Below are 230686 nucleotides of genomic sequence, written 5' to 3' on the forward strand. Positions count from 1 at the left end.
GTTGCCGGCGATGCGCAGGCTGAGCTGGGGATCGGGCAATGCGCCGAACGTCGCGATCAACGTCTCCACGCCCTTGTACGGGCGCAGCAGCCCGAAGTGCAGCAGGCGCCCGCGCACCCGCGGCGGTTGCGGCAGCGGCGCGTACCAGTCGCGGTAATGGCCGTGCAGGATGGTATCGGTGGCCGGCGCGCGTTCGGGCGTGGTCGCATTGATGCGGATCCAACGCGCGGTCTGGCGGTCGATCCAGCGCAGCAGCAGGCGTTCGCGCCAGCCCTTGTCCTCGTGCGGCGCCACATTGTGCAGGGTGCGCACCAACGGCACGCCCGTCACACGCAGGCGCAGCAGCAACAGCGCGACGCAGACCTGCTTGGCCAGCGTACCGAGCGCGGTGCGATGCCGCAGCAGGTACTCCGGCCAATGCAGATGCAGCACGTCGTAGCGCGACAGCAGCGCCGCGCGCATCGAGAAAAAGCGCAGGTGCACCTGCGGCGGCAGCGCCGCGTAGAGCTGGGTTAGGTAGGGATTGGTGGTCGCGGTCGGGCGCTCAGTGGACAGCAGCACGGTGACTGCCGGCGCAGTCTGCTGCGCCGCGCCGTGGCGTTGGCGCTCGCCGCTCATCGGCCGCCCTCCGCGCCGCCCAGCGCCAGGCGGTACTCGTCCAGATAGGCACCGACCACGCGGTCCCAGTCGTAGCGATGCGCATACGCCATCGCCGCGGCGCGCTGCGCGGCGAAGTCCGCATCGGTGGCGGCAGCGAAGGCGCGCACCGTGGCCGCGGCCGCCTGCGGATCGGCCGGGTCGACCAGCACACCCTGCCCCGACTCGCGCTGCAGGCGCGCGAACGGCGGAATGTCGCTGAGGATCGGCAGCAGTCCCGCGCTCATCGCTTCCACCGCGGCCAGGCCGAACCCCTCGTGCCGCGACAGGCACACGAAGTACTGCGCGCTGCCGAGCAACTGCGCCAGTTGCGCCTGGGTCGGCGCTACCTGCAGGCGCACCCGCTGCTGCAGGCCGCGCTCGGCGATCGCCTGCTGCAGGTCGGCCACGCTGAAGTCGTACTCGCGCCCGGCCACGATCAATTGCCAGGCCGGATCCTGCGCGGCCAGCGCGCGCACCAGGTCCAGGGTCTCCAGCAGGCCCTTGTTGACCGACCAGCGCCCGAAGTAGATCAGCGTGCGCCCGGGCGTGGCGCTGCCCTGCCCGGCAAACTTGTCCACGTCCACCCCGTTCTCGATCACCCGCAGCCGCTGCGGCGCGACCACCTGCGAGAACAGCTGGCCGTCGTTCTCGCTGGTCGCCACCACGCGCGCATAGGCGAGCGCCGAGATGCGGGTGAGGGTCTTGAACCAGAGCATCTTCAGGCGCGAGGCATAGGTGGTGTGGAAGAAACCGCCATGGGTGGACACGATCATCGGCACACGATGCAGCGACCGGGTCAGGGCCAGGAAGTCGTAGAAGAAATCGATGCCGTGCACGTGCAGCAGCTCCGCGCCGCGCACCGCCGACAGCACCGACGGCGTCAGCGGGTAGCGCGAGGAACCGCGATACGGCAAGCGCACGATCGGCACGCCCTGGTGGCTGTCGCGCGGGGCCAGGCGTTGCTGCGGATCGGTGAACACCCGGTCCAGGCTCACCACTTCGACCTGGTCGCGGCCCTGCTGCAGATGGCGGCGCGCGATGTTCAGCACCACCTCCTCCATGCCGCCGACCGAGGGATGGAACTGGCGCACCACATGCACCACCTTCATGCCGTCGCTCCCGCGACCGCGCTGCGACGCACGCCGATCATCCACGGCGCAATCCGCACCAGCACCGCGCGCATCGGCACGCTGGCCAGCACCGCCAGCACGCTCACCGACACCGCCCAGGCCGGTCCCCAGGCATCGCCGCGGACCAGGCCGGTACGGGCGGCGACGCCGGCCATCACCGAGAACAACAAGGTGTGCGTGCACAGGATCAGCAAGGTGTTGCGTCCGATCCACTGCAGCCAGGCCCAGTGCTGCAGCAGCCCGGCGATGCACAGCGCCATGGCGCTGCCGAGCAGGCTGGCGACCAGGAAGCCCAGCGGGGAGTCGCCGAACTTGAGCATGTTCACGTCCACGCGGCCGTTGTGCCAGGCGATCGCGAACCAGGCCGCGCCCAGAAGCAGCGCCGCCAGCGCATTGCCGGCCGGCCGCGCCGGCCACCACTGCGCCCGCGTGGCGGCGAGCGCCCCGATCGCGAAGAAGCACAGCGCCACCGGCAGCACGTCCAGGGAGAACGGCAGGCGCATGTCCTGCCCCGGGAACCAGCACGCCCAGCCCCAGGCCAGCGGCAACGACAGCCCGGCCAGCACCGGCAACGACAGCGTCCGACGCAGCGCCAGATACGCCAGCGTGGTCACGAACAGCGCCGGCAGGAACCACAGCGCCGGCATCACGTAGAGCTTGGGGCCGATGCCGCTGACCAGGCCCAGCAGCGGCTCCCACCACGGCCGGTCGCCCCACAGCTGCGCCTTGCTGCCGATATGCCGGGTCAGCATCCAGTACGCGTAGGCGACGAAAAAGAACGCCACGTACGGCAGCAGCAGGCTGCGCGCCAGCTTGCCGACCGTGGCCAGGGTCAGCGGGCGGTTGCCGAAGGCCTCGCCGACCCAGCCCGACAGCAGGAAGAACATCGGCACGTGGAAGCTGTAGGCCAGGATCACGTAGGCGTGCGGAATGCCCTTGGCATGCCCGAACACCACCAGCAGGATCGCCAGCGCCTTGGCCGCATCGATGCGCATATCGCGCGGCGCGCTCGTCAGCGCGGTGCGCGTCTGCGCCGGCACCGACGTGGAGACAGCCGTGGCGGGCGCGCTCATGCCGGCACCGCCGGGAGACGCGGAGCCGGCGTCGTCGCGGTCGCCGGCAGCACCGGCGCATCGCGCAGGCGCGGCGTCATCTGCCACAGGCAACCGCACACGAACCACCACAGCGCCGCAGTCTTGATCGAGAAGTAGCCGTTGGAGACCAGCAGGCTCAGCGAGAAGGCGAAGATCAGCAGGTTCTTGAACAGTTGCCCTTCGATGGTGCGCATCAGCATCGCGAACGAGTACGCCAGCAGGAACGCCAGCACCAGCAGCACCGACTGCGAGGAGATGAAGTAGGCGATGCCGCTGTCGAAGTAGCGGTACGGCTGGTCCACGTCCAGCCCCATCCACGCATCGGCGCTCATCCTGCGGATCGAATCGACGGTGAAGAACACCCGACCCAGCGTGGTGTCCTCGTAGCTCTGGATGCCCGAGGCCCAGACCAGCAGCCACGCCCCGCCCATCACCAGGAAGAAGATCAAAAAGCCCAGGCGCTGGTCGGTGCGCAGCAGCAACGGACTCAGCAGCGCCATCATCACGCAGGTCCCGGCAGCCAGGCGCCCGTCGGAGGCCACGATCAGGAAGCCGATCATCGCCACCGAGGCGACGATCGCCAGCGGCCGCATCCAGCGCCAGAAGGTCAGCAGGATCGCGGTGAAGAAGATGATGAAGTTGCCCATCGTCACCGGCTCGATGAATACCGAGGAGGCGCGTGGCAGGTTCGACGACGGCAGGAAGTTGCGCGCGCCGGGCCTGGTGGCGCTGACGAACAGATTGCTGTCCTGGTTCCAGAAGCTCGACGCGCTGGCGCCGCGCGCGTTGACGAAATAGCTCTTGGGGTTGACCACGTCGCCGTAGACCTTGGGCAGGGCCAGCTCGAACACCGCCACCAGCGACACCAGCAGCGCCATGCGCACGAACATGCGCGGCAGCGAGCCGGTATACGCCGCGCCGAGCATCAGGAAGGCGAACGGGATCAGCGCATCGCGGAAGAACTTCGGATCCAGCGTCCACGCCATGAACAGGCGCACCAGCATCAGCAGCGCCAGCAGGGCGATGCCGGTGAACACCATCGCCATGCGCTTGCGGTCCAGCGCGCGCATGCCAAGCAGGAAACACGCCGCATAGACCGCCAGTTCCACCGCGTAGGTCATCGCCGGGCTGACCCGGAACACCTTGGCGTTGATCATCGCCAATACGAAGTTGTAGCCGACGGCGAACAGCAGCACCAGCTCGATCAGCAGATTGCGACGCTGCTCGCGCAGCGGCATGTCCGGCGCGCTCAGCATGCGCACCCCGCTGCGGCGACGGCGCAGCGCGCGACGACGCCACGCTGGACGCGTGCCGGGCGTGGCGCCGGCATGCGGCGCGCCAGCCCATTCGGTGCAGGCAATGCAGGAACGACGGCGACGCGGAGGCGACGCCGACGCTGCACACGGTCGGCGGGAAGAAGACGCATCGGGCGCATCAGTAGGCGGTCTTCTGCCCGAGCACCTTGAACGCGGTCAGCACGATGATCCGCGTATCCAGCCACAACGACCAGCGGCGGATGTAGTCCAGGTCGTACTGGATGCGCTTCTTCATCGTGCGCAGTTCCGGCGTCTCGCCGCGGAAGCCGTTGACCTGCGCCCAGCCAGTGATGCCCGGCTTGACGTAGTGCCGCTGCATGTAATGGTGGATCAGCTTCTCGTAGTGGGTGTTGTGCTGCGCCGCGTGCGGACGCGGCCCCACCACCGACATGCTGCCGCCGAGCACGTTGAACAGCTGCGGCAGTTCGTCCAGGCTGGTGCGGCGCAGGAACGCACCGAAACGGGTCACCCGGCTGTCGCCGCGCGTCGCCTGCACCACCACGTCGCTGGGCTCCTGCTGCACGCGCATGGAGCGGAACTTGTACATGTAGAACTCACGCCCGCCCAGGCCATGGCGGCGCTGGCGGAAGAACACCGGACCCGGCGAGCTCAGCTTCACGCCCACCGCGATCGCCAGCATCAGCGGCCACAGCACCGCCAGCGCGGCCAGGGCCACCAGCTTGTCCTGCAGCGCCTTGGCGACCACGAAGTAGGTGTTGCGGTCCACCCCGCCCTGGCGCAGGTTGATCACCGGTACGTTGCCGATCTGGTCTCCGGACTGGTTGAGCATGCCGAAGTCGAACAGATCGGGAATCAGCCGGACCTGGATCGGATAGCGGTCCATGCGCTGCAGCAGCTGCTTGATGTGGTCGCGCTCGCCCAGCGGCAGCGAGATCCACACCTGCTCGACCTGGTGGTCGTCGAGGTAGTCGATCAGCGCGTCGGCGGTGCCCTCGCCCAGGCACTGCAGCTTCTGCGGATGGTCGGCCACCGACAGGTCGTAGTCGCTGCTGAAGTAGCCCACCACCTGCATGCCCACCCAGGGATTGCGGCTCAGGTAGTTGTGGATCTTCACCACCGGATGGCGCAACCCGACCACCACCACGCGCTGCACGTCCACGCCTTCGGAACGCAGCCGGTTGAGCACGCCACGCACCACCGTGCGCGAGAGCAGCAGCGTTCCCAGGCTGGTGACGAACCAGGTGCCGATCCACAGCCGCGAGACCTGCTGGCCGAACTGCACCACGAAGGCATGCATGGCGAACAGGGCGAACACGCCGCCACAGGCCAGGCTCAGCACCATCATCTCGCGCAACAGGCCGCGCCCGCGCCAACTGCGGTACAGCGGGAACAGGGCGAAGCAGATCACCGCGTACAGCAGCGTGGTGCCGATCGCCACCCGGTATGCCGGTTCCGGCATCCAGGTACCGAACAGCAGCCGGTGGGTCAGCAACGCGCCGCCGACCATGACGGTCAGGTCGGACACGCGCAACAGGATGTCTGCCGCGGCCGCGTACTTGGACAGCATGCGCGGCGAGGAGGTCGTATAGGTGGCGCTACTCAGGTCTGCCAAAAGCATGATCGGGATTCCTATCCAAACCCGGTCGATCGGCATGCGGGGGAACATGCGACGCCGCCGGGCCTCGATTTCGCCTGCCTGTGGACCGCTGCGGCGCCTCCCTCGCCGACCCCAGGTCCACGGCAGCCCGTGATTACTTCAACAGAAGAACGTCTTCGTACAACCGCGCTGGAAAATAATGGAGCACCTCATTGCCTAGCTGAACCACGTATCACCTCACTGAAGACTGTGCGTCGAACCGATGCCGATGTGTGCGTTGCGGCACGCGCTCGCGCATTGCGCGGTGCGGCGCGCCATGGCGCTGCGACATCTCATGCCGAGGCCGCCGCCGCGGCTTCGGCCTCGCGGATGAAATAGCGCACCAGCGCCACCGCCACCGCCAGGAACAGGCCGAACACGAAGGCCAGCGCCAAGCCGAGCAACTTCTTCGGCGAATTCGGCTTGCCGGGCACATCGGCGCGGTCGACGATCGAGATGTTGTTGGTGCCCACGTTGCCGACCACGCCGATCTCCTTGTAGCGCTGCAGCAACGCGTCGTAGAGCTGGCGGTTGGTGTCGGCCTCGCGGCGCAGCATGGTGTAGCGGATGCTGCGGGTCTGCAGGTCCAGTTCGTCGTTCTTCAGTGCGGCGATGCGGTCGGCCAGCAAGGTTTCCTGCTGACGCGCCGACTCGTAGTCGTTCTTCAGCGCGCTGCGGATGTTGGCGACCTCGTCGGCGATCTGGCGCTTGGTCTCGGCGATCTGGTTCTGCAGGCGCTGCATCTCCGGGTAGCCGGGCTGGAACGTCGCCAGCTTCTGCTGGTAGTCGGCGGTCAGCTTGGCCTGCTCGGCGCGCAGATTCTGGATCAACGGGTTGCTGACCACCTGCGGCAGGCCCATGCCGTCGCCGATGCCGGCCTGGCGCCAGGCCGCCTCGGCCTTGATCCGCGCGTCCTGCGCCGCGGCCAGGCGCACATTCAGTTCGCTCATGTTCTGCGTGGGCAGCGACGGCTTGTCGTCGCCCATCGACACGATCTGTTCCTGGCTGGAATAGTCGACCGCGTTCTTCTCCGACTCCTCGACCTTGTCGCGCAGTTGCGCCAGGCGCTCGGACAGGTAACGCGCAGCGAACGAGGACGCCTGCAGGCGGCGTTCCTGGGTCGAGGCGATGAACATCTTGGCGTAGGTATTGGCCACGCGCGTGGCCAGCACCCGGTCGGGCGAATCGAAGTTGATCCGCACCAGGCGCGAGTCGCGCACCGGCTCGATGGTCAACGCATCCAGCACCGGGCCGACCAGCGCATTCTCGGCCGCGGCAGCACGCGCCTGCGGCGTCGGCGCACGCCCGTCGCCGTTGTCCTGCAGCTTCTCCAGGGCTTCGTCGACCAGCGGCTTGAACGCCGGTTCCTGGGTCAGCTTGGCCTCGCGGATCACCTGCCGCGCCAGCGACCGGCTGCCGAGCAGCTCGTACTGGGTCTGGTAGAAGTCGCGATCCTGCGGCGATTCCACCGGCATCAGGTTGGCGACATTGGCGACGTTGAGCGATTCGCGCTCGATCTGCAGCACGCTGGTGGCACGGTACTTCGGCGTCATCAGCAGGAGGACGAGCAGCGCCAGCAGCACCACCGCCGCAGTGATGCCGACGATCAGCCAACGCTGGCGGTACAGCGCATTCCAGTAATCCAGCAGGCCGATGTCGGCTGGGCTCAGCGGCGTGCCCACGGGGCGCGCACGCGGCGCCGAGGCGGGAGGCAAGGTGGAGGCGCTCATCGGTAGGCCCTCCAGACCATCACGAACGGGGTCAGTTGCACGACGGTCCGCAGCAACACCAGCGCGTCGGAGCGGTACACCACCACGATGTCGCCACCGTAGATCGCCGGATCCGGCGCGGCCCCCTTCTGGATCTCGCGCAGATCGAAACGGGCCAGCATCTTCTGCCCGTCGACGGTCCGGAACACCACCACGTTGCCGCGGCTGGCCACGTCGCTGACGCCCTTGCCCAGCGACAGCGCCTGTTGCAGAGTCAGCGCGGAGCCCTGGATGGGATAGATGCCCGGCTCGCTGACCGCGCCGGTGACCGTGACCCGGTTGCCGGTGAACTCGTCGACCAGCACCGACACCTGCGGGTTCTGCAGATAGCCGTTGCGGTAGCGGTCGGCGATCTCCTTCTGCAGCGCATTGACGCTGGAGCCGGCGGCCTTGACGTCGCCGATCAGCGGCAGCGAGATGCGGCCTTCGTTGTCGACCCGCACCTGCCGTTCCAGGTCGTCGACCTGGAACACCTTGACCGTCAGCAGGTCGCCCGGGCCGAGCAAGTATTCCGGCTTGCCCATTGAAGCGGCAAGCGGATCGCCCGCCGGCAGGTCGGTACGCATCGCCGGCCCGCTGCTGCACGCAGACAGCAGTCCCAGGCAGAACAGGGCCAGCGCCCAGTGGAAGGTCACGGAAAGTTTACCCATGCGCGATGCTGATGCCCTCTGTCGAATGGTTTTCGAAGCGCCGCACTCGTCCAACCGGCCAGGGCTCCGTCCCGGCCAGAGGATGATCACGGTGTCAATTCCTGCCCGGGACGAACGGCCCTGGCCAACAGCGAAGCTTCGTGTTGCAACGCACTATGGCACAGCCATCTGCCGTCACCAAGGCGTTACCCGACATTTTTTTGACGCAGTAACAGGAGGGTTCAACTACATGTCCGGCGATTCAGCGTAGCAAGGGCCGGTGAACGTTCCATCGACGCGATGTTAACGTGATCAATGTCAACGCATTGACGCTGCATCGCTCCCAGTTCTGGCGCGGCTTTCCGGTCTGGCGAGGCGACGCCGGCGCGCGGCCATGGCGCATTCCTGCGAATTTTGTCTACGGCAGTGCGTTCGGCCCCAAATGAATGTTACGGCTCGTCGGCTTCGGTGCCGCTGCCACGCGCCGGCGCTCCTGCCGGGAGGGCGGTGCCCGTCTACCGGCACGTGGAGGCCCGCAAGCCCGGTGTGGCCAAACAAAAAGGCCCATGTCGCAGACATGGGCCTTCGAAAGATGGTCGGGGTAGCCGGATTCGAACCGACGACCACTAGTCCCCCAGACTAGTGCGCTACCAGGCTGCGCTATACCCCGATGTGTTGCGTCTCCGCCGTCATGGCGGACCCGCCTCGCGGCGAGTTGGCGATTATAGCGGGTTTGCCGCTGGCATTCCTAGCGGCGGTGGCCGCCCTGATTCAACGCCGCAGCAGCTGCAGGACTTCTTCCAGCTCCTGCCGCACCTGCTTGATGATCTGGTTGCTCAGCGCCGATTCCTGGCGGGCGCCCTCGCCTTCCAGGCGCAGGCGCGCACCGCCGATGGTGTAGCCCTGTTCGTACAGCAGGCTGCGGATCTGCCGCACCATCAGCACGTCGTGGCGCTGGTAGTAACGCCGATTGCCGCGCCGCTTGACCGGTTCCAGGCTGGGGAACTCGGTCTCCCAGTAGCGCAGCACGTGCGGCTTGACGTCGCACAGCTCGCTGACCTCACCGATGGTGAAGTAGCGCTTGGCCGGAATCGGCGGAAGTTCGCGGTTACTGCCCGGGTCCAGCATATGCCTCCACTCGCTCCTTGAGCTTCTGTCCGGGACGGAAGGTCACCACCGTCCGCGCCGAAATCGGGATCTCTTCGCCGGTCTTGGGATTGCGGCCGGGCCGTTGGTTCTTGCGGCGCAGGTCGAAGTTGCCGAAACCGGACAGCTTCACCTGCCGCCCCTGCTCGAGCGCATCGCGCAGCACGTCGAAGAACGCATCGACGAATTCCTTGGCCTCGCGCTTGTTCAGCCCGACTTCGTCGAACAACCGCTCGGCCATTTCCGCTTTGGTCAACGCCATTGCCCTGCTATCCCCTGTCCCTTCTCAACCACGCATCCGCGCGTCGTGTTCCCGCGCCAGCGCGGCCACCGCATCGGCGACCACCGCCTCCACGTCGCGGTCTGTCAGAGTGCGCGTGTTGTCCTGCAAAATCAAGCCCATAGCGAGACTCTTGCAACCAGCCTCGACCCCCGCGCCGACGTAGCGGTCGAACAGCACCACGTCGCGCAGCAACGGCCCCACCGCCGCGCGCACGCTACGCGCCAGCGCCGCCCAGCTCACCGCGTCCGGCACCACGAAGGCCAGGTCGCGGCGCACCGACGGGAACCGCGACAGCTCGGCGGCGCGCGGCAAGGCACGCGCGGCCAGCGGCGCCAGGTCCAGCTCGAACGCCAGCACGTCCACGTCGATCTGCATCGCCTGCAGCAGCCGCGGGTGCAGCTGCCCGATCCAGCCGATCCGCGTCTCGTCGCGATAGACGTCGGCCGATCGGGTCGGATGCGCGAACGGGTGCGTCGCCGGCCGATAGTCCAGGCGTGCGCCGGACGCCGCGGCCAGGGCCTCCAGGTCGCCCTTGAGGTCGTGGAAATCGACCTTGCGCGCCGGCAGGCCCCACTGCAGGGCGTCGGCATCGCCGCACACCGCGGCCGCCACCCGCTGGGTCTCGGTCGGCGCGGCACCGGCTTCCGCCGCCGCGGCGAACACCTTGCCCAGTTCGAACAGGCGCACGCGCCCGGCTTGGCGCGCGGCGTTGCGGCCCAGCGCCGCGACCAGCCCCGGCAGCAGCGACGGACGCATCACCGCCAGTTCGGCGCTGAGCGGATTGGCCAGGGCCACGCGCCCGTCGTGCAGCCCCCACTGGTCCAGCAGCGCGGCATCGACGAAGGCGTAGTTGATGGTTTCCAGCAGCTCGCGCGCCAGCAACTGCCGGCGCACGCTGCGCTCGTCCAGTTGGGTCTCGCTGTCCATGGCGATGCGCGTGGCGCCGCCGGGCAAGGTCGTCGGCAGGCGGTCGTAGCCGTGGATGCGCGCCAGTTCCTCGATCAGGTCCTCTTCGATGGCGATGTCGAAGCGGCGGCTCGGTGCGGTGACCTGCCAGCCATCGGCCGAGGCCACCACCTCCATGCCCAGCGCGCGCAGGATGCGCTCCACGTCGGCGTCGGCGATCTCGATGCCGAGCACGCGCAGGATGCGCGCGCGGCGCAGCGCGATCGGCGCCGGCGCCGGCAGGAATTCGGGCAGGGCGGCCTCGACCACCTGGCCGGCGCGGCCACCGGCCAGCTCCAGCACCAGCCGCGTGGCCAGCTCCAGCGCCTGCCGCGGCAGCGCCGGGTCGACGCCGCGCTCGAAACGGTGGCCGGCATCGGTGTGCAGGCCTAGCTTGCGACCGCGGCCCATGATCGCCGCCGGGGCGAAATGCGCGGCCTCCAGGAACACGTGCCGGGTGGTCTCGGTGACGCGGGTCGCGTGGCCGCCCATCAGCCCGGCCAGCGCCACCGGCCGATCGGCGTCGGTGACCAGCAGGAAGGCCGGATCCAGTGCCGCCTCGCGGCCATCGAGCAGGGTCAGGGTCTCGCCGTCGCGCGCGTGGCGCACGCCGACCGGGCCCTGCAAGGTGTCCAGGTCGAAGGCATGCATCGGCTGGCCCAGTTCCAGCATCACGTACTGGGTGATGTCCACCAGCAGCGACACCGGGCGCACGCCACTGCGGCGCAGGCGTTCGGCCATCCACAGCGGCGTCTTCGCCGCCGGATCCAGGTCCTCGACCACGCGGCCGCAGTAACGCGGCGCGTCGGCGCCCGCACCAAGCGTCACCGGCAGCGTGCGCTCGCTGCTCACCGCCGCCGGCGTCACCGCCAGCGGCACCACGTCGCTGCCGCAGGCCGCGGCCACGTCGTAGGCGATGCCGCGCACGCCGAAGCAGTCGGCGCGGTTGGGCGTGAGCTTGATCTCGATGCTGGCGTCGGGCAGCCCCAGGTACTCGGTCAGCGCCTGGCCGACCGGCGCATCGTCGGGCAGCTCGAACAGCCCGGACGCATCGCTGTCCAGCCCCAGTTCCTTGGCCGAGCACAGCATGCCGTTGGACGCGACCCCACGCAGCTTGGCCGGCTTGATCGCGATGCCGCCGACCTGGGCGCCGACCAGCGCCAGCGGCGCCACCAGGCCCGCGCGTGCATTGGGCGCACCGCAGACGATCTGCAGCAGCTCGCCCTGCCCGGCATCGACCCGGCACACCTGCAACCGGTCGGCCTCGGGATGCGGCGCGGCCTCGACGATCCGCGCCACCACCACCTGCTGCAGGCCGTCGCCGAGCGGCACGACCTCCTCGACCTCCAGGCCGATGGCAGTCAGGGTCGCGGTGAGCTGCTCACGCGAGGCCTGGGTCGGAACGTGGCTACGCAGCCAGTTTTCGCTGAATTTCATTGGAGAGCCGGGATTGGGGATTCGGGATTGGGGATTCGCAGGAGCGGATACGCGTGGGACCGGAAGATTGGAGGGGAACTCGCTTCAACGAATCCCCAATCCCCACTCCCGAATCCCCGCCCTCAGGCAAACTGCCGCAGGAACCGCACGTCGTTCTCGAAGAAGGCGCGCAAGTCGTTGACGCCGTAGCGCAGCATCGCGAAGCGCTCCACGCCCATGCCGAAGGCGAAGCCGGTGTAGCGCTCCGGGTCGATGCCGACGTTGCGCAGCACGTTCGGGTGGACCATGCCGCAGCCGAGCACTTCCAGCCAGCGGGTGCTGCCGTCGGGCTGCTGCCAGGCGATGTCGACCTCGGCGCCGGGCTCGACGAAGGGGAAGTAGCTGGGACGGAAGCGCATCTGGAAATCGCGCTCGAAGAACGCGCGCACGAACTCGGCCAGGGTGCCCTTGAGGTCGGCGAAGGTCGCGTGCTCGTCGACCAGCAGGCCTTCGACCTGATGGAACATCGGCGAATGGGTCTGGTCGCTGTCGCTGCGGTAGACCTTGCCGGCGGCGATCATGCGCAGCGGCGGCGCATGCTCGCCCATGTAGCGCACCTGCACGCCCGAGGTGTGGGTGCGCAACAGGCGGCCGTCGCCGAAATAGAAGGTGTCGTGCATCGCCCGCGCCGGGTGGTGCGGCGGGAAATTCAACGCCTCGAAGTTGTGCCAGTCGTCCTCGATCTCGGGGCCGTCGGACAGTTCGTAGCCCAGCCGCGCGAAGATCTCGGTGATGCGCTCCAACGTGCGGGTGACCGGATGCAGCCCGCCGCGTTCGCCGCGCCGGCCCGGCAGGGTCACGTCGATGCGCTCGGCGGCCAGGCGCGCGTCCAGCGCGGCGGTTTCCAGCAGCGTGCGGCGCTCGGCCAGCGCGGCTGACACCGTGTCGCGCGCGCGGTTGATCGCCTCGCCGGCGAGCTTGCGCTGCTCCGGCGCCAGCGCACCGAGCTGCTTGAGCTGGGCGGTGATGCTGCCGCTCTTGCCGAGCAGCGCGACCCGCAATTGCTCCAACGCCTCCGGACTCTGCGCCGCGGCGATGTCCGCCAGCGCCTGCCCGCTCAGGGAATCGATCTCACTCATTGCACTCGCGCCTCACTGCTCCGGCCGAACCGTGGCCACCGTGTCCCGCCGATGCGGGACCTCACCTACCCGGCAGGCACCCCGCATCGGGACGCCCAAAAACGCAAAAGGGGAAGGACTTGCGCCCTTCCCCTGCATGCCTGCGATGGCTCCCGCCGAAACCCCGCACGTGGACGCGCGGGTTTCTGCAGGGACTCGCAAACTTATGCCGCCAGCGCGCCCTTCGCCTTCTCCGCCAGGGCGGCAAAGCCCTGCGCGTCGTGCACGGCGATGTCCGCCAGCACCTTGCGGTCGAGGGTGATGCCAGCCTTGAGCAGGCCGTTCATGAAACGGCTGTAGCTCATGCCGTTGATGCGGGCCGCCGCATTGATGCGGGTGATCCACAGCGAACGGAAATTGCGCTTCTTCTGCTTGCGGCCGATGTAGGCGTACTGCTGCGCCTTGATCACCGCCTGCTTGGCGACGCGGAAGACCTTGCGACGGGCGTTGTAGTAGCCCTTGGCGAGGTTCAGAACTTTCTTGTGACGACGGCGCGCCTGGACGCCACGCTTGACTCGAGCCATGGTTCAGTCCTCAGAGGTAGGGAAGCATACGGTCCAGACGGCCTGCGTCCTCGGCACGGACGTGGTTCGTCTGCCGCAGGTTGCGCTTCCGCTTGGTCGCTTTCTTGGTGAGGATGTGGCTACGGTTGGCGTGGCCGGCCTTGTACTTGCCGGAGGCGGTCTTGCGGAAACGCTTGGCCGCCGCCCGGTTGGTCTTGATCTTGGGCATTACAATGTCCTTGATGGTGTTTTGTCACTGGTCAGGGCGGTGGCTGCGCCACACTTTCCGTCCGTGCCCTTACCTGCTTGTAAGCCCTTGATCCACTGAGGATCCGGGCGGGTCCTATTGCCGCCGGAGCGGCAAACCCGATGAACTGGGCCGCGCATTATGCCAGGGCTTGGAATGCCTTGCAAATCATGCAGTTCGATCTGGGCGCTTGCGCGCCGGGATTCGGGATTCGGGATTCGGGATTCGCGCAGGCTGGGCGGCGCACGGGCACGCCGCAACGGCGCAGCCGCGCTACGCCCGGAACGTCAAGAAGAGGTTGGCCACAGATACCGGAGAACCGCGCGCCTGCCGTTGGCGGGGCGCGATCCCGGGCTGCAGTCCGCGGATCAGCGCTTCTTCGGCGCGATCATCATCACCATCTGCCGGCCTTCCAGGCGCGGACGCGATTCGATGACGATGTCCTCGCCCAGATCGGCCTCGATCCGCGCGGCCATTTCGCGACCGAGCTCCTGATGGCTCATCTCGCGACCGCGGAAGCGGATGTTGACCTTGACCTTGTCGCCTTCCTCGATGAAGCGGCGCATGTTGCGCAGCTTGATCTGGTAATCGCCTTCGTCCGTGACCGGACGGAACTTGATTTCCTTGATCTCGACCTGCTTGGTCTTCTTCTTGGCTTCGTTGGCCTTCTTCTGCTGCTCGAACTTGAACTTGCCGAAGTCCATGATCTTGCAGACCGGCGGATCGGCCTGCGGCTGGATCTCGACCAGATCCAGGCCGTCTTCCTCGGCCATCGCCAGCGCTTCGTCGCGGCTCAACACGCCAACCATCTCGCCGTCTGCGCCGATCACGCGCACGCGCGGCACGCGGATCTCTTGGTTCTTGCGGTTCTGTTTGTTGTCAGGGGTACTGATGTTGCAATCTCCCAGGGGAATCGGACTGGCGCGGACGGAGGCTCCGTCCGCGCCAGGGTGGTGTCACGCCAACTGCTCGGCGCGCAGCCGGTCGGCGAAGGCGGCGACCGACATGGTGCCCAAATCCTCCCCCGATCGCGTACGGACCGCAATCGCGCCGTTTTCCGTCTCGCGGTCGCCCGCGACCAACAGGTACGGCACCCGCTGCAGCGTGTGTTCGCGAATCTTATAACCGATTTTTTCGTTCCGCAAATCGGCCTCGATGCGGAAGCCTTGATTTGCAAGGAGTTTCCGCACGTTGTCTACATAGTCTGCCTGAGCATCGGTGATGTTCATGACCACGGCCTGCACCGGCGCCAGCCAGGCCGGGAACATGCCGGCATGGTGCTCGATCAGGATGCCGATGAAGCGCTCCATCGAGCCGACGATGGCCCGGTGCAGCATCACCGGATGCTTCTTCTGGCTGTGCTCGTCCACATACTCGGCGCCGAGGCGGCCGGGCATCATGAAATCCACCTGCATGGTGCCGAGCTGCCAGGTGCGGCCGATCGCGTCCTTCAGGTGGTACTCGATCTTCGGGCCGTAGAAGGCGCCCTCGCCCGGCAGTTCCTGCCACTCCACGCCGCAGGCGCCGAGCGCGGCGCGCAGGGCGGCCTCGGCCTTGTCCCAGGTGGCGTCGTCGCCCAGGCGCTTTTCCGGGCGCAAGGCGATCTTGATCTGGATGTCGTCGAAGCCGAAGTCGCCGTACACCTTCAGCGCCTGCTGGTGGAAGGCGGTGACCTCCGCCTCGATCTGCTGCTCGGTGCAGAAGATGTGGCCATCGTCCTGGGTGAAGCCGCGCACGCGCAGGATGCCGTGCAGCGCGCCAGACGGCTCGTTGCGGTGGCAGGCGCCGAACTCGCCGTAGCGGATCGGCAGGTCGCGGTAGCTGTGCAGGCCCTGGTTGAACACCTGCACGTGGCCGGGGCAGTTCATCGGCTTGACCGCGTAGGTGCGCTTCTCCGACTCGGTGAAGAACATGTTGTCCTGGTAGTTGTCCCAGTGGCCGGACTTCTGCCACAGCGACACGTCCAGGATCTGCGGGCAGCGCACCTCGCCGTAGCCGCTGTCGCGGTAGACCTTGCGCATGTACTGCTCGACCACCTGCCAGATCGACCAGCCTTTGGGATGCCAGAACACCAGGCCCGGGCCCTCTTCCTGCAGGTGGAACAGGTCCTGCTGCTTGCCGATCTTGCGGTGGTCGCGCTTGTCGGCCTCCTCCATGCGCAGGATGTAGGCCTCGAGCTGCTTCTTGTCGGCCCAGGCGGTGCCGTAGATGCGCTGCAGTTGCTCGTTCTTGGCGTCGCCGCGCCAATAGGCGCCGGAGATGCGGGTCAGCTTGAACGCCTTGAGGAAACGCGTGTTCGGCACGTGCGGGCCGCGGCACATGTCCACGTATTCCTGGTGGTAGTACAGGCCCATCGCGGTGACGTCCTCGGGCATGTCCTCGATCAGCCGCAGCTTGTAGTCCTCACCGCGCTGCTTGAACAGCTCGATGACCTCGGCGCGCGGGGTGACCTTCTTGATCACGTCGTAGTCCTGCGCGATCAGCTCCTGCATGCGCTTTTCGATCGCCGCCAGGTCCTCCGGGGTGAACGGGCGCTCGCTGTAGATGTCGTAGTAGAAGCCCTCGGCGATGACCGGACCGATCACCATCTTGACCTCGGGATACAGCTGCTTGACCGCGTGGCCGACCAGATGCGCGCAGGAGTGGCGGATGATCTCCACGCCTTCGGCGTCCTTGGCGGTGATCAGGCGCAGGCTGGCGTCGTGGTCGATGAGGTCGCAGGCGTCGACCAGGCGGCCGTCGACCTGGCCGGCGATGGTCGCCTTGGCCAGGCCGGGGCCGATGGACTGGGCCACGTCCATGGGGCTGACGGGATGTTCGAATTCGCGGCGGCTGCCGTCGGGGAGCGTGATCGTGATCATGGGAGTCGGTGGAAAGGGAAACTGGGGGATGACGTCCGCACCACCTCGGCGGCAGGCCAGTCTGGGCGCGGGACAGAAAGAAGGCGCCACAAGGGCGCCTGCTCGGACAGCCTTGGGCGGGAACTCAAGCGAGGGCGGTGGTAGTGCTCATGTCGCACGCTCGGCCGGCGTTGCCGCGGGCCACCCATGTCCGGATCTTGTGGTGGGGCAAGATGGTAAACCAATCTTTACCAAAACGGTAAACATCGGTATTGACCGATATTGGAGACACAACGATGTTGGGGACAAGAGGAAGAGGACAGGTCACGCCGCCACTCTCTCGCCTTCGCTGCGCCGCAGCAAGAGCTACAGCGGCCGCCATGGCATGCTTCGCCGACGTTTTCTCCGCACCGGACGCGCCGTCATCAAAGGCAAGGCCACATCGCTGGACATCGCCTACCTGGCAGGCGTGTCGCAACCCACCGTCTCGCGCGCGCTGCGCGGCAGCCCGGCGGTCAACGAGCAGACACGGCGCAAGATCCTGGCGATCGCGCGCGAGCTGAACTACAAGGTCGACAAGCACGCCTCCAGCCTGCGCCTGCGCAACGCCGGGACCCTGGCGCTGCTGTTCTTCGAAGACCCGACCACCGACGACTCGCTGATCAACCCGTTCTTCCACTCGATGCTGGGGTCGATCACCCGCGCCTGCGCCCGCCATGGCTACGACCTGCTGGTGTCGTTCCAGCAGTTGTCGGACAACTGGCGCGCCGACTACGGCGACAGCCAGAAGGCCGACGGGCTGATCCTGCTCGGCTATGGCGACTACCTGCAGGCGCAGCAGCGGCTGCAGCACCTGGTCGACCAGGGCACGCACTTCGTGCGCTGGGGCGCGGTGCTGCCCGGGCAGCCGGGGGTGTCGATCGGCAGCGACAACTTCCAGGGCGGCCACGACATCACCGCGCACCTGCTGGCGCAGGGCCGCCGCCGCATCGCCTTCCTCGGCGACGCCTCCAACCATTACCCAGAATTCCTGGAACGCTACCGCGGCCATCTGCAGGCGCTGCGCGCGGCCGGCGTCGACGCCACCCCGGCGCTGCAGGTCGATGCGATCACCACCGAGCAGTCCGGCTACGAGGCGGCGCTGGCCCTGCTCGGCCGCGGCGAACGCTTCGATGCGCTGTTCGCCGCCAGCGACCTGATCGCCATCGGCGCGTTGAAGGCCTTGCGCGAGCACGGCCTGCGCGTGCCCGAGGACGTGGCCCTGGCCGGCTTCGACGATATCCCGGTGGCGGCCAGCGTCGATCCTGCGTTGTCGACGGTGCAGCAGGACACCAAGCTGGCCGGTGCGGTGCTGGTGGACACCCTGCTGGCGCAGATCGCCGGGCAGCCGGTGAGCAGCCGTACTCTGCCGGTGACACTGTCGCTGCGCGGCTCGTCGCTGCTGCGCAACTGAGCCACCCTACTGGGGCACCGACGCGCCGACGGCCGGCGCGCTGAGGCCGACCGGCAGCGCCGCGTTCACGGCGTCGGCGCGACCCCGTCCTTGGCCGCCATCAGCCAGCGCAGCCGCGCGCGCAGGTCCGGGCGCACGATCGGCGCATCGGACAGGAACACGCGCACGCCGTGTGCCGGCACCTCGGCGCGCAATGCATCGGTCACCTCGATGGCGCTGCCATCGAAGCCGTCGTGCCAGGTGCCGGACTGCAGGTAGCGGCGCACTTCCAGCGTGCGTGGCGCATCGCTCTTGTTCAGCAGCACCAGCGCGGTCTGGGTGCTGCCCGCATGCTGCACCACCCGGTAGAACACCGCCTCGTCGCCGGACAACTGCAGGTTGAGTTGCAGGCCGCGCTGCAGCGCCGGGCTGCGCTGGCGCAGCGTGGCGATGCGCCGCAGCGGCGCGAAGATCGGGCTGCTCGGCGCCGCGTTCACCCGCTCCTGGCCGAAGTAGTTGCGGTTGCCGGCGTGCTCGGCACGGCCGCGCATGAAGCCGGTCTCCGAGCCGTAGTAGATCACCGGGATGCCGCGCGCGGTGAACAGCCAGTTGTGCGCGTCGATGAAGCCGGCGTCGCTGGCGTCCAGCCGCGCCATGTCGTGGTTGTCGTAGAAAGTCATCAGCTCGTACGGATTGGCGTACGGGCCGCGCTCCAGGTACAGCGACGGCTGCAGCGTCTCGTAGCCGCGCTGGGCATGGCCGAAGGTCGCCGCCAGTGCCTGTTTGAGCGGGAAATCCAGCACGCTGACGCCGGCGTTGCTGGCCCAGGTGTGGCCGGCGATCTTGTGCGCGTTGTAGTCGAAGTCCTCGCCGAACATGAACATGCCCGGGCGCTGCGCGCGGATGCGGCGCACGAACTCGTGCCAGAAGCTGTCCGGCATCCAGCCGATGGTGTCGATGCGAAACGCATCGGCGCCCTGCGCCAGCCACTGCGAATAGGCGCCGACCAGGTACTCCATCACCGCCGGGTTGCGCTCGTTGAAATCGGACAACTGCGCCAGGTTGCCGCCGGTGTTGTAGAACGCGTGCAGCGGGTTGTGCGCCGGGTCCAGCTTGGACGGCAGCAGGTTCTGGTGGTCGGCGATGAGCGTGCCGTCGCGGTCGAACACTTGGCCGAACATCGGTTGCCGCTTGGGCATGGTCCAGGCCGGCGAGCCATGGTTGCCGACGATGTCCAGCACCACCTTCAGCTGCTGCGCATGCATCGCCTGGGTGAAGCCGGCGAAATCCAGGCCCGGGCTCGGCAGATGCTCGTCGAGCTTGTAGAAGTTGACGCCCCAGTAGCCGTGGTAGCCGGTCTTGCCGCGGTCGCTCAGCGAACTGCCCCAGGTGATCGGCTTGCCGCCGGTGAAGGCCTCGTCCGGGTTGTCGACGATCGGGGTGATCCACACCGCGCCGAAGCCCATATCGCGGATGTAGCCGGCGTTGTCGACCACGCCCTTGAAGTCGCCGCCGAGGTAGCCGATGTTGTCGCTCTCGCCCGGCGGCGCCGGGATCGGGATGTCGAAGGTGCGGTGCGCGCCGCCCTGGTCGCGGTGATCGTTGCCCGGATCGCCATTGACGAAGCGGTCGGTGACCACGAAGTACACCGCCTCGCTGGCGAAGGGTTCCAGCGTGCCGTAGAACTCCTCCTGCGCAGGCGCCTGGGCCTGCGCCGACGCGGCGCAGGCGCCCAGCAGGGCCAGCGCCAACAGCGACATCCGATCGATCATGCGTTCGCTCCCGAATCCGACGGCACCCACAGCACGCACAGCGCCGCCACCAGCAGGCTGCCGCCGCCGATCGCCAGCGCGTACAGCGGCCGGCCGCCGAGCCAGTGCGTGAGCGCGAAGCCCAGCACGCTGACCGCGACCAACTGCGGGATCACGATGAAGAAATTGAAGATGCCCATGTACACGCCCATCTTCGCCGCCGGCACGCTGTCCGACAGCAAGGCGTAAGGCAGCGACAGGATCGAGGCCCAGGCGAAGCCCACGCCGACCATCGACAGCAGCAGCCACTGCGGATCGCGGATCCACAGGAACGACAGCAGGCCGGCCGCGCCCAGGCACAGGTTGAGCAGATGGCTCATGCGCAGCCCGCAGACGCGCACCAGCAGCGGAATGGCGATCGCGGCCAGTGCGGCGAAGCCGTTGTAGGCGGCGAACAGCACGCCGACCCAGTTGGCGCCCTCGTTGTAGGCGGCCGAGGTGACGTCCTGGGTACCGTAGTGGGTCTGGGTGACCGCGGCGGTGGTGTTGATCCACATCGCGAACAACGCGAACCAGGAAAAGAACTGCACCCCGGCCAGGCGCCGCATCGCCCGCGGCATGGTCTGCAGATCGCAGACGATCGCCGCCAGCATGTGTCCGCGACGCAGGCGCGGCGCCACGCCCTGCAGCACGCCGTAAGCGATGCACAGGCCGGCCAGCACGTACAGCATGCGGTCGCCGCGGCACCAGGCGATGGCCGCCGCGCCGGCAATGCCCACCGCGCACCACAGCGCAGCGGCGCCATCGACACGGCGCGGTTGCGCCGCCGCGGCGGCCGCGGTGGCGACGTCGCTGCCGTGCAGGTCTTCGGGCGGATACTCGCGGGTGCGCAGCACGGTCCAGCCGATGGACAGGAACAGCACCGCGCCGCCGAAATAGAACGCGTAGCGCACCGTCGCCGGCACCTCGCCGGGGGCGGCGGTATTGCTGACGCCCCAGTGCGCCAGCAGCCACGGCAGCATGCTCGCCACCACTGCGCCCACGCCGATGAAGAAGCTCTGCATCGCATAGCCGGTGGCGCGCTGGCGCGTCGGCAACTGGTCGCCGACGAAGGCGCGGAACGGCTCCATCGAGATGTTGATCGAAGCGTCCAGCACCCACAGCGTGCCGGCCGCCACCCACAGCGCCGGCGAGTTCGGCATCACCAGCAAGGCCAACGTGGTGAACAGCGCGCCGACCATGAAGTACGGGCGACGCCGGCCGAAGCGGTTCCAGGTGCGGTCGGACAGGTAGCCGACAATCGGCTGCACGATCAGGCCGGTCAGCGGTGCGGCGATCCACAGTCCCGGCACCTGGTCCATGTCGGCACCCAGGGTCTGGAAGATGCGGCTGGCATTGGCGTTCTGCAGCGCGAAGCCGAACTGGATGCCGAGGAAGCCGAAGCACATGTTCCAGATCTGCCAGAACGACAGCGCCGGCTTGGCGCGTGGCATGGCGCTCATGGGCGCTCCTCGATCGGGCCGACCGGCGCGATCAGCAGCGCGGCGACATCGGCGGCATTGACCACGCCATCGGCGCCGCCCTGGCCACCGGTGTAGCGTGCGAAGTGCTGCAGTGCGCTCATGTTTGCCGCCGGCAGCAAGCGCGCGACGCAACGTTGCCCGGCCTGCAGCACGAACAGCGCCGCCGTGGAGGTCTGCTCGCCGACGCTGTGCGGCATCACCAGCGGTTGCGACTGTGCTGGCGCGTGGCCGCACTGCACCTGCAGGCGTTTGACCGCGGCGGTGACACCGGTGTTGATCGGGCCATGCGCATTGACGTAGCGCACGCTCAGCCGGTAGGCGCCATCGTGCGGCGCGGTCCAGCTCCAGTCGTCGGCACCGTCCACGCGCGCAACGTCGCCGACGCAGACGGTGGGGCTGTGCAGCGATTCCCAGCGCCCCACTTGCCGGGTCAGGCTCAGGCACTGCACGCGCTCGGCCAGCGGCAGCAGCGCGCCGTCAGCGTGCCCCGTGTGCGCCTGCCCATCGACGTACAGCACCGTGTCCGTAGCCGCCTGCACCCGCCAGCCTTGCGCTTCGCGCCGCACCTGCGGTGCCGGCGGTGCCAGCGGCGCGAAGGCGTCTTCCGCCGTCAGCATCTGCAAGGGTGCGCTGCCGCTGTGGCGCGCCACCAGGTCGACGGTGGTGGTGCTGTCCTGGGTACTGGTCTTGCCGGCGACCAGCAGGTCGCCCTGCAGTTGCGCCGGCCGGCGCAGCACGATCCGGCGGTCCTTCAGCTGCAACGCGATTTCCTGGCGCTCGCCGAACAACAGCGGCACCAGGCTGGTCGGCAGCTTGGGCAGCACCCGACCGTCGTCCTCCACGCCGAACACGCCCTCGATCACCATCGCCAGGTAGCCGGCCACCGACCACAGCTGCCGCGGCGAATTGACCACCGGACCACTCAGTGGGCCGTCGTCGACATGCGCGGCCTGGCTCAGGAACTCGTAGTTCTCCATGTTCGAGCCGGCCAGCGCGGCGCCGCGCAGCAGCGAGCGCACTTCCAGGTCGATGCGCACGCTGTCGTCGGTGTGCCGGGCCGCACGCAGCGCGTAGGCGCTGACGAACGGCCAGATCGCCCGGTTGTGGTAGATCGGCACCTCGCGCTGCTGCGGCCACACCACCGGGCTGCCCGCCTCCACCGCGGGATAGCGGGCCAGCGCCTGGCGCGCGCGCGCGGGCGGCAGTACGTCGGCCAGCACCGCCAGCGACAGGCCCAGCAGATCGTAGCTTTCGTAGCGCACCGGATGCTCGGCCGTACCGATGTAGCCGACGTAGGTGCCGCGGTCCTCGCGCCAGAAACGCTGCGCGATCGCCTGGCGCAGTGCATCGGCCCAGCCGGCATAGCGTACGGCGGCCTGCGTATCGCCCTGCTCACGAGCCAGACGCTCGCCCAGGCGCAGCGCCTGGTAATGCAGCACGTTGGTGGACAGCGCGAAGGAACTGGCGATGAAGCCGACATTCTCGCGCGTCCAGGCCGGATAGGTCTGCTCGCGCCAGTCCAGGAACGAGGTCTCGCCGCGGTACAGGCCGATGCGCGGGTCGAACGCGAACGCGCGATCCTGCGCCAGCGTGGCCGTGAGCGCGGCGCGGGTATCGGCGGCAAAGGCCGGATCGTCAAGCAGGTGCCGCGCAGCCAGGAACCACACCACCCGGTCGCTGCTCACCGGCCAGCTGCCGCCGGAGCCGGTGTCCTGCGCCACGAACAGCCCCGGCAGCGCGTCGGCGCCGCGCATCGGCGACAGCTTGAAGCGTAGCGAGCGGCGCGTGCGCTGCGGATCCAGCCGCGCCAGGGCCAGGTCCGCGGCATAGCTGACATCGCGGGTCCACACGTAGGGCCAGCGCTCGCCGGTCTGGTAGCAATCGCACGGCAACGGCTTGCCGTGATCGAACGCCGGGTCGCGGATCGCCTGCACCTGGTCGTCGTGCAGCTCCTGCTGCGCCAGCGCGAACAGCGCATCGAATAGCGGACTGTCGGTCTCGCTGCGCAGCGGCTGTGCCGGCACCGCGCGCGTGCCCTGCGCCGCGTGCAGCACGAAACCGCCGTCGGCCGTGGCCTCGGCCTGCGCGGTCTGGCCACGCCATTGCAATGACGTCTGTCCAGCAGACGCCGACGCCGCGGCACCCAAGGTGGCGGCCAAGCAGATCATCTTCAGCATCGAAGCGGCAGACCGGCTCGCACCGATCGACCTCCCTCCCTCTTTGCCTGCATGGTGGAAGCGCAGGCCGGCACGCCGGCACTACGGTCGCCGCCTCCGCATCGCGGGGCGCTGCGGACATGGTAGACGGGCGGCACCGCGACGCGTGCAGTTGCATACGTATTCATCGCATGCGCCACGGCGGCCGCGGACCGCGTCGCTATAGTCGATGCGCTGCCACGGTCGCCCTGGGAGGGGATATGCCGCTGTTTGAGGTCCTGTCGCGCCTGCGTGTGCCGTCGTTACTGGCGAGCGTGTTGTGGTGCGTTGCGCCATGCCTGCACGCCGCGCCGCAGACGGTGGCCAGCGTGGACTCGCCGGGCAAGATCCTGCGCGTCTCCCTGCAGTTGGACGACGGCCGCCCCGGCTATCGCGTGCAGCGGCTGGGCGAGGCGGTGATCGGCGAATCACGGCTGGGCTTCCAGTTGCGCGACGGCGCCCTGGATCGCGACCTGGCGGTGCTGGACCAGCACAGCCGCAGCGTCGACGAGACCTGGGAACAGCCGTGGGGCGAGCGCCGCTATGTGCGCAACCACTACAACGAACTGCGCGTGGACCTGGGCGAGCGCGGCGGCCGCCAGCGCCGCTTCGCGGTGGTGTTCCGCGTCTACGACGACGGGCTCGGCTTCCGCTACCGCTTTCCGCAGCAGCCCGGCATGCAGGAGGCCGTCATCGACGAAGAGCTCACCGAGTTCGACATCGTCCCCGAGGCGACCGCCTGGTGGATTCCCGCCGGCGAACCCATCCACTACGAATACCTGTACCGACGCACGCCGCTGCGCGAGGTGCCGCTGGCGCACACGCCGTTCACCCTGCGCAGCCAGGACGGCCTGCACCTGGCCATCCACGAGGCCACCCTGGTCGACTACGCCGGGATGTGGCTGCGCCGCGGCGAAGGCCAGCGCCTGCATGCGCAACTATCGCCGTCGGCGGAAGGCTGGAAGGTCCGCCGCGCCCTGCCCTTCGACACGCCGTGGCGCACGCTGCAGATCAGCGACACCGCCGGCGGCCTGGTCGATTCCAACCTGATCCTCAACCTCAACGAACCCAATGCGCTGGGCGACGTGAGCTGGGTGCACCCGGCCAAGTACGTGGGCGTGTGGTGGTCGATGCACCTGAACCAGGAAACCTGGGCACGCGGTCCCAGGCATGCCGCCACCACCGCCAATACCCGCCGCTACATCGACTTCGCCGCGGCGCACGGCTTCCGCGGCGTGCTGGTCGAAGGCTGGAACCCCGGCTGGGACGGCAACTGGGTCGGTAATGGATACGACTTCGACTTCACCCGCGCCACCGCGGACTTCGACATCGCCGCGCTCAGCGCGTATGCGGCGAAGAAGGGCGTGCACCTGATCGGCCACCACGAGACCGGCTGTGCGGTGGAGCACTACGAAGACCAGCTCGATGCGGCGCTGGGCCTGTACGCGCGGCTGGGCGTGGACACCTTCAAGACCGGCTACGTCTGCGACGATGGCCAAGTGGACCGGCGCAATCCCGCCGGCGGCCCGCTGTGGCGCGAATGGCACGACGGCCAGTTCATGGCCCGCCACCATCTCAAGGTGGTGCAGGAAGCGGCCAGGCGCCACCTGTCGGTCAATGCCCACGAACCGATCAAGGACACCGGCCTGCGCCGCACCTACCCGAACTGGCTCTCGCGCGAAGGCGCGCGCGGCATGGAGTACAACGCCTGGGGCGAGCCGCCGAACCCGCCGGAGCACGAAGTGAACCTGGTGTTCACGCGGATGCTGGCCGGGCCGATGGACTACACCCCCGGCATCCTCAGCCTGAAGGGCCGCGGCGGACGCGCGATTCCGAGCACGCTGGCGCGGCAACTGGCGCTGTACGTGACCCTGTACAGCCCGATCCAGATGGCGGCCGACCTGCCCGAGCACTACCTGCAGCACCGCGACGCCTTCCGCTTCATCGAGGACGTGGCAGTGGACTGGGACGACAGCCGCGTGCTCGACGGCGAGATCGGCGAGTACGTGACCATCGTGCGCAAGGACCACCACAGCCGCGACTGGTTCCTGGGCAGCATCACCGACGAACACGGCCGCGTGCTGCCGATCGCGCTGGGCTTCCTTGAGCCCGGCGTGCGCTACCGCGCCGAAATCTACCGCGACGGCGACGCCGCCGACTACCAGCGCAATCCGTTCGACTTCGTGCGCGAGCAGCGCGAGGTCACCAGCCGCGATCAGTTGCAGCTGAAGCTGGCGCCTGGCGGCGGTCAGGCGATCCGTTTCGTGCCGCTGGACCCGGCGCCGGCCTCGGCGGGCTCGGCTGCGTCGCATTGACGCGTTGAGGCGTCGCTGCGCCGCCATGCCGCTGGCTCGACGCCAGCGGCGCACCCGCGATGGATGCGCCCGGTGCCTGATCCCTGCGCCGAGGACAGCGCCACGGCGCACGGCATCCGCATGGCATGAGCCAGTGGCTACGCCGGGTCGCGGCAATGCGGCAGAGAACGCGCAGCCCTGTGCGGAACGACCTCGTCCTGGCGGGCAGCACCGAGCGTTCGCGATGGACGACCTCGGCGACACCGACGCAGATGTTCACAGCCGCACCGGCATAGCGCTGCATGCACGACATTGCGATCCTGAAAGCGCTTCCAATGCGATGCGTTCCAGTGAATACGTATGCAGCGGGCGTTCGCGACGAAGCCGCGTGTCTACCATACAGCGCAATCGCGACACCGCCCTGCGGCTGCGCGACACGCACATCCGGCCGCCTCGCCGGTTCAGACATTCGCAAGACAACATTGCCTGGGAGGGGAAAATGTTGAACCACAAGCGCAACGCGCTGACGCTGGCGCTGGCCGTCGCGATGACGCCGATGCTGGCTGCGGCACAGTCCGAGACCACCACCATGTCCAACGATCCGGTGACCGAACTGGACAAGGTCCAGGTCACCGGCATCCGCCGCGGCATCGAGAACGCCATCGCGATCAAGCAGGATTCGACGTCCATCGTCGAAGCGATCTCGGCCGAAGACATCGGCAAGCTGCCGGACGTGAGCATCGCCGAATCGCTCGGCCGCCTGCCCGGCCTGGCCGCGCAGCGCGTCGCCGGCCGCGCCCAGGTGATCAGCGTGCGCGGCCTGTCGCCCGACTTCGCCACCACCCTGCTCAACGGCCGCGAAGTGGTCAGCACCGGCGACAACCGCAGCGTCGAGTTCGACCAGTACCCGTCGGAGCTGGTCAACGGCGTGACCGTGTACAAGACGCCCGACGCCGGCCTGGTCGGCCAGGGCCTGTCCGGCACCATCGACATGCAGACCGTGCGTCCGCTGAGCTTTCCGGATCGGGTAATCGCCGTCAGCGGCCGCCTGCAGAAGAGCTCGCTCGGCAAGGCCGCCAACGTCGACGCCTTCGGCAACCGCTTCAGCGCCAGCTACATCGACCAGTTCCTGGACAACACCCTGGGCTTCTCGATCGGCTACGCCCACAGCGACATGCCGATCCAGGAGAACCAGGTCGGCCTGTATGAGCCGTGGAGCACCGAAAATACCGATAAGGGCGCGCGCCGCGGTGTTCCGCAGGGCACCTTCTTTTCAGACGGCATCAAAGCATTGCGCCGGACCGGCAACAACAAACGCGACGGCGTAATGGCGACTGTGCAGTTCCGCCCATCCAGCAGTTGGACCAGCACCTTCGACGCGTTCCATACCGAAGCCGAGCAGATCGACACCGCCAATCAGTTCGAGCTGAGTCTGAGTGGCAATGGCGAGGATCCAAACAATCCTGCTGCCATTCTCCCGATATTCACCAATGTCAGTCGTAATGCCGACGGTACATTTACTGGTGGCACCATCAACAATGCTTACCCACTTGTCCGCGGCATGTACAACAAGCGCAAGGACAAGATCGATGCATTTGGTTGGAACAACGAGTTCAACCTCGGCAGTGTGAGGCTGATGGCCGACCTGAACTACTCCAAAGCCACCCGGAACGAACTGAACCTTGAAAATAACCTGCAATTGCTCCCGCGACCGCAGTTCGATTCGATCGGTGTCAACGTCCACCCAAACGGCTTCTCGCAGATCACCCCCGGCCGCGACTACTCCGACCCGAACAACCTGTTCCTGACCAACACCATCTACGGCTCCGGCTACGGCAAGGTGCCGGAGGTCGAGGACCGACTGAAGGGCGGCCGCTTGGCGGCGACCCTGCCGGCACCGCAGGCGCTGACCTGGTTCTCGGACATCGACGTGGGCGTCAACTACGCCGACCGGCGCAAGCAGAAGACCCAGGCCGAAGGCAACATCCTGCTCGGCGCGCAGGGCGACACCAGCATCGCCAGCGATCTGCAGTACGACCCGGTCAACCTCGGCTTCGCCGGCATCGGCACCATCCCGGCCTGGAACGTGCCGGCGGCGGTCTCGCGCTACATGACCTTCAATCCGGTCACCAACCTGGACTACCTGATTCCGAAGTCGTGGACCGTGCAGGAGAAGATCACCACGGCCTGGCTCCGCGCCAACATCAACACCGACATCGGCGAGGTCGGTGTGCGCGGCAACATCGGCGTACAGCTGCAGCATGCCGATCAGAGCTCGCAGTCCAGCTACTTCGACCAGTCCCGTCCGGTCGGCCAGAACGTGCTGCCTATCGACGCCGGCAAGACCTACAACGATTGGCTGCCGAGCCTCAACCTGGCCTTCCTGTTCCCGCACCAGCAGACCCTGCGCTTCGCCGCAGCCAAGCAGGTGGCGCGGCCGCGCGTGGATCAGATGCGCGCCGGCCTGGATTTCGGCGTGGACACCTCCACCGGCAAGCCCGGCGGCAGCGGCGGCAATCCCCTGCTCGACCCGTGGCGCGCCAATGCGCTGGACCTGTCGTACGAGAAGTATTTCGGCGAGAAGGCCTACGTCGCCGCGGCGGTGTTCTACAAGGACCTGAAGAGCTACATCTACACGCAATCGCGCGACGATTACGACTTCTCCGCCCTGCTCGCCAGCTACGTGCGTCCGCCCAACATGACCGTGCCGGTGCAGACGACGGGCACCTTCTCCTCGCCGCAGAACGGCAAGGGCGGCACTCTGCGCGGCCTGGAACTGACCGCCTCGCTGCCGCTGGACATGTTCACCGACAGCCTGCGCGGCTTCGGCATTCAGGCCAGCGCCACGTTCAACGACAGCGACATCAAGATCGTCGATCCCGAAAGCGCCTCCAGCGTGGGCTCGGCGCCGATCGACCTGCCCGGCCTGTCCAAGCGCGTGTACAACTTCACCGCCTACTACGAGCGCAACGGCTTCGAGGCGCGCGTCAGCCAGCGGCGGCGCTCGGACTTCATCGGCGAGATCGGCAACTTCAACGGCAACCGCACGCTGCGCTACGTGGTCGGCGAGAATGTCACCGATGCCCAGGTCAGCTACACCTTCGCCGACGGCAGCACCCTGGCCGGGTTGAGCCTGCTGCTGCAGGCGAGCAACCTGACCAACTCGCCCTACCGCACCTACGCCGGCACCAAGGATCGCCCGCTGGAGTACGTCGAATGGGGACGCACCTACATGCTCGGCGTGAACTACAAGTTCTGAGCCCAGCGTAGAGCACGCAGACGCGCCCGCCGGCACACCCGGCGGGCGTTTTCTTTGGGCGATTGCCGGCTACGGAGCTGCCGAGCACCCGGATATCGAGCGGCGAAGCGGATTGCGATCGCGTCGCGATGGCGGTGTGCTTTGCATAGAGGAGGGAGACGCGCGGTTCGCAGGAAATCGCCGCTAGGCTTCGCGAAGGTGGGACAGCTCCATCTCGGCATACATCCGATCGGCGGTCCGAATCACCGACGCCGGTCGTCCTCCGGCCATCGGCGCCGGAAAAAAAGCGGCGCTACGACCGCCGATCAAAATAGGGACAGCAGCGCCGATGCATGGCTTGCAGCCAAGAGGCGGCAGGTGCGCCACTGGCGCTGCTGGAGGGAACCGCATTGGCCTGGGGCGACGCGCGCTTGGCGATTTCCTGGCGATCACCGACAGTGCGGCACACCTCCCTTGGAGCTTCGTGGCAGTAGCGCCAGCGTGGGCAGCGTGGCATGGCGAGACGGTTTACCGCGCGGGCCAGCAACTCAGTCTCTGGAGTGGCTCTTTGACCGCAGCCGGCCAACTGCCTCGATCTCATGGCGAACACCGGACGCCACCAACGGACGGGGGCAAGCCCGATGAGCGCTGTTCAATTGGGCGCAGGCGTCGTCACCACCTGCACGCTGACCAATCCAGCGCAATGCGTCGCCGGATTGTCTCTTCACCCAACGGCAGGCTTGCTGTGCCGCAGATGCATCAACGGCGGCTCGGCAAAGCCGTCGCCCTGCGCGCTCACGCGCCCTGCAGGCACACCATCGCATAGCCAGGCAAGCGCAAGCGCTCACCGACGGCGCCAGGCACCACACCCGGGACCTGCACCGCCTGCCAACGTCCCTCGGGCATGGCCACGTCGACGGCCTCGGCCGACAGGTTGAACGCCAGCAGCAAGGTTTGCGTGGCGTGGCGACGCTCGAACATCAATACCGGCTCGACTGTCTCGTGGAAGAAGATGTCGCCCTCGCGCAGTGCAGGATGGCGTTTGCGCCAGGCCAGGAACTGGCGGATCGCAAGCAGGACCGAATCCGGGTCTGCCTCCTGCGCCGCCACCGATTGCGCGCGGTGCGCCGGCGCGACCGGTAGCCAGGGCGTGCCAGTGCTGAAACCGGCCTGCTCGCCGGCCTCCCACGGCAGCGGCGTCCGGCATCCATCGCGGCCCTTGAAGTTCGGCCAGAACGCGATGCCATAGGGATCCTGCAGCGCCTCGAACGGCACCTCCGCCTCGCCCAGACCCAGCTCTTCGCCCTGGTAGAGACATACCGAACCACGGAGCGAACACAGCATCGCGATCAGCAGCCGCGCGAAGGCGGGCGTCTCCGCGCCCTGCCCCCAGCGCGTCACCGCGCGCTGCACGTCGTGATTGGAGATCGCCCAGCACGGCCAGCCCTCGGTCATCACCGCTTCCAGGCGCGAGACCGTCTCGCGGATGTAGGCGGCGCTGAAATCGTCGGTCAGCAGTTCGAAGCTGTAGCCCATGTGCAGGTGCCCGGCCCGGGTGTACTCGGCCGTGGTCGCCAGTGAATCCTCCGACGAAATTTCGCCCAGGCTCACCGTGCCCGGATAGCGATCGAGCAGGCTGCGCAGCTTATGCAGAAACGGCAGGTTCTCCGCCTGTGTGTTGTTGTAGTAGTGGTACTGGAAGGCATACGGATTGTCCGGGCTGAAGCCGCGGCCGACCCGCTTTTCCGGCGGCTTGGGCGGGTTGTCGCGCAGCTGCGGATCGTGGAAGCAGAAGTTGATCGCATCCAGTCGGAAACCGTCGACGCCGCGCGCCAGCCAAAACTCCACATTGTCCAGCGTCGCCTGCTGCACCTGCGGATTGTGGAAGTTCAGATCCGGCTGCGAGGCCAGGAAGTTGTGCAGGTAGTACTGCCCACGGCGGGGCTCCCACTGCCACGCCACACCGCCGAAGATCGACAGCCAGTTGTTCGGCGGCGTCCCATCCTCGCGGGCGTCGGCCCACACGTACCAATCAGCCTTGGGATTGTCGCGGCTCTGCCGGCTCTCCTTGAACCAGTCGTGCTCCACCGAGGTATGGCTGAGCACCTGGTCGATCATCACCTTCAGGCCCAGCGCGTGCGCCTTGGCCAACAGCGCATCGAAGTCGGCCATGCTGCCGAACAGCGGATCGACCTCGCGGTAGTCAGCGATGTCGTAGCCAAAATCGGCCATCGGCGACTTGAAGAACGGCGAGATCCAGATCGCATCCACGCCCAAGGCCGCAATGTAGTCTAACTTGCGCACGATGCCCGGCAAATCACCGATACCGTCGCCATTGGCGTCGAGGAAGCTACGCGGATAGATCTGATAGATGACGGCACCGCGCCACCATGGAGCCTGAGACATGCAACGCCCCCCTTCGGGCAGAGATCGCGCGTGCGACGGGCACGCGAAACGCTGCGCTAGAGTAGCGTTGATGCAGGAATTTCAGCGGTGCTTGCATACGTATTCAGCACTACGCCGCCGCCGGCTCAATCGCCAGTTTTGCCGCCAGGATCGTGTCGACATCCCTGATCGCCGACGGCCAATTCGGTTCAGCCGAGCAAAAACATCTCAGCAAGTATGCCCTCGCTCAGTGTTCCGTTGGCGACATATTTGCAGGCTTCTTCCCCGTCCAGCCACCGGACTTCAACGCCAGCGGACAGACACGCTGATACTGCCCGAGCGAATCGTAGTCCTGCGGCGTCCAAGGCTTTCCGTAAGGATCGACGGGTTGACAGTAGGGCATCGTCATGTACGCTCCCGTCGTATAGGGAGGCAGCGGTACCCAACACTTGCCCGGATCCTTCTGGCCCTCGGTACAGAACACGAACGGGTCGTCGTTCCGATAGCGAAGATGCTCCTGGGGCGATTGAGCCATCGCGCTCCAAGTAGTGGAACACATTAGCACCAGCAGCAACTTTTTCATGGACTTGCTCCCTTAAAAAATTTTGTCCCGATACCCGTCGTCTTTAACGATGACGCAACTCATCAAACCTGCCGAAACTGGATTGCCGCGACTCTTATCGATCATCTCGATCGCACTCCTGCCACCGTCATACCTTTGCGTACGCCATCTAAAAGATCGAGTGAAAATTCGAAAAACTAAAAGCAGGCCACACATTTGCGCGACCCAGATCGCCCGCACCACCTAGTCGCCATCTCTTGATTACTCTAATAAGCTGGAAGCGCCTAACACACAGTCAAAAATTTTCTTGCCATCACAACTAGACATTAAAAATTCCTGAAGAACGGCTCAGTGCAGTCGGAAAATTTCACTTCACACTGCCCCCCCTCCCCTCTGCTGGCAATCAGCAGATGCAGCACTTTTTGCTATAGGCTCGCTCTTCGCCTTGGAAATTGATAGTCCTATCTTATCGAGAGAACCGACAACCGCCACGCATTGATTAAATAAGTCGAATCAATATGACAGTCGGGAGCACCGGCAGCTTGACATCTACCTAAAGCATCACTGATGGCATCATCCTTGGAGAATTCCCCTTGGCCTTGTGCGCCGCTACACCCATCGTACAATTATCTAACTGACCAGATGCAAAAAGCCCTCCAAAAAACTAGAACTTCTTAAAAACAGGTTCTGAACACTCACTGTAAATCACAGAGCATCCAGAGCCACCATTTTTCTTACATATACCCACAGCCGAAGATTTCGCTTTTGCCAAATCCGCCCTACCCGCAATTCCTCCCTGAATCGTACCGCCACTTGGCGATGAGATGGCAACGCACTGATTTCGATAAGTGAAGGTTACAGTGCAACCCTTGTAACCAGCGGCCCTACACTGATCCAGCGCGTCATCTTCTGCCTGCTCTTTCGATAGCATTCTGGATGATACCCAAGCCTCTTGCGTGCTATCGGCATTGACAATAGCTTCCCAAGTTTTAATCCACTCCCCCTGTCGGCCTAGATGGAGGAGCAGACATCTCATCATCAGGCAAGCACTGTGCACTTCCAGCCTGAGCACCCACAGGACAACGCGTTTGCGAATTCGCGACGCATACGTATCCAAGAAGCAAAAAAGCCAACAAGATACGCAAAATCGCCCTCCTCTTGAGGCATCACTCTTGCGGTGCATTGCCGAGCCAAACGGAAATTGACCTATCAATATCTATTAACATCAAGTCTAGAAGCATGAAAACTAAGGCTTCTGAACACGCAAAAAAGGGTTGACAGTGGAATGCCAGCCACCTGGCCGAACTCAATAAATCCGCATGGCATGCAAAATATCATGCCGAAATAAAGCCCTAGTACTTTCTAAAAACAGGATCTGTACAGTCATTTACCTTAATTTTGCATTGATGCCCGACCATCTCTTTCTCACAATCAACAACCGCCAGCTTCACTGCCTCATCAATAGTCTTCCCTGTACGGAAAAAGCCACCCGCACTGCCCACTGGGTATGCGAGAGCAACACATTGATTGTAGTAGACGAAGTTAACCTTACATTGACCGGCACCAGTCGCTCTGCAGTTTTGGAGAGCGACATTTTCAGCATCCGCCTTGGACAATTGCCCTGAACTTACGCCACCCTCCCCATTAGGGGCGCTGGCAATGCCCCCCCATGTTTTAATCCATTCCCCCGTAGGACGAGCAGATGAGGAGCTTTCTTCATCAGGAAGACACTGAGCGCTTCCCGCTTGCGCCCCAACCGGACAACGTGTTTGGGCATACAGAGCTGTTGGAAGAAAAGCTCCAACAAAAAATGCAACAAGGCCACACATCGAAATACCACACATTTCGATCCTATTAGGCATGAAAACATCAATTTTAAAATCGACGATTTTTCTCATACCCCATCCACCATATCGCGGCCTAGATCGCCAGCACCAACTAGTCGCCATCTGCGGTTACCCTACCAAGCTGGGAGTGTCTAACGCACAGCCAAAAAGTTTCTTGCCGCCAAAAATACACATCAGAACTTTCTGAAGAATGGCTCAGTGCAGTCAGAAAATTTCACTTCACACTGCCGCCCGCCTCTTTGCTGACAATCAGCAGACGCAGCACTTTTTGCTATAGACTCGTTCTTCGCCTTAGAAATTGATAGTCCCAACTTATCGGGCGAACCGACAACCGCCACACATTGATTAAAATAAGTCGAATCAATATGACAATCGGGAGCGCCTGTAGCTTGGCATCTACCTAAAGCATCATTAATGGCATCATCCTTGGAGAATTTCCCTTTGGATGTCCATGCTCCTTGCGCCGTATTTGAGCTGACCAGTGCCCCCCAAGTTTTAATCCATTCACCAGTTGGGCGCGGAGGCGCATCACCCGCATCATCTGGAAGGCATTGTGCACTCCCAGCCTGAGCGCCCACTGGGCAACTGGTCTGGGCAAACGTGGCCAAAGAAACAGAAAAAGCCAAAAATGAGATGAATCTCAATACGCCCTTACTCATAAATCAACCATTGTTTCCGTAGGCACTACCACTCCCAGGTTGCAATTAAATCTCGTTTTCGGCATTTTCACTCTTGATCGTACGACCACCCTAAACTGCCAAATAAAAATAGACTTCAAAAATATTATAATTTACTAAAATGAGGCTCTGAACAACCACTGCAAACCACGCAGCATTCCAGGCCACCATTTTCCTTGCACATATCCAAACTTTCCGGTTTTTCTTTTTTCAAACTTCACCACTCGTTCCGCACCATCTTAGCCACATCATTATCCAGTGATACAACAGCCACACGCACATTCTGAAACATGAAGTTTACGGCACACCTTTACAGTCATTAGACTTTAGGCCAATCCAGCGCATCAACTTCTACCTTTTTACTTCCACCTGCTACGCCGCACTCTCGTTCAAATTATTCTATATTCACACTAACCACAGATAACGAATGACACAAATAGAAACCATCAAACAACATTCATATAATTAATATTTCTTAAATACCGGCCTAGAGCATTCAGATATCGCAACTTTACATTCTGCTTTTGCGGATGCCTCGCACTTTGATTTGGCCAAGCTAACCGCCTCTTTAACCGTCGCTGCGCTGTAAAATATGCCGCCATTGCCACCAGGCGGATAAACTAAAGCAACACACTGATTGTAATACACGAACTCGACAGTGCAGTTCTCCGCACCAGCATTTTTACAATTCTGCAAGGCAACGCTCTGGGCTTCGTCTTTTGAAAAGCGACCCGAACTAACTCCACCATTGCCACTTGGCGAGGTCGCAATGGCGCCCCATGTCTTAATCCATTCACCCGAAGGGCGTGAGGGTGCGGAAGCCTCATCGTCAGGAAGACATTGAGCGCTTCCTGCTTGCGCTCCTACAGGACAACGTGTCTGAGCGAATGCAGTGCCACCGAAATTAAAAAGAAGAAAAAAACCTGCAAGCAACTCAATTTTCTTGAAATTCATATCACGACCTCCCATTAGCCTAGTTGGAGATCCTAGGCGTTAGGCTTATTTGCTTGGCCTAACCAGCCCGGTTGCTGACTAGGTGAAGACGTCTGTGCGCCTAAAAAAGTACCACCTGTGTTATTGCTAGCCACCTCTTGGTTCTGTGTGGCGCTGCTTACAGGCGGCTGCGGCGTATAGGGCCTACCGCTAGCCGGATCTCGCCCAAGCTGCCCGAACGCCGAATAGGCACTGAACTGGCCCAGAGTCCCCTGGAAGAACGAAGCCGCCATCGGGGGCGCCGTGATGATCAATGTGCTCAGTACCAAGCCGATTCCGCCCTGCTGCAACGACATACTTGTCACGCCCTCGCCTGAGCCATTGGACGCTGCCCAGGCCGCGATGAAGCCGGATGCCACCGCCGTCGTCACCTTTGTCGCAAGGGCGACAGTAAATGTCAGGACAGACAACGAGAACACCGTTCCAATCCCGTACAAGAGCCACCTCTGGAACAAGGACTTCGTGGCATCGAATAGCAGACACAGGATGAACAACGGCCCAAAACCGACGAACAGCGCCATCGCCAACTTGTTCAACAAGAGCAACGACCCACCGACGATCGCCGGGCCCGCCATGCCGATGCCGGTGAACATCCGCGCCCGATCCTTCTCGCTCTGGCGCTCCGGATCGCCGGCCGTATTGATCTGGTCGATGACCGTCATGCCCACCTGCATGAGCGCCAAGTTCCTGTCGATTTCCTTATAGGGGCTGTCCGAGCTGCCGGTGACTGTTTTCACGATAGCGCTGCTCAACCCATCGGTGAGCCGCCAATAGAGGCTATTCGTGTCACCTTCGGGGTTGCTCGCGGACACCATGCTCATTGCCGCAATCACGATCAACGACGAACGCAGCGAGGTCACCACCAGATCCATCGCGAACTCGCGCGACTGGCCGGTGGCCACACGGTAGCCCTTGTAGAGCACCCACAGTGTCAGCGCGCTCATCGCCGTCACGGAGACCCACCAGGACATGCGCAGCAACAGCGACCACTGGAAGTAATCGATCTCGTCGCGCAGGAATGCGTTGATGCGGGTAAATACTACATAATTACCCAAATCCGTTAAAAAATTCATGAAAACTCCATCGCGCGGGCGCCCGCATCACCAAGCATCGTTGTCACAAACCGCCCCTTTTAGGAACCGGAATACACTCGAGTTAATCGTCGATACTCAACTTATGAAACTTGCCGTCCGACTTAATCGTCTCCAACGCACCGATCACCACCGCACCGCCAATCGCCTTGCTCGCGATGTCGCCAAGACCGCTCCAACCTGGGAACAAGCCACCGCCTCCCGTTTCGGTAGCCGACGGCGGCGTCTGGCCAGTCATTGCAGCCCGTGCCCCAGCGGACTGCACTTCAGTCAGGAACGCGAGCCGCTTCTCGTAAGCGAACATGGCCGATTCGGTCTGCTGACGATCGATGTCCATCAGCGTCTTGAGCGCGATCAGCTTATTGGTGTTGTCTTCCAGCAGGCCGATTTGCTCGGGTTTGATGCTCTGACGTTCTTTTTCGATATCCCGTAGCCGCTGCAAGCGCTTCTCGGTGATGTCGTACATGGCAACCATGTAGTTGTACTGCGAATTGCGAGTGCGCTGAATGAGCTCACACGTCTTTTGCTGCTCGCTGGAAACAGAAGTGCCGGATGTCGTGCTGGCGCAGGCCGAGACACCATAATTGTCGTCGACCTTCTGGAGCTTCTCCTTCGGCTTGTCGACCTCTTCGCCGCTGGGCTTCTCCCCGGTGCTTTTGCCGATAAGACCAGACTTATAGATCTCATCCAGCTTGTCGTGGAGTTTCTCGGTATTTTTCCCGTTCTCCTCGATTTGCTTGTTGTCGATCACTTCCCATTGCGCAAACGCCGTCGCCGGAAGCAGTGCAAACAAGGCAACCGCAGCAATAATGCGCATACGAGTGAAGGTTTTCATCATCTTGTTCATAAACACCTCAACACAGATCTTGTAGAAAAACCGCCATGCGTGATGTGGACGAAGCAGTCAGGTGACCGCTGCCGCCCCGCGATTATCCGAAGACATCGACCTCGCGGGACCTGATTTTCCGGACCCCTTACGCTTCGCGTAGAACTCGTTCAACCATTGTTCGGGCGTCAGATCGTCCGGCGCGACGCCGTACTCCTTTGCCTTGCGCTCGAGTACCTGGTGCATGATTTCGATGTTGTCGGTCGAGGCCGAGATCACCGACAACGCGTCGTCCATGCCGCGCAGATTCAGCTGGCACACCGACGAGCCGTGACCCTGCTTGACCAGGAAACAGCGCGAGCGCTCGTCCAGGCTGACCACGACCTGATACTCGGCCTCGGTGAGCTTGAGGCCGTCCATGTAGTCTTCCTTGCTGGCATTGGGATTGGGCAGCAGGATCATGGTTGCGGTCTGTTCCACCAGCGCCGCGGAGATGTCGCTGGCCAGCGCATCCTCCGGGCTCTGGGTGGCGAAGATGCCCAGGCCGTTCTGCTTACGGATGGTCTTCTGCTTGTTCTTGGCGAACTCCTTGAGGCCACCCTTGCCATCGAGGATCTTCCAGAACTCGTCCATCACGTAGATCAGCGGCCGGCCATCGATCAGCGCCTCCAGTCGATGCAGCAGGTAGTTGATGACCGGAACGCGCACTTCCGGGTTGTCGATGACGTCGGTGTAGTCGAAGCCGATGATGCTCGCCTTCTCGAGGTCGATCGTATCGACCGGATTGTCGAACACCCAGCCGTGCGAGTTACCGGCGGTCCACTTGCGCATGCGCGCGTACAGGCCGTCATCGCCCATGTTGGGCAGGCTCTTGCGGAAGTTGGTCATGCTGCGCAGGTGCATGGGCGTATCGAGCATGCCTTCCACGCCGCGGAAGATGTCCTCCTCCTCGCGCGAGGTGTACTCGAGCTTGCCGGCCAGGACCTTGATCAGGTCGGCCAGGAACTGCACGTTCGCCTCGGTGCGCTCGCACTGGAACGGATTGAAGCCGGTAGGCTTGCCGTTCTCCATCGCCAGGTAGTTGCCGCCGCAGGCGCGCACGAAGATCTCGGCGCCGCGGTCCTTGTCGAAGAAAAAGATGGTCGGGATCGGATCGAACTTCTGCACCTGGCTGAGCAGAAAATTGATCAACGCGGTCTTACCGGTACCCGACTTGCCGATCACCATGGTGTTGGCGATCGCCTTCTCGCCGAGCGAGTTTTCCGCCGGATGCGTCGCGTGGAAATTGAAGTAATACGGCTGACCGTTGGTGGTCTGCAAAGTGGTGACGCATTCGCCCCACGGGTTGTTGTCACGCTTGCCCTGGGCGAAGTTATGCAGCGGCGACAGGCCGAGAAAGTTCAGCGAGCTGACATTGGCCAGACGCGTGCGATAGCGCCAGTTGCCTGGCAATTGCGCGTAGAACGAAGAGGCGACCGCCAGATCCTCCTTGGTCGAGACGAAGCCGGCGTTGGACAGCTCGGCACGCGTCGTCGCCACCTGCTGCGCGAGCTTTTCCTGCGTCTCGGCGTAAACGGCGATAGTGAAGTGATACTCGCCCAACACGAAATTGCCCGACGACAGCTGATCCATCGCCAGGTCGAGCTCATGGATCTGGCTGACCGCCTTGTCGCCCGAGGACACCATCATGCCCTTGGTGCGATCGAGCACCTTCAGCGCGTCGTGCCGGCCCATCGGGCTGAAGGAGTGGGTCACCACATACTCGAAGTCGAGATACTTCAGACCATTGAGGATGCCCGGATAGGTGCCGTCGGTGTATTCCTTGATGTTCAGAATGGCGCCGAAATGATTGATGCCCTCCGGCGTCTTGATCACGAAGTCGCCGGTCTTGTTGGCGAACATGTGCTTGCTGACCGGCAGGTAGGCGGGCACCGGCGCCTGCAGCACCGGCACCGGCTCGTCGATGCGGTTGATCAGATAGCCGAAGAACTCCAGCGCCTCGGAGAACACCACGCCGTTGCTGGCTTCGTACATGCTCAGCCGGTAGGGCGAGTAGTCTTTCAGCACGGCTTCGACGTTGCCGGCGAGCTCAAGCACCTTGGCGATCGCCTGGTCCTGCTCGGATTGCAGCTGGGGAATACTCGACGACTTGTCCATGAGCCGCTTGCCGGTCACCACCGGGCGATAGATCATGGTCATGTACAGCTCGTTCTGCATGATCTTCTGCGAGGACAATGTCCCGTAGTACTGATCAGACAAGGCCTGGTTGAACGCCTGCTTGAACTTGCTGCCGTTCTTGATGCGGCGGCGTCGGCGCACATCGTGCACCCAGAACGCCACGTTGGCGAAATCCGGGGCGCGCAACGTCTGCAGCATGCGGTTGAAGGTATTGTGCCGGTGTTCGATCTCCCACTCTTCGCGGCCCACGAAAGGAAGCCCGCCCAAGTGCCAGACCAGCATGAAATCTCCTCCCGTCGTCTTCAGCACGGACGGCGCCACATGCGTGGAGATGGAGATGAACTCGCTGATCGACGTATCTGGGATGAACATAATTGGGTAACTCAGAATCCGTTTCGTCTTGCCAAGGCCCGGCGCTCACGCCCCGGGAACCGCCGACCTCGCCCACACCAGCACTGCCGGCGAGTCGACATGAAAAACCGAACAACCCCATGCACGACACAGGTGTCGTGCATGGGGTCTAGACCCGACACCCGGCTCCAAGCTAGCGCTTGGCGCCCGGCACCTCTTTCCTGTACTCATTCGGCGAGAACACCCACATGCCGGAGTAGCGCTGGAGATTGCGCACGCGCATCCTCATCATCCAGCGCAACCCGAGCATGCGGAAGATCATCTCGTCCCGCTTGGTCATCTGCTGCATGACGAAGACGACGATCGGAATGAGCAGCAACAACCGCATGTCGAAATAGATACCCATCAGGAAGCCGCCGCCCGCGCCAATGAAGAACGGGATATAGGGCACCCCGAAAAACATGGCAGGCCGGGTGCAGCCCCGGAAAAGTACATTTTTATGCATAGTGCAGTACGTGCTGGATGAACTGGATGCTCGCGGACGCGGCGGTGCCGTCGCAATTCCCAGCATCCTTGCCGATCAGCATCTTCGCCAGCTGTCCCGCTGCACCGATCAGCACACCACCAAGCAGCACCGGCGCCACTTCCGCCACCCGCTTGTGTGCGAACGCAATCTGGTAGCCGGCAAAGATGACCGCGATGGTCACCACCAGGACGGACGCCATGTTCAAGATGCCGTTGGTATTGTTGAGGAAACCGCAGACCTTGGTATCGGTGCCTGCATAAGTGTTGCCCGCCGCCATCGCGACGCCAGAAGCGAACACGGCTGCGGTGAACAATGCCGCCTTCAGGGCCGCCAGGCCGACAATCTTGGCGTTGGAATTCACTTTACCTTTCTTGAACATCATGAGTATCTCCTTGACTGGGAAACAGGGGGGTAGAAGCCATTTGCATGGCCGGCTTACTGCATCTGGCTAGAATACGAAAGCTCCGTCGCCAGACGTCGGCGGCGGCGTACTTGTGCCAGGAACGGCCGCTCCCGCCACAGCCTGAGGCGCGTACGCGGGAACGTGCGAAGCGGGGGGCGCTCCGCCACCTGCAGGAACCGCCACTCCTTTGCCGGCGCCTGTCGGTCGTATCACATAGAGATCGGGGTCGGACGCGGCAGCCGGCTGCATCGGAGTAACCGCAGCGCCCACCACACCCGCCGGTTGCTGCGCCGGCAGGGCTGCCTGGGGACGCAGGGAGGGCTCAGCTTGCGCAGCGAGCCCGTTGGCGAATCGATCGGCCGCCGAATCGATGCGCCGCGACACGATCGAATCGACTTCGCGCACCGCCGCGGCCTTCACCGAATCGTTGACCGCACGACGCACGCCTCCAGCCGGGATCACCGGGATCGCACCAGCGGTGGATGCGGCGAGCGCCCTGCCCTGGTTGATCGACGCGTAGACCTTCTGCACGTAGCCGTGGCGGTACCCGGTCTCGAAGTTGCCGGAGTAGTAGCAACTGAACGACTTGCCCCAGTTGCCGCCCGAGCGGCTGTAGCATTCGGCCAGGATCTTCGACGCGGCCTGCAGGTTGGGACAGGTCTTGAAGGCCTTTTCGTAGGTATCCAGGCCGTACTTGATCAGATTGTAGCGGTTGACCTGCCCCAGGCCGAGGGAAAAGTTGTAGCCCTTCTCTTCCAGCATCCTCGCCGTGGCCACCGCTTCGGACAGGTTCTGCGGCTGGCGCACCAGGCGACCGCCGACCACGCCGATCGCGAACGGGTTGTGCGACGACTCGACGCGCACAACGTGCTGCATGACTTCAGCCGGAACCGCCATTTCGGGACAGCTGAGTAATTCCATGCCTGGCAACATGCCGTGGTTACTCCCTATGCATCGGCGTCATGGCAATCGCCCGGGACGCCGCAGTGTCGCAAATCAATCGTGTTGGAAGAAAAATTCAAAGTCAATCGGCGGGTTTTCGCCTTGTCACCTCAATGAACACATTCACCCTCCACCCGAATGCGTGCGCTCTGGATCGAAATCGATACCGGTGATATAGCGCCGGCCCGCATGCGATTTGATGTGGACAACGATGTCGATGGTCATCATCAGCAACCGCTTGATGACGGCGAACTCCAGGCCCGAGCCTTCGGCCGAGGCCTTGACCATCAACGCCAGCTGGTCCCAGGTCTGGCCGATGCTGCCAGCATGGCAACTGGTGATGGAACCGGGATGACCGGAAGCGCAGTTGCGGATGAAGTAGAACGACTCGTCGCCACGCAGCTCCGCCAGGATGATGCGGTCGGGCTTCATGCGCAGGCATGCTTCCATGCAGCTCTTGGCGGTGACGTTGCTCGTGCTTTGTCCGCCTTTGGAGTAGAGCAAATGCACGGAATTGGGCTGGCTGATGAAGAGTTCGCGCGCGTCCTCGATCGTCACAAGCCGCTCTTCGTGCGGGATGTGATTCACCAGCGACTTCATGAAGGTGGTCTTGCCGCTGCCGGTGGCGCCGGCGACGACGATGTTCTTCTTGAACAGTACCGCCTTCTTGAAGAATTCAGCGTAATCGCGCTGCCGCCGCAACTCGAGCAACTCGAGGTCCTGCTCGCTGAGTCCCGACTGCACCTCCAGGATCTCCTGGAAGAAGCCGTCTTCCTTGTACTGCTCCAGGGTCTTGGTGTGCTTGGACGGGAGACGGATGGTGATCGACACCTTGCCGGCATCGCAGGCCGGCGGGATCACGAACTGCGCGCGCTGCCCGGTGGGAAAGGTCAGCGACACCACCGGATCGGCATCGGTGATGCGCTGACCGGTATTGCTCTCGTTGACCACCGCCGTACAGAACTGCCTGGCGCGATCGAAGGTCAGCGACGGGATGTCCATCCGCTGCCAGCCACGCAGGGTCTCCAGGTACAGCTCGCCGGGACGGTTGATGCAGATTTCCGTCACTTCCGGCGAGTTCAGATAATCCAGGATGCCCAGCACCGAATACTGGTAATCCAGGAAGTCCGTGGAGATCTGCGCGGTCGGAGAGTCGTCGAACGTCACGTCGCTGTCTCGATCTCGGTCAACGCGGCAACACGGCCGTGAAGTCGACGTCCTTGGCGACGTAGACGTTCACGATGGTGCCCTGGTTGATGGTCACGGTGGCGGGACGGCGACGATCCAGTGCCTGGTCGGCAAGACGCTGGATGGACTGCGCCGTGTTGCTCTCGAACGGCTGCTCGGTGACGATGCCGGAATTGAGGCCGGTGGTGGTGGTCTTCGGACCGTGCTCGGCCGCCGCCCACTTGAAGGCATCGCTGAGCATGCTGATCATCAGCGCGGACGAAATGCGGCTGGCCCAATGCGCGCTGTACTGGCCCGGATGGCCGGCGCTGCCGAGGTTGTCCACACCCGGTCCGACCAGGGTCACATCGATGCCGGTCGGCGTGGTGATGCGGTCCCAGACCACCTGCATGCGCGGGCCGCTCGGCTCCGCGGCGCCATACTGGCCGAGGATCTTCGATCCCTTAGGCAGCAACAGGCGGCGGCCGTTGATGGAGTACACCGGCTCGGTGATGATGCAGGAGGTGAAGCCCGGGAAATCGGTGATGATCCGGGTCTCCAGCACGCAGCGGATATAAGTGCCACGCACCAGCAACCCATCCGGATTGGCAATCGGCTTTGCCGACGTCACCTGATCCTGCGGTGCGCCACCCTGCTCCTGCGCCTGCGGCATGCCACCGATGCCCTGCCCGGCACCGGAATCCTGCTGCAGACCCGCCATACGCCGCTCGAGCAACGATGGCCCACGCTCTTGCCGAGACGGCTGCATCGAGGGGTCATTGTCGGTAGGCATCGGCGGCAGCGGCGGCAGGCTCGGCTGTTCCGCCAGTGGCACCGGCTCGGCCGGCTGCACCGGCGGCGGCGCCGCGGTCTGCGGCAGCGCAGGCGCTACCACCGCTTCCTGGCGCGGCTTCGGTGCCGCTTCTGGCTTGCTGGTGCCGCTCACCAGCCAGAAGATCGCCACGATCAGCAGCGCGGCGATACCGGCCAGGAACACCAGCGCCTTGCGATTGAGCTTCTTCAGGTCGCTGGAGCGCAGCACCGGCTCGTTGGCATCCAGATCCGGGTCGGCAGTCTGCTGCTGGCGAGCGAAATAGGGATTCTCGCGCGGCGCGTCGTCCGCTTGCGGATTGCGCGGCTGGCCGTTATCGCGGCCGTAGTTTTCGTCAGACGGAGGTAGATTCGAGTTCACTTTTGCTTGTTCCTACGCAAGCCGACAACATTCTTGCCGTGGCGGATGACCAGGAAGGGATAGGTCCCGTGGACAATCAGGGTGTTGCCCTCGACTGTGGTATTGACCAGGAAATCCTCGTCGCTTTCCTTCTCGCGGCCGAACACGGCCGGGAAATTGCCTGTCGGGAACCGCGTCAGATCCATTTTGATATAGGTGAACTTGCCGTCGTCGTAGACGCTGCTCGGCACGATCCACATCTGCTTGGAGCGCGTGGAATAGTCGTAGTCGAAGTAGTAATGGCGGTCCTTGGTCAGCCGCGTATCGAGCTGCGACTCGTCCTTCACCTCGTCGCTGGCCGCGGCAAAGCTGGTGTCCTTCGGATAGGTGAAGGTGACCTTGTACTGCACGCCGGCCTGCTTGGCCTGCTCCAGCCGTTGCCAATCCGTGGCCACCACCTTCAATTCCAGGATGTAGGAATGGGTCGCGGTGCGGATCATCATGTTGGTGTCGACGTCGACGTTCTTCGGCTTCAGATAGAAGACGTTCTCGCGACGGCTGAGTTCCCAGCCACTGGTGAAACCGGTGCTGTAATCGAGGATCTTCTCGTTCGGGCTCAGCTCGATCTGGGTGGTAATGCCCAGGCCGGTACGCACCTGATAGATCTTGTCAGGCTCGTACTCGTACTGCTGGACCACCTGGGCCGACGCGATCGGCGCGAACAGGCCCAGAGCCAGCAACGCGATATGCGCCGAACCGGTTTTCGTCAGGAAACTCATCGAACGTTCGCTCCATTACCATTGTGCTGAGGTGCAACGTTGGGTGCAGCAGGGGCCGCAGCGGGCTGCGTCCCCGGATAGACGGGCGCGCTCCCCGGATTGGCCACCGGTGCCTGCTGCGGAGCGGGCATTGCGCCGCCTGCTGGCACGACCTGCTGACCGGGCATTTGCTGCGTCGGCAGTTGTCCGGCGGCGCCCGGCATCTGACCGGCAGGCAGCTGTTGCGCCGCTCCGCCCGTAGGCGCCTGCACGGCAGGCGACGGCGGAACCGGCATGGCCGAATAATCGTTGTCCACACGATAATCAGTCACTTGAAAACCCAGTGGATTCTGCGTCCGCAGATCCTCGTCCATGGCCAGGTTATTGTTGTAACGAAAACCGAGAATGGCGAACTTATTGTCGAGAAAGGTCGATTGACCGGTTCTCTTGTCGTAGATGCTGCGCTGGAAGCGCACATTTGCACCCGTGTACGGCTTGCCGTTGCCACCGAGCAATGAGATGCTCAGGATCTTCACACGAATGGACCGCGTCTTGCCATAGATGTAATAGGGCGCGGAGGGATTACTGGGCGCGTGAAGGCTGAAGTACTCCGCCCCTACCCCGGTATCGCGTGGCGCCATCGAAAACACCAGGCTCCAATCGTTGAGCCCCATCATCTCTGAATCGTAGGATTCTCTGGCGGTAATGAAACGCGCCACGTTGCTCCTGGCCAACGCCTCGCTATTGGTGACGCTGCGAACCTCGCCAACATCACGCAACACGGACACCGTGGAATTGCCGGTGTACGCATCCGCCATCACCAGATACGGCACCTTTTCCTTCAGCGGCAGCATGTAGTAATACCCGCCGCCCAGCAGCAGACACATGATGATCGCGCCGAAGGCGACCCACCATGCGCGGCGCTCGCTGCGGCGCGCCAGATCCGCAATGCTGATCTCGTAGTTGACCGCCTTGGCGACCGCTTTGTTGACGTTTTCGCTTTCGGCCTGCTTTTTACCGAACATCAGACTTCACCAGGTTCATAAAATGGCTGCCGGCGCGCAACGTGCGCACCGGCGGTGACGTCACTTCGCGCTGCCGCTGGTCGGCGGCGTACCGCTCACCGACGACGACGGCTGCACCAGGATGCGATTGCCCGCAGCGGTCACGCTCAGACCTTCCTGTGCATAGACCACGCTCAGCTCGGCGACTGCCTGCTGGATGCTGGTGGTGTTGATCTTGGCGACCGGCGCATACAGCGTGTAGTCGGACTGGATGCCGTAGGACAGCTGCATGTTCGAATCCTTGGCCCAGCGCTCGAGCATCGTCTTCAGCGTGCCGTCCATCGGAATCGCCTGGTACACGTACGACGAGTACAGCGGGATCTCCATGGTCGACTCGGAGAAACGGTTGACCGGCTTCCATTTGCCGCGAAAGTCGGGCGCGGGCCTGGTTGCACAGGCGCTCAACAGCGCGACGGCACTCAACGTAGCGATCAGCCGAAACATATGCGTTCTTTTCACGCGAGCCTCTGAATTGCGGAAACGTGTAGAGAGCGGGCGGCGCGCAGGCGGCCCACTGCTGGATGGCGGAATTCGACGCAACGACGCGATACAGGCGCCGCAAGAAGGGAGCTGCCGGGAACGGCACGGACACGGGTCCGCGGCAGGCAACGGGATGCTCCCGAGGCCGCGCGATCGGCGCCGAAGAAAACGGAATTTGACGACAAACCTTCCATGTCACCCTTACGTGCGCCTGTTCGGCTCACGCCCCTGTTCCTGTACCTGTTTCTGTTACCAACGCATCGCCATACTCGCGAGAATGTGCCGGAGGGGCATGCTCACGTCAAGCATTTGGCAAAAAAACGTTCAAATGATAAATACGCCCAAAAAATAAGTGTTTTTCGTCACACTTTTAAATTGAGAGCGTCGGAATGTCGACTTTGGGCCGCAGTCGCGCGGTGAAGTGGCGATCCTTGTAGTACTTGATCTTGTCGCACTTCACCGGGTGCGGTATGCCCTCGTACAAGAACACCTCTTGATCGTTGCCCATCGCCTTCAACTCCTGCGGCAGCATCAGCGCCCGCTTCTCCTCCGACACGCTCCGGGTCACGTCCTTGCCGCGCGTGACGTTCTTCTTGCGGAAGGTGGTGTAGCCGAGCATCTCGGAGTAGTCGTTGGCATCCTGCTGCTCGCGCGGAGCGTAGAGAATCTGCAGTGCATGATTCGTGATGATGGTCCGCGAGATGTCCTTGCCATAAGTGGCATCGAGCTGGGCCATGCTCTGGATGATCGGCAGAAGACGGACATTGTAGCCAGCCATATATGACACTGCCGAGGCGATGATGTCGACCTTGCCGATGGCGGTGAACTCGTCCATCAGCAGCAGGCACTGGTACTTCAACGCCGGATTGCTCTTGGGCAGTTCCTTGGTGTTGAGGTTGATGATCTGGCTGAAGAACAGGTTGATGATCAGGCGGCTTTCGGCCAGCTTGTTGGGCTGGATGCCGATGTAGATGGTCATCTTCTTCTTGCGCAGGTCGGTGAGCAGGAAGTCGTTGTCGCTGGTGGCCGCATCCAGCACCGGGTTGATCCAGGCGTTGAGCGGCTCCTTGAGCGTGCCCATGATCGAGGCGAAGGTCTCGTCCGCCTGCGACAGCAGGTTGGAGAACGCCGACTTGGCATTGCCGCTGAGGAAGCGCCGCTCCGACAGCGACTTCAGGTACTTCTTCAGGTCGGTGCCATCGCCGGACGACAGTCGGTAGATCGCGCCCAGCGTCGGCGTGCCGAGACCGCCGGGAAAGCCGATGTTGCGCTCGTCGTCCCAGTTCTCGAACAGGTACAGCGAGAACGCCATGAACGCGTTGCGCGCCTGGCTGACCCAGAACTTCTGGTCGTCCGAGCCGTCCGGGTACAGCATGGCGGCGATGCTCATCAGGTCCGACACGCGGAACGCCGGGTCGTCGGAGACGTAGCTGAGCGGGTTCCAGCGGTGGGTGCGGCGGTCCTCGGCGAACGGATTGAACAGGAACACCTCCTGGCCCTGGCTGGCGCGCCAGCCGCTGGTCAGGTCGAAGTTCTCCTGCTTGATGTCCAGGACCACCACCGATTCCTGGTACTCGAGCAGGTTCGGGATGACCACGCCGACGCCCTTGCCCGACCGGGTCGGGGCGGCCAGGATCACGAACTGCTGCCCGCTGAGGCGCACCAGCTTGCCGCGGAACTTGCCCACCACGATGCCGTCGCCGCTGGTCTTGAACAGCCCATGCTTGGACAGGTCGGCCGCACCGGCAAAGCGTGCGTCGCCGTGCAGGCTGCGCTTGGCCGGCTTGAACATCAGCACCAGGATCAGCAGGGCCACGAGACCGGGCAAGCCGAAGCCGAGGTAGCCGGCCCATTTGATCTTGCCGACGTAGGGAGCCACCTCTGGCAAGCCAATGGCGTGGACGTACTGGTAGTAGGTGCCAAGCCCGAACATCCGCGTGTCCAGCTTCAACAGCAGCAGGACCAGATAGCCGGACAGGAAATAGCCGCAGACGGCCGTGAGCACGACGACGAGCGCCGCCGCAACGAGTTTACGATTCGACAAGCCCTATCCTCCCTGATCCATCCCGGCAAATATTCTAGAGCGAGTTCCGTATTTTGAGACGCCCCGTGTCGACAGTCTGCGAGGCGAGCGGGAGTGCCTGGCGCAGACTCGGCCGGAACAGCTGCTCGTTGAAGGGCCGCGTCACCAAGCAGCCCATGACCACGATGGCGCCGGCACCCCGTGACTGCGGCTCGCCTCGCCCGCCAGCCTGTGCGGGCGGCGCCACGGCCTCGGATGGGGGTATTGCGTTTCAGCGGCGCTGCCGCGTGCTCGGCCTGTTCCGCGAAGGCTTCTTTTCCGCACTGACCGCGTCCCGATCGCGCTCGACCAGGCTGTCCAGGAAGACCCGTGCCTCGTCCCAGGACATGTCGTGCGGATCCATGCGGGCGCCGCCGTCGGTGGTGACCGCATAGCCGACCACGTTGGCCGGGCTGTATTCCGGCTCCCGGGTCAACGCCACGAGCTGGTAGCGTCCTTTGACTTGCACCGTATGATGGTATTCCACCATGCGCCTGGCCTCCTCGCCTGATCGTCCGCTCGGATGCTAAAGCAAGCCTGGCCGCGCGGCCAGCGCTCTGCTGCCGAGCCGGCCGATGGCCTTATTGCAGGCACAAAAAAGCCGGCTTGCGCCGGCTTTGTCGTTTCCACGCTCGCATCTCGCGTCGTGGTGGGCGGTACAGGGTTCGAACCTGTGACCCCTACCATGTCAAGGTAGTGCTCTACCGCTGAGCTAACCGCCCTTCTCTGCCGCGGCGCACCGCTGCAGGGGCGCGAATCTTAGCCCACCTGGCGGACAAGAACAATACCCATCATCCGATCGGGTGCCGCTGCGGCTGGCCTAGCCCACCAGGCTGGCGTCGCGCAGCTTCTTGATCTGGTCACGGACCCGCGCCGCGTCCTCGAACTCCAGGTCGCGCGCATGCTGGTACATCTCCTGCTCCAGGGCCTTGAGCCGCGCGGCGATCTCCGCTGGCGCCAGCGCCCGGTAGTCGGCCGGCTCTTCCGCGACCCGACGCGCCTTGCCCTTGCCTTTGCCCTTGCCCGACTTGGCCTCGGCCACGTCGTCGCGCGCACCTTCCAGGATGTCCACGATCGGACGCGCCACCGACTTCGGAACGATCCCATGCTCCAGGTTGTACTCCACCTGCTTCTCGCGGCGGCGCCCGGTCTCGTCGATCGCGGCCTGCATCGAACGCGTCATCTTGTCCGCATAGAGGATGGCCTTGCCGCGCAGGTTGCGCGCGGCACGACCGATGGTCTGGATCAGCGAGCCGGTGGAGCGCAGGAAGCCCTCCTTGTCGGCGTCGAGGATCGCGACCAGCGAGACCTCCGGCATGTCCAGGCCTTCGCGCAGCAGGTTGATGCCGACCAGGACGTCGAACTTGCCCAGGCGCAGGTCGCGGATGATCTCCACGCGCTCGACCGTGTCGATGTCCGAGTGCAGGTAGCGCACCTTCACCCCGTGCTCGCCGAGGTATTCGGTGAGGTTCTCGGCCATGCGCTTGGTCAGCGTGGTGACCAGGACGCGGTCGCCATCGGCCACACGCAGGTTGATCTCCGACAGCAGGTCGTCGACCTGGGTCGCGACCGGGCGGATCTCCACTTCCGGGTCGATCAGGCCGGTCGGGCGCACCACCAGCTCAGTGATTTCGCCGGCCGATTCGCGCAATTCGTAGGGGCCCGGCGTGGCCGACACGTAGATGCTGCGCGGCGAGCGCGCCTCCCACTCCTCGAAGCGCAGCGGCCGGTTGTCCAGCGCCGACGGCAGCCGGAAACCGAACTCCACCAGGGTCTCCTTGCGCGAACGGTCGCCTTTGTACATCGCGCCGATCTGCGGCACGGTGACGTGCGACTCGTCCACCACCAGCAGGGCGTCCGGCGGCAGGTAGTCGAACAGGGTCGGCGGCGGCTCGCCCGGCGCCTTGCCGGTGAGATGCCGCGAGTAGTTCTCGATGCCGTTGCAGAAGCCGACCTCGGCCATCATCTCCAGGTCGAACTGAGTGCGCTGCGCCAGCCGCTGCGCCTCGACCAGCTTGTTCTGCGCGTACAGCTGCTCGAGCCGGTCCTTCAGCTCCAGCTTGATCGTGTCCACCGCGCTGAGGGTGCGTTCGCGGGTGGTGGCGTAGTGGGTCTTGGGGTAGACGGTGTAGCGCTGCAGCTTGCGCAGGGTCTCGCCGGTCAGCGGATCGAACAGGGTCAGTTGCTCCACGTCGCCGTCGAACAGCTCGATGCGCAGCGCCTCGCTGTCGGATTCGGCCGGGAACACGTCGATCACCTCGCCGCGCACGCGGAAGCTGCCGCGGTGCAGCTCATACTCGTTGCGGGTGTACTGCAGGTCGGTGAGGTGGCGAATCAGCTGGCGCTGCTCGACATGCTCACCGATCGACAGGATCAGCCGCAGCGACAGGTAGTCCTCCGGCGCGCCGAGGCCGTAGATCGCCGAGACCGTGGCCACCACCAGCGCATCGCGCCGCGACAGCAGGGTCTTGGTCGCGGCCAGACGCATCTGCTCGATGTGCTCGTTGATCGAACTGTCCTTCTCGATGAAGGTGTCCGAAGACGGCACGTAGGCCTCGGGCTGATAGTAGTCGTAGTAGCTGACGAAGTACTCGACCGCGTTGTTGGGGAAAAACGCCTTGAACTCGCCGTAAAGTTGCGCAGCCAGGGTCTTGTTCGGCGCCATCACCAGGGTCGGCTTCTGGATCGCCTGGACCACGTTGGCGATGGTGTAGGTCTTGCCCGACCCGGTCACGCCGAGCAGGGTCTGCTTGGCCAGGCCGGCCTCGAAGCCGGCCACCAGCTTCTCGATCGCCTGCGGCTGGTCGCCGGCCGGCGAATACGGCGATACGAGTTGGAAACGGTCGGACATGCGCAAGCCTCAAGGTGGGGAACGGGGCTGACCCCGCGCCGGGGAGATTTCCTACATGGGAACGCACAACCCCCTCATTCAAGCCCCGCCGTCCCAACGCGAGACTGGCGACCTCGCACCCGGAGACGACGGACATGCGGAACGCTGCAATCAAAGGCTACACATTGCTTGAGGCCATGATCGTGATGGCGGTGCTCTGCCTGATCGCCGGCATCGGCCTGCCGGCGTTCCGGGAGCTGCTGGCAAGCCAACGCCTGACGGCGGCGACCCACCAGTTGAGCGCGCACTTCGCCCTGGCGCGCAGCAGCGCCATCAGTTCCGGCGTCCCGGTCAGCGCCTGCCCATCCAACGGGGACGGCAGTTGCCGCGGCGACAGCGACTGGAGCCAGGGCTGGCTGGTGTTCCGCGACCCGGAACGGCAAGGCCAGCCGATCGCGCCGGACAGCATCCTCAGCGAAGGCAGCGCGCCGGGCGCCGGCGAACTGGTACTGCGCTCCAACCAAGGCCGCCCCTCGATCCGCTTCCTGCCCGATGGACGCAGCGCCGGCAGCAATCTGACCGTCAATATCTGCGAGCGCGGCCGGCTCCGCGCAGCGGTGGTGGTGAACAACACCGGTCGCATCCGCACGCGAAAAGCGACCGAACCGATGCCCTGCCTGACACCGGATTGACGCGCAAAAGCAAAGGCCGCGATTGCTCGCGGCCTTTGCGGATTTGGCGCCCGAAGTTGGACTCGAACCAACGACCCCCTGATTAACAGTCAAGTGCTCTAACCGGCTGAGCTATTCGGGCGGGGTGCGCATTGTAGCTATCTAACTACAGAAAGATCAACACCCCCGACGAGGGCGCCGCTCACCAGCAGGACATCGGGTCGGTACCGGACACGCTCACCGTGCGCTCGCCCTTCTGGTTGAGATAGAGCGTGCCGCATTTGGTATCGCGCGCCAGTTGAGCGCCCTTGGGCGCGGCCTGAAGACTGTAGGCCTTGGCGCTGACCGAACCATTGAAGGAAAGCGAGTAGAAATCGGTCACGCCATCGCACTGAGTCAGTGCGGGTGCCGAGACGTAGCTCAGATTCGTGGTGTAGTAGCGCTCCATGTCCTGCCCGCGCTCCATCAAGCAGGAAGCGGCAGTCGCACGGCGCGCCTTCACGATATGCGCCACATAGCTCGGATAGGCGATCGCGGCAAGGATCGCGACCACCGCCACCACAATCATCAGCTCGACCAAAGTGAAGCCGTTGCCGCGCCCGGCCACGCCAGGAGGTGCCACCATCCGACGGCGATCATAGGATTCAGTCATTGATCAGCTCCCTCCATTGGACCCGCGTCACCGTGCCGGATGACGCGTTGGTCGAGATCGACTCCGTGGAGGCGTTGTCCAGATTGGTGATCATCTTGCTACCGATGAAGGTCGACCCGCTCGACCCCTTGCTGGTGCCGATGCCGGACACTGGAACGCCGTTCAAGGCATCGTTGCTGTCGAAGAAACCATCGCCGTTCACGTCGAAGAACGATGACGACAAGCGGCCGCCGGTGAAGGGGTTGATCACCATCGTGTATCCCTTGCCGCTCGGGCTGCATACATCGCTCGAATCCGGGATGCGCGTGCTGCCTACCAGATAAAGCCCCTGGAAGTAGTTCGCCACCACCATGCGCTCACCTGTCTCGTAGAAATCCATGTACCAACCGCTGGTACCGGCACCGGTGGACGACTCGATCGTCCGCACATTGTAGCCGTTGAGGGTGGTATCGGACAGGATCCGGATCTGCTTGAGATTGGACGCGCTGATCGTGTTGCCTTTGTCGATCAGGCCATACCAGGTCTGCTGGTCGGTATTGGCCAGGTCCGCGCTGGTGAGATAACGCCCGGTTCCGACGAACACCCAGGTGTCGAGCGTCGTAGGGTTGCGTGCCACCAGCGGCGTGGCAGTGATCGGCTTGCTGTTGCCTGCCACGAAGAGCTGGCCGGCGCTCCAACCGCTAACGGTCTTGCTGAACCGCCACAGGTTGCCCTTCAGATCACCCGCGTACACCTTGTCGACGATGCCGCTGCCGTCGGAGGACCAGGCATTGACGCCGCTCAGGCCGTTGTCGCCGCCTACCCCGGTGTCCACCGAGGCCACTGTACCGGTGGCGATGTCGATCCGCACCAGTTGCGCGTTCTGCGAGGTACTGTTCGGGCCGTTGCCGAGCAAGACGCTCCAGGAGCCGTCGGCGACCTGGGCGATGACGGGCTGTCCCAGCACGTTGCCCAGGGCGCCGTTGTTCACTTCCCACAGCAAGCTCGGCGACGCCGGGTTGGTCACGTCGAGCGCAAACACGCTCTTGCCCCCTCGCCCCATCGTACCGACCAGGACGCTCTTCCAGGCACCACCGAGGTAGACATCGGCCGCCGTCAGCAACCCGTCGACCATATAGGCATGGGTATAGTCCGGAGAAGTGAAGCCTGAGGAAGAAAGCTTGGAGATCGCTTCGGTCGGCACGAACGCAAAGAGTTCAACGCCAGTGTTGGCGTTGAAGGCATGCAGCATGCCGTCGTTTCCGCCGATGTACACGACCGGGGTACGCCCAGCCGTGTTCGCTGCGAACTGGGGGTACACGCCGGCACCGGAAAAGCTCTTGCCGCTGTAGAGCGACGGATTGGGCGCACCAACGTAGAGCGGCTGCGAATTGACGATGTCGCCAAGCACGGCGAGGCGATTGCGGAAGCTGCCGCCAGCACTCTTTTCCTGATCGCGCCTGCCGCGGATGTAGTCGACCTGGGCGCTGGTCAGGCTACCCACAGTCCCTGTGAAATTCACCAGGCTGCCATTGCTGGCATACAGCACCTTGCGGCTCGCATACGCGGGTAGCTTGGCATTGGCGCTCCAGATCGCGGTCTGCGTACCGGCTGCATCATCGACCTTGTATGCGGTCAGCTCGCCTTTCCACTGATTGGCATCGCCTACGGTGTATTGAGCTTGGTAGAACACCGAGCCGGTATCCAGGGCGGTCGCGTCCGATCCCAGCGCCGCGACCGATCCGGTGGCGTTCTTGAGAATCTGCGAGAACGCGTTTCTCAAGCTGGCGACCATGTTTTTGGCGTCGCTGGCCACGTAGAAATTATCCGGCCGCGGATAGGTGCCGCCACTAGTGGGGGACAACGTGTCGCTGGTGGTGTTCCACCAGCCCGGCTGCAATCCGGTGGTGGTCGCAGCGTAAGGGGAAAAGCCTGCAGGCACGGTGAAGCCGCCGTACTTGGACGCGAGCCAGTACATGTTCTTGGCAGGACCCTCCAGGACTTGCGCCTCGCGCACGTCCACCCAGTAGGTGCTTACCGTCTGCCTTCCGATGGTGTTGATCTGGCTGCTGACGTCCGGACGCATGTCCACGGTGTGCGAATCGTAGGCCAGACCGGCGATGAAGGCCGAGTTGTATCGGCCAGTCCAGCTGTCCGAAATCGTCGTACTCAGCCCCTCCATCGCCAGCACCTTCTGCGTACTGGTGATGACGTTCACGCTGGTGTCGGCGGCGACCTCGGGAGGCATGGGAGGCTCATCCGTACGATAAGCGGTAGCAGTATTTCCCGGCAGATTCTTGTCCCGGTGCGTGTTCACATCGCCAATACCCAGGATGGCATTGACCTGACAGTTGTAGCGGATTGGGTCGTCCCAACTGGTGATCACCGGGAAGTAGTCCGCCTGGACCTTCGCCGTGCCCAAGTTCGAGCTGAGCGTGGAATAGGAGGCGACGTTGCCCAGGTTCTTGAAGTAGCGGATCGCGGCGTAGTAGAGCTCGCTGACCGGATCGAATGACTTGGCGGGGCTGGTGGTCAATTCCTCGAACTTGTTGAGGTAGTTGATGACGCCGCTGTTGCGGCTACCACTGCTATCGCTGGTATCGATCTGTGCGCCGCTATGGACATTTCCCACGCCGATTTTGCTGTCGGCATTGCTGTCCGGGTCCTTGTAGAGCACACCGGTGGCAGGATCCCACTCCCTGCGCGGATTGCTGTAGCTGTCGATTTCCGGGTAATAGGTGTTGGGACCGACGAACTTCATGCGGGCGCGCAGCACGCCGCCATCACGCTGGGTGGTCGAATCGTTCAGGTAGCCGAAGATGCTGTAGCGAATCTTGTTGGCATATTCCTGGATCAGACCTTCCGGCTTGTAGTTGGTACTGGAGTACTGCGTGCAGTTGGACTCCACGCCGATGTTCGGATCGCAGACCTTCACCCGCACGAAGACCCGGTACACCTTGGTCGGATCGGGCTTGATGAGCGACGTCGGGTTGTAGTCGATCACGTTATTGGCGCTTGTACGCAGGTCGCCGGAGCCGGTGAACCACATTTCGCGGCCCAGGCCACTGACCCGGGTCCTGACGCTGGACCAGCCCGACGGCAACGGCGTCAGCGAGGAGACAGAGCTGGATATCGTGCGGTCGGCGAAGTCACTGTCGCGGTCGTGGCGGGCCTTCTGCAGCACGGTCAGCCCGACCTGGTCGATGATGCGATAGCCACCGGTCAGGGCGGAGCGGAACGGGTCGATGGTCTGGGTGGCCGCCCAGTTCAGGTAGTTGCCGCTCCACGAACCACTGCAGGTATGTCCGCCCGCACTGTTCTTGGATGTCGGCACGAAGTAAGCCATTCCATTGACGAGGTCGTAGCTGTAGCCGTAGCACTTGACCGGATCGAAGTAGCCCGCATACTCCGACGCGTTGCTGTAGCTCCCCAGATTGGCCTGACTGATGATGGTCGGATATTCGACCGAAGGCACCAGCGTAAGCGCGCCAGGAACGTCTGTCGGCAGCGAGATCGGACGCGTGCCCAGATCGATCGAAGCGCCGTTGCCCGAACACAACGCAGCGAAGGCTCCGGTCGCAAACGCAAGCCAACGCGTCCGCCGGCGCTGCACTATTTCGGATCTGGCCACGCCAAGACGCATGCTATCGCCTGGTTTCATATCGCGGGTTTCCATCGCGGGAAATGACTTGCTCATTGGACAGTCACGTTCGACTGCAGCACCACCACCGACCGGCCATCGGCCAGCGTGGGATCCTGGCTACGCGCGATCACCCGATAGACCGACTGCAGCACGGCGCTGCTGCCGCTTCCGTATTGGTTGGAGTTGGCGCTGTAACCCAGCGACAACTGCTGACGACTCGTGCGTTGGCCCAGGTACTGTACGTAGTATTGCGGCGTCGTCGCACCGATCGACTGGATAGGACTTGCATTGACCCAGCCGGTTCCCGTGTCGGTGTAGGTGCCCGCCGGAGGGATTGGACAGGACGCACCGCCGCTGCAATCGACCCCGATGCTTCCGCCGGAGGCCACCGCCGTCTTGATCGCTTCCTCGCCCGCCCGTAGCGCCGCTTCCGCGGACTGGAATGCCAGGCTGCGGTCGAGCATGTTCGAGCTCATTTTCTCGCGCAGCGTGACACCACGAATCACCGCCAGACCCACCACGATCATCACCAACATCAGGATCAGCACCACGATCAGCGAGATACCGCGCGGGCGGCGGCCGATGGCGTGCGATTGCGCGATCGCCCTCATAGCGTGCGATTCCTCAGGTTGACCACATACTGGACGGTGCGGTCGAGTTGCTGACCACCGAAACCGGTCTTGTTGCCGCCACGCACGGTCAGCACCAGCTTCGCGGCGATGACGTTGCCCCACGCGGCGTCTGGGGGAGATGCGGCGCCGATCGAGGATGCGGTCTGGTAGGCAGTGCCCCCCGCGGTCAGGTAGGTGATCTGCATGTCCTGCACCCCCTCGACCATCTCCTCAGCCGCGCCATTGTCGATCTTGCGATACAGCGAGCGCCCACCGGCGGCGTTGCTCGCCACATACCAGCGGATGCCGCGCAGCCGACTGACCACCGAATTCACGCCATAGGAATAGGCCACCGCACTGCCGGAGCAAACCGCCGGCAGCACGCTCAGGCTTTTGTTGCTGCAATTCGCGCTGCTGTCATGGTTGATCACGTTGCCGGTCACGCTGCCGGCCACGAACAACGCCAGTTGGGTGTTGTCGCAGATCATCACCGTGTTGCCGGCACTCAGGCCACTGGCATCGTCTACGGTGATGTTGGTCGAGCTCTGCGCAACGGTGACGTTGGCCAGATGGGGGTCGAGCGTGAGGACCTGGATGGCATCGGTCCCGCTCGCGCTTCCGCTCAGTGCGCCGTTTTCGTAGCCGACGATCGGGAAGCTCCAGTTCGTCCACCAGTTGCTGCTGGCGTTGTTGATGACGTTGGCCACTGGCAGGGTTCCGTCGCACGGGTTGCCGCCGGCTTCGCGCAGGTCGCGTGCCATCAGTTCGAAGGTGGTCTGCATGCCATCCTGGGCCCAGCCCATGCCCTCGACCGTACGGAACACCCGCTGGTTGGAAAGGAAGATACTGATCGCTGCTCCCACCAGCAGCAGGCCCAGCACCATCGCAATCATCAACTCGATCAGCGACAGGCCGTGCATGGCGGCACGGCGGCGCGGGACGGCGCGGATCATAGCCGGGACACCGTGACCAGCTGGCGGGTGGTACTGCCGGTCCCTGTGGCCGACCCGGCGGTGGACGCATTCACCGCGCGCCCCGGCTATCGTCCCACTGCACGGTGATAGTGCAGGTCGAGCTGGTGCAGGCGATCGAACCGCATGTGGTGGTATCCGAGGAAGCGTTGGCGGCGCCGCTGAGGCCGGTCTTCATGCTTTCGAGCCACGCGCGGATGTCCGCGGACGCCAGTGAGGTTCCGGCCGAAGGCAGGCTGCAGGTCATCGCCAGGTTGTAGGCACCGCCCGTGGCGGCACTGCGGTTGGCACGCATCGCCTCGATGATCGAATAGGTATGGATGACCATCTGGCTGTTCTCGAACGAACTCTGCCCGTTGTTCAATGCGCGTGCCTGCATCGCGGCGATGCCTAGCAGGGTCACTCCCAGGATCAGCACCGAGATCAGCACCTCGAGCAAGCTCACGCCAGCCTGCCGCTGACTGTTTGCCATCGCGCGCGCGGTCATGAGGGGCATGCTCCGCTGCCGTTGACGCTGCTCACCGCGACCCGGGTGGCGGAGGTCGGCGCTACCGCACGCTGATTCTCCGCAGGGCGGTTGGTCGCGATGCAAGCGATGACCGACACGGCGCTGCTGGTCTTCAGGGTCCCGTTGGCGCCATAGGTGATGCGCGTGACTGGCCCGGTGACACCCAACGGCGAGCGCGCCTTGTAGGACTGCAACACGCTATCGGCGCTGCCGGTCACGACTAGCCAGCCCTGCCAGGTGGACGCGCTGCCGCAGGTAGCGCCATCGCTGCTGCCGCAGACGCTCACCGGCGCGTTGCGCTTGATCGCCTCGCTGCGTGCGAACTGCAGCGCATAAAGGATGTCGTCAGAAGCCGCCGACAGCCGGTTGCTGTTGATCAGGGAGGTGAACGAAGGGATGGCGATCGCAGACAACACCGCCAGCACCGCCAGCGTGACCATCAGCTCCACCAAGGTGAATCCCCCACGACGGTGTGCGCAACCGTCCGGAAGCAAGCCTGCCTCGCCCATTACCCCCTCCCCTCGATTACCCTCGCCACCGTAGATCGTGCGACCGAAGGCCGGCAAACACTTGGCGACAAGCGGCATGATGCGATGCACGAGTGGCATCATGCAGGACTCGACCAGCTTCCATCATACGATGCCACAGTCAGAACCCTATGCGCCGTCCTTATTGGAGGGCCTGCAGCAGCCGGCAACGATCATCGGGATATGGATCACCGGCGAGGCCCTTGCCTGCATCCTGGCGCTGGCGCCGGGGAACGCGGGCGAGCGGTTGATTGTCTTCGGCATCGCTTCGCTGCTGATCCAATGGGTCGCACTGTCGACACTGCTGGCCATGCACCTGGCGCGGCGATGGCTGCAACGATGGCCGGTCGGCGTGCAACTCGGCGGCGCGCTGCTGACGATGGTCGCCTCCACCGGACTGACGCAGATCTGCTTCATGCTGCTGTTCGGCAGTACGGCACCCTCCCCCTCCCTGGCCGGCGCCTTGCCGGGGATCCTGAATACGATGGGTATCGCCTTCATCGCCGGGCTGCTGGGCCTGGTGGCCATCCGCAACCATTTGCGTGTCCAGGCGCTGTCGGTGCGCGCCGTGCGCGCCGAACTGGAGGCGCTGCAGGCGCGTACGCACCCGCACTTCCTGTTCAACACGCTCAACGTGGGCGCGGCGCTCGTGCACCGCCAGCCCGACGCGACCGAGCGATTGCTGCTCGATCTGGCCGACCTGTTCCGCGCGAGCCTGCGCGGCCGGCACGACATGCCGCTGGAGGAAGAGATCGAGCTCGCACGCCGCTACCTGGCGATCGAGCAGTTGCGGCTGGGACCCAGGCTAGACGTGGAGTGGCGGATCGAGCGTGCGCTGCCCCCGTTGCACCTGCCGGCGCTGTGCCTGCAAGCGCTGGTGGAGAACGCGGTGCGGCACGGCGTGGAACCGCGCACCACAGCCAGCAAGGTCATCATTGCGATTGCCCGGCACGCCGACGGGGTACGGATCGCGGTCAGCAACGACACGCTGCCGCGCCAGGCGCGGCCGGACAGTCGCGGCCACGGGATCGGGCTGTCCTCGATCCGCCGCAGGATCGAGGACCTGCATCCTTGCTCGCAGTTGCACATCGAGGATCGCGACGAGCGCTACGCGGTGACGATCGACATTCCGATCCAGGCCAAAGCCGTCCCGAGCACGCGCCACTGGCGCTCGCTTCGCCTCAAGTGACGACCCGGTAGCAGGGCCGGTACTCGCCGGAAATCTTCATGCGGCGCTGCTCGACGAAGGCGCGCAGCAGTTCGTCCAGGGCCTGCATCATGTCCGCATCGCCATGGATCTCGAACGGGCCGTGCTGCTCGATACGGCGCATGCCGTCTTCCTTGACATTGCCGGCCACGATGCCGGAGAAGGCGCGGCGCAAGTCCGCCGCCAGCGCATGCGGCGGGCGGCCATGGTGCAGATCCAGCGCGGCCATCGCCTCATGGGTCGGCTCGAACGGACGCTGGTACTCCAGCGGGATGTCCACCGACCAGTTGAAGTAGAACGCGTCCTTCTGCTCCTTGCGGTGCGCGCGCACCTGCTGGATGCCGGCGGCCATCTTGCGCGCCACCGCCACCGGGTCGCCGACCACGATCTCGTAGCGCGAGGTCGCCACCTCGCCCAGGGTCAGGCGCAGGAAACGGTCGATCTGCTCGAAGTACGGCGCGGCGATGGTCGGGCCGGTGAGGATCAGCGGGAACGGCAGCGCGCGGTTCTCCTCGCGCAGCAGGATGCCGAGCAGGTACAGGATCTCCTCGGCCGTGCCGACGCCACCCGGGAACACGATGATGCCGTGGCCGATGCGGACGAAGGCCTCCAGGCGCTTCTCGATGTCCGGCATGATCACCAGGTGGTTGACGATCGGGTTCGGCGATTCGGCGGCGATGATGCCCGGCTCGGTCACGCCGATGTAGCGGTTGTCGTGCTTGCGCTGCTTGGCGTGGGCGATGGTGGCGCCCTTCATCGGGCCCTTCATCGCGCCCGGACCGCAGCCGGTGCAGATGTCCAGCCCGCGCAGGCCCAGCTCGTAGCCGACCTGCTTGGTGTACAGGTATTCGTCGCGCGAGATCGAATGGCCGCCCCAGCACACCACCAGTTTCGGATCGTTCGGCTGCAGAATGCGCGCGTTGCGCAACTGGCCGAACACGGCGTTGGTGATGCCTTCGCTGGACTGAAGGTCGGTGGTCGACTCGGGGCCGAGTTCGATGGCCATGTAGGCCAGGTCGCGGACCACGGCGAACAGCAGTTCGGCCACACCGTTGATGATCTCGCCGTCGACGAAGGCCATCGCCGGCGCATTGAGCAGGTCGATGCGCACGCCGCGATCGCGCTGCACCACCTGGATGTCGAAGTCGGGATACAGGTCGCGCGCCGCGCGCGGATCGTCCGAGGCACTGCCGCTGGTCAGCACCGCCAGCGCGCAGCGCCGCAGCAGCTCGTGCAGGCCGCCGCTGGACGCATCGCGCAGGCGCGCCACTTCCACGCGCGAGAGGATGTCCAGGCCGCCGCGCGGGTAGATCCGCGCATCCACTACCGGCAGCGCGCGCGCCGCCGTATTGCTGGTCGTCATATCGAATGTCTTGTCGGTGTCGTCAGCCGGCGACTTTAACGTCAGCCCCCGCAAAAAGAAAACGGCCGGGTCGCCCCGGCCGTTTCCAACGCTTCAGCTTGCGCCGCGATCAGAACTGATAGCGGAAGCCCAGCTGCATGGACCACTGCGACACACCGATGTTGAAGCCGTCGGCGTCGGCATTGGCGGCCGTCGGCTGGTCGGTGTACAGGGTGTTGTACACGTACTTGCCCTGGTAGATGCCCTGCAGGTTGGCGACGCGGGCATCGGCGTAGAAGCCGTAGTCTTCGATCCGGCCCCACTTCTTGTTCAGCAGGTTGCCCACGTTCTGGATATCCAGCCAGATCTCGGACTTGTGACCCTTGTAGAAGCCCGGCAGCTGCTGGGTGATGCGCACGTCGAAGGTGTTGATCCAGCCGGAACGGAAGCCGTTGGCCGGGGCGTAGCTGCCGGCGTACTTGGCCAGCTGCGGGTTCTTGGCCAGCCAGTCGAAGAACTGCTGCTGCAGCGCCGGGTTGGCGGTGAACGCACCGGTGCTGCTCAGCGTGCCGAACAGCACGTCGCCCGGACCCTTCGGCACGTAGAACAGGTCGTTGGTGCTGCGGCCGTCGCCGTTGGCGTCGCCGTTGAACACGTAGCTGTACGGACGGCCGCTGCGACCTTCGTAGACCAGGCCCACACGGGTCTCGTAGTCGCCGAAGAACATGTGCTTCCAGTCGAGCGAACCGGAGATCCGGTCCTTGATCTCGTAGCGCGAGCGGCTCTCGGTTTCCGAGTTGGCGTTGAAGGCGTACTGGTAGCCCCAGCCCGAACTGGCGGTGGAGCTGGTCAGCGGGCCGACTTCGGTGGCATGCGTGTAGGTGTAGCCCAGGGTCCAGGACCAGTCGCCGCCTTCGCTGAACGGCTTGGACAGCGACACGGTGAACTGCTGGGTCTTGCCCTTGTCGGTGTTGTCGATCAGGTAAACGTCGCTGTAACTGGTGTTTCGACCAGAGCGATTATCGCCGGTCGCCCAAGGACGGCCGGTGCGCGCCGGGTTCCAGTACAGCGCGCGGCCGTCCGGACCATAGTAGGCAGGGCTCGGATCCTGGCCCGGGCTGTTGACGCGACCGATGTTCAGGCTCTTGTAGTACAGGCCGTCCTTGACCTTGGTCACCAGCAACTCGGCCGAGGCGACGATACCGTACCACGGCAATTCGTGATCTAGCGCAAGGTTGGCCTTGTACAGCGACGGCAGCTTGAAGTCGTTGCCGACGAAGCTCACACCCTGGGTCGCCGAACCAGGACGATTCGGGATCGGCTGAGTATCCTTGTTGGCGCTGAACGGCACCGTCGGATCGTACGTGGTCAGGCTATAAGCGTTGTAGTTGAAGCCGGTATTGGAGTAGCTGTTGCCGATCCACACCTGCGGCGCATCGCCCTGGAACAGACCGACGCCACCGCGCAACTGGGTCGGACGGTCGGTGTCGAAGGTGTAGTTGAAACCGAAGCGCGGCTGGATCAGGAAATCGCCGCTGAAGATCTTGCTGTTGTCATAGCCAAACACCGCCTGCGCACCGGCGTTGTAGGTCGGATCCGGACTCACCTGCGGACGGTCGCCACGCAGGCCCAGGGTCAGGGTCAGGTTGTTGTTGACGTACCAGGTGTCCTGCACGAACAGGCCGAGGTTGCTGTTCTTGTAGTCGGCCGCGATCGAACCCGGGCTACGCTCCTGGTTGAGCTGGTACGAGCTCCAGCGGCCGCTGGCGAAGTTGTCCAGGCCGAAGAAGGTGTACACGCCCCAGCTGTTGCGGCCGTACAGGTTGTAGATGTCGTTGGTGCTGTAGTCGACGCCGAACTTCAGGTTGTGGTTGTCCAGGGTCAGGGTGCCCGCACCGTAGTAGTTCCAGGTCTTGGTGGTGAGGATGTTGCCCTGCGAGTTGGTCTCGGTGCCCAGGAACAGCACGTCGCCGGTCGGGTTGGCGACCGAGCCGTCGAAGTACACGGCGATGCTCGGCGCATTGGTCGGCACCACGCGGATCGCGGAGTAGTCGCGGTAGGACACCTTGAACTCGGTGGAGAAGTTCTCGGACCAGTCGCTGAACAGCTGGCCGACATAGCTCTCGACCGACTTCTCGTGCTGGTACCAGTACGAGCTCAGCGAGGCCTGGCTGGAGCTGCCGGCGCCGTTGATGCGCAGCTTGCTCTGGTCGAGCTTGCTGTAGCGCAAGCTGGCGCGGTGGTTGTCGCTGATGTTCCAGTCGAGCTTGAGCGCGTATTCCTTCAGGTCGGTGTTGCCGTCGCTGTCCAGGCCGCCGGCATCGAAGCCGTAGTTCTTGGCGATCTGCTGGGCGCGGGTCACGTCGGCCATGCCGTACTTGGCGTTGGCCTTGCCCAGCGCGGTGCTGCCGAGGTCGACACCCGGCGCATCCTGCTGGAACTTCTCGTAGTTGGCGAAGAAGAACAGCTTGTCCTTGACGATCGGGCCGCCGAAGGTCGCGCCGTAGGTCTTCTCCTTGGTGAAGCCGTTGAACTTGGTGCCGTCCGGGTTGTCGCCGAACCAGTCGCCATCGCGATAGCTGCCGTACACCGAGCCGTGGAACTCGTTGGTGCCCGACTTGGTCACCGCATTGACGGTGGCGCCGGCGGCGCTGGCGATGCTGACGTCGTAGTTGGACAGGTTGACGTCGATGGCTTCGATGGCTTCCATCGACACCGGCTGACGCCGGGTGGTCATGTTGTTGCCTTCCAGGCCGAAGGTGTCGCTGGCCGAGACGCCGTCGATGTTGATCGAGTTATAGCGCGGATTCAGGCCGCCGGCGCTGATCGTGCCCGAGGCGCGATCGACGAAAGCCACGCGCGGATCCAGGCGCATGTAGTCCTGGATGTTGCCGTTGATCGACGGCAGCGCTTCGATCTGCTCGCGACCGATGTTGGTGCCCGAGCCCGTCTTGGTGGCGCTGAACACTTCCGAGCCGGTGGCCACGGCGACGGCATTGACCGTCTCCAGGGTGGTCGGCGCGGCCATGTCGCCGGTCAGGTCGGCATTGATGGTGGCGTTCTGGTTGACGCTCAGGTACACGCCGTCTTCGGTCTTGGTGCCGTCGCCCGACTTGGTGATGGTGATGCTGTACGGACCGCCGACACGCAGGCCGCGCGCGTTGTAGCGACCGGCGGCGTCGGTGGTGGCGCGGCTGACCGTGCCCGACTCGACGTGGGTGATGGTCACCTCGGCGCCAGCGACCGGCTGGCCGCCATGGGTCACCACGCCGCCGACACCGGCGGAGGTGCTCTGGGCGAACACCGGCGCCGCGGCCAGCGCCGCAACGAGGCCCAGGGTGAGCTTGGACATCCGCAGACGGGGTTGAATCATTGCAATAGCCTCGATGGAGTTTGACGAAATGCGCATGGCAGTGCCGCGCGAGTTCGGGCGCACGGCCGCGGGATGGGGGCTGGTCACCCTTGCCGATTCCCCGCAAGGGTTAACATGAGTTTAACACCATAGGGCCAATTTGTTGCCGAAACGTGACAACCGGGCACAAATGGACATGACTTGCCATGGATCCCAGTTTTTTGACTGCATCCGGTCATGCCATGGCACAGGCGCGCACGGGCTTGCCGCCCGCCAGGCCGCCGCGCGCGGCAGCTGGGCCGAGCGTTGCGCCGCGACGCCAGCAGCGCGGTGACCGAGCGCCCCCACTCTTCAACTCCCCAGGCGTCGGCGGCGCGGTGGCGTCAGCCCCACCCTGCTTCCGCGTGCCATGCCCCCCCCCGCCCCGCTCAGCCACCGACCAGGCAGTTTCGGGAGGCCGGCGCGATCCGGTTCTCGGGCGGCGCCCGGCGCCAGACCCTGCTCCCCCGTGGCCCTGGCCCTCGGGAGGCACCCTGGATTCTGCCGAACCGGCACCGGGCTGCCGACGGCACGCCGGCCCGGGATTCACACGCCCGCGGTCAGGCCGGCGACGCTCCCCGACGTCGCATGCACGCAAACGCAAACGGCCGGGGCGATGGCCCCGGCCGTTTGCGTCTTGCCTGGTCCAGCCCGGGTGCGGGCTGGCAGTGCCTCAGAACGAGGCGCCGACGGTCACCGCGAACGCACGCGGCTCCAGCACGGAGTAGTACGGCGTGCCGGTGGCCGCCACGTCCGGGTAGTCGCTGGCGCCGGACGCCGCCAGCACCTGACTGGTGCTGACCCAGGTGACGGCCTGCTTGTCGGTCAGGTTGTACAGGTTGAGCTTGATCGACGGCTTCTTCAGCCAGCCCCAGTCGGCGAAGGTATAGCCGGCGTCGGCGCCGAAGGTGGTGTAGCCCCCCACCCGTTCGGTGTTCATGTAGTCGCCGTAGCGCGGGCCGGAGTAGCGGCCCTTCAGCGCGACCCAGAAATCGCCGATGGTGTAGCTCAGGCGCAGATTGGCCAGGTTCTTCGGCGTATTGGCCAACTGCTTGCCGCCGACTGCGTAGTCGTAGATGCCCTTGGACGTGCCCACCGCCAGGCTGTCGCTCAGGATCCTGGCCTGGGTATAGGTGTAGGAGCCGTACAGCTTGAGGTTGTCGGTGATGTTGTAGCTGGCCTCACCGTTGAAGCCGCGCATGCGCACCTTGCCGATCGAGATGTAGGTGGTCAGCGCGGTGGCCTGGTCGTAGCTGGACATCTGCTTGTTGCGGTAGTTGCTCTGGTACAGCATCGCCGACAGCGAGAAGCGGTCGCCGTAGTAGCGCCAGCCCAGGTCGTTGGTCCAGGCCGATTCCGGCTCGGGAATCTCCTGCGCTGCCGACAGGTTCAACGAAATCGAGTTGGTGGCCGGCACGCGGAAGGTCTTGGCGACGCCATAGTAGAACTGGGAGCGGCTGTCCGGCGCGTACTTGATGCCGAACGCCGGCAGCAGCTTGCTGTAGCTGTTGTCGAAGTCCACGCCGATCTCCTTGGTGCTGTCGGGCCACTGATAGTTATGGCCCTTGCGCGTGGCATGGATCCAGGACACGCCGTAGTTGACCGCCCAGTCGTCGGCGGGGGTCCAGTTGTCCTGGATGAAGTACTTCTGCACGTCGGTCACCGTGTAGGTGCGGTAGCTCTGCTGCACCTGGCCGTCGGCATAGGTCAGGAAGCAGCCCTCGCTCTCGGCCCACACATCGCACGGCTGCCCGGTGCTTTGATCGGTCTTGACGATGCTGCTGTTCTGGCTCTTGCGCGAACGGTCGTACCACAGGCCGTAGACCAGGTTGTGGTCCATGCCGATGTCCTGGAAGAACTTGGCGACCACGCCCGGGCGCACCGTCGCGGAGTAGGAGTAGGTGTAGTCGACGTCGCGGCTGCCGCTCACGCCGCTGGCGTAGCCATAGACGTTACTGCTGCTGGTGGACGGGTACACCGACGCGGCGCTGGAACCGCCGCCCTCGCCCCACCACACGTAGGGCACCACCGACAGACGCAGGGTGTCGCCGAGGGTGAACTCGCCATCCAGGCTGGCCAACAGGCTCCTGTACGGATTACGCCGCAGTTTCCAGTAGGACTGGTCGGCGGAAGTGCTGCCGCCGCCCCAGGTCGCGTTGTAGTCGTAGGCGTATTCGCTGGCCAGCTGCGCCTTGCTGGCGGTGTTGTAGGAGTAGTTGGACTGCCGGTTGTACTGGAACGAGGCGCTGATCGAATTGCCGGGGCTGATGTCCCATACGCTCTTGCCGTCGATCTTTGCGACCGACATGTCGCCATTGCCCTTCCACTTGTCCGCGCTGTTGGTCGAATACGACACCCACGAGCGCAGCGGACCGGTATCGCCGGTGTTGACCCGCACGAAGGTGCGCCGGTAGTCGTTGCTGCCGAAGCTCTGGTTGAAATCCACCCCGAACGCATGGCTGGGATCGATGGTCGACCAGGCGATCTGGCCGCCGGTGGCGCCCATCTCCGGCTGGTCCACATTCGGCGTGCCCTGGGTGACGGTGATGTCGTTGTAGTTCTCGGCATCGCCGTATTCGGTGGCATACACCGAATAGCTGCCGCTGTCGGTCACCGGGGCACCGTTGACGGTGATGCCGATCGCCGAGGAATCGAAACCGCGCAGGCTGTAGTTGCCGTTGTTGAGGCCGGTCACGTCGCTGGTGGAGGCGTCCACGCCCGGGATCGCATCGATCATCTGGGTGAAGTTGCTGCCGCCGGACGCCTGCGCGATCGCCTCGCGGGTCACCGTGGAAATCGCCTTGCTGGCGGTCTGCACGGTCATGTTGCCGCCTCCGAGCACGTAACTGTTCTTGTCGGCGCTGACGTTGACCTTGTCCAGTTGCTGCACGCGCTTGGTCTCGTACGCGGCGGTGGTATTGGAGGTACTGGAGGCGGTGACCCGCTGCGCCGCCTCGCTGCCGGCGTCCTGGGCGAAGGCGGAATGGGCCGCGAACGCCGTGGTCAGCGCAAGGGAAAGTGGGGAAACACGCGGTGTGGAACGGAACGTCATCGGGCAAGCGCCTCTGGGACCAAGCGGGGAGCGGCAGAGACGGCAGGCGGCCCGGCGCGCCCATGGCGCACCGCCCCCTACCGCGTCGGAAGGCGCCAGGGTAAGCAGGCTATTTCGCCCGCATATGCCCAGGGCGTTGACGAGAACTTAATGCGCCGCCACGCCCCGACACGCGCGGGCACAAAAAAGCGCCGCGCATGTCATCGGACTGCCGCAGACGCGCGGTACGTCGCAGCGCTGACGCACGGCGACAGGCGCGACGCGTCAGCGAGAGAAGACGCGCGGCGGCGCCCGCGCCCGCTCAGCCGGCGACCGGCAGCTTCAGGTAGGCGCTGATTCCGTCCAGGAACATCTGCACCGAAATCGCCACCAGCAACATGCCCATCAGCCGCTCGACCGCGGTCAGCACGCGCATGCCGAGCAGCTTGTACAGCAGCGTGCCCGAGAACAGCAGCGCCGAGGTTCCCAGCCAGGCCAGGATCAGCGCCAGGCTCCATTCGCCCAGCCGGGTCGGCTCGTTGCTGCCCATCAGCATCACCGCGGCCATGCCGGAAGGGCCGGCCACCAGCGGAATGGCCAGCGGCACGATGAAGGGTTCGCCGTCGGGAATCTCGCCCATCAGCCCTTCCGGGCGCGGGAAGATCATGCGGATGCCGATCAGGAACAGCACGATGCCGCCGGCGATCGCCACCGACTCCTGGCGCAGGTGCATCACTTCCAGGGCGTACTTGCCGCCCCACAGGAAGCCCATCAGCACGCCCAGCGCGATCAGCAGCTCGCGCGCCAGCACGATGCGCTGGCGCCGCGCCGGCAGCGGCTTGAGCACGCTGAGGAACACCGGGATGTTGCCCAGCGGGTCGAGGATCAGGAACAGCAGCAGTGCTGCCGACAGGATGGTCATGCCAGGGGATTCCAGATCGCGCCGCGGTGCGCGGCGCCGGCGGGCGACAGCAGTGCGACGCAGGCGCCGGCGTAGCGCGCCGGGTCGACCGCGTCGCGGTCTTCTTGATGGGTGTAGGCGCGGGCGCGCAAGGCGGTGCGCATCGGGCCCGGCTGCAGCCCGGCCACACGCACGCGCGAGGCCGCCAGCTCGCCGTGCAGGCTCGCCAGCAGGCCGCGGCGGCCGTGCTGGGCCGCGCCGTAGCCGCCCCAGTAGGCCTGGCCGACCCGCGCCGGATCGTCCACCGCGAACACGATCGCGGCATCCTCGGCCTGCCGCAGCAACGGCAGGCAGGCCTGGGTCAGCCAGGCCGCCGCGGTCAGGTTGACGTGGAGGGCGCGCGCGAACTGCGCCGGATCGGCATGCTCGAACGGGGTCAGCCCGGCGAAGTCCGCCGCGCAATGCAGCAGCCCGTCCAGACGGCCGAGCTCGCTTTGCAGGCGCTCGGCCAGGGTCGCGTAGTCCGGCGGGGTGGCGCCGAGCAGGTCCAGCGGATACAGCAGCGGCGCGGCGCCCACCGCGGCGATCGCGTCGTAGACCCGGTTCAGGCGCGGCGGCTTGTGTCCGAGCAGGACCACGGTGGCCCCGGCCTGGGCGCAGGCCAGCGCCGCGGCGCTGCCGAGCCCGCCGGCGGCGCCGCTGACCAGGATCACCCGCTGCGCCAGCGCGCCGGCCTGCGGCGACGCAGGCGCGGTCACGATTGGTAGGCCTCGGTGACGATGCGCTGCAACTCGCCGGACTCGAACAACTCCATGGTGATGTCGCAGCCGCCGATCAGCTCGCCATGGATGAACAACTGCGGGAACGTCGGCCAGTTCGAATAGCGCGGCAGATTGGCCCGGATCTCCGGCTCGTCGAGCACGTTGACCGTGTGCAGGCGGTCGGCGCCGGCGGCCAGCAGTGCCTGCAACGCGCGGCTGGAAAAGCCGCACATCGGGTACTGCGGCGTGCCCTTCATGAACAACACGATGGGATGGCGTTCGACGTCGGCCTGGATGCGCTCCATCACCTGCATGCGGGTTCTCTCCTGCTGGGGCGAAAGAACGACCTTGGCGGTCGGCTAGACTCTCGCGTAGCCGCATAGTGTAAGCCCTGCGCGCGGCAGTACCGCGATACGCACCCGAAACCGCCCGAGGATCCATGCCCATCGAACTCGCTCCCCTGCCCTACGCCGCCGCGTCGCTGGCCCCGCATCTGTCCGCCGCCGCGGTGGAACAGCACCACGCCCATGAGCGCGCCCTGGTGGAACGGCTCAATGCGCGCCTGGCCGGCAGCGACCTGGCCGAGCTGGCGCTGCCGGACCTGCTGCGGCGCGCCCAGGGCAGTCTGTTCCAGGAGGCGGCCGAGGTCTGGAACCACGCGTTCTACTGGCGCGGCCTGCGCCCGCGCGGTGGCGGCGAACCCGGCGGCGCGCTCGGCGAGCGCCTGGCCAAGAGCTTCGGCGACGTGGCCCGGTTCAAGGCCGAGTTCGAGCGCATGGCGCTGGCGCTGTTCGGCTCCGGCTGGATCTGGCTGGTGCAGCGTCCGGACGGCAGCCTGGCCGTGGTCAGCACCGCCAACGCCGGCACCCCGCTGACCGGCGACGACACGCCGCTGCTGGCCTGCGACGTCTGGGAACACGCCTACTACACCGACCACCCCGGCGACCGCGCGCGCTATCTGCAGGCGTTCTGGAAGCTGGTCAACTGGGAGTTCGCGGCGTCCAATCTGCGATAAGCAGGGATTGGGGAGTCGGGATTGGGGATTCGCTAGAGCGGCGGCCGCGGCCGCCAGTTCCTGGCCCAGGCGTGGCCTGGGCTTCGTGATGCTGGTTCAGCGCTCGCCGCGCAGGGCGGCGATCACCGGGGCGACCTGGGTCTCGCGCTGCAGATGTGCGCCCACGGACTGCAGGGCCTGCGCCAGCGCCTCGGGCGTGTCCTCGCGCAGGGTGGCGTGGCCGACCTTGCGGCCTTCGCGCGGCTCCTTGCCGTAGTCGTGCCAATGCCCGCCGGGCTGCGCCAGGACCGCTGCGGCATCGGGCATCGCGCCGATCCAGTTGAGCATGCAGGCATGGCCACGCATGCGCGTGGAGCCCAGCGGCAGCCCCAGCACCGCGCGCAGGTGGTTCTCGAACTGCGAGGTCTCCGCGCCTTCGATGGTCCAATGGCCGGAGTTGTGCACGCGCGGGGCCATCTCGTTGGCCAGCAGCTCGCCGTCGCGGCAGAACAGCTCCAGCGCGAACACGCCGACGTACTGCAGGCGCTCGGCCAGGGCGCGCGCATGCGCCACCGCCACCTGCTCCAGCGCGGCATCGGCCTGCGCCGGCGCCAGGCTGGCCGACAGCACGCCGTGCACATGCCAGTTCTCGGTCAGCGGCCAGGTGCGGAACTCGCCGTCGCGGCCGCGCACCGCCACCACGCTGACCTCGCGCTGGAACGGCACGAACGCCTCGGCGATCAGGCCCACGCTGGCCGCCTGCGCGCCCAATGCGTCCCAGGCCGCATCGGCATCGGCGGCGGAGGCGATGCGGAACTGGCCCTTGCCGTCGTAGCCCAGCCGGCGGGTCTTGAGGATGCAGGGCGTGCCGACCTGCGCCAGCGCCGCGTCCAGGTCGGCGCGCGTCTCGATCGCAGCGAAGGCCGGCACCGGGATGCCGAGCTCGCGGAACAGGGTCTTCTCGGCCAGGCGGTCCTGCGCCACGGCCAGCGCATCCGGGCTCGGGAACACCGGCACCTGCCCGGCCAGCCAACCGGCGCTGGCCGCGGGCACGTTCTCGAAATCGAAGGTCGCCACGTCGACCGCGTCGGCGAACGCGGCCAGCGCGGTCTCGTCGGCATAGTCGCCGACCCGCAGTGGCGCGATCTGCCCGGCGCAGGCATCGGCCGCCGGATCCAGCAGCGCGAAGCGCAGGCCCAGCGGCACGCCGGCCACGGCCATCATGCGTGCCAACTGCCCCGCTCCCAGGACGCCGACGGTGGTCATTGGCGCGGATCGTCCTTGGCCATCACGTCGTCGGTCTGGCGCTGGCGAAACTCGCCCAGCGCGGCACCGATCTCGACGTGGTCGTGGGCCAGCATCGCCGCGGCAAACAGCGCGGCGTTGGCCGCGCCGGCAACGCCGATCGCGAAGGTGGCCACCGGGATGCCGGCCGGCATCTGCACGATCGACAGCAGCGAGTCCATGCCGTTGAGCGCCTTGGACTGCACCGGCACACCCAGCACCGGCACCGCGGTCTTGGCCGCGAGCATGCCCGGCAGGTGCGCGGCTCCGCCGGCACCGGCCACGATCGCGCGCAGGCCGCGCCCAGCCGCCTGCTCGGCATAGGAGAACAACACATCCGGGGTGCGATGCGCCGACACCACCTTCACTTCATAGGGCACGCCCAGCGCATCGAGTTTCTGCGCCGCATGCTGCATGGTCTCCCAGTCGGAGCGGGAACCCATCACGATGCCGACGAGCGGCGCGGTTTGCTTGGAGGTCATGGCCGTCCCCTGCCTTAAAGACGTATTCTAGCCGTCTTCCACGCAAGACGAAGACCGGATGGACCGCAAACTGCTCGACCTGCTGTGCTCGCCCGACACCCGCCAACCGCTGGCGCTGCTGGAGGCGCGCGGCCTGGAGGCGTTGAACCGCGCCATCGCCGCCGGCGGCGTGCAGCGCGCCGATGGCAGTGCGCAGGCGCAACCGCTGCGCGAAGCCCTGATCACCCGCGACCGCAAGCAGGTGTTCCGCGTCGACGACGGCATCCCGGTGCTGCTGGCCGAAGAAGCCATCAGCACCGCCCAGCTCGCCGACTTCCCGGCCAAATGAGCCACGACACGGCGCCGCCGCAGGCGCCCGCCGCGGAGTTGATCGCCGCCGATGTGGCGCGCGCACTGGCCGAGGACCTGGGCAGCGGCGACGTCACCGCCGCGCTGTTGCCCGACCGCGCCGACAGCGCCTATCTGCTGTGCAAGCAGGACGCGGTGATCGCCGGCCGGCCCTGGTTCGACGCCTGCCATCAGGCGCTGGACCCGCAGGTGCGGATCGACTGGCAGGTGGCCGAAGGCCAGCGCGTGCCCGCCGGCACCGTGCTGGCCTTGCTGCACGGGCGCAGCCGCGCCCTGGTCAGCGCCGAGCGCGCTTCGCTGAACTTCCTGCAGACCCTGTCCGCCACCGCCACCGCCACCGCCGCCTACGTGGCCGCGGTCGCCGGCACCGGCGCGCGCATCCTGGATACGCGCAAGACCCTGCCCGGCCTGCGCCTGGCGCAGAAGTACGCGGTGCGCTGCGGCGGCGGCGACAACCACCGCATCGGCCTGTACGACACGGTGATGCTGAAGGAAAACCACATCCACGCCGCCGGCTCGCTGCCCGCGGCGGTGGCCGCCGCGCGCGCGCAGTGGCCGGCGCTGCCGCTGGTGGTGGAGGTGGAAACCCTGGAGCAGTTGCGCGAAGCGTTGCAGGCCGGCTGCGACCGCATCCTGATCGACGACTTCACCGCGGAACAGCGCCGCGACGCGGTGGCGATCGTCGCGGCCGCACCGTTCAATCGTGCGATCCCGCTGGAAGTCTCCGGCGGCGTCGACCTGGAGGCGGTGCGCGCGATCGCGCAGGACGGCGTCGACTGCATCTCCATCGGCGCCCTCACCAAGCATGTGCAGGCCGTGGATCTGTCGCTGAAACTCGGAACGCCGCCGCAGTAACGACCGGCACCCGGCCTGGGAGCCGACCCGGGACCGCGCCAGCAGCCCGCCAATCAGGTCGCGAAGCGGCGCGGCGCGCCACATGCGCGTGTGCCAGCGCCGGCGTCAGCCCACGCGATCGACCATCGTCGTGCTGACTGCCTACACTTCACGGCACCGCCGACGCCGCTCTGCGACGCTGCGCGCTCCCCTCCCCGCCGAGTTCGCCGATGTTCCGCCCCTGGTTCGCGCTGCTCTGTGTCGCCGCCCTGTTTCCCGCCGGCCGCGCCGCGGCCGCGGAAGTCTGCGATCTGCCGCCGCGTTTCGGCCTGACCCCGGCGGCGGTGGCGATCGTGCGCACCGCCTGCAACGAACACCGGCTGTGGTGGCGTCCGTTCATCGATCGCGACGGCCGCCTGGCCGGCCTGCGTGTCACCGAGGCCGAACGCGCCGACCTTGCCGACGACGGCATCGAAGCCTGGCAGCGCGTGGCGGCCTACTGGCGCGACAGCGGCACGCTGGGCGCGATGGGGCAAATCGACGGCGCCGCGAGTTGCCAGCAGTTGGACGGATCGCGCTACCGCGAGAACGACTGCCGCGCCTTCATCGTCGACAATCCATGGTCGGCGGCGTTCGTGTCCTACGTGATGGTGCGCGCCGGCGTGGCCGGCTTCCGCACCTCGATCCGCCATATCGACTACATCCGCGCCGCCTACCAGGCCGGCGCCGACGGCCTGCCCTACCGCTACGCCGACCCGCAGCAGGAAAAGCCCGCGCCCGGCGACCTGCTGTGCTTCCTGCGCGGACGCCGGCAGCCGGTCGGCGCCGCCGGCCTGCGCGAGGCGCTGGCGCGCGGCCGCCCGCTGCCGTGGGAATCGCATTGCGACATCGTGGTCGCGGCCAACGTCGGCGGCGACCAGACCCTGTACCTGATCGGCGGCAACGTGTTCAACGCGGTGACCATGCGCAAGCTCAAGCTGGACCGCAGCGGGCGCCTGCAACTGGACGCGCCGCTGGCGCAGGAGCAGAACGACGAAGGCGCCGCCCTCGAATGCACGCCCGGCCACGAGGAGCTGTGCGACGTCAACCGCCAGGACTGGTCGGCCCTGCTGAAGCTGCAACCGCAGGCGCAGCTATTGCCGCCTACCCCGCCCACCGTGCCTGCCCCCATGCCGATCGCGCCGCCGCCCGCGACGCCAGCCAGCGCGACACCGGGCACGCCCGCCGTCCCGCCAGCACCGCCGACCGCGCCGAACCCGCCGGCCCCGCCACCGGCACCCGCCGCAGCACCTGCTCCGCCACAACCCGCCGCGCCCTCCAGTAACGACACGCCCACGATCGAACCGCAGTCCTAGCCGAAACGCGTGCGTCGCACCGCAAGGTCGGCCCAAAAAATTCCTGCGGATGCGCACATCGTGCAATCAAGGCAATGTGCGAGCGTTGCCCAGCAGGATGAGGGTGGCGAGAGCACTTCGGCTGAGCGTACCCAAACACACCACCAGGCGCGCGACCACGCGGCATCGTCCGGCAGTGCACCGCCCCAACAGCCGCCGACCCACCTGCCAATCCCCAATCCCGAATCCCCAATCCCGGCTCCACACCAGATTGCCCACCCACCGGCGCCTCGCTACAGTGGCGCCATGCCCAGCCTGATCCTGCTGATGATCGCCGGCGCGGCGGTGTTCGCGTTCTGGAACGCCTCGCGTGCCGCCGCCGAACGCGCCGAAATCCTCGGCCGCAATGCCTGCAAGGCCGCCGACGTGCAGTGGCTCGACCAGAGCGTGCACGGCACCGGCCTGCGCCTGCGGCGCCTGCCCAACGGCTGGCTCGGCTTCGAACGCAGCTTCCGCTTCGATTATTCCTACGACGGCAGCGACCGCCACAGCGGCCGCCTGGTGCTGCTCGGCGACCAGTTGATCGCCTTCACCGGGCCGTCGGTAGCCAGCGTGAGCAGCCTGCAGGAAGCGCGCGCGCAGCGCGAATGAGCCAAGGCACCACGGCTGCGCATCGATGGCACGCAGCCGCTTGGGCGACTGCCAAGGTGAGTGGGAAACCGCTTCGCATGCCATCTCGAATGGACGGCAACTGCCGGGATCTATCCGCCTGTCGTAGGAGTGGCTTCAGCCGCGACGGGCATTACCGGTAACGCGCGTCGCGGCTGAAGCCGCTCCTACGGCAGAACGTAGTGCGTGCGACGCGCGAACACGGGAAACGCCAACGCTTGGGTGGGTGAAGCGCGACCATCGAGGTCGCGCATCGACTGGCTACTTGACCACGCGCAGGCGCGGACGCTTGCCGGCGTCGTCGGACCCGCCCGGCCGCGGCGGTGGCGGGGTGTCGTCGCCCGGCGGCTCGCTGGCGCCGTGGATGTCGTCCGGCAGCGCCATGCCCTGCCCGGTTTCGCGCGCATACACGGCCAGCACCGCGGACATCGGCACCTGCACCGGATAGCTGACGCCGCCGAAGCGGGCGGTGAAGCTGACCCCGTCGTTGTCGATCTGCAGACGCACCACGGCGCGCTCGGCGATGTTCAGCACCACCCGCCCGTCCTTGACCGCGCTCGGCGGCACCTGCACGCCGGGCAGGCCCGCATCCACCAGGATGTGCGGGGTCATGCCGTTGTCGTTGATCCATTCCACCAGCGCCCGCAGCAGGTACGGGCGATGGCTGGTCATGCGGGAAGTGTCTTCGGTCATGCGCCCATTCTACGTGCCGGCGCGCGACGCCGGTACAGCTCGGAACACAGCGGGGACGGCGCGACGCACGGCATCATGCCGGCAGGTCGCGCAGCTTCTTTTCCTGGTCGGTCAGGCTGCGGATGAAACCGGGATTGCGGAAGATGCGGTTGCCGTAATCCTCGATCGCCTTGCCGTCCTTCGGCAGCGGGATATCCAGCGCCTGCAGGCGCCAGATGATCGGCGCCATCGCGCAATCGGCCAGGCTCATCTCCGGATTGAGGAAGAACTTGCTGGCCTTGAACAGCGGCACCGAGGCGGTCAGCAGTTCCTTCAGGCGCTTGCGCCCGGCCTCGGCCTGGGCCTTGTTGCCGAGCTGGATCGCCTGCACCTGCGGCACCCAGTCGTGCTCGATGCGCAGCATGGCCAGGCGCAGGCGCGCGCGCGAGAGCGGGTCGACCGGCATCAGCGGCGGATGCGGATAGCGTTCGTCCAGGTACTCGCTGACCACCGAGGCGGCATACAGCACCAGTTCGCGCTCCACCAGCGTCGGCACCGAGTGGTAGGGATTCAGGTCGATCAGGTCTTCCGGCGGATTCTGCGGATCCACCGCCACGAAATCGTAGGTCACGCCCTTGGCCGCGAGCACCAGGCGGACGCGGTGGCACAGGACATCATCCGTGGAGGAAAACAACGTCAAGGTATTTCGCATGCGCAAACTCGCCGCCATTCAAGGCTCTCCGACGGCCGGAATCCGCCGGCCGCATCGACGCCGCCCGCACATTGCGGACGGTCGTCACGGCCCCTGAGTGTGCAACCCTCGCTCACAAAAGCCAATAGGATGAACAGGGGATCGGCTCAGCAACGGTGCAGCCGGGATGCGGCCGGAACGGCCGCCGCTCAATGCACGTCCTTCCAGTATTCCTTCTTGAGCAGATAGGCCAGGAAGGTCAGCAGCGCCAGGAACAGCACCACCCACACGCCCAGGTTCTGCCGCTTCAGCGCCGCCGGCTCGCTGGCGTACTCGAGGAAATTGCTGATGTCGCGCACCGTCTGGTCGAACTCGGCCGGGCTCTGCTTGCCCGGCGTGGCCAGTTGCAGCCGCTCCACCGGCTTGTCCACGCCCGGCTGCTCGGCCTTGCCGTACACCGGCTGCTGCAGGCCCTGCAGGTCCCACAGCGGATTGGGCATGGAGGCGTTGGCGAACAGCTTGTTGTTCCAGCCCAGCGGCCGCGACTGGTCGAGATAGAACGACTTGAGGTAGGTGTAGACCCAGTCGGTGCCACGCACACGGGCGATCAGGCTCAGGTCCGGCGGCGCCTTGCCGAACCACTTGGTCGCCGCATCGTGCGGCATCGCCGTCTCGATGTGTTCGCCGATCTTGGCCCCGGTGAAGTTGAGGTTGTGCATCACCTCGTCCTCGCTCAGGCCCAGATCCTCGGCCATGCGCTGGTAGCGCAGGTACTTCAGCGAATGGCAGCCGGAACAGTAGTTCATGAACAGCTTGGCGCCGCGTTGCAGCGAGGCGCGGTCGCCCAGGTCGTTGCCGGCCTGCAGGGTGGCGCCGCCCTCGGCGGCCATGGCCGAGGCGGACAGCAGCAAGGCCGACGCGAAGCCGGCGAGCACGGCGATCAGGCGCTTAGTCATGGCTGCTCACCCGCTCCGGCACCGGCTTGGTTCGATCCAGCGAGGTCCATATCGGCATCGTCAGGAAGAAGGCGAAATACAGCACGGTCAGCACGCGGCCGATGTAGGTCTCGATGATCTCGGTGCCCGGGCCGGAACCGATCACGCCGAGCCAGACGAAGCACACCGCAAGAATGCCCAGCATCACCCGCGAGATCCAGCCGCGGTAGCGGATCGACTTGACCTTGGCGCGGTCCAGCCACGGCACCAGGAACAGGATCGCGATCGCCGAGAACATCACCAGCACGCCGCCGAGCTTGTTCGGCACCACCCGCAACATCGCGTAGTACGGGGTGTAGTACCAGACCGGCTTGATGTGCTCCGGCGTCACCAGGCGATTGGCCTCGGTGAAGTTGTCGTGCTCCAGGAACAGGCCGCCGAAGCCGGGGGCGAAGAAGATGATGAAGGCGCCGATCATCAGCAGGAAGCCGACGCCGACCAGGTCCTTGACCGTGTAGTACGGATGGAACGGGATGCCGTCGGCCGGCTTGTTCGGGCTCCAGCGATTGCCCTTGGGCCCCTTCTTGATGTCCACGCCGTCGGGATTGTTGGAACCGACCTCGTGCAGCGCGCCCAGGTGCAGCACCACCAGCAACAACAGCACCAGCGGCAGCGCGATCACGTGCAGGGCGAAGAAGCGGTTGAGGGTGGCGTCGGACGGCAGGTAGTCGCCCATGATCCACTCGGTCAGGCCGTTGCCGATCACTGGGATCGCGCCGAACAGCGAGATGATCACCTTGGCGCCCCAGAACGACATCTGCCCCCAGGGCAGCACGTAGCCCATGAAGGCCTCGGCCATCAGCACCAGGTAGATCAGCATGCCCAGGATCCACACCAGCTCGCGCGGCTTCTTGTAGCTGCCGTACATCAGCCCGCGGAACATGTGCAGGTACACCACGATGAAGAACAGCGAGGCGCCGGTGGAGTGCATGTAGCGGATCAGCCAGCCCCACTCAACGTCGCGCATGATGTACTCGACCGAGTTGAACGCCTCGGCCGCGCTGGTCTTGTAGTGCATCGTCAGGAAGATGCCGGTGACGATCTGGTTGACCAGCACCACCATCGCCAGCGAGCCGAAGTAGTACCAGAGGTTGAAGTTCTTCGGCGCGTAGTACTCGGTGACGTGCTTGCGGTAGAACGGCATCAGCCCCGGAGCACGCTCGTTGACCCAGTCGAACACGTTGCCCGCGGTGCGGGTGAGGATGTTGTCGGCCATGACTTACGCCCCTCCCTTCGCGGACGCGCTCGGGTCCACGCCGATCACCAGCGTGTTGTCGTCCTGGTAGTGGTGCGGCGGCACCAGCAGGTTGATCGGCGCCGGCACGCCCTGGAACACGCGGCCGGACATGTCGAAGCGCGACTTGTGGCAGGGGCAGAAATAGCCGCCCTTCCAGTCGGGGTCGTAGGGTTCGGGGCGGATCTCGGCGACCATTTCCGGCGAGCAGCCCAGGTGCGTGCACAGGCCGACCAGCACCGAGACGTCGGGCTTGATCGAGCGGTACTCCGGATTCTTCAGCACGTAGTCCGGCTGCTGGTCCTTGTTGGTGGACTCCGGATCCTTGAGCCGGCTGTCCAGCGACGGCAACGCATCGAGCATCGCCTTGGAGCGCTTGACGATCCAGATCGGCTGGCCGCGCCATTCCAGGATCAGGCGCTGCCCTTCCTGCAGGGCGCTGATGTCGGCGGTGACCGGCGCGCCGGCCAGCTTGGCCTTTGCGCTCGGATTCCAGGACTTGATGAAAGGAACCGCGACGAACCCCGCACCGACCGCGCCCACGACGGACGTGGTGGCGGTGAGAAAGCGGCGGCGTCCTGCGTTTACAGAATCGTTGACCCCATCGTTGGCCATCCGGCACTCCGATCTGTGATTGGGTAGCGTGAGGCTGCCAGCAGCTCGGTGGGGGTCGAGCCGCACTGAATCCACTGCAGTGTAGCGGAACCCTTAACGCGACGACAATGGACGCGCGACGCCTCCTGCCGGGCCGCGGCGACGGCTCAATGCGCGGTCGCCAGCACGCCGCGATAGCGCTCGGCGAGCACGCCCACCCGTTGCACGTAGCGTTGGGTCTCGCTGTACGGCGGGATCCCGCCGTGTTTGTCTACCGCACCCTCGCCGGCGTTGTAGCCGGCCGCGGCCAGGCTGAGGTTGCCGTTGAAGCGCTTCAGCAGCCACGCCAGGTACTGCACGCCACCGCGAATGTTTTGCGCTGCATCAAACGAATCGCTGACGCCGAAGCGGCGTGCGGTCGGCGGCATCAACTGCATCAGCCCCTGTGCGCCGGCGCGGCTGAGCGCCGTCGGGTTGTAGGCGGACTCGGCGTGGATGATGGCGCGCACCACCGCCTCGTCGACGCCGTACTCGCGCGCGGCCGCGGCGATCTCGCTCTGGTAGGCGGTGGTGTTCAGGCGCACCGCACCGAAGTTGACCCCGGGATTGGCGCAGGCGTAGCAGGTCTCCATGAAGCTGTAGCGGATCGTGCGCACCGCACCGAGATTGGCGACCTGGGTCGGGCGCGCGCTGGTGTAATGGCGCACGCCGTCCTGCATGTACGAATACAGTTGGCCGCTGACCAGGCGCCGTGGCGCGCCACTGCTGACGGGCGACACCGGGGCGACCCGATTGGGCACGGCGTTGGCGGTGACCGGGGCCGGCGCGGCGACCGGGGCGCTGATCAGGGTGGCCGGCGCCACCGTGCCGGCGCTGGCGATGACGCCGCGGCTCGAGCGCTCGGCACTGGTCTTGGCCGGCGCAGGCGCCGGGGTGGCACGCGCGGCGCGGCGGTCGGGGGTGTAGCGGCCGATCACGCTGCAACTGGCGCCGGACACGCGCTTGCTGCCGTAGCTGGGCACGCCGTCGCTGCCGGTGCACTTGTACAGGGTGCCGGCGCTGGCCGGCGCAGCCGTCAACGTGGCGAATCCCAGCCCCAGGAGCCACAGCATCCCCTTCATGGCGGCGAGTGTCCCAACTTCCCCGGCGCTTGCCAAGTGCGCGCCATCCCTGCACCGCCGCAAGGCGTGGTCGCCGGCGGGCCCAGGTGCCTATTCCTCGGGCACCTGCGCCGGAAGCTGCTCCAGCAACGCGTTCAGGGTCCGGCGCAGCGCCGCCAGCACGTCGGGTTCGGCCTGCAGCCCGGCGAACGGCACGCCGATGGTCAGCAACTGTGCCGCCAGCCACGGCACCGCGTCGGCCAGCAGCGACAGCCGGCAATGGCCGTCGGCCTCGTCCTGCAGCGTGCCGCACCACAATGGAATGCGCGCCCCCAGCTCGGCGGCACTGCCGCGCAGCCGCACGCTGAGCGCGTAGCCCAGCGTCTGCGGGCTGTAGCGGATCGCCGCATCGACCATGGCCGCTGCGTCCCGCGGCGGCAGGCGCAATGCCACCGCCGCGCCGAGCTGCAGGGGCAGCACGATGCGCTCGGCGCGGAAGGTACGCCAGTCGCCGCGGTCGCGGTCCCAGGCCAGCAGGTACCAGCGGCGGCCGGCGTTGACCAGGCGCAGCGGCTCGACCAGGCGCTGGCTGGCGCGGCCGCCGTGATCGCGATAGGCGAACCCCAGCAGCCGACGGTCGCGGCAGGCGCTGGCGACGCCGATCAGCACCCGCGTGTCCGGCCGCAGCGGGTCCTGGCCCAGCGCCAGGGTCGCGCCCTGCAAGGCGTCGGCGCGCTGGCGCACCCGCGCCGGCAGCAGCGGTTCGAGCTTGGCCAGCACCCGCACCGCGGTGTCCTCCAGGCCGGCCATGCTGGCGCAGGCCGCGCGCAGCGCCACCGCGACCGCCACCGCCTCGTCCTCCTCGAACAGCAGCGGCAACATCTGCGCGCCGGCGGCCAGCCGGTACCCGCCGCCGACCCCGGCCGCGGCCTCCACGGCGTAGCCCAGCGCGCGCAGCCGCTCCACGTCGCGGCGCAGGCTGCGCCGGTCCACGCCGAGCCGGTCGGCCAGCTCGGCGCCGGACCACAGCCGGCGGGTCTGCAGCAGGGCGATCAGGCGCAACAGGCGGGCGGCGGGCGATGGCATCGGTGCACGCTATTGCGGACAGGATCTGTCCGCAATGGGGTCTAGGGTGTCCGCACCGACCAGCCAGGAGCCGCCCGTGACCAGCGACCGCCACATCACCCTGTTCCACAACCCGCATTCGCGCTCGCGCGGCGTGCTGATCCTGCTCGAAGAGTTGGGCGCCGACTACGCCATCGAGCGCATCGACTTCGACCGGCAGGCGCAACTTTCGCCGGACTACCTGGCGATCAACCCGATGGGCAAGGTGCCGGCGATCGTGCACGCCGGCGCGGTGGTGACCGAACAGGGCGCGATCTACCCCTACCTGGCCGACCTGTATCCCGAAGCCAGGCTGGCGCCGCCGATCGGCGACCCGCTGCGCGGCCCCTACCTGCGCTGGCTGGCGTTCTACGGCGCCTGCTTCGAACCGGCGCTGGTCGACCGCGCGCTCAAGCGCGAACCGCCGCCGCGGGCGATGTCGCCCTATGCCGACTGCGACACCGTGCTGGCGGTGGTGGACGCACAACTGGCGCGCGGCGATTACCTGCTCGGCGCGCGTTGCAGCGCCGCCGACGTGCTGTGGGGCAGCGCGCTGGGCTGGATGCTGCAGTTCGGCCTGCTCGATTCGCCGGCGCCGACCCGCGCCTACGCCGCGCGCATGGCCGCGCGGCCGGCGGTGCAGCGCGCGCTGGCGGTGGATGCCGCTGCGGGCTAGCGCCCTGCGCTGGCGCGCCGGCAGGGGTAGACTAGCCGGCTTCCTTTCCACCCGCCTGGATTAAGCGCCATGCCCGGGACCGTCCTGCATCCCCTGCCCTCCGCCGGCACCGCCGCCGCACCCGCGCCGGTGCGCGGCAAGCTGTACATCAAGACCCACGGTTGCCAGATGAACGAGTACGACTCGGCCAAGATGGCCGACGTGCTCGCCGCGTCCGAAGGCCTGGAGCTGACCGACAACCCCGAAGAAGCGGACGTGGTCCTGGTCAACACCTGCTCGATCCGCGAGAAGGCGCAGGAAAAGGTGTTCAGCCAGCTCGGCCGCTGGAAGGCGCTGAAGGCCGGCGGCAAGCCGGTGATCATCGGCGTCGGCGGTTGCGTCGCCTCGCAGGAAGGCGAAGCCATCGTCAAGCGCGCGCCCTACGTGGACCTGGTGTTCGGCCCGCAGACCCTGCACCGGCTGCCGGAGCTGATCCGCGCGCGGCGCGAATCGGGCAAGTCGCAGGTTGACATCAGCTTCCCGGAGGTCGAGAAGTTCGACCGCCTGCCGGAGCCGCGCGCCGAAGGCCCGTCGGCCTTCGTGTCGATCATGGAAGGCTGCTCCAAGTACTGCTCGTTCTGCGTGGTGCCCTACACCCGCGGCGAGGAGATCAGCCGGCCGTTCGAGGACGTGCTGGTGGAAGTGGCGCAACTGGCCGCGCAGGGCGTGCGCGAGATCAACCTGCTCGGCCAGAACGTCAACGCCTACCGTGGCCCCTATGCCGACGCCGAAGCCGGCGAGGAAGCGCAGTACGCGGACCTGGGCCTGCTGATCCGCAGCATCGCGCAGATCGAGGGCATCGGCCGCATCCGCTTCACCACCTCGCATCCGCTGGAATTCAGCGACTCCCTTGTGGAGGCCTACCGCGACGTGCCGCAGCTGGCCAACTACCTGCACCTGCCGGTGCAGGCCGGCAGCGACCGCATCCTCAGCGCGATGAAGCGCGGCTACACCGCGCTGGAGTTCAAGCAGAAGATCCGCAAGCTGCGCGCGGTGCGCCCGGACATCTCGATCAGCTCGGACTTCATCGTCGGTTTTCCCGGCGAGAGCGACGCCGACTTCGACAAGACCATGAAGCTGATCGAGGACGTGGGCTTCGACCAAAGCTTCTCCTTCATCTATTCGCGGCGCCCGGGCACGCCCGCCGCCGACCTGGAAGACGACACCCCCGAGGCGGTCAAGCACGCGCGACTGGCGCGGCTGCAGGCGCACATCAATGCGCATGCGCAGACGATCTCGCAGGGGATGATCGGCAGCGTGCAGACCGTGCTGGTGGAAGGCCCGTCGAAGAAGAACCCGGCCGAGCTGACCGGCAAGACCGAGAACATGCGCTCGGTGAACTTCCCCGGCCACCCGCGCCTGATCGGCCAGTTCGTCGACGTGACGATCACCGAGGCGCTGAGCAATTCGCTGCGCGGCCGCCTGCACCTGGCCGAGGACGACGCCGCGGCCTGAGCGGCGCCGGGCGCGCGCTAGTCGAGCGCGCTGAGGAAGCGCTCGCCACGCGGGCCGATCTGCACCACCCGCGAATCCGGCACGCGCCGGGCCAGACCGGTGTCGAGGAGATACCGGAGCAAGGCGCCGCCCAGCGCGCCGGCGACATGGTCTTGGCGCTCGCTCCAGTCCAGGCACGGCCGGCACACCGGCCGGCGCGACGCACGCAGCGCCGCCACGTCGATGCCGATCGCCGTACACCAGGCCGTGCCGGACGCGCTCAGCGCCATGCCGTCACTGCACAGCAGGTGTCCGCGCGCTTCCATCTGCTGGCGCCAGCGGATCGCCAGTTCGCCGGCGAGGTGGTCGTAGCAGACCCGCGCCCGGCGCAGGCCGGAATCCGACGGGCCGACCCGCCGGGTCTGCGGCGGTACGAGCCCCATCATCGCCTCGACTGCCGCGGCAACCTGTGCATCGGCGAGGCGGAAATAGCGGTGCCGGCCTTGGCGCACCACCGCGAGCAGGCCGGCCTCGACCAGTTGCGTCAGATGTTGGCTGGCGGTGGACGGCGCCACGCCGCCGTCCAGGGCCAGCTCCGTGGCGGTGCGCGCCTGTCCGCTCATCAACGCCGCCAGCATGCGGCTGCGCGCGGCGTCGCCCAGCAGGAAGGCGACACGGGACAGCGGTGTGGCTTCGCTCATGCTTCGATTCTAGACGAAGCATGACGCCGCGCTGGCGCCTACCTTGCCCGCTTCCCACACGAGGCAGGCACATGGCCGACACGCTGCACCACTACGCTTCGCAGTTGCATTGGACCGGCAACCGCGGCAACGGCACCGCCGACTACGCAGGCTACGGCCGCGACTACACGCTGCAGGTTCCCGGCAAAGCGGCGCTGACGGGCAGCGCCGATCCGGCGTTCCGAGGCGACCCGGCGCTGCACAACCCGGAAGACCTGTTCGTCGGCGCCCTCGCCGCCTGCCACATGCTCACCTATCTGGCGCTGTGCGCGCATGCCGGCATCCGGGTCCTGGCCTACGACGACCAGGCGCAGGGTTGGCTGGAGCTGCATCCCGGCCGCGGCGGGCGCTTCCGCGAGGTGACGCTGGCGCCGCGGGTGACCATTGCCGCGGACAGCGATGCGGCCCGCGCGCACGCGCTGCACGCACAGGCGCACGCGCAGTGCTTCATCGCCAACAGCTGCGCGGTGGCGGTGCGCTGCGAGGCGACGATCGTGCACGGCGAGGCGACGGCGGAGGCGCTGCAATGAAGGACGTGGAGATCCATCTCGACGATCGCCCCGGCGCACTGGCGGCGATGGCCAAGGCGCTGGGCGCGGCCGGCATCAGCATCGAAGGTGGCGGCGCGTGGCGGGTGGGCGGCCGCGCGGTCGCGCACTTCCTGTTCGATGCCGCCGCGCCGGTACGCGACGCACTGCAGGCGCACGGGATGCGCGTGGCCGCCGAGCGCCCCGCCGTACTGCTGCGCCTGGACCAGGACACGCCGGGCCAACTGGGCTTGCTGACCGGCCTGCTCGGCGACGCCGGCATCGACATCGCCGTGCAGTACAGCGATCACCACGGTCAGCTGGTGCTGGTGGTGGACGACCTTGCCGGCGCACGGGCGATCGCGGACGCGTGGATGCAGGCCCGCGACGCGCGCGGCGGCGGTGGACATCGATAGGCGCGCCGCAACGGATTCCCAGAAGACAAGCGCGAGGGAAACGCGCGACGCTGGCCGGCGGTGCGATTTTTTTCGCCAACACAGGGCCGCGCCTTGCCGGGCAAGGCGTCCGCGCAGTTGTCCACAGGCTTTTGGGCGATCGATCCACATCCATTGTGGACAACGTTGCCATTCCTGCAGCCACGATGACCGCACAAGTGGCGGGGCGCCGCTCGGCGCTGCTCCCCGCGGTACGCGGCGGCGACTTCGGCGTGCACACGCCCACACCGCCGCCGCGCCCCCTTCACTGGCCCGGCTACGCGCTGCGCGCTACCCTTTGCGCCCCTCTTTTTTTCGACGTCGCCGCTGGCGGCGCGCTCCCGCCATGACCACCCCTGCGCAACGCGACTTCACCCTGGATCCCGCCGACACCGAGCGCCTGGCCAACCTGGCCGGCCCGTTCGATGCGCACCTGCGGCAGATCGAACTGCGCCTGGGCGTGGAGATCTCCAACCGCGGCAACGTGTACCGGGTGACCGGGCCGGAGCCGGCGGTGGCGGCGGCCGAGCGCCTGCTGCAGGCGTTGTACGCCGAGGCCGACCACGTCGCCTTCGACGACCAGGAAATCCACCTGCGGCTCAACCAGTCCAACGTCGACCAGGTGGCGCAGCGCGCCTACCAGCCGCAGGAGGTGGCGATCAAGGTCAAGCGCGGCACGGTGCGCGGGCGCGGTGCCAACCAGGCCAAGTACCTGCACCAGATCGCCACCCACGACATCAACTTCGGCATCGGCCCGGCCGGCACCGGCAAGACCTTCCTGGCCGTGGCCAGCGCAGTGGAAGCGCTGAACGAATCGCGGGTGCAGCGGCTGATCCTGGTGCGCCCGGCGGTGGAAGCCGGCGAGAAGCTGGGCTTTCTGCCCGGCGACCTCAGCCAGAAGGTCGACCCCTACCTGCGCCCGCTGTACGACGCGCTGTACGAGATGCTGGGCGTGGAGAAGGTGGTCAAGCTGCTGGAGAAGAACGTCATCGAGATCGCGCCGCTGGCGTACATGCGCGGGCGCACCCTCAACGACGCCTACGTGATCCTGGACGAGGCGCAGAACACCACCATCGAGCAGATGAAGATGTTCCTGACCCGCCTCGGCTTCGGCAGCACCGCGGTGGTCACCGGCGACCTGACCCAGATCGACCTGCCCAAGCACGTCAAGTCCGGCCTGCGCGATGCCATCGAGGTGCTGCACGAGGTGGACGGAGTCAGCTTCACTTTCTTCGAGGCGCGCGACGTGGTCCGGCATCCGCTGGTGGCGCGCATCGTCAACGCCTACGAGAAGCGCGACGTCGTCGACCGCGCCAGCGGCCCCGCCGCATGATCCGGCCCTGGCCGGCGCTGCTGGGAACGCTGCTCGGCGTGGCCGGCAGTGCCGGCGGCCAGACGCCCGACACAACGCCAGCGCAGGATCCGGCGCCGCAGCGCAGCGGCCTGGCGCAATCGCTGACCCCGCCCTGCCTGTCGATCGTGCAGGACACCGCCAGCATCGGCCTGCCGCGCGATGTGCTCGAGCGCGCCGCGGCGATCGCCCGCACTTCGCCGACTGCGCCGCGCGGCAACGAAGCGCAACGCCTGGCCTGGATCGCCGGCACCCGGGCGCAGGCGCTGCTGGATGCGGCCGAAGCCACCGGCGCGACGCGCGACCGCTTCGGCTGCAATGCGCTGGCCTACGCAAAGGTGCCAGCGGACAGCTTCTACCTCGTCGGCCAACTGCTCGAACACGGTCAGGCCGCGGTGTGGCTGCCCGCGTCGGGGCGCTTCGCCGCCACGGTGGACATCCGGCGCGACAATCCGCAGTGCCAGCGAGGCCCGATGGGCAGCCTGGCCTACCGCGTCGACGACGAAAAGACCCCGCTGCTGTTCCTGGTCGCATGCGTGACCTGAGCTTGCTGCTGCGCGCCTGTCGCGGCGCTTCGTAGCAATCGCACGCACCACACGGCAGTGAGCGACGTACACTGCGGTGCTGCTGCCGTGCACGGGGAGGTGCCATGTTCCAGCGATCGTCGTCGTTTGCCTGTCTGCTCTGGCCGATCCTGGCCGCCTGCGCCGCGCCAGCGGCTGCCGCCGCGGCCGCGCCGCCCGCAGCAACGCCGGCGCGGCCCTTCGTCGAAACCAGCTACGTTGTCGCTCCCGACACGGTGGGCGACTTCAGCCTGCGCAGCAGCAAGTACGACCCGGCCGCCAAGGCCGCCGGTGCCGGCTTCCTCTACGTGCTGAAAGGCCATCCGGAACTGACCATCAACGTGTTCGTCTATCCCGCCGGGCAAAAGGAGTCGGCGCGTGCCATCGCCGACGGCATGGCGGGCTTCCGCGCCGATCTGGCCGCAGCGGTCTCCAGCGGCACCTACGCGGAACTGCACGAACTGGGCGCGCAACGATTCGAGCTGGGCATCGTCGTCGAACCGGCGCCGAAGGCCGCCAGCGCCATGGACAAGGCGCTGGTCGCGGCGATCGCAGAGGCCCAACGGGTGCCCGGAGAAAAGCTGCGGATGGAACTGCGCCTCGACCCAGAGGATGCACCGGCCCGCTCCAACGGCTATCTGTTCTACAAACAGCTCTACTACTTCAAGGTGCGCGTGTCGGCCGCTGCGCAGGACATCGGACCGGATGCCTTCGATACCCTCGCCGACCAGGCAGCGCGCACGCTCGTGCCCGCCATTCAGGTGAACAATGTCGGCGGCTGCGCGACCCCGACCCTCCAGATCGACCCGAACGGCAAGCCGGACCAGATGGCATTGCAGCTCGTTCGCCAGAGCACCCTCTACCAAGGCTTCAACTGCAGCAAATCCGCCGCGGACGCCGGCATCGATCGCACGGCAGGCAACGCCGCTGTGATCGAGATCGCCTACGACGCCGGCGACTGGGCGTCGCCCTGAGCGTGCGTTAGCGCGATACTGTCCACCCCACCGCTGCACCCGGCCGTTCCGCCATGACCAAAGGTCCCGTCCGCCTCGATGTCGGCGTCAGCTACGCCCTGCCCCGTGCCGGCCTGCCGGCGGCGACGAGCTTCCGCAAATGGGTCGCTGCGGCGCTGAAGGGCCGCATCCGCGAGGCCGACCTGGCGATTCGCCTGGTCGACGACCGCGAAGGCCGCGCCCTCAACCAGCACTACCGGGGCAAGGACTACGCCACCAACGTGCTCAGCTTCCCGGCCGAACTGCCCGAGGGGCTGCCGAAGGGCGTGAAGCTGCCGCTCCTCGGCGACCTGGTGATCTGCGCGCCGGTGGTGGCGCGCGAAGCCGCCGAACAGGACAAGCCGCTCAACGCGCACTACGCGCACCTTACCGTGCACGGCGTGCTGCACCTGCTCGGCTGGGACCACGAGGACGACAAGGAAGCCGAGGCGATGGAGCAGCTGGAGCGCGAGATCCTGGCCGACCTCGGCGTCTCCGACCCCTACGCCGGCGAGCGTTGATCCGAGATCCCACACCCGCTGTCGCGACCGACCCTCACCCCAACCCCTCTCCCGGGGGGAGAGGGGCGCGTGTGTCGCCCACCTCCCGCGCTGGTCAAGCGCGAGCCCCGGCGGTAACGTGGCCGCGCGGCGATCGCCGCAGCCCCGTTCTGCTTCGAGGTTCCGTGCGTTGATCCGTCCCTCGCTCGTCCTGCTCGCGCTCGCCTGCGCCGTCCCTGCCGCCGTCGCCGCGCCTCCCGCGCCACCGACTGCAGCGCCCGCCGCCGCAACCGCCGATCCGGCCATCGACCTGCCGGCGCTGCTGGAATGCCGCCAGCACGAGGCCGACTTCGCCGCGCTGGCGCCGCTGCTGGCCGATCCGCTGAAGGCGGTGGCGCACGGCTGGCGGCCGCTGCCGCAGTCCAACCCGTTCATGACCGAGTACGCCCTGGTCCGGCCGATCCAGGTGTTCGGCTACAGCAGCGAGCAGATCGCCTTCTCCGGCGCCAGCGTGATGGCGATCCTCGACCTGCCCGACCCGCGGCCGCTGGCCAAGCGCCTGAACCTGGAAGCGGCGGTGGATACGCCGGAGAAGGCCATGTTCGGCCGCGAGGTGCTGAGCCGCGACGTGCACGACCCCAAGACCGGCGAGCCGATGATCGAGTCGATCATCCTCAGCGTGTCCACGGTGAAATCGCACCCCGGCAAGACCCTGGCCGGCTGCAGCTACAGCCTGGACCTGCCCGAGGAGCCGGGCGCGCCCCCGGCGCCGGACGCGCTGCACACGCCGCCCAAGGGCGGCTGAACCCGCGCCGGCGGGCCTGCCGGCACGCGTCGCCAGCGTCGCGATGCTGTCGCGACCGCCCTGCTAGACTTGCGGCTACCGCCCGTTCGACCGGGCGCCTGACCACAGAACATGTCTGAAGACGGACCGAGTAGCTCCTCCCCGGAACCCCACGAAAAGCGCCGCGGCTGGCTGGAACGCCTGACCTCGGTGTTCTCCGGCGACCCGCACACCCGCGACGATCTGGTCGAGGTGCTGCGCGACGCGCAGCACGACGGCCTGATCGCCGCCGACACGCTGCGCATGATGGAGGGCGCGCTGTCGGTCTCCGAACTCACCGTCGGCGACGTGATGGTCTCGCGCGCGCAGATGGTGTCACTGCCAGTGGAGTCGCGCTTCCTCGACCTGATGAAGCAGGTGGTCGAATCCGGCCACTCGCGCTTCCCGGTGCACGGCGAGAACAAGGACGACATCCTCGGCATCCTGCTGGCCAAGGACCTGCTGCGCGGCGTGGTCGCCGACCACGGCCCGGGTACGGTGCGCGAACTGTTGCGCCCGGCGGTGCTGATTCCCGAGTCGAAGAAGCTCAACGTGCTGCTCAAGGAGTTCCGGCTCTCGCGCAACCACATGGCGATCGTGGTCGACGAGTACGGCGGCGTGGCCGGGCTGGTGACCATCGAGGACGTGCTGGAGCAGATCGTCGGCGACATCGACGACGAGCACGACGACGCCGAGGACGAGGCCTCGCTGATCGCCGCGCAGGCCGACGGCCAGTACGTGGTGGACGCACTCACCCCGATCGAGGACTTCAACGAGCGCTTCGGCGCCGACTTCCCCGACGACGACTACGACACCGTCGGCGGGCTGGTCACCGAGGCGATCGGCCACCTGCCCGAGACCGGCGAGGAACTGACCCTGGGGCGGTTCGCGTTCCGCGTGGCGAAGGCCGACGCGCGCCGGGTGCAGGCGTTCCACGTCACCATCCTGCCGCCCGCCGAGCAGGACGGCGCTTGAGCGCGCGCAAACTGCCGCTCACGCGCGCGGCGTGCTGGCTGGGATTGCTGCTGGCGCTGTGGGCCGGGTTGGCGTTCGCGCAGACTCTGTCGGCAGATCCGGCGGCCCCGCCGCCGCTGGCCGCCCCGCCGGCGACCACGCCACCCACAGGCGCGGCAACCGCCGCAGCCGACGCCAGCGACCCGGCGCCGCGCATCGGCGTGGCCACGATGCAGCCCGGCGAAGTGTTCTTCGAGCGCTTCGGCCACGACGCCATCGTGGTGCTCGACCCGCGCACCGGCCAGGCCACCTCCTACAACTTCGGCTTCTTCGACCCCAGCGAACCCGGCTTCGTCGGCCGCTTCGCCGCCGGCGACATGCGCTACTACCTGGTCGCGCTGCCGCTGCAGGAGGACCTAGAGCAGTACCGCGAGGCCGGCCGCGGCGTCGACATCCAGTGGCTGGACCTGGCCCCGGCGCAGGCACGCGCGCTGCAGCAGGCGCTGGCCTGGCGCGCCCGCCCGGAGAACGCGCGCTACCGCTACGACTACTACACCGCCAACTGCGCCACGATGGTCCGCGACGCGCTGGACCGGGCCATGGGCGGGGCGCTGCACGCGCAGCTGTCCGGCCGCTCGCGCGGCAACACCTACCGCAGCGAATCGGTGCGCCTGGCCTCGCCGGCGCCGTGGATGTGGCTGGGCTTCGACCTGGGCCTGGGCCCGTACGCCGACAAGCCGCTGTCGCGCTGGGAAGAGGCCTTCGTGCCGATGCGCCTGGCCGAGAGCCTGAACGAGGTGCGCAACAGCGAAGGGCGCCCGCTGGTGCAGGCGCGCCAGCAGTTGCTGCCGCAGCGGCTGCCGCCGGAACCACCGGAACAGCTGCGGCACTGGTGGCCGTGGCTGCTGGTCGGGCTGGCCGCGGCGGCGGGCGTGCTGGCGCTGGGCCGCCGCCCGCGCTGGCTGGCGGCGCTGGCGCTGCCGTTCTGGCTGCTGTGCGCGCTGGGCGGCGCGGTCCTGCTCTATCTGTGGGGCTTCAGCGAGCATCGCGCCGCCTGGGGCAACCGCAACCTGTTGCTGCTGGATCCGCTGTGCCTGCCGCTGTTGGTCGGCGGCGTGGCGCTGCTGCGCGGACGCCGCCCGGGGCGCTGGTTCGACGTGCTGCTGTGGCTGGTGGTGGCGCTGGCCGGCGCCGCGCTGCTGATCCACTGGCTGTCGATGCTGCAGCCGCAGTTCAACCTGCAATGGATCGCGCTGCTGCTGCCGGTGCACGCGGCGCTGGCCTGGGCGCTCACCCGCCCTCGCCCGCTGCGCTGATACCGTCGACGCCACTCGCCCCGCGCGCCTCCGCCGAACCCGCTCCCGCCATGGCCTCCGCGACCGCCAATCCCGCCTGCGTCATCAACTGCGTGCACTACGACGGCCACGGCCGCCGCCACGACATCGCCCTGGAGCAGATCAGCGACGTGCTGGCCGGCCACGACGACGGCTTCGTCTGGGTCGGCATGTACGAGCCCGGCGACGCGGTGCTGCAGCAGCTCAAGGAGGAATTCCAGCTGCACGAGCTGGCGATCGAGGACACCCGCAAGGCGCACCAGCGGCCCAAGGTCGAGGCCTTCGGCAACTCGCTGTTCCTGGCGGTGCACACCGCGCAGGTGATCGACGAGCGCATCGTCTACGGCGAGACCCATGCCTTCCTCGGCGAGCGCTTCCTGCTGACCGTGCGCCATGGCGCCTCGCTGCCCTACGCACCGGTGCGCGAGCGGCTGGAACGCGAGGCCTCGCTGATGAAACTGGGCCCGTCGTACGCGCTGTACGCGGTGCTGGACTACGTGGTGGACAACTACCAGCCGATCCTCGACGCCTTCCGGCAGAGCCTGGAACGGCTGGAGGCCGACATCTTCGCCGAGTCGTACCGCCGCGACACCGCGATCCGGCTGTACGAACTCAAGCGCGAACTCAACCAGATGCGCCTGGCGGTAGCGCCGCTGCAGGACGTGCTGGCGCACCTCAAGCGCCACCCCGGCCCGCTGATCGCCGAGGAAGTGCGGCTGTACGTGCGCGACGTGCTCGACCATGCGGTGCGCACCAACGACGCCATCGATACCCTGCGCGAAATGCTCGGCACCGCCCTGAGCGTGAACCTGTCGCTGGTCACTTTGGCCCAGGGCGAGACGGTCAAGCGCCTCGGCGCCTGGGCCGCCCTGCTCGCCGCGCCGACCCTGATCACCAGCTGGTACGGCATGAACTTCAAGCAGATGCCGGAACTGGAATGGCCCTGGGCCTACCCGCTGATGGTCGGCGGCGTGGCCGCGGTGTGCGTGGCGCTGTATGTGGCGTTCAAGCGTGCGAGGTGGTTGTGAGCCGCCGCGCAGCGGCGGCGGGAATGGAGAAACGGGAATCGGGAATGGACAGCGTGCCGCGGGCATGATGTAACGCTGCATCGTTAGGCGTGCAGCAATCATCCGTGACAGACGGCGCCATCAGGCGCCGCCGCTTCTCCCATTCCCAATTCTCCATTCCCGATTCCCAACTCAAGCCACATACACCGACTTGATGTTCATGAACTCATGGATGCCATGCTCGGCCAGTTCGCGACCGAAGCCGGAGCGCTTGATGCCGCCGAACGGAAGACGCACGTCGCTCTTGACGATGGCGTTGACGAAGGCGGCGCCGCATTGCAGCTGGCAGGCCACGCGTTCGCCGCGGGCGCGGTCGGCGGTCCAGACGCTGCCACCGAGGCCGAAGGTGGTGTCGTTGGCCACGCGCACGGCTTCGGCTTCGTCGGCCACGCGCAGGATCGCCGCGACCGGGCCGAACAGTTCCTCGTCGTAGGCCGGCATGCCCCGCGTCACGTTGTCGAGAATCGACGCCGGATAGCCTGCGTGGCTGTCGCGCTCGGGCTCGCAACCGAGCAGCGGCTTCGCGCCCTTGGCGATGCTGGCCTGTACCTGCTTGTGCAGTTCGTCGCGCAGGTCCTGGCGCGCCATCGGCGCCAGCGTGGTCGCCTCGTCCTGCGGGTCGCCCAGGCGACGCTCGGCCGCGGCGGCCACGAAGCGGCGCACGAATTCGTCGGCGATCGCCTCCAGCACCACGAAGCGCTTGGCCGCGATGCAGGTCTGACCGGCGTTGTCGAAGCGCGACTTCACCGCTGCGGCGACGGTGGCATCGAGGTCGGCGTCGTCCAGCACCACGAAGGCGTCGCTGCCGCCCAGTTCCATCACGCACTTCTTCAGTTGCCCGCCGGCATTGGCGGCGATGGAGCGGCCGGCGCGCTCGCTGCCGGTGAGCGTGACCGCAGCAACGCGTGCATCGCGCAGCACTTCGGCGGCCTGGTCGTTGTCGATGTGCAGCACGTCGAACACCCCGTCCGGCACGCCGGCGTCGGCCAGCACCTTGCGGATCGCGTCGGCGCAACGCGGCACATTGCTGGCGTGCTTGAGCAGGGCGACGTTGCCGGCCATCAGCGCCGGCGCCAGGAAGCGGAACACCTGCCAGATCGGGAAGTTCCACGGCATCACCGCCAGCACGCAGCCCAGCGGCTCGTAGCGCACGTAGCTGCGCTGCGCATCGGTGGCCACCGATTGTTCGCGCAGGTACTCGGCCGCGTGCTCGGCGTAGTAGTCGCAGGCGGCGGCGCACTTGTCGAGTTCGGCCAGGGCCTCCTTGCGCAGCTTGCCCATTTCCGCGGTCATCACCCGCTGGATCGCGTCGCGCTGTTCGCGCAATTGCGCACCGACCTTGCGCAGCAGCGCGCCGCGTTGTTCCAGCGGGGCCGCCGCCCAGCCGGGGAATGCCTGCGCCGCGCCGGCCAGGCGCTGTTCGACGGCGGTGGCATCCATCAGCTCGAGGCTGTATTCGACTTGGCCATTGGCCGGATTGACGGTGTCGTAAGGCATCGCGCGGACTCCTGGAAAAATGTCCGGTCAGCCTAGCGCTCTGGAGGTTGCGGCAGCGTGGCGATGGCGCCGCATGCGATGACTCACAGTGTTCCGCCATTTCCGTAGGAGCGGCTCTTGTCCCCTTTTCGGGATCAGCCGCGACGGGGCATTGTCGGAAGGTCCCGGTCGCGGCTGAAGCCGCTCCTACGTGGAGCAAAGCAGCTCACCCTAACCCACCTGCTGCTGCGCCAATTGGATATCGCGCTGGCGGCGCTTCTCGCTGCGCGCCATCAGCCACCAGCCGACGAACGCGGCGATCGAGACCGCCAGCACCATCAGCGTGGCCAGGGCGTTGATCTTGGGCTTCAGGCCCATGCGCACCGAGGAGAACACGGTCATCGGCAGCGTGGTCGAATCCGGGCCGGCGACGAAGTTGGCGATCACCACGTCGTCCAGCGACAGAGTGAACGCCAGCAGCCAGCCAGACACCAGCGCCGGCGCGATGATCGGCACGGTGATCAGGAAGAACACCTTGATCCGGTTGGCGCCCAGGTCCATCGCCGCCTCTTCCAGCGAGCGGTCCAGCTCCTGCAGGCGCGAGGACACCACCACGGTGACGAAGGACAGGGTGAAGGTGACATGCGCCGCCCAGATCGCCATCACGCCCTTGGGCGGGATGCCGAGCACGCCGCCCATCGACACCAGCATCATCATGATCGACAGACCGATGATCACTTCCGGCATCACCAGCGGCGCGGTCACCAAGGCGCCGAACAGACTCTTGCTGGGAAAGCGGCGGAAGCGCGTCATCGCCATCGCCGCCAGCGTGCCGATCACCATCGACGCGGTGGCGGTCCAGAACGCCACCTTCAGACTGATCCACGCCGCCTGCAGGATCTGCCGGTCGCGCAGCAGCTCGCCGTACCACTTGGTGGAGAAGCCGGCCCACACCGTCGCCAGCTTGGAGGCGTTGAACGAATACACCATCAGCAGCAGGATCGGCAGGTACAGGAAGGCGAAGCCGGCGCCCAGCACCGTCCAGCGCAGCACCGCGCCCATGCCGCCGCGCGCGCCGCTCATGCTTGCCCGCCTTCGAGCTGACGCTGCTGGTAGCGGTTGAAGATCAGGATCGGCACCATCAGCAATGCCAGCATCGCGATCGCCACCGCCGAGGCGGTCGGCCAGTCGCGGTTGTTGAAGAACTCGCCCCACAGCACCCGGCCGATCATCAGCGTGTCCGGGCCGCCGAGCATTTCCGGGATCACGAATTCGCCCACTGCCGGGATCATCACCAGCATGCAGCCGGCGACGATGCCCGGCCGCGACAGCGGCAGGGTCACGGTCAGGAACGCCTTCCACGGCGGCGCGCCGAGATCGTAGGCGGCCTCGAGCAGGCGCTGGTCGAGCTTGACCAGGGTCGCGTACAGCGGCAGCACCATGAACGGCAGGTAGCAGTAGACGATGCCGATGTAGGCGGCGACCGGCGTGTACAGGATGTGCAGCGGCGCATCGATCAGGCCCAGCGCCAGCAGCGCGCGGTTGAGCACGCCGTTGCTGTCGAGGATGCCGATCCAGGCGTAGACGCGGATCAGGAACGAGGTCCACGACGGCAGCACCACCAGCATCATCGCGATGTTGCGCGCCGACGGCGACAGCCTCGCGATCGCGTAGGCCATCGGGTAGCCGATCAGCAGGGTCAGCACGGTGGAAATGCCGGCGATCTTGATCGAGCCCCAGTAGGCCTCGATGTACTGGTGGTCGCGCAGCAGCGCCAGGTAGTTCTGCAGGGTCAGCTTCAGCGTCAGCACGCCGTCGCGGACTTCGAGCAGTTCGCTGTACGGCGGGCTGCGGATGGCCTGCTCGGCGAAGGAGATGCGCAGCACGATCAGGAACGGGATCGCGAAGAACAGCAGCAGCCAAAGGTACGGCGCGGCGATCACCAGCCAGCGCATGGCCGGCAGCGAGCGCAGGCGCAGGCGTTGCGGCAGGCGCAGCCGCGGCGTCGGCTCGGGCGGCACCGGCACGACGGGCGCGCTCATGCGGTCAGCACCACGCCGTCGTTGTCATCCCACGACACCCACACCGTGTCGCCCCAGGTCATGCCTTCGCTGTCCCAGCGCTTCTGGTTGGCGAAGTTGGATTGCACGCGGATGCCGCTGGGCAGACGCACGTGGAAGATCGAGTGGCTGCCGAAATAGGCGATGTCCTCGATGGTGCCGCGCGCCTTGTTGTAGGTCTGCTCCGGTTCGCCCTTGGTGATCCAGACCTTTTCCGGGCGCACCGCAAACGCCACCTCCTGCCCTTCCACGCCGGTGATGCCGTGGCTGATGTAGATCGGCACCGGGAACTGCGGGCACAGCACGGTCACATGGTCGGGATGGTCCTCGCCGATGCGGCCCTCGAACATGTTCACCGAGCCGATGAACTCGGCGACGAAACGGCTGTTCGGCGACTCGTAGATGTCGCCCGGCGTGCCGACCTGACGGATGCGGCCCTGCTCCATCAGCGCGATGCGCGTGGCCATGGTCATCGCCTCTTCCTGGTCGTGGGTGACCATCACGCAGGTCACGCCCGAGGTCTCGATGATGGACACCAGCTCCAGCTGCATCTGCGAGCGCAGCTTCTTGTCCAGCGCGCCCATCGGCTCGTCCAGCAGCAGCAGCTTGGGCCGCTTGGCCAACGAGCGCGCCAGCGCCACGCGCTGCTGCTGGCCGCCGGAGAGCTGGTGCGGCTTGCGCTTGCCGAGCGTGCCCAGCCGCACCAGCTCCAGCATCTCGCCGACGCGGCTGGCGATGGCACTGCGCGACAGCCCGTCCTGCTTCAGCCCGAAGGCGATGTTCTGCTCCACGCTCATGTGCGGGAACAGCGCGTAGGACTGGAACATCATGTTGAGCGGACGCTGGTACGGCGGCAGCCCATCCAGCGGCTGGCCGTCGAGCACGATGCGGCCGCGGCTGGGCTGCTCGAACCCGCCCAGGCAGCGCAGCAGCGTGGACTTGCCGCTGCCGGAACCGCCGAGCAGCGCGAAGATCTCGCCCTGGCCGATGTCCAGGTCGATGTCGTCCAGCGCGACGAAGCCATCGAACTCCTTGCGCAGCCCGGCGATGGACACATAGCCCGCGCCCTTGGCCGGCGGCGGCGCCGGCAGATGGTCGGTTCTCGCTTCGCTCAACGCCATCGGTGATTCCCCGTGAAGCACGCCGTCGTGCGCAGCGCCGATGCGGCGGCGACCGTGGCGCGGTGGATCTCAGTGTAGCGGTGGGCGCGTGGGATTCGGGAGTCGGGATTGGGGATTCGTAAAAACGGCGCGCTTACTGCCTCGTGACTGGCGCTGGCGCGGACGCCGGTGCCTCCGGTGCCTCCCAGCCCAGGCCCAGGCTCTTCTGCAGGGCAACGTAGCGCAGCAGCACCTGGGTGTGCGCCTGCAGCGCGCTGTCCTGGGCCGAGGCTTGCTGGCGCTGCACGTCCAGCGCATCGATCAGCGACGAGGCGCCGGCGGCATAGCGTTGCTGCAGTAGTGCGGCCGAGCGATCCGCCGAGGCCGCGGCCTTGTCCGCCGCCAATGCCTGCTGGCGCGCGGCGCCGAACCGCGCCAGTGCGCCGTTGGCGTCCTGCAGCGCGGCCAGCACCGTGCCCTCGTAGGCGGCCAGGCGCGCTTGATTGCCGGCGCGGGCCTGCTCGACCTTGGCGCGGGTGCCGCCGAAATCGAAGATCGACCATTGCAGGAACGGCGCCACCACGCTGTTGACCGCATCGCGACCGAGATCGCCCGGCGAGGTCGCGGCCATGCCGATGTTGCCGAGCAGCCGCACTTGCGGGAAATACGCGGTCAGCGCTTCGCCGATCTTCGCCGAGGACGAGGCCAGCTGACGTTCGGCGCGGCGCACGTCCGGGCGCCGACGGATCAGCGCGCCGGCATCGTCCACCGGCACCGTCGCCGGCAGCGTCGGCAGCGGCCGGTCCGCCGCCAGTTCGGCGTCGAGCGCGCCCGGCTCGCGGCCGATCATCAGCGCCAGTTGGTCCAGCGCCACCTGCGCCTGCGCCTGCAGGTCCGGCAACACCGCTTCCTGCTGCTGCAGCTGTGCCTGCGCGCGTTCCACCTGCAGGTCGGCATCGGCGCCGCGCTCGCGGCGCTGACGGGTCAGTTGCAGGGTCTGCCGGGCGGCCTCCAGGTTGCGCTGGGCGATGGCCATGCGCGCACGGGTGCTGCGGTAGCCCAGGTAGGCCTGCCCCACTTCGGCGGCGATCTGCACTTGGGTGTCGGCCAGGTCGGCCTCGTCGGCCTGGGCGTCGGCCAGTGCGCCTTCGCTGGCGCGGCGGCGGCGGCCGAAGAAATCCAGCTCCCAACTGGCATCGATGCCGACGCTGTAGAGCTGCGTGCGCGGATCGATCTCCACCGGCTGGCCGGTGCCGGCGGCGATGCTGCCCAGGCGGTCGGTCAGCGCATCCGGCGCGCGCGCGTTGAGGTAAGCCGCGTTGGCGCCGACGCTGGGCAACTGCTCGGCGTGGCGCTGGTCGACCAGCGCGCGCGAGGCGCGCAGGCGCGCCTGCGCCACCCGCAGGTTGGGGCTGTGCTGCAGCGCCTGATCGACCAGCATGCTCAGTTGCGGGTCCTGCAGGGTGTCCCACCAGCGCTGCGGCGGCGGCGCCGGCACCACCCCGGCGGCGGCCGCCGTGGCATCGGCGCGGTGCAGCCGCGGCTGCGCCAGCGCTGCCTCGGCCACCGACGGCGGCTTCACGTAGTCCGGGCCGAGCATGCAGGCCGACAGCAGCGAGGGCAGCGCGGCGGCGACAAGAACGCGGGAGAAACGCAGGGCCATGGAATCCTCAATGCATCGCGAGCGGAGCGCCGCCCTTGGGCAGCGGCTTGAGCAGGAACGCCAGCGGGATCGTGCAGACCACGATCACCCCGAAGATCCAGAACAGGTCGTTGTAGGTCATCACCAGCGCCTGCTGTTGCACCAGCCGCGCCAGTTGCGCCAGCGACTGCATCGCCGCGCCGGCGCCGGACGCCGACTGCAGTTGCGCGGCGATGCCGTGCAGGTAGTCCTGCGCCAGCGGCGAATTGGCGGTGGTGCCGCTGCCGAGCATCTGGGTATGGAACACCATGCGCCGCTCCTGGAAGGTGGAGATCAGCGCCAGCCCGATCGAGCCGCCCATGTTGCGCGCGGCGTTGAACAGGCCCGAGGCGTCGCCGGCCAGGTCCGGCGGCACCGAGGAGATCGCCGCCTGGTTGAGCGACATCATCGCCAGCGCCAGCCCGCAGCCCTGCAGCAGCTGCCCGACGACGAAATGCATGCCGACCGACTCGGCGGTCAGATGCATGTTGACGAAACAGGCCGCGGCGAAGCAGCTCAAGCCGCCCAGCACCAGCACGCGCACGTCCACCGTGGTCAGCAGCTTGGGCATCATCGGCATCAGCAACACCGTGGGAATGCCCGACAGCAGCACCACATAGCCGGACTGCTCGGTGTTGTAGCCGGAGATCACCGCCAGGAACTGCGGGATCATGTACATGACCCCGAACAGGATCATGCCCACCGCCATCACCATCACGAACACCGCGCCGAAACTGCGCTGCAGCAGGATCGACAGGCGGATCACCGGCTGCCGGCTGAGGAACTGCGAGCCCACCAGGGCGATGAAGCCGACCAGCGACACCACGCTCAGCAGCACGATTTCGGTGGACTCGAACCAGCGCTCGCGCTGGCCCTCCTCCAGCACCACGGTCAAGGCGCCCAGCCCCGCGGTCAGGCCGAAGATGCCGAGCCAGTCGGCGTCGAGCAGCCCGCGCAGGTACATGCGCTCGTGCGGCAGCCCGAGCAGCAGCAGCGCCACCAGGCCGGCGCAGACCGGCACGTTGAGGAAGAACGCGTAGTGCCAGCTCACGTTCTCGGTGAGCCAGCCGCCCAGCAGCGGCCCGATCACCGGGCCCAGGATCACGGTCATGCCGAACAGCGCCGTGCCCAGGGTCTGCTGCGCCGGCGGCAGGCGGGTGGCGACGATGGTCAGCGCGGTGGGGATCAGCGCGCCGCCGGCGAAGCCCTGGCCGACCCGGCCGAGGATCATCATGGTCAGGCTGTTGGACAGCCCGCACACCACCGAGAAAAACGTGAACAGCAGCGCGCAGATCAGCAGGAAGTTGCGCAGCCCGAGGGTGCGCACGAACCAGCCGGTCAGCGGGATCATCACGATCTCGGCGACCAGGTAGGAGGTCGAGATCCAGGTGCCCTCGGTGCCGCTGGCGCCGACCTCGCCCTGGATGGTCGGCAGCGCGGCGTTGACGATGGAGATGTCCAGCGTCGCCATGAACGAGCCGATGGTGCCGGCGGCCACCGCCAGCCAGGCGCCGGTGTCGGCCTTTTGCGGCGCCTGCGCGCCGGCCGCCGCGGCCGCTTCGCTCACGGGGTGCGCCCGCGCGGCGAGACCGCATCCTGGCCCTGCGCGTCCTCTTCCTCCACGCGCTCCTTGGCATCCTTGGCGCTGCGCGTGTCGACGGTCACCGTGACCGACATGCCCGGCACCAGCACCTTGCGCGCCTCGGCGCCGGCCTTGAGGCGGATCCGCACCGGCACCCGCTGCACCACCTTGGTGAAGTTGCCGGTGGCGTTCTCCGGCGGCAGCAGCGCGAACTGCGACCCGGTGCCGGGGGCGATGCTCTCGACCACGCCGTCCAGTTCTACGCCGGACAGCGCATCGACCTCGATCCGCGCCGGCTGCCCGGGCCGCATCAGCCCGACCTGGGTCTCCTTGAAGTTGGCGCTCAGGTACAGCGCCTCCACCGGCACCACGCTCATCAGCCGGGTGCCGGCGGCGACGAACTGGCCGACCTGCACGGTCTTGTCGCCGATGCGGCCGGCGATGCGCGCGGTCAGGCGGGTGTCCTCCACCGCCACTTCCGCCTGCGCGGCGTCGGCCTGCGCCTGCACCAGCGCGGCGCGCGCCTGGTCGAGTTGGGCGCTGGTGCCCTGCACCTGGCTCTCGGCGGCGACCACCTGGGCCTTGGCCGCGTCGAACTGCGCCTGCGCGCGGTCGCGGTCGTGGAGGATGCTTTCGTAGTGTTCGTGGGTGTCGGCGCCGGACGCGGCCAGCGGCCCGAAGCGCTTGGCCTCGCCCTGGGCGAAGCGCAGGCTGGCGGCGGCAGCGGTCACCTGGGTGCGCGCCTGCAGCAGGCTGGCGCGCTGCGCCTGCAACCCGGCCTCGGCAGCGGCGATGTCGGCCTGGCGCACCGCGATGGCGGCCTGCGCCTGTTCCAGGGTGGCGCGGTAGGTGCGCGGGTCGATCTCCAGCAGCGGCTGCCCGGCGGTCACCGTCTGGTTGTCGCGCACGTACACCGCGGTGACATAGCCATTGACCCGTGGGGCCACCGCCACCGTGTCGGCCTGCAGGTAGGCGTTGTTGGTCTCCTGCAGGTAGCGGCCGGTGGTGAGGTAGTAGATCAGCCACACCACCAGGCCGATCACCACCAGCAGGCCGATCAGCAGCAGGGTCCATTTGACCTTGGGGTTCTTCAGCGGCGACGGGGTGTCGGCCTTGCCGGCGTCGTCGCCGCGCGCGTCGTCCCGGCGCTTGCCGGCCTGGCCCTGGTCGGCATGGGCGTCGTGCGCGGCGGCCTGCCGCGGCGCCTGCGAGGAGTCTGGGTCGTGGTTGCTCAAGTCGCTGATTCCTGGGGAGAGGAAGAACGTCGCCGGGTCGGGACGGCAACACCACCAAACGGTAGCGTACGCCGGCCGGCGCATTATTTGTACCGGCGAGTACAGAGTATGTGAGCATCTTGTGGCGGTGGCGCTGCGGCGTCTGCGCGATTGCGGATGCTGGGCGGCGCCAGACCCGGCCGCCTGCGTCGAGGGAGCGATTTCCCGGTCGCTCAGCCCGATGGGGCGCCATGCGCAGAGGCGGCCTTCGGCCGCGCGACAGGGCGCTAGCGGGAAGGCCTGTCGCGGCTGAAGCCGCTGCTACGGGAGAGGGTGTTGCCCGCTCCGATCAAACGGGAAAGATTGCCGGTGCGGCACCTGCGTGCACCAGCAGACGTTGTAGGAGCGGCTTCAGCCGCGACGAGCGAAGACGCGATGCGTGCCTCCCAGGCAGCATCGCGTCGGGACTGAAGTCCCTCCCACAACAGGTACTAGCGTCCGCGGTGGCCGGTTTGGACAAACGCAGCGCTCACTGCCTGCGCGTTCAAGGGCAAGCGCCACCGCGGGACCGAAGACCAGCGGCTCAACGCCCGGTCTTGATCTCCGTCCACAGGCGGGTGTACAGCTTGTCCACCTCGGGTGGGTTGATCGAGTAGGTGAACATCTTCGCGGCCACTTCCGGCGGCGGATAGATGGTCGGGTCGTTGCGGATCGCCGCGTCCACCAGCGGGGTCGCCTGCGGCACCGGGTTGGCGTAGTGGATGAAGTCGGTGTTGGCCGCGGCCACCTTCGGCGTCAGCAGGTAGTTGATGAACGCGTAGGCGTTGTCCGGGTGCTTGGCGTCCTTGGGGATGGCCAGCATGTCGAACCACTGCGGCGCGCCTTCCTTGGGAATCGAGTAGGCCACGTGCACGCCGTTCTTGGCCTCCTCGGCGCGGTCGCGGGCCTGGATGATGTCGCCGGACCAGCCCACCGCCAGGCAGGTGCTGCCGTTGGCCAGCGAGGTCACGTACTGCGAGGAGTGGAAGTTCTGCACGTACGGGCGGATGCGCTTGATCAGCGCCGCGGCCTGCTCGATCTTGGCCGGATCGGTGCTGTGCGGATCCTCGCCCAGGTAATGCAGCGCGATCGGGATCAGGTCCGAGGGCGTATCCAGCAGGGTCACGCCGCAGTCCTTGAGCTTGGCCAGGTTCTCCGGCTTGAACACCAGGTCCCAGCTGTTGGCGATGTCGGTGCTGCCGAACGCGGCCTTGACCTTGTCCACGTTGTAGCCGATGCCGGTGGTGCCGACCATGTACGGCACGCCGTACTTGTTGCCCGGATCCTGCTGCGCGATGCGCTGCATGATCTGCGGATCGAGATTGGCCAGGTTCGGGATCTTGCTCTTGTCCAGCGGCAGGAATACCCCGGCCTGGATCTGCCGGCCGAAGAAGTTCAGCGTCGGCACCACCACGTCGTAGCCGCTGCCGCCGGCGAGCAGCTTGGTCTCCACCATCTCGTCGCTGTCGAAGACATCGTAGGTGACCTTGATCCCGGTCTGCTTCTCGAACTCGGGAATCGTGTTCTCGGCGATGTAGTCCGAGTAGTTGTAGACGTTGAGCACCTTGGCCTCGCCCTGCCCCGCCTTGTCCGCATCGCTGCCGGAGCCGCCGCAGCCGGCGAGCAGCGCCGTGGCCAGGGAAAGAGTGAGCAGTCGCAAGGTCATGGCAGGTCTCCGCGGTTCCATGGGCAAGAGGGGGAAGGATCGGCGACGCGCGCCGGTCCGGAGGACGGTCCCAGACTACCCAGCGCCGGGCTATTTGCCCAGGGCCTGCGCGGTGTCCTCCAGCGCCCGCCAGGCCTTGTCGAACAGTTCGTCGACCTGGGCGCGGCTGAGGATCAGCGGCGGCGACAGCAGCATCGCGTCGTGGGTGGCGCGCAGGATCAGGCCGCGGCGCAGCGCGTTGTCGCGGCACAGGGCACCGACCTTGCCGCGCTCGGGGAAGTAATGACGCCGCGGCTTGTCCGGCACCAGCTCGAGCGCCCCGATCATGCCGACGATGCGCGCCTCGCCGACCAGCCGGTGCTCGCCCAGCTCGGCCCAGCGCTGCCCCAGATACGGCGCGATCTCGCTGCGCGCGCGTTCGACGATGCCCTCGTCCTGCAGCAGGCGCAGATTCTCCAGCGCCACCGCCGCGCACACCGGGTGGCCGGAATAGGTGCAGCCATGCGCCAGCTCGCCGCCCTGCTCCTTCAGCACCGTGGCCACGCGCGTGCCGAACATCGCCGCCCCGAGCGGGATGTAGCCGGAGGTGATGCCCTTGGCGATGGTCATCACGTCCGGCTGGAAGCCGAAGTGTTGCGACCCGAACCATTCGCCGGTGCGGCCGAAGCCGCAGATCACCTCGTCGGCGACCAGCAGCACGTCGTAGCGGCGGCAGATGCGCTCGATCTCCGGCCAGTAGCTGCGCGGCGGGATGTACACGCCGATCGCGCCCATGATCGGTTCGCCGATGAACGCGGCCACCCGCTCCGGCCCCAGTTCCAGGATCTTGTCCTCCAGCCTGCGCGCGGCCAGCAGGCCGTACTCCTCGGGGTCCAGGTCGCCGCCGTCGCCGAACCAGTACGGCGGATCGATGTGGTGGATGTCGGGGATCGGCAGACCGCCCTGGCGGTGCATGCCCTTCATCCCGCCGAGGCTGGCGCCGGCCATGGTGGTGCCGTGGTAGCCGTCGTGGCGGCCGATGAAGATGGTCTTCTGCGGCTGGTCCTGCACCGCCCAGAAGTGCCGCACCAGGCGCAGGATGGTGTCGTTGGCTTCGGAGCCGGAGTTGGTGAAGAAGGCATGGTCGAGGTCGCCCGGGGCCAGTTCGGCGAGCTTGGCGGCCAGGCGGATGGTGGGTTCGGTGGTGCACTGGAAGAAGCTGTTGTAGTACGCGAGCTGCTCCATCTGCCGCGCGGCGGCCTGACCGAGTTCCTTGCGCCCGTAGCCGACGTTGACGCACCACAGGCCGGCGAAGGCGTCGAGCAATTGGTTGCCGTCGGCGTCCCAGACGTAGGCGCCGTCGCCGCGGGTGAGGATACGGGTACCTTTCTGCGCCAGGGCGGCGTTGTCGTTGAACGGGTGCAGGTGGTGCGCGGCATCCAGGTCCTGCAGGGCGCGCGTGTCGATCGGGTCCATGTCCACTCCAATGTTGTTACCAAGGCCGCAACGCGGCCAAGCTTTGCTGCTGTTGCTGTTGCTGTTGCTGCTGCTGTTGCTCTTGTTGTTGCTCTTGCTTTTGCCTTACCGGGTTCCCTTCCGAAGCGGCGGCCGTGTCGGGGAAAAACCCCGAAGGGGCGGCGCACATGGATGTGCGCCGTTCGCGGCAGGGGCAGGATGCCCCTTCCGCGAATCCCCGGCATGGACGCGGACCCGGAGCGCGTTAGCGCGGAGGGCGCGTAGGCAGGGTGTGCTTTCTTTTGGTTACTTTTCTTTGCACAAGCAAAGAAAAGTGACTCGCCGCAAGGCGAAAGCTTTGCTCTTGCTCTAGCTGATGCGGAGGCGGCCGCTGAATCGTAGGAGCGGCTTCAGCCGCGACCGGCATGACCAATCCGTTGGTCGCGGCTAAAGCCGCTCCTACAGTCTTTCTCATCCGACACTCAAACTTGAAGCAACAGCAAAGGCTTTCGCCCTGTCGGGCGAGTTACTTTTCTTTGCTCGCGCAAAGAAAAGTAACCAAAAGAAAGCGCGCCCTGCCTTCGCGCCCTCCGCGCTGCGCGCTCCGGGTCCGCGTCCATCACGGGGATCCGCGGAAGGGGCATCCTGCCCCTGCCGCGGACGGCGTACATCCATGTACGCCGCCCTTCGGGTGTTTCCCCGCGATGGCCGCCGCTTCGGAAGGGAACCCGGTAAGTCAAAAGCAACAACCGAAGCAACAGCAAAAGCAACGGCAACGGCAACGGCAACGGCAGGATCGAATTTGCTGCAGAGCGTAGGCATCACGCGAGCCACGAAAGGCACCAGGAACTCACACGTTCAACAACAAAAACTCCCGCTCCCACGAACTGATCACCCGGAAGAACGTCTCGTACTCCTTGCGCTTGACCGAAATGTACGCCCGCACGAAACGCGGCCCAAGCAACTCCTGCAACGGCCCGCACCGCTCCAACTCGTCCAGCGCCTCGCCCAGCGAACGCGGCAACTGATAGCCCATCTCCTTGCCGCTGCCGGTAGTCGGCTCAGTCGGCTCGAGCTTCTCGCGGATTCCGAGCAGGCCGCAGGCCAGTGTCGCCGCCATCGCGAGGTACGGATTGGCGTCGGAACCGGCGAAACGACTTTCCACGCGCATGTTCTCGATCGTGTCGATCGGCACGCGCAGGCCGCAGGTGCGGTTGTCGAAGCCCCACAGCACGTTGCTCGGCGACACCTCGCCGAACATCAGCCGCCGGTAGGAATTGACGTTGGGCGCGAAGAACGCCATCGCCATCGGCACGTACTTCTGCAAACCCGCCAGGTAATGGGCGAAGGTGCGGCTGTACTCGCCGGCGCGGCGGCCGCTGAAGACGTTCTTGCCGTGCTTGTCCACCAGGCTCTGGTGGATGTGCATCGCACTGCCCGGCTCGTTCTCCATCGGCTTGGCCAGGAACGTCGCGTAGACGCCGTGGCGCAAGGCTGCCTCGCGCATGGTGCGCTTGAACAGGAACACCTGGTCGGCACGCGACAGCGCGTCGTCATGGGTGAAGTTGACTTCCAGCTGCGCCGCGCCGGATTCGTGGATGAGCGTGTCCACATCCAGTTCCATGGCGTCGCAATAGTCGTACATCAGGTCCAGGATCGGGTCGAACTCGTTGACTGCATCGATCGAGTAGGACTGCCGCGCCGTCTCCGGGCGTCCGGAACGGCCGGCCGGCGGCAGCAGTGGGAAGTCAGGATCGGTGTTCTTCTGCACCAGGAAGAACTCCAGCTCCGGCGCCACCACCGGCTTGCAGCCGATCGCCGCATACGCTGCCAGCACTCCGCGCAGCACGTTGCGCGGCGCCAGTTCGTGCGGTTTGCCTTCCTTGGTGTAGCAGTCGTGGATCACCTGCGCAGTGGGGTCGGCGGCCCACGGCACCATCCGCACCGTGTCCGGGTCCGGGCGCAGCTGCATGTCCGAATCCGACGGCGAGGTCAGGTCGTAATAGTCGTCCGGGTAATCGCCGGTGACGGTGGTGGCGAAGATGCCCTCGGGCAGCCGCGTGCCGTAGTCGTGCGAGAACTTGGCGGCGGGAATGATCTTGCCGCGGGCGTTGCCGGTGATGTCCGGCACCAGGCATTCGACCTCGGTGATGTGGCGTTCCTTGAGCCAGCGCCGCAGCGAGCTTTCCTGCTGTTCCGGCGTGTGCTTGCGCGATCGGGGTCGACTGGCCATGGGACTCAGTGCCTGCGGGTGGCCGCATAGTGGCGACAGGCGTCGCCGAAGGATTGGAAGATGCCGAGATAGAACGCGTCGTCGAGCACCCGCCACTCCGGATGCCATTGCACGCCGAGCAGGAAGCCGGGGCCGATGCCGCGGAAGGCCTCGATCAATCCATCCGGCGCCAGCGCCTCGACGATCAGGTCGCCGCCGAGCCGGGCCACGCCCTGCCCGTGCAGCGAGTTGACCCGCACCCGGTCGCGGCCGGCGATCTCCTCCAGCCAGCCGCCTTCGCTCAGCGTCACTTCGTGCGCCGGCGCGTACTGCGCTTCCAGCGGCGCCTGCGGATCCTCGCGGTGATCGGACAGCCCCGGCTGCGCATGCACCTTCTGGTGCAGGGTGCCGCCGAGGGCGACGTTGACTTCCTGGAAGCCGCGGCAGATCGCCAGGATCGGCAGGCCCAGCGAGATCGCCTGCGGAATCAGGTCCAGCGTGTTGGCGTCGCGCGCCGGGTCGTGCAGGTTGCCGAGCCAGCTCGGCTCGTCGCTGTAATGATGCGGTTCGATGTTGCTGACCGCGCCGGTCAGCAGCAGGCCATCGAGCCGGGTCAGCCAGGCGCGGGCATCGACCGGCGGCTGCAGCGACGGCAGCAGCACCGGGGTCACCCCCGCACCATCGACGGCGGCGCGCAGATACTTCTCGCCCGCGGCCAGGAATGGATGCTGGCCGATGAGCTTGCGGTCGGTCGGCACGCCGACCAGGGGCGATACGGCCATGCGAAGAACTCGTGTGGCGTCGTCGCAAGTTACCGCGGGCGTTTTATTTTTACAACACGACGCAGTGCGGAACGCGGCACAGACTGCATGCGCGGCGCGCGCATTGCGCACGCAACACGGTGAAATCTTGCCGCAGCGTGACGACAGCACGTCCGACCATTGTCACGTCGCGCCCGCGGCTGTTGAGTATTCTTGACGCCATGGCGCTCTGCTAAGCTCGAAGCACTCCCGCAGTCCGCCGCGATGATCCGCATGCACGATGCCCCGCTGCTGCCCCCGGACGACGCCCAGACCCTGCAGCGCATCGCCGGCTGCGAGCAGGTCGATCTGCTGCTGCCGGACTGCAACGGCTTGCTGCGCGGCAAGCGCATCGCCCGCGACGCGTTGGACAAGGTCTACCGCGACGGGGTGTGCCTGCCGATGTCGCTGATCGCCACCGACATCACCGGCAACACCGTCGAGGAAACCGGGCTCGGCTACGACATCGGCGACGAGGACCGGCTGTGCGTTCCGGTGCCGGGCAGCCTGCGGCCGGTGCCATGGGCGCCGGTGCCGTCGGCGCAGTTGCTGCTGACGATGCAGGACGGCGCCGGCGGCGCGCTCGACTTCGCCCCGCGCCAGGTGCTGGCGCAGGTGCTGGCGCGGCTGCAGGCACGCGGGCTGACGCCGGTGATCGCGGTGGAACTGGAGTTCTACCTGTTCGATCCGCGCGCCGATGCGCACGGCCGCCCGCAGCCGCCGCTGCATGCCCACAGCGGACTGCGCAGCGACAGCACCCAGGTCTATTACATGCAGGAACTGGACGACCAGCGCGACTTCACCGACGCGGTCGCGCAGGCCTGCCGCGCGCAGGGCATCCCGGCCGACACCGCGGTCGCCGAATACGCGCCGGGCCAGTTCGAGATCAACCTCAAGCACCGCACCGATGCCCTGGCCGCCTGCGACGATGCGGTGCTGCTCAAGCGCGCGATCAAGGCGATCGCGCAGCAGCAGGGCTTGCTCGCCAGCTTCATGGCCAAGCCGTTCGCCGCGCAGTCCGGCAGCGGCCTGCACCTGCACGTGAGCCTGCTGGACGGTGCCGGCGACAACGTGTTCGCCTGCACCCCGCAGGCGCCGGCCACGCCCTTGCGCCATGCCATCGGCGGACTGCAGCACAGCGCCGCGGACTGCCTGCTGCTGTTCGCCCCGCACGCCAACAGCTACCGGCGCTTCGTCGCCAACGCCTTCGTCCCGCTCAACGACAGTTGGGGCTTCAACAACCGCACGGTGGCGATGCGGGTGCCGCACAGCGACCCGGCCAACACCCGCATCGAACACCGCATCGCCGGCGCCGACGCCAATCCCTACCTGGTCGCCGCGGCGGTACTCGCCGGCATCGAGCACGGCCTGGCGCACGGCCTCGATCCGGGGCCGCCGACGCAGGGCAACGCCTACGCCCAGCACGCCGCACGCGAACCGGACTGGCGCGGCGCGATCGGCCGTTTCCTGGACAGTGATTTTGCCGCCACCTACTTCGGCACGCGCTTCCGGCATGTCTACGGCCAGCAGAAGCGCCGCGAGCTGCTGGATTTCCAGGCGCAGGTCAGCGATGTGGACTATCGCTGGTATTTGCGCACGGTTTGAGGAGCGGGGATTGGGCATTCGGGATTGGGGATTCGCTACAAGCAGATTTCCGCCAGCCACAGGTCCATCACGCGCTCGCTGATCTTAATCCCCAATCTCCAATCCCGAATCCCATGCCTGCCCCCGCCCGCAACTGGTACACCGACAGCGCCGCGCCGTTCCCCGCGCAGGAACCGCTGCGCGGGCGCGTGCAGGCGGATGTTTGCATCCTCGGTGCCGGCTATACCGGGCTGAGTGCGGCGCTGGCGCTGGCCGAGGCCGGGTATCGGGTGGTGGTGCTGGAGGCGCAGCGGGTCGGCTGGGGCGCGTCCGGGCGCAACGGCGGGCAGGCCATCGTCGGTTACGGCTGCGAGCAGCACACCCTCGAAGCCCTGCTCGGCCAGGACGATGCGCGGCTGCTGTTCGATTTTTCCCGCGACGGCATGCACCTGCTGCGCAGCCGCATCGCCCGCCACGGCATCGCCTGCGACTGGCGCGACGGACATGCGCACGTGGCGATCAAGCCGCGCCAGGAACGCGCATTGCGCGCCGGCATCATCGAGATGGCGCAGCGCTACGACTATCCGCTGCAATGGTGGGACCGCGCGCAGTTGCAGTCGCAGTTGCGCAGCCCGCGCTATCTGGGGGCGATGTACGACGCCGCCAGCGGCCACCTGCATCCGCTGGAGTACGCGCGTGGCCTGGCGCGGGCGGCGCTGGCGGCCGGCGTGCGCATCCACGAGCAGACGCCGGTCACGCAACTGCTGCGCGGCGCGCGGCCGATCCTGCGCAGCGCGCACGGCGAGGTCGAGGGCGAGTTCGCCATCCTCGCCGGCAACGCCTGGCTGCGTGGCATCGCCCCGGAGCTGGAATCGCGGATCATGCCGGTCGGCACCTACATCGGCGCCAGTGCGCCGCTGGGTGAGGCGCTGGCGCGCGAGCTGATCGGCAACGACATGGCGGTGGCCGACGTCAACTGGGCGCTGGACTACTTCCGCCTCAGCCGCGATCACCGGCTGCTGTTCGGCGGCCGCGCCAGCTATTCCTCGCTGCCGCCGCCCGGCCTGCGCGGGGTGATGACCCGGCGCATGCGCCAGGTGTTCCCGCAACTGCGCCGGGTGGAGATGGAGTCGGTGTGGGGCGGCTACGTCGACATCACCCGCAACCGCGCCCCGCACTGGGGCCGGCTGACCCCGAACGTGTACTTCGCGCAGGGCTTCTCCGGCCACGGCGTGGCCGCCACCGGCCTGGCCGGCGCGGTCATCGCCGCGGCGATCAGTGGACAGGCGCAGCGGCTGGACGTGTTCGCGCGGATTCCGCACGCGCCCTTCCCCGGCGGCCGCCTGCTGCGTACGCCGCTGCTGGTGGCGGCGATGTCCTGGTACAAGCTGCGCGACGCGCTGTGGTAGCCGTCGCGCCACCCTCAAGTTTGCGCGCGCGCGGCCGCTAACCGGGTTCCACCCCTGGATTGCCGCCCGCGAGGCCTGCATGTCGCACCCGTTGTCGATCGCCCCGATCGCCCCCGACGGCAGCCCCGCACAGCAGCGCATCCTGCTGGTGGAAAATTCTCGGACCTTCACCGACCTGCTGCGCGCGGCGATCGCGCAACGGGTCGAACTGCCGGTGGTGGTGGTCTCCACCCTGGCCGAGGCGGCCGCCGCGCTGGACGACGGCGGCTCCTGGTTCCTGGCGCTGACCGGGCTGGTGCTGGCCGATGGCGACCGCGACGCCGTGGTGGACTTCTTCGTCGCGCGCGGCTTGCCCACGGTGGTCGTGAGCGGGGTCTACGACGAAAGCCTGCGCAAGCGCATCCTGACCCAGCAGATCATCGACTTCGTGCTGAAGAACGCGCCGGACAGCATCGACTACCTGGCCTGGCTGGTGCAGCGACTGGCGCGCAACCGCGCCATCACCGCGCTGGTGGTGGACGACTCGCCGTCGGCGCGCGCCTACGCCGCCTCGCTGCTGAAGATGTATGGCTACCGCGTGGTCGAGGCCGCCGACGGCGCCGCCGGGCTGCGCGCGATCGAGGCCAACCCGTCCATCCGCCTGGCCGTGGTGGACCAGGAGATGCCGGGCATGGAAGGCGTGGAATTCACCCGCCGGCTGCGCACCTTGCGCGCACGCGACATGCTGGCGGTGATCGGCCTGTCCGGCAACAACGACCCCTCGCTGGTGCCGCGCTTCCTCAAGAACGGCGCCAACGACTTCCTGCGCAAGCCCTTCTCGCGCGAGGAGTTCTTCTGCCGGGTCTCGCAGAACGTGGACCAGCTGGAGCTGATCGGCACGCTGCAGGACCTGGCCACGCGCGATTTCCTCACCAGCCTGCCCAACCGCCGGCACTTCCTCGAACAGAGCCAGCGCATGCTGCCGCAGTGGCTGGCGCGGCAGGAACCGGTCAGCGTGGCGATGCTCGACATCGACCACTTCAAGCACATCAACGACACCTGCGGCCACGAGGCCGGCGACGAGGCGCTGCGCGCGGTCGCCGCGACCCTGGCCGCGCACGCGCGCCCGCAGGACATGGTGGCGCGCTTCGGCGGCGAAGAGTTCTGCATGCTGGTGCCGGGCCTGGACGCGGCCGCGGCCACCGACTATTTCGAGACCCTGCGCGCGCGCATCGCCGACCTCAAGATCCCGCTGGGTACGCAGACCCTGCGCCTGACCATCAGCATCGGCGTCAGCAGCAGCGGCCCGCAGCGGCAGACCCTGCATCCGCTGCTGACCGAGGCCGACAAGTATCTCTACCTGGCCAAGGCCGGCGGCCGCAACCGGGTCGAATGCGCACCGCCGCCGGAACCGGCGCTCAGCGACGCGGCCGCCTGATCGCCAGCAGCGCCAGCAAGGTCAGCAGCGCCGCCGCGCTGAGGTAGTAGCCGACCCACGGCAGGCCGTACTGCTTGGCCAGCCACACCGCGACATACGGCGCCGGCGCCGCGCCGACGATGCCGGCCAGGTTGAACGCCAGCGAGGCGCCGGTATAGCGCACCGGCACCGGGAACAGTTCGGCCAGCAGCGTGCCGCAGGGGCCGTAGGTCAGGCCCATGAAGAAGAAGCCCAGCGCCAGGAAGGCAAGCACCTGCCAGGGCTGGCCGGCCTGGAACAGCGGCGCGAACAGCAACCCGAATGCGACGATCGCCACGCTGGCCACCAGCATCGCCCGGCGCGTGCCGCGGCGGTCGCCATACCAGGCCGACAACGGAATGCCGGCGGCGAAGAACAGGATGCCGACCATCTGCAGCAGCAGGAACTGCTCGCGGCTGTAATGCAGCGTTTTGGTGCCGTACTGCAGCGCGAACACCGTCATCAGGTAGAACAGCACGAAGGTCGCCAGCACCGCGAACGTGCCCAGCAGCGTCGCGCCGATGTGCTGCGAGAGCACCGTCTGCATCGGCAGACGCACGCGCTCGTTGCGGTCCAGGGCGCGCTGGAAATCTGGGGTCTCGTGGATGCGCAGGCGCACCCACAGCCCGGTGATCACCAACAGGGCGCTGGCGACGAACGGGATGCGCCAGCCCCAGCGCAGGAACTGCGCCTCGTCCAGCAGCGCACCCAGCAGCAGGAAGATGCCCGAACACAGCAGGAAGCCGAGCGGCGCGCCCAACTGCGGGAACATGCCGTACCAGGCGCGCTTGCCCGGCGGCGCGTTCTCGGTGGCCAGCAGCACCGCCCCGCCCCACTCGCCGCCCAGGCCGAGGCCCTGGCCGAAGCGGCACAGCACCAGCAGCGCCGGCGCCCACAGGCCGATGCGCCCGTAACTGGGCAACAGGCCGATCAGCACGGTAGACAGGCCCATGGTCAGCAGCGCCGCCACCAGGGTGGCCTTGCGCCCGATCCGGTCGCCGAAATGGCCGAACAGCGCCGACCCCAGCGGCCGCGCGACGAAGGCCACGGCGAAGGTCGCCAGCGACTGCAGTTGCGCCGCATCGGCATCGCCTTCGGGAAAGAACAGCTTGGGGAACACCAGCACCGCGGCGGTGGCGTAGATGTAGAAGTCGAAGAACTCGATGGTGGTGCCGACCAGGCTGGCCAGCAGCACGCGACGCGGCGAATTCACGGGCGGAACGGGAGACGCGGCAACGGTCATGGAGGCGACATCGACAGGCAATCGGCCGATTCTGGCAGATCGGCGAAGCTGCGACGCGCTTGGTTGCGCCGGCAACGATCGCCTGCGCAATGCATCACGCCACGCTGGCCTGCGCGCGACCGCCCTGCTTGGCCAGATACAGTTGCGCATCGGCCTGCGCCAGCAGCTGCGCGGCGCTGATCTCGGCCTGGGGCAGCGCCACCGCACCGCCCAGGCTGATGCTCACGCATGGCCCCAGCGGCGAAGCCGCATGCGCCAGTTGCAATTCGGCGACCCGCTGCAGCATGCGCTGCGCCACCTCGCGCACCCCCTCGGCCTCGCTGCCCGGCAGCAGCGCCACGAACTCCTCGCCGCCGTAGCGGGCCAGCAGATCGTGCGGGCGCAGCACGCAGCCGGCCAGCGCCTGGGCGACGGCGCGCAGGCAGCCGTCGCCGAGTTGATGGCCGTAGTGGTCGTTGTAGCGCTTGAAGTAGTCCACGTCGATCATCAGCGCCCCGCAGGGCTTGCCTTCGCGCAGGCAGGCCTGCCAGTGCGTGGCCAGGGCCTCGTCGAACCGGCGACGATTGGCCACCCCGGTCAGCCCATCCAGCAGCGCGACCTCGCGCAACAGATCGCTCTGCAGCTTCATGATCAGATGGTTCTGCACCCGCGCCCGCACCACCACCGGCTGCACCGGCTTGCTGATGAAATCGGCGCCCCCGGCCTCCAGCGCGGCGACCTCGTCCTCCGGCGCATCCTGCCCGGTGACGAACACCACCGGAATGTCCGCCGTCGCCGGGTCGGCCTTGAGCCGACGGCAGACCTGCAGCCCGTCCAGCTCCGGCATCATCACGTCCAGCAGCACCAGGTCCGGCGGCTGCTGCTGGCACAAGGCCAGGGCGCGCGCGCCATCCAGCGCCATGCTGACCTCGCAGGCGTCGCGCAGCAGTTCGTGCAGCGCGTGGATGTTGATCGGCTGGTCGTCCACGATCAGCACGCGCGGGCGCCGTCCCTGCGGGGCGAGGCGTCGGTAGGCAGCGAAATCGCTCATGGGGAAGCGGTCTCCAACAGGGTGTTCAGGGTGACGAGAGCGTCGTCGAAACGCAGCGCCTGCACCTGCTCGCGCAGCCGCAGCGCGTCGCCGGCCTGGGCGCCGGCGATGGCCGGCGGTGCCTGGGCCAGCAGGGTCAACGCGGCCAGGTCGGACTGACGCAGCAGCGGTTCCAGCGCACGCAACCAGGGCTGCAGGGGCGCTTCGGTCATGGCGTTCGTCGCGGCAGGCGGCGTGGGCGTGCGCAGCGGCGCGGCCGCGGCGCGCAGCGCGTCCAGATCCTGCGCGGCCACCGCGTGCAGCGCCGCCAATGTCGCCGCCGCGTCGGGCAGCTGCCCGCCGCGTGCGTCCTGCTCCAACGCGGCGGCGGCCTGCGCCAGGTCGGCGGCACCCAGCGTCGCCGCGCTGCCTTTCAAGGCATGTGCGGCATCGGCGCTGGCGCCGGCATCGCCCTGCCGCAACGCCTCGTCGACCCGCTGCAGCAGCGTGCGGTGCTCCTCGGCGAAAGCGTCGAGCATGCGCACGAACAGGCCGGCGTTGTTGCCGAACCGGTCCAGGATCGCATCGAGCGCCACCGGTGCAGGCGGCGCCGGCGGCGGGGCCGGAGCTGCCGGCGCAGCGGCGCGGCCGCTCAGGCGCAGCAGCGCTTCCACCATCTGCTCCAGATCGATCGGCTTGCCGATATGCGCATCCATGCCCGCCGCCAGGCAGGCGTCGACGTCGTTCTGCGCGGCGTTGGCGGTCATCGCCAGGATCGGCAGCCGCGCGAAACGCGCGTCGGCGCGGATGCGCCGGGTCGCCTCCAGGCCGTCCACGCGCGGCATCTGCATGTCCATCACCACCACGTCGAAGACCTGGCCGCTCTCGCGCACGCACTGCACACCGGACAGGCCGTCCTCGGCCAGCGCCACCTGCGCGCCCTCCGCGCACAGCAGTTCCTCGGCCACCTGCCGGTTCAGCGCATTGTCCTCGACCACCAGCACGCGCAGCCCGGGCAGGCGCGCCACACGCTGCGGCGCCGGCGCTGGCGCGGCGATCCTGGCGTCGCCGTTCCAGGCCCGCTCCAGCGCTTCGATCACCTGGCACGGCGTCACCGGCTTGACCAGGTGATCGGCGAACGGCGGCGACACGTGGCCCTGGGTCTGGCCCAGCAGTTCGCTCTGATAGGCGGTCAGCATCAGCACCAGCGGCGGCACGGCGCACATCGCGCGCAGTTGCGCCGCCGCGGTGACGCCATCGATGCCGGGCAGGCGCCAGTCCATCAACACGGCGTCGTAGCGTGCGCCCGTGCGCTCGGCCGCGAGCGCATGCGCCACGGCCTCCTCGCCGCTGGCGACGCCGTCCACCCGCCAGCCGCATGCGCCCAACGCATCGGTCAGCACCTCGCGCACCAGCGCGCTGTCATCGACGACGAGCACATGCCGCGGGCGCGCGCAGCCGCATCCAGCACCCGCCTCGGCGTTCGCATCCAGCACCAGCGGCAGGTCGAACCAGAATCGGCTGCCCTCGCCGAGCACGCTGTGCACCTGCAGCTCGCCACCCATCATGCCGATCAGGCGCCGGCTGATCACCAGGCCCAGGCCGCTGCCGCCGAAGCGGCGGCTGATCGAGGCCTCGGCCTGGGTGAAGCTATGGAAGATGCGCTGCTGCTGCTCGGCGCTGATGCCGATGCCGGTGTCCTCCACGATCATCCGCAGGGTTACCGTCTGCGCCTGCCGCTGCAGCAGCTCCACGCGCAAGCGCACATACCCGTGCTCGGTGAACTTGAGCGCGTTGCCGGCCAGGTTGATCAGCACCTGCTGCAGGCGCAGCGCGTCGCCGATCACCCGGTCGGGGATGCCGCGATCGAGCTGGTAGACGATCTCCACTTCCGGCCGCTGGTGATTGCCCGCCAGCACCACTGCCAGGTCACGCAGCAGTTCCTCGATGCGGAACGGATGCAGGTCGAGCTGCAGCTTGCCAGCCTCGATCTTGGAGTAGTCGAGGATGTCGTTGAGCAGGCTCAGCAGCGACTTGCCGGCCTTCTGCGCCTTGCCCACGTAGTCGTCCTGGCGCGCGTCCAGCGCGGTGCGCTGCAGCAGCTGCAGCATGCCCAGCACCGCGTTCATCGGCGTGCGGATCTCGTGGCTCATGTTGGCCACGAACGAGGACTTGGCCTCGCTGGCCTCGTCGGCGCGTGCCTTGGCCTGGCGCAGTTCCTGCTCGGCCTGCAGTTGCGCGCTGATGTCGCGGTTGATGCCGATGACCCGGGTGACCCGGCCCTGCGCATCGCGTTCGGTGTGCGCGCCGGCCTGGATATGCCGCAGGCTGCCGTCGCTGCGCTGCACGCGGAACACCGGGTCGTAGACCGTCCCGTGCACCACCGCCGATTGCAGGCTGGCCTCGGTCATCGCGAGGTCGTCGGGATGCACTTTCACCCGCCAGTCGGCATAGCGCAGGCCGCTTTCCCGCAGCGCCGCAGGCCACTCGTACAGCTCGTACATGCGCTCGTTGCATTCCAGCGCGTCGTCGCCCGGCGTCCAGGTCCAGATGCCGAGCTCGGCGGTGTCGGCGGCCATCGCCAGTTGGTCGTGCGCGCGGGTCAGCGCCTGGCGCTGGCGATGCCGATCGGTGATGTCGGCGATGACGCCGACCAGCAGGCATTCGCCGTCGATCCACATCGTACCGAGGCTGATCTCGATCGCGAACGCGTCGCCGTTCTTGCGCAGCGCCTGCAGTTCGCGGGCGCTGTCGACGCGCTCCGGCCACGCGCCTGCCGGCGGCACGTCGGCCGCCATCGCCGCGTGCAGGCTGGGCGCAACCTCGGGCATCAGCCGGCTGACGTCCTCGCCGACCAGTTCGTCGGCGCCATAGCCGAACACGCGTTCGCCGGCGCGGTTGACCGAGCGTACCTTGCCGCGCGCGTCGAAGGTGATGATGGGGTTGACCGCGGTGTCCAGGATCGCCTGGGTCAGGGCCATGCTGCGCGCCAGCGAGCGCTCGGCCGCCTGCCGTTCGCTGATGTCCAGGGCGATGCCCAGGTAGCCGGAGAGTTCGCCCTGTCCGGTGCGGATCGCCGTGACCACCAGGCTCACCTGGCGGGTCGTGCCGTCGCGGCGCACATACGTCCACTCGCGGATTTCGGCACCATCGCGCTCGGCCTTCTCCACGAACACACGGAAACCTTCCACCGGATGCCCCAGCTCGGCGGCCAGCATCGCGCCGCGGGCGGCCACCTCCTCGGCCAGGTGGAACGTGCCGGGCGTCAGCGTGCCGACCACGTCCTCGCGGCGGTAACCGAGCAGGCGCTCGGCGCCGGTGTTGAACAGGGTGATGGTGCCGTCGCGGTCGGTGGCGATGATCGACACTTCCGAGGCGGCGCTCAGCACGCCTTCGAGCATCGCGGTGCTGCGGCTCAACTCGGCGGTCCGCGCCGCCACCTGGCTTTCCAGGGTCGCGTTCAAGGCCAGGATCTGCGCCCGCGCGGCCTTTTGCTCGGAGATGTCGCGCACCGTCTTGGACGCGCCGATCGGCCGGCCTTCGGCGTTGTAGATCGGCGATACGCTGACCAGCACGTCCAGCAGGCGTCCGTCGGCATGCCGGCGCACGGTTTCGAAGTACGGCACCTCCTCGCCGCGTCCGATCCGCCGCAGCACCGATTCTTCCTCGTGCATCAGGTCCGACGGCACGATCAACTCGCCCAGCCGCCGCCCTATCGCCTCGGCCTCGCTGAAGCCGAACAGCTGTTCGGCGGCCCGATTCCAACTGGTGACCACGCCCTCGAGCGTCTTGCCGATGATGCCGTCGGCAGAGCTTTGCACAACGGCGACCAGGTTCGCCTGGTCGCGGGCGATCTGCCGGCGCCGCAAATGGTTGCTGCACAGCGCGAACGCCAGCGCCGCCGCCAGCACGCTGAGCAGCGCACCGCCGAGTAGGACGGCGCGCACCGACCACGGCGCGCTGGCGGCCACGAACGCGGGCCCGGCAACCACGCGCATCTGCCAGTGCCGCCCCATCACCTCGCGCCGCAGCACGACCTGCGGCGCCTGCGCCGGAGTGGGCTGAACGACATTGCGATAGAACGCAGTCGCCTCGACGTCGCCTCCCTCATCGCTCAGGGTCAGTTCGACCCGCTCAGAATCCAGATTCAGCGCGTGCATCACCTGCGACATCAACAGCGGCACATAGGTCCAGCCGACCAGTTCGCGCTGACGCTGTGCCGCGGTCGACGGCGTCGCGGCGCTGCGATACACCGGCAGCAGCAACAGGAACGCCTGCGCCCGCTGCGCGCCGGCCTGCACCAGCGTGATCGGCCCGGTCAAGCGCGATTCTCCGCTCAGCGCCGCCGCCAAGGCCGCGCGGCGCCGCGAAGGCTCCGAGGCGATATCCAGACCCAGCGCGGCGGCGTTATCGCTCACCGGCTCGATGTACTGGATGACGAAGCGATCTCCGCTGTGCGGCGTCAATTGCCGGATGCGGAAGTCCGCACGACCCAGTGCCCGCTCGGTGGCGACGAAGCGCTCCTGGTCGGCCTGCGCGACGCGACGGATGAAGCCGAAGCCACGCGCGCCCGGAAACTCGCGGCGTATGTCACGGCTCTGGCTGTAGCGCAGCACCTGCTCGCCATGCAACGCATCGCCGGCAGTGATGACCATGCCGCGCATACCGCGCAAGCCATGATCATAGTTGGCCAGTCCCTCTTCGATACGGGCGAAGACGGCGCGTGCCTTGCCATCCAGTTGCGCCTGCACATGCCGCGCATTGGCCCGCTGCAGTTGCAAGGCCACGACCGCGGTGATCGCCATGCCGATCAGCAGGGTCGCCAACGACCAGTAGAACGGACTGCGCTTGAACGGCAACGGGGACATGGTCACGCCCCTCCCTGGAGCGCTGTGTCGATGGATCAGGTAATGCACCCGTGGTCGCAGCGCCAGTGGCCGGCCTGGCGGGCATGGCGCGCCAGCGGCGCTGCGTGATCGCCTCATCGGCACGGCGCTGGCGAACTTGATCGCGTAAGTGCAGGAAAAGGCGGCAACATGCACCACGCACCGACGCGCGAGGCGCGTCCCGTGGTAGGTATCACAGGATTGGCCGCGCGACGGCGGCCTCGTTTACCGGGCGACAGCGCTCGCGGCCAGCGCGGCCGTGCGGCCCGCCTCGGTGAGGATGGCCAACTCGCGCTCACCACGACGCTCCACCCGCACCCAACCCGGCCCGGCCTGCCCGGCCAGTTCGGCATCGCCGAGCCAGGCCAGGGTGCGCAACAGCACGCTCATGCGCACCTCCAGGCGCTTGCACACGCGCGCCAGTGCCATGCCCTCCGGCGCCTCGGCCAGCAAGGGCAGCAGGCGCGCGGTCAGCAGTGGATCAGCGGACAAGCGCGACTCCGATGTCGCGCGGGGCCGCTGCGGCGGCGTCGGCCAGATGCGCAGTGACCACTACCGGAATCGACTTGGAGGTCGGCGTGCGCGCCTCGTCGGCGAAGCTGGACAGGGGCACCAGTGCGTTGGTTTCGGGGTAATAGGCCGCCAGGCAGCCGCGCGGGATGTTGTATTCGACCAGCATGAAGCGCTTGGCCTGGCGCGGCACGCCGTCCTCGCACAGGCTGTGCAGGTCCACCCAGTCGCCGGCGCGCATGCCCAGGTCGGCGATATCGGCGGGGTTGATGAACAGCACCCGGCGCTCGCCGAACACGCCGCGGTAGCGGTCGTCCAGGCCGTAGATGGTGGTGTTGTACTGGTCGTGCGAGCGCGTGGTGGCCAGGGTGAATACCAGTTGCCCGGGATGCTGACGGCGCGCGCGGTGGATCGGGTTGTCGGTGGGCACCGCATGCACCTTGAACACCGCGCGGCCTTCGGGCGTGTCCCACACGCGATCGCGCGCGCCGTTGGACAGGCGGAAGCCGCCCGGCACCCGCACCCGCGTGTTGAAGTCGGCGAAGTCGTCGAACATCTGCCCGATCAGGTCGCGGATGCGATCGTAGTCGGCCACCAGCCAGCGCCAGCGCACCGCACTGCGCGCGCCGAGCGTGGCCTCGGCCAGGCCCGCCACGATCGCCGGCTCGGAAAGCAACTGCGGCGAGGCCGGCGGATTGATGCCGCCGGACAGGTGCACCATGCTCATCGAATCCTCGACGCTGACGTGCTGCGGCCCGCCCTCCTGGATGTCGATCTCGGTACGACCCAGGCACGGCAGGATCAGCGCGTCGCGGCCGTGTACCAGATGGCTGCGGTTGAGCTTGGTGGTGACGTGCACGGTCAGTTCGCAGCGGCGCAGCGCGCGGTGGGTGGCGTCGGTGTCGGGCGTGGCGGTGGCGAAGTTGCCGCCCATGGCGAAGAACACCTTGGCGCGGCCGTCGGCCATCGCCTCGATCGCGCCCACGGTGTCGTAGCCGGGCGCGCGCGGCGGGGCGAAGCCGAACACCGCCTGCAGCCGGTCCAGGAACGCCTCCGGCGGCTTTTCATAGATCATCATGGTGCGGTCGCCCTGCACGTTGCTGTGACCGCGCACCGGGCAGGCGCCGGCGCCGGGACGGCCCAGGTGGCCGCGCAGCAGGAGCAGGTTGGCGATCATCTGGATGGTCGCCACCGAATGCTTGTGCTGGGTGATGCCCATGCCCCAGCAGGCGATCAGCCGCTCGGCCTTGAGGTAGATCTCGCCGGCCTTGCGCAGTGCGGCCTCGCTCAGCCCGGACTCCTCGACGATGGTGTCCCACGGCTCGGCCGCGACCTCGGCGGCGAAGGCCTCGAAGCCGACGGTGTGGCGCGCGATGAACTCCAGGTCCAGCAGCCGCGGCTGGCCGCCGCTGGCCGCCTCGGCGTCGCGCTCCAGCACGTGCTTGATGATGCCCTTCACCGCCGCCAGGTCGCCGCCGATCTTGAGCTGGAAATAGTCCGAGGAGATGCGCGTGGAGCCGTTGTGCAGCATCTGCAGCTTGTCCTGCGGATCGGCGAACTTCTCCAGGCCGCGTTCGCGCAGCGGATTGAACGAGACGATCGCCGCACCGCGCTTGGCCGCCTGGCGCAGTTCGCCGAGCATGCGCGGATGGTTGGTGCCGGGGTTCTGGCCGAAGATGAAGATCGCATCGGCCAGCTCGAAATCCTGCAGCGACACGGTGCCCTTGCCGACCCCGATCTGCGCCTTGAGCGCGGTGCCGGACGGCTCGTGGCACATGTTGGAGCAGTCGGGGAAGTTGTTGGTGCCGAACTCGCGCACGAACAGCTGGTACAGGAACGCGGCCTCGTTGCTGGTGCGGCCGGAGGTGTAGAAGATCGCCTCATCCGGCGAGGCCAGGCCATTGAGATGCCGGGCGATCAGCGCGAACGCCGCGTCCCAGTCGATCGGCACGTAGTGATCGGTCTCGGCGTCGTAGCGCAGCGGCTGGGTCAGCCGGCCCTGCCCTTCCAGCCAGTAGTCGCTGTAGCGGGCCAGTTGCGCCACGCTGTGCTGGGCGAACAGCTCGGGCGTGGCGCGGCGTGCGGTGGATTCGGCGGCCACCGCCTTGGCGCCGTTCTCGCAGAACTCGAAGGTCGAGGTGTGGTCGCGGTCGGGCCAGGCGCAGCCGGGGCAGTCGAAGCCGTCGGGCTGGTTGGCGTGCAGCAGGGTCTTGGCGCCCTGCACCGCCACGTCCTGCTCCATCAGGTGTTTGGCCACCGCGCGCAACGCCCCCCAACCGCCGGCCGGTTGCGTGTAGGGCTGGATGGTCTTCTTGCTCATGCGGGCTCTCCGGCGGGTTCTGTGTGCGCTAGGCGCTGCGGATGGCTGTAGACGACGTAATCGTGATCGCGGGCGAAGCCGATCAGGGTCAGGCCGGCGCTGTCGGCGAGCGCGATGGCCAGCGCGGTGGGTGCGGAAATGGCGGCCAGCAGCGGAATGCCGGCCTGGGTGGCCTTCATCGCCATTTCGTAGCTGGCACGACTGGTGACCACCGCGAAGCCGGCTCCCGGGTCGAGGCCGGCGCCGGCCAGCGCGCCGATCAGCTTGTCCAGCGCGTTATGGCGGCCGACGTCCTCGCGGATCAGCTGCAGCTCGCCCTGCGCATCGGCCCAGGCCGCGGCATGGGTCGCGCCGGTGAGCGCGTTGAGCGTCTGCCGTGCGCGCAGGTCGCGCAGCGCCCGGGCCAGCGCCTCGGCCGCGATCGGCACGCCGGCCGGCACCGCACGCGGCGTGCGCAGCACCGCCTCCAGCGACTCGCTGCCGCACACGCCGCAGCCGCTGCGCCCATCCAGGTTGCGGCGCCGCGCCTGCAGTGCGGCGGCCTGGGCCGGCGGGATCCGCAGGCGCAGCGACACGCCTTCCAGATAGGTTTCCACCGCCTCGATGCGCAGCTGCGCCGGCGTCGCGACGATGCCCTCGCTGAGCGAGAAGCCCAGCGCGAAATCCTCCAGGTCTTCCGGCGTGGCCATCATCACCACGAACGGCGTGTCGTTGTAGGCGAACGCCACCGGCACCTCGGCCGCGACCAGGTCCTGGGCGACGGCCGTGCGCCCTTCGCGGTGGCGACGCACGCCGCGCGCGACCGCACCTGGCCTGGATGACGCACCCGAATACATCGCGACCCTCCGGACTCAGTGGAACAGCACGAACGCCTTCTGCAGGGTGACCCAGATGCCCCACAGCATCGGCACCCCGACCGCCAGCCAGGCCAGCACCAGCCACAACGGGTTGCCGCCGCGGCCGACCTGCGCCAGCTGCGCCGCGTCCGGCGCCGTCTGGCCGCTGCCGCCGACCCGCTCGTGCGCCAGCCGCTTCTCCGCCGCCAGTTCCTCCGGCGTCATGAAGTGCCTGGCCGCGACCGGCCGTACCAGCAGGTTGCAGATCAGCCCCAGCACCAGCATCCCGGCAAGGATGTACATGGTGGTGTTGTACACCTGTGACGGCGGCACGCCCATGCCCAACTGGTACTCGCGCATGTAACCCACCACCACCGGGCCGAGGATGCCGGCGGTGGCCCAGGCGGTCAGCAGGCGGCCATGGATGGCGCCGACCATCTGCGTGCCGAACAGGTCGGCCAGGTAGGCCGGAATGGTGGCGAAGCCGCCGCCGTACATCGACACGATCACGCAGAAGATGCCGACGAACAACGCACTGCCGCCGAATTTGCCGGCCCACGGCGCAGCCGCGTACAGGGCGATGCCGAGCACGAAGAACACCGTGTAGGTGTGCTTGCGGCCGAGCTTGTCGGACATGCTGGCCCAGAAGAAGCGCCCGCCGATGTTGAACAGGCTCAGCAGGCCGGTGAAGCCGGCGGCGATGGCGGCGATGGCCGCCAACTGCGTGGTGTCGAGGCTGGCGAAACCGGCATCGACGCCGATCAGGCGGCCGCCGAACACCTCCTGCAGCATCGGCGAGGCCATGCCGATCACGCCGATGCCGGCCGACACGTTCAGGCACAGCACGCCCCACAGCAGCCAGAACTGCGGGATGCCCCAGACCTTGCGCACGTGCACGTGATGGGCAGTGATCATGGCATTGGCGCTGGCGGTCGGCGCGGTCCAGCCGGCCGGGGCCCAGCCGCTCGGCGGCACCCGGTAGCCGAACGCGCCGGCCATCATGAACACGAAATACAGCCCGGCCATGACCAGGAAGGTTTCCTTCACGCCCACCGAGTCGGGGCCGGCGAAATGCCGCATCAGCGCGTCGGCCAGCGGGCTGCCGATCATCGCGCCGCCGCCGAAGCCCATGATCGCCATGCCGGTGGCCATGCCGCGGCGGTCCGGGAACCACTTGATCAGCGTGGACACCGGCGAGATGTAGCCCAGCCCCAGGCCGATGCCGCCGATCACGCCCGAGCCCAGCCACAGCAGCCAGATCTGGTGCAGGTGGATGCCCAGCGCCGAGATCACCAGGCCGCCGCACCAGCACAGCGCCGCGACCACGCCGGCCTTGCGCGGGCCGGCGCGCTCCAGCCAGCCGCCCCACAGCGCCGCCGAGCAGCCCAGCAACACGAAGAACAGCGTGTACATCCACTGCAGCTCGCTGATCTTCCAGTCGCAACTGGCCGAGACGATGCGCGCCAGGAAGCCCATGTCGGGCGGACAGGCCACCGCCGCGGTGACGCCCAGCGCCTTGGACAACGGCAACCAGAACACGCTGAAGCCGTAGGCCATGCCGATGCACAGATGGATGGCCAGCGCCGCCGGCGGCACCAGCCAGCGGTTGAATCCGGGCTGGGCGACGATGCGTTCCTTCGAGAGCAGGCCGGCGTGATCGGCCGGCACGGAGCCAACGATGCGGTGCGGTTCATTCATGCAGTTGTTTCCTCCGAGACGTGGCCCCCTGGTTGCGGTGGAGCGCCTGCGACATCTCCACCCTACCGCTTGCTGAACGGCGCCAGAACGGGCGACCGGACGGACCGAGGGTATTACAAAACGCGCAGCGCCGCCGCGCCCGTCAGCACACGACCGCCGTGCGCTGGCGCACGAGGGCGGACGCGTGCCCCACGATCCACCGCCGCACAGGACGCCGGTCGATGCGTGATTCCGCTCCTGCAAGCCGGTCGGTTAGGCTTGCGCCCCCTTCGCCTGCGAAACGTCCATGCCCGTCCTGTCCCGCCTCGGCGTCGCCGCCACCCTGCTGCTCGGCAGCCATCTCGCCCATGCGGCCGACCTGCCCGCCGACGTGCTGCGCCAGGTGCCGGCCGGCTACCAGCCGCTGGCGCAATTGCAGGCCGATCTCGATGGCGACGGCCGCGCCGACTACCTGCTCGCGCTGCAGCAGCGCGGCGAGGCGCAGCGCGATCCGGCACCGGCCCGACCGTTGCTGATCTTCGTGCAGCAGGGCGATGGCCACTACCGGCTGGCGGCGCGCAACGACCGGGTGATCCTCAAGCGCGACGAGGGTGGCCAGTGCGACCCGTTCACCGATGGCGAGGATCCGTTCGCCGTCAAGGGCCGCTATTTCACCGTGCAGAACGGGGTCTCCTGCGGCCAGCACTGGACCGACTTCATCACCTTTCGCTACGACCCGCAGCGCAAGCAGTGGCTGTTCCACAAGCGCATCCAGCAGCGCTGGGAAATGAACCCGAATCCTTCGCCCGACGCCGAGGCGCTGGTCAAGGACGGCGACCAGGTGCAGTCGGCCGATCCGCGGCATCCGGTCGATTTCGCCGCTTACGTTCCGCGCTGAAGCCGCAAGGCGCGCCGCCCGGCGGCGCGTCCGCGACAGCGCAGCGTCTCGCCGACCCTGGCGGCGACGCACCGCACACCGCACATGGCCAATGCCGCGTCCGAATGCGGCCAGCACGACATCAGCGCGAACGGCACGCTGCGCGCTCCATCCGTTCCCGGAGCCTCCATGTCCAGCTTCCGTTGCGTCGGCCTGCCGGCCGCCCAGTTCGCTCCCCTGTTCGACCTCGACGACGCGCACCTGCAGGCGCACCACGCGCGGCGCCTGCGCGCCGACAGCGCGCTCGGCTATCCGTGCAGGATCAGCCTGGAGGATGCGCGGCCCGGCGAGGAACTGCTGTTGCTGCACTACCTGCACCAGCCCGCGCAGACGCCGTACCGCGCCGCCGGCCCGATCTACGTACGCCGCGACGTCGCCACCGCCACGCCGGCGCCGGGCGAGGTGCCCGATGCCATCGTCCGCCGCCTGATCTCGCTGCGCGGCTACGACGCCGACGACATGCTGATCGCCGCCGACGTGCAGCCCGGCGAGCGCATCGCCACCGCGATCGCCTGCACCTTCGCCGATCCGCAGGTGCGTTACCTGCATCTGCATCATGCGCGGCAGGGCTGTTTTGCGTGCCGGGTGGAGAGAGAGCCGGGATTGGGGATTCGGGATTGGGGATGATTGGCTGCACCGCGACCTGCAGCACCACCTGTTCCGTAGGAGCGGCTTCAGCCGCGACAGGCATTCCCGGGAAAGCCCGTCGCGGCTGAAGCCGCTCCTACGACATCCGCAGCCGCAGCCCCGCTTTTCACCACTCACGAATCCCCAATCCCCGCTCCCGGCTACTCACCCAGCTTGATCCAGGTCGCCTTCATTTCCGTGTACTTGTCGAACGCATGCAGCGACTTGTCGCGGCCGTTGCCCGATTGCTTGTAGCCGCCAAACGGGGCGGTCATGTCGCCGCCGTCCCAATAGTTCACCCACACGCTGCCGGCGCGCAGCTTGCGCGCCACGCGGTGCGCGCGGCCGATGTCGCGGGTCCACACGCCCGCCGCCAGGCCGTAGTCGCTGTCGTTGGCCATGCGCAGGGCGTGCGCCTCGTCGTCGAAGGCGATCACCGACAGTACCGGGCCGAAGATCTCCTCGCGGGCGATGGTGTGTTCGTGGCCGACCTCGTCGAAGATGGTCGGCTCCACGTAGCAGCCGCCGGGCACCACCTCCACGCGCTTGCCGCCGAGCAGCAGGCGCGCGCCTTCGGCGTTGCCGCGGGCGATGTAGTCGAGCACGCGATGGGTCTGGGTCTCGTCCACCAGCGCGCCCATCGCCGCGTCGTCGTCGAACGGATGCCGCGGCTGCAGCGCGCGGCCGGCGGCGACCACGCGTTCGACGAAGCTGTCCTTGATCGAACGCTCGACCAGCAGCCGCGAGGCCGCGGTGCAGACCTCGCCCTGGTTGTAGAAGATCGCCGCAGCCGCGGCATGCGCCGCCTGCTCCAGGTCCGGCGCATCGGCGAACACCAGGTTCGGGCTCTTGCCGCCGCATTCCATGTACGCGCGCTTCATGTTCGACAGCCCGGCGCACTGCAGCAGGCGCCGCCCGACCGCGGTGGAGCCGGTGAACACCAGCCCGTCCACGTCCATGTGGAGCGCCAGCGGCTCGCCGGCGCCCTTGCCGAAGCCGGGCACGACGTTGAACACGCCGTCGGGAATGCCCGCCTCGGCGACCAGTTCGGCCAGGCGCAGCGCGCTCAGCGGCGATTTCTCCGACGGCTTGAGCACCACCGAGTTGCCCGCGGCCAGCGCCGGGGCGATCTTCCACGCCGCCATCAGCAACGGGAAATTCCACGGCACGATCGCGCCGACCACGCCCAGCGGCTCGCGGGTGATCAGGCCCAGTTCGTCCTGTCCGGTCGGCGCCACTTCGCCGTAGAGCTTGTCCACCGCCTCGGCGGTCCAGGACAGGCAGCGCACCGTCGCCGCCAGGTCCACCGCACGCGCATCGCGCACCGGCTTGCCCATGTCCAGCGATTCCAGCAACGCCAGTTCGTCGGCATGGCGTTCGACCAATTGGGCCAACGCCAGCAGGGTCTTCTTGCGCTGCGCAGGCTTGGCCTGCGACCAGTGTCCGGCCTTGAAGCTGCGCCGCGCCGCGGCCACCGCACGGTCGATGTCCGCGGCCTCGCCCTCGGCCACGTGGCCGAGCAGGCGCCCGTCGATCGGGCTGACGCAGTCGAAGGTCTTGCCGCTGGCGGCGTCGACGTAGCGGCCGTCGATGAAGGCCTGGGTCCGCGGACGCAGCGTGTCGGCCAGCGCCTGCCAGGCGTCGCGGGTGCGGGGTGCGGTCATCGGGAACTCCTGCGGCGGCGGAAGGATCGGAAGGATCGGAAGGACGCGACGGCGGGTGGCGGCGCGCGCATGCGACTCAGAACGTGGCCGGCGTATTGGCGCTGACCAGCACCGCGGTGTCGCGGCCGACGTTGCGGAAGCGGTGCGGCACCCGGCTTTCGAAATAGTAGCCCTCGCCGGCGCGCAGCACCCGCACCTGGCTGCCGACGGTGATCTCCACCTCGCCGGCCACCACCACCCCGCCCTCTTCGCCGTCGTGCACCAGCATCGCGCTGCCGGTGTCGCTGCCGGGCGGCATCACCTCGCGCAGGATGCACATCTGCCGCTGCGGGCGATGCTGGCCGACCAGGTAGTAGTGGATGCCGTCGCTGCCGACGTCGGGCAGTTGGTCGGCGCGGTAGAACGGCGCATCGGCCTCGCCCGGGTCCAGGTCCTGGGTGAAGAATTCGGCCAGCGAGATCGGGATGCCGTCGAGCACCTTTTTCAGCGAACTCACCGACGGGCTGACCTTGTTCTGCTCGATCAGCGAGATGGTGCTGTTGGTCACGCCCACCCGCTTGGCCAGCTCGCGCTGGCTCAGGCCATGGGCGGTACGAACCCGATGCAGGCGGGCGCCGATGTCCATCGCGGGGGAACGCCGGTGACGGTGTTGCCGGATACTTTACACAGCCGCCCCGGGCGGTCAATTTCGCGCGGCGCGCCGGTGCTGCGGCGCAACCAGGAAATGCCGGCACCGCTCGCGCGAACTGCACCATGCCGGGTCACCCCCGGCACAGCGGCATGGTGTAAAGTTTTTTCAACATCCCTCGCGTGGAGCCTGCGATGCGCCCTCAGCCGCCCCTCTCGTCCCAGGCGCTGTCCGATCACTACGCCGCGCAGGCCACCCGCGAACCGGACACGCTGGAGGCGTTCTGGATGCCGTTCACCGCCAACCGCCAGTTCAAGGCGCGGCCGCGACTGCTGGCCTCGGCCGAAGGCATGCACTACCGCAGCGTGGACGGGCGCCAGATCCTCGACGGCACCGCCGGCCTGTGGTGCTGCAACGCCGGCCACGCGCGGCCGCGCATCGTCGAGGCGGTGGCGCGGCAGATCGCCACGCTGGATTTTGCGCCCACCTTCCAGATGGGCTCGCCGCTGCCGTTCGTGCTCGCCGAACGCCTGGTGGAGCTGGCGCCGCCGGGCCTGGACCACGTGTTCTACACCAACTCCGGCTCCGAGTCGGTGGACACCGCGCTGAAGATCGCACTCGCCTACCACCGCGCCCGCGGCGAGGGCCAGCGCACCCGCTTCATCGGCCGCGAGAAGGGCTATCACGGGGTCGGCTTCGGCGGCATTTCGGTGGGCGGCCTGCCGAACAACCGCAAGGCGTTCAGCCCGCTGCTGCCGGGCGTGGACCATCTGCGGCACACGCTCGACCTGGAGCGCAATGCGTTCTCGCGCGGCCTGCCGACGCATGGCGCGGAACTGGCCGAGGACCTGGAGCGGCTGGTGACGCTGCACGACGCCTCCACCATCGCCGCGGTGATCATCGAACCGATCTCCGGCTCGGCCGGGGTGGTGCTGCCGCCGCACGGCTACCTGCAGCGCATCCGCGAACTGTGCGACAAGCACGGCATCCTGCTGATCTTCGACGAGGTCATCACCGGCTACGGCCGCGTCGGCCACGCCTTCGCCGCGCAGCGCTTCGGGGTGACCCCGGACATGATGACGACCGCCAAGGGGCTGACCAATGGCTGCGCCCCGATGGGCGCGGTGTTCGTGTCCCACGGCATCCACGAGGCCTTCGCGCACGGCCCGGCCAACGCCATCGACCTGTTCCACGGCTACACCTACTCCGGCCATCCGCTGGCCTGTGCCGCGGCGCTGGCGACGCTGGACACCTACGCCGAGGAGCAGTTGTTCGACAAGGCGATCGAGCTGGGCCCGGTGTGGGAGGAGGCGATCCATCGGCTGCGCGATCTGCCGCACGTCATCGACATCCGCAACTTCGGCCTGATCGGCGCGATCGAACTGGCGCCGCGCAAGGGCGCGCCCGGCGCGCGCGCCTATGAGATCTTCGAGCGCTGCTTCCACGAAGGCGATCTGCTGATCCGCGTCACCGGCGATACCATCGCGCTGTCGCCGCCGCTGATCGTCGAGCCCGTGCACATCGAGCGCATCTTCGCGGTGCTGGCGGACATGATCCGCAGCACGCCCTGACCTTCCCCCACCCAACCCACCGCCCGCGCTCCCCACGCGCCGCGTCTGCCTGGAGAACCGCTCATGCTGGTCGGCGTTCCGAAAGAGATCAAGAATCACGAATACCGGATCGGGCTGACCCCGTCCGGGGTGCGCGAACTGGTGCTGCACGGCCACCAGGTGCTGGTGCAGCGCGGCGGCGGCCAGGCCATCGGCCTCACCGATGCCGAGTACGAACGCGCCGGCGCGCGCATCGCCGAGGATGCGCCCAGCGTGTTCGCGCAGGCCGAGATGATCGTCAAGGTCAAGGAACCGCAGCCGGAGGAATGCGCGATGCTGCGCCCCGGGCAATTGCTGTTCACCTATCTGCACCTGGCGCCGGATCCGCAGCAGGCCGCGGCGCTGCAGCGCTCCGGCTGCACCGCCATCGCCTACGAGACCGTCACCGACGGCCACGGCGGCCTGCCGCTGCTGGCGCCGATGAGCGAGGTCGCCGGGCGCATGGCGATCCAGGCCGGCGCGCATGCGCTGGAGAAGGCGCAGGGCGGCTCCGGCGTGCTGCTCGGCGGCGTGCCCGGGGTCAAGCCGGCGCAGGTGCTGGTGATCGGCGGCGGCGTGGTCGGCATCAACGCCGCGCGCATGGCGATGGGCCTGCACGCGCGGGTGACCGTGCTGGACCGCTCGCTGGAGCGGCTCAAGTACCTGGACGAACTCTACGGCCAGCAACTGACCACGCTGTACTCCACCCGCGATGCGATCGAGCAGTGCCTGCCGCACACCGACCTGGTGATCGGCGCGGTGCTGATCCCCGGCGCCGCCGCGCCCAAGCTGGTGTCGCGCGACCAACTGGCGCTGCTGCGGCCCGGCTCGGTGCTGGTGGACGTGGCGATCGACCAGGGCGGCTGCTTCGAGACCAGCCACCCGACCACGCACCAGCAGCCGACCTACGAGGTCGACGGCATCGTGCATTACTGCGTGGCCAACATGCCCGGCGGCGTCGCCCGCACCTCCACCTTCGCCCTGACCAACGCCACCCTGCCGTTCGTGCTGCTGCTGGCCGAACACGGGCTGCAGGCGCTGCGCGACGACCAGGACCTGCGCAACGGCCTCAACGTGCACGCCGGCAAGCTCACCCACCGCGCGGTGGCGCAGGCCCTGGGCCAGGACTTCGTGCGGCCGCTGGACGCGCTGGGCTGACGGTTTCCATGCGAGGACCGAACACGATGGGCGAGATCCTGTCCCACTACATCGATGGCCAGCCCGTCGCGTTCCGGGGCGACGAGCACGCCGAGGTCTTCGACCCGGCGACAGGCGCCGTCCAGCGCCACGTGCCGCTGGGCGCCGCGCATGCGGTGGAGATGGCGGTGCGTGCCGCCGGTGCCACCTTCCCCGGCTGGGCGGCGACGCCGCCGCTGCAGCGCGCGCGGGTGCTGTTCCGCTTCCGCGAGCTGCTGGAACGCCATGCCGACGCCCTGGCCCGCTGCATCAGCGCCGAGCACGGCAAGACCGTCACCGATGCGCGCGGCGAGGTGGTGCGCGGCATGGAGGTGGTGGAGTTCGCCTGCGGCATCCCGCACCTGCTCAAGGGCGAGCATTCGCACGACGTCGGCCGCGGCGTGGATGCGTGGAGCGAGTACGCGCCGCTGGGCGTGGTCGCCGGCGTCACCCCGTTCAACTTCCCGGCGATGGTACCGCTGTGGATGCTGCCGGTGGCATTGGCCTGCGGCAACAGCTTCGTGCTCAAGCCTTCCGAGCACGCGCCTTCGGCGTCGCTGCTCCTGGCCGAATGGCTGCACGAGGCCGGGTTGCCGGCCGGCGTGTGCAACGTGGTGCACGGCGCCAAGCCGGCGGTGGATGCGCTGCTGACGCACCCGCAGGTGCAGGCGCTGAGCTTCGTCGGCTCCACCACAGTGGCCGCCGACCTGTACGCGCGCGGCAGTGCGCTGGGCAAGCGCGTGCAGGCGCTGGGCGGGGCCAAGAACCACCTGGTGGTGCTGCCCGACGCCGATCTGGACGACGTCGCCGACGCCCTGCTCGGCGCCGGCTACGGCTCGGCCGGCGAACGCTGCATGGCGATCTCGGTGGCGGTGTGCGTGGGCGACGCGCTGGCCGATGCGCTGGTGGCCAAACTGGCGCCGCGCGTGGCCGCGCTGCGCCTGGGCCCCGGCCAGGCCGACGCCGGCCGCGACGAGCCGGACATGGGCCCGCTGGTGAGCGCCGCGCACCGCGAGCGCGTGCTCGGCTACATCCACAGCGGCGTGGCCGAGGGCGCACGGCTGGTGGTCGACGGCCGCCCGGCGGGCGCGGCCGGCCACCCGGACGGCTTCTTCCTCGGCGGCAGCCTGTTCGACCACGTGCGCAGCGACATGCGCATCTACCGCGAGGATATCTTCGGCCCGGTGCTGTGCGTGGTGCGGGTGGCCGACGCCGCCGCTGCGCTGCGCCTGATTGCCGACCACGACTACGGCAACGGCGCGGCGGTGTTCACCCGCGACGGCGGCGCGGCGCGTGCGTTCGCACGGCAGGTGCAGGCCGGCATGGTCGGCATCAACGTGCCGATCCCGGTGCCGATGGCCTTCCACAGCTTCGGCGGCTGGAAGCGTTCGCTGTTCGGGCCGCTGCACGTGCATGGCCCGGACGGAGTGCGCTTCTACACCCGGCTCAAGACCGTCACCGCACGCTGGCCCGAGGCCGCGGGCGGCGCCGAGTTCGCGATGCCGACGATGCGTTAGGCGATGAAGCCGGGAATGGAGAATCGGGAATAGGGAATCGCAAAAGCATCCCGGCGCGCACCGGTCGACGGGCAGGCGCATCTGTTGCTGTTGCTGTTGCTGTTGCTGTTGCTGTTGCCATTCCCCATTCCCGACTCCCCATTCCCGGCCCTGCGCCCGCCGCAGCGCAACACGTGCCGATCCGGCCCGGGTGTAGCCTTGCGCCACCCCGGCACCCGCCCGGGTTCACCGCCGCCACAGGAGCCGCTCCATGATCAAGGTCAGCGTGATGTACCCGTACACGCCAGGCGCCCGTTTCGACCATGCCTACTACCGCGACACGCACATGCCGCTGCTGCAGGCGCGCATGGGCACCGCCTGCCTGCGCTACACCGTGGACAGGGGCCTGTCCGGCGGCACCCCGGGCAGCGACCCGACCTACGTCGGCATGTGCCACATCTTCAGCGAGTCGGTGGAGGCCTTCCAGGCCGGCTTCGGCCCGCACGCGGAGGAGATCCTCGGCGACATCAAGAACTACACCGACCTGACGCCGGTGATGCAGATCAGTGAGGTGGTGGTGGGGTGAAGCCGGGAATGGGGAAACGGGAATAGGGAATCGCAAAGCGCCGCATCGGCGAACGATCCGCGCCGTGCTGCCGCGGCACACGCTGTTGCCATTCCCGATTCCCCGTTCCCGATTCCCGGCCTCTACAATGCCGCCCCCGTCGCCACGCCGTACCGCCCGTTGATGAACATCGTTGTCAAAGAAGACCTCAAGGCCTACATCGATCCGCTGACCGCCGACGAATACGCCGCCCTGGAACGCAGCCTGCTGGCCGAGGGCTGCCGCGACGCGCTGGTGCTGTGGGGCGACATCCTGGTCGACGGGCACAACCGCTACGGCATCTGCCAGAAGCACGGGTTGCCGTTCCAGACCGTGCAGAACACCCGCTTCCAGTCGCTGCAGGACGTGCACCTGTGGATGATCGACCAGCACCTGGGCCGGCGCAGCGTCTCCGACTTCCAGCGCGGCGTGCTGGCGCTGCGCAAGCGCGAGATCCTCGCCGAGCGGCGCGCCAGCGCGGCTGCCGCGGATGCCGCCGCGGCCGACGCCACTGACCCGGACGCGGCTGCCGAGGCCGCCAACGACACCGACACCGACACGCCGCCCTGGGCCGACGCTTCGGCGCCGCTCAGCCGCGCCGAGCTGGCGCGCGTGGCGCGGCTCAGCAACAGCCAGGTGGTGCAGATCGAGAAGATCCAGAAGCAGGCCGCCGCCGAAGTGGTCGAGGCGGTCAAATCCGGTGCGATCTCGATCAACGCCGCCGCGGCGGTGGCCAGCCTGCCCGAAGAGGAACAGCGCGCCGCCGCGATGGCCGGCAAGGACGAACTGAAGCAGGCCGCCAAGCGTGCCCGCGAGTCCAAGCGCAAGCCCAAGCCGGCGCCTGCGGACGCCCCCGAGGACGCGGCCCCGGCGGCGGATGCCGAGGGCGACACGACGGCCGCGCTGCGCCAGCGCGTGGCTGCGCTCGAAGCCGAGAACCAGGCGCTGCGCGAGGAACTGGCGGCACTGCGCGCGCAGCTCTCGGACTGATCCACGCGCACCGTCCATCCCTGCCCCGGCCGGATACCGGGGCGCCGCACATGCAACCGCGCTCACCGCGCACTGCGTAGACTCGGCCGCATGAGCGTGTCTCCCGGCCTTCCCCTGCCTCCCGATCCGCGCCGCGCACAGTTGCGGCGCATGAAGCTGCTGGCGGCGCTGTTGCTGCTGGCGATGCTGTGCGGCTTCCTGCTCAGCCATGCCATGGGCCTGCACGGCGTGTGGGCCTGGGTCGGCGCCTTCTGCGAAGCGGCCACGGTCGGCGCGCTGGCCGACTGGTTCGCGGTGGTGGCGCTGTTCCGGCACCCGCTGGGCCTGCCGATTCCGCACACGGCGATCATTCCGCACGGCAAGGCGCGCATCGCCGACAGCCTGGCGGTGTTCGTGCGCGATCAGTTCCTGGAGCCGGCCGCGCTGCTGGCCAAGCTCAGCGCATTCGATCCGGCGGCACGGCTGGGCCAGTGGCTGGCCGAACCGGCGCAGTCCGCGCGGCTGGCCGACCTCGCCCGCGGCTGGGCGCTGCAGGCGCTGGACCTGCTCGACGAAGCGGCGGTGCGGCGTCGCATCCACGGCTTCGTGGTGGCGCGGCTGCGCGACTGGGACGCCGCCGCCACCGCCGGCGAGCTGCTCGGCCTGCTCACCGCCGACGGCCGCCACCATGCCTTGCTCGACGAAGCGCTGACCCGGCTCGGCCGGCACCTGGACGATGCCGCGGTCAAGCAACGGGTGTCGGCGATGATCGTCAAGTACGCGCGCCGCGAGTGGCCCAAGCTGGTCGGCACCGTGGAGTGGGTGAAACCGGTCGAGGGCATCGCCGACACCCTCGCCGAGCGCCTGGCGCATGCGCTGCTGGAGGAACTGCAGGAGGTGCTGTCGCAGCCGCAGCACCCGCTGCGCCAGGACTACGAGCGCTGGCTCGGCGGTTACGTGGAACGGCTGCGCACCGATCCGGCCACCGCCGACAAGGTGCAGGCGCTGAAGCAGCGGCTGATCGACCACCCCGGCGTGCAGGCGTACGTGCAGGGACTGTGGGACCAGATCCATGCTGCGCTGCGCGAGGACCTGTCGCGCCAGGACGGTGCGCTGGTGCAGCACCTGCAGCGCGCCCTCGGCGCGCTCGGCCAGTCGCTGGCGCAGGATCCCGCCCTGCGCGAGGCGCTCAACCAGCACCTGCTCGGCGGCGCCGAGCGGCTGACCCAGCGCCTGCGCAGCGGCGTCACCGAGCACATCGCGCAGACCGTGAAGGGCTGGGACGAAGGCCACCTGGTCGAGCAACTGGAACTGAGCGTGGGCCGCGACCTGCAGTACATCCGCTTCAACGGCACCCTGGTTGGCGGATTGATCGGGCTGGCGCTGCACGCTGCCGTCACGCTGCTTGGCTGAGCGTGGCTGGCAAGGATGCACTGCGCTGCGCGAGCGGCCGGCCCGCCGCCGACGCACCACGCCACGCGGCGCCCGCTTGGCGGACCGCGCCCGCGGCAGACCTGCCATCCGCGCAGCAAGGTGTAGACACGCCTCGGCTCCTCGGCCTGGAGGGCTGGCGCGACCGCCGCGCCCGCGCTAGCGTTGAGGGACGACCCGCGGAACGTTCGCCGCCACCGTGAACGCCATCCCGCAACCAACCCGGGGAAGCCGTGCCGCGTGCCGCTCGCGCGTTCGCCAAAGGAAGGGGAGCATGTCGAATCAACGCCGGACACCCGTCGCCGGCCCTGCGCGTCCGGCGCGGCTCGCCGCCCTGGCCGTGCTGGCCATCGGGCTGCTCGCCGCACTGCTGATCGCGCATGGCGTGCAGCAGCGCAATCGCGCACAGGCGCAGGCGCGCTTCGATCAACTGGCCTCGCACGTGGCCAGCGACCTGCGGCAACGCCTGGACATGTACGAGCACGGCCTGCGCGGTGCGCGCGGCGCGGTGATCGCCGCCGGCGGCGAGCACATCTCGCGCGAGCGTTTCGCCCGCTACAGCGCCTCGCGCGACTACCTGCGCGAGTTTCCTGGCGTGCGCGGCTTCGGCTACATCCAGCGGGTGCCACGCGCGGACGAGGCGGCGTTCCTGCAGCAGGCTCGCGCCGACGGCGCGCCGTCCCTGCAGATCGGCGAAGTTGCACCGCACGACGGCGACCGTTTCGTCATCGTCTATATCCAGCCGGAACGCTCCAACAACGCAGCGCAAGGCTTCGACATCGCCTCCGAGCCGGCGCGGCGCACGGCGGCGATCGCCGCAGCGCGCTCCGGCGCGCCCACCATCACCGCACCGATCCGCCTGGTGCAGGCCCCGGGACTGGGCAACGGCGGTTTCCTGCTGTTGCTGCCGATCTACCGCGAAGGCATGCCGCTGCAGACCCCGGAGCAGCGCTGGCAGGCCACCACCGGCTGGGCCTATGCACCGCTGAACATCGCCGAGGTGCTGGCCTCCTCCGACGATCACAGCAACGAGCTGCGCCTGCGCCTGGCCGACAGCCAGGACCCGGCACAGCCGTTCTACCGCGACGACGCCACGCCGATCCTGGCCGGCGGGCCGGCCGCCGAGCGCACCCTCGACGTGTACGGCCGCCAGTGGCGGATCGGGGCGCAGGCCACGCCGGGCTTCGTGCGTTCGCTGGATCAAGTCTCCCCGCTGCTCGCCGGCGGCCTGGCCGCCGGCATCGCGCTGCTGCTGGCCGCGCTGCTGTACGTGTTCCTGACCAGCCTGCGCCGCCGCGACCTGATTCTCAGCGAGCAGAGCCAACTGGCCGCGCTGGTCGCCGGCACCAGCGAGGCCATCGTCGCCGAAGACCTGCACGGCCGGGTGACCCACTGGAACCCGGCGGCCATGCGCATCTTCGGCTACACCCCGGAGCAGGCCATCGGCCAGCCGCTGCAGCAGTTGCTGGGCGCGCAGATCCGCGATCCGGCCAACGGCGGCGACGGCGTGCGCGAACTGCGCCACCGCGACGGCCATGCGGTCAGCGTGCTGGCCAGCGTCTCGCCGATCGTCGGCACCGGCGGCGGCACCATCGGCCATTCGCACCTGCTGCACGATGTCACCGAGCAGGTGCGCGCGCAGGCGCGGGTGCTGGAACTCAATGCCACGCTCGAACAGCAGGTGGCCGAGCGCACCAGCGAACTGGTCACCTATTCGGCGCTGCAACGCGCGATCCTGGCCAATGCCGGTTACGCGATCGTCGCCACCGACCCGGACGGCGTCATCACCCTGTTCAACCCGGCCGCCGAGACCCTGCTCGGCTACGCCGCGCACGAACTGATCGGACGCAAGGCCACCGGCCTGTTCCTGGATCCGGAGCAACTGGCCGCGCGTGCCGAACGCATGGCCACGCAGTCGGGCATGCCAGTACAGCCCTCGTTCGAATCGGTGGCGGCGCTGTCCACGCTAGGACGCAGCGACACCCGCGAATGGACCTACCTGAGCAAGGACGGGCATGCCTTCCCGGTGTTGCTCACCCTGAGCACGCTGCGCGACGACGACGACCGGGTGATCGGCTATCTCGGCATCGCCGTCGACCTGACCGAGCAGAAGCGCCACGAGCGCGAGCTGCGCCTGGCGATCGACGCGGCCGAAACCGCCAACCAGTCCAAGAGCGATTTCCTGGCCAACATGAGCCACGAGATCCGCACGCCGATGAACGCGATCCTGGGCATGCTGTACCTGCTGCGGCACAGCGCCCTGTCGCAGGCAGCGCAGGACATGATCCAGAAGATCGAGCTGTCGGCACGCAACCTGCTGGAGATCATCAACGACATCCTCGACTTCTCCAAGATCGAGTCCGGGCGCATCGACCTGGAATCGGCGCCGTTCGACCTCAACGAACTGCTGGAGAACATCGCCGCGCTGATGACCTCGGCGACCAGCGCCAAGCCGGTGGAGATGATCGTCGAGCCGCTGCCGCCGGGCTGCCGCTGGCTGCAAGGCGACGCGCTGCGCCTGAACCAGGTGCTGATCAACCTGGTGGGCAATGCCATCAAGTTCACCGAACAGGGCGAGGTGGTGCTGTCGGTGCGCGCCTTCCCCGGCGCCGAACCCGGCAAGCTCAAGCTGCTGTTCTCGGTGCGCGACACCGGCATCGGCATCGCGCGCGAGAAGCAGAGCCTGATCTTCTCGCCGTTCCTGCAGGCCGACACCTCCACCAGCCGCCGCTACGGCGGCAGCGGCCTAGGCCTGACCATCAGCCGGCGCCTGGTGGAGCTGATGGGCGGACAACTGGAAGTGCAGAGCGCACCCGGCCAGGGCAGCGATTTCTACTTCGTCATTCCGTTCGCGGTGGCGCCGGCACCGGCCGACGACGACGCACCGGCGCAGGCGCGACGGGTGCTGATCGCCGACGACCACGAGCTGGTGCGGCGCAGCCTGACCGACATCGCCAACGGGTTCGGCTGGCAGGTGGAAGCGGTGTCCAGCGGCACCGCCGCCTTGGCCGCGGCCGCGCCGGAACGCGACGAGTTCGACGTGATCCTGCTGGACTGGCGCATGCCCGACCTGGACGGACTGAGCGTGGCCCAGCGCATTCGCGCGCAATCGGCGCCGGACCGGCAGCCGATCATCGTCATGGTCACCGCCTACGAACGGCGCATGATCCAGGAGCAGCAGCCCGGCGTGGCCGACGTGGATGCGGTGATGACCAAGCCGGTCACCGCCTCGGCCCTGCAACGCACCATCGCCATGCTGCTGGCGCGCCGCAACGGCGAGCTGCCCGCACCAGCGCCCGGCGACGGCGTCGCGCGCCTGGCCGGTGCCCGCTTGCTGGTGGTCGACGACAGCGACATCAATCGCGAGGTCGCGCAACGCATCCTCGAAGGCGAAGGCGCGGTGGTCGACCTGGCGCAGGACGGCGCCCAGGCGCTGCAGCGGCTACGGCGCGATCCCGGCCGTTTCCACGTGGTGCTGATGGACGTGCAGATGCCGACCATGGACGGCTACGAAGCCACCCGGCACCTGCGCGCCGACCCGGAGCTGGCCAACGTGCCGGTGATCGCCCTGACCGCCGGCGCCTATCGCCAGCAGCAGGAAATGGCGCTGTCCAGCGGCATGAACGATTTCATCGCCAAACCGTTCCAGGTGGAGGACCTGATCGCGATCATCCGTCGCTATCTGCCGCCGAACCTGGCCGCGCTGCCGTTGCTGCCGCTGGCGCTGCCGCCGTCGGCGCTGCCGATGGACGACTGGCCGGTCAGCGACCCGGCATTGCTCGATACCGTCCAGGCGCAGCGGCTCTGGGGCGAGCGTGATCCGTACCGGCGCTATCTGCTGAAGCTGTTGCAGGAGTATCCCGACCCGGCGGCGAGCGTGCGCGCCCTGCTGGACGCGCAGCGACCGGGCGAAGCGGTCTCGCTGGCGCACAAGTTGCGCGGCTCGGCCGGATCGCTGGCATTGCCGGCATTGAGCGTCGCCAGCGCCGCCCTCGAAGAACGCTTGAGCACGGCGCCAGCGGAGGCCGAGGCAGAGATCGCGGCGCTGGCCGCGGCGATGGCCGATACCGCCGCCGAAGTGCTGCGCTTCGCCGACGCCACCCAGATCGCCACGACGCCTGCGGCGGCAACCGACGCAGCGGTGGATCCGGCGACATTGCAGGCGTCCTGGTACCAGGTGCTGCAGGTGCTGGACAGCGACGATCCGGACCGCATCGACCACACGCTGCGGCAACTGGCCGCGGTCCTGCCGGCGGCGCACACCGCCGAACTGCAGCAGTTGCTGGAGAATTTTTCCTTCCGTGAGGCCGAGGCCAAGGTCAGGCAATGGCTGGCCGAGGCACATGACTGAGCGCGCGTAACGAGACACCACCATGACCCAGCCGTGCATTCTCTGTGTCGACGACGAACCCAGCAACCTGGCGCTGATCCGGCAGCTCCTGCGCGAAGACTACGCGCTGGTGTTCGCCAAGAACGGCGCCGAAGCGCTGCGCGGCGTGGCCAAGCATCGCCCGTCGCTGATCCTGCTCGACGTCGACCTGCCCGACGTCGACGGCTATACCCTCGCCCGCACGCTCAAGGAGGATGCGCGCAGTGCGGCGATCCCGATCATCTTCGTCACCGGCAAGGACAAGGACGCCGACGAGAGCATCGGCTTCGACGCCGGCGGCGTCGACTACATCACCAAGCCGTACTCGCCCAGCATCCTGCGCGCGCGGGTGCGCACCCACCTGTCGCTGGTCAGCGCTACCAGCCTGGCCGACAGCCACCGCGCCGCGATCGAGATGCTGGGCATGGCCGGCCACTACAGCGACTCGGACACCGGCACCCATATCTGGCGCATGGCCGCCTACGCCCGCGCGCTGGCGCTGGCCGCGGGCTGGTCGCGCGAGGACGCCGACCTGCTGGAACAGGCCGCGCCGATGCACGACACCGGCAAGATCGGCATCCCCGATGCGGTGCTGAAAAAGCCCGGGCCGCTGGATGCGGACGAGTGGCAGGTGATGAAGCGGCACCCACGGATCGGCTACGACATCCTCAGCCGCAGCAGCGCACCGCTGTTCCGCCTCGCCGCCGAGGTGTCCCTGTACCACCACGAGCACTGGGACGGCGGCGGCTACCCGGCCGGCGTGTCCGGCACGCAGATTCCCGAATCGGCACGGATCGTGGCAGTGGCCGACGTGTTCGACGCCCTCACCTCGCCGCGCCCGTACAAGGCGCCGTGGACGCTGGAGCAGGCGATGGAACTGTTCAACGACAAGTCCGGCAGCCAGTTCGAGCCACGCCTGGTCGAGTTGTTCGAGGCGATCCTGCCGCAGATCCTGCAGATCCAGGCGTACTGGAACGAACGCGAGGGCGAGGACGACCCGCCGCCGCGCGGCAAGGCGCAGGCCGCGTTGCGGCAGCACGGCGGCTGATACACGCCCCTCTCCCCCAGGGAGAGGGGTTGGGGTGAGGGTACGGCGCGAAGCGACTCGCAGAGATGGAGGACACCAGGCTTCGCCCGTACCCTCACCCGCCCTTCGGGGTACCCTCTCCCGGATGGAGAAGGAACAGCGCACTACGCTCCGCGATGGGCGTTGCCGGTAAACCCTGTCGCGGCTGAAGCCGCTCCTACAGAAAAGCACACGAGGCGCCGCGCGCTCAGCGCCGCTGCAGACGCCAGGCGCGATGGATGCGCGGGTTGCGCTCGAAATCCGGATCGATGGTCTGCGCGCTGATCTCCTCGCACACCGCGAACTCGGCCAGCGCGTTCTCGTCCAGCTTGAAGCGGCGGAAGTTGTTGGAGAAGTACAGCACGCCCTCGGGCATCAACCGCGCCACCGCCGCGCGCAACAGCCGCACGTGCTCGCGCTGGATATCGAAATCCTCGGCGCGCGCGGAGTTGGAGAAGGTCGGCGGGTCGCAGAAGATCACGTCGTAGCGGTTCTTCTCCGCCTCCAGCCAGCTCAGCGCGTCGGCCTGCACCAGCCGGTGCTGGGCGCCGCCCTTGCCGTTGAACGCGAGGTTGTCCGCGCACCACTGCAGGTAGGTGCCGGACAGGTCGACGCTGGTGGTGGAATCGGCGCCGGCCACCGCCGCCTGCACGCTGGCCACGCCGGTGTAGCAGAACAGGTTGAGGAAGCGCTTGCCGCGCGCCTGCTGCGCCATCACCCCGCGCAGGGGGCGGTGATCGAGGAACAGCCCGGTATCCAGATAGTCGAACAGGTTCACCCGCAGCAGCGCGTCGTGCTCGCGCACCACCAGGAACTCGCCGCGCTGCTCGAAGCGGCCGTACTTGCTGCCGCCCTTGCCGCGCTCGCGGGTCTTCAGCGCCACCTGTTCGGCCGGCACCGCGAACACCTCGCGCGCGGCCGCCAGCAGTTCGTTGCGACGGCGCCGCACGTCCGCGTCGGGAATGCTGTCCGGCGCCGCGTACTCCTGCACGTGCAGGAAGGTGCGCGCCTGGCCGCCGTCTTCCTGGTACACGTCGATCGCCGCCGCGTACTCGGGCAGGTCGGCGTCATAGGCGCGGTAGCAGCTGATTCCCGCGCGCGTGCGCCAGGTCTTGAACTTGCGCAGGTTCTTGCGCAGGCGGTTGGCGACCATCTGCGCGCCGTCGCTGAGCGCGCGCGGCTCCTCGGTGGCGCCGGCGCGCGGCGCGACCGCGATCGGGTCGCAGACGATCAACGGGCACTCCAGCGCGCCGTTGAACATCTGGTACTTCTTGGCCGCACGCAGGCCGGTGGCATAGGCCAGTTCGTCGCTGCCGCACAGCAAGCTGGCGCGCCACTGCGGCACCGCGCGCTTGAGCGCATCGCCCAGGCGCCGGTACAGCGCCGCGTCGGCGGCCAGGCGCTCGTCGTAGGGCGGGTTGCACACCACCGTGCCCAGCGCCTGCGCCGGCGCAGGCAACGCGGCGACGTCGTGCACGGCGAAGGCGATCGCCTCGGCCACGCCGGCGGCCTGCGCGTTCTCGCGCGCGGCGCGCAGCGCATGCGGGTCGAGGTCGCTGCCGTACAGCACCGGCCGCAATGCGGCGCGGCCGGCCTGGGCACGCTGCCGCGCCTCGGCCAGCAGCGTGCGCCAGGCCGCCACGTCGAACCCCAGCCAGCGGCTCGGCGCGGCATCGGCATCGGTATCGCCGCGCTGCTGCGCCGCCAGCTCGCCGCGCAGCAGGCCCGGCGCGACATCGGCGGCCATCAGCGCGCCTTCGATCAGCAGCGTGCCGCTGCCGCACATCGGATCGAGCAGCCCACCGCCCTGCGCATACAGCGCCGGCCACTGCCCGCGCAGCAGCACCGCCGCGGCCAGGTTCTCCTTCAGCGGCGCCTCGTTCTGCGCCTGGCGCCAGCCGCGCCGATGCAGCGAGCCGCCGCCCAGGTCCACCGACAGCGTGGCGCGGCCCTTGCGCAGCGACAGGTTCAGGCGCAGGTCCGGGTGCTCCACGTCCACCGACGGCCGCTCCAGGCCCTCGCCGCGCAGCGTGTCCACCACCGCATCCTTGACCCGCTGCGCGGCGAAGCGCGCGTGGGTAATGCCGGTGCCGGACACATGCGCGTCCACCGCCAGGGTGTGCTGCGGCGCCAGATGGCTGCGCCACGGCAGCGCAGCCACGCCGGCGTACAGCGCCGCCTCGTCGGGGCAGTCGAAGGACTGCAACGGCCACAGCACACGGCTGGCCAGGCGCGACCACAGCACCGCGCGCTGCGCGTCCTGCAGGCTGCCTTCGGCATTGACCCCGGCGACGGTGGCGGTGGCCTGCGCCACGCCGAGCGCGAGCAGTTCATCGACGAGCAGGTATTCCAGGCCCTTGGCGCAGGAGACGAAGAATTTCACGGAAGGCGGACCAGGACGGACGGGAGGGAGGCACGGCGGACACCGCGCGCGTGGCGCATCGCAGCGCCGGATCCGGCGTTACCGCGGCCGCGGCCGCGGATCGAGGGATGGGCACGCGCACGCACCGCACCGGAACGGCGCGCAGAATACCACAGGGCCTGTGCGCCCCTGCCTGCTGCGCAGCGCCCTGGTGCCGTGCGCGCCGTGGCCGTCGCTGGCCTCGTGCGCCTGGCATCGCGCCGTCGCCCGCCGACGCTCGCGTCGCGACTGCGCCGCGCCGTGGCAGGTGCTGGTGGCGCGCCAGACGCCGCCGCGGCCCGCGACGCAGCGCTCAATGCGAGGCCACGAATCCGGCGCCGGGCATGGCCGGCGGCACCGCGAACTCGGCGCGCATACGCCGTGCTTCGGCCATCGGCGGCCGGCCGAACAGGCGCTTGAACTCGCGGGTGAACTGCGACGCACTCTCGTAGCCGACCGCATGGCAGGCGCTGGCCGCGGTCATGCCTTCGCGTGCCATCAGCAGGCGCGCCTGGTGCAGGCGGATCGATTTCAGGTACTGCATCGGCGCGACCTGGGTCACCGCCTTGAAATGGGCATGGAACGACGGCGTGCTCATCCCGGCCTCGCGCGCCAGTTGCGCCACGTCGAGGCGCCCGGCGTGATCGCGGTGGATGCGCTGCAGGGCGCGACCGATGCGACCGAAGTGACCCTGTTGCGCCAAGGCCGCGCGCAATCCATGGCCTTGCGGCCCGGTCAGCACGCGGAAGTACAGCTCCCGCAACAGGGCGCGGCCGAGGATCGCCGCATCCAGCGGGCGGCTCAGCGCCTGCAACAGGCGCTGCACGGTGTCCCGCAGCGCCGCGTCCATCGGGCTGGACAGCATGCTCGCCGGCGCCTGCGCCTGCGCCTGCGCCTGCGGTACCGGACCGGCCTGATCGAGCTCGACCATGAGCTCCGCCGCGAGCTGGAAATCCAGATGCAGGTACAGCGCCAGCAACGGCCGCTCCGCGCTGCCGTCGGACTGCATGGTGAACGGCACCGGGACCGCGACCGAAAGATAGTGCTGCTCGTCGTAGACGTACACCGCATCGCCGAAATGGCCGCGCTTGGCACCCTGGCAGACGATGACGATGCCCGGGTCGTACAGCACCGGCGTGTCGGCCAGCGGCCGGTCCGAACGCAGCAGCCGCACATCCGGCAAGGCGGTCAGGTTGTAGCCCTCCTGTGGCGCCAGGGCGCGCAGCAGGTCCACGGAACTGGCGGCAGCAGTCATAGGAACAGGCAAGGATGGCAGAGTTCGCGGCATCGGCGCGGCGCATCGATCATCGCATCATTCGCCGCTCATCCCCATCAGGAGCGCACCATGACGCAGCAGAAAACCTTGCTCATCACCGGCGCCAGCAGCGGCTTCGGTCGCGCGCTGGCGCAGGCGGCATTGGCAGCCGGACACCGCGTCGTCGGCACGGTGCGCAGCGCGCAGGCGCGGCAGGAAGTCGAGGCACTGGGCGCCGGGGCGTTCGGCCGCGTGCTGGACGTCACCGACGTCGACGCCATTCCCGGCCTCGTCGCCGAGCTCGAAACCACGGTCGGGCCGCTGGACGTGCTGGTCAACAACGCCGGCTACGGCCACGAGGGCATCCTGGAGGAATCGCCGCTGGATGCCCTGCGTCGGCAACTCGAGGTCAACGTGGTCGGTGCCGTGGCCATGATGCAGGCGGTCCTGCCCTACATGCGCCAGCGACGCCGCGGGCACATCGTCAACATCACCTCGATGGGCGGCTTCATCACCATGCCCGGCATCGCCTACTACTGCGGCAGCAAGTTCGCGCTGGAGGGCATTTCCTAGGCGCTGGGACAGGAGGTCGCGGCGTTGGGCATCCACGTGACCGCGGTGGCGCCGGGCTCGTTCCGCACCGACTGGGCGGGCCGCTCGATGGTCAGGACGCCGCGCAGCATCGCCGACTACGACGCGCTGTTCGATCCGATCCGCGATGCCCGCCAGGCCAAGAGCGGCCGCCAGCTCGGCGACCCGGCCAAGGCCGCCCAGGCCATGCTGGCGTTGATCGACGCGCCCGCGCCGCCCGCGCACCTGCTGCTGGGCAGCGACGCGCTGGCCCTGGTGGGCGACAAGCTGGACCGCCTGCGCGCGGACATCGCCGCGTGGGACGCGGTGAGCCGCTCCACCGATGCCTGAGCGCTGGTCGGCAGGCGCACTGCGACGTGGCAGACTCGGCACCGGCCGCGCCGATATGCAGACGGCGGACCGGCACGCCGCCCGCGACGCGGACGTGCAGCAGGCCGCCAACGCCCTCTTCCGCACCCTGCGCAACCGCCAGGCAGCCGAGCGGCACGCCCACCCGGATCCCGCAGCGCTGCCGCCGCAGCCACTCACCACGGCGTCAGCCGCCACGCCGCGGCGTCGGCCTGCAAGCGCTGCTGCAGGCGCAATGCGTCGAGAAAGTCCGCATCGTGCGACACCACCAGCAGCGCGCCGGGATACTGCAGCAGCACGGCGCGCAAGGCGTCGCGGGCCTCGCGGTCCAGGTGGTTGTCCGGCTCGTCCAGCAACAGCAATTCGGCCGGCGGCGTGCGGTAGAAGGCGCAGGCCAGCGCGGTCTTCAGCCGCTCGCCGCCGCTGAGCTGGCCGCAGGGTACGCCGATGCGCTGCGCGTCCAGGCCGAGCAAGGCCAGCCGCGTGCGCAAGTCGGCGAGCGCCACGCCGGGCGCGGCGGCGTGCACCTGCGCCAGCGCGGTGGCGTCCGGGTCCAGCGCCGCCAACGACTGGTCCAGGTAGGCGCTGGCGGCGCGTACCCGGCAGGTGCCGGACAGCGCCGCCACCTGCCCGGCCAGCAGCCGCAGCAGGGTCGACTTGCCGCTGCCGTTGGCCCCGACCACGCCGATCCGTGCGCCGCCCTGCACCACCAGGTCCAGCGGCTGCCGCGTCGCGGGTGCGAACGGCAGCCGCACTGCCTGCAGCTCGACCAGGCGACGGTTGGCCGCATCGGCCGGCGGCGACGCGAACAGCGCCACCGGCGCATCCGGCTGCACCTGGCGCGCGGCCTCGGCGATGCGTGCCAGGCTGCGCGCCTGCGTGGCCTGATGGTCGCGCACGCGCTTGCCGGCGCTGTCCTGGCTGCGCTGTTTCTGCCGGCCGAGCAGGATCGGCGCCTGATTGGCCGCGCCTGCCTGCTGCCGCCCGCGCGCACTGCGCCGCTGCTGTCGCTCGTGCTGCGCCTGCCAGGCGGCGTTGTCGCGCGCGTGCTGCAGCTTGTGCTGGGCCAGTTCGGCCTGCGCGGCGTCGCGCTCGCGTGCCCGGCACTGCAGGTAGAACGCGTAGTCGCCGCCATAGTCGCGCAGCCCGCCGGGCGACAGTTCCAGCGTGCGCTGCATGTCCTGCAGCAGCAGCGCATCGTGGCTGATCACCAGCAGGCCACCCGGCCAGCGCTGCAGCACCTCGCGCAGGCGCTGCCGCTGCGCTGCGTCCAGGTGCAGGGTCGGCTCGTCCAGGATCAGCGCATCGGCCTCGGCCAGCCAGGCGCCGATCAGCGCCACCCGCATCGCCTCGCCGCCGCTGAGCGTGGCGGCGAGGCGGTGCGGCTCCAGCGCGCCGAGGTCGTGCGCGTGCAAGTGCGCCTGCAGGCGCTGGGCGATGTCCCAGCGCTCGCCGAGCGCGTCGAAATCCGCCGCGTCGGCGCTGCCGGCCTCGATCCGGGCCAGCGCCCGCAACGCCGCGCCCACGCCGGCCAGGTCGGCGACGGTGGCATGCGGCGCCGGCGCGATCTGCTGCGGCACGTAATGCAGGCGACCGTGGCGCACGCAGCGTCCGCCGCTGGGTGTCAGTTCGCCGGCGAGCAGGCGCGCGAACACGCTCTTGCCGGCGCCGTTGCGGCCCACCAGGCCAGTAGGCCGCGCATCGAGCGCGAAGTGCAGATCGGAAAACAGGGTCCTGCCATCGGGCAGGAGGTACGTCGCGCTGTCCAGCGCAAGCAGCGGATGCGTCATGGGAACCTCCATGGATGCCGGTCGTGCCCGCCGATCGCTCGGCAGGAAGGACGAAGGCCGTCGCGAAGACGGCGGCATCAATGGCGCATCGGCGTAGATCCTCGATGAAGGTGCGGGACGATGCTAGCGCATCCAACCCGCGCCGGGCGACATCGCGCTGCGCGGGCTCAGGGCGCGGACAGGAACGCCGGGTGGTATTCCACCTCGGCCATCGGCGGCAGGCGCTCGCCGAAGGCCAGCGCCTGGAAGGCCTCGACCGGTGCGCCCGGCAGGGTCAGCCCCGGTTCCGGGCGGAAGCCGAAGCGCGCGTAGTACGCCGGATCGCCCAGCACCACGCAGCCGGCCGCGCCCAGCGCCTGCAACTGCGCCAGCGCCTCGCGCACCAGCCGCGCGCCCAGGCCCTGGCGTTGATGGCCCGGCCCAACGGACAGCGGGCCCAGGCCGTACCAGCCGCGGCTGCCGTCGGACAGGCTCACCGGCGACACCGCCACGTGGCCGACCACGTAGCCCTCGTGCTCGATCACCAGCGACAGGGTCAGCGCGCCGTCCGCGCGCAGCCGTTCGATGATGTCCTGCTCGTCGTGGCGGCTGTGCGCGACGCGGAAGAAGGCGACCAGGGTCAGCGCCTCGATCGCCGCCGCGTCGGCCGGCCGCTCGGCGCGCAACAGCATGTCGTCGGCTGCGCTCACAGGCGCTCCAGCAGCTCGGCGAAGGCCTGCGCCGAGGTCGCCACGTGCTCGCCCAGGCGATGCGTGTCGTCGACCAGCAGCAGCCGCGCAGCGCGCGCCTGCGCCCACGCGATCACCTCGGCGGCGGGAATCAGTTCGTCGCGCCAGGCGTGCACCACCGAGGTCGGCACCGGCGCCGCGTCCAGCGCCGGCATGTGCCCCATCCGCGTCGGCGGCACCATCAGGAACAGGCCGCGCACCGGCACGTGCAGCGACACCTGCGCAGCGATGTAGGCGCCGAGGCTGGAGCCGGCCAGCACCAGCGGCCCGCGCTGCGCCGCCGCCTGCGCCAGTTCCAGCAGACGCTGCAGGCGGGTCGGCACGTCGCCGAGCGGGCTGATGTCGCGGCGCGCATCCAGGTCGGTGTAGTCCGGGCGCGAATGGCTCCAGCCCAGGCGCTCCGCGACCTCGGCCAGCGCGGTCACCTTGATCGCGTCCGGCCCGCTCTCGAAACCGTGCGAAAGGATGCAGTGACCGCGGCTCACAGCGCCACCACCGCATCGCCCAACCGCAGCGTGCCGCCCTGCACGATGCGCGCGCACAGGCCGCCGTGGCCGCGCATGGCGTTGTAGCCGCCCGGCCCCAGCGCCTGCTCCATGCGCGAGCACGGATCGCACGGCGCGATGCCTTCCAGTTCGACCTCGCCGATGCGGAAGCGGCGCCCCTTCAGGGCGATCAGCGGAATGCCGGAGACCACCACGTTGCGCCGCAGGGTCGCCGGCGCCACCGCCGCATGGCCGGCCAGCGCGGCGATCGCCGGCAGGTGTTCGGCCTGGATCAGGGTCACGCCGCGCTTGCCGTTGCGGCCGGCGTAGCGGTCGCCGTGCAGGCCGCCCTCGGTCTGCGCGGTGGCGGCGTCGACTTCGTGCATCGGCACATCGCGCGCCGGACGCAGGCCGATCCATTCCACGCGTCCGGCGCGCGGCAGTGTGGCCAGCAGGGTCGCCAGCGGACTTTCGGAATTCAGGGTCATCGGCGAATGCTAGCATCCGCGCATGTCGCCTACCCCGCCGTTGCCGATCCACGATGCGCCCCTGCCCTATGTCGGCCTGCTGCAGGAGCGCGCACCGGACAGCATCACGCTGGCGGTGATCCACTGCACCGAGTTGCCGGACCTGGCCAGCGCGCGCCTGTACGGCGAGCGTCTGCTGTATCCATCGGGCACCGGCAACAGCGGCCACTTCTACATCGACCGCGACGGCAGCGTGCACCGCTACGTACCCGCGGAGCGCATCGCGCATCACGTGCGCGGCTACAACCCGCAGTCGCTGGGCATCGAACTGGTCAACCGCGGGCGCTATCCGCTGTGGCTGGATTCGCGCCACCAAGCGATGTGCGAAGACTACCCCCCGGCGCAGATCCAGGCGCTGATCCGCTTGCTGCAGCAGTTGCGCGCGGAGTTGCCGCAGCTGCGCCACATCGCCGGACACGAGGCGCTGGACCGCAGCCTGGAACCGGCCAGCGACGATCCGACGCGGCAGGTGCAGCGCAAGCGCGATCCGGGGCCGCGCTTCCCCTGGCCGCAGGTGCTGGAGGCGGTGGCGCTGGCGCCGTATGCGCCGCCTGCGTGATCTCTTTGAAGGCGGTGGATTGGAACGGTCGATTCGGGCCGCGATGCAGAAGCAGACAGCGTCGCATTCGCACGCTCCCGTAGGAGCGGCTTCAGCCGCGACCGGGCGTCACCGCGACTGCCTAGTCGCCCCTAAGGGCACCTCTCCTCACGACTGAAAGCGCCTGTAGGAGCGGCTTCAGCCGCGACGGGTTTCAACGGGAACGGCCCCGTCGCGGCTGAAGCCGCTCCTACGAGATGTTCCGCACGCGCTCAGTGCGCGCCGACGTAGTTCTTCTCGCCTGCGGTCACCGGCACGTCCAGGCGATTGCCCACCGGCGCCAGCGGACACACCACGTGCGGGGTGAATGCGCACGGCGGGTTCTGCGCCAGGTTGAAATCCAGCACGATGCGGTCGCCCTGCGGCGCCGGCACGAACAGATAACGGGCGCCGCCATAGCTCTCGCGGCCGCTGGTGCGATCGGAGAACGGCAGGAACAGGCGCTGGCTGGCGCCGTCGCGCAGGACCTGCAGCTTGTAGCGCCGCCCCCGCAGCACGAACTCGGCGCTGCCGACCAGGGCCAGCGGCTGCGGCGTGCCGATCGAGGTGAGCAACACCATCGCCTGCGGCGCCGGCACCGGATGCCAGTCGGCCACCACCCGCCACTGCGGATCGATCGGGAAGTAGTCGATGCCGCGGAAGCGCGCGCGCGCCGGCGCGTGCGGATCGCGGAAGCGCCAGCCGAACAGGTTGCCGGTGCGCACCACGTAGAACTCCTGCGCCCCCAGCGCCAGCCGGGTCTGGGTGTCGTGCGCCGCGTCCGTCTCCAGGCGGCCACCGGCGAACGGCTGGCCGTTCACCTGCACCGTCGCGTCCGCGGCGGGCTGGAAATGCACGCCCTCCTGCAGGTCCACCTGCAGCATGCCCAGATGCGCCGGACCGGCCGGCAACTGCACGTCGTTGTCCGGTGCGCTGCCGACCCGGTGCTCGCCGCTGTGCAACCGCCCGGAGCCGGTGAAACTCAACCAGCCAGACGGCGCGCGCAACGTCGCCAGGCGCTGCGCACGGTTGCGCTCCACCGCCTCGCGATAATGCGTGGCCGATTGCGCGCGCGGCGAGGCATCGGCGCCATCGACCGATGCGCGTCGGTCGCCGCAGGCGACCAGACCCAGCAGCATCGCCAGCCCGCAGGCCTCACGCCAGCGCATGGTGCCGCCCCTGTCGCGTGCCATCGTGCATGTGTTCGGTGTGCGCCTCGGCCCTAGCCGACGGCGCGCGGACGCGCCGGATCGGCGATCCAGCCGCTCCAGGAGCCGGCGTACACGCGCGCGCCGTGCAGGCCGGCATGCTCCAGCGCCAGCAGCAGATGGCAGGCGGTGACGCCGGAACCGCACATCAGCACCACCTCGCGTGGATCGCGCCCCTGCAGCAACGGTTGCAGTTCCGCGCGCAGTTCCTGCGCCGGGCGCAGGCGGCCGTCCCGCAGGTTCTGCGCCAGCGGCCGGTTGAGCGCGCCGGGCACGTGCCCGGGCAGCGGGTCGATCGGCTCCACCTCGCCACGGAAGCGTTCGCCGGGGCGCGCATCCAGCAACCAACCCGGCGCCTCGTGCAGACGCGCGGCGACCTCCTCGGCGGAGACGATGCGCGCCGCATCGAACGCCTGCGGATACGGCGGCAGCGGCGACGGCGCGGAGACCGCGTCGGTTTCCGGCAGGCCCAGCCGGCGCCATTCGGCCAGGCCGCCGTCGAGCACGGCGACGCGGCGATGGCCGAGCAGGCCCAGCATCCACCACAAGCGGGCGGCGGCCATGCTGCCGTCGCCGGCGTCGTAGACCACCACCTGGTGCTGCGGGCCGATGCCCCATTGCCCCAGGGTGCGCGCGAAGGCCGCATCGTCCGGCAACGGGTGCCGGCCCAGGCCGGGACGGCCGAGATCGGACAGATTGGCGTTCAGATCGGCGTAGACCGCGCCGGGCAGGTGCGACTGCGCATAGGCCGCGCGCGCCGCCGCCGCCGCGGCAGGATCGAGCAGCGCCGCCGGCACGAACCGCGCATCGACCAGGCGCAGCGCGGGATCGCCGAGCGTGGCGGCCAGTGCCGGCGCCTCGACCAGGGTGTGCCATTCGAGGGACGTTGCGGTCATGCGGCTTGCTCCAGTCGGCGGCGCAGGTTGAGCAGGATCGCCGCGGTCGCGCCCCAGATCCGCTGGCCGGGCCAGCCGTACTCCAGCACGACGCGCGGGCGTCCGCGGTAATCGGTCTCGATGCTGCGCAGGTTGTCCGGCGCCATCAGATAGGCCAAGGGCACTTCGAACACCTCGGCCACTTCGCCCGGATGCGGCTGCGGCACGAAGCGCGGATCGATCGCCGCGACCACCGGCATCACCCGGAAACCGCTGATGGTGACGAACGGATCCAGATAGCCCAACGGCTCGGCCTGGGACGCCGCCAGCGCGATCTCTTCCTCGCTCTCGCGCAGCGCCGCGGCCACCGCATCCGCATCGATGGCCTCGATGCGGCCACCGGGAAAACTGACCTGGCCGCCGTGGTGACGCAGGCTGTCGGTGCGCCGGGTCAGCAGCACATGCGTGCCGTCGGCGCGCGGCACCAGGCCGGCCAGCACCGCCGCTTCCACCGGCGCGCCGTCCGGCAGCAGATCCTGCAGCTCGTGGTGATTCCAGCCCGGCCCCGTCGGCGGCTGCTGCAACGGATGCAGCGCGCGCAGCAGATGTGCACGTTCGGCCAGGCGCTGCCCCGGCGACGGCGACCAGCCGCGGCCCGGCAGCACCTCGTCCATGTAGCGGCGGCGTTCGGCGTCGCTCATGCGGCGCCAGCCTGCGATTTCGTCGCCGTTGCGCAGGCAGCCCGTGCAATAGCCCTGCGCATCGAGACGGCAGATACCGATGCAGGGCGTGAGCGGGGCATGCGGAACGGGATCCATCGGATTCGACACCTTGCCAGCCTAGCGCGATTCGTCGGCGCCGTCGTCGCCTGCCCAAAAAAATTGCGCCGGCATCGCTGCCGGCGCAATCGTGTTGCACTGAACCAGCGTGCTTACTTGACGCTGACCAGCTTGATCTCGAACTGCACCGCCACGTTCGGCGGGAACGGCGTACGCGGGTCGGCACCGTAGGCCTTGTCCGGCGGCAGGGTCACTTCCCACTTGGAGCCGGCCGGCATCTGCAGCAGCGTGTCGCGCATGGCCTGCATCTCGACTTCGCTGACCTTGATCGCCGGGATCTGCTGCGCCGGACGCGCCTGCGCCGGGCGCTGGCCGAACGGATACGGACCGGCCACTTCCAGCTGCACGGTGCTGGCCTGGGTCGGCTTGGCGCCGGTGCCGGCCTCGATCACGCGGTACTGCACGCCGCTGGGCAGGGTCTGCACGCCAGCCTTGGCCTTGTTCTGGGCCATGAACTGGTCGCTCTTGGTCTTGTTCTCAGCAGCGGCCTTCTCGTAGTCGGCCTTGGCCTGCTGGGCGCGGGCCTGCTCGCGCTTCTGGAACGCTTCCACCGCCGGCTTCAGCTGGTCGGCGCTGACCGCCGGCTGCTTCTTGGCGTAGGCGTCCTGCAAGCCCTTCACCACCGCATTGATATCGAGCTGCTCGCCGCGGCCGGTGAGTTCGGCAAGGTTGTTGCCGTAGTCGTAGCCGAAGTAATAGCTCAGCTTGCCCTTCTCGGACGAGGTGTCCTGGGCGAACGCATTGCCGCTCAGGGCGAGGGCCGCGACAGCGACCGCAATAGAACGCAACTTCATCAAACAATTCTCCAGGGTGGTGGCACAGGGCGGCCCGTGCCGCCTGAGATGACGCGTTAGGATAGCCGCCGCGGCGCGGAACCGCTACCGACGACGCTGCTCTGACTGGTGCGGCCCGCCCAGAGTTCCCATTACTTTTTTTTAACAACCAGGAATGCACATGTCCGGCACGCCGGTCCTCGCCGATACCCAGGGTGCGATCCGCATCCTCACCGTGAATCGAGCCGACAAGCTCAACGCCTTGAATCGCCAGGTTTTGCAGGCGCTGGATACGGCCTTCGCTGACGCCGCGGACGACCCGCAGATCCGCGTGGTGGTGCTGACCGGCGCCGGCGAGAAGGCCTTCGTGGCCGGCGCCGACATCGCCGAAATGAACGAACTGACACCGGTGCAGGGCCGCGATTTCTCGCAACTCGGCCAGCGCCTAATGCGCCGGATCGAGCGCATGCCCAAGCCGGTGCTGGCGATGGTCAACGGTTTCGCCCTCGGCGGCGGGCTGGAACTGGCGATGGCCTGCCACCTGCGCGTGGCCGCCGACGGCGCGCGCCTGGGCCAGCCGGAGATCAATCTCGGGCTGATCCCCGGCTTCGGCGGCACCCAGCGCCTGCTGCGGCTGGTCGGCCGTGCGGCGGCGCTGGAGCTGTGCCTGCTCGGTGCGCCGATCGATGCGGCGCGCGCGCTGCAGTTGGGCCTGGTCAACCGCGTGGTGGCCGCCGGCGACCTGCAGGCGACCACGCTGAAATTGGCGCAGCAACTGGCCGATGCCGCGCCACTGGCGCTGCGCGGCATCCTCGACGCGATCCAGATCGGCGGCGAAAGCGCGATCGAGCAGGGACTGGAGTACGAGACCGCGCAATTCGGCCTGCTGTTCTCCAGCGAAGACATGCGCGAAGGTACCCGCGCCTTCCTGGAGCGGCGTCCGCCGCAGTTCCGCAACCGCTGAGCCCGCGCACGATGTCGCACGCCCCCACTCCCGCCTCGCCGCTGCAGTTGCTGCGCTGGATCCTGGACGACGATCTGGATGCCGCGATCGACGGTGGCCTGATGGACTACCGCGGCACCGATCCCGGCGACGACGCGCTGGACCCGGCGCATCCGCAACTGCGCGCGCAATTGCTGGCCACGCAGCAACGCCTGCGTGACGCCTGGGCCGCACGCGCGCGCTATCGGGCGCGTACCGCGCGGCTGCAACGCCGTGCCGCGGCGCGCCAGGCGCGGCGTGCGAGCGTTGCACCGACCGCCACGAGCACGACCACGTCCGCACCCGGCACGCCGGCGCTGCCCGCCGCGGCGGCGGCAATCCTGGCCCGCGCCAAGGCCAAGGCCAAGGCGGCGCAGCGAGGCGGCCGATGAGCGCGACCGCGAGTACCGGCGCAAGCACGCCTGCACGGCGCGGACGCCTGCTGAGCAAGGACCAGATCCACGAACTGTTCTCGCGCCTGTCCGAACTCAATCCCAGCCCGACCACCGAGCTGGAATACAGCAGCCCGTTCGAACTGCTGATCGCGGTGATCCTCTCGGCGCAGGCCACCGACGTCGGCGTCAACAAGGCCACGCGTCGCCTGTATCCGGTGGCGAACACGCCCGCCGCGATCCTGGCGCTGGGCGAGGACGGGCTGAAGCGCTACATCTCCACCATCGGCCTGTTCAACGCCAAGGCCAAGAACGTCATCGCCACCTGCAAGATCCTGGTCGAGCAGCACGGCGGCGAGGTGCCGCGTGCGCGCGCCGCGCTGGAAGCGCTGCCCGGGGTCGGCCGCAAGACCGCCAACGTGGTGCTCAACACCGCCTTCGGCGAGCCGACCATGGCGGTGGACACGCACATCTTCCGTGTCGCCAACCGCACCGGGCTGGCTCCGGGCAAGGACGTGCGCGCGGTCGAGGACTCCCTGCTCAAGCGGGTGCCGGCGCAGTTCCTGCACGACGCGCACCACTGGCTGATCCTGCACGGCCGCTACGTGTGCAAGGCACGCAAGCCCGACTGCCCGCAGTGCGCGATCCGCGACTTGTGCCGGTACAAGGAGAAGACGCCGGGTTGAGCGATGCAATGGCACGCGCGCGTCATTGCCTGCACCACAGCCTTGAGCGCCGGTGGTGCGGGAATGGGGGACATCGGCTCCGGCAACCAATGCAGCACGCGAGGTCCACCGCTGCGTTCGTCGCGACTGAAGTCGCTCCCACAATGGCGTTCCGCGAGCCGGAACCTGGCGTTGTGGGAGGGGCTTCAGCCCCGACAGCCGCTAACACCGGGAGCCTATCGCTGCGTTCGTCGCGGTTGAAACCGCTCCTACAGTTCTCCCCAAGCCGCCGCCTGATTGCACTGTAGGAGCGGCTTCAGCCGCGACAGTTTCCGTCGCCGACACGGCCTCGCCTGCCCGCGCCGCGATTGGAACCGCCCCTACAGATGTCGAAAGGCCAAGCGCAGGCACTGCCCTCCACACAACAGACTACGCCGCGCGCTGCCCTTCCACGCGCCGGTCCAATTCCTTCCAGTCCACCACCAGGGCGCAGCCGCGGGCCGCGGCGTTGCGGCTCCAGTCGCGCAGCAGTTCCAGGCAGGCGTGGTCGACGTGGCGTAGCCTTGCTACGTCCAGGTGCAGTTCGGTATTCGGCGGCAGCCGCTCCAGGGTCCGCGCCATGGTCGGCACGCGCAGGAACGTGGCCGAGCCCTCCAGCGACAGGCGCAGCTTGCCGGCCCCCTCGCCCGCGCCCGCGTCGCCGGCGTCTTCATGCGCATGCACCCCCACCGTCAGCCGCGACTGCTGCAGCGCCAGCCGCAGCAGCGACAGCGCAAAGCCGATCAGCACGCCGGTCAGCAAGTCGGTGGCGACGATGGCGAAGGTCGTCGCCAGGTAGATCGCGGCAGTGCCGCGGCCGTAGGCGGCCAGTTCGCGCACCTGTCCCAGCTTGACCATCTTCAGCCCGGTGTAGACCAGGATGCCGGCCAGGCACGCCACCGGCGTCATCCGCAGCAGCCACGGCAGCAGCAACGCGAACACCAGCAGCCAGGCCGCGTGCAGCATGGTCGACACGCGCGTCGCCGCACCGGCCTGCACGTTGGCCGCGCTGCGCACGATCACCCCGGTCATCGGCAAGGCGCCGAGCAAGCCGCACAGCATGTTGCCCACGCCCTGGGCGGCCAGTTCGCGGTCGTACTGGGTACGCGGCCCCTGGTGCATGCGGTCCACCGCCGCCGCCGACAGCAGGGTCTCGGCGCTGGCGATGAAGGCGAAGGTGAGCGCCGACAGCAACAGCGTGGCATCGAGCACGCCGAGCAGGTCGTCCAGGCTCGGCACGCGGATCGCCGAGAGGAGGTTGGCCGGCACGTCCACCTTGCGCACGTCCAGCGCCTGCACCTGCACCAGCGCGGTCATCGCCACCACCGCGAGCAAGGCGCCGGGCACGAAGCGCAGGCGCTGCGGGCGCAGCCGTTCCCACGCCAGCATGATCGCGATGGTGCCAAGGCCGACCAGCAGGGCGGCGCGGCCCACGCCGGCGTCCAGCGCGCGCCACAGCACCGCCGGCAACGCGGCGAAGTTCTCCAGGCCGCGTGCCTTCGGTGCCGCGTCCAGCAGCACGTGCGATTGCGAGGCGACGATCAGGATGCCGATGCCCGACAGCATGCCGGCGACCACCGCCGGCGAGGTCATGCGGAACCACACGCCGGCGCGGCACAACCCGGCCAGCAACTGGATCGCGCCGGCCAGCAGGATCACCGGCCCCAGCGCCGCCACGCCGTGCGCGCGGACCAGTTCGAACACCAGCACCGCCAGCCCCGCCGCCGGGCCGCTGACCTGCAGCGGCGAGCCGGCGATCAGCCCGACCACCAGGCCGCCGACGATGCCGGTGATCAGCCCGGCGGCCGGCGGCATGCCCGAGGCGATCGCGATGCCCATGCACAGCGGCAAGGCGACCAGGAAGACCACCACCGAGGCCAGCAGGTCGCGGCCGAAGGCGCCGCCGCGCAGGTAACGGGCCAGCGCGGAGGCGCCGGCCGGAGCATGCTCTGTCATGGTGTGCATGGGCGGCTCCTCAGACGGCGACGTTGCGCAGGACCGGCGCCAGGCGCGGCGGCGGCGTGGCATCGGGCGGGCGTCGACCGGCTTCCGGCAGCAGCGGCAGGAACCGCCCCTGCTCGGCGTCGAAGGCGCGGATCTCGCCATGGCCGATGTCGTAGATCCAGCCGTGGATGCGCAGCGCGCCGCGCGCCAGCCGCGCCGCCACCACCGGCTGCGTGCGCAGGTGGTCCAGCTGCGCGATCACGTTCTCCTCGGTCAGGCAGTGCAGCGCGTCCTCGGCATGCGCGGCATGGCCGTGCTGCGCGGCCACCTGGCGCGCGCTGTCGGTGTGCTTGAGCCAGGCCGCCACGGTCGGCACGTCCTGCAGCGACGCGGGATTGAGCACCGCCTTCATCGCGCCGCAATCGGTATGGCCGCAGATCACGATGTGCTCGACCTGCAGCACCGCCACCGCGTACTCGATCGCCGCGACCACGCCGCTGACGTGCTGCGAGTACGGCGGCACCACGTTGCCGATGTTGCGGTAGACGAACAGCTCGCCGGGCTGCGCGGCGAACATCAGTTCCGGCATCACCCGCGAATCGGCGCAGGTGATGAACAGTGTGTGCGGGGTCTGGCCAGCGGCGAGTTGCCGGAACAATCCGCGCTGGCGCGGATAGACCTCGTTGCGGAAGTGGCGGAAACCGTCGAGCAGACGTTGCATGGGGATATCTCCAGGCACGGGGGGAGAGGGGCCGCACCGCAGTGGGTACGACGCAGACGCAAGCAGCAGAAGCGAAGGATCGGCACCGCCAGCGGCGATGCAGTCGTCAGGCCCGGGATGGAGGACGCAGCGCGGGGCGGCGATAGCCGCGGCAAGGCGCTGCCGGTGGCGTCGGCAGGACCGACTGGATCAGCAGGGTCGGCGGAAACAACGCGGATGCGACCGCGAGCGGTGCGTCGTGCGGATCGGGATCGGCGGCGGGCGCTTCCAGCGCGGGCGTGACTCCATCGAGGTCGGCGTCGACATCGCTGGCGCAGATGCTCGCGCACAGCGCCGCCGGTGCCGCCGCTGCGGCCGATCCTGCACGGATCGCGGACAGCGCCAGCAACGCGGTCAACATCAACATGGACAGACGGGCGAGCATGCTTCGACAGTAGGAAGGCGCATCGCCGATGACAAGTGCTGCGCCGCACAATTCACTGCATCGTCCACGGCCGTCGACGCGAACCGTGAAAGCCACCCCGGCCCGCGTCCATCATGCGGGTCCGGGCGGTCACGCCGCAAAAAAGAAAGGCGGCGCAGTGCGCCGCCTTCCGTACACCGTGCGGAACGTCCGCGATCAGAACGACAGGTCGCCCCAGACGCCGAATTCCTTGGTTTCCACGTCGGTCTTCTTGCTGGCGTTGTCCTGGTGCGTGTACTTGTACACGGTCGCCAGCTTCAGGTTCTTCAGCACCGGGAACTCGACGCCGACGTTCCAGTACTTGTCGGCCAGGGTCGGATCGATGGTCTTGCTCAGGTCGGTCTTGTCGTAGCGAGCGAAGGCATTGATGCCGCCGTCGGTCAGCGCCACGCTGCCCCACACCGACCAGCCGCTGGACTTGTCGGTGGCCGGCGTCAGCACGTTGTTGAGGTTCTTGGCCTGGAAGTACTCGCCGCCCAGACGGAAGTTGGAATCGGCGTAGGCGACCATCGCATCGGCGCGGGTGTAGTCGTGCTGCGCGTCGAGGATGTCGGTTTCCTTGCCCAGCTTGCCCGAGTAGGCGCCGACGGCGATGGCCAGGTTCTGCATCGGCATGTAGGCGACGCGGCCTTCCACGTCCATGCCCTTGCCGCGGGTCGGGTTCTTGTAGCCGGCACCGTTGACCACCGACATCGCGTAGTTGACCTGCGAGCCCAGGTCGCCGAAGGCGTGCAGGCCCCAGTCGGAGGAGTTGGCGTACTTCAGGCGGTCGGTCAGGGTGTTCTCGACGTAGCGGTAGCCGTAGTACTTCTCGACGAACGGCACCCACGGCATGTCGGCGGCACCGATGCGCAGCGCGAAGGCGTCGTCGAACTTGCCCTGCACGTAGGCCTTCTTGACGAACAGCTGGGTGTTGGACAGCGCCGAGCTGTACTGGAAGTCGGTGGTCAGGTTGGCCGACCAGATCTCGTTGAAGCTGTGGTCGACGGTCAGGTAGAAGCGCTTGACGTCCAGGCCGGTGCCGCTGGCGGCGGTCTTGGCGCCGCCGCTGGTGCGGTCGATGTTGGTCAGGTCGAAGAACATGCGGCCGCCGATCTTGTTGTCGTTGACCAGCTTGGCGAGCTTGTCGACCTTGGCGGCGCTGGCCTGCGCCGATTCGGTCGCCTGGGCCTGCACGACATTCACTTCCGACTGCGCGTCGGACTGCGCCTGCAAGGCCTCCGACTGCGCCTGCAGCTGCTGGACCTGGGTCTGCAGCGCTTCGATCTGGGCCTGCAGCTGCTGCAGCTGGGCAGCGCTGACGGCGGGCGGGTTGCTGCTGGCCTTGGCCTTCGCCGCGAACGCCTGCGGCGCGGCCGCCAGGCCGAGGCTGGCGAGGATCGCCGTGGCGAGAACATGAGAACGCATTAGGATGTCTCCGATGGGTGGTGGCAGGGTGGGATGGGTGCGGTGCGGCCCCAGTGCGACGGCCCGACCATTTGTAAAGATTCCGTCAAAGACATGACGGTTTTGAGTCAGGTTCGTGTCGAAACGAAGGCATCCCCGCCCGGGAAGGCTGTCACCGGAATGACATCTGATTTTCTTCAGACGTTCATGAAAAAGTCTTGGAATGCAGCCGATGCCGGCAGGGGTGCCGGCTTCCCACCTATTCCAGGAGTTCTCCCGATGCGTTCCCTCAAGCTCCGACTGCTGGCAGCCGCCGCGGTCGCTACGTTTTCGCTCGCGGCGCAAGCCACCGATGTCACCGGCGCAGGCTCCAGCTTCGTCTATCCGGTGCTGTCGAAGTGGTCGGCTGCCTATGCCGAGAAAAGCGGCAACCGCGTCAACTACCAGTCGATCGGTTCCGGCGGCGGCATCGCGCAGATCCAGGCGGCCACGGTCGATTTCGGCGCTTCCGACAAGCCGCTCAGCGGCGCGGAGCTGGACAAGTTCGGCCTGGGCCAGTTCCCGGTCGTGATCGGCGGCATCGTGCCGGTGTTCAACGTGGCGGGCGTGGCCCCGGGCGCGATGAAGCTGGACGGCACCACGCTGGCCAACATCTTCCTGGGCAAGATCAACAAGTGGAACGACCCGGCGATCGCCGCGCTGAACCCGGGCCTGGCCCTGCCCGACCTGAAGATCACCATCGTGCACCGCTCCGACGGTTCGGGCACCAGCTTCAACTTCACCAACTACCTGTCCAAGGTCAGCCCGGAGTGGAAGAGCAAGGTCGGCGAAGGCACCGCCGTGCAGTGGCCGGCCGGCATCGGCGGCAAGGGCAACGAGGGCGTGGCCGCCTACGTCAAGCAGATCCGCGGCGGCATCGGCTACGTCGAGTACGCCTACGCGCTGCAGAACAAGCTCAGCTACGCCGGCATGAAGAACGCCGCCGGCCGTTTCGTGATGCCGGACGACAAGACCTTCTCCGCCGCCGCTGCCACCGCGGACTGGAAGTCGGCCAAGGACTTCAACCTGATCATGACCAACGCGCCGGGCCAGGACGCGTGGCCGATCACCGCCACCACCTGGGCCATCATGTACAAGAAGGCCAAGAAGCCGGCGTCGTCGAAGGCCGCGCTGGACTTCTTCAAGTGGTCGTTCGAGCAGGGCCAGGCGCAGGCCAAGGCGCTGGACTACGTGCCGCTGCCGGAGCCGCTGGTCAAGCAGATCGAAGCCTACTGGGCGCAGAACATGAAGTAAGCCGGCGTCTCGTCCGTGCCGGCGCGCTCGCCCGGCACGGCGATACTCCAAGGCGCGGACCGCAGGGTCCGCGCTTTTTTTGTGCCCGCTGGCGGCACCGCAACGACGCCGACGGGTGGCAGTCCCCCTGCCCCGCGCAGCCCTGGAGCACGGCGCGAACGCCGCATCCCGTGATGGCGTCCGCCAACCAGTCCGCAAGTCATCTGGCTGTAACAAAAATATCATTTCATAGCGAGCATCCGCCGGATGTCCCGGCGCTCTTCGCTACGGAGTGACCCCATGAAACTGCAGCCGGCGCGCATTGCCGTCCTGTCCCTCGCCCTGGCCTTCGCCGTCACCGCCTGCCAGCCCGGCAACGGCGACAAGCAGGGTGCCGCCGACGCGGCGGGCGGGTCGCCCGCTGCCGCCCCGGCCGCCGGCGCCAAGACCGCGGCCGAGATTTCCGGTGCGGGTGCCTCCTTCATCTATCCGCTGATCTCCAAGTGGTCGGCCGACTACAACGCGGCCACCGGCAACAAGATCAACTACCAGTCGATCGGCTCCGGCGGCGGCATCGCCCAGATCAAGGCCGGCACGGTCGATTTCGGCTCCTCCGACAAGCCGCTGGACAGCGCCGAACTGGCCGCGGCCGGCCTCGGCCAGTTCCCCTCGGCGATTGGGGGGGTGGTGCCGGTGGTCAACCTGGACGGCATGGACGCGGGCAAGCTGCGCCTGACCGGCCCGGTGCTGGCCGACATCTTCCTGGGCAAGATCAGCAAGTGGAACGACCCGGCGCTGACCGCGCTGAACCCGGGCGTGACCCTGCCCGACACCAAGATCAACCTGGTGCACCGCTCCGACGGCTCGGGCACCAGCTTCAACTTCACCAACTACCTGTCCAAGGTCAGCCCGGAGTGGAAGGGCAAGGTCGGCGAAGGCACCTCGGTGCAGTGGCCGGGCGGCGTCGGCGGCAAGGGCAACGAAGGCGTGGCCTCGTACGTGCAGCAGATCAAGGGCTCGATCGGCTACGTCGAACTGGCCTACGCGCTGCAGAACAAGATGCCGTACGCGTCGATGCAGAACGCCGCCGGCAACTGGGTACAGCCCAATGCCGAGAGCTTCGCCGCGGCCGCCGCGTCGGCCGACTGGGCCAACGCCAAGGACTTCAACCTGGTCATCACCAACGCCACGGGCGCGCAGGCCTGGCCGATCACCGCCACCAACTTCATGCTGATGCACAAGCAGGCCAAGGACCCGGCGCGCAGCAAGGCGACCCTGGAGTTCTTCAAGTGGGCCTTCGAGAAGGGCCAGCCGCAGGCCGACGCCCTGCACTACGTGCCGCTGCCGCCGGAACTGGTGCAGCAGATCGAGTCCTACTGGAGCAAGGAATTCAAGTAAGCGCCAACGCGGTGCGTCCTGCGCGCACCGCGGCGGCACCCGGCGACCGGCGGTGCGCTCCAGGCGCCGCCGGTCGCCGTCTCGGCACCTTCTGATCCGGATTTTCGGGTTCCCGCCTGTGCGGGAGCGATGCAACCACCCACCGCGCGCGCCTCACCGCGCCGCGGCCACGATCGGAGCGCGCAGTCGCGCGCTCCGGCGACGACCGAGCCCATGAACAGCACTGTCCTTCCCGAAGCGATGTCGGCGCCACGCGGACGCGACCTGCGTGACGCCCGCGCTGACCGAGTGTTCCGCTGGATCCTCACTGCCACCGTCGTGTTCGTGCTCGTCGCCCTGGGCAGCGCGGCGCTGTCGATGCTGTGGGGCGGCCGCCATGCCCTGCAATTGCAGGGCCTGAGCTTCTTCTACTCCAGCGAATGGAATCCGGTCGAGAACAAGTACGGCGCGCTGGCGCCGATCTACGGCACCCTGGTGACCGCGTTGATCGCGATGCTGATCGCGGTACCGGTCAGCTTCGGCATCGCCTTCTTCCTGACCGAAGTGGCGCCGCGCTGGCTGCGCGGGCCGGTGGGCACCGCGATCGAACTGCTGGCCGGCATTCCTTCGATCATCTACGGCATGTGGGGCCTGTTCGTGCTGGTGCCGATGATGACCGAGTACGTCACGCCCTGGCTCAACGACCATCTCGGCACGCTGCCGCTGATCGGCCCGATGTTCCAGGGCCCGCCGCTGGGCATCGGCCTGCTCACCGCCGGCTTCGTGCTGGCGATCATGGTGATCCCCTTCATCTCCTCGGTGATGCGCGAAGTGTTCCTGACCGTGCCGACCCGGCTCAAGGAATCGGCCTACGCGCTCGGCTCCACGCGCTGGGAAGTGAGCTGGGACATCGTGCTGCCCTACACCCGCTCGGCGGTGATCGGCGGCATCTTCCTGGGCCTGGGCCGCGCGCTCGGCGAGACCATGGCGGTGGCCTTCGTGGTCGGCAACACGGTGCGCCTGTCGCCCTCGCTACTGGAGCCGGGCACCACCATCGCCGCGCTGATCGCCAACGACTTCGGCGAGGCGACCGAGACCTACCGCTCGGCGCTGCTGCTGCTGGGCTTCGTCCTGTTCATCGTGACCTTCATCGTGCTGGCGATCGCACGCCTGATGCTGGCGCAACTCTCGCGCAAGGAGGGCAACTGAGATGGCCGCCGACGTCGCCCACCGCCTGTACAACCGCCGCCGCGTGGTCAACGCCGTGGCGCTCACCCTGTCCTGCCTGACCGCGCTGTTTGGGCTGGTGTTCCTGGCCTGGATCCTGTGGACCCTGGTGGCCAAGGGCATCTCCGGCATCAACCTGGACCTGTTCACCCGCATGACCCCGCCGCCGGGCGAGGAAGGCGGCCTGGCCAACGCGTTCTTCGGCAGCGCGGTGATGTGCGGCCTGGCACTGCTGATCGGCACCCCGCTCGGCGTGGCCGCCGGTACCTGGCTGGCCGAATACGGCAACGCGCGCAAGACTGGCCAGGTGGTGCGCTTCGTCAACGACATCCTGCTGTCGGCGCCGTCGATCGTGCTCGGCCTGTTCGTCTACACCCTGTACGTAATGCAGACCGGCGGCCGCTTCTCGGCGCTGGCCGGTGCGCTGTCGCTGGCCTTCATCGTGCTGCCGGTGGTGGTGCGCACCACCGACGAGATGCTGCGGCTGGTGCCGGCGCAGATGCGCGAGGCGGCGCTGTCGCTGGGCATCCCGCAGTGGAAGGTGACCATGCAGGTGCTGTACCGCAGCGCCTCGGCCGGCATCGTCACCGGCGTGATGCTGGCGCTGGCGCGCATCAGCGGCGAGACCGCGCCGCTGCTGTTCACCGCCTTCGGCAACCAGTACTGGAACAACAACATCTTCCAACCGATGGCCAGCGTGCCGGTGGTGATGAACTCCTTCGCCGGCAGCCCCTACCCGAGCTGGCAGCTGCTGGCCTGGTCCGGCGCGCTGGTGCTGACGGTGTTCGTCCTGCTGGTCAGCCTCGGCGCGCGCGCCCTGCTGGTGCGCAACAAGATCTCCAACGATTGAACCCCCTATGGACCCGGCCATGAACGATCACCACAACGCCGCACCGATGCACCGCATCGCCATGCCCAACGGGCACACCGCGCTGGCGCCGTCGCCGGTCAAGATCGCCGCGCGCGGCCTGGACTTCTACTACGACAAGTACCACGCGCTGAAGGGCATCAACCTGGAAGTGCCGGAAAAGCGCGTCACCGCGCTGATCGGCCCCTCCGGCTGCGGCAAGTCCACCCTGCTGCGCATCTTCAACCGCATCTACGCGCTGTACCCGAAGCTGGAAGCGCGCGGCGAGGTGCTGCTGGACGGCGAGAACATCCTCTCGCCGAAGTACCCGATGAACCGCCTGCGCAGCAAGGTCGGCATGGTGTTCCAGAAGCCGGTGCCGTTCCCGATGACCATCTTCGAGAACGTCGCCTACGGCATCCGCCACCACGAGAAACTGTCCAAGGCCGACATGGCCGACCGCGTCGAGCAGGCGCTGCGCCAGGGCGCGCTGTGGGACGAGGTCAAGGACAAGCTCGGGCAGAGCGCGCTGGGCCTGTCCGGCGGCCAACAGCAGCGCCTGTGCATCGCCCGCGCCGTGGCGCTGCGCCCGGACGTGCTGCTGCTCGACGAGCCGACCTCGGCGCTGGACCCGATCTCCACCAGCCGCATCGAGCAACTGGTGGAAGAGCTGAAGAACGACTACACCATCGTCATCGTCACCCACAACATGCAGCAGGCCGCGCGCGTGTCCGACTACACCGCCTTCATGTACCTGGGCGACCTGATCGAACACGACCGCACCGAAATCATCTTCTCGCAGCCGAACAAGCAGCAGACCGAAGACTACATCACCGGCCGTTTCGGCTGAGCCGCCGCGGCCGCCGCTGTCTCGCCGCAGCGGCTGCGCCCGTCGCCCTTCGGGCGGGCGCCCGGCGACGCCAGCACCGCAGCGCCAGGCATGGCCGCGGCGACACCAACGCACTTATTGGACCTACGACATGAACACTCAGCCCAACGAGCACATCGTGAAGAGCTACGACGAAGAACAGCATCGCCTCGCCGCCGAGATCGTGCGCATGGGCGAAACCGCGGTGGCGCAGTTGGAGGCGGCACTGGACGTGGTCGAACGCCGCGACGACAACGCCGCGCTGCGCATCGTCGTCAACGACGAAGCGATCGACGCGCTCGAGCACTCCATCAGCCATGACGTGATGCGCCTGGCGCTGCGCGGGCCGATGGCGCGCGACCTGCGCGAGATCCTCGCCGGCCTGCGCATCCCCGCCGACGTCGAACGCATCGGCGACTACGCCGCCAACGTGGCCAAGCGCTCGATCGCGCTGAACATGTCGCCGCCGATGCCGCAGACCCTGGGCCTGCGCCAGCTCGGCAAGCTCGCCGCCCAGCAGGTACGCGCCGCGCTGGCCGCCTACCAGCACAACGACGCCGACGCCGCCCTGCTGGTGCGCCAGGGCGACGCGCAGCTCGATGCGCAGTACACCGCGCTGTTCCGCGAGTTGCTGACCTACATGATGGAAGACCCGCGCAACATCACCCCATGCACGCATCTGCTGTTCATGGCCAAGAACCTGGAGCGGATCGGCGACCACGCCACCAACATCGCCGAGAACGTGTGGTTCCTGGTGCATGGCGACCAGCCGTTGCCGCCGCGGGACAAGCGCGACGAAACCAGCTCCACCAGCGGCATCTGACCCCTGCCCTGCGGACCGGCGCTGCGCCGTTCCGCTGTCGGTACCCCGGGCTCCGTGCACAGCGGAGCCGTTTTTGTCGCCACGCACTGCCGCATGCAGCGCCGTGCGCCAGCGAGTAGGCTTGGCGCACCGCCGGCCACCACGGCCGGCGTCCGCCCATCGCCAGGAGCCTGCGCATGTCCAACGCGTCCCGTTCGTCTTCTGTCCTCGTCGGTGCGGTCCTGCTCGGCGGGATCGGCCTGTCCACCTCCGCCCTGGCCATGACCGACCTCGCCCAGGGCTATGCGCTGGGCGCACAGGCCGCCGTCCCCCCGCCACAGGACACCGGATCGACCACGCCGGCAACGCCGACGCCCGCGCCGACGGCGCACACCGGGCAGGCTTCCGACCCGGCCAAGGCCAGCGAAGGTGGCTGCGGCGCCAAGGCCGGCGACGGCAGTTGCGGTGCGCACGCCCCGGCGGCGACGCCGGCCAAGCCCGCGGCGGCCGACGCCCCCGCCACGCCCGCGGCCAAGCACGACGACAAGGCCATGGCCGAAGGCAAGTGCGGCGAGGGCAAATGCGGTGGCAGCCTCTGATCCACCACGGTACGACGCCCGGCCGCTGGCCGCGGCCAGTGCCGGCCTCGGACTGCGTCGCGGCCTGCTGCAGGACCTGCTGCAGGCGCCGGCGGATGCGTTCGACTTCCTTGAATGCGCGCCGGACAACTGGATCGGCGTCGGCGGCCGCCCCGGCGAATTGCTGCAGGCGTTGAGCGCGCGCCATCCGCTCAGCTGCCACGGTTTGTCCTTGTCGCTGGGCGGCGTGGCGGCGCTGGACACCACCCTGCTGCAGCAGACCCGCCAGTTCCTCGACCGGCACCGGGTCGCGTTGTACAGCGAACACCTCAGCTACAGCGCCGACGACGGCCAACTCTACGAACTGCTGCCGCTGCCGTTCACCGACGAGGCGGTGCGCCACGTCGGCGCGCGCATCGCGCAGGTGCAGGACATGCTGGGCCGGCGCATCGCGGTGGAGAACGTCTCCTACTACGCCGCCCCGGGCCAGGCGATGAGCGAAGCCGCGTTCGTGGCCGCAGTGCTGGACGAGGCCGATTGCGACCTGCTGCTGGACGTCAACAACGTGCACGTCAACGCCAGCAACCATGGCGACGACGCGCAGGCCTTCCTCGCCGCCATGCCCAGCGCGCGCATCGCCTCGTACCACGTCGCCGGCCACCGTGACGATGCCGCCAGCGGGCTGAAGATCGACACCCACGCCGCGCCGGTGGCCGACCCGGTGTGGGACCTGCTCGCCGCCGCCTACCGCCTGCACGGCGTGCGCCCCACCGTGCTCGAGCGCGACGGCCAGTTCCCGCCGCTGCGCGAACTGCTGGACGAGGTGCAGTGCATCCGCGCCGCGCAGGCGAAGTCGCAGTCGCGCGGCGCATGAGCGAGACCCTGCGCGCGCAGCAATTCGCCCTGACCCGGCACCTGCGCGATCCGCAGCGCTACCCGGCGCCGGCGGACATCCCGCCGCAGCGCCTGGCGGTGTATCGCGCCCTGTTCTTCGACAACCTGGCGCAGCTGCTGAGCGGCCAGTTCCCGGTGCTGCGCGCCACCCTTGGCCACGCCGACTGGACGGCGCTGCTGCGCGCGTTCTGCGCCGAGCATCGCGCCCGCACGCCGCTGTTCCCGCGCCTGGGCGAGGAACTGGTGGCGTTCCTGCAGCAGCGCGCAGCCGATCCGCAGCGGCCCTGGCTGGCCGAACTGGCGCACTACGAAACCGTGGAACTGCAGGTGCAGATCGACGACGCCGTGCTGCCGCCGCACGATCCGCGCGGCGACCTGCTCGACGGCATCCCGCTGCTGTCGCCGTGGCTGCGGCTGCTGCGCTACCGGTGGCCGGTGCAGCGCATTGGCCCGGCCTGGCAGCCGGACACGACCCCGGCGCAGCCGACCTGCCTGCTGGCGCGGCGCGAGCCCGACGGCCAGGTGCGCTTCGCCGAACTGGCGCCGCTGGCCTACGCCGTGCTGGCGGCGCTGCAGCCGGGCACGCGCAGCGGGCGGGCGCTGCTGCTGGACCTGGCCGCCGCGCACGGCCTTGCGCCGGACGCCCTGCTGCACGAGGGCGCGGCCCTGCTGGAACGGCTGCGCGCGCAAGGCAGCGTGCTCGGTACACGCCTGCCTGCCTAAGGCCGCGGCGGCCGGCGGCCGCGCTCTGCTAACCTTGGCGGATGAACGATTCGGTCGACAGTCCCTCGCAACCCCTGGTCATCACCCCGATGTCGCGGCGTTTCCGCGGCTACCTGCCGGTGGTGGTAGACGTGGAAACCGGCGGTTTCGACTGGAACAAGCATGCGCTGCTGGAGATCGCGGTGGTGCCGATCGAGATGGACGATTTCGGCCAGCTGTATCCCGGCGTCACCGCCAGCGCGCACGTGGTGCCGGCGCCCGGCACCCTGATCGACCCGAAGTCGCTGGAGGTCACCGGCATCGTCCTGGACCACCCGTTCCGCTTCGCCAAACCCGAGCGCGAGGCGCTGGACCACGTGTTCGCGCCGGTGCGCGCGGCGGTGAAGAAGTACGGGTGCCAGCGCGCCATCCTGGTCGGCCACAACGCCCATTTCGACCTCAACTTCCTCAACGCCACGGTCGCCCGCTGCGGGCACAAGCGCAACCCGTTCCATCCCTTCAGCGTGTTCGACACCGTCACCCTGGCCGGCATCGCCTACGGCCAGACCGTGCTGGCGCGCGCGGTGCAGGCCGCCGGCTTCGACTGGAACGCCGCCGACGCGCACAGCGCGGTCTACGACACGGAGCAGACCGCGCGCCTGTTCTGCAAGATCGCCAACGCCTGGCCGGCGCCACCGGTCGCCGCGGCGCCGTGAGCCGCGGCGCGCGTTGCACGGCACGCGCGCATCACCGTCGCGTCGGCCCAACGGCACTGCGACCGAACGGCCAGTGCTAGCAACGCACGCACGCCGGCAGCGGATCGCATGACCCGCAACCTGCTGTTCGTCTGCAGCCGCAACCGGCTGCGCAGCCCCACCGCGGAACAGGTGTTCGCCACCTGGCCCGGCGTGGAAAGCGCCTCGGCCGGCGTCGATCACGATGCGGACACCGCGGTCACGCCGGAATTGCTGGAGTGGGCGGACGTGGTCTTCGTGATGGAACCGATGCATCGCGCCAAACTGTCGCGCCGTTTCAAGCGCCACCTCGGCCGCGCACGCATCGTCTGCCTCGACATCCCAGACGACTACGGCTACATGGATCCGGCGCTGGTGCAGCTGCTGACCGCGAAGGTAGCGCGGCACCTGGCGCGCTGATCCTGGTCCTCGATCGCCCTTCCGAGACACGCCGGCACACGTGCTACGCTCGCCGCCGCGCCGGCCAAGGCGCCTGTCCCAGGACGACCGCCTCATGCAAGCATGGAAGCGCCGAAGCATCGGCATTCTGGATATCGGCGGAGCCGGCGTGGGCATCATCGCCATCGTCAGCCAGTTTCCGAACCTGCGACAGCCGGCCGATTGGATCATTTGCGCCGCATTCGTCGCGCTCTATGCCTGGGGCATCCACTGCGGCACGCAATTGCTGGAAGGTCGCCGCAATGCAGTGCGCGCCAATCTGGCGTTCTGGCTGGCGCAGGTGCCGACCTTCGGCACGCCCCTGGTCAGCTACGTATTCAACTGCGGCTTTCACTTCACCGCCGGTGTGCAGTTCGCGCCGTTCCAGTTCGGCGCGAACTTCCTGCTCGGCAGCCGCTTCGCGTTCACCCTGTTCCCATCGGAGACCGCGACGTTCTTCGGACTGAATCTGTTCGCTCTGGCGGTCGTCTTCGTCCTTGCACAACAACTACGCCACGGCACCGACGCAACGTCGGGAGCAGGCGCTACGCCAGCGCACGAGAACGCGCATCATGGCGAGCCGTGACACCGAACGCGCACCCGTGAAAAAGCCAACACCCTGAGCTTGCTGCGCGCGCATCAACCGCTGCCCGACGACGACAAGCTCAGACAGGACCTGATCGACGCCTATGACGCGGCGAGACGGCTGTTTGTCGCCGCTCCCGATCGCGCCGTGCTCCCGCTGTTCCTGCGCGCCTTCGGCGCCGGCGATGGCTGGGGCGTCTATCCGCTGGTCGAGGACGTGTTCCATGCCTGCGACCGCAGCGACGCCGTCGCCGCGATACGGGAGGCGCTGAAAGATCCCACGCTGCCCGACGGGAGCCGCTACTGGTCACGCAGCTCGCGGCTGATCTTTGCGGATCCGGCGTTTCGTGATGGCCTGGCGGTGTCGTTGTGCGCGGCGCATCCGGACATCCGTGAGGCCGCAGCACTGCCGCCAGCGTTGGGGGACGACCAGCGGGGGCACTGAGCTGGCCAGGCAGGCCCCCGGCTTCGCGGTCGAGCAGGCGACACGCTTTGGCCTCACACTATGCCCTTCAGCGCTCCATCGTCCGAAGTCTCCTCCAACGATCCAGTCGTCCTATGAGCAAGCATTCCGGCTTCGGGCTGTTCACGATGTTCTACTTCGCCATCTTCATCGGCGTGTTTCTGGCCGCGCCGTTGCTGCTGATGACGCCCTGGCACTCCCGAAGTCCGAACGCCTGGCCCCTGTCGCTGGGCGCGATGGGCGTGCTGCTGTCGCTTCTGCTGTTGTGCCATCGACAGTGTTCCGGCCCCTCGCTCTCGTTCACGCAAGGTCTTCTGTTCGTCACGGGATTCATGATGACAGGCTGGTCGATGCTCTCGGCGGTCTTCGTCTTTCCTGCGCTGCTCCTGGTTACCTTGGCGGCCATCATCGTGTCGGCAGCGTGCCTGCCGCTCGGCGGCAGAACGCGATCAGCCACGCTGTTTCATCGCCTTGTCCTGTTCGTCTATCGCCATCGTCTGATCCAGTAAGCGCCCGGCGACATCGCCGCAGGCAGTCGACAACGGACGGCGCCTCTCTGCGACGGCGGACGGCATGCTCGCCCCTCCCAGGGTCTATCGGACAGATCGGCTATCGACGCGGAGTGTCCGCACGCGACGGGAATGCACGACAGCCTCAGCCCACGCACACCCGATCGCGCCCCAGCCCCTTGGCGCGGTAAAGCGCCCCGTCGGCGCGCTCCAGCCACTGGCTCGGCGTCTCGTCCGCGCGCAATGCGACCAGGCCGCCGCTGAAGGTGACGCGCAGCGCCGGGGCCTCGGCTGCCCACTGCAGGCGCGCGTGGAACAGGTCGCGCAGGCGCGTGGCCAGGCGCTCGGCCTCGGCCAGCGGGGTGTCGCCGAGCAGGATCGCGAATTCTTCGCCGCCCAGGCGCGCCGGCAGGTCGGTGGTGCGGCAGGCGCCCAGCAGCAGTTGCCCGACCTCGCGCAGCACCGCGTCGCCGGTGGCATGCGAGTAACCGTCGTTGATCTGCTTGAAGCGGTCGATGTCCATCACCAGCAGGCACAACGGCGCGCCGCTGTGCTGCGCACGCTGCATGCTGCGCTCCAGCACCTCGTCGAAGTGCCGCCGGTTCGGCAAGCCGGTCAATGCGTCCTCGTGCGCCAATCGCTCGAACGCGGTGGCCTGGCGCTGCAGTTCCGCCAGCAACTGGCTCTTTTCGGCATCGGCCTGCAGCAGGCGTTCGGTCTGCAGCCGCAGCGCGCTGGTGCGCCGCTCCACCAGCCGCTCCAGGCGCAGCGCTCGCCGCTTGTAGCGCGCGATCAGGTAGCGGTACAGCAGCACCAACGCCAGCACCAGCACCGCCACGGCCGCCGCATGCACGCTGTGCCGCTGCCACCACAGCGGCGCCACGCTGAAGCGCCACACCGCCTCGCGGGTGCTCCAGGCGCCGTCCGGATGCGCCGCGGCCACGTGCAGGGTGTAGTCGCCCGGCGGCAGGCCGATGAACTCCACGCTGCGCTGGTTGCCGCGGTCGATCCACCCGTTGTCCAGGCCGTCGAGGCGAGTGCGGTAGCGGATGCGCTCGGGCAGCAGATAGCTCAGGCCGACATAGGACACGCTGATGCGCTTGGCACCAGGAAGTTCCGTCCTGGTCTGCCACGGGAAGGGCTGGCCGTCCAACAACACGCTTTCGATCGCCGCCGGCGGCGGCAGGCGATCGCGAAAGCGCGCCAGGCGCCGCGGGTCGACCATGCTGACGCCGCCGGCGGTGACCAGCCACACCGTGCCGTCATGGCGCAGGATCATCGACGGCCCGGAGCTGCCGTTGCCCTGCGCGTTGGACATGCCGTCGATCTCATCGTAACGGCTGACCTGCAGCCGCGCCTGGCGGCCGTCGGCGACCGCGTCCAGCGCCGCCGCGGTGGTGCGCAGCACGCCGCGGTTGCTGCTGATCCAGACGTTGCCGAGGCGGTCGCGGACCAGCTGGAAGACCGTATCCACCGGCATGCCCTGCTCCAGTCCCACCCGTGCCAGCTGGCCGTCGCGGTCGCGGTGCAGGCCGCGATCGGTGGAGATCCACATGTCGCGGCCCAACGTCTGGAACCCGAACACGGTGCGCGCGCCGCCCAGCGGCTCCAGCGCCAGCGTCCGCACCCGGCCGTCGCGCAGCACCGCCGCGCCTTCCACCGAACCGATCCACAGCGCGCCATCGACACTGGCCAGCGCGGTGATCAGGCCGTGCGGCAGGCCGGGCACGTCCGGCACCGAAAGCCTGTCGCCGTCGATGCGCATCACCCCGCTGCGGGTGCCGATCCAGACCGTGCCGGCGGCATCGACGCTGAGCGCGCGCACCTGCCCGCTGGGCAAGCCCTCGTTGGTTCCGTAGTGGCGCACGACGCGGCCGTCGCGCAGGCGGAGCACGCCATCGGCATAGGTGCCTACCCACAGGTCGCCGTCGCTGCCGCGCGCCAGGCTCAGCACCGAGGGCGCATCGTGCAGCGCGACCGGGGCGATGCGGCCGTCCGGCGCCATCCGGTCCAAGCCGGCGGCGCTGCCGATCCACAGCGCGCCGTCCGGCGTCTCCAGCAGCGCGCGCACGTAGTCGCCGCTGAGTCCGTCGCGGCGGGTGTAGCCGGCGAACAGGGTCTCGCGCAGGCGGAACAGGCCGCCGTTGGCGCCGATCCAGATGCTGCCCTCTGCATCCTGCAGCAGGCTGACGATGCGCCCGTTGGGCAGCACGTCGCCCGGCAGCATGCGCTCGATGCCGTGCGCACTGATCCGCAGCAGCCCCTGGTTCTCGGTGCCGAGCCAGATCGCGCCATCGCGATCGCGCAGCATCGAAGTGAAATGGCCGTAGCCAGGCAGGTGCTGCACCAGCACCGCGCGCTCGCCCTGCACCCGGTACAGGTTCTCTCCGGCCACCAGCCACAGCGAGCCGTCCGGTGCCCGATACGGCCAGGCCAGCCCGGGCGGCAGGCCGAACGCGGCCGGCGCGCGGCGCAGCACGCCTTGCGGGTCGCGGTACAGCAGACCGTCGAGACTGCCGATCCAGACCCGCCCCTGATCGTCAGCGGCCAGGTGCGGGAAGCTCGCCGCCAACGGCAGGTCGCGCGGCGCCGGCTGGTAATCGAAACGGCCGTCCGGCCACAGGCAGCCCAGGCCATTGCCTTCGAACAGCAGCCACATGCGGCCGTCGCGGTCCTGGGTCATCGCGTGGATCAGCGCATGCGGCCAGCCCGGCGGCTGTCGCCAGAACCGCCAGTGGCCAGCGGGATCGTGGCGGCCGAGATTGCCGCGCGAATCGCTGAGCCACAGTGCGCCGGCGCGGTCCACGTACAGCGAGCCGACCCCGTTGTCGGGCAGGCCCGGGCGGGTGCTGCGGTCGATGACGGTGAAGTCCAGGCCGTTGTAGCGCACCAGTCCTTCCCAGGTGGCGAACCACAGGCGGCCATCCGGGGTCTGCGCGAGATCGCGCAAGGAGTTGTGCGGCAGGCCGTTGCGCGAGGTCCAGGAATCGATCGCGTAGTCGCGCAGCGGCGGCACGCCGTTCGCAGCGGCGTCGGCGTCGGCGGCAACGGCGCGCCAGGCCACCCCCAGCACCAGCGACAGCATCAGCAACACCGGCCATGCAGGCGGCCACGCACGCCCGCGGTCGCGTAGGAGCGCCGCTTCCCCCCTCCCCCTGGCGACGTTCACTGTCCCGACCCGATCCGACGCAGACGGGGCGCGACAGGACCCTGGCGCGGGGGGCCAGCGTCAAGGGGACGGGGGCGACGCAGACTCATTACCGGAACAGAACACGGGACGAGCGCCCATGGTAGGCAAAAACAAGGCGCTGCGGGTGCAAGCGTTAGCAGGTCACCGAAAAAGAACGCGTGAAGATTGCGCGACGGTTAAGCCGGGCTGGCCCGTGCAAGCGCAGCACCTCCCTTCTCCCATCGGGAGAAGGTGCCCCGAAGGGGCGGATGAGGGTACGGGCGAAGCCTGGGGAAACGTCGATTGCAGCGGCGGAGAGGGCGAAGGGCGAAAGCTTGGTGTCGCCCTGATGCGGCGGGGGCTTCGCCCCGGACCCTCACCCCAACCCCTCTCCCGGGGGGAGAGGGGCTCTGGCGCCGCGCCTCCCTTCTCCCTCCGGGAGAAGGTGCCCCGCAGGGGCGGATGAGGGTGCGGGCGCAGCCTGGGGAAACGTCGATTGCGGCGGCGGTTGAGGGTAAAGGGCGAAGCTTGGCGTCGTCCTGATGCGCGAGGGGCTTCGCCCCCGGACCCTCACCCCAACCCCTCTCCCAGGGGGAGAGGGGCTCTGGCGCCGCGCGCCTCCCTTCTCCCCCCGGGAGAAGGTGCCCCGCAGGGGCGGATGAGGGTGCGGGCGAAGCCTGGGGAAACGTCGATTGCAGCGGCGAATGAGGGTGAAGCGCGAAAGCTTGATGTCGTCACGATGCGCGAGGGGCTTCGCCCCCGGACCCTCACCCCAACCCCTCTCCCGGGGGGAGAGGGGCTCTGGTGCCGCGCGCCTCCCTTCTCCCTCCGGGAGAAGGTGCCCCGAAGGGGCGGATGAGGGTACGGGCGCAGCCTTGGGAAACGTCGATTGCAGCGGCGAATGAGGGTGAAGCGCGAAAGCTTGATGTCGTCACGATGCGCGAGGGGCTTCGCCCCCGGACCCTCACCCCAACCCCTCTCCCGGAGGGAGAGGGGCTTTTCGAAGAGGCGCTCAGCCCATGCGCTGCCGCACCGCCTCGAACAGGGTGACGCCCGCGGCGACGGAGACGTTGAGGCTCTCGATCTCGCCCGGCATCGGGATGCGGACCAGGCCGTCGCAATGCTCGCGCGTCAGCCGGCGCAGGCCGTCGGACTCGCCGCCCAGCACCAGCGCCACGTTGCCGCGCAGGTCCTGCGCGTACAGCGAGGTCTCGGCTTCGCCGGCCAGACCGTAGATCCACACGCCCTGCTTCTGCAGGTCGCGCAGGCAGCGCGCGAGGTTGGTCACCGCCACGATCGGCAGGCGGTCGGCGGCGCCGGCCGAGGTCTTGCGCACGGTGGCGTTGACCGGCGCCGACTTGTCCTTGGGAATCACCACCGCGGTCACCCCGGCCGCGGCCGCGCTGCGCAGGCAGGCGCCGAGGTTGTGCGGGTCCTGCACGCCGTCCAGCACCAGCAGCAGGGCGCGGCCTTCGGCGGCGCTGACCAGGCCTTCCAACTCGTTCTCCGACCAGGTCCGCGCCGCGGCGTAGCGCGCGGCCACGCCCTGGTGGCGCACCGCGCCGCCGACGCCATCCAGCGCCTGCGTGTTCACCCGCCGCACGTCGATGCCCTTGCGCCGCGCGTTTTCCTCGATCTCCTGCAGGCGCGGATTCTTGCTGCCCGCCTCCACCAGCACCTCGCGCACGTTGTCCGCGTCGTTCTCGATCGACGAGGCCACGGCATTGACGCCGACGATCCACTGGTTCTGCTTGCTCATGAGGCGGGACTACGCGAAAGGAAAGCGGGCATGGTAGGGGTTGTGGCCGCTGGCGTCATGCCTGGGGGCTGGGAATGGGGAATCGGGAATTGCGAATGGTAGAAGCGGCTTGGCCGCGACGTCGTGCTTTCCTGCGATGCCCGGGGCATGCGTGCCGCGGCGGCAAGACCACCGACGCAGAGTCATCCAGTCAGGGCGCGGCGCAGCCTTGTGGGAGGGACTTCAGTCCCGACGCGGTGAACTGGGGAACCCCGGCCTGCTGCCTGGCGCGCCGATGACCCGAGGTTACCGGCACCGACACGCTCCGCGCGACGTCGGCACCGCCGGTCTTAGCTCAAGCCGGCCAGTGCTCGGTGTCGTGGTCCGGATGCTGGCGCGAGACGACATCGGCCAGGAACGACGCGGCGGCCAGATCGCCTTCGGTGCGGATCGCCGATAGGCGATGCAGGGCGTCCACGAACGGCAGCTTCGCTTCGATGCCGTACTGGATGGTCGGCGGCAAGGCCTCCGGATGGTCGAAGGCGCCGGCGGCGATGGCGACGCCATCCGGGGCCTCGTAGGTCAGCGGCGTGCCGCAGTCGGCGCAGAAGCCGCGCTGCACCAGGTTGGACGAGGCAAAGCGCTTTGGCGTGCCGCGGGTCCAGGTCAGTTCCGCGCCGCGGGTGGAGACCAGCGGCGCGTAGTAGGCGCCGAAGGCCTTCTGGCACATCCGGCAATGGCAGATCGAGGCATCGTGCAGGCGCCCGCGTACCCGGAAGCGCACCGCGCCGCATTGGCAACCGCCGCTGTACTGGTCCTGCTCCATGGCCACTCCTCCCGTGCATGCGGGGCGGCGCAGCGGCGGTCGTCACGACCGCCGCGACGCACGCCGTCAGTACTTCTTTTTCTTGCGCTTGGCCGGCTGCCCACGCGGTGGCGGCGGCGGCAACTCGTCGTGCGCCGGTGCGCCTTCCTCGACCAGGCGGAAGTCGATCTTGCGCTCTTCCATGCTCGCCTTCAGCACCAGGATGCGCACGCGGTCGCCCAGGCGGAACTCGCGCCCACGGCGCTCGCCGGTCAGGGTCTTGCGGGTGGCGTCGAAGTGGTAATAGTCCTGCGGCAACTGGGTCACGTGGATCAGGCCGTTGACCTTGGACTGGTCCAGCTCGACGAAAAGGCCGAAGCTGGTCACGCCGCTGACCACGCCGTCGAACTGCCCGCCGACGTGCTTCTCCATCCACGCGGCGCGGTAGCGCTCGTCGACCTCGCGCTCGGCCTCGTCGGCACGGCGCTCGCGCTCGGAGCACTGCAACGCCAGCGCTGCCATCGCGCGCGGCGCGTACAGGTACTTGTCCGGCGCGCCGCGGGTCAGCGCGTACTTGATCGCGCGATGCACCAGCAGGTCCGGATAACGGCGGATCGGCGAGGTGAAGTGCGCGTACGCCTCCAGCGCCAGGCCGAAGTGGCCGGCGTTGTCGGGCGAATACACCGCCATGCTCTGGCTGCGCAGCAGCACCGATTCCAGCAGCGCCGCGTCCGGGCGCTCGCGCACCTTCTTCAGCAGCTTGGTGAAGTCGCCCGGCACCACCTTGCTCCACGCCGGCAGGCTCAGCTTGAACTCCTTGAGGAACTCCAGCAGATCGGCGTACTTGGATTCCGGCGGCCGCTCGTGCACGCGGAACGGCGCCGGGATATGCGTCTCCAGCAGGTAGCGCGCCGCGGCCACGTTGGCGGCGATCATGCATTCCTCGATCAGCTTGTGCGCGTCGTTGCGCACCAGCATGCCGGCCTGGGTCACCTCGCCGGTGTTGTCGAGCACGAAGCGCACTTCCGAGGACTCGAACTCGATGGCGCCGCGGCGCGCGCGCGCCTTGGCCAGGATCTGGTACAGCTGGTGCAGCCGCTCCAGCTGCGGCAGCACCGCCGCCACGTCCTTGCGCACCTGTTCGTCCTTCTCGCCCACCGCCTGCCACACCTGTTCGTAGGTGAGCCGTGCGTGCGAGTTCATCACCGCTTCGTAGAAGCGCGCACCGGCCACCTCGCCCTGGCGGTCGATCTGCATGTCGCAGACGAAGCACATGCGGTCGACCTTGGGGTTGAGCGAACAGATGCCGTTGGACAGCGTCTCCGGCAGCATCGGCACCACGAAACCGGGGAAATACACCGAGGTCGCGCGCTTGACCGCCTCGGTATCCAGCGGCGTGCCCGGACGCACGTAGTGCGACACGTCGGCGATCGCCACCACCAGGCGGAACCCGTCGGCGTTGGGCTCGCAGAACACCGCGTCGTCGAAGTCCTTGGCATCGGCGCCGTCGATGGTCACCAGCGGCGTCTGCCGCAGGTCCACGCGGCCCTTGATCGCCGCCGGCTCCACCGTCAGCGGCACCGCCGCGGCTTCGTCCAGCACCTCCTGCGGGAATTCGTAGGGCAGCTCGTGGCCGTGGATCGCCGCTTCCACCAGCAGCGATGGGGTCAGCTTGTCGCCCAGCACGGCGATGATCTTGCCGATCGGCGGGCGCCGCGCATCCGGCGCGGAGGTGAGTTCGCACACCACCAGTTGCCCGTCGCGGGCCTCGCCGACGGCGTCGGCGGGGATCTGCACGTTGCGCTGGATGCGCTTGTCGTCGGGCACCACAAAGGCGATGCCGGCTTCCAGGCTGAAGCGGCCGATCATCCGGGTCAGGCCGCGCTCGAGCACGCGCGCGATGCTGCCTTCGCGGCGGCCGCGGCGGTCGATGCCGGTGACGTTGGCCAGCGCGCGGTCGCCGTGCAGCACCTTGCGCATCTCGTACGGCGGCAGGAACAGGTCGTCGCCGCCCTCGTCCGGGCGCAGGAAGCCGAAGCCATCGGGATTGGCGATCACCACGCCGGGGATCAGGTTGGTCTGCTGCAGCGGCGCATAGCCGCCACGGCGGTTCTGCACCAGTTGCGCCTCGCGCAGCATCGCGCCCAGGCGTTTGCTCAGCGCTTCCTTGCGCGTCGGCTCGGTCAGGCCGAGCTGCTCGGCCAGTTCGTCCAGGGTCTGCGGGCCGTCGCAGCGTTCGAGCAATTGCAGGATCGCCTCACGGCTGGCGATCGGCTGCGCATAGCGCTCGGCCTCGCGCGCGGCGTAGGGGTCCTGGATCGGCACGGCGGCCGGGGGTGCGGTCTCAGGGGTGCCACCCCGCGGCGGTGACGGCGGGTGCAGCGGTTGCAGCGGCGGCTTGGGGCCGCGGCGCAGGAAGCTGGGCATCCAAGCGGGCAGACGCGATTTCTTCGGCGTGTCGGGGGTGGAAGCGTCGCTGGAGGCGGATTTGCCGGGCTTGCCGGACTTGCTTTTGCGGGTTGTCATCCGGGCATGGTACTCCCATGCGGGTGGTCACCACCCGAACCGGGCGGTGCGCGCCCCACGAACACGCCCCCCAGAAACGACGAAGCCCGCGTCAGCGGGCCGGTCGGTGCGAGAGTTCAGCGCTCTCGCGGTCTTGCTTTTGGTGCCCAGGAGAGGACTCGAACCTCCACGGTTTTACCCGCTAGTACCTGAAACTAGTGCGTCTACCAATTCCGCCACCTGGGCGCTGAAGGCCGCGAATTCTGCGGTGCCCGCGCGACCTTGTCAACGCCTATTTCGCATTCGCTCGCGATCGCCTGCGCCGATGCCACGACCCATCGGGGCAAGCAGCCGCACCGCGCGCGCGTCGGCGGCGCACGCATTCGGCGGAAAACCGCAGGTGCAATGCGGATTCCGACACGGCGCTGTCACAAGCGGACCCGCTTCGAAGATCCGGCGTGACGGCGGCGGAAGTTCGCGATTTTGTCGGTTGACCCGGGTCGGCGCCCCGCTAGTTTGCATCCGGCAATCCGTCGCCCTCCCCCACGCTCCGGAGCATCCCCATGCACAACCTGTCCGCCTCCCTGCTCGCCGCCGCCCTGTTCGCCAGTGCCACCAGCGCCTCCGCCGCCTCCGCCGGCGCCGACGACGCCACGCTCAACTCCCTCACCGAGATCCAGCGCGCCCTGGACAGCGGCGCCTCGGTCGCCGTGGCGCTCGACCTGAGCCAGTGCACGCCCACTTCCGGCGGCGCCACGCCCAGCCAGACCCGCGGCGGCCTGCGCATCGGCGCCTACCGCGTCACCGCCGACGGCACCCTGTCCTTCGCCGACGAGCACGTCACCGTCGGCCGCGACGGCAAGCCGATCCAGCAGTTCCTGCGCTACCAGGTGCATCCGGACAACAGCATCGACTTCACCATGTTCGTGTTCGCCCTGCCCAGCTACCAGCAGACCGGCAGCACCCTCGGCTATCGCTGCGCGATCAACCAGGGCCTGCGCTTCAACGTCGGTTACTGATCCGCGCGGTCAGCACCCACTGCACAGGCGTCTGGAGGATGCCTGCCGCAGACACGCGGGACGCTTCATCGCAGGGGCGGCCCGTGAACTTGGCAGCCGTCTCCGCCGGTGCGAGACTTCCTGTCTCGCTTCCGTCCGTGGTGGCCGCCCTGTTCCGGACCTCCAAACAGCCACCCACGCCTGCCACGGCTTGCGTCGGACTGCCGCAGCTCCTGCTGCAGGCGCTAGCTCCGCTGATGGGCAACCGTCGCCCCGAGGTCACGGAGACGTTCCTGCCCACGACCAGCGCGAACGGCCTGGCGATCATCGACCAACAGCTGCGTGCCTGGACCAACGCTGCCTACGCAACGTGGTCGGCCGACACGCTGCGGAGCATCCTGATGTGTCCGATGCGCGAGGACGCGCGACAGTCGTTGCTGTTCCTGGCATGCGCGCATCCGGATGGCCGGGAACGGCAGAAGGCGGTCTGGAATCTCGGCCAGTTCCCTTGCTATATGAGCTTGGTCGCTGCGCTGTTGCGATCCGCCGACTGGGTACCGCAAGTGCGCTTCGCCGCGCGCGAAGCGGTCCAGCGCCTGCTGGACGGCTGCACCGCCGATGCGGTGCTGGACGCGTGGCCGCTGGTCCTGCGGCTGCAGCGCTGGGAGCGCGCATCCGACGGATGGCTCGAAGCGAGCGTGGAAGGCTGGATGATGGCCCCGTCCAACGACGCTCTACTTCAGCGGGCACGTGCGTCCACGGATCCAGCGCTGCGCGCCTGGGCCTACAGGGCGTCGATCGAACGCGGAAACACCCGGTTGCATGGGCAGGCGCTCATGCAGCAAGACCCGCGCATCGGTCTGCATGCGCTGCGCCATGCTCAGGCGACGCTCGATGCGGCATCCATCGCGGCGATCGCCGCGGCCGGATTGCATGCGCCGCACCCCGCCGTGCGCCGGGAATGTCTGCACGCACTTGCGTCGGCGGACCCGGCGACCGCCGCCGCTGCGCTGCCGCGCGCCCTGCTGGATCGCGCGTCCGGCGTCCGCCGCCTTGCGGCCTATCTCAGGCGGGAACAAGGCACCGACCCGCGCATCGCATGGCGCGCGGCACTGGACGAGGACAGCCAGGACGCCCAGATCGGCGCCCTCACATCGCTTGCCGAAGACGCCGAGCCCGAAGACGTGGCACGCCTGCGCCTGCGCCTGCTCGCCACGCGCGCGAGCGTGCGCCAGCAGGCACTGAAGGGCCTGTTGCGCCTCGGGCAACCGATTCCCCTGGATACCATCAGCCGGCTCCTGCAGTCGGGTGGCGGCAGGGTCATGGAGACATTGAACGACGCCATCCGCAACAGCGCGGTGACGCTCGACGCTGCGCTGATCCTGCACGTCCTTGGCGATGCAGCGACGGATGCCGCTTGCCGCGCGCGGCTGCACAGGCTCATGCGCATGCGCAGCCTCTGGGACGGTCTGACGCAGCTGCTGGCACTGCACGTGCGCGAAGCGGACCGTCACTGGTGGCTGCTGGCAATCGACGACTGGATCGACCGAAGCGACACCTATACCCCATTGGGCGAGCAACGCAAGCGCGCGCTGCTGGACGCCATCACCGAGCGCACTGCCGACCTGCCCGAGCCGCGTGCAACGAAGATCCGGGCAGCCGTGCTGCGCTATTGAGACGTCAGTTGCGTCCTGCCGAGGCGCACGCACGCGCAGCCATCGCACGAGACGCGCGCTGCGGCGTCGCGCATCCGAGGTGCTGTGATCCGGGGCGAGCGCCGTCGAGGGCGCATCCCTGCCGGCCGAATTGGCGCGACAAAGCGCTTGACAGCGTCCGCCGCCACGCGCAGAATTCTCGTTCTGAGTTGCCCAGGTGGCGGAATTGGTAGACGCACTAGTTTCAGGTACTAGCGGGTAAAACCGTGGAGGTTCGAGTCCTCTCCTGGGCACCACGACCGACAGGTCGAGCATGATCTCAAAACCCGCTTCGGCGGGTTTTTTGTTGGCTGCATGCAGGCCGCGACGCTCAGCGCTGCGGCGGACGCAACGGACCGATGTCCACACGCACGCCCTTCACCCACACCGCCACCTTGTAGGCACGGTAGCCCGGGTTGTGGCGCTCGGCCGCACGCGCGGCCAGGTAGGCATTGGCGGCATGTACCAGCACCTGCAAGGACGGCTCCAGTTGCGCGACGCGCCGGAGTCTCACTTCGTAGGTGGCCATGCGCCCTCCCCCACGCACCGACGGGCGCCGTGTCGTGCCGCTGTCGGCCGGCACATCGCGGCGGCGCACCGCTGTGCCGACACCCTCGTGTCCATGACGTCCTTGTGCTGCATGCGCATCCTCGCGCGTCCGTGCGTTCCGCACCGCGCGAGTATTGTATTTCCGAACAATTCGAGTCAAGCGCAGCTGTACGACAAGCCGGCGGATGCTCCATATCTTGGTAGGCCCGCCGTCCCCCAAGGCCCACCGCGATGAATAGCTTCGGCGAGCGTTTGCGCGAAGCCAGAAAAGCCGCAGGGCTCACCCAGGAGCAGTTGGGCTTCGCGCTGGACGTCACCAAGTCATCGGTCTCGGCCTGGGAGAACGACCGCGAAACGCCCAGCTTCCGCCTGCTGCCGACGCTGCGCAGCGTGCTGAACCGCTCGCTCGACGAGCTGGTGTGCGGCGTGGGCCCGGGCAAGCGCGTGCAGGACCTGCCTTCCGACTATCCGTTGCTGGCGCAGGATGCGCAGGAACGCGCACTGCTGGCCCGCTATCGCAACGCGCCGCCGGGCCACCGTGAAGCGGTACTGCAACTGCTCAAGCCCAGCAGCGGCTGAGGTCGCACTGACGGTCGTTGCCCTCGCGTAATGCCGGAAAGCCACGCGCAGGAGCGGCTTCAGCCGCGACGAGGCGCGTCGGTAGTGCCTCGTCGCGGCTGAAGCCGCTCCTACCAGAGCAACGACATCTGCTGCCGAGTGGCAGCAAACGCGTGTCGTTCGACGCGACCTTCAGCCGCCGACGCCGATCTCGCGCAAGGCGTCGCCCCAGATGCGGTAGCCGGCTTCGCTGGGATGGGTGCTGTCCGGCATCAGCGCCGCCGGCAGCGTGCCGTCCGGCTGCAGGAACCGCGCGCCGATGTCGAGCCAGCGCACCTGCGGATCGTGACCGAAGCGCGCGGCCAGCAGGCGGTTGGTCTGCAGGATCGGCGCGCGCTGCGGCGCATCGGCGGCGAAGCCGCGCGGAAAGATGCCCATCAGCACGATCCGGCTGCGCGGCAGGCGTCGCCTGATCTCGGCGACCACCGCGGCGACGCCGTCGGCGGTTTCCTGCGGCGTGTTGGCGCGCGCATGCTCGGTGCCGGTGAGATTGTTGGTGCCGAGGTTGATCACCACCCAGCGCGGTGCCAGGCCGTCGACCTCGCCCTGGCGCAGCCGCCACAGCACGTTCTGGGTGCGGTCCCAGCCGAAGCCCAGGTTCAGCACCCGCGCAGCGCCGAAGGTGCGCTGCCAGGCCTGCGCGCCGTTCACCCGGATCGCCTGCGGCGCGCCCGCCCAGAAATGGGTGATCGAGTCGCCGAGCATCACCACCTGCGGCTGCAGCTGGCGGGCGGCGTCCAGCGCGGCATGGTGGCGGCCGTACCAGTCGTAGGAATCCTGCTCCAGCCAGGGCACCGCGATGCGCGCGGTGTCGACGTCGGTCATCGCGTCCAGCGGCACCCGTGGCGCGTCGTCGAGCAGCCGCGCCAGGGTCGGCTCGATGGCCTCGGCCATGCGCCGCTGCCCGCGCGTATCCGGGTGCAGCGCGCCACTGCCCGGCCGCTGCCGCGGATCGTAGAACAGGCCCTGATCCAGCGTGCCGTCCGCGCGCTGGAACACCGTGCCGATGTCCAGGTACGTCACCCGCGGGTTGTCGCCGTAGCGCACCGCCAGTGCGCGATTGACCTCGGCATCGCGTGCGCTCTTCTGCGCCGACAGCGCACTGGGCAGCAGGCCCAGCAACAGGATGCGCGTATGCGGCAGGCGCTGCTCCAGCGTGGCGACCACCGCCTCGATGCCGCGCACCGTGTCCGCCGCGCCCTGCCCCTCGTGGTCGGTGTTGTTGGTGCCGATCAGCAGCAGGGCGACCTTGGGCCGCAGGCCGTCGACTTCGCCGTGCTGCAGGCGCCACAGCACATGCTCGGTGGCGTCGCCGCTGAAGCCGAGGTTGAGCGCGCCGCGGCTGCCGTAGAAGGTCTGCCAGGTCGACTGGAAGTCCTGGTCCGGCGCCTGCGCCTTTTCGTAGTTCTGAGTGATCGAATCGCCGATCAGCAGCAGCGGCGCCTCCGGCTGCGCACGCACCTGCGCCAGCACCTGCTGGTGGCGCTCGGCCCACCAGGCCTCGTGCAGACGGTCGGCCGGGGTCACCGGCACTGGCGAGGCGGCCGGCGGCGACGCGGCCTGCGCATGCGCCGGAGGCGCGCCGAGACACAGCAGCGCGAAGACGATCGCGCCTGCAGACGCGGTGACGAAGCGGGCGCCGAGGGCGCGGAGAAGACGCTGCATGGGCGGGGCTGCCGAAGCCTGCGGAGCGCCGATTCTGGTGCGCGGGCCGCAGCGGCGGCAAGTAGATCGGCATCGGAGCGCGACGCCGGGCACGCAGGTCGCGCTGGCCGCGTCGCGGCGGCGTGCCGGGACGACACGCCGCCGCACAAGGGACACATTGCATGACCGGCCGGCGAACGACGTCGCCGGCCGTCGCTGCCTCAGTGGCCGCCGGCGGCCGCCGCGCCACCACCGCCGCCGAACGGCGGCTTGGCCAGCCACAGGAAGAAGATGATCCCGAGGAAGGTCCAGCCCAGCAGGTAGAAGATGTCGTTGAAGCCCATCTGCGAGGCCTGGTGGTTGATGGTGTTGTTGAGCAGCGCCGCGCCGTTCTGCAGGCTGCCGTTGCCCATCATCTGCACCTGTTCCTGCATGCCCGGCGTGTAGGTGGAGATGTGTTCGGTCAGGTGCGCATGGTGCAGCTGCGTGCGCTTGGCCCACAGGTAGGTGGTCAGCGAGGCAGCGAAGCTGCCGCCCAGCGTGCGCAGGAACGTGGCCAGGCCGGAACCGGCGGCGATCTCGCGCCCGTCCAGGTCCGACAGCAGGATCTGCAGCACCGGCATGAAGAACAGCGCCACGCCCACGCCCATCAGCAACTGCACCCCGGCCACGTGCGGGAAATCCACCTGCAGGTTGAAGTCCGAGCGCATGAAGCTGGTGGTGGCCATGAAGATGAAGGCGATGCTGGCCAGCAGCCGCAGGTCGAAGCGCGAGGCGTATTTGCCGACGAACGGGGTCATGATCACGGGCAGGATGCCGATCGGCGCGGTGGCCAGGCCGGCCCAGATCGCGGTGTAGCCCATGTCGCGCTGCAGCCACTGCGGGATCAGCAGCGACACGCTGAAGAACGCCGCATAAGCCACGATCAGCGCCATGGTGCCGGCGCGGAAGTTGCGGTGGCGGAACAGGCGCAGGTCGACGATCGGATCCTTGTCGGTGAGTTCCCAGATCAGGAACACCGCCAGCGCCACCGCCGAGATCGCGGCCAGCACGACGATCTTGGTCGAGTTGAACCAGTCCTCGTCGTTGCCCAGGTCCAGCACCACCTGCAGGCAACCCACGCCGATGATCAGGGTGATCAGGCCGACGTAGTCCATGCGCGGACGTTCGGTGGGTTCGGGACGGTCGCGCAACTGCGAGCCGACCACGGTCGCGGCGATGATGCCCAACGGCACGTTGATCAGGAAGATCCATTCCCAGCTGTAGTTGTCGGTGATCCAGCCGCCAAGGATCGGCCCGGCGATGGGCGCGACCACGGTGATCATCGCCAGCAGCGCCAGCGCCTGGCCGCGTTTCTCGCGTGGGTAGATCGACACCAGCAGGCTCTGGGTGATCGGGTACATCGGGCCGCAGACGAAGCCCTGCAGCGCGCGCGACACCACCAGCATGCCCATGCTCTGGGCCAGGCCGCACAGCAGCGAGGCCGCGGTGAAGGCCAGCGTGGCCCACACGAACAGCTTGGTCTCGCCGAAGCGGCGGCTGAGGAAGCCGGTCAGCGGCAGCGCGATGGCGTTGCTGACCGCGAACGAGGTGATGACCCAGGTGGCCTGCTGCGAACTGGCGCCGAGGTTGCCGGCGATGGTGGGCAGCGACACGTTGGCGATGGTGGTGTCGAGCACCTGCATGAACGAGGCCATCGCCAGGCCCACCGTGCACAACGCCACACTGGCCGGGCGGAACCCGGCGGCCGGTGCGCCCGGAGCCCCGGGCGCGGCGGGAGCGGCAGCTTGGTTGGACATGACCGGGCTCAGTTCGCCTTGGCGGCGTCGGGCAGGTTGGCGTGGATGATCTGCTTCACGGCCGCGTCGGCCTGCTGCAGTTGCTGCGCATAGACGTCGGTATCCAGCAGCGCGCCGCTGGCCGGCTTGGTCGGCAGCACCCCGCCGTTCTGGTCATGCAGGTTGACGTCGGCCTTCATCGACAGGCCGATGCGCAGCGGGTGCTGCTCCAGTTGCTTGGCGTCGATGGCGATGCGCACCGGCACGCGCTGCACGATCTTGATCCAGTTGCCGCTGGCGTTCTGCGCCGGCAGCAGCGAGAACGCGCTGCCGGTGCCGATGCCGAGGCTCTGCACGGTGCCGCGGTAGGTCACCGCGCTTCCGTACACGTCCGACTCCAGTTCCACCGGCTGGCCCAGGCGCATGTGCTTAAGCTGGGTTTCCTTGAAGTTGGCATCCACCCACACCTGGTTCAGCGGCACCACCGCCATCAGCGCGGTGCCGGGCTGCACGCGCTGGCCGACCTGCACCGAGCGCCGCGCCACGTAGCCGGACACCGGCGCGACGATGGCGCTGCGGGCGTTGTTGAGGAAGGCCTGGCGCACCTGCGCGGCGGCGCCCTGCACGTCGGGCTGGTCGGCCACGCCGTTCTCGTCGATCAAGGCGCGGTTGCGCGCCAGGGTCTCGCGCGAGCCGCTGACCGCGGCCTCGGCGGCGGCCAGCTGGTCGCGGGCATGCGCCAGCTCTTCGGCGGAGATCGCGCCGGTGGCGACCAGGCTGGCGCGGCGGGCGACGTCGGCGCGGGCGCGCTGCAGGGTCACCTGCTGCGCGGACAGTTCGGCCTGGGCGCCCTCGACCGAGCGGTACAGACCGCGCACCTGGCGCACGGTGCGCGCCAGATTGGCCTCGGCCTGCTGCAGCGCGACCTCGGTGTCGGCCGGGTCGAGCTTGACCAGCGGCTGGCCGCGCTCCACGCGCATGCCGTCGTCGGCGTCGATGCGCACCACGGTGCCGGCCACCATCGGGGTGATCTGCACCAGGTTGCCCTGCACGTAGGCGTCGTCAGTGTCCTCGTGCCAGCGGCCGACCAGGAAGTACCAGATCGCCAGCGCGATCAGCACCAGCACCACTACCACGGCCAGGCCGCGCAGCAGCTTGCCGCGCCGGCTGGAGGCGGGAGCGGAGGAAGCGGGGGTCGTTGTCTGATTCATTGCAGCGATCTCAGGAATGCGAAGGTGCGGAAGAAGAGCTCGGCGCGTCGGCGGCGGAGGTGGCGTCGTAGCCGCCGCCCAGCGCCTGATTCAGGCGCACCGAGACCAGGATCTGATTGGCTTGCAGGGACGCCAGGCGCTGTTGCGCGTCGAGCAACTGCTGCTGCGCGCTGAGCACGTCCAGGTAGTTGCCGATGCCAGCGCGGTAGCGCTGCTGCGACAGGTCGAAGGCGGCCTGCGCGGTCTCCAGCGCCTGCGTCTGCTGCTGCGCCTGCTCGGCCAGCGAACGCGCCGCATTGACCTGGTCGGCCACCTCGCGCAGCGCCGCCACCAGGGTCTGGTTGTAGTTGGCCACCGCCAGGTCGTACTGCGCATCGCGCTCGGCCAACTGGCTGCGCAGCCGCCCGCTGTCGAACAGCGGCAGGCTCACGCCGGGGCTGAGCAGACCCAGCACCGAGGAACTCTTGAACAGGTCGCCCGGGTTGGTGGCGGCGACGCCGCCCAGCAGGCTCAGGTTGATGCTGGGATAGAACTGCGCCTTGGCCGCATGGATGCCCTGCGAGGCGGCTTCCACGCGCCAGCGCGCGGCGACCACGTCGGGCCGGCGGCCGAGCAGGTCGCTGGGCAGCACCGACGGCACCCGCGCGGCCTGCGGGTCGAGCAGGCGCGGCCGCTCGATCTGCAGCCCGCGGTCCGGGCCACGGCCGAGCAAGGCCGCCAGCGCGGTGCGCGCTTCGTCGATCTGCTGCTGCGCGGCGGCGTGCTGCTGGCGCGCCGCCGGCACCCGCGCCTCGGCCTGGCGCAGTTGCAGGTTGCTGTCGATGCCGGCATCGCGACGCTGCCGCACCAGCTTCAGGCTGTTCTCCGAGCGCGCCAGTTCCGCGCCGGCCAGGTCATACAGATGCCAGGCGTAGCCCAACTGCGCGTAAGCGCGGGCGACGCCGGCCGACAGGTCCAGGCGCGCGGCCTGCGCGTCGACCTCGGCCGCATGCGCCTGGTCCACCGCCGCCTCCCACGAGGCGCGCTTGCCGCCCCACAGGTCGAAGCCGTAGCTGAAGTCCAGCAGGGCCTGTTCGTTGTGGATGTACTTGCCGCCGATCTCGTCGCCGACCAGGCCCTTGGGCAGTTGCAGGCCGGTGTAGCCGGCCGACAGCGACAGCTTGGCGCCGCGGTCGGCATCGGCAGCGCCGGCCTGCGCCTGCGCCAGGCGCAGCCGCGCATCGGCGGCGTCCAGGCTGGGCGTGCCCTGCAGGGCCTCGGCGATCAGCGCGTCGAGCTGCGGATCGCCCAGCGCCTTCCACCAGTCCTGCTGCGGCCACGGCGCCGGCGCCAGTGCGTCGGCGGCCAGGGTCTTGTCGATGTGCAGCTGGCGGTCGGCATCGAGTCGGCGCCCCTGCGGTTCCAGGCCACGGCTGCTGGCGCAGGCCGCCAGCGCCAGGGTGAGGGCCGCGACCGCGAATGGACGCAGGCGGGAAGGAGAAGAAGACAGAGTCATGTGGGCGGGTTCAGTGCGAATTGAGGGAGTCGCGGACGCGGGCCAACAACGAGAACAGCTGCTCGCGCTCTTCGGCGGACAGATCGCGCAGCGCGTCGGCGATGGCGTCGTCGCCGCGCTGCTTGAGTTGCTGCCACAGCGCACGGCCGTCGTCGGTGAGCACGATCTGCAGCGCGCGGCGGTCCTGCGCATGCGCCTCGCGGCGCACCCAGCCCAGGTCTTCCAGCTTGTCCAGCAGGCGCGTCACCGCGCTGGGGTTCTGGTCGATGGCCTGGGCCAGTTCGTTGGCGGTGCATGGCGCCATGTAGGCCAGGGCCTTCATGCCGAGGTAGTGGCTGAAGCCCAGTTCCGGCTCCAACCCGGTCATGGCCTGGTCGAGGCGGCGCATCAGGCCGTCACGCACCTGGCGCAGGAGCAGGCCGAACGAGGGCGGGCCAGGCAGGGAGGGAGCGCAGTTCATGGGCGCCTATTATTTTCATTTAGAAATATATGTCAAGAAAATATCCCCATGGAAATTAGATGCTGCGTTGCAACGAAGGAACGCTGACGGCGAGCGCACTGTAGCGGCGGCCGGGCCTGGCTCGGTATTACAATCGGGACAATGGATATCGAAATCGCGCCAACCCACGCCGTGCCCTCCCCGGTCGCAAACGGATCCGACAGTGCCCTGGACCCGCGCGCCATGGAGTGGTTCGAACGCGCCGATGGGCCACCCGCGCTGGCCTTTCTGGCGCATTCGCCGGTGTCGCTGCGGCGCGAGGTGGACTGGCACCGCCACCTGCGCGGCCAGTTGATCTACGTGGAGGACGGCGTGCTGGGCACGCGTACCGCCCACGGCCAGTGGTCGCTGCCGCCGGGCTGCGCCGGCTGGATGCCGCCGCAGGAACTGCACACGGTGCAGGTGTCCGGGCGGGTGCGCAGCTACTTGGTGCTGCTCCGCCCCGACGTCTGCGCCGACCTGCCGCCGCGGACCTGCGTGATCGGCATGAACGGCCTGTTCCGGGAGGTGCTGCGGCGGATGACCCAGTGGGGCGTACCGCTGGCGCTGGAGGCCGAACAGGAGCGCCTGTGCGCGGTGTTGCTGGACGAGGTGCGCAACGCCCCGGTCGAGCACCTGCACCTGCCGATGCCGCGCGACCGGCGCCTGCTGCGCATCGCCACCCAGTTGCTGGAGACCCCCGCCGACGACCGCTCGCTGGCGCAGTGGGCGCACTGGGCCGGACTGTCGCCGCGCAGCCTGAGCCGGCACTTCCGCGACGAGACCGGGTTCGGCTTCGCCGGCTGGCGCCAGCAGGCGCGGCTGGCCGAGGCGCTGCGCCGGCTCAGCGACGGCGCCAGCGTCGCCGACGCCGCCTTCCGCCTGGGCTACAGCAGCCCCAGCGCCTTCGTCACCGCCTTTCGCGGCCGCTTCGGCCATCCTCCGGCCCGTTACCTGGCCAGCGCCGGTGGCACGCGCGGCTTGGCATCGCCAGCCGCATCCGGATAATCGACCGGCTGACCTGCGGCGCCTGGCGCCGCGTTCCCCTATAGGTACTTCCTGCGCATGACCGATCTCGCCCGCCCCGCCTTCCATGGTTTCGAGCAGCTGCCGCTGCGCGAATACGCCGAACGCGCCTACCTCGACTACTCCATGTACGTGGTGCTGGACCGCGCCCTGCCGTTCCTCGGCGACGGGCTCAAGCCGGTGCAGCGGCGCATCATCTATGCGATGAGCGAGCTGGGCCTGAACGCGACGGCCAAGCCGAAGAAGTCCGCGCGCACCGTCGGCGACGTGATCGGCAAATACCACCCGCACGGCGACAGCGCCTGCTACGAAGCGCTGGTGCTGATGGCGCAGCCGTTCTCCTACCGCTACCCGCTGATCGAAGGCCAGGGCAACTTCGGCTCCACCGACGACCCGAAGTCGTTCGCGGCGATGCGCTACACCGAGTCCAAGCTGACCCCGATCGCCGAAGTGCTGCTGGGCGAACTGGGCCAGGGCACGGTGGACTGGTCGCCGAACTTCGACGGCACCCTGGACGAGCCGACCTGGATGCCGGCGCGGCTGCCGCACCTGCTGCTCAACGGCACCACCGGCATCGCCGTGGGCATGGCCACCGACGTGCCGCCGCACAACCTCAACGAGATCGTCAGCGCGCTGATCCGCCTGCTCGACGACCCCGATGCCAGCGTCGCCGACCTGTGCGAGCACGTGCGCGGCCCGGACTACCCGACCACCGCCGAGATCATCACCCCGGCCGCCGACCTGCGCACCATTTACGAAACTGGCCATGGCAGCGTGCGCGCCCGCGCCACCTACCAGAAGGAAAACGCCAACATCGTGGTCACGGCGCTGCCCTACCAGGTGTCGCCGTCCAAGGTGATCGAGCAGATCGCGCAGCAGATGCGCGCCAAGAAGCTGCCGTGGCTGGAAGACATCCGCGACGAGTCCGATCACGCCAACCCGGTGCGGGTGGTGCTGGTGCCGCGCTCCAACCGGGTCGACGCCGAGCAGCTGATGGGTCACCTGTTCGCCACCACCGACCTGGAGCGCAGCTACCGGGTCAACCTCAACGTGATCGGCCTGGACGGCCGCCCGCAGGTCAAGAACCTCAAGACCCTGCTGGAGGAATGGCTGCGCTTCCGCAGCGACACCGTGGTGCGCCGCCTCAACCACCGGCTGGAGAAGGTCGAGCGCCGCCTGCACCTGTTGGAAGGGTTGCTGACCGCGTTCCTCAACCTGGACGAAGTGATCCGCATCATCCGCACCGAGGACGAGCCGAAGCCGGCGCTGATCGCGCGCTTCGGACTCAGCGAGGAACAGGCCGACTACATCCTGGAAACGCGCCTGCGCCAGCTGGCGCGGCTGGAAGAGATGAAGATCCGCGGCGAGCAGGACGCGCTGGCCAAGGAACGCGAGCAGCTGCAGGCGGTGCTGGCCAGCAAGACCAAGCTGAAGAAGCTGATCAAGGACGAGCTGATGGCCGACGCCAAGAAGTTCGGCGATGCGCGGCGTTCGCCGCTGGTGCAGCGCGGCGCGGCCCAGGCCATCGACGAGACCGAGCTGGTGCCGAGCGAGCCGATGACCGTGGTGATGTCGGAGAAGGGCTGGATCCGTGCGGCCAAGGGCCACGACGTGGACCCGGCGGCGCTGTCCTACCGCGACGGCGACGGCCTGCTGGCGGCGGTGCGCGCGCGCAGCACGCAGCAGGTGGCGTTCCTGGATTCGGAAGGCCGCGCCTATTCGACCCTGGTCCACACCCTGCCCTCGGCGCGCGGCAACGGCGAGCCGCTGACCGGACGCTTCTCGCCCGCGGCCGGTGCGTCGTTCCAGGCGTTGGCAAGCGGCGAGAGCGATTCCCGCCTGGTGCTGGCGTCCTCGCACGGCTACGGCTTCGTCACCCGCTTCGAGAACCTGACCAGCCGCAACAAGGCCGGCAAGGCCATGCTCAACCTGACCCCGAACGCCAAGGTGCTGCCGCCCGCGCCGGTGAGCGGCGCCGGCAGCGACCGCATCGTCGCGGTCACCAGCGCCGGCCACCTGCTGGCGTTCCCGGTCGCCGACCTGCCCGAGCTGGACAAGGGCAAGGGCAACAAGATCATCGACATCCCCAAGGCCAAGCTCAGCACCGAGCGGGTGGTGGCGATCGCCGCGGTGGCGCCGGGCAACACGCTGCTGGTCAAGAGCGGCCAGCGCACCATGTCGCTGTCGTTCAAGGACCTGGACGCCTACCTCGGCGCCCGCGCCAGCCGCGGCGGATTGCTGCCGCGCGGCTGGCAGAAGGTCGACGACCTGGCGGTGGAGTAAGCACCGCCTCGCAGGCAGGGCCCAGAGGACGGCGCGACAGCGTGCGCGCCGTTTCTCTAAGTCGTTTCGCCAGGTCGCACAGATGCCGGCGCCGCGTCGGTCCGCGCACCCTCGGCCGCAACCTGCGCGGTCGCCAGCGCGCGGATCCGCGCGGCCACGCCGGCATCGACGGGCGTGTAGACGATCATGCCCAGGTCCGGCCGGCCATCGACGGCGAAGGCCGAGTACTCCAGCGCGATCTCGCCGAGCAGCGGATGCCTGAGACGCTTTTCGCCATCGCCCTCGCCGTGGCTCAACACCTCGTGGTCGTGCCACAGGGCCGCGAACTCGGCGCTGCGCGCGCACAGTTCGGTCACCAGGGCCGCCGCGTCCGACGCGATGCCCGCACGCACCACGTCGGCACGAAACGCGCCCACCACGAAGCGTGCCACCCTCGCCCAATCGTGCTGCTTGGCACGCGTGGCGGGATGACAGAACAGGAAGCGCAGGATGTTGCGCTCGCCGACGGGGAGCTGGCCGTAGTCGGTCAGCACCACCGCCGCCGCGCGATTCCAGGCCACCACGTCCCAGGTCGGCGTCTTGACGATGGCCGGACTGGTTTCCAGCGCATCGAGGACGCGCTGCAGCCGCGGGTCGCCCCCCGCCACCGCGCGGTAGCGCACCTCCGGCTGGCGCCCCAGCGCGACCATGAACAGGTGGTCGCGTTCGGCCTCGGTCAGCAGCAGCGCGCCGGCGATGCGCTCCAGCACCTGCGCCGACGGCGCGCCCCCACGCCCCTGTTCCAGCCAGGTGTACCAGGTCGGGCTGATGTTGGCGCGCTGCGCGACTTCCTCGCGGCGCAGGCCCGGCGTGCGCCGACGGCCGGAGAAGCCGAAGCTGGCGGGATCGAGCCGGGTCCGGCGGCTGCGCAGGAAGTCGCCCAGGGAATGGGCTGGATCGGAATGCATGGCGAGCCTGTTAGTCGCTTTACTACGATGACGTCACTACTTTAACGGGATACGCCGATGCCGGAGAGTCGCTCGCACCGACACAACGGAGTGCACCATGCGTATCTTTCTGACCGGCGCGACCGGTTTCATCGGCTCGGCGCTGGTTCCCGAGCTGCTCCAGGCCGGCCATCGCGTGCTCGGCATGACCCGCTCGGAGGCCGGCGCACAGGCCCTGCGCGCGGCAGGCGCCGAGGTCCACCACGGCACGCTCGAGGATCCGGACAGCCTGGCGCGTGGCGCCGCGCAGGCCGATGCGGTGATCCACGCGGCGTTCGATCATGACTTCAGCAACTTCGCCACGAACTGCGAGAAGGACAGACGCGCGATCGCGGCCCTCGGCGCGGCGCTGCACGGCTCCGATCGCCCGCTGCTGATCACCTCGGGCACCGGCGTGGGCAGCGGCGAACACGGCGCGCCGGCCAGCGAGGACGTGTTCAACGCCACCCATCCGAATCCGCGCATCGCCTCCGAGCAGGCCGGCAACGCGTTGCTCGAGGCCGGGGTCAATGTCTCGGTGATGCGGCTGCCGCAGGTCCATACCCCGTATCGGCAAGGGCTGGTCACCCCGCTGGTGGCGATCGCGCGCGACAAGGGCGTGGTCGCCTATGTCGGCGACGGCAGCAACCGCTGGCCGGCCGGCCACCTGTCCGACGTGGTGCGGCTGTATCGTCTTGCGATCGAGAGGGCGCAGCCGGGCGCGCGTTATCACGCGGTGGGCGAGGAAGGCATCCGCAGCCGCGAGATCGCCGAGGCGCTGGGGCGCGGCCTGAGGCTGCCGGTGGTGTCGATCGCGCCAGGCGAGGCGGCCGCGCATTTCGGCTGGATGGCGATGTTCGTGCAACTCGACATGCCGGCCTCGAGCGCGCTGACCCAGGCCAGGCTCGGCTGGACGCCGACCGGCCCGACGCTGATCGCGGATCTCGACGCAGGCAAGTTCGCCGCCTAGCCGCGCGGTCGGGGCGGCATGTACAGCGTCCTGCGGGTGCCGCGCCTTGTCTGCGGACGCGTCGCTGCTGGCTCAAGCGGCGTCTGTCGACGCCTGCTTCGCGCTGTCATCCGCCGCCGCGCCGTCGCGCAGTTGTTCGATATGGCTGGCGATCATCGCCGCCACCGTATCGGCCACCGCGCGGGCGCTCAGGCGGGTGTCGAACAGCAACTCCACGGTCGCATAGATCAGGTCGACCACGATGCGGCTGACCAGGCGCAGTTGGCGCGGGTCGGCGTCGGGGAAGGCCTCGCTGAGGAAGCGCACCTGGCCCTTGGTCACCTGCGCATGCGAATCCAGGCGCACCTGCTGCAGCGCCGGCACCGCGCGCAATGCGCGCAGCACCCAGACACCGCCCTCGGTCGCCTTGGTGACGCGGTAGGTATCCAGCACCAGTCCGGCCAGCGCACGCTGCAGGTCCTCGCGCGTGCCGCTCATCGCCTGCAGGGTGATCCACTTGGGGATGAGCTGGTTCTGCCGCTCCATCAGCCGCCGGCCCAGTTCCGACAGCAGCGCGTACTTGTTGGGGAAATAGCGGTACAGCGCCGGCGGCGTCAGCCCGGCCCGCGCACACACCAGGTTGGTGGACAGCCGCTCCACGCCGACGTCGCCGAGCAGTTGCGCGGTGACCGAGAGGATCTGTTCGTAGGTCTCGGTGGCGCGATGCTGGGCCGGCACCTTGTTCCCGGTCAGGCGCGGGCGGTGCGGTGCGGGGGGGCGCGGCGTGTCGGCGGGCATGGGATCTCGATGGTGATGGCGCGGCAGAGGCCGCGTGGCGGCGCGCATCGCCGCGGTCCTGCGTGCGCGTCATGCGCCGCAGCGCCGCTGCACGCGCCGACATCGCATCTTACCGCGCGCCGTCCCTGGCCCATCGGCAGCGACGCTCAGCGCCGCGCCAGCCAGCCGCTGAGGCCGGCGGCCAAGCGCTGCTGCAAGGCAGTGTACGGAGGGAAAAACGCCTTGACGATCGGCAGGCGCCCGCCGTGCAGCAGCGCGCGTTCGTGCGAGAAGGTGCGAAAACCGTGCACGCCGTGCGCGCTGCCGAATCCCGAGGCGCCGACCCCGCCGAACGGCAGGCCGCTGTGCACGAACTGCTGCAGGCAGTGGTTGACCACCGCACTGCCGGAACTGGTGCGCGCCACTACCCGCGCGATGCCGGCGCGGTCGCGACTCCACAGGTACAGCGCCAGCGGCTTGGGCGCGGCATCGAGTCGGTCGAGCACCTCTTCCAGGTGCTCGAACTCGACCACCGGCAGCACCGGGCCGAAGATCTCTTCCTGCGCGATGCGCGCCTGCGCCGGCACCTGCGCCAGCAGCGTCGGCGCCACGTAGCGCCGTGCCGCGTCGTGCTCGCCACCGGCCAGCAGTTGCGCGCCATTGGCGCGCGCCTCGTCGATCAGCGCGGCCACGCGCGCGGCATGGGCCGGGTGGATCATGCGCGCCAGGTGCGGACTGGCGGCGACCGCCTGCGCGTCGGCACCGTAGCGCTGCACCAGCAGGGCGCGGCAGTGTTCGAGCAGGCGCGCGCTGACCTCGCGATGCACGAACAAGGTATCCGGGGCGATGCAGGTCTGTCCGGCATTGACCAGCTTGGCCCAGACGATCACCTCGGCGGCGCGGCGCAGGTCGGCGCTGCGGTCGACGATCACCGGCGACTTGCCGCCCAGTTCCAGCGTCACCGGCGTCAGCTGCCGCGCCGCCGCGGCCATCACCTGCCGGCCCACCGCCGCCGAGCCGGTGAAGAACACATGGTCGAACGGACAGGCCAGCAAGGCCTGCGCGGTGGCTGCACCGCCCTGCACCAGGGCCACCTCTTCCGGCGCGAATGCCTCGTCCAGCACCGCCTGCAGCACCGCATTGACCTGCGGGGTGAATTCGGATGGCTTGATCAGCGCCGTGTTGCCGGCGGCCAACGCCGACACCAGCGGCCCCAGCACGGTGGCGACCGGGTAGTTCCAGGGCCCGATGATCAGGCAGCGACCCTTGGGCTGGAACGCGATGCGCGCGCGCGTCCCCAGGGCAAGCAAGGTGGGCGAGACCTTGCGCGGACGCATCCAGCGCGGCAACTGCGCGATCGCGGTGGCGATCTCGTCGACCACCGGCAGCACTTCGGTCAACTCCACTTCCAGCGCCGGCTTGGCGAAATCGGCGGCGAAGGCGGCGATCAGCGCCTGCCGTCGCGCCAGCAGCGCATCGCGTAGCGCACGCAGGCGGGCGCGTCGCGCGCTCGCCGAGGCGCCGCGCCAGGCCAGCGCGGTGGCCTGCTGCGCGGCGAACAGCGCCGCGATCGTGTCCGGCGCGGTGTCCTGCACGGGCTCAGGCGACATCGCCGTTCTCCTGCCTGGCGGAGGTCGGCGACCCCGCTGCACGCAGCAGCGCCCTGCCCTGCGCCACGCGCGGCATGCCGGCACGCATCGCGGCGGCGATCAGCGCACGCGCATGGCGCCCATCACCCTGCATGCGAGCCGGCCTGCAAGGCAGTCGCATGGCGTTGCCGCCGGCCGATCCACAACGCCAGCAGCGCCGCGGCGAAAGCAAAGCCCAGGCCGACCAGCGGCACCGGCGCCGGATCGTCGGCGTGCAGCAGCAGCGAGGCCAGCAACGGCCCGCAGGCCGATCCGATCAATTGCGCGGCCGGCACCAGCACCGCCACCCGCCCCTGCGCATCGGCGCGCAGCGCCAGGCCGACATGGAACGGCATCAGGAACATCCAGGCGAAGCCGAACGCCACGCACACCGCGGCGAAGCCGAGTGCCGGCGCGCCGGGAACCCGGTACATCGCCGCGGCCACCAGGCACAGCGCCAGGCTGCCGAGGGTCAGCGTCGCCGTCACCGACAGCCGCCGCACCCAGTAAATCGCCGCCAGCCCGCCGACGATCTGCATGCCCAGCACCCACGAGGTCTGCAGTTGCGCCGCGTGCGCGTCCAGTCCCGCGCGCAGCGCCAGCGGCTCCAGGTAGGCCCACAACGCGCCGATCGCCGACATCTGCAGGAACGCTACCAGCAGCGGCGCCAGCGTCGCCGGCGACCAGCGCAGCCTGGCGGTGGCGGTCGTCGTGCACTGGGCGCCGGCAGCGGGGGCCTGGCTCGCCGCTGCCGGCAGTGCCGCCGCCAGCGGCAGCACCAGCAGGCAGGTCGCGGCCATCGCGACGAAACCGCCCTTCCAGCCGGCCGCCGGCAACACCCACAGCGCCAGCGCCGCCGCCAGCGCGATCTGCGCCAGCGCCTGCAGCACCATGAACACCGCGGTGACCCGGTCCGGGGTGGCCGCACGCACGATGCTGACCGTGGCCACCCAGACCAACACCCCTTCGGCCAGGCCGGCGGCCGCACGCAGCGCGACGAAGGCCGTATCGCCCTGCGCCTGCACCGTGGCGAGGTTCAGCGCCGCGGCCAGCAACGCCGCCACGATCGCCGTGGCACGCTGCCAGGACACCGGCAGCAGCGCATCGCCCAACGCCACGCCGATGCCCAGCGCGATGATCTCGCCCATCGCCACCACGCCCACACCGGGCAGCGTGATCAGGCGCTGCTCGACCAGCGCGCCGAGCACGATCGGCTGCACGCCGAGGATCAGCAGGGCGATGGCGCCGATCGACAACGCCGCCGCGAGCGGACGCGTGGCCTGGACGGCGCTTGCCGCGCTGGAAGACGGGGATGGCATGGCGGTCATCGCAGTGGACCCTCAGTAGCCTTTGCTTTCGGCAGGCAATTCGCCCGCCGCGAAAGCCGCGGCGGCACGCCGCTGGTCCTTGCGCAGGCGCCCGTTGGCGATGCGCCGGACCCACCAGGGCAGCTCCCGCACCCGGCCGCCGGTGGCCGCGGCGAGGACGTAGGCCTTGGCGCATTTTTCGAACAATTCCACGTTCAACGCCAGCCGCTGCGCGGTGATGCCCAGACACAGCGGGCGTGCGCCAAACAGCAAGACGCTGCCGCTGCCCGGCGCGGCCGTCGCCAACGCGTCGACCGCAGGAAACGGCGCCGGCATCGGCCCGATGTGTCGGGCCTGCTCGTCGAACACCTGCGGCAGCACGCCGCCGACGTCGCCCAAGCGCAGGCCGAACACGCCGGCCGACCAGGCGCTGGCGCCGACATCCGGACGCCGCGCGTACACCTGCGCGTGCACCTGCGCCGAGAGCGGCAGCGCCGGGTCGCGCCAGTCCAGCCACTGCGGCCGCTCCGCATCGCGCGCGCCGCAGCACATCGCCGTGGTGCCAGGACAACGCAGCGCCAGCGCCGCCGCATCATCGCCGAGCAGGCGCTTGGCGGCGAGCCGCTCGCGGGTCTGCAGCCACAGCGCTTCGATGTGCGAGAGAGTGGGCATGCGCTACACCAGCTTGAACACGTCGTCGAAGCGATTCAGCGCCTCGTCCACCACCGCATCGGTATCGGCGCGGCTGGTGTAGATGCGGCTGCCGGCCAGGGTGATCAGCCCGTGCGCGGAATACGCCGCGCCCATCTCCTCCATCATGTGCTTGCGCTCCTTGGCCTCGTTGCGCACGCGCCACAGCTTGTACAGGTTGCCGGTGTCCAGCAGCAGCACGCCGGAGGTCTGCAGGTGCACGATCGAGCCCATGTTGTAGACCACGTACGGCAGGCCGAGACGGCGGATGATCGCCTCCAGGCCCTGTCGCAGGCGATCGCCGGCGCGGCCGGCCTGGCCGGCGGCGTCACTGCGCTGCGCCTCCAGCAAGGCGTGGTAGCCGGCCACGCAGGACAGCGGATTGGCCGACAGCGTGCCGCCGACGAAGGCCCGCCGCGCGGTGGTGCCGATGCCGCCGACCAGGCTCATCATCACCTCGCGGCGGCCGCCGATCGCCCCGGCCATCGGATAGCCGCCGGCCAGGCATTTGCCGAGCACGGTGATGTCCGGCATGACCCCGAAGTAGCCCTGCGCGCCGCCCGGGCCGAGCCGGAAGCCGGTGACCACCTCGTCGAAGATCAGCAGCGCGCCGAACTCGTCGCAGAGCGTGCGTACCTGCCGGTTGTAGTCGTGATGCACTGGCCGCGTGCCGCTCTCCGGCCCGAGCGGTTCCAGCAGCACCGCCGCGGTGCCGCCGCGCAAACGGTTGAACTGCAGCTTGCGGCGCAGTGCCTCCAGATCGTTGGGGTGGCATTCCTGGGTGTAGGCGGTGGCGCCACGCGGGATGCCGATCGCCTCCATGCGCCCGGTGCCCGGCAGGCGCATGCCGTACACCAGCTGGTCGCTCCAGCCGTGGTAGGCGCCGCCGATCTTGATGATCCATTTCTTGCGGGTGTGGGTGCGGGCCAGGCGCACCGCGCCCATCACCGCCTCGGTGCCGGAGCCGAGCAGGCGCAGCATCTCCACCGCCGGCATGCTGGCGCAGACCAGTTCGGCCAGCTTGACCTCGTATTCGTGCAGCAGGCCGGTCACCGGGCCGCACTGGTCCAGCACGGCCTGCACGTGTTCGCGCAGTTCCGGCGGATTGGACCCGAGCAGGGTCGGGCCACCGGCCTGCAGGAAGTCGATGTAGCGGTTGCCGTCGACGTCGGTCAGGTACGCGCCCTCGGCGCTGTGCATCGCCAGCGGGAACGGATGGTTGAACGCCAGGTTGTGCTGCACGCCGCCGGGGATGACCTGCTTGGCCGCCTCGCCCAGGCGTTTGGAGCCCTGGCAACGCGCGTCGAAATAGCGCATCACCTTGGCCATGCCGGCGGCGCCGATCGGACGCATCGGCTGGTTCACCAGCGCATGGAAGCGCGCGTACAACTGGTCCACATCGGGCCACTGCGAAATGGCGGGGGTCTGGCTCATGGTCGGTGCCGGGCTCGGGGGAACGGAAACGGAAAGGGCGTGCATGCGCTCAGGCCTCCAGGGCAATGAGAACGGCGCGCAACGGCGCGGCCAGGCCGGTGTCGTGCAGGGCGCGGCGGCGGATGCGGCGTGTCAGGTGTTCGCGCGCCACCTGCTCCAGCGCATCGACCGCCGCCACCGCCTGCTCCAGGCTGCGGCCGCAGCACAGCACGCCGTGGTTGCGCATCAGATAGGCATTGCGCGATGGGCGCAGTTGCCGCGCCAGCAGCCAGGCCAACAGCCCGGTGCCGGACGGGAAGTAACCGACCATCGGCACGCTGTGGCCGATCGTCACCTGCAACGCCGGGTCCTCCACCGGCAGCGCCACACCGAGCAGTGCGCAGGCGCTGGCCACCGGCTGATGGGTGTGGATGCTGCAGGCCACATCGGGCCGGCGGCGCAGCACCTGCGCATGCAGCCCGGTCTCCACCGACGGCGTGGCGGCGCCATCCAGTTGCCGCAGGTCGGCCAGGCGCACCACGCAGATGTCTTCGGCGCGCATCGCCAGGTAATCGATGGCCGAGGGCGTCACCGCGAAGCGCTCGGCGTCCAGGCGCAAGGCGACGTTGCCGCCGGTGCCGGCCAGATAGCCGCGCCGCGACAGGTCCACGCACAGCGCGACCACGCGCGCGCGTTGTTCATGGGCAAACATGCTGGGGCACCTCCGGCACGCTCTCTGGAAGGGGATTCATGCGCCGGTAGATCGGCGCCAGGGTGCGCTGCAACTCGCGGAACGTCGCATAGCGGTCGTCGTACAGCCCGCGCGTGGCCGCAGACGGTTCGTACACCCGGCGCGCACGTTGCAGCGCCGGCAGGTCGGCGAAGCGCAGCCGGCCCAGGCCCACGCCGGCGATGAAGGTGGCGCCGATCGCATTGGCCTGGATCGGGTTGTGCAGTTGCCGGATCGGCTGGCCGCTGACGTCGGCGATGATCTGGCACCACAGGTCCGACTGCGCGCCGCCGCCGACCGCGGCGACCACCCCGGGATCGCGGCCGAGCAGGCGCGCGAACGGCTCCATCATCCAGCGCGTATTCAACGCCACGCCTTCCATGAAGGCGCGGATGATGTCCTCGCGGGTGTGCATCAGCGACAGGTTGACCAGCCCGGCGCGCAGGCTGTGGTCCTCCACCGGGGTGCGCTCGCCGAACAGCCACGGCATGTACACCAGGCCGTTGGCCCCGGGCGGCACCCGCGCGGCGATGACGTTGAGCACCTCGTACACGTCGGGGCGTTCTTCGTCGCGCAGCAGTTCGTCGGGATGGAACAGGATGCGGTCGCGCAGGAACGACAGGTTGGCGCCGGCGGTGGACTGCAGCGCGGTGGCCAGGTAGCGCCCGCTCACCGCGCACGGCACCGCGGCGATATTGCTGAACACGTCGGTCTTCATCCGCGGCACGTGCGCGCCCAGCCACGACGAAGTGCCCAGGTACAGATGCGCGGCGTAGTCCTCGACGGCCGCGGCCACCGCCACCGCCGAGTTGTCGATGGCGCCGGCGATCACCCGGGTCTGCGGCGACAGGCCCAGTTGCGCGGCCACGCCCGGCAGCAGCGGCCCCAGCACCTCGGTCGAGGCCACCAGGTCCGGCAGCTTGTCGCGCTCGATGCCGAGCAGCCGCAGCAGGCCGTCGTCGTAGCGGATGCGCATCGGGTCGCGGTTGTCGGTGACCCAGGTGGTGAGCACCGAATCGGCGGTGGCGCAGAAGCGCCCGGTCAGGCGCAGGTTGAGATAGTCCAGCGCGTTGAGGAACTTGTGCGTGCGCTGGTAGCGCTGCGGCTCGTGGTCGCGCAGGTAGGCGATGTGGCCGGCGCAATCCTTGCCGCTGCCGGCCGGCGCGCCGCCGCTCAGGCGCAGCCAGCGCAGCAGTTTCAGCGGCGCATAGCCGCGCACGTTGAGCCAGCGCCCGCGCAGGCGCCGCGCGATCGCCGCCTGCCCGCGCATGTCCAGCCACAGCATCGCGTTGCCCAGCGCGCGGCCGTCGCGGTCCACGCACACGGTGCACTCGCCCTGGGTCGAGCAGCACACCGCGGTCACCCGCCGGCGCAGCGCCTCGCCCCCCTGCAGCACCGCCGCAGCGGTGACCAGCAGCGCGTTCCACCAGTCGCGCGGATCCTGCTCGGCGCACACGCCATGCACGTGCAGCGGCACCGGCTCGAACGCCCAGGCGATCACCTGGCCGTCCAGGGTGACCAGCGCGCACTTGCAGCCGGAGGTTCCCAGGTCCACCGCCAGCACCAGTGGCTGGTCGCCGCCCCGGTCGGCATCGAGCAGTTCGCTGCGCATCGGTCAGAACGTGTAGCCGATCGAGGCGACCAGGGTGTCGCCATCGGTCTTGCGGATGCGCGCGCCGTCCTGCACCCAGTACAGCTCGTGCGCGTTGACCCGGGTGCTGACCCAGTCCAGGTTCCAGTCCAGGCCCCAACGCTTGTGGGTGATGCCGATCTGGTAGTCGGCGAAGCTGCCCTCGCTGAAATTGCGCAGCTTCTGGTAGCCGGCGTGCAGGCGCAGCGTGGTCGACGGCAATACCGACGGCAGCAGCGGCGTCTGGTAGTTGAGATCGCCCAGCAGCGTGCCGCGCGAGTCGTGCTCGCCACGGGCGAAGCAGCGCAGCGCCGTCGTCGGGTCGGCGGCGAACTGCAGGATCTGCGCGCACACGCCACCGGTGTCGGCACCGCGGTAGGTCTTGGAGAACACGTACAACAGGCGGCCCTCGACCGCGCCGTAGCCGAGTTCGAGCACGCCGAAATTGCTATCGTAGTCGGTGCGGCGGATGTCCGCCGGGGTGCCGGTCTGCAGATCGATCTGATGCGGGGCCAGGAAACTGGCGCCCGGGAACCGTTCCGTGGCCAGGCCGACACCGGCATGCCAGGCATCGGGATTGCCGAAGCGGTAGCCGGCCGCGGCGGTGATGCCCAGGCCGTCGCCATCGAGGAACTGTTTCTTGCTGACCTTGGCCACCTCCAGCAGCGCGACGAAGCCGCTGGCGTGCACGAACTGGGTGGTCCACTTCAGCGACGGGCGCATCAGCGAGTCGGACACGCCGCGCGTGCGCTGCTCGCTCATCAGCTTGATCTGGTTCTGGAACTCGTAGTTGACCATGCCATCGGCGTCGGCCTGCTGGGCGTGGGCCCGGGCGCAGCACGCGCCGTGCAGGGCCAGTGCGCCCGCGAGGGTCGCCATGAAGCGGACTGCAGTCATCTCAATCTCCCCTGGTTCGCTGAGGTGGGACGCGCGGCGACCGGCGGCGGCCCGCACGTCGATGGCGCCGGCGCGTTGCGCGCGCGGCAGGTGGACTACTTGGCGCAGACCGGCGTGCTGGGCAGCGCCTGCACGCGGGTGAAGCGCTCGGTCTCGCCGAGCACTTCCACACCGACGAAGGCGCGCAGGTCCAGCGATTTGCCGCTGGCGCGCAGCGTGGCCTTGTAGCGCTTGCCGCTGCGCGGATCGAAGGCCCAGCCGTCGCGCCAGGTGTCGCCGTCTTCGCGCGCCAGACGTGCGATCTGCACGCCGCAGGTATCGGTGGCGGTGCCGGCGTCCTTGTCCCAGACGATGCGTCCGCACAAGGCCGTGGCCGCATCCGCGCAGGGTGCGAACTCCACCACCGCGTCCTTGGCCGCGGTCAGCCACAGCCCCTGCGCCGAGGCGGATGCGGCGCCTGCCGCAGCCGGCGCCAGCAACCACCCCGCTACGACCACACCGACCACGCCGTACCGCTTGATTCCCGGACTCGCCTGCATCGAACGCCCCCTCGCCATCGCGCAATTAAGTAGTGAAAACTACCGTATAGCGATCACTACCGTTTTGCAAGCATTGTCCGCGCGGCGTTCGCCGCAGGCGCGACGAAGCGCGCAACCGCCCGGATTTGAAGGGATTACCTGAGCGGCGCCCTGCGTGCGCCAGCCGATGTTTGCGGCATCGCAACAGCCGACAGCGAACACATCGGCGCACGTCACGGTCACGGCATCGCAGTGCATGCGGCGAATGCGTCGGCCACACCAGCCAACGCCACAGCCGAGCGCGGCGCGCCGCCCGACTCGATCGGCAGTTTCAAAAAACGAGGAGGACAGAACGCTGGTCGGGGTTTGCGGCCAGCAGGCTGCAGCGGCAATCGGCACGGCATCGAAAGTGGGGCCGCCGCGCATACGGAGCGGCACTGCCGATGCAGGCCAGTGCGAGAGGTGGCGACCGGCACGAGCGGCCGGTCGCAGGCAGCCGGCGATGGCACGGCCGCGGTAGCGGGGACTCCCCGCTCAATGCATCGGCGCCTCCCGCAATCGGGAGGCGCGCGCCTGGATCAGGCGTCCTTGCCGGACACGTGCCCGTCGATCTTCGAGGTCTGGTACAGCGCCATGCCAATGCGCTTGATCAGGCCGAGCTGCTGCTCCAGCCACCAGGCATGGTCTTCCTCGGTGTCGCGCAATTGCGCCAGCAGCACGTCGCGGCTGACGTAGTCGCCGTGCTGCTCGCACAGCTTCATGCCCGCGGCCAGGTTGGCGCGCACTTCGTACTCGACCTTCAGGTCCTTCTCCAGCATTTCCTCGACCGTGCGCCCGGGTTCGAAGGCATGCGGGCGCATGTCCGGGTCGCCTTCCAGGAACAGGATGCGCCGCAGCAGTGCATCGGCGTGCTCGGTCTCCTCTTCCATCTCGTGGTTGATGCGTTCGTACAGCGCCAGCAGGCCCTGGTCCTCGTAACGCCGCGAGTGGATGAAATACTGGTCGCGCGCGGCCAGTTCGCCGCGCAGCAGCTCCTTGAGGCATTGCACAACGTCGGGGTGTCCCTTCATGGGGCGGGCTCCGTGGGGTCGACTGAGGGCGCCATAGTGCCCGATGCCGCCGCGCCGCGTTCCAATCGGAATCATTCACATCCCGAGTCGCACCACCCACGATGCGTGACCCTGCGCACAGCGCGCCGCGCCTACGCGGGAACGACACGCACGCGTGTCTAGAATCGGAGACTTGCCACCGGAGAGAGAGACGATGCGCGGTCGATGGAAACGCCTGCTGCTGGGCACGCTGCTGCTGGCGGCCGCCCTAGTCCTGGGCATCTGGCTGCTGCTGCGCGGCAGCCTGGCCGCGCTGGACGGCAAGGCGCCGCTGCAAGGACTGCGGGCGCCGGTGAGCATCCAGCGCGACGCACTGGGCACGGTCACCATCGAGGCCGCCGACGAAGCCGATGCGATGCGCGCGCTCGGCTACGTGCATGCGCAGGAGCGCTTCTTCGAGATGGACCTGCTGCGCCGCGCCGCCGCCGGCGAACTGTCCGAGCTGGTCGGCCCGCACGCGCTGGGCGTGGACAAGGCGCGCCGTGCGCAGCGCCTACGCGCCCGCAGCAGCGCGCAACTGGCCGCGTTCGCCGGCACGCACGCGGCGGCGCTGCAGGCCTACAGCGCCGGCGTCAACCAGGGCCTGCACGCGCTGCGGGTGCGGCCGTGGCCGTACCTGTTGCTGTTCGCCGCGCCGCGCGACTGGCAGCCGGTGGATTCGGCGCTGGCCGGGCAGGCGATGTACTTCGACCTGCAAGGCAAGCAGCTCGATCGCAAGCTGGAGCTGTACCGGCTGCAGCAGCGCTTGCCCGCGCCGCTGTACGCCCTGCTGCGCCACGAAGGCAGCAGTTGGGACGCCGCGCTGGATGGCAGCGCGGTCGGCGACGCGGTGTTGCCCGACGCCGGTCAGGTCGATCTGCGCAGGCTGCCGGATGGGGCCGCGCAGGCCAACGCCGACGCGGTGGCTCCTACCGCGCCCGGCAGCAACAACTGGGCGATTGCCGGCAGCCGCACCGCCGACGGCCGCGCCATCGTCGCCAACGACATGCACCTGGCCCTGCGCGCGCCCAGCCTGTGGTTCCGGGTGCGCCTGCGCTATGCCGATGCGCAGGCGCCGGGCGGCCGCGTGGACGTGTCGGGCTTCTCCCTGCCCGGCCTGCCGGCGGTGATCGTCGGCAGCAACGGCCACATCGCCTGGGGCTTCACCAACAGCTATGCCGATACCGCCGACTGGTACCGGCTCACGCCCTGCGCCGCGACGCCGCAGCCCGGCTGCACGCCGGTCACCGTGCGCAACGAACGGATCCGGGTGTCGGGCGCGCCCGACACCATGCTGCAGGTGGAAGACACCGCCTACGGTCCGATCCTGCAGCATGAACCCGACGGCAGCGCCCTGGCATTGCGCTGGGCGGCGCAACTGCCGGGTGCGCTGAACCTGGGCCTGGCCGACTTCGCCCGCGTCACGTCCCTCCCCGATGCCTTCGCCCACGCGCAACGCATCGCCACGCCCGCGCAGAACCTGGTGCTGGCCGACCGCGACGGCCACATCGGCTGGCGCGTGCTCGGCCCGCTGCCGCTGCGCGGCGCGCATTGCGCAGCCGACGCAGTCATGCACGACGTGCGCGCGTCGGTGCCGGCGGACGCGCGCTGCGCGCCGTGGCCGCTGTCCACCATCCAATCGCCGCAGCGCATCGATCCCGCCGACGGGCAACTGTGGACCGCCAATGCCCGCGTGGTCGGCGGCGCCGAACTGGCACCGCTCGGCGACGGCGGCTACGCGCTGGGCGCACGCGCACAGCAGATCCGCGACGACCTGCGCCTGCATCCGCACCTCGACGAACGGCAGTTGCTGGCGATCCAGCTCGACGACCGCGCCCTGTTCCTGCAGCGCTGGTGGGCGCTGCTGCAGCAACGCGATGCCGGTGCGGCGACGCCAGCGCTGCACGCCGTGGCGAAGGCGGCCAAGCACTGGGAAGGCCGCGCCAGCACCGGCTCGGTGAGCTATACCCTGGTGCGCGCCTGGCGCCTGGCGGTGCTGACCCGGATCCGCGACGGCCTGATCGCACCGGCGCGTACAGGATCGGACGCCGATGCCGCGCCCCCGGCGCTGCCGCAACTGGAAGGCGTGGCCTGGCCGCTGCTGCAGCAACAGCCGCTACACCTGCTGCCGCGCCGCTACGGCAGCTGGCAGGCGCTGCTGGAAGACGCCGCCGCAGAGGTGCGCACGACGCTGCAGGCCGAAGGCCCGCTGGACACGCGCCGCTGGGGCCTGGAGAACCGCGCGGCGATCTGCCATCCGCTGGCGCAGGGCCTGCCCGGGCCGCTGCGCGGCTGGCTGTGCATGCCGGACACCCCGCTCCCCGGCGACGACAACATGCCGCGGGTGCAGCGCCCGGAATTCGGCGCCTCCGAACGCATGGTGGTGGCGCCCGGCCACGAAGCCGACGGCATCGTGCACATGCCGGGCGGCCAGAGCGGCCACCCGCTGTCGCCGTTCTGGGGCGCCGGCCACGCCGACTGGGTGCAGGGCCGTGCCACAAAGTTCCTGCCTGGCCCGACCCGGTACACGCTGACATTAAGCCCGACCGCACCACAATGACCTGATCTCGGTCCGCGCTGGCGCCTGTCCGCCTGCGCCGGCCTGCCGCCTTCCCCCCACTGCCGAGTCTGCCTACCGATGAAGCGCCCTCCCCTGCTCGCCCTGTTGCTGCCGCTCGCCGCGGCCGTGTCGTTCTCCGCCAGCGCCGCGCCGGCTGCCGACGCGCCCACTGCCGCCGCCGACTGCAGCGTGCGCGCCGAACCCGGCGACGACCTGCAGGCCGCGATCGATCGCGTCCCCAACGACGGCAAGCCCGCCACCGTGTGTCTGAGCGCGGGCGAGTTCCCGGTGAGCAAGCTGATCTCGATCCAGCGCGACGGCCTGCGCCTGCGCGGCCAGGGCGACAGCACCGTGCTGCGCATGCGCGACCACGTGCAGCAACCCACCATCGTGATCGGCGACTACCAGAACGAGCGCCCGATCCGGCCGATCCGCGACGTGCGCGTGGAGCAGTTGCAGATCGTCGGCGGCACCATCGACAAGGAGTTCATGCCCGAACGCCCGTACCTGAGCAACAGCCTGGTGGTGGTGCGCAACGGCCAGAACATCCAGCTGACCCACCTGCGGGTGAGCAAGTGCCGCAGCGCCTGCCTGCTCAGCGAGTTCGACAGCCGCGACCTGCTGATCGCGCACAACGACGTGTCCGGCGCGACCTGGGACGGGGTGTCGTTCAACCGCACCGCCAAGGTCAAACTGATCGACAACGTGATCCACGACAATGTCGCCGCCGGCATCACCACCGAGCACCTGGAAGACAGCGAGATCCGCGACAACCGCCTGGAGCGCAACGGCAGCCAGGGCGTGTACCTGGCCGACGCACGCCGCAACCTGTTCGCGGGCAACCAGTTCATCGACAACAAGGGCGCCGGGCTCTACCTGACCTGCTCGATCCGCCAGCGCACGCCGCAGATCCTGTGCTGGGACAACAGCATGAGCCAGGACAACACCTTCGAGAACAACACCTTCCGCGGCAATCCCTACACCTACACCATCGGCGTGGACAGCGCGGCCAACTGCACCGGCCCGGACTTCCGCCCCAACCTGTGGCGCAAGAACAACCAGGCCGATGCCTCGGGCATCGACATCCAGCCCGAACGCTACGGCCACTGCGTGCGCTTCGAGTAGGCGCACGCGGGGCCGCCGCGCCGCCACCGCTGCCTCGGCAGGGTGGCGTGGCGGGCTGGCGCGGCAGGCGCCCGCCAGGCTTCGCGCCTGCGCATGACGGCGCAGAGGTCTGTGCGCCCGGTATCCCCTGCTTCGCCCGCCCGACGCCGGACGCCCGCCCGCCACGCTGACCACGGCGGGTGCGCCGGCGAACGCGGCAAGCCGCTCAAGCTCTCCCTGCAGCGGCCGCTAACCGGTGACGACGCCCCAGCGACCGACGGACCGCGCTGGACCACCGATCGGCCGTGCCGCGCAGGCGCTGGAGTGCCGCCGCGCTCTGGGAGAGCAGATGAACTACCACCTTCATGTCCGCCGCACCCTCGACCGGCCGATCCTGGCGATTCAGGGCCTGACCCTGTGCGTCTGGCTGGCGCTGCTGCTGTGCAACCCTTACCTGCGCCATCCGCTGGACCCGCGTTACGCGCTGGCATTCGTCGCCATGCTCGGCAGCGGTGCGGTCATGCGCATGGCCAAGCGATCCTGGCAATGGCGGCTGGGCGCCTTCCTGTCCGTGATCGCGTTCGACGCCGCATTCCGGCTGCAACTGCATCACATGGGCGGCGCCAGCGCGAGCTGGATGCTGCCGGTGGCGGTGACCCTGAGCCTGGGCTACAGCGTGCTGTTCAGCCACGCGCGCGACTATCTGCTGGCCTTGGCCTGCACCTGGGCGATCATGCTCGGCTGGCACGACAGCCTGGTGCCGACCGCGGCCGACCTGCCGCTGCTGGAACTGCTGGTGGCGGCGGTGACGATCATCGGGCTGGCCATGAACCACGTCGTCGTCACCGCCCTGCGCAGCAACTACGCGCACCGGGAAAACGATCGACGCCTGGCCGCCACCGATGCGCTGACCGGTCTTCCCAACCGGCGCGCGCTCATCGCCGAGCTGGAGGCAGCGATCGGCGCCCGGCATGCCGTGCAGCTGGCCATGCTGGAGATCGATGACTTCGAGCGGATCGGCGCCGAGCACGGCCACCACGTCGGCGATGCGGTGCTGCAGGCGCTGGCGACGGAGCTGGTGCGGCTGGATCCGCGCTGCCGTGTCGGCCGCCTCGGCGGCGAGGAATTCGGCCTGCTGTTCGAGGCCGTGTCGCAGGCCAAGGCGAGCGAACGGCTGCAGCGCCTGCAGCAACGCATCCGCAACCTGCGCGTGGACGGGGCCGCGTTCACCTGCAGCGTCGGCCTGGCCTCGCTGCCGGCCGGCGGCGAGGTGTCGGACCTGCTCGCACGCGCCGACCGCGCCTTGTCTGCAGCCCGGCACGCGGGCGACGGCAGCCTTCGCCTGGACGGCGCCACGCCGGCCGCGGCCGGCACGCCCGCAACGTTTGCGCACGATCCCGTTCTGCCGGCGGCCACACCGCTGTAGCGCGAGGCCGGCAGATAGGGGGTGACGGCGTCCCTCGCCCCCACCGCGCGCCCGCACATCACCAACCCGCCGGGACGCAGCACTGAGCAGCACATGACGTACCCGGAGCACATCCGCCACCTGTTGGGCCGCTCGACCACGGCCATTCAAGCGCTGACCCTGTCGATCTGGGTGGCGACGCTGCTGCTCAATCCGTATCTGCAGCGGCCATGGCCCCTGGTCAACGCGATGCTGCTCGCCTCCATGCTCGGCGCCGTCGCCAGCACCCTGCTGGTTCGCCGCTTCTGGCAATGGCGCATGAGCGGCGCACTCTACGTGCTGCTGCTGTCGTGGGCATACCAGGTCGAACTGCGCCAGATGGGCACACACGGCACATTCTGGTGGCTGCCGACGACCGCCACGCTGTGCCTGGGCATCAACCTGCTCTTCCCCTTCACCAGAGACTACCTGCTAGCGCTGGCCTACATCTGGGCGATCATGTTGATCGGCCGACCGCTGCCGCTGGCCGCCGATGGCGATCCAGCGCTGCTGGGGCTGCTGGTCGTGGCGGTCTCGCTGATCGGCGTGGCGATGAACCGCACGTTCGCGCGGAGCATGCTGATCACTTACCAATTGAAGGAAGACTACCGACGCATTTCCGAGACCGACGCGCTCACCGGGTTGGCCAACCGGCGCGCCCTGATGGCGCAGTTGCATGCGCTGGCGAGCGGGCGCCGCGATTGCGGCACGCTGCAATTCGCGATGCTGGATATCGACGATTTCAAGCAGGTCAACGACACCCATGGTCACGATGTCGGCGACGCCGTGTTGCGCGCGCTGGCCGCGGAGCTGACGACGCTGGAGCAAGGCTGCCGGGTCGGCCGGCTCGGCGGCGAGGAATTCGGGATCGTGATCGACGGCATGAGCGACACGCAGACCGAGGATCTCTTGCAGCGGTTGCTGGAACGGGTGCAGCGGACCAGCGCAAAGCGTGTGGCCTTCACGTTCAGCGCCGGTGTCGCGCGCATGCGTCCGGACGGCGACATCTCCGATCTGCTCAAGCGTGCCGACCGTGCGCTGTACGCGGCCAAGCGCGACGGCAAGAGCCGGATCCGCACGGACAGCCACACACCGCCAGCAACCATGGCCGCCCTGCAGCATGCGCCCAACAGCGCGACGCAGGCCACGGATTCGACATAACTGCAGGCTCGACTCGCGGTTACACGCGCGCATGCAACTCAGGCCCAGGCCCAACACGCTCATCAGCACCGCACTGAGCCGGTCCAGGGGCCGCCGCGCGCGCATCCACCAGCGCGAATCAGACCGCGTGGATGACGAACGGCAGCAGGCTGGCGCGCTCATCCTATCGTTCTGCGCGCGCATCCCGGCCACCGTGCGGTCGGAGGGGTCGGCAATCCTCGCGCGAAACTAGCGTCACGGCGATCGCAACTGGCGAGAAACAGGCGATCAGCTTGCCACCGTGGGCATCGTCTCGGCATCGGTCGGATTAGCGGTGGTTTACCGGACCATTGATGCGCCGAAATCGGATCGGACTACGTTGCGGGAACGCAACCGCTAGGTGAATCAGGGATGACGCCATGGTTGGAGCCGCGCTGGCAGACGGCGATGCGTGGCACGAGCAGCCACAAGCAGACCAGAGCTGGCAGACCGAGCACACCGCAGGCAACTTGCCATGCGATGCGCATGCGGCGCGAGAGATGCGTCAGACGCAAACGCATCGAGGCGGCCACGGCGGAAGCAAGCATCAAGCCAACTGCCAACAGGCCGATGCCGCTGGGCATAGGTCCCGGAGCGGTCACTGTCAGTCGCGAGTTGGGAGCAAAAAGCGCCTTGGCGTACTCCTGTAGTAGATGCAGCACCGGCGACGGCCACCAGACGCGATAACGATGAATCGCCGGATAGTCGAAGGCGAGTTTTCGCCATTGGACGATGTCAGACCGACCATCGGCACGCACGCGCAACAGAAGAATCGCGGGGACAGCGCCATCCGCGGTATGCGCCTGTTCGGAGTACGTCAGGCAGACCAGGTAGCCGTCTGGCAATTCGATCAGGTCCAGCTTGCTCAAGTCGCCGATCGCGCCTGGCAGTGGAATGCGGACATGTTTTCTTGCAACAACACCATCGTGCGCAGGCTCAACAAAATAGAGCGCTCGATCGCTGAGCAGCATCATTCGACTGCCGACGCGACCCAAGCCTGCCAGCACTTCTCCAGCGTCGACCGATACGTAAGGAAAAACCTTCTTTTCTGAACTTGCATAGCGATATAGGGTGTCGCCTCCGACCAGGGCGACGTCGCTACCAGGCCATCCTGATAGGTTGCCGATGGGAAGTACCACGCGCGGGAATGCGCGCCCCTGCACAGCGACTCCCAAGCTTGCGACGAATTGACCGTCCAATAAGCTATAGCCGTTCAGGCGCATGCTGTCATGGCTGAATACCCAGCGAATGTTGCGTTCCGCGTCGTCGAATCGCATCGGTGCAATGTTGGCCAATTCATTGCGTTGCGGTTGCTTGCCGAGGCGGATGTCGAGACCCGAGGGCTTTGCGCTCTTGACCGCAATGGCCAACTGACCGGCATCGGGATATCTGCTGTCGCGCAGCGCAGCCAACATCCTTTTGCGCGGCTCCATTTTTTCGACCTCGATATGTCCGCCAGGAGGCGGGACCGCCATATTGAGCGGATGCGATCCCTGCGCGATCCACACCAATTCCAGCGCGAAAAGCACCAGAACCATCAGCATGTAGAGTCCCATCGATAGCGGCAATGCAAGCAGCAATGTCGCCCGTACCCCATTCACCGGAATCTCGGGATTCGGCCTGAATGCTCCAATCAACAAGGTACCCAACCAGACCAGCGCGACCAGTTCGACCGCAATCATGCCCACCCCGGTTGCGCGGGCGAAGACCGGCCAGGCAAGCAACGCTAGAGCGGCAGCCGCCTGGCGCGGGCCACGCAAGACGCAGAAGGCGCCAGCAAGGTATCCCGACATGACGACGCACAAGGCCGACAAGGCCAGCAGCCAATGGCGCATATCCACAACATGCCCAGCCACTTTACATTGCCAGACTGCGATCAAAAGGAGTGGCAGCACCACCGCGAGCAGCATCAATAGCCCCCCCGTTGCAATGAATGCGATGGCAATATGTCCATGAGGCAGCGGCCGGTGGAGCAGGCTCAGCCATTGACTGGGTCGACGGTAGCTTCCCACGTGATAGACGCCGAGTAGCCACCCCACTAGCCCGTAGACGCCGCCGACGACCCAATGTATCCAGAGCGGCTGCTGACCTAGATCGGCAATGCGGGCAAAAAATGCCAATGTGCCCAAATGGACCAGAGCCGCAAGGATCGCCCATGTCCGGAAACGCATGAATTCAATCTTCAGCAGACACCACATGCTTCTTCTCCGGGAACACGTCAGTGCAAGAATGGGACCGTATCGCCCCTGCCGAGAAATGCATTGACCGCACGATCCAGACTGACAGGCATCGAATTGATCGATCGCGCGCCCGCTGCATGCAGGAAATCGGCGAATCCTTCGTTCTGGTCAAGCACCAAATAGTGATGCAGGCCGGCAAGCCGGCGCGCCTCCAAAAGACCTGGGATGCTGTCGTGCGCAGGCCCCTTGAAGGGAATATCGGCCACCCAGTAGGTCACCCGCGCGCAGAACGCTTCCGGCGTCGACATGTGCCGGAGCTGACCGTTGCCCAGTACGATCAGGTTGTCCGCGACGCGCTCGATCTCGTCCATTTGGTGCGAACAGTAGATGATCGTGCAATCCTCCACGACGTTATCCTGGAGCAGCGATTCCAGGAAGGCTCGCTTGGCCACTACATCCAGACCAAGCGTGGGCTCATCCAGCAATAGCAACTGCGGACGCTGAGCCAGCGCCAATGCAAGGTTGAATACAGCGCGCTCGCCCCGCGAAAGCTGGGAGATCCTCTGACGCCGCACCAAGCGGCAGCGACCGATCGCACTGTCGAAGATCGAATGGCTCCAGCGCGAGTACTGGCGGCGTTGCATTTCTATCAACTCGTGCACCCGCATCCATCCCGGAAGCGTGTGTTCTTCGTTCACAAACCCGATACGGCCACGGTCTTCCGGTGTGAGCAGTTGGCTGTCGCGGCCGAGTATGCGTGCTTGCCCACCACTTGGCGCGAGAAAACCAAGCAGGATGCGAAACAGGGTGGATTTGCCGGCGCCGTTGGCGCCCACGATGGCGTGGACGCCCCCGCATGGGATGTGCAGGTCTAGGCTGTCCAGCACAAGCGTACTGCCATAGCGCTTGGTGAGATTGACGGTTTCCACCACGAACTCGTTTGCAACATTCATGCGATGTCCTGCGCAGTGTTCGTTTGATTGATCACGCGATCTTTCGCGGCAAGGCTCGGAGCAGACCTTGCTGGATGCGTTCCTGTACCGTTTCGGCGGAAAAACCGAGCGGAACCACGTCGTGGATCAAGCGATCGACCGCTTCGTCCAGACGACGCCCGCGTTCAACATCCGAAAGCCGCTGCCGCGGCGGGGCAACGTAGAAACCCATGCCTTGCCGCGAATCCAACCAACCTTCTGCGACGAGCTCGGCATACGCCTTGACCACCGTATTGGGATTGACGGCCAACTGCTGAGCAAGACCGCGCACACTTGGCAATTGCTCGCCATGAGCGATCTTTCCCGTGGCAATGCTCATACGCACCGCATCGGTGATCTGACGGACGATAGGACGAGCATCTCCGGTCGCGATCTGAATCATCAAGGCAGCCATACGTGCCATATTTCCCACCCCATTGATTTGTACTACTACAAATAGTACAGTCAAGCACTCCCCACTGTCCAGCCATACGTCACCCGCCCCACGTGTACTCCAAGCATTGGTTGCGGTGTCCCCGCGTCAAATCACTGTACTACTTGTATTAGTACAAAAATATCAAGGAGATCCAATGACCATCCCTTCCCGCAGCCTCACTCGTTTGCGCCAACTGGCGCTGGCAACGCTATCTTCTGCAATTGGCCTGACTGCTTCCGCAGGAATTCCAGACGCTCCAACCTCTTCTTCCGCAGCGATTGCGCACTATCTCGCGCAATGCCACGCGGTCAGGATATGCAACGGCAGTTTCCGCGTGTCCGAGCACGGCAGACTGATCTATACAACCGCGCTGGGCGACGCGAACGCTGGCGGTGAGGAACAACTGACGGTTGATCACCAGTTCGACATCGGCTCGGTCAGCAAACAGTTCACGGCTGCGGCCATCCTGCGCCTGGCGGAGCAGGGGAAACTAAACCTCGATGATCCCGCCGCCAAGTATCTGCCGGAACTTCCCTACTCGGAAATCACCCTGCGACACCTGCTTACGCACACTTCCGGGGTTCCTGATCTCCTCCCCGTATATCGGGAAATCCTAAAGAACGGCAAGACCAGCGCGCCGATGCAGGGCAATGAAGCGGTCGCTCTTCTCGTCGCTCACAAAGCACCATTAAGCTTCGTCCCCGGATCCGCATTCGACTACAGCAACACCGGCTACATCCTGCTGGCGCAGGTGGTTGCCCGAGTGTCGGGGATTGATTTTGCACAGTTCATGCAACGTGAATTCTTCGGACCGCTGCAGATGGCGCACACCCATGTTCGCGTACCCGGCAACGAAACCTACATCCAGCCACGCGCTTACGGCTTTGTCGTGCGTTCGGACGGCACACGCAAGGCGCTGGACCAGATACCGGGTTTTTATCCGGTTGGCCCGGGTGGCATTTACTCCACCACTAGCGACCTGCAGCGATGGGCCGATGCACTCGACCAGGGCAAGGTCATGTCGAAGTCGAGTTGGACGCTGGCATCGGCCCCTACTCGTCTGGCAGACGGCAGCACGGTACCTTACGGGTTTGGCTTCAAGCTACAGCGCTCCGCACTCGGACGACCGATGGTTGCGCACGGTGGGGATTGGCGCGGCTTCAAGGCTGATTTCACACTATTGCCGGAACAGGGTATCCAGATTCTGATGCTGACCAACAACGGGCAAGACGACAGCGTGGAAGCCGCTCGCGATGCGATTGAGGCGATCCTGGCCGGCAAGCCGCATGTCGAACTGCGCGAATCGGTGCATTGGGAGCTGTTCCGTCGCGCAAATAACGCGAACGCAACGGAACTGAAAGCATGGTTGCTAAAGGAATGGGAGAAGCGTCCACAACGTTACGATTTCCCTGGGCAGCCGCTAGAGCAGGTCGCAAGCGAACTATTGAGGAGCAAGGAATCCGACAAAGGACTTGCGGTGCTGGAATTCAATGCGCAAGTCCATCCCGGGTCGCTGGATGCGCTCGACAGCCTTGCCAATGCCTACCTAGAGACAGGTAACCGTCAGGCAGCCGTTGAGCAGGTGGAAAAGATGCTGGAGATAAAGCCGGACTCTCGGCGCATCCGCGAACGTCTCAAGCAGATGCAGAAATAGCCGATGGCATTCTGCCGGCGGACAGAAACTCGCCCGCCGGCAGCTGCCAGGATCTTCCCCGGTGCAGTGCTGTCGGCATGGGATCCAGTGAAGCCGTCGCTCGTGGCTTGGCGAGTCCGAACCGGACCGCCCCGATTTGTCATCCCAGCGCCTGCGCGTGCACCCCGGCCACCGCGCGGCCGGAGGGATCGGCCATCGTCGCGAAGCTCGCGTCCCATGCGATCGCCGCCGGCGAGGAGCAGGCGATTGACTTGCCGCCGGGCACGGTCTCGGCGGCGGCCGGGGTCGGGAACACGCGCTCGAACAGGCTGCGGTAGTAATAGGCTTCCTTGGTCTGCGGCGGGTTCACCGGGAAGCGCTTGTCGGCCGCGGCCAGTTCGCGGTCGCTCACCTGCGCCTCGGCATGCGCCTTCAGCCCGTCGATCCAGCCGTAGCCGACGCCGTCGCTGAACTGCTCCTTCTGCCGCCACAGGATCGACTCGGGCAGGTAGCCCTCGAACGCTTCGCGCAGCACCGCCTTCTCGATGCGCTTGCTGCCGTCGGCGCGGGTGCCGGCCATCTTGTACTGGGCGTCCATGCGCATGGCCACGTCCAGAAACTCCACGTCCAGGAACGGCACGCGCGGCTCCACGCCCCAGGCCATCATCGACTTGTTGGCGCGCAGGCAGTCGTAGTTGTACAGCGCGTCGAGCTTGCGGATCAGTTCTTCATGGAATTCGCGCGCGTTCGGCGCCTTGTGGAAGTACAGGTAGCCGCCGAAGATCTCGTCGCTGCCTTCGCCGGAGAGCACCATCTTCACCCCCATCGCCTTGATCCGCCGCGCCAGCAGGAACATCGGCGTGGAGGCGCGGATGGTGGTGACGTCGTAGGTCTCGATGTGCCGGATGACTTCAGGCAGCGCGTCCAGGCCTTCCTCGAAGGTGTATTCGAAACCGTGGTGCACGGTGCCCAGCGCCTCGGCGGCGATCGCCGCGGCGGCCAGGTCGGGTGAGCCCTTCAGGCCGATCGCGAACGAGTGCAGGCGCGGCCACCAGGCCTCGGCCTCGTCGTTCTCCTCGATGCGCTTGCGCGCGAAGCGCGCCGCCACCGCCGCGACCAGCGACGAATCCAGCCCGCCGGAGAGCAGCACGCCGTACGGCACGTCGGTCATCAACTGGCGATGCACGGCGCGCTCGAAGGCCTCGCGCAGTTCCTGCTTGCTCACCTCCACGCCCTGCACCGCCGCATAGTCGCGCCACGGCTTGCGGTAGTACTGCACCAATGCGCCGCTGGCGCTGTCGTAGTAGTGGCCCGGCGGGAACTGGGCGACGTCGGCGCAGCTGTCGGCCAGCGACTTCATTTCCGAGGCCACGCGCAGCCGGCCCTGCGCGTCATGACCCCAGTACAGCGGGCACACCCCCATCGGATCGCGCGCGATCAGCACGCGGCCGGCGGCCTTGTCCCACAGCGCGAAAGCGAAGATACCGTTGAGGCGGTTCAGCAGCGCCTCCGGCGTGGTTTCGCGGTACAGCGCGTTGATCACCTCGCAGTCCGAGCCGGTCCGGAAGGCGTAGGGCTGGGCGAGTTGTTTCTTCAGTTCGCGATGGTTGTAGATCTCGCCGTTGACCGCCAGCGCCAGTTGCCCGTCGTCGGAGAGCAGCGGCTGCGAGCCGCCGGCCGGGTCGACGATGGCCAGGCGCTCGTGGACCAGGATCGCGCCGTCGTCGACATACACGCCGCTCCAGTCCGGGCCGCGGTGGCGCTGCCGCTGCGAGCAGTCCAGCGCCTGTCGCCGCAGCGCCTGCAGGTCGTCGCCCGGTTGCAGGCCGAAGATGCCGAAGATCGAACACATGGGAAAGCTCCTGATCGTGGGGTGGTGGTTGCGGAGGGGAGACACCCAGGCACAAAAAAACCCGCATCGGCCGATGCGGGTTTTCTGGTGGCTGGGCGTGGTGTTTCTGGTAGCGCCTAGTCGCAGACCCGCATCGGCCGCGCACGATTATTCGCCAGCGCATTATTGCGGCCGTTGGCGTTGCTCGAGCGGAGGACGGACAGCGAGGTCATGGAGCGACCGTAACCCGGCACGCGGGCCCGCGCAACTGTTACCGCAGCAACCGTTCGATCAGGCGCAGGTACAGGTCCGGCAGCGCCTCCAGGTCGGCCACGCGCACGTGCTCGTCGACCTGGTGGATGCTGGCGTTGACCGGGCCGACCTCGATGCACTGCGCGCCCAGCGGCGCGATGAAGCGTGCATCGGAGGTGCCGCCGCCGGTGCTCTCCTCCGGCGGCGCACCGGCGACCTCGCCCAGCACCTCGCGCGCCACCCGGCGCAGCATGCCTTCGGGGGTGTAGAATGGCTCGCCGCTGCGGTGCCAGCGCAGTTCGTAGTCCAGACCATGGCGATCGAACAGCGCGGCGATCTCCGCTTCCAGCCGCGGCGCATCCCAGTGCGGGGTGTAGCGCAGGTTGAAGGCGACCTGCAGCTCGCCGGGGATCACATTGTTCGCACCCGTGCCGGCATGCACGTTGGAGAGTTGCAGGCTGGTCGGCGGGAAGCTTTCGTAGCCGTCGTCCCAGTGCCGTGCGACCAGTTCGGCCAACGCCGGCGCGGCCAGGTGGATCGGGTTGCGCGCCTTGTGCGGATAGGCCACATGCCCCTGCACGCCGCGCACGCGCAGCGCGCCGGAAAGACTGCCGCGACGGCCGACCCGCAGCAGGTCGCCGAGCCGTTCGGTGGACGAAGGCTCGCCGGTGATGCACCAGTCGATGCGCTCGCCACGCTCGGCGAACACGCGCGCCACGTGGCGCACGCCGTCGATCGCATCGCCTTCCTCGTCGCTGGTCAGCAGCAGCGCCAGCGTGCCCGGGTGCTGCGGCTGCGCGGCCACGAACCGCTCGGCGGCGACCACGAAGGCGGCCACGCTGCCCTTCATGTCGGCAGCGCCGCGCCCGTACAGCACGCCATCGCGGACCTGCGGCGCGAACGGATCGCTGCTCCAGGCCTCGCGCGGTCCCGGCGGCACCACGTCGGTATGGCCAAGCAGCGCCAGCACCGGACCGTCGCCGCCGCGATGGGTGGCCCACAGGTTATCGACCTCGCCAAAGCGCAGCCGCTCGATGGCGAAACCGGCGCGCTGCAGCCGCTGCGCGATCAACTCCTGGCAGCCGGCATCGTTAGGGGTGACCGACGGGCGGGCGATCAGGTCGCAGGCGAGTTCAAGGACATCGGACATGCAAGGACACCGTTGGAAGACACGAGAGAGACGCGATGCGGATCGCCAACGGCACCGTCGCGTGCGGGCGGCGCCGGAAACGCAGTGTACGAGCGCTGCTGGCGGATTCGAAGGGTCTGCCCGTGTCGCCTGGCGGACGCGCGGCGCGATCGCGGCTCTCGTTACGACGCGACGCCCGGCCAGCGCATGCACTGCACGCGCACCGCGAAAGCCTCGTTGCCGGGCATGCGCCCACGTTGCACGCCGGTTTCGACGAAGCCACAGGCGCGATAGAACGCCAGCGCCGCGGCATTGCCCTCCAGCAATTCCAGGATCAGGCCGGCCGGGCTGGCGTCCTGCACCGCGGCCACCAGCGCCTGGCCGACACCGCGCCGGCGCGCGGCCGGATCCACGTACAGCCAGGCCAGTTCCTCGCCATCGTCGGCGACGAAGCCGAGCACCTGGCCATCGCACTCGGCGACCTGCACGCGGTAATCGAACAGGCCTTCGCGCTCGGCCGCGATCGGCAGCGGCAGGAACGCCTCCACCAGCCCCGCCGCCTGCAATTCCTCCAGGCGCGCGGCGTCGTGGATGGCGCACAGGCGCGCCCAGTCCTCGGACCGGTACGGGCGGACGGTCACGCCACCCCGAACCGCTGCTTGAAGCCGTTGTCGGAGAAGCCCTGGCTGAGCTTGCCGTCGTCGGTCACCACCACCGGGCGGCGGATCAGTTGCGGGTATTCGCGCAGCAGCAGCTTCCACTCGGCATCGGAGCCGGGTGTCTTCTTGTTGTCGGGCAACTGCCGCCAGGTGGTGGAGGACTTGTTGACCAGTGCGTCGAACCCGCCGGCCTGGCCGGCCCACTCCAGCAGGGTCTCCGGAGTCGGCTTGTGCTCGCGGTAATCGACGAAGGTGTAGGCCACGCCGAAGCGATCCAGCCACTTCGTCGCCTTCTTGCAGGTGTCGCAGTTCTTCAATCCGTACAACGTCGTCATCGAAACATCCCTTCAAGCGAATAAAGCCCCTCTCCCACCGGGAGAGGGGTTGGGGTGAGGGTCGGTCGGCCAGGACAGATCGCCGCCCAATGCACCGCTCACCGCCTTTCGGCGGACGATGCCATCAGGAGACGAACCGGGCACTCCGTCATCGACAGGCCGCAGCGCGCGTGATCTTACCCGCCGCGCGCGCCATCGGCTTCCCAGGCGCAAGAAGAAGCCGCCCGCCCTCACTGCGCCGGCACTTCCTTGAGCTGCGCCGAGTCGATCCGCCAGCGCAGTTGCGCCGCCGAAGCCCCGTCCACGCCGTTGACCCGGCGCAGCACGTAGTCGCCGCGGAAGCGTTGCCGCGTGCCGTCGGCCAGCGTCGCCTCCACGGTGACCGGGACCGGCTGATACACCGAGCCGGCGGCACCCTCGCTGCGGCCCAGCGCGCCGATCGTCGCCTTCACCGCGCGCGTCTGCGCGAAACCAGCCTTGAACGCGGCGTAGGACTGCCCAGGGCGCCCGTCCTCGCCCCACTGCTGCCAGGCCGTGGCGTAGTCGCGCGCGTTGATCGCCGCGTAATAACGCCGCACCACGTCGGCCGCCGCCTGCGGGCTGTCAGCGGCCGGGCCGCAGCCGGCCGTGGTCGGTCCGTCGCGGCCGAGCAGCGCGCAACTGCGGGCGATCTCGTCGTCGATCATCGCGCAGCTATTGGCGGCATTGCAGGGCGGATGCGTGGCCGGCGACACCGCGCGGCAGGTGTCCACGCGCGCCGCCGCGGCGTCGGCGCCGATCTCGTCGGCACAGGACAACGGCTCGCCTGCTGCGCTGCCGCTCTGCGCCGTCGTCGCAGGCGCTTGCGCAGGCGCAGGTGCCGCGGACGAAGCGGGGTTTGGCGCAGCGGCCGCCACCGCTGGCGTGTCGCCATCCTTGGGCGCCGTCGGTGCCGGCGCGCCCTCACGGCCGCACCCTGACAGCACGAACGCTGCCGTCATCCAGCAAGCCCATTTCATCTTTCGCATCAGTGTCTCCTGTCGTCGCAGCGGCCGCGCCCAAAGACGCTCTGCGCCGGGCATCTAGTCCGATGCGCACCGCCGTAGAAGCACCCGGACCTGCGTGTGGCAGCGTATCCCGCTATCGATGTACGCCGGATGTGCACCATGCCCTGGCCGCGAGATCTCGAGTCCTGCGAGGCTCCCGCGTTGCACCGTGCGACGACCCCATGGTGTGCCCAGGCTACCCGCAGATGGCGCACTGGCGTTGAATTCGCAGGAGGTTCGGCATCAGCATGCCGATGACAACGGAAGCCACAGTGTGCTTTTCCGCCGTTGCGTTTGCTTTTGATCTACCGGGTTCCCTTCCGCAGCGGCGGATGGACCGGGGAAACACCCGAAGGGCGGCGCACATGGATGTGCGCCGTCCGCGGCAGGGGCAGGATGCCCCTTCCGCGGATCCCCGGTGCATCCGCGAACCCGGAGCGCGCAGCGCGGAGGGCGCGTAGGCAGGGTGTGCTTTCTTTTGGTTACTTTTCTTTGCACAAGCAAAGAAAAGTAACTCGCCGCAAGGCGAAAGCCCTTGCTGTTGGCTTGAGAAGGCTATGTAGCGTCAATTGAGGAAGCAGCACACCAAAGCGAGACCGGGCTGAGCCCGGTCCCACCATCCTCAGTCGGCCAGCCCGCGCAGCAGCTCGTTGACGCTGGTCTTGCTGCGGGTCTTGGCGTCGACCTGCTTGACGATCACCGCGCAGTACAGCGAGTGCGAACCGTCCTTGGACGGCAACTGCCCGGACACCACCACGCTGTACGGCGGCACATAGCCGTAGGAGATCTCACCGGTGGCGCGGTTGTAGATGCGCGTGCTCTGGCCCAGGAACACGCCCATGCCGATCACGCTGTGATGGCCGACCACCACGCCCTCCACCACCTCCGAGCGCGCACCGATGAAGCAGTGGTCCTCGATGATGGTGGGGCTGGCCTGCAGCGGTTCGAGCACGCCGCCGATGCCGGCGCCGCCGGACAGGTGGCAGTGCTTGCCGATCTGCGCGCAGGAGCCGACCGTGGCCCAGGTGTCGACCATGGTGCCCTCGCCGACGTGCGCGCCGATGTTGGTGAAGCTCGGCATCAGCACCACGTCCTTGCCGAAGTAGCTGCCGCGACGCGCCACCGCGCCCGGCACCACGCGCACCCCGGCCTTGCGGAACTCGGCTTCGTGATAGCCGGCGAAGCGCGATTCCACCTTGTCCCAGAACGGTGCCGGCTGCGCTTCCACCACGGCCATCTCGTTGACCCGGAAGTACAGCAGCACCGCCTTCTTCAGCCACTCGTTGACCTTCCAGCCGCCGTGCCCGTCGGGCTCGGCGACGCGGAACTCGCCGCTCTCCAGGCCATCGATGACGCGGTTGACCACCGGCCGGGTGGATCCCTCGATCTCGTCCAGGGTCAGCGTGGCGCGGCGCTCGAAGGCGCTGTCGATGGTGAACTTCAGTTCGTCGGCGCTGGGCACGGCGACCGGCTTGGCGCGCAGCGGCTTCGGCGCGGGCTTGGCCGGCTTGGCTGCCGCGGTGGGCGTCGCAGGCTTGGCGGCGGCCGGCTTGGCGGTCTTCTTCGGGGCCGTCTTCTCGGGCGCCGCCGTCTTGGCAGCGGACTTCTTGGCGGCAGGCTTCTTGGTGGCCATCAGCGGGGGTCTCCAGGCGGGGTATCGGGGTCCAGGCACGCCTGCAGCGCGGCCTGCAGCGCCTGGCGGGCGGCCTCGGGCAACGGCAGGTTGTGCTCGTCGGTGATGTGGAACAGATCCTCGGCGCGCTCGCCGAAGGTGGCGATGCGCGCGTCGTGCACGCGCAGGTGGTGCCGGCGCAGCACCTGGGCCACGTCCGCCAGCAGTCCCGGGCGGTCCGGCGCGACCAGGCCGAGCCGGGTCAGGCGGCCGTCGAGGCTCTCGCGGAACTCGATGCGCGGCGCGAAGCGGAAATGCCGCAACTGCCGCGGCACCACCCGTCGCGCCGGGCGCAGGCGCGCCAGGTCGCCGGCCAGCGCCTCGCGCAGCCCCGCCTGCAACTGCGCCAGGTCGCCGCTGGCGAAGGCATCGGCAGGCATCACCTCGAAGGTATCGAAAATCGCGTCGTGCGGGGCGTCGAGCACCCGCGCGCGATGGATGCCGTAGCCGAGCCGGTCCAGGGTCATCACGATCGCGGCGAACAGGCCGTCGCGGTCCGGCGAGTACACGAACACTTCCAGCGCCGCATCGTCGGGCGTGACCGGGCGCACCTTGACCAGGGTGCCGCCCAGTTCCACCTCCATCAGCGAGGTCGCCTGCCAGGCCAGTTGTTCGGGGCGGAAGCGCAGGAAGCTCTCGTCCGGCATGCCGGCGAACTGGCGGTCGATGGTGACGTCGTCGTGGCCCTGGATGTGCATCAGCGCGCGCGTGGCCTCGCGCGCCTCCTGCAGCCGCTCGGCCACCGGCAACGGATGCTCCAGGCCTTCGCGCAGGGCGCGGCGCGCGGCGAAGTACAGGTCGGCCAGCAGCCGGTCCTTCCAGGCGTTCCACAGCTTGGGGCTGGTGCCGGCGATGTCGGCGCAGGTCAGCAGGTACAGATAGTCCAGCCGCTCGCGGTCGCCGACCAGGCTGGCGAAGCGATGGATCACCTCCGGATCGGCGATGTCCTGCTTCTGCGCGGTCACCGACATGCGCAGGTGCTGCTCGACCAGCCAGGCGACCAGGTCGGTGTCGGCGGCGCTGAGCGCATGCGCGGCGCAGAACGCGCGCGCATCCACCGCGCCCAGTTCCGAATGGTCGCCGCCGCGGCCCTTGGCGATGTCGTGGAACAGGCCGGCCAGCAGCAACAGTTCCGGCTTGCGCAGCCGCGGCCACACCTCATGCGCGATCGAGAAGCGCTCGTCGGCGCGCGCGTTGGCGAACACCGCCATGTTCTTCAGCACCATCAGCGTGTGCTGGTCGACCGTGTACACATGGAACAGGTCGAACTGCATGCGCCCGGACACCTGCGCGAACGCCGGGATCCACTGCCCGAGCACGCCCAGCCGCGCCATGCGGGTCAGCGTCTGCACCGCGCGCGGGCCGCGCAGCAGCGCCAGGAAGCGCTCGCGCGCGGTGGTGGTGGCGTCGGCGTAGGCCGGCAGGTGCGGCAGCGCCTCGGCCAGCGCGCGCGCGGTCAGCGAATGCAGGCCGCGGATCTCGCCGTGCGCAGCCCAGGTGGCGAACAACGCGAACACCTGCACCGGGTCGGCCTGCGGCCAGCGCTCGTCGTCGGCGGCCAGGTAGCCGCGGCGCAGCGAGAAGCCGCCGTGCAGCGGCTGCGGCTGCGCCTCGCCGTCGAACTGTTCCTCGAAGCGTTGCAGCAGGCGGTCGCTGAGCCGGCGCACGATCGCCGCGCTGCGGTAGAAGCGCTGCATCATCTTCTCCACGCCCAGGCTCTCGGGGTCGTCGGAGAAGCCCAGGCGCTGCGCCAGCGCCTTCTGGTAATCGAAGCGCAAGCGCTCTTCCGGGCGGTTGGCCACCAGGTGCAGCCCATAGCGCAAGCGCGCCAGTTCGCGACGCTCGCGGCGCAGCGCCGCGGCTTCGTCGCCGCCGACGTGGCCCAGCCCGATCAGCGGCTCCAGGTCGCGCACGCCGAACGCGCGCAGCGCCATCCAGCCGAGCGTGTGCAGGTCGCGCAGACCGCCGGGGCCGTCCTTGATGTCTGGCTCCAGGTTGTCGGCAGTGTCGCCGAAGCGCTGGTGGCGGGCCTGCAACTCCTCGCGCTTGGCCATGAAGAATTCACGCGGCGGCCACACCCGCTGCGGCGCGATGGCCGCCGCCAGCGCCGCCTTGGCCGTGGCGTCGGCCTGCAGCGGGCGCGCCTCGATCAAGGCGGTCAGCACGGTCTGGTCGGCGCAGGCCGCGGTGCACTGCGCGGCCGAGCGCACCGCATGGCTGACCGGCACGCCGGCATCCCACAGCAGCGGGAACAGCCGCGCCAGCGCCGGTTCGTGCGCCGGGTCGAGTTCGCCGAACACCAGCAGGTCGATGTCCGAGCGCGGGAACAGTTCGCCACGGCCATAGCCGCCGACCGCAAACAGGGCCAGCCCGGCCTCGCGCGGCACGCAGCGGCTCCAGGCATGGCGGATCAACTGGTCCAGGGCGCGGGCGCGCAACGCCAGCAGGCGGTCGATATCGTCGCCCTGGTCGAAGCGCTTGCTCAGCCGCGCATCGGTCTGCGCCAGCAGTTGCCGGACCGCGGCCGCCCAGCCGGCGTCGTCGACGCCGGCGCCGGGCATGCCGGCATCGGCGCCGGCCGGCAGCAGGCTCACGGCTCGCCGAGGCCGCCCGGCGACAGGGTCAGGACCTCCACCCCATCGTCGGTGACGGCGACCATGTGCTCCCATTGCGCGGACAGCTTGCGGTCCTTGGTCACCACGGTCCAGCCGTCCGGCAGCACGCGGGTGTAGCGCGTGCCCTCGTTGATCATCGGCTCGATGGTGAAGGTCATGCCCGGCTTCAGCACCAGGCCGTCGCCCGGCCGGCCGTAGTGCAGCACCTGCGGTTCGTCGTGGTAGACCTTACCGATGCCGTGGCCGCAGTACTCGCGCACCACACTGAAGCGCTCGCTCTCGGCGTACTGCTGGATGGCATGGCCGACGTCGCCGAGCGTGGCGCCCGGCTTCACCGCGCGGATGCCGCGCCACATCGCTTCGTAGGTGGCCTCGATCAGGCGCCGCGCCATCACCGAGGGCGTGCCGACGCAGTACATGCGGCTGGTGTCGCCATGCCAGCCGTCCTTGATCACGGTGACGTCGATGTTGAGGATGTCGCCGTCCTTGAGGACCTTGCTGTCGCTGGGGATGCCGTGGCAGATGACGTTGTTCACCGACGTGCACACGGTCTTCGGGTAGCCGCGGTAGCCGACGTTGGCCGGGACGGCGCCCTGCACCTTGACGATGTGGTCGTGGCAGATGCGGTCCAGCTCGGCGGTGGTGACGCCGGGCTTCACGTACGGGCCGATCAGGTCCAGTACCTCGGCGGCCAGGCGGCCGGCCACGCGCATCTTCTCGATGTCCTGCGGAGTTTTCAGATTGACGGTCATGGCCGTCATTATCGCTCATCCCGGCCCTGGCTGAACGCGCCGGGCGGCTCGGCGGCTTTTTGGCACGCGGCGGTGCCCATCCCCGCCTTCACCGTGATGAACGCGGCGCGGCGTGGTGGTCATCTCATGTGAAAGCTGGATAGCGATCCAAAATAATGTGAACTGGCGCGCATTTTGCACTGGCAGCGGCACCGGCGGTTGTCCGCCATCACCGAAGAACCCTGCCATGTACCTCTTCCACCGCGTTCTCGCCTTCCTCGTGCTGTTCGCCGCCGGGACCGGCCTGGCCTGGGCCCAGTCCGACTCGCGTACCTTCAACGTCAAGATCCAGATCACCAGCGTCTGCGACATCCAGACCGCGCCCACCGACGTCGATTTCGGCAGCGTCAATTCCACCCAGACCTCGATCAACAGCACCGGCACCTTGAACGTGCGCTGCACCTCCGGCACGCCGTACAACATCGCGCTGAACGCCGGTTCCGGCTCCGGCGCCACGGTCACCACCCGCACCATGGGCAGTGCCGACGCCAGCAATACCGCACGCGTGCCCTACGCGCTGTACCGCAACGCCGCGCGCACCCAGAACTGGGGCTCGACCATCGGCACCGACACCCAGGCCGGCACCGGCAATGGTGCAGTGCAACCGATCACCGTCTACGGCCAGGTCGCCAGCACCAACTACCCTGCCGGTTCATACAGCGACGTCGTCACCGCCACCGTCACCTGGTAACCGGAGCCGCCTGCATGCGTTCGCGACTGCCTTCCTTCCTGCGCCTGCCGGCGCTCGCCGCGCTGTGGCTGGCAGCGGCCGGCGCGGCTGTCGCCGCGAGTCTGCAGGTGGCGCCGACCTCGGTGTCGCTGCGTGCCGAGGAGACCGCGCAGGGCCTGTGGCTGAGCAACAGCGGCGACGTGCCGCTGCGCGCGCAGGTGCGCGTGTTCCGCTGGCAGCAGCGCGACGGCGAGGATGTGCTCGACCCCAGCGACCGCATCGCGCTCAGCCCGCCGATGCTGGAGCTGGCGCCGCACGCGCGGCAACTGGTGCGGGTGATCCGCCTGGACCCCGCGCCCGGCGCGCATGAGGACGCCTACCGCATCCTCGTCGACGAGCTGCCCGGCCAGGATCCCGCCAGCGGCGCCAGCGCCGGGTTGCAGTTCGTGCTGCGCTATTCGGTGCCGGTGTTCCTGCAGCCCGCCGTCGCCACCGCGCCGACGCTGCGCGCGCGGCTGCTCCGCGACGGCGCCACCGCGGCGCTGGAAGTGGCCAACCAGGGCAACGGCCACGCGCAACTGGTGGACCTGCAGTTCGTCGCCGGCGACGGCCGGCGCACCGCGATCGCCGAAGGCCTGGCCGGCTACGTGCTGCCGGGCCAGCGCAAGCGCTGGCCGCTGCCGGCGGCGCTGGCGCAGACACAGGGAACGTTCGAGGCAAGGATCAATGGCGAGCCGCACGCGCAGTCGCTGGTCGTGGACACCGCGGCGCCCTGAACTGCTGCTGGCGCTGTGGGCCGGCACTGCCGCGCTCGCCGTCGCCCAGCCGCAGGTCCTGCCCCAGCCCCAGGCCGCGGCACCGGCGCAGGAGACCCTGTACCTGGAGGTCACCCTGAACCAGACCCGCCAGCCCGGCCTGTTCCAGTTCCAGCGCGAAGGCGAGCAACTGCGCGCCAGCGCCGCCACCCTGCGCCAGCTCGGCCTGCGTGTGGACGGCAGCGACGCCAGCGCGGCGATCGCCCTGGGCAACCTGGACGGCGTGCGCTTCCGCTACGACGCCAACCTGCAGACGTTGGAGATCGACGCACCGGTGGCGCTGCTGGACGTCGCCACCACCCGGATCGACGCGCGCGGCGGCGTCCCGTCGCTGCCGGCGACCAGT

197 protein-coding genes and 5 tRNA genes (2 of these 202 running past the window's edge) are annotated in these 230686 nt (G+C 68.2%); 71 read left to right on the plus strand and 131 right to left on the minus strand.

Features of this window, described 5'->3' with window-relative positions; all coding sequences use genetic code 11:
• From AC1PLR_RS12645 to AC1PLR_RS12675, 7 genes are all read right to left on the minus strand, one after another.
• Positions 1–618, minus strand: partial view of a glycosyltransferase gene (locus AC1PLR_RS12645; RefSeq protein WP_481101216.1) — the 5' portion only. It extends 432 nt beyond the left edge of the window; only the first 618 of its 1050 coding nucleotides appear in the window; its start codon is at positions 616–618; its stop codon lies beyond the left edge, outside the window.
• Positions 615–1748 (minus strand): glycosyltransferase family 4 protein, encoded by a 1134-nt coding sequence (locus AC1PLR_RS12650; RefSeq protein WP_481101217.1) that lies wholly within the window; start codon positions 1746–1748, stop codon positions 615–617. The genes AC1PLR_RS12645 and AC1PLR_RS12650 overlap by 4 nt, the downstream gene beginning before the upstream one ends.
• Complete coding sequence (locus AC1PLR_RS12655) at positions 1745–2842, minus strand: acyltransferase family protein (protein WP_481101218.1); 1098 nt, start codon at positions 2840–2842, stop codon at positions 1745–1747. The genes AC1PLR_RS12650 and AC1PLR_RS12655 overlap by 4 nt, the downstream gene beginning before the upstream one ends.
• The gene (locus AC1PLR_RS12660) at positions 2839–4119 is read right to left on the minus strand and encodes a polysaccharide biosynthesis protein GumE (RefSeq protein WP_481101219.1); all 1281 of its coding nucleotides are present in this window, start codon (positions 4117–4119) and stop codon (positions 2839–2841) included. The genes AC1PLR_RS12655 and AC1PLR_RS12660 overlap by 4 nt, the downstream gene beginning before the upstream one ends.
• A 178-nt stretch (positions 4120–4297) precedes the next feature.
• Positions 4298–5758, minus strand: coding sequence for an undecaprenyl-phosphate glucose phosphotransferase (locus AC1PLR_RS12665; protein WP_010342854.1), 1461 nt, complete (start codon positions 5756–5758; stop codon positions 4298–4300).
• Between the two features lie 311 nt (positions 5759–6069).
• A complete protein-coding gene (locus tag AC1PLR_RS12670) occupies positions 6070–7506 on the minus strand; it encodes a GumC family protein (protein WP_481101220.1) in 1437 nt (478 codons plus the stop codon).
• Positions 7503–8195 carry a polysaccharide biosynthesis/export family protein gene (locus tag AC1PLR_RS12675; RefSeq protein WP_150409446.1) on the minus strand — a complete coding sequence of 231 codons (693 nt, stop codon included), beginning with the start codon at positions 8193–8195 and terminating at the stop codon, positions 7503–7505. The genes AC1PLR_RS12670 and AC1PLR_RS12675 overlap by 4 nt, the downstream gene beginning before the upstream one ends.
• A 287-nt stretch (positions 8196–8482) precedes the next feature.
• Here AC1PLR_RS12675 and AC1PLR_RS12680 point away from each other — a divergent pair, with 287 nt between their 5' ends.
• Positions 8483–8620, plus strand: a complete 138-nt coding sequence (locus tag AC1PLR_RS12680) for a hypothetical protein (RefSeq protein ID WP_481101221.1) — start codon at positions 8483–8485, stop codon at positions 8618–8620.
• 147 nt (positions 8621–8767) lie between these two features.
• On the opposite strand, the gene AC1PLR_RS12685 is transcribed toward AC1PLR_RS12680, so the two are convergent.
• The 9 genes from AC1PLR_RS12685 to thrS all read right to left on the minus strand — a co-directional run bounded on the left by AC1PLR_RS12685 (position 8768) and on the right by thrS (position 16753).
• Positions 8768–8844 (minus strand) — tRNA-Pro (locus tag AC1PLR_RS12685).
• Positions 8845–8945: 101 nt separating this feature from the next.
• Positions 8946–9302 carry a MerR family transcriptional regulator gene (locus tag AC1PLR_RS12690; RefSeq protein ID WP_009597860.1) on the minus strand — a complete coding sequence of 119 codons (357 nt, stop codon included), beginning with the start codon at positions 9300–9302 and terminating at the stop codon, positions 8946–8948.
• Positions 9283–9582 carry an integration host factor subunit alpha gene (locus tag AC1PLR_RS12695; RefSeq protein WP_003466661.1) on the minus strand — a complete coding sequence of 100 codons (300 nt, stop codon included), beginning with the start codon at positions 9580–9582 and terminating at the stop codon, positions 9283–9285. Before AC1PLR_RS12695 ends, AC1PLR_RS12690 begins: the two co-directional genes overlap by 20 nt.
• A 24-nt stretch (positions 9583–9606) precedes the next feature.
• A complete protein-coding gene (pheT, locus tag AC1PLR_RS12700; protein WP_481101222.1) occupies positions 9607–11985 on the minus strand; it encodes a phenylalanine--tRNA ligase subunit beta in 2379 nt (792 codons plus the stop codon).
• Between the two features lie 122 nt (positions 11986–12107).
• Positions 12108–13103, minus strand: a complete 996-nt coding sequence (gene pheS, locus AC1PLR_RS12705) for a phenylalanine--tRNA ligase subunit alpha (RefSeq protein ID WP_010342858.1) — start codon at positions 13101–13103, stop codon at positions 12108–12110.
• A gap of 203 nt (positions 13104–13306) precedes the next feature.
• A complete protein-coding gene (gene rplT, locus AC1PLR_RS12710; protein ID WP_010342859.1) occupies positions 13307–13666 on the minus strand; it encodes a 50S ribosomal protein L20 in 360 nt (119 codons plus the stop codon).
• 10 nt (positions 13667–13676) lie between these two features.
• Positions 13677–13874, minus strand: coding sequence for a 50S ribosomal protein L35 (gene rpmI, locus AC1PLR_RS12715; protein WP_010342861.1), 198 nt, complete (start codon positions 13872–13874; stop codon positions 13677–13679).
• Between the two features lie 386 nt (positions 13875–14260).
• Positions 14261–14800, minus strand: coding sequence for a translation initiation factor IF-3 (gene infC, locus AC1PLR_RS12720; RefSeq protein ID WP_081481966.1), 540 nt, complete (start codon positions 14798–14800; stop codon positions 14261–14263).
• Positions 14801–14848: 48 nt separating this feature from the next.
• Positions 14849–16753, minus strand: a complete 1905-nt coding sequence (thrS, locus tag AC1PLR_RS12725) for a threonine--tRNA ligase (RefSeq protein ID WP_019801251.1) — start codon at positions 16751–16753, stop codon at positions 14849–14851.
• Positions 16754–17117: 364 nt separating this feature from the next.
• Here thrS and AC1PLR_RS12730 point away from each other — a divergent pair, with 364 nt between their 5' ends.
• Complete coding sequence (locus AC1PLR_RS12730; RefSeq protein WP_481101223.1) at positions 17118–18185, plus strand: LacI family DNA-binding transcriptional regulator; 1068 nt, start codon at positions 17118–17120, stop codon at positions 18183–18185.
• A 65-nt stretch (positions 18186–18250) separates the two neighbouring features.
• Here AC1PLR_RS12730 and AC1PLR_RS12735 read toward each other — a convergent pair whose 3' ends face one another.
• From AC1PLR_RS12735 to AC1PLR_RS12745, 3 genes are read right to left on the minus strand one after another with little or no spacing between them, the layout of a single operon-like run.
• A complete protein-coding gene (locus tag AC1PLR_RS12735) occupies positions 18251–19924 on the minus strand; it encodes an alpha-amylase family glycosyl hydrolase (RefSeq protein WP_481103588.1) in 1674 nt (557 codons plus the stop codon).
• 8 nt (positions 19925–19932) lie between these two features.
• Positions 19933–21408, minus strand: coding sequence for an MFS transporter (locus AC1PLR_RS12740; protein WP_481103589.1), 1476 nt, complete (start codon positions 21406–21408; stop codon positions 19933–19935).
• 5 nt (positions 21409–21413) lie between these two features.
• Entirely contained in the window at positions 21414–23615 is a 2202-nt protein-coding gene (locus tag AC1PLR_RS12745) for a glucosidase family protein (RefSeq protein ID WP_481101224.1), read from the minus strand.
• Positions 23616–23854: 239 nt separating this feature from the next.
• Here AC1PLR_RS12745 and AC1PLR_RS12750 point away from each other — a divergent pair, with 239 nt between their 5' ends.
• Positions 23855–25948, plus strand: coding sequence for a glycoside hydrolase family 97 protein (locus AC1PLR_RS12750; protein WP_481101225.1), 2094 nt, complete (start codon positions 23855–23857; stop codon positions 25946–25948).
• Between the two features lie 478 nt (positions 25949–26426).
• A complete protein-coding gene (locus tag AC1PLR_RS12755) occupies positions 26427–29186 on the plus strand; it encodes a TonB-dependent receptor (protein ID WP_481101226.1) in 2760 nt (919 codons plus the stop codon).
• 774 nt (positions 29187–29960) lie between these two features.
• Here AC1PLR_RS12755 and AC1PLR_RS12760 read toward each other — a convergent pair.
• The 21 genes from AC1PLR_RS12760 to uvrB form a co-directional block, all read right to left on the minus strand.
• Positions 29961–31571 (minus strand): alpha-glucosidase, encoded by a 1611-nt coding sequence (locus tag AC1PLR_RS12760; protein ID WP_481101227.1) that lies wholly within the window; start codon positions 31569–31571, stop codon positions 29961–29963.
• A 226-nt stretch (positions 31572–31797) separates the two neighbouring features.
• Positions 31798–32133: a hypothetical protein gene (locus AC1PLR_RS12765; RefSeq protein ID WP_481101228.1), complete on the minus strand. Its 336-nt coding sequence runs from the start codon at positions 32131–32133 to the stop codon at positions 31798–31800.
• Positions 32134–32776: 643 nt separating this feature from the next.
• Positions 32777–33295 (minus strand): DUF4189 domain-containing protein, encoded by a 519-nt coding sequence (locus AC1PLR_RS12770; RefSeq protein ID WP_481101229.1) that lies wholly within the window; start codon positions 33293–33295, stop codon positions 32777–32779.
• Positions 33296–33464: 169 nt separating this feature from the next.
• The gene (locus AC1PLR_RS12775) at positions 33465–34010 is read right to left on the minus strand and encodes a DUF4189 domain-containing protein (RefSeq protein ID WP_481101230.1); all 546 of its coding nucleotides are present in this window, start codon (positions 34008–34010) and stop codon (positions 33465–33467) included.
• 122 nt (positions 34011–34132) lie between these two features.
• Positions 34133–34618, minus strand: a complete 486-nt coding sequence (locus AC1PLR_RS12780) for a DUF4189 domain-containing protein (RefSeq protein ID WP_481101231.1) — start codon at positions 34616–34618, stop codon at positions 34133–34135.
• Positions 34619–35101: 483 nt separating this feature from the next.
• Complete coding sequence (locus tag AC1PLR_RS12785; protein ID WP_481101232.1) at positions 35102–35590, minus strand: DUF4189 domain-containing protein; 489 nt, start codon at positions 35588–35590, stop codon at positions 35102–35104.
• Positions 35591–35622: 32 nt separating this feature from the next.
• On the minus strand, positions 35623–36702 hold the full coding sequence (locus AC1PLR_RS12790) for a TrbL/VirB6 family protein (protein WP_481101233.1): 1080 nt from the start codon (positions 36700–36702) through the stop codon (positions 35623–35625).
• Positions 36703–36784: 82 nt separating this feature from the next.
• Entirely contained in the window at positions 36785–37567 is a 783-nt protein-coding gene (locus AC1PLR_RS12795) for a hypothetical protein (protein WP_481101234.1), read from the minus strand.
• Positions 37568–37624: 57 nt separating this feature from the next.
• A complete protein-coding gene (locus AC1PLR_RS12800; protein WP_481101235.1) occupies positions 37625–40096 on the minus strand; it encodes a VirB4 family type IV secretion/conjugal transfer ATPase in 2472 nt (823 codons plus the stop codon).
• Between the two features lie 172 nt (positions 40097–40268).
• Positions 40269–40580: a VirB3 family type IV secretion system protein gene (locus tag AC1PLR_RS12805; RefSeq protein WP_160967317.1), complete on the minus strand. Its 312-nt coding sequence runs from the start codon at positions 40578–40580 to the stop codon at positions 40269–40271.
• Positions 40573–40980, minus strand: a complete 408-nt coding sequence (locus tag AC1PLR_RS12810; protein WP_481103590.1) for a TrbC/VirB2 family protein — start codon at positions 40978–40980, stop codon at positions 40573–40575. Before AC1PLR_RS12810 ends, AC1PLR_RS12805 begins: the two co-directional genes overlap by 8 nt.
• A gap of 69 nt (positions 40981–41049) precedes the next feature.
• Positions 41050–41925, minus strand: coding sequence for a lytic transglycosylase domain-containing protein (locus tag AC1PLR_RS12815; protein WP_481101236.1), 876 nt, complete (start codon positions 41923–41925; stop codon positions 41050–41052).
• A gap of 144 nt (positions 41926–42069) precedes the next feature.
• A complete protein-coding gene (virB11, locus tag AC1PLR_RS12820; protein WP_209031143.1) occupies positions 42070–43113 on the minus strand; it encodes a P-type DNA transfer ATPase VirB11 in 1044 nt (347 codons plus the stop codon).
• 19 nt (positions 43114–43132) lie between these two features.
• On the minus strand, positions 43133–44305 hold the full coding sequence (locus tag AC1PLR_RS12825; RefSeq protein ID WP_019799450.1) for a TrbI/VirB10 family protein: 1173 nt from the start codon (positions 44303–44305) through the stop codon (positions 43133–43135).
• A complete protein-coding gene (locus AC1PLR_RS12830; protein ID WP_017907225.1) occupies positions 44302–45063 on the minus strand; it encodes a TrbG/VirB9 family P-type conjugative transfer protein in 762 nt (253 codons plus the stop codon). The genes AC1PLR_RS12825 and AC1PLR_RS12830 overlap by 4 nt, the downstream gene beginning before the upstream one ends.
• Positions 45060–46067, minus strand: a complete 1008-nt coding sequence (locus AC1PLR_RS12835; RefSeq protein ID WP_481101237.1) for a VirB8 family type IV secretion system protein — start codon at positions 46065–46067, stop codon at positions 45060–45062. The genes AC1PLR_RS12830 and AC1PLR_RS12835 overlap by 4 nt, the downstream gene beginning before the upstream one ends.
• Positions 46068–46127: 60 nt before the next feature.
• On the minus strand, positions 46128–46550 hold the full coding sequence (locus tag AC1PLR_RS12840; RefSeq protein ID WP_481101238.1) for a hypothetical protein: 423 nt from the start codon (positions 46548–46550) through the stop codon (positions 46128–46130).
• 406 nt (positions 46551–46956) lie between these two features.
• A complete protein-coding gene (locus tag AC1PLR_RS12845) occupies positions 46957–48591 on the minus strand; it encodes a type IV secretory system conjugative DNA transfer family protein (protein ID WP_420009539.1) in 1635 nt (544 codons plus the stop codon).
• A 289-nt stretch (positions 48592–48880) separates the two neighbouring features.
• A complete protein-coding gene (locus tag AC1PLR_RS12850) occupies positions 48881–49138 on the minus strand; it encodes a hypothetical protein (protein ID WP_010342095.1) in 258 nt (85 codons plus the stop codon).
• Between the two features lie 157 nt (positions 49139–49295).
• Positions 49296–49370 (minus strand) — tRNA-Val (locus AC1PLR_RS12855).
• 98 nt (positions 49371–49468) lie between these two features.
• Positions 49469–51499 (minus strand): excinuclease ABC subunit UvrB, encoded by a 2031-nt coding sequence (gene uvrB, locus AC1PLR_RS12860; protein WP_481100445.1) that lies wholly within the window; start codon positions 51497–51499, stop codon positions 49469–49471.
• A gap of 134 nt (positions 51500–51633) precedes the next feature.
• Here uvrB and AC1PLR_RS12865 point away from each other — a divergent pair, with 134 nt between their 5' ends.
• Positions 51634–52170 (plus strand): GspH/FimT family pseudopilin, encoded by a 537-nt coding sequence (locus tag AC1PLR_RS12865; protein ID WP_420009537.1) that lies wholly within the window; start codon positions 51634–51636, stop codon positions 52168–52170.
• 44 nt (positions 52171–52214) lie between these two features.
• On the opposite strand, the gene AC1PLR_RS12870 is transcribed toward AC1PLR_RS12865, so the two are convergent.
• From AC1PLR_RS12870 to AC1PLR_RS12900, 7 genes are all read right to left on the minus strand, one after another.
• Positions 52215–52291, minus strand: a tRNA-Asn gene (locus AC1PLR_RS12870).
• A 60-nt stretch (positions 52292–52351) separates the two neighbouring features.
• Complete coding sequence (locus AC1PLR_RS12875; RefSeq protein ID WP_481101239.1) at positions 52352–52801, minus strand: type IV pilin protein; 450 nt, start codon at positions 52799–52801, stop codon at positions 52352–52354.
• A complete protein-coding gene (locus AC1PLR_RS12880) occupies positions 52794–56477 on the minus strand; it encodes a pilus assembly protein (RefSeq protein WP_481101240.1) in 3684 nt (1227 codons plus the stop codon). Before AC1PLR_RS12880 ends, AC1PLR_RS12875 begins: the two co-directional genes overlap by 8 nt.
• Complete coding sequence (locus AC1PLR_RS12885; protein ID WP_481101241.1) at positions 56474–57034, minus strand: pilus assembly PilX family protein; 561 nt, start codon at positions 57032–57034, stop codon at positions 56474–56476. The genes AC1PLR_RS12880 and AC1PLR_RS12885 overlap by 4 nt, the downstream gene beginning before the upstream one ends.
• Positions 57031–57987, minus strand: a complete 957-nt coding sequence (locus AC1PLR_RS12890) for a PilW family protein (RefSeq protein WP_481101242.1) — start codon at positions 57985–57987, stop codon at positions 57031–57033. Before AC1PLR_RS12890 ends, AC1PLR_RS12885 begins: the two co-directional genes overlap by 4 nt.
• A gap of 70 nt (positions 57988–58057) precedes the next feature.
• Entirely contained in the window at positions 58058–58492 is a 435-nt protein-coding gene (gene pilV, locus AC1PLR_RS12895; RefSeq protein WP_481101243.1) for a type IV pilus modification protein PilV, read from the minus strand.
• Entirely contained in the window at positions 58489–59124 is a 636-nt protein-coding gene (locus AC1PLR_RS12900) for a GspH/FimT family pseudopilin (RefSeq protein WP_481101244.1), read from the minus strand. The genes pilV and AC1PLR_RS12900 overlap by 4 nt, the downstream gene beginning before the upstream one ends.
• Between AC1PLR_RS12900 and AC1PLR_RS12905 the strand changes: the two genes are divergently transcribed.
• Positions 59123–60229, plus strand: a complete 1107-nt coding sequence (locus AC1PLR_RS12905) for a sensor histidine kinase (protein ID WP_481101245.1) — start codon at positions 59123–59125, stop codon at positions 60227–60229. The two genes, AC1PLR_RS12900 and AC1PLR_RS12905, sit on opposite strands and share 2 nt — an antisense overlap.
• Here AC1PLR_RS12905 and ppnN read toward each other — a convergent pair.
• The 6 genes from ppnN to grxD all read right to left on the minus strand — a co-directional run bounded on the left by ppnN (position 60222) and on the right by grxD (position 69987).
• Positions 60222–61610: a nucleotide 5'-monophosphate nucleosidase PpnN gene (gene ppnN, locus AC1PLR_RS12910; RefSeq protein WP_481101246.1), complete on the minus strand. Its 1389-nt coding sequence runs from the start codon at positions 61608–61610 to the stop codon at positions 60222–60224. The genes AC1PLR_RS12905 and ppnN overlap by 8 nt on opposite strands.
• 109 nt (positions 61611–61719) lie before the next feature.
• Complete coding sequence (locus AC1PLR_RS12915; protein WP_481103591.1) at positions 61720–64941, minus strand: TonB-dependent receptor; 3222 nt, start codon at positions 64939–64941, stop codon at positions 61720–61722.
• Positions 64942–65653: 712 nt separating this feature from the next.
• Positions 65654–68032: a TonB-dependent receptor gene (locus tag AC1PLR_RS12920; protein WP_481101247.1), complete on the minus strand. Its 2379-nt coding sequence runs from the start codon at positions 68030–68032 to the stop codon at positions 65654–65656.
• Between the two features lie 301 nt (positions 68033–68333).
• A complete protein-coding gene (locus AC1PLR_RS12925) occupies positions 68334–68933 on the minus strand; it encodes a YhgN family NAAT transporter (protein WP_019800076.1) in 600 nt (199 codons plus the stop codon).
• On the minus strand, positions 68930–69670 hold the full coding sequence (locus AC1PLR_RS12930; RefSeq protein ID WP_481101248.1) for an SDR family NAD(P)-dependent oxidoreductase: 741 nt from the start codon (positions 69668–69670) through the stop codon (positions 68930–68932). Before AC1PLR_RS12930 ends, AC1PLR_RS12925 begins: the two co-directional genes overlap by 4 nt.
• Entirely contained in the window at positions 69667–69987 is a 321-nt protein-coding gene (gene grxD / locus AC1PLR_RS12935) for a Grx4 family monothiol glutaredoxin (RefSeq protein ID WP_010342114.1), read from the minus strand. Before grxD ends, AC1PLR_RS12930 begins: the two co-directional genes overlap by 4 nt.
• Positions 69988–70112: 125 nt before the next feature.
• On the opposite strand from grxD, the gene AC1PLR_RS12940 reads away from it, so the two are divergent.
• Positions 70113–70688, plus strand: coding sequence for a superoxide dismutase (locus tag AC1PLR_RS12940; RefSeq protein ID WP_010342115.1), 576 nt, complete (start codon positions 70113–70115; stop codon positions 70686–70688).
• A 96-nt stretch (positions 70689–70784) separates the two neighbouring features.
• Here AC1PLR_RS12940 and AC1PLR_RS12945 read toward each other — a convergent pair whose 3' ends face one another.
• Positions 70785–71933, minus strand: coding sequence for a 5-(carboxyamino)imidazole ribonucleotide synthase (locus tag AC1PLR_RS12945; RefSeq protein ID WP_481101249.1), 1149 nt, complete (start codon positions 71931–71933; stop codon positions 70785–70787).
• Complete coding sequence (gene purE, locus AC1PLR_RS12950) at positions 71930–72433, minus strand: 5-(carboxyamino)imidazole ribonucleotide mutase (RefSeq protein ID WP_481101250.1); 504 nt, start codon at positions 72431–72433, stop codon at positions 71930–71932. The genes AC1PLR_RS12945 and purE overlap by 4 nt, the downstream gene beginning before the upstream one ends.
• 58 nt (positions 72434–72491) lie before the next feature.
• Here purE and AC1PLR_RS12955 point away from each other — a divergent pair, with 58 nt between their 5' ends.
• From AC1PLR_RS12955 to AC1PLR_RS12970, 4 genes are all read left to right on the plus strand, one after another.
• Positions 72492–72761, plus strand: a complete 270-nt coding sequence (locus AC1PLR_RS12955) for a Trm112 family protein (protein WP_481101251.1) — start codon at positions 72492–72494, stop codon at positions 72759–72761.
• Entirely contained in the window at positions 72758–73636 is an 879-nt protein-coding gene (gene nadC / locus AC1PLR_RS12960; RefSeq protein WP_481101252.1) for a carboxylating nicotinate-nucleotide diphosphorylase, read from the plus strand. Before AC1PLR_RS12955 ends, nadC begins: the two co-directional genes overlap by 4 nt.
• A 209-nt stretch (positions 73637–73845) precedes the next feature.
• Complete coding sequence (locus tag AC1PLR_RS12965; protein ID WP_481101253.1) at positions 73846–74970, plus strand: DUF2272 domain-containing protein; 1125 nt, start codon at positions 73846–73848, stop codon at positions 74968–74970.
• Positions 74971–75255: 285 nt separating this feature from the next.
• On the plus strand, positions 75256–75600 hold the full coding sequence (locus tag AC1PLR_RS12970; RefSeq protein WP_209031122.1) for a DUF3301 domain-containing protein: 345 nt from the start codon (positions 75256–75258) through the stop codon (positions 75598–75600).
• 279 nt (positions 75601–75879) lie between these two features.
• Here AC1PLR_RS12970 and AC1PLR_RS12975 read toward each other — a convergent pair whose 3' ends face one another.
• The 7 genes from AC1PLR_RS12975 to AC1PLR_RS13005 all read right to left on the minus strand — a co-directional run bounded on the left by AC1PLR_RS12975 (position 75880) and on the right by AC1PLR_RS13005 (position 81990).
• Positions 75880–76311, minus strand: a complete 432-nt coding sequence (locus AC1PLR_RS12975) for a ClpXP protease specificity-enhancing factor (protein ID WP_010342123.1) — start codon at positions 76309–76311, stop codon at positions 75880–75882.
• Between the two features lie 73 nt (positions 76312–76384).
• Positions 76385–77020: a glutathione S-transferase N-terminal domain-containing protein gene (locus tag AC1PLR_RS12980; RefSeq protein WP_010342124.1), complete on the minus strand. Its 636-nt coding sequence runs from the start codon at positions 77018–77020 to the stop codon at positions 76385–76387.
• 170 nt (positions 77021–77190) lie between these two features.
• A complete protein-coding gene (locus AC1PLR_RS12985) occupies positions 77191–77937 on the minus strand; it encodes a cytochrome c1 (RefSeq protein ID WP_420009524.1) in 747 nt (248 codons plus the stop codon).
• Positions 77930–79192 carry a cytochrome b gene (locus AC1PLR_RS12990; protein WP_420009523.1) on the minus strand — a complete coding sequence of 421 codons (1263 nt, stop codon included), beginning with the start codon at positions 79190–79192 and terminating at the stop codon, positions 77930–77932. The genes AC1PLR_RS12985 and AC1PLR_RS12990 overlap by 8 nt, the downstream gene beginning before the upstream one ends.
• A 3-nt stretch (positions 79193–79195) precedes the next feature.
• Positions 79196–79825 (minus strand): ubiquinol-cytochrome c reductase iron-sulfur subunit, encoded by a 630-nt coding sequence (gene petA, locus AC1PLR_RS12995; protein ID WP_010342127.1) that lies wholly within the window; start codon positions 79823–79825, stop codon positions 79196–79198.
• A 146-nt stretch (positions 79826–79971) separates the two neighbouring features.
• The gene (locus AC1PLR_RS13000; protein WP_371181627.1) at positions 79972–80925 is read right to left on the minus strand and encodes a transglycosylase SLT domain-containing protein; all 954 of its coding nucleotides are present in this window, start codon (positions 80923–80925) and stop codon (positions 79972–79974) included.
• A gap of 90 nt (positions 80926–81015) precedes the next feature.
• Positions 81016–81990, minus strand: a complete 975-nt coding sequence (locus AC1PLR_RS13005) for a helix-turn-helix transcriptional regulator (protein ID WP_481101254.1) — start codon at positions 81988–81990, stop codon at positions 81016–81018.
• A gap of 76 nt (positions 81991–82066) precedes the next feature.
• Between AC1PLR_RS13005 and AC1PLR_RS13010 the strand changes: the two genes are divergently transcribed.
• Positions 82067–82684, plus strand: a complete 618-nt coding sequence (locus tag AC1PLR_RS13010) for a glutathione S-transferase family protein (protein WP_481101255.1) — start codon at positions 82067–82069, stop codon at positions 82682–82684.
• 69 nt (positions 82685–82753) lie between these two features.
• A complete protein-coding gene (gene miaB / locus AC1PLR_RS13015; RefSeq protein WP_019801221.1) occupies positions 82754–84178 on the plus strand; it encodes a tRNA (N6-isopentenyl adenosine(37)-C2)-methylthiotransferase MiaB in 1425 nt (474 codons plus the stop codon).
• Between the two features lie 17 nt (positions 84179–84195).
• Here miaB and AC1PLR_RS13020 read toward each other — a convergent pair whose 3' ends face one another.
• Complete coding sequence (locus tag AC1PLR_RS13020) at positions 84196–84858, minus strand: ArsR/SmtB family transcription factor (protein WP_481101256.1); 663 nt, start codon at positions 84856–84858, stop codon at positions 84196–84198.
• Positions 84859–84929: 71 nt separating this feature from the next.
• On the opposite strand from AC1PLR_RS13020, the gene AC1PLR_RS13025 reads away from it, so the two are divergent.
• The 10 genes from AC1PLR_RS13025 to AC1PLR_RS13070 all read left to right on the plus strand — a co-directional run bounded on the left by AC1PLR_RS13025 (position 84930) and on the right by AC1PLR_RS13070 (position 93403).
• On the plus strand, positions 84930–85427 hold the full coding sequence (locus tag AC1PLR_RS13025) for an OsmC family protein (protein WP_481101257.1): 498 nt from the start codon (positions 84930–84932) through the stop codon (positions 85425–85427).
• On the plus strand, positions 85424–85840 hold the full coding sequence (locus tag AC1PLR_RS13030) for a hypothetical protein (protein WP_010342135.1): 417 nt from the start codon (positions 85424–85426) through the stop codon (positions 85838–85840). The genes AC1PLR_RS13025 and AC1PLR_RS13030 overlap by 4 nt, the downstream gene beginning before the upstream one ends.
• Positions 85841–86204: 364 nt before the next feature.
• Positions 86205–87191 (plus strand): PhoH family protein, encoded by a 987-nt coding sequence (locus tag AC1PLR_RS13035; RefSeq protein ID WP_209244446.1) that lies wholly within the window; start codon positions 86205–86207, stop codon positions 87189–87191.
• Complete coding sequence (locus AC1PLR_RS13040) at positions 87188–87754, plus strand: hypothetical protein (protein WP_481101258.1); 567 nt, start codon at positions 87188–87190, stop codon at positions 87752–87754. The genes AC1PLR_RS13035 and AC1PLR_RS13040 overlap by 4 nt, the downstream gene beginning before the upstream one ends.
• Positions 87755–87858: 104 nt before the next feature.
• Complete coding sequence (locus tag AC1PLR_RS13045; protein WP_481101259.1) at positions 87859–88746, plus strand: hypothetical protein; 888 nt, start codon at positions 87859–87861, stop codon at positions 88744–88746.
• Between the two features lie 53 nt (positions 88747–88799).
• The gene (ybeY, locus tag AC1PLR_RS13050; RefSeq protein WP_010342139.1) at positions 88800–89285 is read left to right on the plus strand and encodes an rRNA maturation RNase YbeY; all 486 of its coding nucleotides are present in this window, start codon (positions 88800–88802) and stop codon (positions 89283–89285) included.
• Between the two features lie 169 nt (positions 89286–89454).
• Positions 89455–90069: a hypothetical protein gene (locus tag AC1PLR_RS13055; protein ID WP_481101260.1), complete on the plus strand. Its 615-nt coding sequence runs from the start codon at positions 89455–89457 to the stop codon at positions 90067–90069.
• A 111-nt stretch (positions 90070–90180) separates the two neighbouring features.
• Complete coding sequence (locus tag AC1PLR_RS13060) at positions 90181–91062, plus strand: HlyC/CorC family transporter (protein WP_019801191.1); 882 nt, start codon at positions 90181–90183, stop codon at positions 91060–91062.
• Entirely contained in the window at positions 91059–92357 is a 1299-nt protein-coding gene (locus AC1PLR_RS13065) for a lipoprotein N-acyltransferase Lnb domain-containing protein (RefSeq protein ID WP_481101261.1), read from the plus strand. The genes AC1PLR_RS13060 and AC1PLR_RS13065 overlap by 4 nt, the downstream gene beginning before the upstream one ends.
• Before the next feature lie 50 nt (positions 92358–92407).
• Positions 92408–93403: a magnesium and cobalt transport protein CorA gene (locus AC1PLR_RS13070; RefSeq protein WP_010342143.1), complete on the plus strand. Its 996-nt coding sequence runs from the start codon at positions 92408–92410 to the stop codon at positions 93401–93403.
• Positions 93404–93574: 171 nt separating this feature from the next.
• On the opposite strand, the gene AC1PLR_RS13075 is transcribed toward AC1PLR_RS13070, so the two are convergent.
• The 11 genes from AC1PLR_RS13075 to AC1PLR_RS13125 form a co-directional block, all read right to left on the minus strand.
• Positions 93575–94939, minus strand: a complete 1365-nt coding sequence (locus tag AC1PLR_RS13075) for an NAD-dependent succinate-semialdehyde dehydrogenase (RefSeq protein WP_481101262.1) — start codon at positions 94937–94939, stop codon at positions 93575–93577.
• Positions 94940–95149: 210 nt separating this feature from the next.
• Positions 95150–96001, minus strand: coding sequence for an ABC transporter permease subunit (locus tag AC1PLR_RS13080; RefSeq protein ID WP_481101263.1), 852 nt, complete (start codon positions 95999–96001; stop codon positions 95150–95152).
• On the minus strand, positions 95998–96873 hold the full coding sequence (locus AC1PLR_RS13085) for an ABC transporter permease subunit (protein WP_267103668.1): 876 nt from the start codon (positions 96871–96873) through the stop codon (positions 95998–96000). Before AC1PLR_RS13085 ends, AC1PLR_RS13080 begins: the two co-directional genes overlap by 4 nt.
• An 83-nt stretch (positions 96874–96956) precedes the next feature.
• On the minus strand, positions 96957–98099 hold the full coding sequence (locus tag AC1PLR_RS13090; RefSeq protein ID WP_017912269.1) for an ABC transporter ATP-binding protein: 1143 nt from the start codon (positions 98097–98099) through the stop codon (positions 96957–96959).
• A gap of 133 nt (positions 98100–98232) precedes the next feature.
• Positions 98233–99735: an efflux transporter outer membrane subunit gene (locus tag AC1PLR_RS13095; RefSeq protein ID WP_481103592.1), complete on the minus strand. Its 1503-nt coding sequence runs from the start codon at positions 99733–99735 to the stop codon at positions 98233–98235.
• A 13-nt stretch (positions 99736–99748) separates the two neighbouring features.
• Complete coding sequence (locus AC1PLR_RS13100; RefSeq protein ID WP_041500356.1) at positions 99749–101326, minus strand: DHA2 family efflux MFS transporter permease subunit; 1578 nt, start codon at positions 101324–101326, stop codon at positions 99749–99751.
• Positions 101323–102576 carry an HlyD family secretion protein gene (locus AC1PLR_RS13105; protein WP_481101264.1) on the minus strand — a complete coding sequence of 418 codons (1254 nt, stop codon included), beginning with the start codon at positions 102574–102576 and terminating at the stop codon, positions 101323–101325. The genes AC1PLR_RS13100 and AC1PLR_RS13105 overlap by 4 nt, the downstream gene beginning before the upstream one ends.
• Positions 102577–103138: 562 nt before the next feature.
• Complete coding sequence (locus AC1PLR_RS13110; protein WP_481101265.1) at positions 103139–104260, minus strand: polyamine ABC transporter substrate-binding protein; 1122 nt, start codon at positions 104258–104260, stop codon at positions 103139–103141.
• A gap of 90 nt (positions 104261–104350) precedes the next feature.
• Entirely contained in the window at positions 104351–105715 is a 1365-nt protein-coding gene (locus AC1PLR_RS13115) for an aspartate aminotransferase family protein (RefSeq protein ID WP_420009507.1), read from the minus strand.
• 829 nt (positions 105716–106544) lie between these two features.
• Positions 106545–107927, minus strand: a complete 1383-nt coding sequence (locus AC1PLR_RS13120; protein WP_010343930.1) for a glutamine synthetase family protein — start codon at positions 107925–107927, stop codon at positions 106545–106547.
• A gap of 5 nt (positions 107928–107932) precedes the next feature.
• Positions 107933–108688: a gamma-glutamyl-gamma-aminobutyrate hydrolase family protein gene (locus tag AC1PLR_RS13125; protein ID WP_481101266.1), complete on the minus strand. Its 756-nt coding sequence runs from the start codon at positions 108686–108688 to the stop codon at positions 107933–107935.
• A 243-nt stretch (positions 108689–108931) separates the two neighbouring features.
• On the opposite strand from AC1PLR_RS13125, the gene AC1PLR_RS13130 reads away from it, so the two are divergent.
• The 3 genes from AC1PLR_RS13130 to AC1PLR_RS13140 all read left to right on the plus strand — a co-directional run bounded on the left by AC1PLR_RS13130 (position 108932) and on the right by AC1PLR_RS13140 (position 113116).
• Complete coding sequence (locus tag AC1PLR_RS13130; protein ID WP_481101267.1) at positions 108932–110311, plus strand: glutamine synthetase family protein; 1380 nt, start codon at positions 108932–108934, stop codon at positions 110309–110311.
• A 113-nt stretch (positions 110312–110424) separates the two neighbouring features.
• Positions 110425–111699 (plus strand): NAD(P)/FAD-dependent oxidoreductase, encoded by a 1275-nt coding sequence (locus AC1PLR_RS13135; protein WP_481101268.1) that lies wholly within the window; start codon positions 110425–110427, stop codon positions 111697–111699.
• Between the two features lie 79 nt (positions 111700–111778).
• A complete protein-coding gene (locus AC1PLR_RS13140; protein ID WP_481100417.1) occupies positions 111779–113116 on the plus strand; it encodes a GGDEF domain-containing response regulator in 1338 nt (445 codons plus the stop codon).
• Here the strand turns inward: AC1PLR_RS13140 and AC1PLR_RS13145 are convergent.
• From AC1PLR_RS13145 to AC1PLR_RS13175, 7 genes are all read right to left on the minus strand, one after another.
• Complete coding sequence (locus AC1PLR_RS13145) at positions 113097–114377, minus strand: MFS transporter (protein ID WP_481101269.1); 1281 nt, start codon at positions 114375–114377, stop codon at positions 113097–113099. The two genes, AC1PLR_RS13140 and AC1PLR_RS13145, sit on opposite strands and share 20 nt — an antisense overlap.
• Positions 114378–114471: 94 nt before the next feature.
• Positions 114472–115407, minus strand: a complete 936-nt coding sequence (locus AC1PLR_RS13150; protein ID WP_267106964.1) for a diguanylate cyclase domain-containing protein — start codon at positions 115405–115407, stop codon at positions 114472–114474.
• Positions 115404–120254, minus strand: coding sequence for a PAS domain S-box protein (locus AC1PLR_RS13155; protein WP_481101270.1), 4851 nt, complete (start codon positions 120252–120254; stop codon positions 115404–115406). The genes AC1PLR_RS13150 and AC1PLR_RS13155 overlap by 4 nt, the downstream gene beginning before the upstream one ends.
• A 243-nt stretch (positions 120255–120497) precedes the next feature.
• A complete protein-coding gene (locus AC1PLR_RS13160) occupies positions 120498–120764 on the minus strand; it encodes a hypothetical protein (protein WP_481101271.1) in 267 nt (88 codons plus the stop codon).
• Positions 120754–123102, minus strand: a complete 2349-nt coding sequence (locus AC1PLR_RS13165; RefSeq protein ID WP_481101272.1) for an FdhF/YdeP family oxidoreductase — start codon at positions 123100–123102, stop codon at positions 120754–120756. Before AC1PLR_RS13165 ends, AC1PLR_RS13160 begins: the two co-directional genes overlap by 11 nt.
• Positions 123099–123938: a formate dehydrogenase accessory sulfurtransferase FdhD gene (gene fdhD / locus AC1PLR_RS13170; protein WP_481101273.1), complete on the minus strand. Its 840-nt coding sequence runs from the start codon at positions 123936–123938 to the stop codon at positions 123099–123101. Before fdhD ends, AC1PLR_RS13165 begins: the two co-directional genes overlap by 4 nt.
• 15 nt (positions 123939–123953) lie before the next feature.
• The gene (locus tag AC1PLR_RS13175) at positions 123954–125636 is read right to left on the minus strand and encodes an OFA family MFS transporter (protein ID WP_481100413.1); all 1683 of its coding nucleotides are present in this window, start codon (positions 125634–125636) and stop codon (positions 123954–123956) included.
• 286 nt (positions 125637–125922) lie between these two features.
• Between AC1PLR_RS13175 and AC1PLR_RS13180 the strand changes: the two genes are divergently transcribed.
• Positions 125923–126513 (plus strand): hypothetical protein, encoded by a 591-nt coding sequence (locus AC1PLR_RS13180; RefSeq protein ID WP_481101274.1) that lies wholly within the window; start codon positions 125923–125925, stop codon positions 126511–126513.
• Between the two features lie 168 nt (positions 126514–126681).
• Positions 126682–127179 carry a DUF1203 domain-containing protein gene (locus AC1PLR_RS13185; protein WP_481101275.1) on the plus strand — a complete coding sequence of 166 codons (498 nt, stop codon included), beginning with the start codon at positions 126682–126684 and terminating at the stop codon, positions 127177–127179.
• A gap of 161 nt (positions 127180–127340) precedes the next feature.
• Here the strand turns inward: AC1PLR_RS13185 and AC1PLR_RS13190 are convergent, their stop codons facing one another.
• On the minus strand, positions 127341–128843 hold the full coding sequence (locus AC1PLR_RS13190) for an aldehyde dehydrogenase (RefSeq protein WP_481101276.1): 1503 nt from the start codon (positions 128841–128843) through the stop codon (positions 127341–127343).
• A 76-nt stretch (positions 128844–128919) separates the two neighbouring features.
• Entirely contained in the window at positions 128920–129468 is a 549-nt protein-coding gene (locus tag AC1PLR_RS13195) for a cupin domain-containing protein (RefSeq protein WP_481100409.1), read from the minus strand.
• Positions 129469–129653: 185 nt separating this feature from the next.
• On the opposite strand from AC1PLR_RS13195, the gene aptA reads away from it, so the two are divergent.
• The 8 genes from aptA to AC1PLR_RS13235 all read left to right on the plus strand — a co-directional run bounded on the left by aptA (position 129654) and on the right by AC1PLR_RS13235 (position 142153).
• Positions 129654–131042 carry an omega-aminotransferase AptA gene (aptA, locus tag AC1PLR_RS13200; RefSeq protein WP_481101277.1) on the plus strand — a complete coding sequence of 463 codons (1389 nt, stop codon included), beginning with the start codon at positions 129654–129656 and terminating at the stop codon, positions 131040–131042.
• A 63-nt stretch (positions 131043–131105) separates the two neighbouring features.
• The gene (gene ald, locus AC1PLR_RS13205) at positions 131106–132218 is read left to right on the plus strand and encodes an alanine dehydrogenase (RefSeq protein ID WP_481101278.1); all 1113 of its coding nucleotides are present in this window, start codon (positions 131106–131108) and stop codon (positions 132216–132218) included.
• 26 nt (positions 132219–132244) lie between these two features.
• A complete protein-coding gene (locus AC1PLR_RS13210; RefSeq protein WP_481101279.1) occupies positions 132245–133753 on the plus strand; it encodes a CoA-acylating methylmalonate-semialdehyde dehydrogenase in 1509 nt (502 codons plus the stop codon).
• A gap of 250 nt (positions 133754–134003) precedes the next feature.
• Positions 134004–134318 carry an EthD family reductase gene (locus AC1PLR_RS13215; RefSeq protein ID WP_481101280.1) on the plus strand — a complete coding sequence of 105 codons (315 nt, stop codon included), beginning with the start codon at positions 134004–134006 and terminating at the stop codon, positions 134316–134318.
• A gap of 162 nt (positions 134319–134480) precedes the next feature.
• Positions 134481–135326, plus strand: a complete 846-nt coding sequence (locus tag AC1PLR_RS13220) for a ParB N-terminal domain-containing protein (protein WP_481101281.1) — start codon at positions 134481–134483, stop codon at positions 135324–135326.
• 90 nt (positions 135327–135416) lie between these two features.
• Positions 135417–136718, plus strand: a complete 1302-nt coding sequence (locus tag AC1PLR_RS13225; RefSeq protein ID WP_481101282.1) for a DUF445 domain-containing protein — start codon at positions 135417–135419, stop codon at positions 136716–136718.
• Between the two features lie 292 nt (positions 136719–137010).
• Positions 137011–141087: a CHASE domain-containing hybrid sensor histidine kinase/response regulator gene (locus AC1PLR_RS13230; RefSeq protein WP_481101283.1), complete on the plus strand. Its 4077-nt coding sequence runs from the start codon at positions 137011–137013 to the stop codon at positions 141085–141087.
• 22 nt (positions 141088–141109) lie between these two features.
• On the plus strand, positions 141110–142153 hold the full coding sequence (locus tag AC1PLR_RS13235; RefSeq protein WP_481101284.1) for a response regulator: 1044 nt from the start codon (positions 141110–141112) through the stop codon (positions 142151–142153).
• Positions 142154–142379: 226 nt separating this feature from the next.
• Here AC1PLR_RS13235 and rlmKL read toward each other — a convergent pair whose 3' ends face one another.
• Both rlmKL and AC1PLR_RS13245 read right to left on the minus strand, forming a co-directional pair.
• Positions 142380–144554: a bifunctional 23S rRNA (guanine(2069)-N(7))-methyltransferase RlmK/23S rRNA (guanine(2445)-N(2))-methyltransferase RlmL gene (rlmKL, locus tag AC1PLR_RS13240; protein WP_371181589.1), complete on the minus strand. Its 2175-nt coding sequence runs from the start codon at positions 144552–144554 to the stop codon at positions 142380–142382.
• 331 nt (positions 144555–144885) lie between these two features.
• Entirely contained in the window at positions 144886–145827 is a 942-nt protein-coding gene (locus AC1PLR_RS13245; RefSeq protein ID WP_481101285.1) for an AraC family transcriptional regulator, read from the minus strand.
• Between the two features lie 90 nt (positions 145828–145917).
• Between AC1PLR_RS13245 and AC1PLR_RS13250 the strand changes: the two genes are divergently transcribed.
• Entirely contained in the window at positions 145918–146400 is a 483-nt protein-coding gene (locus AC1PLR_RS13250) for an SDR family NAD(P)-dependent oxidoreductase (protein WP_481101286.1), read from the plus strand.
• Between the two features lie 24 nt (positions 146401–146424).
• The gene (locus AC1PLR_RS13255; RefSeq protein WP_481101287.1) at positions 146425–146748 is read left to right on the plus strand and encodes a Rossmann-fold NAD(P)-binding domain-containing protein; all 324 of its coding nucleotides are present in this window, start codon (positions 146425–146427) and stop codon (positions 146746–146748) included.
• Between the two features lie 194 nt (positions 146749–146942).
• Here AC1PLR_RS13255 and AC1PLR_RS13260 read toward each other — a convergent pair whose 3' ends face one another.
• From AC1PLR_RS13260 to AC1PLR_RS13275, 4 genes are all read right to left on the minus strand, one after another.
• Positions 146943–148556, minus strand: coding sequence for an ABC-F family ATP-binding cassette domain-containing protein (locus AC1PLR_RS13260; RefSeq protein WP_481101288.1), 1614 nt, complete (start codon positions 148554–148556; stop codon positions 146943–146945).
• A 167-nt stretch (positions 148557–148723) separates the two neighbouring features.
• Positions 148724–149227: a GNAT family N-acetyltransferase gene (locus AC1PLR_RS13265; protein ID WP_420010196.1), complete on the minus strand. Its 504-nt coding sequence runs from the start codon at positions 149225–149227 to the stop codon at positions 148724–148726.
• Between the two features lie 14 nt (positions 149228–149241).
• The gene (locus AC1PLR_RS13270) at positions 149242–149769 is read right to left on the minus strand and encodes an alpha/beta fold hydrolase (protein ID WP_010343959.1); all 528 of its coding nucleotides are present in this window, start codon (positions 149767–149769) and stop codon (positions 149242–149244) included.
• Complete coding sequence (locus AC1PLR_RS13275; protein WP_010343960.1) at positions 149766–150257, minus strand: MOSC domain-containing protein; 492 nt, start codon at positions 150255–150257, stop codon at positions 149766–149768. Before AC1PLR_RS13275 ends, AC1PLR_RS13270 begins: the two co-directional genes overlap by 4 nt.
• Positions 150258–150279: 22 nt before the next feature.
• Here AC1PLR_RS13275 and AC1PLR_RS13280 point away from each other — a divergent pair, with 22 nt between their 5' ends.
• On the plus strand, positions 150280–150855 hold the full coding sequence (locus AC1PLR_RS13280; protein ID WP_481101289.1) for an N-acetylmuramoyl-L-alanine amidase: 576 nt from the start codon (positions 150280–150282) through the stop codon (positions 150853–150855).
• Positions 150856–151106: 251 nt separating this feature from the next.
• Here AC1PLR_RS13280 and AC1PLR_RS13285 read toward each other — a convergent pair whose 3' ends face one another.
• The 4 genes from AC1PLR_RS13285 to AC1PLR_RS13300 all read right to left on the minus strand — a co-directional run bounded on the left by AC1PLR_RS13285 (position 151107) and on the right by AC1PLR_RS13300 (position 154589).
• The gene (locus AC1PLR_RS13285) at positions 151107–152012 is read right to left on the minus strand and encodes a DUF1684 domain-containing protein (protein WP_481103593.1); all 906 of its coding nucleotides are present in this window, start codon (positions 152010–152012) and stop codon (positions 151107–151109) included.
• 83 nt (positions 152013–152095) lie between these two features.
• On the minus strand, positions 152096–152977 hold the full coding sequence (locus tag AC1PLR_RS13290; protein WP_420009479.1) for a sulfurtransferase: 882 nt from the start codon (positions 152975–152977) through the stop codon (positions 152096–152098).
• Entirely contained in the window at positions 152974–153774 is an 801-nt protein-coding gene (locus AC1PLR_RS13295) for an NUDIX hydrolase (RefSeq protein WP_481101290.1), read from the minus strand. The genes AC1PLR_RS13290 and AC1PLR_RS13295 overlap by 4 nt, the downstream gene beginning before the upstream one ends.
• A gap of 113 nt (positions 153775–153887) precedes the next feature.
• On the minus strand, positions 153888–154589 hold the full coding sequence (locus AC1PLR_RS13300; RefSeq protein WP_010343966.1) for an FKBP-type peptidyl-prolyl cis-trans isomerase N-terminal domain-containing protein: 702 nt from the start codon (positions 154587–154589) through the stop codon (positions 153888–153890).
• Between the two features lie 160 nt (positions 154590–154749).
• On the opposite strand from AC1PLR_RS13300, the gene AC1PLR_RS13305 reads away from it, so the two are divergent.
• Genes AC1PLR_RS13305 through nth form a run of 3 tightly spaced genes read left to right on the plus strand, consistent with a single transcriptional unit; the run spans position 154750 to position 156628 of the window.
• Positions 154750–155532, plus strand: a complete 783-nt coding sequence (locus tag AC1PLR_RS13305) for an enoyl-CoA hydratase/isomerase family protein (RefSeq protein WP_481100397.1) — start codon at positions 154750–154752, stop codon at positions 155530–155532.
• An 11-nt stretch (positions 155533–155543) separates the two neighbouring features.
• Entirely contained in the window at positions 155544–155942 is a 399-nt protein-coding gene (locus AC1PLR_RS13310; RefSeq protein WP_481101291.1) for a hypothetical protein, read from the plus strand.
• A complete protein-coding gene (gene nth / locus AC1PLR_RS13315; protein ID WP_481101292.1) occupies positions 155939–156628 on the plus strand; it encodes an endonuclease III in 690 nt (229 codons plus the stop codon). Before AC1PLR_RS13310 ends, nth begins: the two co-directional genes overlap by 4 nt.
• Positions 156629–157036: 408 nt before the next feature.
• Here the strand turns inward: nth and AC1PLR_RS13320 are convergent, their stop codons facing one another.
• The 4 genes from AC1PLR_RS13320 to AC1PLR_RS13335 all read right to left on the minus strand — a co-directional run bounded on the left by AC1PLR_RS13320 (position 157037) and on the right by AC1PLR_RS13335 (position 161181).
• On the minus strand, positions 157037–158611 hold the full coding sequence (locus tag AC1PLR_RS13320) for a SulP family inorganic anion transporter (protein WP_481101293.1): 1575 nt from the start codon (positions 158609–158611) through the stop codon (positions 157037–157039).
• Positions 158612–158621: 10 nt separating this feature from the next.
• Positions 158622–159311 carry a carbonic anhydrase gene (locus AC1PLR_RS13325; RefSeq protein WP_420009475.1) on the minus strand — a complete coding sequence of 230 codons (690 nt, stop codon included), beginning with the start codon at positions 159309–159311 and terminating at the stop codon, positions 158622–158624.
• Positions 159312–159417: 106 nt separating this feature from the next.
• Positions 159418–159735 (minus strand): hypothetical protein, encoded by a 318-nt coding sequence (locus AC1PLR_RS13330; protein WP_420009474.1) that lies wholly within the window; start codon positions 159733–159735, stop codon positions 159418–159420.
• A 195-nt stretch (positions 159736–159930) separates the two neighbouring features.
• The gene (locus tag AC1PLR_RS13335) at positions 159931–161181 is read right to left on the minus strand and encodes a porin (RefSeq protein WP_371181577.1); all 1251 of its coding nucleotides are present in this window, start codon (positions 161179–161181) and stop codon (positions 159931–159933) included.
• Between the two features lie 258 nt (positions 161182–161439).
• Between AC1PLR_RS13335 and pstS (AC1PLR_RS13340) the strand changes: the two genes are divergently transcribed.
• The 14 genes from pstS (AC1PLR_RS13340) (at position 161440) to AC1PLR_RS13405 (ending at position 172456) form a co-directional block, all read left to right on the plus strand.
• Positions 161440–162453 carry a phosphate ABC transporter substrate-binding protein PstS gene (gene pstS / locus AC1PLR_RS13340; protein WP_481101294.1) on the plus strand — a complete coding sequence of 338 codons (1014 nt, stop codon included), beginning with the start codon at positions 161440–161442 and terminating at the stop codon, positions 162451–162453.
• Positions 162454–162732: 279 nt separating this feature from the next.
• Positions 162733–163830: a phosphate ABC transporter substrate-binding protein PstS gene (pstS, locus tag AC1PLR_RS13345; RefSeq protein WP_481101295.1), complete on the plus strand. Its 1098-nt coding sequence runs from the start codon at positions 162733–162735 to the stop codon at positions 163828–163830.
• 213 nt (positions 163831–164043) lie between these two features.
• Positions 164044–165018: a phosphate ABC transporter permease subunit PstC gene (gene pstC / locus AC1PLR_RS13350; RefSeq protein WP_010343976.1), complete on the plus strand. Its 975-nt coding sequence runs from the start codon at positions 164044–164046 to the stop codon at positions 165016–165018.
• A gap of 1 nt (position 165019) precedes the next feature.
• A complete protein-coding gene (pstA, locus tag AC1PLR_RS13355) occupies positions 165020–165886 on the plus strand; it encodes a phosphate ABC transporter permease PstA (protein ID WP_481101296.1) in 867 nt (288 codons plus the stop codon).
• 19 nt (positions 165887–165905) lie between these two features.
• A complete protein-coding gene (pstB, locus tag AC1PLR_RS13360; protein ID WP_010343978.1) occupies positions 165906–166733 on the plus strand; it encodes a phosphate ABC transporter ATP-binding protein PstB in 828 nt (275 codons plus the stop codon).
• A gap of 130 nt (positions 166734–166863) precedes the next feature.
• Positions 166864–167574, plus strand: a complete 711-nt coding sequence (gene phoU / locus AC1PLR_RS13365; RefSeq protein WP_420009472.1) for a phosphate signaling complex protein PhoU — start codon at positions 166864–166866, stop codon at positions 167572–167574.
• A gap of 176 nt (positions 167575–167750) precedes the next feature.
• On the plus strand, positions 167751–168152 hold the full coding sequence (locus AC1PLR_RS13370; protein WP_481101297.1) for an HvfA family oxazolone/thioamide-modified RiPP metallophore: 402 nt from the start codon (positions 167751–167753) through the stop codon (positions 168150–168152).
• Positions 168139–169005, plus strand: a complete 867-nt coding sequence (locus tag AC1PLR_RS13375; RefSeq protein ID WP_481101298.1) for an HvfB family MNIO-type RiPP peptide maturase — start codon at positions 168139–168141, stop codon at positions 169003–169005. Before AC1PLR_RS13370 ends, AC1PLR_RS13375 begins: the two co-directional genes overlap by 14 nt.
• The gene (locus tag AC1PLR_RS13380) at positions 169002–169748 is read left to right on the plus strand and encodes an HvfC family RiPP maturation protein (protein WP_420009469.1); all 747 of its coding nucleotides are present in this window, start codon (positions 169002–169004) and stop codon (positions 169746–169748) included. Before AC1PLR_RS13375 ends, AC1PLR_RS13380 begins: the two co-directional genes overlap by 4 nt.
• A 41-nt stretch (positions 169749–169789) precedes the next feature.
• Positions 169790–170443, plus strand: coding sequence for a ribonuclease T (gene rnt / locus AC1PLR_RS13385; protein WP_160965730.1), 654 nt, complete (start codon positions 169790–169792; stop codon positions 170441–170443).
• A gap of 108 nt (positions 170444–170551) precedes the next feature.
• Positions 170552–170881, plus strand: a complete 330-nt coding sequence (locus AC1PLR_RS13390; RefSeq protein WP_481101299.1) for a low molecular weight protein tyrosine phosphatase family protein — start codon at positions 170552–170554, stop codon at positions 170879–170881.
• A 94-nt stretch (positions 170882–170975) separates the two neighbouring features.
• On the plus strand, positions 170976–171485 hold the full coding sequence (locus AC1PLR_RS13395) for a hypothetical protein (RefSeq protein WP_481100387.1): 510 nt from the start codon (positions 170976–170978) through the stop codon (positions 171483–171485).
• A gap of 39 nt (positions 171486–171524) precedes the next feature.
• Positions 171525–171929, plus strand: coding sequence for a hypothetical protein (locus AC1PLR_RS13400; protein ID WP_481101300.1), 405 nt, complete (start codon positions 171525–171527; stop codon positions 171927–171929).
• A 113-nt stretch (positions 171930–172042) separates the two neighbouring features.
• Complete coding sequence (locus tag AC1PLR_RS13405; protein ID WP_481101301.1) at positions 172043–172456, plus strand: hypothetical protein; 414 nt, start codon at positions 172043–172045, stop codon at positions 172454–172456.
• Positions 172457–172601: 145 nt separating this feature from the next.
• Here the strand turns inward: AC1PLR_RS13405 and AC1PLR_RS13410 are convergent, their stop codons facing one another.
• From AC1PLR_RS13410 to AC1PLR_RS13430, 5 genes are all read right to left on the minus strand, one after another.
• A complete protein-coding gene (locus AC1PLR_RS13410; protein ID WP_481103594.1) occupies positions 172602–175541 on the minus strand; it encodes a ligand-binding sensor domain-containing diguanylate cyclase in 2940 nt (979 codons plus the stop codon).
• A gap of 1096 nt (positions 175542–176637) precedes the next feature.
• The gene (gene rlmB / locus AC1PLR_RS13415; RefSeq protein WP_010343988.1) at positions 176638–177384 is read right to left on the minus strand and encodes a 23S rRNA (guanosine(2251)-2'-O)-methyltransferase RlmB; all 747 of its coding nucleotides are present in this window, start codon (positions 177382–177384) and stop codon (positions 176638–176640) included.
• Between the two features lie 334 nt (positions 177385–177718).
• A complete protein-coding gene (locus tag AC1PLR_RS13420) occupies positions 177719–178189 on the minus strand; it encodes a GFA family protein (RefSeq protein WP_481101302.1) in 471 nt (156 codons plus the stop codon).
• 66 nt (positions 178190–178255) lie between these two features.
• A complete protein-coding gene (rnr, locus tag AC1PLR_RS13425; RefSeq protein WP_481103595.1) occupies positions 178256–180595 on the minus strand; it encodes a ribonuclease R in 2340 nt (779 codons plus the stop codon).
• Between the two features lie 239 nt (positions 180596–180834).
• Positions 180835–180919 (minus strand) — tRNA-Leu (locus AC1PLR_RS13430).
• Positions 180920–181236: 317 nt separating this feature from the next.
• Here AC1PLR_RS13430 and AC1PLR_RS13435 point away from each other — a divergent pair.
• The 3 genes from AC1PLR_RS13435 to AC1PLR_RS13445 all read left to right on the plus strand — a co-directional run bounded on the left by AC1PLR_RS13435 (position 181237) and on the right by AC1PLR_RS13445 (position 183622).
• Entirely contained in the window at positions 181237–181692 is a 456-nt protein-coding gene (locus AC1PLR_RS13435) for a VirK family protein (protein ID WP_481101303.1), read from the plus strand.
• A 140-nt stretch (positions 181693–181832) separates the two neighbouring features.
• On the plus strand, positions 181833–183347 hold the full coding sequence (locus AC1PLR_RS13440; protein WP_481101304.1) for a hypothetical protein: 1515 nt from the start codon (positions 181833–181835) through the stop codon (positions 183345–183347).
• 190 nt (positions 183348–183537) lie between these two features.
• A tRNA-Leu gene (locus AC1PLR_RS13445) sits at positions 183538–183622 on the plus strand.
• 74 nt (positions 183623–183696) lie between these two features.
• Here AC1PLR_RS13445 and AC1PLR_RS13450 read toward each other — a convergent pair.
• Complete coding sequence (locus tag AC1PLR_RS13450) at positions 183697–183894, minus strand: hypothetical protein (RefSeq protein ID WP_010343993.1); 198 nt, start codon at positions 183892–183894, stop codon at positions 183697–183699.
• A gap of 251 nt (positions 183895–184145) precedes the next feature.
• Here AC1PLR_RS13450 and AC1PLR_RS13455 point away from each other — a divergent pair, with 251 nt between their 5' ends.
• Positions 184146–184493, plus strand: a complete 348-nt coding sequence (locus tag AC1PLR_RS13455) for a helix-turn-helix transcriptional regulator (RefSeq protein WP_420009461.1) — start codon at positions 184146–184148, stop codon at positions 184491–184493.
• Positions 184494–184664: 171 nt separating this feature from the next.
• On the opposite strand, the gene AC1PLR_RS13460 is transcribed toward AC1PLR_RS13455, so the two are convergent.
• The 5 genes from AC1PLR_RS13460 to AC1PLR_RS13480 all read right to left on the minus strand — a co-directional run bounded on the left by AC1PLR_RS13460 (position 184665) and on the right by AC1PLR_RS13480 (position 191120).
• On the minus strand, positions 184665–186197 hold the full coding sequence (locus tag AC1PLR_RS13460; RefSeq protein WP_481101305.1) for a GDSL-type esterase/lipase family protein: 1533 nt from the start codon (positions 186195–186197) through the stop codon (positions 184665–184667).
• A gap of 200 nt (positions 186198–186397) precedes the next feature.
• On the minus strand, positions 186398–187975 hold the full coding sequence (locus tag AC1PLR_RS13465) for a DHA2 family efflux MFS transporter permease subunit (protein ID WP_041500323.1): 1578 nt from the start codon (positions 187973–187975) through the stop codon (positions 186398–186400).
• A gap of 8 nt (positions 187976–187983) precedes the next feature.
• Positions 187984–189165, minus strand: coding sequence for an efflux RND transporter periplasmic adaptor subunit (locus AC1PLR_RS13470; RefSeq protein ID WP_371181564.1), 1182 nt, complete (start codon positions 189163–189165; stop codon positions 187984–187986).
• Between the two features lie 10 nt (positions 189166–189175).
• Positions 189176–190660 (minus strand): efflux transporter outer membrane subunit, encoded by a 1485-nt coding sequence (locus AC1PLR_RS13475; protein WP_481101306.1) that lies wholly within the window; start codon positions 190658–190660, stop codon positions 189176–189178.
• Positions 190661–190670: 10 nt separating this feature from the next.
• A complete protein-coding gene (locus AC1PLR_RS13480; RefSeq protein ID WP_010343999.1) occupies positions 190671–191120 on the minus strand; it encodes a MarR family winged helix-turn-helix transcriptional regulator in 450 nt (149 codons plus the stop codon).
• A 141-nt stretch (positions 191121–191261) separates the two neighbouring features.
• Here AC1PLR_RS13480 and AC1PLR_RS13485 point away from each other — a divergent pair, with 141 nt between their 5' ends.
• Both AC1PLR_RS13485 and parC read left to right on the plus strand, forming a co-directional pair.
• Positions 191262–192146 carry a helix-turn-helix domain-containing protein gene (locus AC1PLR_RS13485; protein ID WP_481101307.1) on the plus strand — a complete coding sequence of 295 codons (885 nt, stop codon included), beginning with the start codon at positions 191262–191264 and terminating at the stop codon, positions 192144–192146.
• 57 nt (positions 192147–192203) lie between these two features.
• Positions 192204–194447, plus strand: coding sequence for a DNA topoisomerase IV subunit A (gene parC, locus AC1PLR_RS13490; RefSeq protein WP_481101308.1), 2244 nt, complete (start codon positions 192204–192206; stop codon positions 194445–194447).
• 56 nt (positions 194448–194503) lie between these two features.
• Here parC and AC1PLR_RS13495 read toward each other — a convergent pair whose 3' ends face one another.
• Positions 194504–195394 (minus strand): helix-turn-helix transcriptional regulator, encoded by an 891-nt coding sequence (locus tag AC1PLR_RS13495; protein ID WP_481101309.1) that lies wholly within the window; start codon positions 195392–195394, stop codon positions 194504–194506.
• A 97-nt stretch (positions 195395–195491) separates the two neighbouring features.
• Here AC1PLR_RS13495 and AC1PLR_RS13500 point away from each other — a divergent pair, with 97 nt between their 5' ends.
• Positions 195492–196382 (plus strand): SDR family oxidoreductase, encoded by an 891-nt coding sequence (locus tag AC1PLR_RS13500; RefSeq protein ID WP_481101310.1) that lies wholly within the window; start codon positions 195492–195494, stop codon positions 196380–196382.
• A gap of 72 nt (positions 196383–196454) precedes the next feature.
• Here AC1PLR_RS13500 and AC1PLR_RS13505 read toward each other — a convergent pair whose 3' ends face one another.
• The 11 genes from AC1PLR_RS13505 to bfr form a co-directional block, all read right to left on the minus strand.
• Positions 196455–197159, minus strand: coding sequence for a TetR/AcrR family transcriptional regulator (locus tag AC1PLR_RS13505; protein ID WP_481101311.1), 705 nt, complete (start codon positions 197157–197159; stop codon positions 196455–196457).
• Positions 197160–197305: 146 nt separating this feature from the next.
• Positions 197306–198748, minus strand: a complete 1443-nt coding sequence (locus AC1PLR_RS13510) for an aldehyde dehydrogenase family protein (RefSeq protein WP_481101312.1) — start codon at positions 198746–198748, stop codon at positions 197306–197308.
• Positions 198738–198881: a hypothetical protein gene (locus AC1PLR_RS13515; protein ID WP_481101313.1), complete on the minus strand. Its 144-nt coding sequence runs from the start codon at positions 198879–198881 to the stop codon at positions 198738–198740. Before AC1PLR_RS13515 ends, AC1PLR_RS13510 begins: the two co-directional genes overlap by 11 nt.
• Positions 198871–200022 (minus strand): MFS transporter, encoded by a 1152-nt coding sequence (locus AC1PLR_RS13520; protein WP_481103596.1) that lies wholly within the window; start codon positions 200020–200022, stop codon positions 198871–198873. The genes AC1PLR_RS13515 and AC1PLR_RS13520 overlap by 11 nt, the downstream gene beginning before the upstream one ends.
• An 84-nt stretch (positions 200023–200106) precedes the next feature.
• Positions 200107–200745 (minus strand): hypothetical protein, encoded by a 639-nt coding sequence (locus tag AC1PLR_RS13525; protein WP_481101314.1) that lies wholly within the window; start codon positions 200743–200745, stop codon positions 200107–200109.
• A 3-nt stretch (positions 200746–200748) separates the two neighbouring features.
• Positions 200749–202197 carry an aspartate aminotransferase family protein gene (locus tag AC1PLR_RS13530; protein WP_481101315.1) on the minus strand — a complete coding sequence of 483 codons (1449 nt, stop codon included), beginning with the start codon at positions 202195–202197 and terminating at the stop codon, positions 200749–200751.
• A gap of 49 nt (positions 202198–202246) precedes the next feature.
• The gene (locus AC1PLR_RS13535) at positions 202247–202888 is read right to left on the minus strand and encodes a class II aldolase/adducin family protein (protein WP_481101316.1); all 642 of its coding nucleotides are present in this window, start codon (positions 202886–202888) and stop codon (positions 202247–202249) included.
• Complete coding sequence (locus AC1PLR_RS13540) at positions 202875–204518, minus strand: xylulokinase (RefSeq protein WP_481101317.1); 1644 nt, start codon at positions 204516–204518, stop codon at positions 202875–202877. The genes AC1PLR_RS13535 and AC1PLR_RS13540 overlap by 14 nt, the downstream gene beginning before the upstream one ends.
• A 3-nt stretch (positions 204519–204521) precedes the next feature.
• Positions 204522–205415: a TorF family putative porin gene (locus AC1PLR_RS13545; RefSeq protein ID WP_481100369.1), complete on the minus strand. Its 894-nt coding sequence runs from the start codon at positions 205413–205415 to the stop codon at positions 204522–204524.
• 113 nt (positions 205416–205528) lie between these two features.
• Positions 205529–205972 (minus strand): DUF2147 domain-containing protein, encoded by a 444-nt coding sequence (locus tag AC1PLR_RS13550; RefSeq protein WP_481101318.1) that lies wholly within the window; start codon positions 205970–205972, stop codon positions 205529–205531.
• 557 nt (positions 205973–206529) lie between these two features.
• Complete coding sequence (gene bfr, locus AC1PLR_RS13555; RefSeq protein ID WP_026143459.1) at positions 206530–207021, minus strand: bacterioferritin; 492 nt, start codon at positions 207019–207021, stop codon at positions 206530–206532.
• Positions 207022–207214: 193 nt separating this feature from the next.
• On the opposite strand from bfr, the gene AC1PLR_RS13560 reads away from it, so the two are divergent.
• The 4 genes from AC1PLR_RS13560 (at position 207215) to AC1PLR_RS13575 (ending at position 213308) form a co-directional block, all read left to right on the plus strand.
• A complete protein-coding gene (locus AC1PLR_RS13560; protein ID WP_481101319.1) occupies positions 207215–209599 on the plus strand; it encodes a penicillin acylase family protein in 2385 nt (794 codons plus the stop codon).
• Between the two features lie 78 nt (positions 209600–209677).
• Positions 209678–210724 (plus strand): right-handed parallel beta-helix repeat-containing protein, encoded by a 1047-nt coding sequence (locus AC1PLR_RS13565; protein WP_209244296.1) that lies wholly within the window; start codon positions 209678–209680, stop codon positions 210722–210724.
• Positions 210725–211052: 328 nt separating this feature from the next.
• Entirely contained in the window at positions 211053–212129 is a 1077-nt protein-coding gene (locus AC1PLR_RS13570) for a GGDEF domain-containing protein (protein WP_481101320.1), read from the plus strand.
• 21 nt (positions 212130–212150) lie between these two features.
• Positions 212151–213308: a GGDEF domain-containing protein gene (locus AC1PLR_RS13575; RefSeq protein ID WP_481101321.1), complete on the plus strand. Its 1158-nt coding sequence runs from the start codon at positions 212151–212153 to the stop codon at positions 213306–213308.
• A gap of 353 nt (positions 213309–213661) precedes the next feature.
• On the opposite strand, the gene AC1PLR_RS13580 is transcribed toward AC1PLR_RS13575, so the two are convergent.
• From AC1PLR_RS13580 to AC1PLR_RS13590, 3 genes are read right to left on the minus strand one after another with little or no spacing between them, the layout of a single operon-like run.
• Positions 213662–215524, minus strand: coding sequence for a hypothetical protein (locus AC1PLR_RS13580; RefSeq protein WP_481101322.1), 1863 nt, complete (start codon positions 215522–215524; stop codon positions 213662–213664).
• Between the two features lie 20 nt (positions 215525–215544).
• Positions 215545–216459 carry an ABC transporter ATP-binding protein gene (locus AC1PLR_RS13585; RefSeq protein WP_481101323.1) on the minus strand — a complete coding sequence of 305 codons (915 nt, stop codon included), beginning with the start codon at positions 216457–216459 and terminating at the stop codon, positions 215545–215547.
• Positions 216460–216490: 31 nt separating this feature from the next.
• Entirely contained in the window at positions 216491–216880 is a 390-nt protein-coding gene (locus AC1PLR_RS13590) for a GntR family transcriptional regulator (RefSeq protein WP_481101324.1), read from the minus strand.
• A gap of 187 nt (positions 216881–217067) precedes the next feature.
• Here AC1PLR_RS13590 and AC1PLR_RS13595 point away from each other — a divergent pair, with 187 nt between their 5' ends.
• The gene (locus AC1PLR_RS13595; RefSeq protein WP_481101325.1) at positions 217068–218567 is read left to right on the plus strand and encodes a serine hydrolase domain-containing protein; all 1500 of its coding nucleotides are present in this window, start codon (positions 217068–217070) and stop codon (positions 218565–218567) included.
• Positions 218568–218706: 139 nt separating this feature from the next.
• Here AC1PLR_RS13595 and asnB read toward each other — a convergent pair whose 3' ends face one another.
• From asnB to map, 8 genes are all read right to left on the minus strand, one after another.
• Positions 218707–220398 carry an asparagine synthase B gene (gene asnB / locus AC1PLR_RS13600; RefSeq protein WP_481101326.1) on the minus strand — a complete coding sequence of 564 codons (1692 nt, stop codon included), beginning with the start codon at positions 220396–220398 and terminating at the stop codon, positions 218707–218709.
• A 250-nt stretch (positions 220399–220648) separates the two neighbouring features.
• The gene (gene dapE, locus AC1PLR_RS13605; protein WP_481101327.1) at positions 220649–221779 is read right to left on the minus strand and encodes a succinyl-diaminopimelate desuccinylase; all 1131 of its coding nucleotides are present in this window, start codon (positions 221777–221779) and stop codon (positions 220649–220651) included.
• A 161-nt stretch (positions 221780–221940) separates the two neighbouring features.
• Positions 221941–222399 (minus strand): N-acetyltransferase family protein, encoded by a 459-nt coding sequence (locus AC1PLR_RS13610; protein WP_481101328.1) that lies wholly within the window; start codon positions 222397–222399, stop codon positions 221941–221943.
• Positions 222396–222752 (minus strand): arsenate reductase, encoded by a 357-nt coding sequence (locus AC1PLR_RS13615; RefSeq protein ID WP_010344024.1) that lies wholly within the window; start codon positions 222750–222752, stop codon positions 222396–222398. Before AC1PLR_RS13615 ends, AC1PLR_RS13610 begins: the two co-directional genes overlap by 4 nt.
• Before the next feature lie 230 nt (positions 222753–222982).
• On the minus strand, positions 222983–223549 hold the full coding sequence (locus AC1PLR_RS13620; protein WP_481101329.1) for a hypothetical protein: 567 nt from the start codon (positions 223547–223549) through the stop codon (positions 222983–222985).
• A gap of 850 nt (positions 223550–224399) precedes the next feature.
• Complete coding sequence (dapD, locus tag AC1PLR_RS13625; protein ID WP_481101330.1) at positions 224400–225410, minus strand: 2,3,4,5-tetrahydropyridine-2,6-dicarboxylate N-succinyltransferase; 1011 nt, start codon at positions 225408–225410, stop codon at positions 224400–224402.
• Positions 225410–228010, minus strand: a complete 2601-nt coding sequence (locus AC1PLR_RS13630) for a [protein-PII] uridylyltransferase (protein ID WP_481103597.1) — start codon at positions 228008–228010, stop codon at positions 225410–225412. Before AC1PLR_RS13630 ends, dapD begins: the two co-directional genes overlap by 1 nt.
• Positions 228011–228039: 29 nt before the next feature.
• Positions 228040–228816, minus strand: coding sequence for a type I methionyl aminopeptidase (map, locus tag AC1PLR_RS13635; RefSeq protein ID WP_481103598.1), 777 nt, complete (start codon positions 228814–228816; stop codon positions 228040–228042).
• 226 nt (positions 228817–229042) lie between these two features.
• On the opposite strand from map, the gene AC1PLR_RS13640 reads away from it, so the two are divergent.
• The 3 genes in view from AC1PLR_RS13640 to AC1PLR_RS13650 are tightly spaced (at most 14 nt apart) and all read left to right on the plus strand, a layout consistent with a single transcriptional unit that may run on beyond the window.
• Entirely contained in the window at positions 229043–229546 is a 504-nt protein-coding gene (locus AC1PLR_RS13640) for a Csu type fimbrial protein (RefSeq protein WP_209244285.1), read from the plus strand.
• A gap of 14 nt (positions 229547–229560) precedes the next feature.
• Complete coding sequence (locus AC1PLR_RS13645; protein WP_420009436.1) at positions 229561–230301, plus strand: fimbrial biogenesis chaperone; 741 nt, start codon at positions 229561–229563, stop codon at positions 230299–230301.
• Positions 230252–230686, plus strand: partial view of a fimbria/pilus outer membrane usher protein gene (locus tag AC1PLR_RS13650; RefSeq protein ID WP_481101331.1) — the start only. 1935 nt of this gene lie beyond the right edge of the window; 435 of the gene's 2370 nt are visible here — the first part of the coding sequence; it begins with the start codon at positions 230252–230254; its stop codon lies beyond the right edge, outside the window. The genes AC1PLR_RS13645 and AC1PLR_RS13650 overlap by 50 nt, the downstream gene beginning before the upstream one ends.

The sequence above is a fragment of the Xanthomonas sp. NCPPB 3570 genome, from assembly GCF_056725115.1.

Bases quoted from the DNA above. Each gene is read 5' to 3' on its own strand.
- AC1PLR_RS12665 (WP_010342854.1), bottom strand. From the start codon at position 5,758: ATGCTTTTGGCAGACCTGAGTAGCGCCACCTATACGACCTCCTCGCCG.
- AC1PLR_RS13075 (WP_481101262.1), bottom strand. From the start codon at position 94,939: ATGCCTTACGACACCGTCAATCCGGCCAATGGCCAAGTCGAATACAGC.
- AC1PLR_RS13260 (WP_481101288.1), bottom strand. From the start codon at position 148,556: ATGACGCATCCGCTGCTTGCGCTGGACAGCGCGACGTACCTCCTGCCC.
- AC1PLR_RS13485 (WP_481101307.1), top strand. From the start codon at position 191,262: ATGGATATCGAAATCGCGCCAACCCACGCCGTGCCCTCCCCGGTCGCA.
- AC1PLR_RS13300 (WP_010343966.1), bottom strand. From the start codon at position 154,589: ATGAAGTTGCGTTCTATTGCGGTCGCTGTCGCGGCCCTCGCCCTGAGC.
- AC1PLR_RS13175 (WP_481100413.1), bottom strand. From the start codon at position 125,636: ATGAATGAACCGCACCGCATCGTTGGCTCCGTGCCGGCCGATCACGCC.
- ald (WP_481101278.1), top strand. From the start codon at position 131,106: ATGCTGGTCGGCGTTCCGAAAGAGATCAAGAATCACGAATACCGGATC.
- AC1PLR_RS13195 (WP_481100409.1), bottom strand. From the start codon at position 129,468: ATGGACATCGGCGCCCGCCTGCATCGGGTTCGTACCGCCCATGGCCTG.
- rplT (WP_010342859.1), bottom strand. From the start codon at position 13,666: ATGGCTCGAGTCAAGCGTGGCGTCCAGGCGCGCCGTCGTCACAAGAAA.
- AC1PLR_RS13560 (WP_481101319.1), top strand. From the start codon at position 207,215: ATGCGCGGTCGATGGAAACGCCTGCTGCTGGGCACGCTGCTGCTGGCG.
- AC1PLR_RS13285 (WP_481103593.1), bottom strand. From the start codon at position 152,012: ATGCTGCTGGGTCTGGTCGCCTGCGGCGACCGACGCGCATCGGTCGAT.
- AC1PLR_RS13540 (WP_481101317.1), bottom strand. From the start codon at position 204,518: ATGCGCAGCGAACTGCTCGATGCCGACCGGGGCGGCGACCAGCCACTG.
- petA (WP_010342127.1), bottom strand. From the start codon at position 79,825: ATGGCCAACGATGGGGTCAACGATTCTGTAAACGCAGGACGCCGCCGC.
- AC1PLR_RS12745 (WP_481101224.1), bottom strand. From the start codon at position 23,615: ATGCTGAAGATGATCTGCTTGGCCGCCACCTTGGGTGCCGCGGCGTCG.
- asnB (WP_481101326.1), bottom strand. From the start codon at position 220,398: ATGTGTTCGATCTTCGGCATCTTCGGCCTGCAACCGGGCGACGACCTG.
- AC1PLR_RS12875 (WP_481101239.1), bottom strand. From the start codon at position 52,801: ATGACTGAATCCTATGATCGCCGTCGGATGGTGGCACCTCCTGGCGTG.
- AC1PLR_RS13640 (WP_209244285.1), top strand. From the start codon at position 229,043: ATGTACCTCTTCCACCGCGTTCTCGCCTTCCTCGTGCTGTTCGCCGCC.
- AC1PLR_RS12760 (WP_481101227.1), bottom strand. From the start codon at position 31,571: ATGTCTCAGGCTCCATGGTGGCGCGGTGCCGTCATCTATCAGATCTAT.
- AC1PLR_RS12835 (WP_481101237.1), bottom strand. From the start codon at position 46,067: ATGTTCGGTAAAAAGCAGGCCGAAAGCGAAAACGTCAACAAAGCGGTC.
- ybeY (WP_010342139.1), top strand. From the start codon at position 88,800: ATGACCAAAGGTCCCGTCCGCCTCGATGTCGGCGTCAGCTACGCCCTG.
- AC1PLR_RS13220 (WP_481101281.1), top strand. From the start codon at position 134,481: ATGAACATCGTTGTCAAAGAAGACCTCAAGGCCTACATCGATCCGCTG.
- AC1PLR_RS13645 (WP_420009436.1), top strand. From the start codon at position 229,561: ATGCGTTCGCGACTGCCTTCCTTCCTGCGCCTGCCGGCGCTCGCCGCG.
- AC1PLR_RS12975 (WP_010342123.1), bottom strand. From the start codon at position 76,311: ATGACCGAAGACACTTCCCGCATGACCAGCCATCGCCCGTACCTGCTG.
- AC1PLR_RS13030 (WP_010342135.1), top strand. From the start codon at position 85,424: ATGAAGGACGTGGAGATCCATCTCGACGATCGCCCCGGCGCACTGGCG.
- AC1PLR_RS12850 (WP_010342095.1), bottom strand. From the start codon at position 49,138: ATGGTGGAATACCATCATACGGTGCAAGTCAAAGGACGCTACCAGCTC.
- AC1PLR_RS13475 (WP_481101306.1), bottom strand. From the start codon at position 190,660: ATGACTCTGTCTTCTTCTCCTTCCCGCCTGCGTCCATTCGCGGTCGCG.
- parC (WP_481101308.1), top strand. From the start codon at position 192,204: ATGACCGATCTCGCCCGCCCCGCCTTCCATGGTTTCGAGCAGCTGCCG.
- AC1PLR_RS13090 (WP_017912269.1), bottom strand. From the start codon at position 98,099: ATGGCGTTGAGCGAAGCGAGAACCGACCATCTGCCGGCGCCGCCGCCG.
- pheT (WP_481101222.1), bottom strand. From the start codon at position 11,985: ATGAAATTCAGCGAAAACTGGCTGCGTAGCCACGTTCCGACCCAGGCC.
- AC1PLR_RS13325 (WP_420009475.1), bottom strand. From the start codon at position 159,311: ATGCAACGTCTGCTCGACGGTTTCCGCCACTTCCGCAACGAGGTCTAT.
- AC1PLR_RS12690 (WP_009597860.1), bottom strand. From the start codon at position 9,302: ATGCTGGACCCGGGCAGTAACCGCGAACTTCCGCCGATTCCGGCCAAG.
- AC1PLR_RS12945 (WP_481101249.1), bottom strand. From the start codon at position 71,933: ATGACCACCGTCGGCGTCCTGGGAGCGGGGCAGTTGGCACGCATGATG.
- AC1PLR_RS13455 (WP_420009461.1), top strand. From the start codon at position 184,146: ATGAATAGCTTCGGCGAGCGTTTGCGCGAAGCCAGAAAAGCCGCAGGG.
- AC1PLR_RS12775 (WP_481101230.1), bottom strand. From the start codon at position 34,010: ATGAGAAAAATCGTCGATTTTAAAATTGATGTTTTCATGCCTAATAGG.
- AC1PLR_RS13535 (WP_481101316.1), bottom strand. From the start codon at position 202,888: ATGTTTGCCCATGAACAACGCGCGCGCGTGGTCGCGCTGTGCGTGGAC.
- AC1PLR_RS13280 (WP_481101289.1), top strand. From the start codon at position 150,280: ATGTCGCCTACCCCGCCGTTGCCGATCCACGATGCGCCCCTGCCCTAT.
- purE (WP_481101250.1), bottom strand. From the start codon at position 72,433: ATGACCTCCAAGCAAACCGCGCCGCTCGTCGGCATCGTGATGGGTTCC.
- AC1PLR_RS13395 (WP_481100387.1), top strand. From the start codon at position 170,976: ATGCAAGCATGGAAGCGCCGAAGCATCGGCATTCTGGATATCGGCGGA.
- pstS (WP_481101295.1), top strand. From the start codon at position 162,733: ATGAAACTGCAGCCGGCGCGCATTGCCGTCCTGTCCCTCGCCCTGGCC.
- AC1PLR_RS13020 (WP_481101256.1), bottom strand. From the start codon at position 84,858: ATGAGCGAAGCCACACCGCTGTCCCGTGTCGCCTTCCTGCTGGGCGAC.
- AC1PLR_RS13125 (WP_481101266.1), bottom strand. From the start codon at position 108,688: ATGGCCGTATCGCCCCTGGTCGGCGTGCCGACCGACCGCAAGCTCATC.
- AC1PLR_RS12735 (WP_481103588.1), bottom strand. From the start codon at position 19,924: ATGTCGCTGTTGGCGCTGGCCCTGCTGGGCGCCTGCGCCGCGTCGGCG.
- AC1PLR_RS13215 (WP_481101280.1), top strand. From the start codon at position 134,004: ATGATCAAGGTCAGCGTGATGTACCCGTACACGCCAGGCGCCCGTTTC.
- AC1PLR_RS12790 (WP_481101233.1), bottom strand. From the start codon at position 36,702: ATGAATTTTTTAACGGATTTGGGTAATTATGTAGTATTTACCCGCATC.
- AC1PLR_RS13235 (WP_481101284.1), top strand. From the start codon at position 141,110: ATGACCCAGCCGTGCATTCTCTGTGTCGACGACGAACCCAGCAACCTG.
- AC1PLR_RS13245 (WP_481101285.1), bottom strand. From the start codon at position 145,827: ATGACTGCTGCCGCCAGTTCCGTGGACCTGCTGCGCGCCCTGGCGCCA.
- rnt (WP_160965730.1), top strand. From the start codon at position 169,790: ATGAACGATTCGGTCGACAGTCCCTCGCAACCCCTGGTCATCACCCCG.
- dapD (WP_481101330.1), bottom strand. From the start codon at position 225,410: ATGGCCACCAAGAAGCCTGCCGCCAAGAAGTCCGCTGCCAAGACGGCG.
- AC1PLR_RS12985 (WP_420009524.1), bottom strand. From the start codon at position 77,937: ATGACTAAGCGCCTGATCGCCGTGCTCGCCGGCTTCGCGTCGGCCTTG.
- AC1PLR_RS13435 (WP_481101303.1), top strand. From the start codon at position 181,237: ATGCACAACCTGTCCGCCTCCCTGCTCGCCGCCGCCCTGTTCGCCAGT.
- AC1PLR_RS13060 (WP_019801191.1), top strand. From the start codon at position 90,181: ATGTCTGAAGACGGACCGAGTAGCTCCTCCCCGGAACCCCACGAAAAG.
- AC1PLR_RS13140 (WP_481100417.1), top strand. From the start codon at position 111,779: ATGTCGCACCCGTTGTCGATCGCCCCGATCGCCCCCGACGGCAGCCCC.
- AC1PLR_RS13165 (WP_481101272.1), bottom strand. From the start codon at position 123,102: ATGAGCAAGAAGACCATCCAGCCCTACACGCAACCGGCCGGCGGTTGG.
- AC1PLR_RS13410 (WP_481103594.1), bottom strand. From the start codon at position 175,541: ATGCTGTCGCTGGTGCTGGGGGTGGCCTGGCGCGCCGTTGCCGCCGAC.
- AC1PLR_RS12785 (WP_481101232.1), bottom strand. From the start codon at position 35,590: ATGAATTTCAAGAAAATTGAGTTGCTTGCAGGTTTTTTTCTTCTTTTT.
- AC1PLR_RS13135 (WP_481101268.1), top strand. From the start codon at position 110,425: ATGCCTGCCCCCGCCCGCAACTGGTACACCGACAGCGCCGCGCCGTTC.
- AC1PLR_RS13480 (WP_010343999.1), bottom strand. From the start codon at position 191,120: ATGAACTGCGCTCCCTCCCTGCCTGGCCCGCCCTCGTTCGGCCTGCTC.
- AC1PLR_RS13035 (WP_209244446.1), top strand. From the start codon at position 86,205: ATGACCACCCCTGCGCAACGCGACTTCACCCTGGATCCCGCCGACACC.
- AC1PLR_RS13330 (WP_420009474.1), bottom strand. From the start codon at position 159,735: ATGCTCGCCCGTCTGTCCATGTTGATGTTGACCGCGTTGCTGGCGCTG.
- AC1PLR_RS12885 (WP_481101241.1), bottom strand. From the start codon at position 57,034: ATGAGGGCGATCGCGCAATCGCACGCCATCGGCCGCCGCCCGCGCGGT.
- AC1PLR_RS12830 (WP_017907225.1), bottom strand. From the start codon at position 45,063: ATGAGTTTCCTGACGAAAACCGGTTCGGCGCATATCGCGTTGCTGGCT.
- AC1PLR_RS12780 (WP_481101231.1), bottom strand. From the start codon at position 34,618: ATGAGTAAGGGCGTATTGAGATTCATCTCATTTTTGGCTTTTTCTGTT.
- AC1PLR_RS13420 (WP_481101302.1), bottom strand. From the start codon at position 178,189: ATGGAGCAGGACCAGTACAGCGGCGGTTGCCAATGCGGCGCGGTGCGC.
- AC1PLR_RS13225 (WP_481101282.1), top strand. From the start codon at position 135,417: ATGAGCGTGTCTCCCGGCCTTCCCCTGCCTCCCGATCCGCGCCGCGCA.
- AC1PLR_RS13150 (WP_267106964.1), bottom strand. From the start codon at position 115,407: ATGAGCGATTTCGCTGCCTACCGACGCCTCGCCCCGCAGGGACGGCGC.
- AC1PLR_RS12965 (WP_481101253.1), top strand. From the start codon at position 73,846: ATGTTCCGCCCCTGGTTCGCGCTGCTCTGTGTCGCCGCCCTGTTTCCC.
- AC1PLR_RS13210 (WP_481101279.1), top strand. From the start codon at position 132,245: ATGGGCGAGATCCTGTCCCACTACATCGATGGCCAGCCCGTCGCGTTC.
- AC1PLR_RS12865 (WP_420009537.1), top strand. From the start codon at position 51,634: ATGCGGAACGCTGCAATCAAAGGCTACACATTGCTTGAGGCCATGATC.
- nth (WP_481101292.1), top strand. From the start codon at position 155,939: ATGAGCGCGACCGCGAGTACCGGCGCAAGCACGCCTGCACGGCGCGGA.
- AC1PLR_RS13380 (WP_420009469.1), top strand. From the start codon at position 169,002: ATGAGCGAGACCCTGCGCGCGCAGCAATTCGCCCTGACCCGGCACCTG.
- AC1PLR_RS12955 (WP_481101251.1), top strand. From the start codon at position 72,492: ATGGACCGCAAACTGCTCGACCTGCTGTGCTCGCCCGACACCCGCCAA.
- fdhD (WP_481101273.1), bottom strand. From the start codon at position 123,938: ATGTATTCGGGTGCGTCATCCAGGCCAGGTGCGGTCGCGCGCGGCGTG.
- AC1PLR_RS12800 (WP_481101235.1), bottom strand. From the start codon at position 40,096: ATGTTCATCCCAGATACGTCGATCAGCGAGTTCATCTCCATCTCCACG.
- AC1PLR_RS13450 (WP_010343993.1), bottom strand. From the start codon at position 183,894: ATGGCCACCTACGAAGTGAGACTCCGGCGCGTCGCGCAACTGGAGCCG.
- AC1PLR_RS13185 (WP_481101275.1), top strand. From the start codon at position 126,682: ATGTCCAGCTTCCGTTGCGTCGGCCTGCCGGCCGCCCAGTTCGCTCCC.
- AC1PLR_RS12970 (WP_209031122.1), top strand. From the start codon at position 75,256: ATGCCCAGCCTGATCCTGCTGATGATCGCCGGCGCGGCGGTGTTCGCG.
- AC1PLR_RS13145 (WP_481101269.1), bottom strand. From the start codon at position 114,377: ATGACCGTTGCCGCGTCTCCCGTTCCGCCCGTGAATTCGCCGCGTCGC.
- AC1PLR_RS13130 (WP_481101267.1), top strand. From the start codon at position 108,932: ATGATCCGCATGCACGATGCCCCGCTGCTGCCCCCGGACGACGCCCAG.
- AC1PLR_RS13460 (WP_481101305.1), bottom strand. From the start codon at position 186,197: ATGCAGCGTCTTCTCCGCGCCCTCGGCGCCCGCTTCGTCACCGCGTCT.
- AC1PLR_RS13275 (WP_010343960.1), bottom strand. From the start codon at position 150,257: ATGACCCTGAATTCCGAAAGTCCGCTGGCGACCCTGCTGGCCACACTG.
- AC1PLR_RS12880 (WP_481101240.1), bottom strand. From the start codon at position 56,477: ATGAGCAAGTCATTTCCCGCGATGGAAACCCGCGATATGAAACCAGGC.
- AC1PLR_RS13595 (WP_481101325.1), top strand. From the start codon at position 217,068: ATGACCATCCCTTCCCGCAGCCTCACTCGTTTGCGCCAACTGGCGCTG.
- ppnN (WP_481101246.1), bottom strand. From the start codon at position 61,610: ATGACGACCAGCAATACGGCGGCGCGCGCGCTGCCGGTAGTGGATGCG.
- AC1PLR_RS12980 (WP_010342124.1), bottom strand. From the start codon at position 77,020: ATGGCGGCGAGTTTGCGCATGCGAAATACCTTGACGTTGTTTTCCTCC.
- AC1PLR_RS13590 (WP_481101324.1), bottom strand. From the start codon at position 216,880: ATGATTCAGATCGCGACCGGAGATGCTCGTCCTATCGTCCGTCAGATC.
- dapE (WP_481101327.1), bottom strand. From the start codon at position 221,779: ATGTCCGATGTCCTTGAACTCGCCTGCGACCTGATCGCCCGCCCGTCG.
- AC1PLR_RS13510 (WP_481101312.1), bottom strand. From the start codon at position 198,748: ATGTCGCCTGAGCCCGTGCAGGACACCGCGCCGGACACGATCGCGGCG.
- AC1PLR_RS13320 (WP_481101293.1), bottom strand. From the start codon at position 158,611: ATGCACACCATGACAGAGCATGCTCCGGCCGGCGCCTCCGCGCTGGCC.
- AC1PLR_RS13085 (WP_267103668.1), bottom strand. From the start codon at position 96,873: ATGCGCTGGCTGGTGATCGCCGCGCCGTACCTTTGGCTGCTGCTGTTC.
- pstB (WP_010343978.1), top strand. From the start codon at position 165,906: ATGAACGATCACCACAACGCCGCACCGATGCACCGCATCGCCATGCCC.
- AC1PLR_RS13045 (WP_481101259.1), top strand. From the start codon at position 87,859: ATGTTCCAGCGATCGTCGTCGTTTGCCTGTCTGCTCTGGCCGATCCTG.
- AC1PLR_RS12730 (WP_481101223.1), top strand. From the start codon at position 17,118: ATGCTTCGCCGACGTTTTCTCCGCACCGGACGCGCCGTCATCAAAGGC.
- phoU (WP_420009472.1), top strand. From the start codon at position 166,864: ATGAACACTCAGCCCAACGAGCACATCGTGAAGAGCTACGACGAAGAA.
- thrS (WP_019801251.1), bottom strand. From the start codon at position 16,753: ATGATCACGATCACGCTCCCCGACGGCAGCCGCCGCGAATTCGAACAT.
- nadC (WP_481101252.1), top strand. From the start codon at position 72,758: ATGAGCCACGACACGGCGCCGCCGCAGGCGCCCGCCGCGGAGTTGATC.
- AC1PLR_RS12660 (WP_481101219.1), bottom strand. From the start codon at position 4,119: ATGCTGAGCGCGCCGGACATGCCGCTGCGCGAGCAGCGTCGCAATCTG.
- AC1PLR_RS12765 (WP_481101228.1), bottom strand. From the start codon at position 32,133: ATGAAAAAGTTGCTGCTGGTGCTAATGTGTTCCACTACTTGGAGCGCG.
- AC1PLR_RS13545 (WP_481100369.1), bottom strand. From the start codon at position 205,415: ATGGCGACCCTCGCGGGCGCACTGGCCCTGCACGGCGCGTGCTGCGCC.
- AC1PLR_RS12750 (WP_481101225.1), top strand. From the start codon at position 23,855: ATGCCGCTGTTTGAGGTCCTGTCGCGCCTGCGTGTGCCGTCGTTACTG.
- AC1PLR_RS13025 (WP_481101257.1), top strand. From the start codon at position 84,930: ATGGCCGACACGCTGCACCACTACGCTTCGCAGTTGCATTGGACCGGC.
- pstA (WP_481101296.1), top strand. From the start codon at position 165,020: ATGGCCGCCGACGTCGCCCACCGCCTGTACAACCGCCGCCGCGTGGTC.
- pstC (WP_010343976.1), top strand. From the start codon at position 164,044: ATGAACAGCACTGTCCTTCCCGAAGCGATGTCGGCGCCACGCGGACGC.
- AC1PLR_RS12840 (WP_481101238.1), bottom strand. From the start codon at position 46,550: ATGTTTCGGCTGATCGCTACGTTGAGTGCCGTCGCGCTGTTGAGCGCC.
- AC1PLR_RS13110 (WP_481101265.1), bottom strand. From the start codon at position 104,260: ATGACCTTGCGACTGCTCACTCTTTCCCTGGCCACGGCGCTGCTCGCC.
- AC1PLR_RS13190 (WP_481101276.1), bottom strand. From the start codon at position 128,843: ATGACCGCACCCCGCACCCGCGACGCCTGGCAGGCGCTGGCCGACACG.
- AC1PLR_RS12925 (WP_019800076.1), bottom strand. From the start codon at position 68,933: ATGACCATCCTGTCGGCAGCACTGCTGCTGTTCCTGATCCTCGACCCG.
- bfr (WP_026143459.1), bottom strand. From the start codon at position 207,021: ATGAAGGGACACCCCGACGTTGTGCAATGCCTCAAGGAGCTGCTGCGC.
- AC1PLR_RS12740 (WP_481103589.1), bottom strand. From the start codon at position 21,408: ATGCCACGCGCCAAGCCGGCGCTGTCGTTCTGGCAGATCTGGAACATG.
- AC1PLR_RS13115 (WP_420009507.1), bottom strand. From the start codon at position 105,715: ATGGACCCGATCGACACGCGCGCCCTGCAGGACCTGGATGCCGCGCAC.
- AC1PLR_RS12810 (WP_481103590.1), bottom strand. From the start codon at position 40,980: ATGTTCAAGAAAGGTAAAGTGAATTCCAACGCCAAGATTGTCGGCCTG.
- AC1PLR_RS12675 (WP_150409446.1), bottom strand. From the start codon at position 8,195: ATGGGTAAACTTTCCGTGACCTTCCACTGGGCGCTGGCCCTGTTCTGC.
- AC1PLR_RS12770 (WP_481101229.1), bottom strand. From the start codon at position 33,295: ATGCACCGCAAGAGTGATGCCTCAAGAGGAGGGCGATTTTGCGTATCT.
- AC1PLR_RS12695 (WP_003466661.1), bottom strand. From the start codon at position 9,582: ATGGCGTTGACCAAAGCGGAAATGGCCGAGCGGTTGTTCGACGAAGTC.
- AC1PLR_RS13580 (WP_481101322.1), bottom strand. From the start codon at position 215,524: ATGTGGTGTCTGCTGAAGATTGAATTCATGCGTTTCCGGACATGGGCG.
- AC1PLR_RS13265 (WP_420010196.1), bottom strand. From the start codon at position 149,227: ATGCTGTTGCGCGCCGAGCGGCCGGCCGACGCGGCGGCGATCGAGGCG.
- AC1PLR_RS12805 (WP_160967317.1), bottom strand. From the start codon at position 40,580: ATGCATAAAAATGTACTTTTCCGGGGCTGCACCCGGCCTGCCATGTTT.
- pheS (WP_010342858.1), bottom strand. From the start codon at position 13,103: ATGAGTGAGATCGATTCCCTGAGCGGGCAGGCGCTGGCGGACATCGCC.
- AC1PLR_RS13295 (WP_481101290.1), bottom strand. From the start codon at position 153,774: ATGGATCCCGTTCCGCATGCCCCGCTCACGCCCTGCATCGGTATCTGC.
- AC1PLR_RS13370 (WP_481101297.1), top strand. From the start codon at position 167,751: ATGTCCAACGCGTCCCGTTCGTCTTCTGTCCTCGTCGGTGCGGTCCTG.
- rnr (WP_481103595.1), bottom strand. From the start codon at position 180,595: ATGCCCAGCTTCCTGCGCCGCGGCCCCAAGCCGCCGCTGCAACCGCTG.
- AC1PLR_RS13465 (WP_041500323.1), bottom strand. From the start codon at position 187,975: ATGTCCAACCAAGCTGCCGCTCCCGCCGCGCCCGGGGCTCCGGGCGCA.
- AC1PLR_RS13180 (WP_481101274.1), top strand. From the start codon at position 125,923: ATGCCCGTCCTGTCCCGCCTCGGCGTCGCCGCCACCCTGCTGCTCGGC.
- AC1PLR_RS13570 (WP_481101320.1), top strand. From the start codon at position 211,053: ATGAACTACCACCTTCATGTCCGCCGCACCCTCGACCGGCCGATCCTG.
- AC1PLR_RS13155 (WP_481101270.1), bottom strand. From the start codon at position 120,254: ATGTCCCCGTTGCCGTTCAAGCGCAGTCCGTTCTACTGGTCGTTGGCG.
- AC1PLR_RS13070 (WP_010342143.1), top strand. From the start codon at position 92,408: ATGGCCTCCGCGACCGCCAATCCCGCCTGCGTCATCAACTGCGTGCAC.
- AC1PLR_RS13335 (WP_371181577.1), bottom strand. From the start codon at position 161,181: ATGCGTTCTCATGTTCTCGCCACGGCGATCCTCGCCAGCCTCGGCCTG.
- rpmI (WP_010342861.1), bottom strand. From the start codon at position 13,874: ATGCCCAAGATCAAGACCAACCGGGCGGCGGCCAAGCGTTTCCGCAAG.
- AC1PLR_RS13230 (WP_481101283.1), top strand. From the start codon at position 137,011: ATGTCGAATCAACGCCGGACACCCGTCGCCGGCCCTGCGCGTCCGGCG.
- AC1PLR_RS13630 (WP_481103597.1), bottom strand. From the start codon at position 228,010: ATGCCCGGCGCCGGCGTCGACGACGCCGGCTGGGCGGCCGCGGTCCGG.
- AC1PLR_RS13120 (WP_010343930.1), bottom strand. From the start codon at position 107,927: ATGGCCAGTCGACCCCGATCGCGCAAGCACACGCCGGAACAGCAGGAA.
- AC1PLR_RS13250 (WP_481101286.1), top strand. From the start codon at position 145,918: ATGACGCAGCAGAAAACCTTGCTCATCACCGGCGCCAGCAGCGGCTTC.
- AC1PLR_RS13615 (WP_010344024.1), bottom strand. From the start codon at position 222,752: ATGACGACGTTGTACGGATTGAAGAACTGCGACACCTGCAAGAAGGCG.
- AC1PLR_RS13550 (WP_481101318.1), bottom strand. From the start codon at position 205,972: ATGCAGGCGAGTCCGGGAATCAAGCGGTACGGCGTGGTCGGTGTGGTC.
- miaB (WP_019801221.1), top strand. From the start codon at position 82,754: ATGCCCGGGACCGTCCTGCATCCCCTGCCCTCCGCCGGCACCGCCGCC.
- AC1PLR_RS13505 (WP_481101311.1), bottom strand. From the start codon at position 197,159: ATGCCCGCCGACACGCCGCGCCCCCCCGCACCGCACCGCCCGCGCCTG.
- AC1PLR_RS12795 (WP_481101234.1), bottom strand. From the start codon at position 37,567: ATGAACAAGATGATGAAAACCTTCACTCGTATGCGCATTATTGCTGCG.
- AC1PLR_RS13080 (WP_481101263.1), bottom strand. From the start codon at position 96,001: ATGAGCGGCGCGCGCGGCGGCATGGGCGCGGTGCTGCGCTGGACGGTG.
- AC1PLR_RS13040 (WP_481101258.1), top strand. From the start codon at position 87,188: ATGATCCGGCCCTGGCCGGCGCTGCTGGGAACGCTGCTCGGCGTGGCC.
- uvrB (WP_481100445.1), bottom strand. From the start codon at position 51,499: ATGTCCGACCGTTTCCAACTCGTATCGCCGTATTCGCCGGCCGGCGAC.
- AC1PLR_RS12655 (WP_481101218.1), bottom strand. From the start codon at position 2,842: ATGAGCGCGCCCGCCACGGCTGTCTCCACGTCGGTGCCGGCGCAGACG.
- AC1PLR_RS12890 (WP_481101242.1), bottom strand. From the start codon at position 57,987: ATGATCCGCGCCGTCCCGCGCCGCCGTGCCGCCATGCACGGCCTGTCG.
- pilV (WP_481101243.1), bottom strand. From the start codon at position 58,492: ATGACCGCGCGCGCGATGGCAAACAGTCAGCGGCAGGCTGGCGTGAGC.
- AC1PLR_RS13585 (WP_481101323.1), bottom strand. From the start codon at position 216,459: ATGAATGTTGCAAACGAGTTCGTGGTGGAAACCGTCAATCTCACCAAG.
- AC1PLR_RS13005 (WP_481101254.1), bottom strand. From the start codon at position 81,990: ATGCCATCGCCCGCCGCCCGCCTGTTGCGCCTGATCGCCCTGCTGCAG.
- AC1PLR_RS12650 (WP_481101217.1), bottom strand. From the start codon at position 1,748: ATGAAGGTGGTGCATGTGGTGCGCCAGTTCCATCCCTCGGTCGGCGGC.
- AC1PLR_RS13565 (WP_209244296.1), top strand. From the start codon at position 209,678: ATGAAGCGCCCTCCCCTGCTCGCCCTGTTGCTGCCGCTCGCCGCGGCC.
- AC1PLR_RS12915 (WP_481103591.1), bottom strand. From the start codon at position 64,941: ATGTCCAAGCTCACCCTGGGCCTCGTTGCGGCGCTGGCCGCGGCGCCG.
- AC1PLR_RS13000 (WP_371181627.1), bottom strand. From the start codon at position 80,925: ATGAAGGGGATGCTGTGGCTCCTGGGGCTGGGATTCGCCACGTTGACG.
- AC1PLR_RS13305 (WP_481100397.1), top strand. From the start codon at position 154,750: ATGTCCGGCACGCCGGTCCTCGCCGATACCCAGGGTGCGATCCGCATC.
- AC1PLR_RS12900 (WP_481101244.1), bottom strand. From the start codon at position 59,124: ATGATGCCACTCGTGCATCGCATCATGCCGCTTGTCGCCAAGTGTTTG.
- AC1PLR_RS12940 (WP_010342115.1), top strand. From the start codon at position 70,113: ATGCCCATCGAACTCGCTCCCCTGCCCTACGCCGCCGCGTCGCTGGCC.
- AC1PLR_RS12905 (WP_481101245.1), top strand. From the start codon at position 59,123: ATGCAGGACTCGACCAGCTTCCATCATACGATGCCACAGTCAGAACCC.
- AC1PLR_RS13290 (WP_420009479.1), bottom strand. From the start codon at position 152,977: ATGACCGCAACGTCCCTCGAATGGCACACCCTGGTCGAGGCGCCGGCA.
- AC1PLR_RS12920 (WP_481101247.1), bottom strand. From the start codon at position 68,032: ATGACGTTCCGTTCCACACCGCGTGTTTCCCCACTTTCCCTTGCGCTG.
- pstS (WP_481101294.1), top strand. From the start codon at position 161,440: ATGCGTTCCCTCAAGCTCCGACTGCTGGCAGCCGCCGCGGTCGCTACG.
- AC1PLR_RS13500 (WP_481101310.1), top strand. From the start codon at position 195,492: ATGCGTATCTTTCTGACCGGCGCGACCGGTTTCATCGGCTCGGCGCTG.
- AC1PLR_RS12670 (WP_481101220.1), bottom strand. From the start codon at position 7,506: ATGAGCGCCTCCACCTTGCCTCCCGCCTCGGCGCCGCGTGCGCGCCCC.
- AC1PLR_RS13525 (WP_481101314.1), bottom strand. From the start codon at position 200,745: ATGCCCACTCTCTCGCACATCGAAGCGCTGTGGCTGCAGACCCGCGAG.
- map (WP_481103598.1), bottom strand. From the start codon at position 228,816: ATGACCGTCAATCTGAAAACTCCGCAGGACATCGAGAAGATGCGCGTG.
- AC1PLR_RS13515 (WP_481101313.1), bottom strand. From the start codon at position 198,881: ATGCAGGGTGATGGGCGCCATGCGCGTGCGCTGATCGCCGCCGCGATG.
- grxD (WP_010342114.1), bottom strand. From the start codon at position 69,987: ATGCAGGTGATGGAGCGCATCCAGGCCGACGTCGAACGCCATCCCATC.
- AC1PLR_RS13530 (WP_481101315.1), bottom strand. From the start codon at position 202,197: ATGAGCCAGACCCCCGCCATTTCGCAGTGGCCCGATGTGGACCAGTTG.
- AC1PLR_RS12815 (WP_481101236.1), bottom strand. From the start codon at position 41,925: ATGGAATTACTCAGCTGTCCCGAAATGGCGGTTCCGGCTGAAGTCATG.
- AC1PLR_RS13495 (WP_481101309.1), bottom strand. From the start codon at position 195,394: ATGCATTCCGATCCAGCCCATTCCCTGGGCGACTTCCTGCGCAGCCGC.
- AC1PLR_RS13405 (WP_481101301.1), top strand. From the start codon at position 172,043: ATGAGCAAGCATTCCGGCTTCGGGCTGTTCACGATGTTCTACTTCGCC.
- AC1PLR_RS12755 (WP_481101226.1), top strand. From the start codon at position 26,427: ATGTTGAACCACAAGCGCAACGCGCTGACGCTGGCGCTGGCCGTCGCG.
- rlmB (WP_010343988.1), bottom strand. From the start codon at position 177,384: ATGAGCAAGCAGAACCAGTGGATCGTCGGCGTCAATGCCGTGGCCTCG.
- AC1PLR_RS12990 (WP_420009523.1), bottom strand. From the start codon at position 79,192: ATGGCCGACAACATCCTCACCCGCACCGCGGGCAACGTGTTCGACTGG.
- AC1PLR_RS13470 (WP_371181564.1), bottom strand. From the start codon at position 189,165: ATGAATCAGACAACGACCCCCGCTTCCTCCGCTCCCGCCTCCAGCCGG.
- AC1PLR_RS13390 (WP_481101299.1), top strand. From the start codon at position 170,552: ATGACCCGCAACCTGCTGTTCGTCTGCAGCCGCAACCGGCTGCGCAGC.
- AC1PLR_RS13310 (WP_481101291.1), top strand. From the start codon at position 155,544: ATGTCGCACGCCCCCACTCCCGCCTCGCCGCTGCAGTTGCTGCGCTGG.